This is a genomic window from Streptomyces sp. NPDC014995 (genome assembly GCF_043080745.1).
Classification (GTDB): Bacteria; Actinomycetota; Actinomycetes; order Streptomycetales; family Streptomycetaceae; genus Streptomyces.
Genome location: NZ_JBIBVX010000003.1, coordinates 1 through 230686 on the forward strand (window position 1 = coordinate 1; position 230686 = coordinate 230686).

Genomic DNA, 230686 nt, shown 5'->3' on the forward strand with positions numbered 1-230686 from the left:
GTTGATAGGCCGGATCTGGAAGCACGGTAACGTGTGGAGGTGACCGGTACTAATAGGCCGAGGGCTTGTCCTCAGTTGCTCGCGTCCACTGTGTTAGTTCTGAGGCAACGACCGTTGCCGGCTTGAGTGAAAACAAGTGAAAAGTGTGCTTGTTCGCTCGAAACCATTAGGGTTTCGGTGGTTATAGCGTGAGGGAAACGCCCGGTTACATTTCGAACCCGGAAGCTAAGCCTTACAGCGCCGATGGTACTGCAGGGGGGACCCTGTGGGAGAGTAGGACGCCGCCGAACAATCTTTGGAAGGACCCCTGGTCCCAGCGTTCAGCTGGGACCAGGGGTCCTTTTGTTTTTCCGGAGCGCGCCGGGTACTCGGCTGCGCGAGAATGACTTGCGGTACCGAAGACAGGAGTCACCATGTCCACCAACTCTCCCGACGATCGACCGGAGCGCGACCAGCGGCGACGGGACAGTGGGGACCGCGGCGACCGCGGCGACCGTGGTGGGTACCGCGGTGACCGTGGCGACCGTGCCGACCGGGGCGACCGGGGCGACCGGGGTGGCTTCCGGCGCGACAACGACCGTGGTGGCTACGGCCGTCGTGACGACAACCGCGGTGGTCACGGCGATCGCGACCGGGGTAGCCATGGCCGGCGGGACGACCGCCGTGACAACCGCCCCGACAACCGTCCCGATGATCGAAATCGCGGAGACCGTGGTGACCGCGGTGGTTTCCGCCGCGACGACCGGCGTGACGACCGTCGTGGTGACAACCGCGGTGGTGGCTACGGTCGACGCGACGACCGGCGTGAGGGTGACCGGGGCTCGCGTCCGGCGTTCCAGCGGGACGACCGTGACCGCGGCTTCCGGCGGGACGACCGCGGTGAGCGCGGCGACCGGCCCGCCTTCCGCCGGGACGACGACCGTGGCGGCCACGGCCGTCGCGACGACAACCGCGGTGGTGGCTACGGTCGGCGTGACGACCGCCGTGACGACCGTGGTGATCGCGGTGAGCGCGGTGGGTTCCGACGGGACGACCGGCGCGACGACAACCGCGGCGGCTACGGCGACCGTGACCGGGGTGGTTACGGCAGGCGTGACGACCGTCGTGAGGGTGATCGCGGTGCGCGTCCGACGTTCCAGCGGGACGACCGTGACCGCGGTTTCCGGCGGGACGACCGCGGTGAGCGTGGCGGGTTCCGACGGGACGACCGCCGTGACGAGCGGCGTGATGACCGCCGGGACGACCGGAGGGGTGACGACCGTGGTGACCGCGGTGGTTTCCGCCGCGACGACCGGCGTGACGACCGCCGTGATGACCGCCGTGACGACAGGCGGAGTGAGGACCGCGGGGACCGCGGTGGTTTCCGGCGCGATGACCAGCGCGGTGGCGAGCGCGGTGGCTTCCGGGGGCGGGACGACCGCGGTGGTCGTGGGCCCCGGCGTGACGACCGTGGCGGTCGGCCCGGTGGTTTCCGTGGCCGTGACGACCGTGGCGGTCGCGACGACCGGCGTGGTGGCGGGCGGTTCCGCGACGAGCGGGAGCGTGACCGGGACCGCGAGCCGATCAAGCGGCTGCCGATCCCGGAGGACGTCACCGGCGAGGAGATCGACAAGGACGTACGGCAGGAGCTGCAGAGCCTGCCCAAGACGCTTGCCGAGGACGTCGCCAAGAACCTGGTGATGGTCGCGCGGCTCATCGACGAGGACCCCGAGGGGGCCTACGGGTACTCCAGGGTCGCCCTGCGGCTGGCGTCGAGGGTCGCCGCCGTGCGGGAGGCGGCCGGGTTCGCGGCGTACGCCAACCAGAAGTACAGCGAGGCGCTCGCCGAGTTCCGCGCTGCCCGGCGGATGACCGGGAGCGTGGATCTGTGGCCCGTCATGGCCGACTGCGAGCGTGGGCTCGGGCGGCCGGAGAAGGCGCTGGACATGGCCGGGGCGCCCGAGGTGCACAAGCTCGACAAGGCCGGCCAGGTCGAGATGCGGCTCGTCGCGGCCGGTGCCCGGCGTGACATGGAGCAGCTGGACGCGGCCATCGTGACGCTGCAGAGCCCGGAACTGGCCTCCAACTCCGTGCAGCCGTGGACCGCGCGGCTGCGGTACGCGTACGCCGACGCGCTGCTGGCCGCGGGGCGGGAGAGCGAAGCGCGGGAGTGGTTCGCGAAGGCCGTCGAGGCCGACCGGGACGGCAGCACGGACGCCTCGGACCGGCTGGCGGAGCTGGACGGTGTGGAGTTCGTCGACGCGCTGGACGAGGACGCCGCCGAGAGCGGGCCGGCCGAGGACAAGGACGACGGCCAGGACTGACGGGCGGGGCCGACCGTCGGGACTGACGTACGTCGGTGAAGGGGCGGGATTTCCGGTACGGCCGGGATCCCGCCCCTTTTCTGTTTCTCGGACCCGACTCAGAGGTCCAGGGTGCGCAGGACCAGGCCCGAGGCCGGTTTCGGGCCGAAGGAGGTCGACTTGCGGGGCATCGTGACGCCCTGGCGGGCGAGGTCGCGGACGACCTCCTCGCGGACCGGGTGCAGCAGGACCGCCGTACCGCCGTCGCGTTGGGCCTTCTCGACCGTGGCGGAGGTGTCGTGGATGTAGGCGATGCGGGTCGGGTCGTCCTCCGGGATGTGCCACACGTGGTCCAGGAGCGTGGCGTGCAGCACCGTCGCGTCCAGGGTGCGCCAGGCCTGCGGGCGGTCGGTGGGGACGGTGCGGGCGAGGAGGGCCGGGTCGGGGCGGTCCAGGAGGTGGAAGGCGCCGTCGCCGGCCAGGAGGAAGGCGTTGCCCGCGCAGGCGGCGTCGGCCAGGGCGTCGAGCGCCTCCGGCAGCGGTACCTCCAGGCGGCGGACGCGGAACAGGCCCTCGACGGCGGCCAGCGCGTCCGCCACCGGCAGGCCGTGCAGGAGGCGGTGGATGGCGCGGACGGTCAGGGGATAGCGGGCCGTGTCGACGAGGAGGACCAGGCCGTGGTCCCAGGGGCTGGGGGAGGGGTGCTCCGAGCGTAGGCGCCGGTACGTCGCCCAGCGGTGGTGGCCGTCGGCGATCAGGGCCTGGTGGTGGGAGAGGTCGGCCTGGACGCGCGCCGTCTCGGTGGGGTCGGTGATCGACCAGAGACGGTGGCTGAAACCGTCCCCCGTGGTCGTGGAGAGGAGCGGGGGCTGCTCGGCGGCGCGTTCCACGACCTCGGCCGCCGTGCCGTTGCCCCGGTAGGTGAGGAGGAGCGGTTCGAGGTTGGCGTACGTGGCGCGCATCAGGGCGGCCCGGTCGGCGACGACGTGCGGCATGACGTCCTCGTGGGGGAGGACGATGCCGGCCGAGGGCTCGGAGACGCGCAGGGTGCCGATGATGCCGCGCTGGAGGATGCCGTCGGGGTGGCGCTGCTCGTAGACGTACAGGGCGGGTTCGGGGTCGGCTGTCAGGACGCCCTCGGCAAGCCAGTGGCGGAGGGTGGCGGCGGCCTGTTCGTTGCGGGCGCCGGGCGTGGTGGCCTGGGGGAGGATCAGGCGGACGATGTTGTACGGGTCCGCGTCCTGGAGCTGGTGCAGGCCGTCGGGGCGGACCACGACGTCGTACGGAGGGGAGGTCACGGCCGCGAGGCTGCCGACCCGGTCGGGGTCGTAGCGCAGGCCTCGGAACGGGGTGAGTTCCAGGCCCCGGGGCGCCGTTGCTTCCGAGTGACCTGCTGTGTTCATCCCGGCATCGTACGTGTGTCAGTGGCATGCGGGATGATCGGGGGAAAGCGAGCGAACGAGGAGCGATGTGGAATGAGCCGGAGCGTCAGGACGAGGCCCGAGGGCAGTGGGCAGGCCCTGAGCGAGGCGTACGACACGGCGCTGCTCGACCTGGACGGGGTGGTGTACGCGGGCGGGAGCGCGATCGCGCACGCCGTCGAGTCGCTGGCCACCGCACGCGCGGGCGGGATGCATCTCGCGTACGTCACCAACAACGCGCTGCGCACCCCGGACACGGTGGCCGCGCATCTCACGGAGCTGGGGATACCGACGGGGGCCGAGGACGTCATCACCTCGGCGCAGGCGGTGGCCCGGTTGATCAGTGAGCAGGTGCCGGCGGGGGCGCGGGTGCTGGTGATCGGCGGGGAGGGGCTCCGGGTCGCGCTGCGCGAGCGCGGGCTCGAGCCCGTCGAGTCGGCGGACGACGATCCGGCGGCCGTCGTGCAGGGGTACGGCGGGCCCGAGCTGCCCTGGGGGCGGTTCGCGGAGGCGTCGTACGCGGTCGCGCGCGGGGTGCCGTGGTTCGCGTCCAACACCGACCTGACCATTCCCAGCGGGCGGGGGATCGCTCCGGGCAACGGGGCCGCGGTGGAGGTCGTGCGGATCGCGACCGGGGCCGAGCCGCAGGTCGCGGGCAAGCCGCTGCCCCCCATGCACCGGGAGACGATCCTGCGCACGGGTGCCGAGCGGCCGTTGGTGGTGGGGGACCGGCTGGACACCGACATCGAGGGGGCGTTCAACGGGGAGGTCGACTCGCTGCTGGTCCTCACCGGCGTGACGGACGGTGCCCAGCTCCTCGCCGCGCCGCCGCAGCACCGGCCGACGTACGTCGACCGCGATCTGCGGGGTCTGCTCACCGGGCAGCCGGCGGTCACGGCGGAGGGGGACGGCTTCCGGTGCGGGGGCTGGACGGTGACGGCGGGTGCCGAGCGTCTGGAGCTGGAGGGGGAGGGTGACGCCCTGGACGGGCTGCGTGCGTTGTGCGCGGCCGCGTGGACGGCGGCGGGTGAGGGTTCGTGCGGGCTGGACGGGGAGAAGGCGTTGGCGCGGCTGGGGTTGTGAGGCGGGAGGCGGCCGCCCCGCAGCCCGGGGTGCCGAGCGTGAACCTGGGACCCGGCAAAGGCCGTGACCACAGACGTGACCACGGAGCGGGGCATCTTGGGAGGGTAGGCTAACCTAACTGCGTGTTGGTCGACAGTGTTCCCGAACAGCGCGCGGAGACCGCCCCCGCGCCCCCAACCCGCCGGGCGATACGTTCCCTTGGGCTGCTCGTCTCCGTCGTGGTCCTGCTGCTGGTGGCGGTGGCGAGTATCGCCATCGGCGCCAAGGAGCTGTCCCTCGAGCAGGTATGGCACGGCCTGTTCGAGGACACGGGGACCTACGGCGATGTCGTCGTGGGGGAGCGGCTGTCGCGGACCGTGCTCGGGCTGCTCGTCGGTGCCGCGCTGGGGCTGTCCGGAGCCGTGCTCCAGGCCCTCACGCGCAACCCGCTGGCCGACCCCGGTCTGCTCGGCATCAACGCCGGGGCCTCGGCCGCGGTCGTCACCGCCATCACCTTCCTGGGCGTCACCAGCCTGACCGGATATGTGTGGTTCGCCTTCTTCGGTGCGGCGGCGGTCGGTGCGATGGTCTGGTTCCTCGGCGGCAGCCGGGGCGCCACACCGGTGCGGCTCGCGCTGGCCGGCACCGCGATCAGCGCCGCGCTCTACGGGTACGTCCAGGCCGTGATGATCGTGGACGACGCGGCGCTCGCCAGGATGCGCTTCTGGACGGTGGGTTCGCTGACCTCCGCGACCAACGACGTGATCTGGGAGGTGCTGCCCTTCCTCGCGGCGGGCACGCTGCTCTCGTTCGCCCTCGCCCGGCCGCTGAACGCCATGGCCATGGGGGACGACACCGCCAAGGCCCTCGGTGCGAACCTCAACCGCACACGGGCGCTGTCCATGCTCGCCGCCACCGTGCTGTGCGGTGCCGCGACCGCCGCCTGCGGGCCGATCGTGTTCGTGGGACTGATGGTCCCGCACGTCGTCCGCTCCTTCACCGGCCCCGACCTGCGCTGGATCATGCCGTACGCGGCGATCCTGTCCCCGGTCCTGCTGCTCGGCTCCGACGTGCTCGGCCGGATCGTCGCCCGGCCCTCGGAGGTCCAGGTCGGGATCATCACCGCGATCATCGGCGGCCCGGTCTTCATCTTTCTCGTACGACGGCGGAGGACGGCCCAGCTGTGAAGACCGCATCCCACACCGCACCGGAGAAGACGGCGGAGAACCGGCCGGCCGCGCCGTCGGGCACCCGTCTTTCCCGTACTCCTCGCGCCCTGCGCACGCCCGGCGGGCTCTCCCTCCGGCTGGACGTGCGTGCCCTGGTCGTCGTCGTACTGCTGGTGGTCGCCGCGCTCACCGCGAGCGTGGTGCTGATCGGCACCGGGGACTTCCCGATCCCGGCCGGCGACGTGCTGAAGACGCTGGCGGGCAACGGCACCGAGGGCCAGGAGTTCATCGTCAACGAGCTGCGGATGCCGCGCGTCCTCGTGGGGCTGCTCGTGGGTGCCGCGCTGGGGCTCGGGGGCGCCGTGTTCCAGGCGGTCTCCCGCAACCCGCTGGGCAGCCCGGACGTCCTCGGGCTCGGGCAGGGGGCGACGGCCGGCGCGCTCGTGGTGATCGTGCTGATGTCCGGCTCCGCCAACCAGGTCGCCGTCGGGGCGCTCGTGGGCGGGCTGGTGACCGGCGCCGCCATCTACCTGCTCGCCTGGAAGCGGGGAGTGCACGGCTATCGGCTGGTGCTGGTCGGCATCGGCGTCTCGGCCGTCGCGACGGCGGTCAACGGCTATCTGATCACCAAGGCCGACCTCGTCGACGCGGCCCGCGCGGTCGTGTGGATGACCGGCTCGCTCGACGGCCGTGACTGGAAGCAGGTCTGGCCGCTGCTCGTCCTGTGCGGTGTGCTCGTCCCGCTCGTCCTCGCCAACGCGCGCGGGCTGCGGATGATGGAGATGGGCGACGACGTCTCCAACGCCCTGGGGGTGCGGGTGGAACGCGTACGGCTGCTGCTGATGGTCGCCGCCGTCCTGCTCACCTCGGCCGCCACCGCCGCCGCGGGCCCCGTCGCCTTCGTGGCGCTCACCGCGCCGCAGCTCGCCCGGCGCCTGACCCGCTCGCCCGGGCCGAACCTCGTGCCCGCCCTGTGCATGGGGGCTGCCCTCCTGGTCACCGCGGACTGGGCCGCGCAGCGGCTCTTCGGCGACGGACAGCTGCCGGTGGGTGTGGTCACCGGTGTGCTCGGCGGCGTCTATCTGCTGTGGCTGCTGGTCACCGAGCGCAGGGCGGGCCGGATATGAAGCCGGGCCGCGAGCCGGGCCGGACGGCGCGGCCGGACATGAGCGACACCACCCGTGCCGGACACGGGACGAACGACCAAAGGAGCACCGTGAACCGCCTGTCCGCCGAGAACGTCACCCTCGCCTACGACCAGCGGGTCATCGCCGAACAGCTGTCGGTGGAGATCCCCGACAACTCCTTCACCGTGATCGTCGGCCCGAACGCCTGCGGCAAGTCGACGCTGCTGCGGGCGCTGTCGCGGATGCTGAAGCCGAGCGAGGGCCGGGTGCTGCTCGACGGGCAGGTCATCCAGTCGATGCCCGCGAAGAAGGTCGCGCGGACGCTCGGCCTGCTCCCGCAGTCGTCCATCGCGCCCGACGGGATCACCGTCGCCGACCTGGTGGGCCGCGGCCGCTATCCGCACCAGGGCATCCTGCGCCAGTGGTCGACGGAGGACGAGCGGGTCGTACGGGAGTCGATGGCGCAGACCGGCGTCGCCGAACTCGCCGACCGGTACGTCGATGAGCTGTCCGGTGGTCAGCGCCAGCGCGTGTGGATCGCGATGGCGCTCGCCCAGCAGACCCCGCTGCTGCTGCTCGACGAGCCGACCACCTACCTCGACATCCAGCACCAGATCGACGTCCTCGACCTCTGCGCCGAACTGCACGAGGAGCAGGGCCGCACCCTGGTCGCCGTCCTGCACGACCTCAACCATGCGGCCCGGTACGCCACCCACCTCATCGCGCTCAAGGGCGGCGAGGTCATCGCGCAGGGCGCGCCGAACGACGTCGTCACGGCCGGGCTGGTCGAGGAGGTCTTCGGGCTGCGCTGCCAGGTCATCGACGACCCCGAGACGGGCACGCCGTTGGTGGTGCCGGCGGCGCGGAAGGCGCGGGTGGCGGACCGGGCCGAGGACAGGAAGGTCGCGGTCACAGAAGTTTCCTGAGCCGGAACAGGTCGCGCAGGCCCGCTTCCAGCTTCACCCGGCCCGAAGCCCACGCCTGCGCGAAGTTCAGGCCGCCGTCGACGAGGGCGACCAGGTCGTCCCCGGACAGGGTGAGGCGGATCTGCGCCTTCTGCGGCGGCGGTCCCTGGAGGGTGTCGTCGACCTCGATACGGCCGCCGGTGAGGCGGCCGACGAAGGTGACGTCCAGGTCGGTGACGCGGCAGCTCACCGAGCGGTCCATGGCCGCGGCCTCGCGGACGTCGCCCCCGGCACCCTGCATGTTCTCCGAGAGCTTCTCCAGTGCGGCGCGGCACTCCTCGATCGTGGCCATCGCGCTCGACGGTACCCCAGCGGTTCGCGGTAGCGTCGGGGCATGAGCGACACAGTGCCGGAGAGCGAGGGCCCGCCGGAGGCCGAGGCCGAGGTCGGATTCGAGGACGACCCCGCCGCCCCCGCCCCGCTGGGCGTCGCCCGTACCCCCACCGGCAACGCCGAGGTGGACGTCCATCTGGAGCGGCTGGCCGACGCCGACGACCTCGCCACGGACGGCCACATCGAGGTGTACGAGGATGTACACAGGGGGCTGCGCGACGCGCTCACCGCGCTCGACGCCCGCCCGGGACCTCCGGCGCCCCCACGGCCGTACGAGAGCAGGAGCTGAACCGAACGTGGCAGGAGTCGCACGTCGTCGTCTGGACGCGGAGCTGGTGCGCCGCAAGCTCGCGCGGTCGCGTGAGCACGCCAGCCAGCTGATCGCCGCGGGGCGGGTCACCGTCGGCAGGACCGTCGCGACCAAGCCCGCCACGCAGGTGGAGACCGCGGCGGCCATCGTCGTCGTGGCCGACGACAGCGATCCCGAGTACGTGTCGCGGGGCGGGCACAAGCTGGCCGGCGCCCTCGCGGTCTTCGCTCCGCAGGGGCTCGTCGTCGAGGGGCGGCGGGCGCTGGACGCCGGCGCGTCCACCGGCGGTTTCACCGACGTGCTGCTGCGGGCGGGGGCCGCGCACGTCGTCGCCGTGGACGTCGGGTACGGACAACTCGCCTGGTCTCTGCAGAGCGATGAACGCGTCACGGTCAAGGACCGTACGAACGTACGCGAGTTGACGCTCGAAGCGATCGATGGGGAGCCAGTGGATCTTGTCGTGGGGGACTTGTCCTTCATCCCGCTCGGGCTGGTGCTGCCGGCCCTGGCGCGGTGCACCAAGCCGGACGCCGACCTGGTGATGATGGTGAAGCCGCAGTTCGAGGTGGGTAAGGAACGGCTGGGCAGCGGGGGCGTCGTCCGCAGCCCGCAGCTGCGGGCCGAGGCGGTGCGGGGCGTGGCGGAGAAGGCGTGGGACCTGGGACTCGGGGTGAAGGGTGTCACCGCCAGTCCGTTGCCCGGGCCGTCGGGCAACGTCGAGTACTTTCTGTGGCTCCGGGCCGGGGCGCCGGCTCCGGACCCGGCCGATGTTGAGCGTGCAGTGGCGGAGGGGCCGCGTTGACACAGAACCGAGCTCGTACTGTTTTCCTGCTGGCGCACACGGGGCGGCCCGCCGCCATCCGCAGCGCGGAGCTGGTCGTGAAGGGGCTGCTGCGCGAGGGCATCGGGGTGCGCGTGCTGGAGTACGAGGCGCGCGACCTGCCCCTGCCGGACGAGGTGGAACTGGTCGCCGAGGCCACGCCGCAGTGCCTGGAGGGCTGCGAACTGCTCATCGTCCTCGGCGGCGACGGCACGCTGCTGCGCGGCGCCGAGTTCGCGCGGGCGTCCGGGGTGCCGATGCTCGGCGTCAACCTCGGCAGCGTGGGGTTCCTCGCGGAGGCCGAGCGGGACGACCTCGACAAGGTCGTCGACCGGGTGGTGACGAAGGCGTACGAGGTCGAGGAGCGGATGACCGTCGACGTCGTCGTGCACCGCAACGGGGACATCGTGCACACGGACTGGGCGCTGAACGAGGCGGCGGTGCAGAAGGCCGGCGCCGAGAAGCTGCTGGAAGTCGTGCTGGAGATCGACGGGCGGCCGGTCACGGGGTTCGGGTGCGACGGGATCGTCCTGTCGACCCCGACCGGGTCCACGGCGTACGCCTTCTCCGCCGGTGGGCCGGTGGTGTGGCCCGAGGTCGAGGCGCTGTTGATGGTGCCGATCAGCGCGCACGCGTTGTTCGCGAAGCCGTTGGTGACCTCGCCCGACTCGGTGCTTGCCGTCGAGGTGCTGCCGCACATTCCGCCCGGTGTGCTGTGGTGCGACGGGCGGCGGACCGTGGAGCTGCCCGCGGGGGCGCGGGTCGAGGTGCGGCGGGGGGCGGTGCCGGTGCGGCTCGCCCGGCTGCATCACGCGTCGTTCACGGACCGGCTGGTGGCGAAGTTCGCGTTGCCCGTCTCCGGGTGGCGGGGGGCTCGGCACTGACGGGGCGGCGTAGGGGTGGGGGGTACGTCCACTCGCCCGGGTGACAGGGCGCCTCGCACTTCCCCTCCCCGACCTCGTAAGGTCTTGTCCGTGTTGGAGGAGATGCGGATACGGTCGCTCGGAGTCATCGACGACGCGGTCATCGAGCTGTCGCCCGGCTTCACCGCCGTCACGGGTGAGACGGGCGCGGGCAAGACCATGGTGGTCACCAGCCTCGGGCTGCTGCTGGGCGGACGCGCCGATCCCGCGCTCGTGCGGATCGGCGCCGGCAAGGCGGTCGTGGAGGGCCGGATCACCGTGCCCGCGGACGCCTCGGTGGTCGTACGGGCGGAGGAGGCCGGGGCGGAGCTCGACGACGGGGCGCTGCTGATCAGCCGTACCGTTTCGGCCGAGGGGCGGTCGCGGGCGCACGTCGGCGGGCGGAGTGTGCCGGTGGGCGTGCTGGCCGATCTGGCCGACGAACTCGTCGCCGTGCACGGGCAGACCGACCAGCAGGGGCTGCTGAAGCTGTCCCGGCAGCGGCAGGCGCTCGACCGGTACGCGGGCGACGCGGTCGCCGTGCCGCTCGCCAAGTACACGGAGGCCTACCGGCGGCTGCGGGCCGTGTCCGTGGAGCTGGACGAGATCACCACGCGCGCGCGTGAGCGGGCCCAGGAGGCCGACATGCTGCGCTACGGGCTCGACGAGATCGCGGCCGTGGAGCCGCGGGCCGGCGAGGACGTGGAGCTGGCGGAGGAGGCGGAGCGGCTCGGGCACGCGGAGGCCCTGTCCTCGGCCGCCACGGCCGCGCACGCCGCCCTCGCGGGCAATCCGGAGGACCCCGAGGGCATCGACGCCGCCACGCTCGTCGCGGGCGCCCAGCGGGCCCTGGAGGCCGTGCGGTCGCACGATCCGGCGCTGGCCGCGCTCACCGACCGGATCGGGGAGATCGGAATCCTGCTGGGCGACGTCGCGGGGGAGCTGGCGGGGTACGCCGACGACCTGGACGCCGATCCGCTGCGGCTGGCGGCCGTGGAGGAGCGGCGGGCCGCGCTCACCGCGCTGACCCGCAAGTACGGGGAGGACGTGGCCGCCGTCCTGGCCTGGGCCGAGCGGGGCGCCGCGCGGCTCACCGAGCTGGACGGCGACGACGAGCGGATCGACGAACTGACCGCCGAGCGGGACGCGCTGCGGACCGAACTGGGCGGACTGGCGCAGGCCCTGACCGACGCGCGGACCGGAGCCGCCGAGCGGTTCGCCGCCGCGGTGACCGCCGAGCTGGCCTCGCTGGCCATGCCGCACGCGCGCGTGTCGTTCGAGATCCGGCAGACGGAGGACCCGGAGGGCGTGGAGGTCGGCGGGCGCACGGTCGCCTACGGCCCGTCCGGCGTCGACGAGGTCGAGCTGCTGCTCGCCCCGCACCCGGGGGCGCCGCCGCGGCCCATCGCCAAGGGCGCGTCCGGTGGTGAGCTTTCGCGCGTGATGCTCGCCGTCGAGGTCGTGTTCGCGGGGACGGATCCCGTGCCGACGTACCTCTTCGACGAGGTCGACGCGGGCGTGGGCGGCAAGGCCGCAGTCGAGATCGGGCGGCGGCTGGCGCGGCTCGCGAAGACCGCGCAGGTCGTCGTGGTCACGCACCTTCCGCAGGTCGCCGCCTTCGCCGACCGGCAGTTGCTGGTCGAGAAGACGAACGACGGGTCGGTGACCCGCTCCGGCGTGAAGGTCCTCGAAGGCGAGGAGCGCATCCGGGAACTGTCGCGGATGCTCGCCGGGCAGGAGGACTCGGAGACCGCCCGGGCACACGCGGAGGAACTGCTGGCGACGGCGCGGGCGGACGCCTAGCGCGAGGGACGGCGAGGGGTGGCTGACCTGCGGAGTCCTGCTCGGTGCGGCGGTGTTCCGCGTGTGCTGCCCCCTCAGTGCCTGGGCGGGGAACGCCTGCTCGCCCGGGCGCCTTCCGGGCTTCCCGGGGCTGTCCCGTGATCGTACGGAGAGCCAGGGGGCGCCGCGTGCGCCGTCGGGGCCGGTGTCACGCGCGTGGGGCTCGCCGTGCTGCGCGGGGCGGCGCCGGGTGGGCGCGAGCGCTGGGAGCGGACGAACTTCGCCGGGCGGACCGTCGCGTTGTACCCCGGGCCCGCCGCGGTGGCCGGGGCCGTGCTCGGGGCGGCTCGGGTGCGGCCGGCCGTCGGTGGTGCCGTGCTCGTCGCCGGGATCTGCGGGGCGTACGACGATGTCGTCGGGGCCGGGGATCCGCGGCGGGGGTTCCGGGCGCATCTGGGGGCGCTGCGCGGGGGCGAGGTCACCGGCGGAGCGGTCAAGTTGGCGGGGATCTCCGCGGCCGGGCTGGTGGCGGGGGCGCTGCTGAAGGAGCGGCCGCTCGACAAGGTGCTCGCCGGTGTGGTGATCGCGGGCGCCGCGCACTTCGTCAACCTCGTGGACGTACGGCCCGGGAGGGCGGCCGGTGTCGTGCTCGCGCTGGGGGCGCCGGGGCTGCTGCGGGCGGGGGCGGCCGGGGAGTTGTCCGCCGTGGCGACGGGGGTCGCCGGGGCCGTCCTGCCGGACGATCTCGGTCAGCGCGGGATGCTCGGGGACACCGGGGCGCACGCGCTGGGCGCGCTGCTCGGCGCGGCGGTCGTGGTGGGCAACCGGCGGGCGGGGCTGGTCGCGCATGCCGCCGCCGTGGTCGCCGCGACGGTGTGCGGGGAGAGGGTGAGCGCGGTCGCGCGGTCGCTGACCGTCCCGTCGGCCTGACCGCAATCGAACGGAACCCTGCCCTCCTTCACTCGTGTGGGTGACCTGCGGGGCCGTGTTGCCGGACCCCCGGGGGCTCGACGGCACGGAACACCCGTACGTGCTGGCATCCTTGGCGTAGTACGTGGAGGAGCGCGAGCGGTCCACCCCTCCGCCCGGCCCTCTTCTGTACGTTTCTTCGTGACCGTCCGACGCCGAACCAGGAGCCCCGGCCACGTGAGCAGCCACTCACCGCACGGCCAGTCGTCGCTGCGCACCGTGCAGGTGCTGGGCGGTGGCAACGCCGGCAGCAGCGCGCATGTGCGCTCCCTGGCCGCGGGGCTCGTCGCACGGGGGGTGCGGGTGACGGTGTGCGCCCCCGTCGAGGCCGACGACACCTACGACTTCACGGGCGCCGGAGCCGAACACGTACCCGTCCCGCGCAGCAGCGACCCCGCGTCCGTGGCGGCGCTGCGGGCGGCCTGCACGGACGCCGACCTCGTCCACGCGCACGGGCTGCACGCCTCCTTCCGGGCCGTGCTCGCGCTCAGCGGGCGGCACACTCCCCTCGTCGTCACCTGGCACAACCGGGCGTACGCCGAGGGCGCCCGGGCCCATCTGCTGCGCCTGCTGGAGCGGCGGGTCGCCAAGGCGGCCGCCGTCGTGCTCGGCACCACGTCCGACCTCGTGGACCGGGCGCGCCGGACGGGGGCGCGCGACGCCCGGCTCGCCGCCGTGGCGCTGCCCGGCACCCGGCCGGCCGAGGAGGACCCCGAACGACCCCGTCCCAAGGTGCGGGCCGAACTCGGTGCGATCGGCCGCCCGTTGCTGATGACCGTCGGCTCCCTGGAGCGCCACCGCGGCTACGACGTCCTGCTGGACGCCGCGCGCGCGTGGCGCCGGCTCGATCCCCTGCCGCTGGTCGTGGTGGTGGGGGAGGGGCCGTCGCGGGCGGAGTTGCAGCGTCGTATCGAGGACGAGGAACTGCCCGTCCGGCTCATCGGGCGGCGGGACGATCTGAGCGAACTGCTGGCCGCCGCCGATTTCGCCCTGCTGACCGGCGGTGAGGAGTCGCGGTCCGTCCTGGCGCAGGAGGCCCTCCACGCGCGCGTGCCGCTCGTCGCCGCGCTGGCCGGCGGGGTGCGCGAACTCGTCGGCGACGCGGCCGAATTCGTCCCGCACGGCGACGCGGACGCCCTCTCCGACGCCGTGATCCGGCTGCTCGGCGACCCGGGACGGTGCGAGCGGCTCCGGGACGCGGGCACCCGGCAGGCGGCCACCTGGCCGAGCGAGGACGAGACCGTCGCCCAGGTCCTCAGCGTCTACGACGAACTGACGCAGCCCCGGCCGATGATCTGAGCCGCCTCGACGCCTCGACGGACCTCGACCCGCGTCGGGGTGGGGGCGTCGAGCGGGACCGGGAACGCCTCGTCCATCTCCTCGCGGCGCAGTGCGTTCATGCGCGGGGTGCCCACGTGGTACCGCCGGATCAGCCCGCCCCGCGCAGCACTTGACGTGGTGTGCGGCGGTCGACCTGCTGACCGTCAGCTCGAGTCCGCCGCAGGCGATGTCCCGCCCGGCGCCGTCCCACTCCGTGACGACGCTGCGGCGTACCGGGTCGACGAGGGCCTCCAGCACCTCGCGACCGGCACGGCCAACGCCAACAACAAGGGCCACTTCACCGGCGACCACTCTGGAGGCCGAGCTGCGACACCTCGGGGTGTGGCGGCGTGCGTTCCACGGACCTCAGGTCCGCCGTCATGCCCCGCAGGCCGCCGTCACCTTCGACTCCTTTCCCGGGGAGACCGCCGAGGCGGCATCGCGCCGGCTCCGGGGCACCGCGGCGCACGGCCGTCGGCTGCACCGGCGGCGGCCGCCCCACGGCTTCGGCCCCGGGGCCGGCGCCGGGCGGCTTACGGCACCAGGCGTCGCGCCCGCAGCGCCAGGCTCAGGGCCAGCACCGTCTGCGGGTCGTCGAGGTCGGTGCCCAGCAACTCGCCGATGCGGGCGAGGCGGTTGTACAGCGTCTGGCGGTTGAGGTGGAGCTCGCGGGCCGTCTCCGCCTTGCGGCCGGCGTGGGCCAGGTAGGTCTCCAGCGTGGGCAGCAGGGGCGGCTTGGAGCGGTGGTCGTGGTCACGGACCGGGCCGATCGCGCGGTCCACGAAGGCCGCCAGGTCGGGGTGGTCGCGCAGGCGCCACAGCAGCAGGTCGATGTCGAGGCGGCGGGCGTCGTACCAGGGCCGGTCCGACAGGCCCTGGGCGGCGGTCGCCGTCTCCGCCGCGTGCCTGAGGCCCGCCGAGGCCGCCGCCCAGCCGCCGGCGACCCCGACGACCACGACCGGCGGCGGGGCTCCCGGCCGCTGCATACCGGCCCGCTCCGCGCCGGCCCGCAGTGCCGCCGCGACCCGGTCCGCCACCGCCGACCGCTCCGACTCCGAGCGCAGGGCGAGCAGCAACGGCACACGGCCCTCCACCGGCCGTACGCCCAGCAGCACCGGCACCCCCACCGACGCCAGCTCCTCCCCCACCGCGCGCGCGAGCACCGCCCAGCCCCCGCCCGGGGAGAGCGCGTCGCCCAGCCGCATCACGACGGGCAGCAGCGGGCCGTCGCCGGGCCTGAAGCCCAGGACGCGCGCCTGCGCGGGAGCGTCCGCCGCCGCGATACGCCCCTCGGCGAGGTCGGTCAGGAAGTCGCCCCGCCCGCGTGCCGCCAGCTCCTCCTCCTGCCGTGCCTGCATCAGCACCACCGCCAGGATCCCGGCCGCCCGCTCGGCGGCGATCCGGTGCACCGGAGCGAGCGGGCCGCGCACCGGCAGCAGCACGAGCCGGGCGCGCACCGAACCCGAGCCCGGCCCGCCCCCGGGCACGTCCACCAGGACCGAACCGGCGGGCGGCGGCGCGTCCTTGTGCGGGCCGCGCAGCCCCTCCCACACCTGGAGCGGATCCGCCCCCTCGGGCCCGGCCCCGGCCGCGTACAGCAGCCGGCCGTCGGTCGTCTCCAGGAACACGGGGTTGCCGCAGAAGTCCGCCAGGATGCCCAGGACCTGCGGGATCCCGCCCCCGCCGAGCAGGGCCTCCGTGCAGCGGCGGTGCACCTCCTCCGCCCGCTGGAGCAGGGCGTAGTGCCCGTTGACGATCTCGGTGTGGACCTCCTCGGTGACCGTCACGAACGGCACCTCGCGGTGCAGTTGCACCAGGGGCAGGCCGGTCGCCCGTGCCGTCTCCACCAGGGCCGCGGGCAGGCGCGTGAAGCGCGGGCCCAGCTCGATCACCAGGGCCGCGATGCCCCGCTCGGCCAGGGTGCGGACGAACGCCCGCTGTTCGGCCGGACGCGTGCCGAGGCCGTAGCCCGTGGTCAGCAGCAGCTCGCCGCCCTTGAGCAGGGAGGCGATGTGCGGGACCTCGCCCGCGTGCACCCAGCGCACCGTGCGGCCCAGCCGTTCCGCGCCCGCGAGGATCTCGGGCAGACCGCTGCGCAGGCCGGGCAGTTCCAGCGCGCGCTGGACGGTGATGCCGGCGCCCTGGCTGTCGAATCGGTGGTCCGTGCGGCTGTCCATGCAGCGGACGCTACCTGCGCGGACCTTCCGGCAACATCTCCGCGCCGGCACGCAGACGATCACCGCGTCGGGTCGGGCCGTGTCTTCCGGATCGGCCCGGCCCGGGGCTGCGGACCCGGGATGATCCGAAAGACACGGACTACAGCGGGCACGCTCGGGTAGCGGCGGGCCATGGAGATGAGTGTGGTCGCCGTGGCACGTGAGGACGACAGCCCGGTCGACGAGCCGCTGCGGGTCGCGGCGCTCGCCGACCGGCTCGGCTACCGGGAGGTGTGGGCGGGGGAGGGACCCACGTGGGACTCCTTCGTGCTGGCCGCGGGGCTCGCGCGGGTCACCGAGCGGGTGGCGCTGACGGCCGGTCCCGTGCCGGTGTCCGTGCGCGACCCGGTGACGATCGCCCGGGGCGCCGCGTCCGTCGCGTCCGTCACCGGGCGCCCGGTCGGCGTCGCCCTGGGCACTTCCAGCAAGCGGGTGGTCGAGGGCGTGCACGGACGCTCCCGGGCCCGGCCCGCCACCGTCCTGACGGAGACCGCCGAGGCCCTGCGGGGCCTGCTGCACGGCTCGCCGGGGGAGCCGATCGTGCCCGGCAGCACCTTCCGGCGCCGCCTCCCGCCGCCCGGCGGCCCGCTCACCGTCGCCGCGTTCGGCGACCGTGCGATCGCCGCGGCCGCCGCGCACGCCGACCGCATGCTGCTCGACCTGGTCTCCCCGGAGCAGGTGCGCGAACTGCGCGCCAAGCTGCTCGCGGCGGCCGAGGCAGTGGGCCGTACGCCGCCCACGCTCGCCGCCTGGTTGCCGGCCGCCGTCGACCCCGACCCCGAGTCGCTCGCCCACATACTCGGCAGCATCGCGGGATACCTGACCGTGCCGGGGTACGCCGACGTGTTCCGCGAGGCCGGTTTCGGCGAGGCGGTCGAGCTGGCCGCGTCCGGCGCCGACCGCGCCACCCTGGTCCGCGCCCTGCCCGCCGAGGCCGCGGCCACGGTCGGCCTGGTCGGCGACGTCGGCACCGTACGTGCCCGGATCGACGCCTACACCGAGGCGGGCCTCGACGAGATCGCCCTCGTCCCGGCGACGGCGGGTGATCCGGCAGGGGAGCGGACGCTGACGGCGCTCAGGCCGGCTTGACGGCGTGTGGGGGCGGTGTTTCGGAGGCTGGTCCGACGGCGTGCGGGCGGGCGTGGTTCTGAGGCTGGTCCGGCGGCGTACGGCTCGCGGGCCGGCGGTGGTTCTCAGGCCGGTCCGACGGCATGCGGGGGTGGTGCTCAGGCCGGTCCGACGGCATGCGGGGGTGGTGCTCAGGCCGGTCCAATGACATGCGGGGGTGGTGCTCAGGCCGGTCCAATGGCATGCGGCGGTGGTTCTCAGGCCGGTCCGACAGTTCGCGGGCGGCGGCGGATCCGATTCTCAGGCCGGCTTGATGTTGTGGTTGAAGCGGAAGACGTTGTCGGGGTCGTAGCGCCGCTTCAGCTCGGCGAGCCGTTGGGCGTTCTCGGCGCCGACGCCGGCCACGACCCGCTCGGCGCCCTCGTCGCCGATGAAGTTGAGGTACACGTCCCCGGTACTCCACGGGCGGGCGTCGGCGCGGACGTCCCGGACCCACCGCACACACGGCTCGTCGTCGGCCGGGTCCTCCCAGATCCCGAAGGGGTGCACCACCCACGGGGCGTCCCGGAACGGCACCGGGTACGCGTGCGGCCCGGCGGCGATCGCGCCGCCCTGCGGGAACAGGACGTGCTGGGTGCCGGTCGGCACCGGCATGGACCGAGCGCGGGCGCAGAAGACGTCCACGAAGTCGTCGGGCGCGCCCGTCAGGTACTCCGCCGACCAGTAGTTCCGCATCCCGGGCGGATCGTCGATCATGCACTGCACGTCCGCGTAGGGCATCGCCCCGACGACCTCCGCCTCGTGCGGCAGCGCCAGCAGCGGTTCGGCCAGCTTGCGCAGGTCCCCCTCGGCACCGGCGTACGTCAGCAGCACGGCGCACAGCAGCGTGCCGACCAGGTGCGGAGGGACGAAATCCTCGGGCGGGCCGGTGAGGTGGATGACGGCGCCGCCCGCCTCGTCCGGGCCGACGGTGATCACGTCGCGGTAGGTGCGGGTGGCCTCGGGACCGAACTCCGGGAGGTACAGCAGCAGGGCGATGGAGAACTCGGGCAGCTCGTGCAGCGTCAGGGTGAGCGCCGTGGCGACGCCGAAGTTGCCGCCGCCCCCGTGCAGGGCCCAGAACAGGTCGGGGTTCTCGTCGGCGTTCGCGTGGACCCGTTCGCCGTCCGCGGTGACCAGCTCCACGCCGAGCAGGTTGTCGACCGCCAGCCCGCAGCAGCGGTCCAGCCAGCCGGTGCCGCCGCCGAGGACGAAGCCGCCGACGCCGGTGGTGGAGGCCCGGCCGCCGGTCGTGGCGAGGGCGTAGGGCTGGGTGGCGCGGTCCAGGTCGCCCATCGTGGCGCCGCCCGCGATCCGTACCGCCTCGGCCGCGGGATCGACGGTGACCGCGCGCATGTGCCGCAGGTCGATCACCAGACCGTTGTCGTTGACCGCCATGCCCGCGACGCTGTGGCCGCCGCCGCGCACCGCGATTTTGAGATCCAGGTCGCGGGCGAACCGCACGGCCCGCACGACGTCGTCCTCGTCCACGCACTGCGCGATCACCGCCGGACGACGGTCGATCATCGCGTTGAACACCGCCCGGGCCTCGTCGTAGCCCGGATCCCCCGGGGCGAACACGTCGCCGACCAGATCCTCGCGCAGCGCGGCGAGGGCCGCGCCCGCCTTCGACGGGGAAGCCATGAGGCGCCCCCTTCCGTGCAGGGGCTGATGGCTCCAGCCTAGGCCGGGTCTTTCGGATCAGCCCGAGTCGGGCTGATCCGAAAGACCCGGCCGTGCGTTCCGCGTCGGTCCTGTCAGCCGCCGTAGGCGCCGGAGGCCGTCAGGCGCAGGGCCGTGTCGATCAGCGGCACGTGGCTGAAGGCCTGCGGGAAGTTGCCGACCTGGCGTTGCAGGCGCGGGTCCCACTCCTCGGCGAGGAGACCGAGGTCGTTGCGCAGGGACAGCAGCTTCTCGAAGAGCTTGCGGGCCTCGTCCACGCGGCCGATCATCGCGAGGTCGTCCGCCATCCAGAACGAGCAGGCCAGGAAGGCGCCCTCGTCACCGGGGAGGCCGTCGACGCCCTCGTGGTCGCCCTGTGTCGGGTAGCGCAGGATGAAGCCGTCCGGCGTGGACAGCTCGCGCTGGATCGCCTCGATCGTGCCGATCACGCGCTTGTCGTCGGGCGGCAGGAAGCCCATCTGCGGGATGAGCAGCAACGACGCGTCCAGCTCCCGGGAGCCGTAGGACTGCGTGAAGGTGTTGCGCTCCTTGTCGTAACCCTTCTCACACACGTCCCGGTGGATGTCGTCGCGCAACTCGCGCCACTTCTCCAGCGGGCCGTCCGCGTCGCCGGACTCGATGAGCTTGATCGTGCGGTCGACGGCGACCCAGGCCATGACCTTGGAGTGCACGAAGTGGCGGCGCGGGCCGCGCACCTCCCAGATGCCCTCGTCCGGCTCGTCCCAGTGGTCCTCCAGGTAGCGGATCAGCTTCAGCTGGAGCAGGGAGGCGTAGTCGTTGCGGGCCAGGCCGGTCATGTGACCCAGGTGCAGGGCCTCGGTGACCTCGCCGTACACGTCCAGCTGGAGCTGGTGCGCGGCGCCGTTGCCCACCCGGACCGGGGCGGAGTTCTCGTAGCCGGGCAGCCAGTCCAGCTCCGCCTCGCCGAGCTCGCGCTCGCCGGCGATGCCGTACATGATCTGCAGGTTCTCCGGGTCGCCCGCGACCGCGCGCAGCAGCCACTCGCGCCAGGCGCGGGCCTCCTCGCGGTAGCCGGTGCGCAGCAGCGAGGACAGGGTGATCGCCGCGTCGCGCAGCCAGGTGTAGCGGTAGTCCCAGTTGCGGACGCCGCCGATGTCCTCGGGGAGCGAGGTGGTGGGGGCGGCGACGATTCCGCCGGTGGGGGCGTACGTCAGCGCCTTCAGCGTGATCAGCGAGCGGATCACTGCCTCACGGTAGGGGCCGTGGTACGTACAGTGCTCGACCCACTCCCGCCAGAACTCCTCCGTCGCCTCCAGCGACTGCTCCGGCTCCGGCAGCGGCGGCGGCTCCTTGTGCGAGGGCTGCCAGGAGATCGTGAAGGCGATCCGGTCGCCCGGGGCGACCGTGAAGTCGGCGTACGTCGTCAGTGACTTGCCGTAGGTCTCGCAGTCCGTGTCGAACCACACCGAGTCCGGGCCCGCGACGGCGACCGTGCGCCCTTCGTGCTTGTGCACCCACGGCACGACCCGGCCGTAGGAGAACCGCATTCGCAGGGCCGAGCGCATGGGGACGCGGCCGGAGACGCCCTCGACGATGCGGATCAGCTGCGGGGCGCCGTCACGCGGGGGCATGAAGTCGGTCACCCGGACCGTGCCGCGCGGGGTGTCCCACTCGGACTCCAGGATCAGCGAGTCGCCCCGGTAGGAGCGCCGCGCCGCGGTGGGCGGCCGCTGGTCGGAGGCGTAGGCGGGCCCGAGCCGCCAGAAGCCGTGTTCCTCGTTGCCCAGCAGACCGGCGAAGATCGCGTGCGAGTCGAAGCGGGGCAGGCAGAGCCAGTCCACCGTGCCGTCACGGCAGACCAGCGCCGCTGTCTGCATGTCTCCGATGAGTGCGTAGTCTTCGATGCGCCCGGCCACGTGCAACTCCAGTCGAACGGCCACGTCACCCCACAAGGGGGCTGTCGCTTGGTGCGGTCAGGGGGGTTGTTGTAATGCGTCGTTGAGCTTTGAAGCAAAGCAGTCGCTCAGCCGTGTTGGCAAAACGCCAATTCTTGCTCAACGAACTGACGAGCTCTCGTTGTTCCGGTGGATACGGGCGGGGGTGTTGCCGTGTTGGCCGGCCGGGCTCGGCAGCGAGTGTCCGAGCAGGATACGACGCACGTAGATGATCTGCGTGCCGCTCCGGGCAACGCGGGTGGGCCGGACGGGTGAGCACCGGGTGAGAAGCGGGTGCGGTGGTACGGACCCGTGTCAGCGCGTGCACGGAGCGTGGCCGGAAGCCATCTCCCTGAGGCGCTGATACCCTGGTAGCCCGTGGACCGGTGGGCTCGAAACCCCCGAACCGCAGCGACGCCTCCCCCGGAAACCGCCGGCCCAAACCGCTGGTGAGAGCCTCCGGGAGCCGTACCGCACCCCCAGACCGCGACCACGGGAGCCCCCTCTTGGCCATGCCGCCCGCTGCTTTCCGAAACAGCACAGCCACGACGACCAAGCACATCTTCGTCACCGGGGGTGTCGCCTCCTCTCTCGGCAAGGGTCTGACCGCCTCCAGCCTCGGCATGCTGCTCAAGGCGCGGGGCCTGCGCGTCGTGATGCAGAAGCTCGACCCGTACCTCAACGTCGACCCTGGCACGATGAACCCCTTCCAGCACGGTGAGGTGTTCGTCACCAACGACGGCGCCGAGACCGACCTGGACATCGGCCACTACGAGCGCTTCCTCGACCGCAACCTGGACGGCTCCGCCAACGTCACCACCGGTCAGGTCTACTCGACCGTGATCGCCAAGGAGCGCCGCGGCGAGTACCTGGGCGACACCGTGCAGGTCATCCCGCACATCACCAACGAGATCAAGCACCGCATCCGCCGCATGGCGACGGACGAGGTCGACGTCGTGATCACCGAGGTCGGTGGCACGGTCGGCGACATCGAGTCGCTGCCGTTCCTCGAGACGGTCCGACAGGTCCGCCACGAGGTCGGCCGGGACAACGTCTTTGTGGTCCATATCTCTCTTCTTCCCTACATCGGACCTTCGGGCGAGCTCAAGACCAAGCCCACCCAGCACAGCGTGGCCGCCCTGCGCAACATCGGCATCCAGCCGGACGCGATCGTGCTGCGCTGCGACCGCGAGGTCCCCACCGCCATCAAGCGGAAGATCTCGCTGATGTGCGACGTCGACGAGGCGGCGGTCGTGGCCTGCCCCGACGCCCGCTCGATCTACGACATCCCGAAGACCGTGCACGGCGAGGGCCTGGACGCCTACGTCGTCCGCAAGCTGGACCTGCCGTTCCGCGACGTGGACTGGACGACCTGGGACGACCTGCTCGACCGCGTCCACAACCCCGACCACGAGATCACCCTCGCCCTGGTCGGCAAGTACATCGACCTGCCCGACGCCTACCTGTCGGTCACCGAGGCCCTGCGGGCGGGCGGCTTCGCCCACCGGGCCTGCGTGAAGATCAAGTGGGTCACCTCCGACGACTGCAAGACCCCGGCCGGCGCCCAGGCCCAGCTCGCCGACGTCGACGGCATCTGCATCCCCGGCGGCTTCGGCGACCGCGGGGTGCTCGGCAAGGTCGGCGCCATCCGCTACGCCCGTGAGAACAGGATCCCGCTGCTCGGTCTCTGCCTGGGCCTGCAGTGCATCGTGATCGAGGCGGCCCGCAACCTCGCCGACATCTCCGACGCCAACTCCACCGAGTTCGACCCGGCCACCGCCCACCCGGTCATCTCCACCATGGCCGAGCAGCTCGACATCGTCGCCGGCGAGGGCGACATGGGCGGCACCATGCGCCTGGGCATGTACCCGGCCAAGCTGGCCGAGGGCTCCATCGTGCGCGAGGTGTACGACGGCAAGGAGTACGTCGAGGAGCGGCACCGTCACCGCTACGAGGTGAACAACGCCTACCGCGCGGAGCTGGAGAAGAAGGCGGGGATCCTGTTCTCCGGCACCTCGCCGGACGGCAAGCTCGTGGAGTACGTCGAGTACCCGCGTGACGTCCACCCCTACCTGGTCGCCACGCAGGCCCACCCCGAGCTGCGCTCGCGGCCGACGCGTCCGCACCCGCTCTTCGCCGGCCTCGTGAAGGCCTCGGTCGAGCGGAAGAATTCGAAGTAACACACCAGTTGTACGGTGGCCGGGGTGCATACCTTCAAAGGTGGGCACCCCGGTTTTGTTTTCGGCCGGTCTCCGGTGCGTGCGGCCGGTCGCTCTCGTACGTGTGGAAGGACAGGCATGACGATCAAGGACACCCCCGAGGCGTGGGAGATCCGGGCGACGGAGACCCCCTTCGTGGGCAACAAGACCTCCGTCCGCACCGACGAGGTGGTCATGCCCGGCGGCTCGGTGGTCCGCCGCGACTACCAGGTCCACCCGGGCTCGGTGGCCGTCCTCGCCCTCGACGCGGAGGACCGCGTCCTGCTCATCAAGCAGTACCGCCACCCCGTGCGGCAGAAGCTGTGGGAGATCCCGGCCGGCCTGCTCGACGTGCCCGGTGAGAACCCGCTGCACGCCGCCCAGCGCGAGCTGTACGAGGAGGCGCACGTCAAGGCGGAGGACTGGCGGGTCCTCACCGACGTGTACACGACCCCCGGCGGTTGCGACGAGGCCGTGCGGATCTTCCTCGCCCGTGACCTGTCCGAGGCCGACGGGGAGCGCTTCGAGGTGGAGGACGAGGAGGCCGACATGGAGCACGCGCGCGTGCCGGTCGCCGAACTCGTCCGGAGCGTGCTCGCGGGCGACGTGCACAACAACTGCCTCGTCGTGGGCGTCCTCTCCCTGGTCGCCGCACGCGGCGGGGACGGGCTCGACGCACTGCGGCCGGCGGAGGCCCCGTGGCCGGCCCGCCCGTTCGAGGCGTGAACGTGATCGCGGGGGCGGCCGTGGCCCGAGCGACCGATGTGTCCCACCACCGTCTGGTGTGACGATCGGCTGATCCGATCGGGCGACGCCACCGTCGTGCTCCTCCCGGAACGTCGCAGAGCGTGAACTAGGCTCGGGAATCGCCCGATCCGGAGTCCCGGCGGGCTTGCGCGTGCGGTGGGACGGGAGTGTGGCCCGTGACGGATCAGGCAGTGGACACAGGCGGCGTGCAGCTGTCCGGACACGCTGCGACGGAGGGCCATTTCCTGGGTCGCGCCCGGGAGTTGAAGGAGCTGCGCGCCGACATCGAGCGCGCGGGGCTGGACACGCTGTCCGGGAAGAAGGCGCCCCGCGCGCGCGTGCTGCTCATCGCCGGCCGGCCCGGTTCCGGGCGTACGGCGCTCGCCGAGGAGTTCGTCCGGCGGATCGCCGACCGTTACCACGACGGCGTGCTGCGCGCCCGCCTCGGCGAGCCGGACGGCACCCCGGTGCCCGTCGAGCGCGCCGCCCGCGAGCTGCTCGGCGCCCTCGGTCTGCCCATTCCGCCGGGCGCCTCCGAGGACGATCTGTCGGCCACCCTGCGCGAGGCCCTCGCCGAGCGACGCGCGCTCCTCCTGCTCGACGACGCGGCGGGCGCCGAGCAGGTCGACGCCCTGCTCCCGGACACCCCGGAATGCCTGGTCGTCGCCGTCTCCGCGGGCCCGCTCACCGGCATCTCGGACGTGCGCCCCTGCACGCTGGGCGGCCTGGACACCAAGTCCGCCCTCGACCTGCTCAGCCGCCACACCGGCTCGGTGCGCATCACCGTCGACCCGCGTTCCGCCGAGGGGCTCGTCGAGGCGTGCCAGGGCCATCCCGCCGCGTTGATCCTCGCGGGCGGCTGGCTGGCCACCCGCCCCAAGGCGGCCGTCGCCGACCTCGCCAAGCAGCTCCACGCGGAGGGCGACGAGGGAACGCCGCTCAGCCGCGTCTTCCGGCTGACGCACGCCTCCCTGCCCGCGGCCGCCGCCCGGATACTGCGACTGCTCTTTCTCGCCCCGGCCGGCCTCGTGGACCCGCACACCGCCTCCGCGCTCGCCGGCTGCTCGATCGGCGCCGCACACACCACCCTGGACGACTTCGTCGCCCTCGGCCTGCTGCGGGCCGTGGACTCCCCGCTGCCCCAGTACGAGGTCCCCGGCTGCCTGTACCCCCTGCTGCGCGCCGCCGCCGAGACCCACGAGCGGCCGGGCGAGCTCCAGCTCGCCCGGGCCCGCATGCTGGAGCGGACGGTACGGCTGCTGCAGTCCTGCCGGGCGATCACCGAGACGGACAACCCGCAGGCCCGCGAGAAGCTCCAGGGCATGCCCCGGGCCCTGCGCTTCCCCACCCCGCGCGCGGCCGCCGACTGGCTGCGCGTCCGCCGGCCCGCCCTGCTCGCCTCGGCCCGCCTCGCGGTCGCCGACGGGGAGCTGGACACCCTGGCCAGGCGGCTGATGTCCCAGCTGGTCAGGGCGATGGTCGCGCACTTCGGCACCCAGGGGGCCGCGCCCGACCTGTACGGCGTCCACCAGCTCGTCCTGGACGTCGCCGAGCGGCGGAACCTGCCCCGCGAGAAGGCCGCCGCCCTGCTGAACCTGGCCGACGTGGACGCCCGGACCGGTCGGACGGCGGAGGCGCTGGTGCGGTACCGGGCCGCGCTGGACGCCGGACGCCAGGCGAACGACCCGTATGCGACCGGCCGCGCGATGGAATCCGTAGGCGGGGCGCACCTGGAGCTGGGGGACTACGAGCGGGCCGCCGACTGGTTCGGCCGGGCCCTGGCCCAGCGGCTTGCCCGCGACGAGCGCGCGGATGCCGCCCGGCTGTACGGCCGTATCGCCACCGCGCACACCTACGCGGGCCGCTACGGCGAGGCGCAGCGGGGCTGGCGGGCCGCGGCGGCCGGGCACCGCAAGAACGGCGATGTCGCCGCGTACGCGCGGGCGTTGAGCGAGCTGGCGCGCGTCCAGGAGTACGCGGGCCGGCCCGCGGAGTCGCTGCGCACCTGCCGGGAGGCGGTGGAGTGGGCGCGACGCGCGCAGGACACGCGGCTCCAGGCCGCCTTGCAGCTGCGGCTGGCCGACACCCTGGAGCACCTCGGCGACCCGGCGGCCGCCCGCCTGCACCGGAGCGCGGCCGAGCGCATCCTGGTGGAAGAGCTCCCGGACCGTGATCCAGAGCCAGAACAGCCGGAACATGACGCTAACGCCTGCGAAATCCGTAGTACATCCACTGAAGGTTGATGCATTGAAAGGCTAGACAGCGGGAACGCCTTCATTAGACTGGCTCTGCCGCACGTTCTCCTGCGGTGTATCCCGGTGTGCCCGTTGCCTCCGGGTATCTCTTGCTATGCCCCACACCCTCTGAGCCAAGGACCGTGATCGACGTGAAGGTCGGCATCCCCCGCGAGGTCAAGAACAACGAGTTCCGGGTGGCCATCACCCCCGCCGGCGTGCACGAGCTGGTGCGCCACGGCCACCAGGTCGTCATCGAGCGCAACGCCGGTGCCGGGTCGTCGATCATGGACGACGAGTACGTGGCCGCCGGCGCGCAGATCCTGGAGACCGCCGACGAGGTGTGGGCCACCGCCGACCTGCTGCTGAAGGTCAAGGAGCCCATCGCCGAGGAGTACCACCGTCTCCGCAAGGACCAGACGCTCTTCACCTACCTGCACCTGGCCGCTTCGAAGGAGTGCACGGACGCCCTCCTGGAGTCCGGCACCACGGCGATCGCCTACGAGACCGTCGAGCTGGCGAGCCGCGCGCTGCCGCTGCTCGCCCCGATGTCCGAGGTCGCGGGCCGGCTCGCCCCGCAGGTCGGCGCCTACCACCTGATGCGCGCCAACGGCGGCCGCGGTGTGCTGCCCGGCGGTGTCCCGGGCGTGCTGGCCGGCCGGGCCGTCGTCATCGGCGGCGGCGTCTCCGGCTGGAACGCCGCCCAGATCGCCATCGGCATGGGCTTCCACGTGACCCTGCTCGACCGCGACATCAACAAGCTCAAGGAGGCCGACAGGATCTTCGGTACGAAGATCCAGACGGTCGTCTCCAACGCCTTCGAGCTGGAGAAGGCCTGCCTCGAGGCCGACCTCGTCATCGGTGCCGTCCTCATCCCGGGCGCCAAGGCTCCGAAGCTGGTCACCAACGAGCTGGTGTCCCGGATGAAGCCGGGAAGTGTTCTTGTCGACATCGCGATCGACCAGGGCGGCTGCTTCGAGGACTCCCGCCCGACCACCCACGCCGAGCCGACCTTCAAGGTCCACGAGTCGGTCTTCTACTGCGTCGCCAACATGCCCGGCGCGGTCCCGAACACCTCCACCTACGCGCTCACCAACGCGACGCTGCCCTACATCGTCGAACTGGCCGACAAGGGCTGGGCGGAGGCGCTGCGCCGCGACCCCGCGCTGGCCAAGGGTCTCAACACCCATGACGGCAAGGTCGTTTACCGGGAGGTCGCCGAGGCGCACGGCCTGGAGCACGTGGAGCTCGACTCGCTGCTCGGCTGAGCCCCTCGAAGCGCCCCCGACCTGGTGAGTCGCCAAGCCGCCTTCGGGTAAAAGGCGATTCGTCAACACAGGTCGTCAACCGCGCACACCCGGCCGGACCTTGCCCGACAAGGTCCGGCCGGATGTGTGTATGGTCACTTTGCGACTCTCGGTCAACTCGCCTCGAACGTAACCCTTCGACCGATTCGCACACCGGTGAAACCTGCCGTGCGACGGCCGTACGCCCTTGACAGCCGGATGTTTCATTGCCGACACATCGGGCCGGGTCCGGCGGATTGTGTTGCTGCGGATGCCCGACACGCCATAGAGTCGCCAACCGTCGGCATGGTGCCACGCTGACCTTGTCTAGAAGTTTCCTGGTCACCAAGGAGGTAAGACGACTTGTGAATGAGTCGACATTTTCTCCCGGGGGTGGTCAACCAGGAATGCCTACGCGGGGCCCGGGCCCCACGGGGCTCGAGGCTGTCGGCTCCGTCGCTGTCCGAACCTTCGCAGCCCATCAGAGCCAGAGAAGCCCCCACATGGCTCAGCCAGCACACCAGAGCATGGATGGCCATCACGTGAACGCCATGGCCGGCGACGGAAGTGGCGCGCCCCACAACCATTTCGCCGACTACGACGAACTGCCCGACGGGCACTTCTACGACCCCGACGCCGAGTACGAGCCCGACCCGGAGTACGCGGCCACGCTCGCGCCCGACGCTGCCCGCCAGCGCCGGGAGCGCATCGGCCCGACCGGTCGCCCGCTGCCGTACTTCCCGATCCCGGGGCCGCTGACGCAGCACGGCCCCGCGACGATCATCGCGATGTGCAACCAGAAGGGCGGCGTCGGCAAGACCACGTCGACCATCAACCTGGGTGCCGCGCTCGCGGAGTACGGACGCCGGGTACTGCTCGTGGACTTCGACCCGCAGGGCGCGCTGTCGGTCGGTCTCGGCGTCAATCCGATGGAGCTCGACCTCACCGTCTACAACCTGCTCATGGAGCGGGGCATGTCGGCGGACGACGTGCTCCTGAAGACGGCGGTCCCCAACATGGACCTGCTGCCCAGCAACATCGACCTGTCCGCCGCCGAGGTCCAGCTGGTGAGCGAGGTCGCGCGCGAGTCGACCCTCCAGCGGGCGCTCAAGCCGCTGATGGACGACTACGACTACATCGTCATCGACTGCCAGCCCTCACTGGGTCTGCTCACGGTCAACGCGCTGACGGCCGCGCACAAGGTGATCGTCCCGCTGGAGTGCGAGTTCTTCGCCCTGCGCGGTGTGGCGCTGCTGACCGAGACCATCGAGAAGGTCCAGGAGCGGCTCAACCCGGAGCTGGAGCTCGACGGGATCCTCGCGACCATGTACGACTCGCGCACCGTGCACAGCCGTGAGGTGCTCGCGCGCGTCGTCGAGGCGTTCGACGACCACGTCTACCACACGGTCATCGGGCGCACGGTCCGCTTCCCGGAGACCACGGTCGCCGGTGAGCCGATCACCACGTACGCCTCCAACTCCGTCGGAGCCGCCGCCTACCGCCAGCTCGCCAGGGAGGTGCTCGCCCGGTGTCACGCCGAGTGAGTCTGCCGGGGGCCGACGAACTCTTCCGAACCACAGGGGGAACGGCGCTGCAGCCGTCCGCACCCCGGCGCCAGGCCAACGGCGAGGCGCGGGTCCCCGCGCCCGCCGGGGAGAGCGACGGAGTGGCGGCCGCCGCCGCCGACGACGCGCCCCAGGCCGTGCCCGCGCAGGGCGGTGACGGCGAGGGCGCCGAGCACGTGGCGGCCGACGCCGAGCAGGCCGAGGCCGGGGAGTCCCGCATCCGGGCCGCCGCCGCGGAGCGCGCCGCACGGCGCCAGGGCGCGCAGGAAGGTTCTGCCGTGCCCGCTGCCGCCGCCCAGCCGCGCAAGCGCGGGCGGGCGTCGGCGCGCCGGCCCAGCGGCCGGGAGCGGCACGACGAGAAGATCACGGTGTACGTGTCCGCCGAGGAGCTGATGGACCTCGAGCACGCGCGTCTGGTGCTCCGCGGCGAGCACGGGCTCGCCGTCGACCGGGGCCGTATCGTCCGCGAGGCGGTCGCCGTCGTCCTCGCCGACCTGGAGACCCGCGGGGACGCCAGCATCCTCGTTCGACGGCTGCGCGGGCGGTAGCGGTAGCCTGCGGGGGCCATGACCTCGAACGACGTTCCCGCCCCCGGCTCCGGCGCGCCCGCCGGTCGTCGGCGTGCGCTGGGACGGGGGCCGGGGGCCGCGTCCGTCGAACCCGCCGTCTCCCCTCCCGTGGAGCCGCCGGTTCCCGACGCACGTCCGGAGCCAGAGCCCGAGCCCGAGGTCGTCGTACCGGAGCCCGAGCCCGAGCCCGTCGTACCCGAGCCCGAGTCCGTCGTAGCCGCGCCGGAACGTGAGCCCGTCGCGCCGGAGCCGGAGCCCGGACCGGACGTCCCCGGGGCGCCTCCGTCCGGTGAGCACCCGGCGCCCTCCGACGGTGTCTTCAAGGTCCGGCTCGCCAACTTCGAGGGCCCCTTCGACCTGCTCCTCCAATTGATCTCCAAGCACAAGCTGGACGTCACCGAGGTCGCGCTGTCGAAGGTGACCGACGAGTTCATGGCGCACATCCGGGCCATGGGACCGGACTGGGACCTGGACCAGACGACCGAGTTCCTGGTCGTGGCCGCGACCCTGCTCGATCTGAAGGCGGCCCGGCTGCTGCCCGCCGCGGAGGTCGAGGACGAGGCGGACCTGGCGCTGCTGGAGGCCCGGGACCTGCTCTTCGCGCGGCTGTTGCAGTACCGCGCGTACAAACAGGTCGCCGACATCTTCCAGGGCAAGCTGGACGAGGAGGCCCGCCGCTACCCCCGTACCGTCGGCCTCGAACCGCACCACGCCGAACTGCTGCCCGAGGTGGTCATCAGCATCGGCGCGGAAGGGTTCGCCAGGCTCGCGGTCAAGGCGATGCTGCCGAAGCCCAAGCCGCAGGTGTACATCGACCACATCCACGCACCGCTGGTCAGCGTGCGCGAGCAGGCCGGCATCGTCGTCGCGCGGCTGCGCGAGCTCGGGGAGGCCAGCTTCCGCACGCTCGTCGAGGACACCGACGACACCCTCACCGTCGTCGCCCGTTTCCTGGCGCTGCTGGAGCTGTACCGGGAGAAGGCCGTCGCCCTCGACCAGGAGACCGCGCTCGGCGAGCTGCTCGTGCGCTGGACGGGCGGGGACGGGGACGAGACGCCGAGGGTGACCGACGAGTTCGACCGGCCGCCCGAGGAGCCCAAGGAGGAGAGGAAGCCGTGAGCGAGGAGAGCACCGAGGTCCCGGCCGGGCCGCGCACCGTCGCCGACCTCGACCTCAAGCCCGCCCTGGAGGCCGTCCTGATGGTGGTGGACGAGCCCGCGACCGAGGAACACCTCGCGAAGATCGTGGACCGGCCGCGCCGGCGGGTCGCGGACGCCCTGCGGGAGCTGGCCGACGAGTACACCGTGCAGGGGCGCGGCTTCGAGCTGCGGTTCGTGGCGGGCGGCTGGCGGTTCTACACCCGGGCCGAGTACGCCGCGGCCGTCGAGCGCTTCGTCCTGGACGGGCAGCAGGCCCGGCTCACCCAGGCGGCGCTGGAGACCCTCGCGGTCGTCGCCTACCGCCAGCCGGTCAGCCGCAGCCGGGTCTCCGCGGTGCGCGGAGTGAACTGCGACGGCGTCATGCGCACCCTGCTCCAGCGCGGTCTGGTCGAGGAGGCGGGCACGGAACCCGAAACAGGTGCGATCCTGTACAGGACGACGAACTACTTCCTGGAGCGGATGGGCCTGCGCGGTCTGGACGAGCTCCCGGAGCTCGCGCCCTTCCTCCCGGAGGCGGAGGCGATCGAGGCCGAGACCCAGGAAGGCGTACCGTCGTTCGATCCGGACGCCCCGGACACGGAGGCCCCGGCCACGGACGACGGTCCCAGGACGAACACGCCTATTAGGACAACGACGGAACTTTGATGCGAAGCAGCGGTAGCGGTAGCGGTAGCGGCAAGAGCGGCGGGCGCGGTAACTACCGCGGTGCCGGCAACAACAGGGACCAGAAGCAGGGCCAGGGTCAGGGCCGTCCCCGCAAGCCCCGCCCCGAGGAGCGCCGCTACGACGTGGGCCCCGGCGCCTCCCCGGACGGCCCGAAGGCGGGGCGCGGCGGCGCGGCCCGCGGTGGCCCCAAGGGCGGCCCGAAGAAGCCCCAGCAGGGCGGGCGTACGGCCCCCGCGCGCTCGCGCGAGTACGAGACGCGGACCGAGGAGCGCAACCGCGAGCGGTACGCCGGCAAGAAGGACATCAAGCTCCCCAAGACCTTCCCGGGCGCCGAGCAGGAGGGCGAGCGGCTGCAGAAGGTTCTCGCGCGCGCGGGCTACGGCTCCCGGCGCGCCTGCGAGGAGCTGATCGAGCAGGCCCGGGTCGAGGTCAACGGTGAGATCGTCCTGGAGCAGGGCAAGCGGGTCGACCCGGAGAAGGACGAGGTCAAGGTCGACGGCCTGACGGTCGCGACGCAGTCGTACCAGTTCTTCTCACTGAACAAGCCCGCCGGTGTCGTGTCGACGATGGAGGACCCCGAGGGGCGGCAGTGCCTCGGTGACTACGTCACCAACCGCGAGGCCCGCCTCTTCCACGTCGGGCGGCTCGACACCGAGACCGAGGGCGTCATCCTGCTCACCAACCACGGCGAGCTGGCGCACCGCCTGACCCACCCCAAGTACGGCGTGAAGAAGGTCTACCTCGCGCACATCGTCGGCCCGATCCCGCGTGACCTGGGCAAGCGGCTGAAGGACGGCATCCAGCTGGAGGACGGGTACGCGCGCGCGGACCACTTCCGGGTCGTCGAACAGACCGGCAAGAACTACCTCGTCGAGGTGACCCTGCACGAGGGCCGCAAGCACATCGTGCGCCGCATGCTGGCCGAGGCGGGCTTCCCGGTCGACAAGCTGGTCCGGGTCGCCTTCGGTCCTATCACCCTGGGCGACCAGAAGTCGGGCTGGCTGCGCCGGCTGTCGAACACCGAGGTCGGCATGCTGATGAAGGAAGTCGACCTCTAAGGGTTGTGACCTCTCCGCACCCCCTTTTATAGTCTTGGTGACTATTAAAAGGGGGTGCGCGTCATGCGGGGCTACGACAAGTACGCCTACGAACCCTTCGCCGTCACCGTCGACCTCGCCGTCCTCACCCTCCGCGAGGGCACGCTGCACGTCCTGCTCGTCGAGCGCGGGCAGGAGCCGTACGCCGGCCGGTGGGCGCTGCCCGGCGGCTTCGTCCTGCCCGACGAGTCCGCGGAGACCGCCGCCCGGCGCGAACTCGCCGAGGAGACCGGCCTGGAGGACGTCTCCGGACTGCACCTGGAACAGCTGCGCACCTACAGCGAGCCCGGCCGCGATCCCCGGATGCGGGTCGTCTCCGTCGCCTTCGCCGCGCTGCTGCCCGACGCGCCCGAACCGCACGGCGGCGGCGACGCGGCCCAGGCGCGCTGGCTGCCGTACGACCACGCGGGGCCGCTCGCCTTCGACCACGACCGGATCCTGGCCGACGCCCACGAACGGGTCGGCGCCAAGCTCGAGTACACCTGCCTCGCCACGGCCTTCTGCCCGCCCGAGTTCACCCTCGGCGAGCTCCAGCAGGTCTACGAGACGGTGTGGGGCACGGGCCTCGACCGGCCCAACTTCCGCCGCAAGGTGCTCGCCACGCCGGGCTTCGTCGAGCCCGTCCCCGGCGCCGCGCGGCTGACCGGCGGCCGCGGCAAACCGGCTTCCCTCTACCGCGCGGGCACCGCCACCACCCTTCACCCACCGCTGCTGCGACCGCCCCGGGAAGGACGTTCCGCATGACCGCCACCACCACCGTCAGGAAACGAGCCGCCACCGGGGCCCTGGTGGGCCTCGCGCTGGGGGACGCGCTCGGGTTCCCGACCGAGTTCAACGACGTGCCGTCGATACTCGCCAAGTGCGGGCCCTGGCGGGAGATGTCGCTGCCGCGGCCCGCCTTCGTCTCCGACGACACCCAGATGACGCTGGCGGTGGGCCGCGCCCTGCGCACCGCCATGGACCGCGGGCTGCTCGTGCCGGCCAGGCTGGAGCGGCCGCTGCGCGAGGAGTTCGTGGACTGGTACCAGTCGCCCGAGAACAATCGCGCCCCCGGCCGGACCTGCCTGACCGCCTGCAACCTGCTGAAGGACGAGAGGCGCCTCTGGCAGGACGCCAGCCAGATCGGCTCCAAGGGATGCGGCGCCAACATGCGCGTCGCCCCCCTCGGCCTCGCACCCGGCCTCAGCGGCGAGCAGCGTGCCGGCGCCGCCCAGCTCCAGGCCGCCCTCACCCACGGCCACCCCACCGCCCTCGCCGCCTCCGACCTCACCGCCCACGCCGTACGGCTGCTCGCCCAGGGCGCCGAGCTGGCCGGCCTGGTCGGGCTGCTGCGCGCGTACGCCGTCGAGAACCGCAGCCGCTACCACGAGCGCTGGCTGGGCGACCTGTGGACCCGCAGCCAGGACCCGACCCCCGAGCACTTCATCGCGCGCGGCTGGGACGACTGCCTGGGCGTCCTGCGGCGCCTGGAGGACGCCCTGCGCGCCCCCTCGCCCGAGACCGACCCGTGCCTGGCCACCGGGGAGGGGTGGATCGCCGAGGAGGCCCTGGCGACCGGGCTGCTGTGTTTCCTGCTCTTCCCCGACGAGCCGGTCACCGCGCTGCGCCGGGCCGCCTGCTCGTCCGGCGACTCCGACTCCATCGCCTGCCTGGCGGGCGCCTTCGCGGGCGCCTACGCCGGATCCGAGGCGTGGCCGACGGAGTGGGCGGACCGGATCGAGTACAGCGGGGAGCTGGTGACGCTCGGGGCGCTCTGGGACTTCTGATCACGCCAGCCTGATGGAGTCGCCCTCCACCGTGATCCGCTCGGCGGGCAGCGGCGTGGTCGCCGGGCCGCCCGTCACCGAGCCGTCGGCGATACGGAAACTGCTCCGGTGGCAGGGGCAGTTGATGGTGCCGTCGGCGACGCTGCCGACCGTGCAGCCCTGGTGGGTGCAGACCGCGGAGAAGGCCTTGAAGTCGCCCTTCGTCGGCTGGGTGACGACGACCTTCTCGTCCTTGAAGATCTTGCCGCCGCCGACGGGGATGTCGGCCGTGCGCGCCAGTTCCCGGCCGGCGGGGGCAGCCGGGGACGCCGGCTCGGGCGAGGAGTCGCCGTTGCCGTCGGTCTCGCCGCAGCCGACGGCGAGCGCCGCCGCGCCCGTTGCGAGGAGAAGGGTCCGGCGTGAGGCGGGGTGGGTCATGTCGTCACTCCGAGGGTGCGGAAGAGCCAGGGGGCGGTGGTCGGCCGGACGATCGCGAACGCGGTGAGGACGAGCCCGCCGATGACCGGCAGCAGCCAGGAGGGAAGTCGCTCCGAACGGAGCAACAGCATCTTGGCACTGGAGACACCGAAGATGAAGCAACCCAGGAAAGACTGCCACAAAAGGCACGTCTCGTACGTCCGATGGCCGAGCGCGTACGGGCAGTGCACGGCGCCCGGGACCGACAGGACCGCGGAGGTGCGTGACCGCCCAGCCGACGCGCGGGCCCGCGGCGAGCCCCGTCGAGTCGTCGTCGCGCCGAGCGTCGGCGGGGACAGGCCGCCGGGCACCGGCTCGCCGCATCCGGCGCGAAGGGCCGCCCGGAGACATTCGCCCCGCGGGCGCCGTCTCAGCGGACGGGCGCCGCGCACCGGTGCGGCCCGGGCTGACTACGCTTGATGAGCGAAGAGCCGATACGTACGGGAGCAAGGAGCGGTGCCGTGGCGGTACGAGCGGTCCGGGGGGCCGTCCAGCTGGACAGGGACGAGGCCGGACACATGGACGAGCAGGTCGGGGCCCTGCTCACCGCCATCATGGAGCGGAACTCCCTCAGCGCCGACGACCTGATCAGCATCTGGTTCACGGCGACGCCCGACCTGCACAGCGACTTCCCGGCGGCCGCCGCCCGCAAGCTCGGCATCGTCGACGTCCCGCTGATCTGCGCCCAGGAACTCGACATCCGGGGCGCCATGCCGCGGGTCGTGCGCGTCCTCGCGCACATCGAGTCCGACCGGCCCCGCGCCGACATCAACCACGTCTACCTCGGCGCCGCCGCCGCCCTGCGCAAGGACATCGCCCAGTGAGGACCGCGCTCGTCATCGGTACCGGGCTCATCGGCACCTCCGCCGCGCTGGCCCTGGCCCAGCGGGGCGTCGTCGTCCACCTGGAGGACCGCGACCCCGAGCAGGCCCGTACGGCGGCCGCGCTCGGCGCCGGCACCGACGAGGCCCCCGACGGCCCGGTCGACGTCGCCATCGTCGCCGCCCCGCCGGCCCACGTGGCCGCCGTGCTCGCCGACGCCATGCGCCGGGGCGTGGCCCGCGGCTACCTCGACGTGGCCAGCGTCAAGGGCGGTCCGCGCCGTGAGCTGGAGGCGCTCGGCCTGGACCTCTCGGCGTACCTCGGCACGCACCCCATGTCGGGCCGTGAGAAGTCCGGCCCGCTGGCCGCGACCGGTGACCTCTTCGAGGGCCGCCCCTGGGTGCTGACACCGACCCGGGACACCGACACCGAGGTGCTGAACCTCGCCCTGGAGCTGGTCTCGCACTGCCGGGCGGTTCCCGTGGTGATGGACGCCGACGCCCACGACCGGGCGGTGGCGCTGGTCTCCCACATGCCCCACCTGGTCTCCAGCATGGTCGCCGCCCGCCTGGAGCACGCCGAGGAGGCCGCCGTACGGCTGTGCGGGCAGGGCGTCCGGGACGTGACCCGGATCGCCGCCTCCGACCCGCGGATGTGGATCGACATCCTCTCCGCGAACCCCGGACCGGTCGCCGACCTGCTCACCGATGTCGCCGCCGACCTGGAGGAGACCGTCCGGGCGCTGCGGGCCCTGCAGTCCTCCGACGAGAACAAGCGCCGCGAGGGCACCGACGGCATCGAGGACGTCCTGCGCCGCGGCAACGCCGGGCAGGTCCGGGTCCCCGGCAAGCACGGATCCGCTCCCCGGGTGTACGAGGTCGTGGCGGTGCTGATCGACGACCAGCCGGGGCAGCTGGCCCGGATCTTCGCCGACGCGGGGATGGCCGGCGTCAACATCGAGGACGTGCGGATCGAGCATGCGACGGGGCAGCAGGCGGGGCTCGTGCAGTTGATGGTCGAGCCGAAGAGCGCGGGGGTGCTGTCCTCGGCGTTGCGGGAGAGAGGGTGGGCGATCCGTCAGTAGGTTGCCCGGTGCCAGGTTGCCCGGTGCCGGCTCCGGTGTGGGCGTTGCCGGGGCCCGCCGCCCCCGGGCCCGCGCCGCCGCCCCCGGGCCCCCGCCGCCGGCCCCGACCCGGGCCTCGTCCTCGACGCGGCCGGACGAGTGACCCGCACCCAGTAACCTTGTGCGGGGCACAGTGTCGCCCCCAAGTCCACCACCTCGCACCAGGAAGGTGTCCCCCCGTGGAAAACGGCGCCGCCCAGCCCGTGATTGTCGCCATCGACGGCCCCTCCGGCACGGGCAAGTCGAGCACGTCCAAGGCCGTGGCCGCGCAGCTCGGTCTGAGCTACCTGGACACCGGGGCGCAGTACCGGGCGATCACGTGGTGGATGGTGAGCAACGGGATCGACATCGAGGACCCCACGGCGATCGCCGCCGTCGCGGGCAAGCCGGAGATCGTCTCCGGCACCGACCCGGCGAACCCGACGATCACGGTGGACGGCACCGACGTGGCCGGCCCGATCCGTACGCAGGAGGTCACCTCCAAGGTCAGCGCGGTCAGCGCGGTGCCGGAGGTGCGGGCCCGGATCACGGAGCTGCAGCGGTCGCTGGCGGCCTCCGCCGAGAAGGGGATCGTCGTCGAGGGGCGCGACATCGGGACGACCGTGCTGCCGGACGCCGACCTGAAGATCTTCCTCACCGCCTCCCCGGAGGCCCGCGCCGCCCGTCGCAGCGGCGAGCTGAAGGGCGCGGACGTCCACACCACCCGCGAGGCGCTGATCAAGCGGGACGCGGCCGACTCCTCCCGCAAGACCTCCCCCCTCGCCAAGGCGGACGACGCCGTCGAGGTGGACACCACCGAGCTGACGCTGGCCCAGGTCATCGAGTGCGTCGTCACCCTCGTCGAGGAGAAGCGGGCCGCGAAGTGACTCCTCCGTCCGTGCCCTCCGAGAAGGGCGCCGAAGTCGGCCGGCGCATCGGCGTCGGGCTGATGTACGGGCTGTGGAAGCCGCGGGTGCTGGGCGCCTGGAAGGTGCCGGCGAGCGGTCCCGTGATCTTCGCCGTCAACCACTCCCACAACATCGACGGGCCGATGGTCATGGGCGTGGCGCCCCGGCCGACGCACTTCCTGATCAAGAAGGAGGCGTTCATCGGCCCCCTCGACCCCTTCCTGACCGGCATCGGCCAGCTGAAGGTGGACCGCGACACCACCGACCGCACGGCGATCACCCGGGCGCTGGGCGTCCTGGAGAACGGCGGGGTCCTCGGGATCTTCCCCGAGGGCACCCGCGGCGAGGGCGACTTCGCCTCCCTGCGCGCCGGGCTCGCCTACTTCGCGGTGCGCAGCGGGGCGCCGATCGTCCCCGTCGCCGTCCTGGGAAGTTCCGAGCGGCGCGGACGGTTGATGAAGGGGCTGCCCCCGCTGCGCTCCCGCGTCGACGTCGTCTTCGGCGACCCGTTCGAGGCGGGCGACGGCAGCGGGCGGCGTACGCGCAAGGCGCTGGACGAGGCGACCGAGCGCATCCAGAAGCAACTGGCCGCACACCTGGAGCACGCCAGACGGCTCACCGGCCGGTCGGCGGACGCGGGATAGCGGGCGGAAAACGCCGGGCGGCCGACCGGGCGCCGGGCGACACTGAGTAGTGGATCAACCCGGGGAAGACGAAAGACCACGGGTGCTCCACCGACCACCACGAATGAACGACGAGGTACGGACTTCATGAACGACCACATCCAGCCCGACGGCTCGGACGGGTTCGAGCACGATCACGGGGCGCTCGGCGACGCCGAGTACGCGGAGTTCATGGAGCTCGCCGCGGAAGAGGGCTTCGACCTCGACGACGTGGAGGGCGCCATCGAGGCGGCCGGTCACGGCCCGCTGCCCGTGCTCGCCGTCGTCGGCCGGCCCAATGTCGGCAAGTCGACCCTGGTGAACCGGATCATCGGACGCCGTGAGGCCGTCGTCGAGGACAAGCCCGGCGTCACCCGCGACCGTGTCACCTACGAGGCCGAGTGGGCGGGCCGCCGCTTCAAGGTCGTCGACACCGGCGGCTGGGAGCAGGACGTCCTCGGCATCGACGCCTCCGTGGCCGCGCAGGCCGAGTACGCGATCGAGGCCGCCGACGCGGTCGTCTTCGTCGTCGACGCCAAGGTCGGCGCCACCGACACCGACGAGGCCGTCGTACGACTGCTGCGCAAGGCCGGCAAGCCCGTCGTGCTGGCCGCCAACAAGGTCGACGGCCCCAGCGGCGAGGCCGACGCGGCCTACCTGTGGAACCTGGGCCTGGGCGAGCCGCACCCGGTCTCCGCGCTGCACGGCCGGGGCACCGGCGACATGCTGGACAGCGTCCTGGAGGCGCTCCCGGAGGCGCCCGAGCAGACCTTCGCCACGGCGGTCGGCGGCCCGCGCCGCATCGCGCTCATCGGCCGCCCGAACGTCGGCAAGTCCTCGCTGCTGAACAAGGTGGCCGGCGAGGAGCGCGTCGTCGTCGACGAGCTGGCCGGCACCACCCGTGACCCCGTCGACGAGCTGATCGAACTGGGCGGCGTCACCTGGAAGTTCGTCGACACGGCGGGCATCCGCAAGCGCGTCCACCTCCAGCAGGGCGCCGACTACTACGCCTCGCTGCGCACCGCGGCCGCCGTCGAGAAGGCCGAGGTGGCCGTCGTCCTGATCGACGCCTCCGAGAGCATCTCGGTGCAGGACCAGCGCATCATCACCATGGCCGTCGATGCCGGCCGCGCGCTCGTCATCGCCTACAACAAGTGGGACACCCTCGACGAGGAGCGCCGCTACTACCTGGAGCGGGAGATCGAGACCGAGCTCGCCCAGGTGTCCTGGGCGCCCCGGGTGAACGTCTCGGCCCGCACCGGACGGCACATGGAGAAGCTGGTCCCCGCGATCGAGACGGCTCTGGCCGGCTGGGAGACCCGCGTCCCCACGGGCCGCCTGAACGCCTTCCTCGGCGAGCTGGTCTCGGCCCACCCGCACCCGATCCGGGGCGGCAAGCAGCCGCGCATCCTCTTCGGCACACAGGCGGGTACGAAGCCGCCGCGGTTCGTGCTGTTCGCCTCCGGCTTCATCGAGGCGGGCTACCGGCGCTTCATCGAGCGCCGGCTGCGCGAGGAGTTCGGCTTCGAGGGCACGCCGATCCACATCTCCGTGCGGGTGCGCGAGAAGCGCGGCAAGAAGAAGTGAGGCAACGGCTGGAGGGCGGCACCCGTGTCCGGGTGCCGCCCTCCAGCCGCGTCACGAACCGCCCCGCTCAGTAGCTTCTTCGCGCGGCCGGTGGCAGGGCCGCCGGGATGTGGTGCATCCCCGTGGGCTCGTGCTGCCGGGTCGTCTGCCCGACCGGCCCGACCCGCTGCCACTGCGACTGCTGCCCGAGCCCGCTGCGCGCACTCTGCGCGCCCGCGCTGTAGGCGCTGTAGTTGCTGCTGAACGAGCTGGTGAACGACCCCGTACTGTGCGGGATGTTCCCGAAGGCGGTGAACCCCAGCGCGTCCTCCCCGCTGCGGTCCCCGGGCAGCGTACGGAACGACTTGACGTACTCGGCGTAGAGCGCGTCGTAGATCGGCGTGGCCGATGGGCCGCCCTGGGGGTCCGGAGCCGGTCGCGCGGACGGGATCGACTGGTAGGCCTGGCGGCGGGGAACGTCGTAGGTGTGCACGTATGTCCAAACGACGCGTGACGTGAAGAGATGCGGTTGTGAAGCGCCGCGAAAGGGGCGCGGGGCCGGTGCCCAGGTGCGGCTGCGCCGCGCGGGCGCGCCAAGCGCCTGTGATCGGCTCGCCTTCCGCGCCCGCGACCCCCCGCTGTTCGGACGCCGGGGTTCCTCAGGTTCCCGCCAGCGGCAATGCCGCGCCGACGAGCTTGCCGTTGGCCGCCGCCTTGTCCAGCGCGTCCCGCAGCAGGTCCTCCCGCGGCTGACGCCCGATCGAGCCCGTCGGCGCCGCGAACATCAGGACCTGCTGGTGCTTGGTGGCGGCGTTCCGCCACCCCTCCGTCACCTGGAGCGGCTGGTGCGCCTGCCACCAGGCGACCGGCTGCCCCCCGTGCACCGAGGGCTGGAGCACCGCGTGCAGCTGCCCCATGGCCAGCAGCACCGACCAGCCGTGCTGCACCGGCGGCACCTCGGACAGCTCGGTCAGCGGCATGAAGCCCTGCTCGATGAGGAGCGGCAGGAAGTCGTCGCCGACGCCGGTCGTACCGGGGCGCACGATGGGCGCGGTCGGCTCGACGACCAGGGCCGGGTGCAACTCCCCGGCGATCAGCACGAGTCCGCTGGTGACGCCGAGCACGGCCTGCTCGGGCACGACCTTCGCGGGGTCCAGGTCGACGGTGTCGCCACTGATGGAGCGGACGGCGCCCTGGAGTTGCTCCTCGGTGACCTGGACGACCTGCGAGGGCAGGCAGGTGGCGTGGGCGAAGGCGAGGACGGCGGTCTCGTCGCCGATGAACAGGACGGTGCTGGTGCGCTCGTGCTCGGAGTCGCCCGGGGTACGGCAGGACGTGCAGTCGTAACTGCCCGGGGCGTTCTCTCCGGCGAGCAGCCGGTCGGCTTCTTCGTCGCCGATCTCGGCGCGTACCTCGTCGCTGACGTCGAGCATGCGCGGCACGGTGACTCCCTCGGAATGCGGTGCGTTGGCGGGCCGGGTGACTCCCCGGCTCATGAAGAAGACAACGGGCGATCTGTGGCAGGGGTCACGCTGCACGGCGAAGGGAATCGCAATGCCCGACGCGAACGGTCACGATGCGTGCGGAATCAGGCACTCATTGTCAAGTAACGGGAAGGTCACGGAAGTTGAGCGCGTGAAGTGGGTCACAGATTGCCCGGTTCGCTGGACGACAAATACGGAAATCGGCGCAGGAGGCGGGCGTTCACAGTCCGCCCCTACCTGCGGTAACCATCAACTGACCTGCGCCGAAGCCGAGTTGGTTGATGACGGCTCGTCGGCATCCGTACATTCCTGCGCCGTGTGCAACGAGCACCGCTCGGGTACGTCCGCCGGCCGCGCAGAGCCAGACACCGCGCAGCACGACCGCCGACGGACGGGGCGGAGCGCGACGACCGCGCCCCTGCGCGGACGGTCGCGCCCCGTCAGGGGGAGCCCGGGTCCGTAGAGAGGGATCTACATGTCCGAATGTGCCGACAACACCCGCGTCAACGCTCGCGCCGGCAAGGCGCGTACGACGGCGGTCCTCGCCGGGGCGGCGCTCCTCGCCCCCCTCGGACTGCTGGCCGCGACCGGCAACGCCGCTGCGGCGGACGGCGGAGTGTGGGACCGCATCGCCCAGTGCGAGAGCGGCGGCAACTGGCACATCAACACCGGCAACGGCTACTACGGCGGACTGCAGTTCTCCGCCTCGACCTGGCGCGCGTACGGCGGCACCGCCTACGCGCCCACCGCCGACCAGGCCACCAGGGCACAGCAGATCGCCGTCGCCACCGAGGTCCAGCGGGCCCAGGGGTGGGGTGCGTGGCCCACCTGCTCGGCGCGGGCCGGAGCGTCCGGCAGTGCACCGGACGCTCCCTCGGCCGGCTCGTCCTCCACCAAGTCCCGCTCGAGCGCGTCGGGTTCGTCCGCGAACGGCTCGTCGGAGCCGTCGGCGCGGTCGGCCGAGCGCTCGACGGGCCACAGCTCCCGCGGCAGCTCGCGCGGCGACTACACCGTCCGCGAGGGCGACACGCTCAGCACCATCGCCGCCCGGCACGGGACCAGCTGGCAGCGGCTCTACGCCGCCAACAAGGCCGCCATCGGCGGGAACCCCGACCTGATCACACCGGGCCTGCGCCTGAACTTCTGACCCGGCCGCGCGGCCCCGCCCGGTGCGTCCGCCGGGCCGGGCCGCCCGCCATGGCGGCCCCCGCACACGGTGCCGGCGCGTGCCGAGCCGACCGGGGAGGTCAGGACGGCTCGCGACCGGCTTGGTGCTTCACCGGCTCGGGCTGCGGGGTCTCGGCCGCGTACTCCGGATAGCGCAGGTCGAACGCCGGGGACTCCGAGCGGATCCGGGGCAGCGCGTGGAAGTTGTGCCGGGGCGGCGGGCAGGAGGTCGCCCACTCCAGGGAGCGGCCGAAGCCCCAGGGATCGTCGACCTCGACCTTCTCGCCGTACTTGGCGGTCTTCCAGACGTTGTAGAGGAACGGCAGCGTCGACAGGCCGAGCAGGAACGCGCCGATCGTGGAGACGGTGTTCAGGGCGGTGAAGCCGTCCGCGGCCAGATAGTCCGGGTAGCGGCGCGGCATGCCCTCCGCGCCCAGCCAGTGCTGCACCAGGAACGTGGTGTGGAAGCCGACGAACAGCGTCCAGAACTGGATCTTGCCGAGCCGTTCGTCGAGCAGCTTGCCGGTGAACTTCGGCCACCAGAAGAAGAACCCGGCGAAGATCGCGAAGACCACCGTGCCGAAGACGACGTAGTGGAAGTGGGCCACCACGAAGTACGAGTCGGTGACATGGAAGTCCATCGGCGGCGACGCCAGGATCACCCCGGTCAGGCCGCCGAACAGGAACGTCACCAGGAAGCCCATCGCCCACAGCATGGGCGTCTCGAAGGACACCGAGCCCTTCACCATGGTCCCGGTCCAGTTGAAGAACTTCACGCCCGTCGGCACCGCGATCAGGAACGACATGAAGGAGAAGAACGGCAGCAACACCGCGCCGGTCGCGAACATATGGTGCGCCCACACCACCACCGAGAGACCGGTGATCGCCATCGTCGCGCCGACCAGCATCAGATAGCCGAAGATCGGCTTGCGGCTGAAGACCGGGATGATCTCCGTGATGATCCCGAAGAACGGCAGCGCGATGATGTACACCTCGGGATGCCCGAAGAACCAGAACAGGTGCTGCCACAGCAGCGCCCCGCCGTTGGCCGCCTGGAACACCTGCGAGCCGAACCGCCGGTCCGCCTCCAGGACCAGCAGCGCCGCGGCGAGGACCGGGAACGCCATCAGGATCAGGATCGACGTGAACAGCGTGTTCCACGTGAAGATCGGCATCCGGAACATCGTCATGCCCGGCGCGCGCATCCCGATGATGGTGGTGACGAAGTTGACCGCACCGAGGATCGTGCCGAAGCCGGCCAGCGCCAGGCCCATGATCCACAGGTCGGCCCCGATGCCGGGGGAGCGTTCCAGGCTGTTCAGCGGCGCGTAGGCGAACCAGCCGAAGGCCGCCGGGCCGCTCGGCACCAGCAGCGAACCGAGCACGATCAGACCGCCGAAGAGGAACAGCCAGTACGACAGCATGTTCAGCCGCGGGAAGGCGACGTCGGGGGCGCCGATCTGGAGCGGCATCAGCTCGTTGGCGAAGCCCGCGAAGGTCGGGGTCGCGAAGAGCAGCAGCATGATCGTGCCGTGCAGCGTGAACAGCTGGTTGAACTGCTCGTTCGTCACGATCTGCAGTCCCGGCCGGGCGAGCTCCGCGCGCATGATCAGCGCCATGACCCCGCCGACCAGGAAGAACGCGAACGACGTGATCAGGTAGAGGTGCCCGATCTTCTTGTGGTCGGTGGTGGTCAGCCAGTCGACGACCACCCGGCCGCCCCGCCTGGTCCGAACGGCGCGTGCCGTCGCCGGTACGGTCTCCGTCCCCATCGCTCGCCCCTTCGCTCGTCGCGCCCCGGGTCCGCCGTCGCCCGCGCCGCACGGGTGCCCGCGAGCTGTCGCCATGATGCTCGCGCCGCCGCGCCCACCGACAGGGGGCGTGCGGAGGAGGTGTGGGGGAGCCGTGTATTTCCTATGAGCAGTCAGCCCCCGCGGAATCGCACGGAATGGGAGGGGAACGGGTTCCGGGGACGGTTCTCCGGGAACTTTCCGCCGGGTTATTCGAGGTGCCGGGGCGACACGCGGGAATTACGTTCGAAAGAGCGCGGAAGGCGTAGGAAACCGCTCGTACGTGTGATGGAGTTCGACCGAAACGCGTGTCGTGATCCTGTGACAGAAGTGTGACCGGAGTGATCTACATCTCCGGTCCGGGGTTCCCCGGACGGCCCCCTCGGCCTAGCGTGGCGGTATGGCACCGATTCCCACTCCGCCAGCGGAGCCCCAGGACAGTCCGGACGGGTACGTCGGCCTCGAGGCCGCGCGTGCCGAGCGGCTCGCCAGTGAACGGGGGTGGTCGACGGTGCGCTCCCTGGCGCCCGGGACGATCATCACCATGGAGTACCGCGTGGGGCGGCTGAACTTCGAGGTGCGTGACGGCCGCGTGGCCCGCGCCTGGAAGGGCTGAGAGCCGCCCACGGCGAAGGCCCCGGTCCCGGACCGTTCCTGGGCCGGGAACCGGGGCCTTCATTACGGGGCCGAGGCCGGGGCCGGGTGGTGCGTACCGAGGCCCGCGACCGGTCGGCCGCCGGTCAGGGGCGGGCCGTCGAGGTGGGCGTAGCCCGTGGCACCCGGTCGGGGTGCGGTGGGCGGCGGCCGCCGACGGGGGTGACCGGGGTGCGCTCCGGGCGGGCCGTGTGCGGGCCGGGGGCGAGGTAGACCGGCGCCCTCGGGGCATGGGGCCCGGCGGTCTCGTCCGGGACCGCGGCGCGGGGCTTGAGCGGCACGGCCACCGGGACCGGGGCGGGCGCGGGCGCCGTACCGATGAGGCCGGCGAGCCAGCGGTCGCGCAGGTCGAGGATCCAGACCTCCGCGCGGGCGATCAGCGGCTCGAACCAGGGCAGCGCCAGCAGGATCAGCAGGCCGGCGGCCCAGCCGAGGACCACGTCGCTGAGCCAGTGCGTACCGAGGTAGACGGTGGCCAGGCCGACGCCGAGCGAGGTGACCGCGGAGAGGGCCGACAGCCAGCGGCGGGCTCTCGGGGTGGAGGCCAGATATGCCAGGATTCCCCAGGTCACGACCGCGTTGGCGGTGTGGCCGCTGGGAAATATATCGCCGCCCAGACCCATCTCGTTCGATCCGATGGTGGTGGCGTAGTGCGGTCCGAGGCGGCCCATGCCGATCTTCGCGGCGCCGACGGTGACGTTCAGCAGCAGCAGCGAGACGCCGAGGGCGAGCAGCGGGCGCAGGGTGTGCTGCCGCCAGGATCTCCAGCCCAGCCAGGCGGCGACCATCACGGCGGTGGGACCGCGCTGGCCGAGGACCACGTAATAGTCGACGAACCAGTGGATTTCGGACCACTGCTGGTACGGCCGGAAGAACATGACCTGCCAGTCGAGGCGGACCAGCCACGAGGTGATCACCACGAGCCACACGATCGCCAGGTAGAAGGCCAGGGTCGAGGCGAACAGCGCGACCCGGTGCCGGCTCATCTTCGGCACATCGATGTGGGCCGGTCGTTCCGGCTCCCGGTCGAGCCTGGCGAACACCCGGTCCAGACGGGTGAGGTTTCCTTCGGTACGCACCCAATCGACGTTACAGCGAGTGAGCTCAGTTCCCGGCCGATTCCACGGCTTTGTGATGACGATGTGATGTGGGATTGCTCTCAGAACGGCGTTTATTCATCCCGATTCCGCAATCCGTCACCAGGGTTTCCCTTCAATTCCTTTGATCATTCTGGGGGACAGTTTTAGGCAACGTATGAAATGAGTTCGCCGAATGCTGGGGACTCATTCCCGGGTCGCTCACCGGTAGTACGCAGTCGATCATGGGGGACCGGAGCCGTTCAGCCACCAGGCGCCGTACACGGCCGACGCCACCGCGGCACCCGCCACCACCAGCGCGGATCGTGAGGTCCGCAGCCGCGCGAGGGCCAGGGCGAGGGGGAGCAGGAGCGGGAAGGCGGGCAGCAGCAGGCGCGGTTTCGAGCCGAAGTAGCTCGACGCGCACAGGGCGAGCGCGAGGACCACACCCCCGTACACCAGCAGCGGAAGCGGTTGGCGCTGCCGTACGCAGACGAGGTACAGCCGGATCAGCAGCGCGACGCCGACGATCAGTCCCACACCGGCGAGGGCCGACGGAATTGACGTGAACTTGTCCATGATGAAGCGGGCGAAGGCGAGGCCGCCGTCGAAGCCGTTGCGCCAGCCGGCCTGGACGTCGAGATAGCCGAGGGGGCCCTTGCCGGTGTGGTGGCCGACCCAGAGGACGTAGCCCGCGGCGCCGAGGGGCGCGAGAAGGAGGCCGACGGCGCGTTGTGTGACATGCGCGCCTCTGGTGGAGCGTTCATGCCGGGGAGGGGCGTCGAGCGATGACCGCGGGGCGCGTACGGTCGTCTGCGCGCCCCCTGTGGACTCCACGCGCCGGTCTCGCACGAGCGACACCACCCCCGCCACCCACACCGCCGCCACCACGGCGAGTCCCACCGGCCGGGTCAGACCGGACAGCGACGCCAGCACGCCCGCCATCACCCACCGGCCGGTGAGCACCGCGTACAGCGACCAGGCGGCCAGGGCGGTGAACAGAGACTCGCTGTACGCCATCGACTGCACGACGCCGACCGGCAGGACCGCCCACAGCAGAACGGCGCAGACCCCCGCCCGGCGCCCGTACACATGGTCGGCGACCGCGAAGATCCCCCAGGCCGCGGCGAGCGAGGCGAGCAGGGAGACCATGAAACCGGCGTCGGCGTACGACAGCGGGGTCACCGTGTGCAGCAGGCGCTCCAGCCACGGCAGCAGCGGGAAGAAGGCGAGATTGGAGTGCACGTCGCCGTTGGGCAGGCGCACCTCGTAGCCGTACCCCAGCTCGGCGACCCGCGTGTACCACAGGGCGTCCCAGCGCGCCGTCAGCAGCGTGTACGCGCTCTTGTCGCGCGCGGCGCTCCACAGGGCGAGGGCGAGCAGGCCCAGGGCGCGGACGGCCGCGTACCCCACGAGGGCCGGGGCAGCCCGGCGCAGCGCCGCGGCGCCGGGGGGTGCCGCGCGCGTTTCAAGATCGGTCACGGGCCCGATTATCGACCGGGCGCGCAGGAGGAGGGCGCGCCGGGCGTACGGGCCGGTGGGGAGAGTGGTGCACGCCACACGCGTTCGCCCTGGACGGTGAGAGGTCCGCCACGTGACCGAGCCACGAACTCGCGTACGCTGCGTGTCACTCGCCGTTCGTCTGCGCGGGCCGGGGACCACCGCTCCTCTCCGGCCGAGTCGCGGGGAGTCCCCACCCCGCGAGCCCGCCGAACCCGAGGAACACCTGGGAGGTACGTACATGTCCGGGACGACCACGGCTGCCGTCGGGCTGCGCCGTCGGGCGGCCGGGGCCGGTGCCAACCGCTGGGTCGTGCTGGTGGTGCTGTGCGTCAGCCTGCTCCTGGTCGCCGTCGACGCGACCGTGCTGCACGTCGCGGTGCCCGCCGTCACCGAGGACCTCCGGCCCGGCGCGATCGAACTGCTCTGGATCGTCGACACCTACCCGCTCGTCTGCGCCTCGCTGCTGATCCTCTTCGGCACGCTCGGTGACAGGGTGGGCCGCAGAAGGGTGCTGCTGCTCGGGTACGCGCTGTTCGGCGTCGCCTCCGCGATGGCGGCGTTCGCCGGGAGCGCCGAGGTGCTCATCGTCGCGCGGGCGCTGCTCGGCGTGGGCGGAGCCATGATCATGCCGGCGACGCTGTCGATCCTGCGGCAGGTCTTCCCCGACCGGCGGGAGCGGGCGCTCGCGATAGGCATCTGGAGCGCGGTGGCCGCGGTGGGCGCGGCGGCGGGGCCGTTGCTCGGCGGGTTCCTCCTCGAGCACTTCTGGTGGGGGGCGGTCTTCCTCGTCAACATTCCGCTGATGCTGGTCAGCCTGCCGGTGGGACGACTGCTGCTGCCGGAGTCGCGCGGTGCGGGGGACGGGCCGTGGGACGTCGTGGGCGCGCTGATGGCCGCGGCGGGCCTCTTCGGTGCCGTGCTGGGCGTGAAGCGGCTGGGCGGCGGGGAGGCGGACGCGTTCACCTTCGTGCCGCTGCTGGCGGGTGCCGCGCTGGTCGTGGTGTTCGTACGACGCCAGCGGCGGCGTACGCATCCCTTGGTGGACCTGCGGATGTTCTCCCGGCCGGCGTTCAGTACGTCGGTGGGCTGCATCGTGCTGGCGATGCTGGCGCTGGTGGGCCTCGAACTGATCGCGGCGCAGTACCTTCAGCTGGTGCTGGGGCTGTCTCCGTTGGAGACGGGGTTGCGGCTGTTGCCGCTGACGTTCGCGGCGATGGCGGCGGGGCTGGCCGGGGCACGGTTGCTGCGGCGGTTCGGGCCGCGGCGGATGGTGTGCGGGGGGTTCTGTCTCACGGCGGCCGCGGTGGTGACGCTGACCGCGATGGGCGGGTCGGACAACGCGGGGCTGCTGCTGTTCGGGTTCGTGCTGCTGGGCTTCGGGCTGGAGACGACGCTGTTCGCGGCGTACGAGTCGATGCTGAGCGAGGCTCCGCCGGAGCAGGCCGGTGGGGCGGCGGCGATCGGTGAGACGTCGTACCAGCTGGGGGCCGGGATCGGTATCGCCCTGCTGGGCAGCGTGATGAACGCGGCGTACGCGCCCGGGCTCTCGTCGGTGCCCGGGGTGCCGGCCGCGGCGTCGGCCGCGGCGGGGCATTCGCTGGGGGAGGCCTACGAGGTTGCCGGGCGGCTCGGGGGCGCGGCAGGGGTTGCCCTGCGCCGGACGGCTCGGGACTGTTTCGTGCACGGGCTGCACGTCACGCTGCTGGTGAGTGCGGGGTTGTTGTTGCTGGGGGCGGTGATGGCGTTGCGGTTGCCGCGGGTCATGCAGTGCGAGGCGCCTGCGGTGGAGCTGCCCGGGCCCAGGGAGGTCACAGAGGTCACGGAGTCCCGCGTCTCGGCTTGACGCCGGATGGGTCTCCCACCGGATGGGTCTCCCACCCCCGCACCACCCGACCGCGGCGGGGACTGGACGGGCGTGATCGGGCGTCGTAACGTCGGGCCCAGTGTCGTAACTAGCGCTGCTAGTTTCAGGTTTCGGAGGGTTTTCCGATGTCCTCGTCCTCGTCCCCGGGTTCCGCACCACCCGCGTTCGACCCCGCCGACCCCCTCGGTCTCGACGATCTGCTGACGGTCGAGGACCTCGCCGTGCGGGACACCGTGCGGCGGTGGGCCGGGGAGCGGGTGCTGCCGCACGTGGCCGGGTGGTACGAGGCGGGGGAGCTGCCGGGGATTCGGGAGCTGGCGCGGGAGCTCGGGGGGATCGGGGCGCTCGGAATGTCGCTGGAGGGGTACGGGTGCGCCGGGGCCAGTGCCGTGCAGTACGGGCTGGCGTGCCTGGAGCTCGAGGCCGCCGACTCCGGGATCCGGTCCCTGGTCTCCGTGCAGGGCTCCCTCGCCATGTACGCCGTTCACCGGTTCGGGAGTGAGGAGCAGAAGCGGGCCTGGCTGCCGCGGATGGCCGCCGGTGAGGTCATCGGGTGCTTCGGGCTGACCGAACCCGATCACGGCTCCGACCCCGCCGCCATGCGGACGTACGCCAAGCGGGACGGCTCCGACTGGGTCCTCAACGGGCGGAAGATGTGGATCACCAACGGATCCGTGGCCGGGGTCGCCGTGGTGTGGGCGCAGACCGACGGGGGGATCCGGGGGTTCGTCGTGCCCACCGACGTCTCCGGGTTCTCCGCGCCGGAGATCAGGCACAAGTGGTCCCTGCGGGCCAGCGTCACCAGCGAGCTGGTGCTCGACGACGTGCGGTTGCCCGCCGACGCCGTGCTGCCCGAGGTCGTCGGGCTCAAGGGCCCGCTCAGCTGTCTGTCCCACGCCCGGTACGGGATCGTGTGGGGGTCCATGGGCGCGGCCCGGACCTGCTTCGAGACCGCCGTCGAGTACGCGAGGACGCGCGAGCAGTTCGGGCGGCCGATCGGGGGGTTCCAGCTCACCCAGGCCAAGCTCGCCGACATGGCGGTCGAACTGCACAAGGGGATTCTGCTCGCCCATCACCTCGGGCGGCGCATGGACGCCGGCCGCCTGCGTCCCGAGCAGGTCAGCTTCGGCAAGCTCAACAACGTACGAGAGGCCATCGAGATCTGTCGTACGGCGCGGACGATCCTGGGGGCCAACGGGATCTCCCTGGAGTACCCCGTCATGCGGCACGCGACCAACCTCGAGTCGGTGCTGACCTACGAGGGCACCGTCGAGATGCATCAGCTCGTGCTGGGCAAGGCGCTCACCGGACTCGACGCCTTTCGCTGACCCCGGGGAACGGCCCCTGAGGGGGCAGGGCCGGTGAACGGCCCTGCCTCAGCTCTGGTTGAAGAATCCGTCCGTGCGGTGCGCGGCCGGGTCGCCGTTCACGATCTCCGTGTTGGCGGGGGTCAGCAGGAACACGCGGGTCGACACCCGCTCGATCGAACCGCGCAGGCCGAAGATCAGCCCGGCCGCGAAGTCGACGACGCGCTTGGCGTCGGCGGCCTCCATGGCCGTGAGGTTCATGATGACCGGGACGCCCTCGCGGAACAGCTCGCCGATCGCCCGGGCGTCCCGGAAGCTGTCCGGGGTCACCGTGCCGATCCGGCGGCCCTTCTCCTCGGCCGTGTCGGCGGCGACCTTCACCCGCGGGTCGGTGACCCAGGCGTCTCCGGAGTCGGTCCCCTCGGAATAGTCGTCGTCGTAGTAACGCTCGTCATCGTTGTCGTCGACGAGGCCAAGCCAGGCACTCGCCTTGCGTACCGATCCCATGGACGCCTCCTCTCACAGCGGTCATTCTTGCTATCCGCATTCCCCATGGTCGTCCATGATGCGGATGTCGCGCCAAGTGGATAGACGCCGCGCGGGGGGTTTGTGACGGTACTGGTGCACAGCCGATCCGTCGAGAGTCCGTATGCCCCAAGGGTCTTGTCGTACACGGCTGCTGACTGTGAGTGAAATATGACTCTTCGTGGCGTACGGGTGAGGGCCGGGGCGTACGGGTGAACAGGGTGAGCCGTTCCCGTACGACCATCCGTCGATACGATGCGGCGGCTCAACGTCGTACGGATCACGGGGGATCGTCGTGTTCGGAATCGTCAGGCCGTGCCGTCACCGGCTCGGTGAAGGGCTCAGGACCCAGTGGATGGCGCACCTGTGCGGGCTGTGCCTCGCGCTCCGGCGGGACCACGGACAGTTCGCGCGGATCGTGACCAACTACGACGGGTTGCTGATATCCGTGCTGACGGAGGCTCAGGCCGTCGAGCGCCGTGGCGGATGGCGGCGTACGGCCGGACCCTGCCCGTTGCGCGGGATGCGGAGCGCGTCCGTCGCGCAGGGTGAGGGGGCGCGGCTCGCGGCAGCCGTCTCGCTGGTGCTGGCCTCCGCCAAGGTGCGCGACCACGTCGCCGACGGGGACGGCTGGCTGGCCCGGCGGCCGGTGGCCCTGGCCGCGCGCCGGGTCGCCACGAGCTGGGGTGCGGCGGGGGCCCGTACCGGATCGGCCGTCGGGTTCGACACCGCCGTACTCGTCGACGCCGTGGACCGGCAGGTGGGCATCGAGGCGCTCGCCGGGCCGGGCACGCCGATCCTGACGGTCACCGAACCGACCGAGACCGCGACCGCCGCGGCCTTCGCGCACACCGCGGTCCTGGCCGGGCGGCCGGGCAACGCCGAGCCGCTCGCCGAGGCCGGGCGCCTCTTCGGACGGCTCGCCCACCTGCTGGACGCCGTGGAGGACCAGGAGAGTGACGCCGCGTCGGGCGCGTGGAACCCGCTCACCGCGACCGGGACGTCCCCGCGGGAGGCCCGGCGGCTCGCCGACGACGCCGTGCACGGCATCCGGCTCGCGCTGCGCGAGGCCGAGTTCGGCGACGCGAAGCTCGCCCATGTCCTGCTCGTGCACGAAGTACGCGCCTCCGTCGACCGTGCCTTCGGCACCACCTCGTGCGGGCACCCGGCGCAGCGGTCGGGCCCCCCGCCGGGCAACCCGTACGCGCCGTCCGGCCCCGGCGGCCCGCACCTGCCGCCCGAGCCGCCGCACCGCGACCGGCGCGGCCTCCTCGCGGGGTGCCTCGTCTGGGCGGGCCTCGCCTGTACGTGCCAGATGTGCTGCGGCGAGTACGACGACCCGTGGACGCGGGACCGCAAGGAGGGCCTGTGCCAGCGGTGTGACGACTGCTCGGACTGCTGCGAGTGCTGCAACTGCTGCGACTGCTGCGGTGACGGCTGCTGCTGCGACGGCTGCGGGTGTGACTGCTAGGAGCCTTCCGTACGTGGGTCCCGGCGCTTCTGCGGCGGCGAGCCCCGCAGGAGTGCGAGCTGTGCGCCGGCCGGGCCGCTCGCGCTCGCCGGCGCCCACTGGCCGGCGGACCGTCCGGCGGGACGACTTCCGGACATCCCCGGGGTCTGGGTGGCCGAAGGGGAGCGAGTGGTGCGCACCGCGACCGGCGCGGACGGGCTGACGGCCGGGGCGGGGCCGTTCAGCGGCGAGGTGCGGCTCGCCGCCGGCCCGGGGCCGGCCGCAGTGGCCGGGGCGTGCTCGGCGAGCGGCGGCTGGTCGTGCTGGTCGGGGAGGCGGCGTGGGGGAGCGCGGTTACGGCCCGGACGGCGAGGCGGGGCACCGGCGGGCGACGGCTCGCCGGGGGCGGTGCCGGCCGACGCCACCAGCGGGGACGGCAGTCACCGGTTCCGGTTCCCGCACCCGGCCGCACCCGACGCCGACGGGCGCGCGACCGTGGAGTTCCACCGCGCCCAACTGCCGTCGTGCGCCTTCGCCGACCACTTCGTCCGCCCCCCTCCCATCACCGGGAACATGCTCTCCGTCGCGGTCGGGGCAGGGGAGCGCGACCTGGCCCGGGATCCGCCGAGAGCCTTCGGTGCGGGGCTCAACCCCCTCGTTTACTTCAAAGATTGACGGCCGAAAGGCGCCCTTGCGCCGACCGGCCGTTCGGCCGAATACTCCCCCTCAGCGCTTGTCAGGGTCATGCAGGTTCGGAATCCGGACATCCCGTGGCCCTCGACTGCGCCTCACGGGCCCCGACCCCACGCGGGCCCCCGACTTCCCCTGGGAGGGAACGAAACGTGAGGATCGAGCGCACCACCCCCACCAGCGGCATTTCGAGACGGACCCGGCTGACCGCCGTCGCCACCGGACTCGTCGCCGCGGCCGCCATCGCCATCCCCCACGCGAGCGCGGCCGACGCCACCCCGTTCAGCGCCGCCGAACTCAAGAGCGCCAGCGGCTCGGTGCTCAAGGCCGACATCCCGGGCACCGCCTGGGCGGTCGACAGCAAGACCAACCGGGTCGTCGTGACCGTCGACAGCACGGTGTCCCAGGCCGAGGTGGCGAAGATCAAGGAGCAGGCCGGCGCCAACGCCGACGCTCTGACGATCAAGCGCACCGAGGGCAAGTTCCAGAAGTACATCCAGGGTGGCGACGCCATCTATGCGAGTAGCTGGCGCTGCTCCCTCGGCTTCAACGTCCGTGACAGCGCGGGCAACTACTACTTCCTGACGGCCGGTCACTGCACCGACGGCGCGGGCACCTGGTACTCGAACTCCGCCCGCACCACGGTCCTCGGTCCGACGACGGGCTCCAGCTTCCCGACGAACGACTACGGCATCGTCCGGTACACCAACACCTCGATCTCCAAGGCGGGCACCGCCGGCGGCGTGGACATCACCCGCGCGGCCAACCCGACCGTGGGCACCACGGTCTACCGTGACGGATCCACCACCGGCACCCACAGCGGACGGGTCACCGCGCTCAACGCGACCGTCAACTACGGTGGCGGCGACGTCGTCTACGGCATGATCCAGACCAATGTCTGCGCCGAGCCCGGCGACTCCGGCGGCTCGCTCTACGGCAGCAACGGCGTGGCCTACGGTCTGACCTCCGGCGGCAGCGGCAACTGCACCTCCGGCGGCACGACCTTCTTCCAGCCCGTGGTGGAGGCCCTGAACGCCTACGGCGTCAGCGTCTTCTGACCCGGACGGCGCGACCTGCGGCCAGAAGCAGGCGAGCCCCCGCACCCAACCGGTGTGCGGGGGCTTCCTCTTGTGCCCGGCCGGTGCGGCCCGGTCGGCGAGAAGGCGCCGCGGCAATCGCCCTCCGCGCCTGCCGCGAGGGCGAATTCGAGCCAGGCCGGACCTCACCACCCCGTGCACGGTTACTCACGCGTAGCGTTTGCAGCGCGAACTTTCCCGGCGCGAACGGGGTGGTGAAGGTGCGGAGGGTGTGTGGTGGTCACCGTGCGCGCGTCCGGAAGTCGACCTTGTGTGCTCCCTGTGCGGTTCGGAAGAGTGGGCGCCCGTCAACCCAGCCTTCCGGCCTCTGACGGTCCCCATAACCGTCCGGGCCGACCCCCCACAGGAGGACACGAGTTGAAGCACCGACGCATACCCGGGCGGCGGGCCGTGATGGCGGGAGCGGGAGTCACCGCTCTCGTCGCCGCGGGTGTCACCTTCCAGACTGCGAACGCCAGTGAGACCCCGCAGCGCCCCGAGCCCCGGCTCCTCACGGCCCTGGCGGCCGGAAAGCTCGCCTCGAACCTCGGCGCGGACCTGGGCGCCGACGCGGCGGGCACGTACTACGACGCGAAGACCAAGAGCCTTGTGGTGAACGTGCTCGACGAGGCCGCCGCGAAGACCGTCGAGGCGGCCGGCGCCAAGGCCAGACTCGTCGAGAACTCCCTCGCCGAGCTGAAGGGCGCCCGTACGACGCTCAAGAACGACGCGACCATCCCCGGCACCTCCTGGGTGACCGACCCGACCACCAACAAGGTCGTCGTCACCGCCGACCGCACGGTCTCCGACGCCGAGTGGGCCCAACTCACCAAGGTCGTCGAGGGGCTCGGCGGCACGGCGGAACTCCAGCGCACCAAGGGGGAGTTCAAGCCCTTCATCGCGGGCGGCGACGCCATCACCGGAGGCGGCGGGCGCTGCTCGCTCGGCTTCAACGTGGTCAAGGGCGGCGAGCCGTACTTCCTGACCGCCGGTCACTGCACCGAGTCCGTCTCGACCTGGTCGGACTCCTCCGGTACCGCGATCGGCACGAACGAGACCTCCAGCTTCCCCGGCGACGACTACGGCCTCGTCAAGTACACGGCCGACGTCGACCACCCGAGTGAGGTGAACCTCTACAACGGTTCCACGCAGGCGATCACGGGCGCCGCCGAGGCCACCGTCGGCATGCGGGTCACCCGCAGCGGCTCGACGACCCAGGTGCACTCCGGCACGGTCACCGGCCTGGACGCCACCGTGAACTACGGCAACGGGGACATCGTCAACGGCCTCGTCCAGACCGACGTCTGCGCCGAGCCCGGCGACAGCGGTGGCTCCCTCTTCTCGGGCGGTAACGCGATCGGCCTCACCTCCGGCGGCAGCGGTGACTGCACCTCGGGCGGGGAGACGTTCTTCCAGCCGGTGACGGAGGCGCTGTCGGCGACGGGCACGCAGATCGGCTGACCCGACGCCTCACCGCAGTCGCGAAAGTCCCGCCCCGCGCGCGAGGGGCGGGACTTTCGCGTTGTACGGGAGCACCGCGGGGAACGCCGTGCGGGGCGTCGGCGTAGGGGACGGGGCATCCGGCATCCCCTACGGGCCCCGAGGGGGCTTTCCCCCTGTGCGGCCGGGGGGCCGCTCCATGTCCCAGCGGAGCGGCCGACGGACATGATCCCTCCATGACTTCACGGCGAACAAGAATCCGGATTCCGGCTGGCGCGGCGGTCCTCGGCAGTGTGTCCGTCCTGCTGGCTCCGGTCCCGGCCGCGGCCGGTTCCCACAGCGAGCGGGCACAAGGCGGGTCCGTCGTCTCCGTCGAGCAAGCGGCCGACCTCACAGCGGAGGAAGTGGCCGGGGAACTCCGGGGAAAGATCGACTCGTCCCAGGTCCGCTACGGCGTGACCGCCTATCGGGTCACCTACCGCACCACTGACAGCGCGGGCGCCCCCACGATCGCGAGCCAGCTCGTCGTCCTGCCCAAGAACGGGGCGCGCCACCTGCCCACCGTCTCCTGGCTGCACGGCACCACCGTCTACCGCAAGGACGTCGCCTCGGAGAACCCGAAGTCGAACGACCGGCTCGTCGCCCTGCTGTTCGCCTCGACCGGGCGGGCCGTTTCGGCACCCGACTACGTGGGCCTCGGCTCGGGCGAAGGCTTCCACCCCTACGGTGACCCTCGGGCCACCGTCGCGGCCTCGGTGGACGGCCTGCGCGCGGCCCGGACCTTCGCCCACCGGAACGGCCGGGAGCTGAAGCGGAAGGTCCAGGTCAGCGGGTTCTCGCAGGGCGGCCCCGCGACCATGCTGGTAGGCCGGGCGCTTCAGCAGAAAGGCGCCGACCGCTACTTCGGGCTGGGGGCACTCGCCCCGGTCAGCGGCCCCTACAACCTCTCGGCCTTCGAGGCCGCCGCGGCCGACGACAAGATCGCCAGATCCGGCATCTACCTCGCCTACTTCGTCACCGCCTGGAACAAGATGTACGGCCTTTACACGTCACCCGGCGACGTCTTCCGCTCCCCCTACGACAGCAAGGTGGAGGGTCTCTTCGACGGCCATCACACCGCCGGGCAGATCGTCAGCGAACTCCCGGCCGCCTCCAAGGACCTGTTCACCGAGGACCTCCTGAACAAGATCCGCAAGCCCGACGGTGTCCTGAAGGACAAGCTGCGCCCGATGGACAACACGTGCGACTGGCGGCCGAACGTACCGGTGGAGATCTTCCACGGCCGGGGCGACAAGGACGTCGACTTCAGTCACGCGGCGTACTGTGCGGACCAGCTGACGAGGAACGGCGCCGCACGCCGGCTGACCGACGTCGGCGACCACGACCACAACGGATCGGTGTGGCAAGCCCTGCCCCGGATCGTCAGGTTCTTCGACGAGTCGGCGAAGACCGGCTGAAGCACGCCACCGGCTACGGCTGGTCGCGCGGGGGGATGCACCCGACCGTGCCGTTCGTAGCCTGTCGGACAGCCCTGGTGGCCCCAGGGACGACGAGCCCAGCCGTTCGCGACAACTCACCGGCAGGCACGCGCCGCATCGCCGCCCGCACTCCTGGGTATGGCCCGGCTCGCCGCCCAACCATCCAACAGGCCGACGACACCGCTTCCCCCTACCGGGTAAGGAACCACGCCATGACCACCCCGCACACCATCCCCCTGGAGCCCACCCCTGTCCATGTGTCCGACGAGGTCCTCGATGACCTGCGCGCCCGTCTCACATTGACCCGCCCGCCGCTGGACGAGGGGAACGAGGACTGGTCCTACGGCGTCCCGGACAGCTATCTGCGTGAGCTGGTCGCCTACTGGCGGGACGGCTACGACTGGCGCAAGGCCGAGGCCGCCATCAACACCTACGAGCACTACCAGGTGAGCGTCGCCGGTGTCCCGGTGCACTTCATGCGCAAGCCCGGCCGCGGCCCCCGCCCGATCCCGCTGATCCTCACCCACGGCTGGCCGTGGACGTTCTGGCACTGGTCGAAGGTGATCGACCCGCTCGCCGACCCGGCCGCGTTCGGCGGAGACCCCGCCGACGCGTTCGACGTCATCGTGCCGTCCCTGCCCGGCTTCGGTTTCCCCGGTCCGCTCACCGGCTTCCCGGACGTCAACTTCTGGAAGGTCTCCGACCTCTGGCACACCCTGATGACCGAGACCCTGGGCTACGAGAAATACGCGGCCGGGGGCTGCGACATCGGCGGGCTCGTCTCCAGCCAGCTCGGCCACAAGTACGCCGACGAGCTGTACGGCATCCACATCGGCTCCGGGCTGCCGCTCGACTTCTTCACCGGCCCCCGCGCCTGGGACTTCGCACGGAACCGGCCCCTCACCGACGACCAGCCCGCCGACGTCCGCGCCCGCATCATCGAGCTGGACCACCGCTGGGCGTCCCACCTCGCCGTGCACATGCTCGACGGCGCCACCCTGGCCCACGGGCTGAGCGACTCGCCCGCCGGACTGCTCGCCTGGCTGCTGGAGCGCTGGAACGCCTGGAGCGACAACGGCGGCGACCTCGAATCCGTCTTCTCCAAGGACGACCTGCTCACCCACGCCACGATCTACTGGGTGAACAACTCCATCGCCACGTCGACGCGTTACTACGCCAACGCCAACCGCTACCCCTGGGCCCCCGCCCACGACCGCACCCCGGTCGTGCAGGCCCCGGTCGGCCTCACCTTCGTCACGTACGAGAACCCGCCCGGCATCCACACCGCCGACGAGCGCGTCCGGGCCTTCACGACCGGCCCGCAGGCCGACTGGTTCCACCACGTCAACGTCAACGCCCACGACCACGGCGGCCACTTCATCCCCTGGGAGAACCCCGACGCCTGGGTGAGCGACCTGCGCCGCACCTTCCACGGCCGCAGGCCCTGAACGACCCTGCGGACTCGTCCGGCGACGGGCCGGGCGCACGTTGCCCAGCGAGGGGCGTACGCGTCGGCCGGACCGGCCCGCACCGCTCGCCCCGGGACCTCGTTCGCCCGCGTCGGTGAAGTCCTGGAAGCCCTTCGCTGTGTCTCCTGTGCCCGGCGCGAACGGCGCCGGCAGCGGCGACGCCGAAGGACGTCGCGGTCGATGCGCTCGGAGGCGGCCACCGAGGAGCCGCCGCCGGCGAACTGCGACGCGACCTCGGCGCGAGCCCGCACGGCCGTCGCCGACCTCCTGTCCTCCTGCCCGGAGACCCGGCCTGACCAAGATCACTGGCTTGGTGCCGTTTGTGAGATCCGTCAGTGCGGGTCGGCGCCGCGATCCGGATGAAGCGGGATGTGACACCCCTGTGGGACAGGTCCGGATTTGCCCGCACCGACGTTCCCCGAGGGTGGGTGGCCGGACGTTTGCGCAGGTGGGACGCGCCCGAACGGGGGTCGTACAGATGTTCGGGAATTGGTCTATGGTGGAGGTGAGAGAGTTGGGAACTGATGTTCGAGAGCCCTGGTGGGCCTGCTCGGGCTCGAGTGCGGGAGGTGCGTGTGCCGGGCTTCACGCATCTGCACACCGTCTCCGGGTTCTCCCTGCGCCACGGCGCCTCGCACCCGGAGCGGCTGGCCGAGCGCGCCTGCGAGCGGGGCATGGACGCCCTCGCCCTCACCGACCGCGACACCCTCGCCGGCACGGTCCGCTTCGCCAAGGCCTGCGCCAAGGCGGGCGTACGGCCGCTGTTCGGGGTGGACCTGGCGGTGACGGCCCCCGAGCCCGTACGGAAGGACGGAGCCGTACGACGGGAAAGGCGTCGCACCCCCGTGCGCGGCGGCGCCTTCGTCGACGAGTCGGCCCCCCGCGTCACCTTCCTCGCCCGCGACGGGGCCCGCGGCTGGGCCGACCTGTGCCGGATCGTCACGGCGGCCCACGCCGCCAAGGGCGACACGGGCGGCGGCACCGCCCAGGGCACCCCCCTGCTGCCCTGGGCCGACAACGCGGGAGACGGTCTGACCGTCCTGCTCGGCCCCGATTCCGACGTCGGCCGCGCCCTCGCCGCGGGGCGTCCGGACCGCGCGGCCAGGCTCCTGGCCCCCTGGCGGGAGGTCTACGGCGACGCCCTGCGCCTGGAAGCCGTCTGGCACGGCCGTACCGGCACCGGCCCCGGCTCGCTGCGCCTCGCCGCCCGCACCGTCGGCTTCGCCGCCGACCAGCGGATCCGCCCGGTGCTCAGCAATGCCGTCCGGTACGCCGACCCCGGTCAGGGCCCGGTCGCCGACGTCCTGGACGCCGCCCGCCGCCTGGTGCCGATCGACCCGACCGGGGAGCTGGACTCGGGTGAGGCCTGGCTGAAGGACGCGGAGGCCATGCTGCGGGCCGCCGAGCGGATCGTCGAGGCCGCCGGCTTCCGGCGCGACACCGCCCACCGTCTGCTGGAGCAGACCCGGGCGACGGCCGCCGAGTGCCTGGTCGATCCGGAGGAGGACCTCGGCATCGGCACCGTCCACTTCCCCGAGCCGCACCTCGTCGGCGCCGGCCGCCGTACCGCCCAGCGGGTGCTGGCCTCGCGGGCGGCGGCGGGGATGGTGCTGCACGGCTATGACCGGCGGCGCGACTACTGGGAGCGGATGCACCGCGAACTGGACATCATCGCCCACCACGGCTTCGCCTCCTACTTCCTGACCGTCGCCCAAGTCGTCGACGACGTACGGGAGATGGGCATCCGGGTCGCCGCACGCGGTTCCGGTGCCGGTTCCCTCGTCAACCACCTCCTCGGCATCGCGCACGCGGACCCGGTCGAGCACGGGCTGCTGATGGAGCGCTTCCTGTCGAAGGAGCGGGTCGTGCTGCCCGACATCGACATCGACGTGGAGTCCGCGCGCCGGCTGGAGGTCTACCGGGCGATCATCGGCCGGTTCGGCGCCGAGCGGGTCGCGACGGTCGCCATGCCGGAGACGTACCGGGTCCGCCATGCGATCCGGGACGTCGGCGCTGCCCTGTCCATGGACCCCGCGGACATCGACCGCGTCGCCAAGTCCTTCCCGCACATCCGGGCCCGCGACGCCCGCGCGGCCCTCGACGAACTGCCCGAACTCAAGGCGCTCGCGAAGGAGCGGGAGAGGTACGGGAAGCTCTGGGAGCTGGTCGAGGCCCTCGACGCCCTGCTGCGCGGCGTCGCCATGCACCCCTGCGGGGTCCTGCTCTCCGACGCCTCCCTCCTGACCCGTACGCCGGTGATGCCGACCAGCGGCGAGGGCTTCCCCATGTCCCAGTTCGACAAGGACGACGTCGAGGACCTCGGGCTGCTCAAGCTGGACGTGCTGGGCGTGCGGATGCAGTCGGCGATGGCGCACGCGGTCGCGGAGGTGAAGCGGACGTCGGGCGTCGAGGTCGACCTGGACGCCCTGCCACCGGGCGACCCGGCGACGTACCGGCTGATCCGGTCCACCGAGACGCTGGGCTGCTTCCAGATCGAGTCGCCGGGGCAGCGGGACCTGGTCGGGCGGCTCCAGCCGAGCACCTTCCACGACCTGGTCGTCGACATCTCGCTGTTCCGGCCCGGGCCGGTCGCCGCCGACATGGTGCGGCCGTTCATCGAGGCACGGCACGGGCGGGCGCCGGTCAGGTACCCGCATCCCGATCTGGAGGGGTCGCTGAAGGAGACGTACGGGGTCGTCGTCTTCCACGAGCAGGTCATCGACATCGTCGCCGTCATGACCGGCTGCGGGCGCGGCGAGGCGGACCGGGTGCGGCGCGGACTGTCCGACCCGGAGGAGCAGGGGCGGATCAAGGTGTGGTTCGCGCAGCACGCGGCGGCCCGGGGATATGACGCGGAAACGATTCAGCGGACCTGGGAGATCGTCGAGGCCTTCGGTTCCTACGGCTTCTGCAAGGCGCACGCGGTGGCCTTCGCCGTGCCGACGTACCAGTCGGCGTGGCTGAAGGCGCATCACCCGGCCGCCTTCTACGCCGGGCTGCTCACGCACGACCCCGGGATGTACCCGAAACGGCTGCTGCTGGCGGACGCGCGGCGGCGCGGGGTGCCCATCCTGCCGTTGGACGTGAACCGTTCGGGAGTCGCCCACCGTATCGAACTGGTGTCTGAATCCCCGGGGTTCTCGGGGTCCTCGGGGTCCTCCGGCGGGTGGGGACTTCGGCTGGCCCTCTGCGACGTGCACGGCATCAGCGAGGCCGAGGCCGAGCGGATCGCGGACGGGCAGCCGTACGCCTCGCTGGTCGACTTCTGGGAGCGGGCACGGCCGAGCCGGCCGCTCGCCCAACGCCTCGCGCAGGTCGGCGCGCTGGACGACTTCGGCGCCAACCGGCGTGACCTGCAACTGCACCTGACCGAGCTGCACCGGGGCTCGCGGGGCGCGGGCGGCGGCCAGCTCCCCCTGGCCGGCGGGCGGAAGACGGCCGCGGCCGGGCTGCCCGACCTCACCTCGGCGGAGAAGCTCAGCGCGGAGCTGGGCGTGCTGTCCATGGACGCCTCGCGCAACCTGATGGACGACTACCGGGCCTTCCTCGACGAGCTGGGCGTGGTGTCGGCGCGCCGGCTGCGCGAGGCCCGGCACGGCGAGACGGTGCTGGTCGCGGGCGCCAAGGCGGCCACCCAGACCCCGCCGATCCGCTCCGGCAAGCGGGTCGTCTTCACCACCCTGGACGACGGCACGGGCCTGGTCGACCTCGCCTTCTTCGACGACTCCCACGACACCTGCGCGCACACCGTCTTCCACTCCTGGCTGCTGCTGGTGCGCGGGGTGGTGCAGCGGCGCGGCCCGCGCAGTCTCAGCGTGGTGGGCGCCGCCGCGTGGAACCTCGCCGACCTGCTCGAGGTGCGGGGGGAGGAGGGGCTGGAGGGGGTCGCGGCCCGGCTGGCCGAACCGGCCGGCCCCGGCTCCGCGCCCGCCGACGACGACGGTCCGGCGCGCAGACGGCTCGCCGGGTCGGACGGGCTGCCCGCGCCGGCCGGCTCCGCGGCCCGGGACGAGGGGGAGCGGCGGCGCATCCGCATGCCCACGGGGTACGAGATGCATCCCTGGGCCGACCTGCGCCCCGCGGGCGAAGGGCCCGCGGTGGGAAGGAAGTTGTGGCACCAGAGTCCGGGGAGTGCGGGATGACCATCCTCTGCGTACGTTTCCAGCTGCCGCCGACGCAGGAGAGCGCCCTGCCGGGACTGCTCGGGCTCCTCGAGGAGTTCACCCCGGTCGTCGAGGCGCTGCCGCCGGACGGGGCGCTGGCCGATCTGCGGGGCGCCGAACGCTACTTCGGGCGCAGCGCCGTCGAACTGGCCTCCGTGATCCGGGTGCGGTCGCTCGCGCTGCACGGGGTCGACTGTTCCATCGGCGCCGGGCCGGGGCCGATGCTGGCCCGGATGGCGCTGCGGGAGGCCCGGCCCGGGGTGACGTGTGCCGTGCCCGAGGACGCGGTACGGGAGTTCCTCGCCGGCAAGCCCGTCGCCGCGCTGCCCGGCGTCGGCGCCGCGACCGCCCGCACCCTGTGCGAGTACGGCCTCGACACCCTCGGCCGGGTCGCCGCCGCGCCCCTGTCCACGCTCCAGCGCCTGGTCGGCGCGAAGGCGGGCCGCGAACTGCACGAGAAGGCGAACGGGATCGACCGCGGCCGGGTCGTCCCCAACGCCGTCTCCCGTTCCCTGGCCACGGAACGCCCCTTCGACCGCGACGAGCTGGACCCCGACCGCCACCGCCGGGCGCTCCTGTCGGCCGCCGGGGAACTGGGCGCCCGGCTGCGCGCCGTGGAGAAGGTCTGCCGCACCCTGACCCTCACCGTCCGCTACGCCGACCGCTCCGCGACGACCCGCAGTCGCACCCTCGAGGAGCCCACCGCGCACTCGGCGGACCTGACGAGGACGGCGTACGCCCTGTACGAGGCGCTGGGCCTCCAGCGCGCCCGCGTCCGCGCCGTCGCCCTGCGCGTCGAGGGCCTCACCCCCGCCGAGCGGGCCTCCCACCAGCTCACCTTCGACCCCGTCGACGAGAAGGCCCGCCGGCTCGAGGAGGTCGCCGACCGCGCGCGGGCGAGGTTCGGGCCGAGGGCGGTGATGCCCGGGGGGTTGGCGGCGTGAGCCCGCCCGGCGTGGACGTCAGTTGGCCCACGGAGGAGTGATCCGCGTGCCGTCCGCGAGGACCGCCTCCAGCCCGAGCGAGGTGGTGACCCACGAGATCGCCGTGTGGTCGGTCGGGTTCTCGATGCTCAGGGTCGCGCCCGGACCGACGATCACGGTGTCGCCCGCCGTGATCCGCTCGGTCCGGCCGTCGAGGGTGAGGAGCAGTTCGCCGATGAGCAGGTGGAGGATCTCCTCCCGGTTGACGGTGTGCGCGGGCGCCTTCGTCCCCGGCGGGATCTCGCCCCGCCAGGCGGCCAGCTCCTTGCTGCCGGTGAGGGGAGTGGCGTACGAGACGAAGCGGGCGCCGTGGATCTCGTGGGTGAGGGTGTCGGAGGGGCGGACGACGGGCATGGGCGACTCCTGATCGGATCGGATCGGATCCATCGGTTGGTCAAGCTGCTTGACCAAACCCTGGACCCTTATGGTCAAGCTGCTTGACCAATCCGTCAAGGGTGTTTCAATGCGGGTGTGCAGAACTCCGAAGCCCTCGCCCTGACCGCCGCCCTGCTCGCCGCCGCCGGCGACCTCACACGGCGCATCAACGACGGGGTGGAGGCCCGCGGTTTCGCGGGGCGGCCCGCCTACGGCTTCGCCTTCACGCGACTCGCCCCGGACGGCGCGACGGTCACCGAGCTGGCCACCCATCTCGGGGTGACCAAGCAGGCGGCGAGCCAGCTCGTCGACGAGCTCGTCCGCAAGGGGTACGTCGAGCGCCGGCCGCATCCCGGGGACGCGCGGGCCCGTCTGGTCGTGCTGACCGAACGCGGGTGGGAGTGCACCCGGGCCGCGGAGGAGGCCGCCGCCGAGGCCGTGCGGGCGTGGGCCGAGGTGCTGGGGGAGGGTGAAGTGCGCGCGCTGCGGGACGGTTTGGTTCGCATCGCCCCCTACGGCCCTCTGCGGCCCACCTGGTGACGAGGCGTCAGGAGCATCGCCTTCCCCGGCGGTCACCGGAAGTTTTTACCGACGCGTAACTTCACACTTCACCTACTCGCCCGTAACTTGACGAGTGAACAGCATCCTCGTGATCCGGATCACCAGGCGTAAGGCCGTCGAACCTCCCTTGAGCCGCAAGGAGATCACGCGATGCTGCCCTGGAAGCGCCTGCTCAGACCGTTGGCCGCCGTGCTGCTGGCCGCCGCCGCGACCTTCACGGTCCCCACCACCGCCGCCGCCTCCGCCTCTGCCTCCGCTCCCAGCAGCGGCTGGAACGACTACGACTGCAAGCCCTCCGCCGCCCACCCCCGCCCCGTCGTCCTGGTCCACGGCACCTTCGCCAACTCCGTCGACAACTGGCTCGCCCTCGCGCCGTACCTGAAGCACCGCGGCTACTGCGTCTTCTCCCTCGACTACGGCCGGCTGCCGGGTGTCCCCTTCTTCCACGCCCTGGGACCCATCGACAAGTCGGCGGAGCAGCTCTCCGCCTACGTCGACAAGGTGCTCGCCGCGACCGGCGCCGCCGAGGCCGACCTGGTCGGCCACTCACAGGGCGGCATGATGCCCCGCTACTACCTCAAGTTCCTCGGCGGGGCCGCCAAGGTGAACGCCCTCGTCGGCATCGCCCCCAACAACCACGGCACCACCCTCGCCGGGCTCACCCACCTGCTGCCGTACTTCCCCGGCGCCGAGGACCTGCTCACCGCGGCCACCCCCGCCCTCGCCCAGCAGATCGTCGGCTCCGACTTCATGACCAGGCTCAACGCCGGCGGCGACACCGTCCCCGGCGTCCGCTACACGGTCATCGCCACCAGGTACGACGAGGTGGTGACGCCGTACCAGTCGCAGTTCCTGACCGGAACCGGCGTCAGGAACGTCCTCATCCAGGACCTGTGCCCGCTCGACCTGTCCGAGCACGCCCTGCTCGGACTGACCGACCGCATCGCCTTCCACGAGGTGGTCAACGCGCTCGACCCGGCGCACGCCACCCCCACCACCTGCGCGTCGGCGATCGGCTGACCCGCAGGGCCGTACCCACCCGGGGCCCGACCGGCCTGAGCCGCCGGTCGGGCCCCGGAGTCCGTGCGGTCAGCGGCCGCGCCGGCCGCCGGCCACCGCGCGCCGGCGCACCGACGCGAACAGCACCGCCGCGCCCAGCGCCAGGGCGGCCGCACCGCCGACGGCGAGGTAGGGGGTGCGGCCGTCGCCACCGGTCTCGGCGAGGTCCCCGCCCGCACCCGCACCGGCGCCCGCGGCCTTCGGCTCGTCGGCCGCCGTGGCCGGCCGGGCGTCGACCGCGGCCGCGGGGACCGCCGGGGCCGCGGCCGACGGGTCGGTGGCCGGGTCGGTGGCCGGTGCGGTGGTCGGGTCCGTGGTCGTGGTGGCGTCGTCGTCGCCGTGACCGTGGTGCTCGATCGTCGACTTGTCGGCGCCGTCCTCGATCTGCTCCTCGGAGGGCGCGGAGGCGGCCGGGGCGGCCGGGGCGCTCCCGCCGAAGGTGACGTCCGAGCAGGAGTAGAACGCCTCCGGGCTGTCCGAGCGCTGCCACACCGCGTACAGCAGATGCCGGCCCGAACGCTCGGGCAGGGTGCCCGGGAACGTGTAGAAACCGCCCGACGCGACCGGGTCGGTGGCCGTCGCCACCGGGTGCGCCAGATCCAGGTCGGACCAGGCCAGCGGCTGCGTGGGGTCGTAACCGGCCTTGGTGACGTACACCGTGAAGGTGCCCTTGTGCGGGGCGGTCACGCGGTACCCGAAGGTGTACGAGCCGCCGCGCACGCTCGTCGCCGGCCAGTCGGCGCGGGCCAGGTCGAGGCCCCTGAACGCGGCGTTGTCCGCGCTGCACAGCCTCCCGTCCGGGATCAGCTCCTGGTGACGGCCGTTCGCGTCGCCGATGCGCACGCCGTTCCAGTCGTACAGCGCCTGCGTCCCGCCGGCCGCGACAGCCGCCTTGCAGGCGTCCGACCTCGGGCTCTCGGGGCCCTCCGCGTAGCACTGCGAGACCCGGCTGACCGGGTCGCCCAGCGAGCCGTGCGCGGCTGCGGGAGCGGCGGACAGCCCGGTCAGGGCCAGCGGGGTCAGACCCAGGGCGGCGACGGCGGCGGCCTTGCGGCGTGCGGGCATGGGGCTCTCCTCGGAACCGGTGCTGATGTGTGCCGGAACCAAGAAACCCTGAAACCGCCTGCCGAGGGCGTCCGGAGACGATCTTTAGGGTCGCCTTAAGGACGTGCTCAGGCTGCGATCAGGTAGGTAGCGTGCGCGCCATGACCAGCGAGGAGATCCGGCCCGCCACGGCGGCCGACGTACCGGCCGTGCGGTCGGTGACCGATGCCGCGTACCAGCCCTACATCGAGCGCGTCGGGGTCGTACCGCAGCCCATGGAGGCGGACCACGCGGCGGACGTGGCCGCGGGGAAGGTGTTCGTCACCGGCGATCCCGTCGTCGGCCTGGTGGTGGTCGAGGAGCGCGCGGACCACCTGTTCCTGGACAGCATCGCCGTCCGCCCCGACGCCCATGGCACGGGCGTGGGGCGGCGGCTGCTGCACTTCGTGGACGCACGCGCGCGTGCGCTCGGCCTGCCCGAGGTCAGGCTCTACACGAACGCGATGATGTGGGAGAACCAGAAGATCTATCCGAAGTACGGCTACGAGGTCGTGGAGCGGCGAATCGACGGTCCGTACGACCGTGTCCACTACCGCAAGCGGCTCCGCTGACCCGGGCCGCGGGCACTCTCACCCGTCGGGCCACCAGGTGCGCGCGATGTCCTTTCGCACCTCGGGGCGGCCGGCGGGACGCTCGTCCACCTCTTCGCGGAGCCGGCGGGAGTCCGTCTTCTTCAGGGGCTTCTGCACGGTCGTACGGCGCATGGCTGCCTCCTTCAGGGGCTACCGGGTTCCGCGGCGTCACGGAGGTAGACCCGTTCGGGGAGGGTTCCTCATCGACGCCTGTTCTGTCAGTGGCGGCTGTCACGATTCGACTGTCAGTGGCGGGTGTCACTCTTGGGTGTATGGCAAACCAGAGTGACGGGACGACTTCGGCGCGTGTCGACTGGGACGCGGCCGCCGCCGCCTTCGACGACGAACCGGACCACGGGCTACGGGACCCCGAGGTGCGCGACGCCTGGGCGGGACGGCTGCGCGACTGGCTGCCGGCGCGCGCGGGCGACCTGCTCGACCTCGGCTGCGGCACCGGCAGCCTGTCGCTCCTCGCCGCGGAGCAGGGACACCGCGTCACCGGCGTCGACCTCTCCCCGGCCATGATCGAACTGGCCCGCGCCAAACTCGCCGGGCGGGACGCGGTCTTCCTCCTCGGCGACGCGGCGGCGCCCCCGGTCGGGGAACAGCGCTTCGACACCGTCCTCGTACGGCACCTGCTGTGGGCCCTGCCCGACCCGGGCCGCGTCCTGCGGCACTGGCGCGACCTGCTGCGCCCGGGAGGGCGGCTCGTGCTGGTCGAGGGCGTGTGGGGCACGGTCAGCCCCGTCGGCATACCGGCGGACCGGCTCACCGCCCTGCTGTCCCCGCTCACCGGGCAGACGCGCGTGGAGCGGCTGTCGGACGACGCGCGGCTGTGGGGGAGGGAGGTGACGGACGAGCGCTACGCGGCGGTGGCGACGGTACCGTCCTAGCGGCCGGGCGCTCCTGGAACCGGGGCGCCTTCTGGCACGGGGCACCCCCCGGCACCCCACCACCTGGCACGGGGCACCCCCGGCACCCCACCACCCGCCACCCCCGGCCCCCTAAGCCAGCAGCTCCTCGAAGCCGCCTCCGCGTGCCTTCTCCTCGAGTTCGTCGAGGGCGGCGACGGCGGCGGCCGCCGCCTCGGGGTCCGTTCGCGGGAGGCCGCTCTCCTCGAACTCGTCCTCGTCGAGCCGTCGTACGTCCGTGCCGTCGGCGGAGCGCCACAGGTCCAGGTCGAGGTCCTCGACGACCAGCTCCGGGCCGGCGAGCCTGGCCGGGCGGGTGATGTCGCAGTACCAGCCCTTCAGACCGCCCGCCGCATCGCGGACCTCCTTCACGGAGTACCAGCGGTCGCGCCAGTAGTACTCGGTGAAGACGTCACCGGCCTCGAAGCGCACGAAGCCGAAGTCGCGTACGACGTCGCCGGCCCAGGCGGCACGGACGGTCAGGCGGGTGCCGTCGTCGGAGAGCAGCTCGGCCGGGTAGCGGATCTTCGTCCGGCCGCCCTTGACGAGGACGACGTCCACCCGGCCCCCGGTGTCAGCCGAGTTCGCGGACATACCGCACCTCCGTCGCGCGGATCTCGTACCCGAACCACTTGTTGATCGCGAGCATCGGGCCGTTGTCCGTGTCGTTCCCGGTCAGGGCCAGCCGGTATCCGGCGGCGCGGGCGCGGTGCAGGGAGGCGTTCTTGACGAGTTTGGCGAGGCCGCGGCCCCGGAAGGCGCGGACGGTGCCGGTCATGGCCGTGTGGTAGCGGGTGGCGCCGTCGGTGTGGGCCACGCTGAAGGCGACGGGACGGCCGTCGGCCACGGCCACCGAGGTCAGCTCCAGGTCGAGCAGGGGATAACGCCAGTTCTCCTCGATCCAGGCCTCGTAGTCCGTGAACTCCGTGTCGATGTCGCCCGGTTCGTCGGACACCGTCTCCGCGTCCAGCAGGAACAGCGGGCGGGGGTCGTCGGCGAAGTCGTCCGCGGTGCGCAGCTCGACCCCGGCAGGCGGGTCCTGGAGCGGGGGCAGGGCGGCGTTCGCCAGGTCGAGGGCGAGGAAGTGCGAGGAGCGGCTCGGCCGGTAGCCGCGCCGCTCGGCGTAGGCGCGGTTACGGGGCTCGTCCGGCACCCAGGAGAACAGCCGGGTCGCCCCGTGCGCCGCCAGGTGCTCCTCGGCGGCGCGCACCAGCAGCCTGCCCGCGCCCCGGCCGGTCCGCGCCGGGTGCACGTACACGTTGAGGAAGCCCTGGCCGGGCTCCGGGCTGTCGTGGGCGAGGCCGACCTGGGCCGTGCCGATGATCTCGCCGCCCTCCTCGGCGACCAGAGTGCGCAAGCGGGCGTCGGGGTGGGCGCGGGCCACGTCGTGGGCCACGGACTCCGGAGTGAAGATCATGTCGGGCAGGGCGAGGCCCCGGACCCGGACGAAGCCCTCCAGGTCGGCCGGTACGTCGGGGCGCAGGTCGCGCACGATGACGGTCATGTGAGCGCACGCTACGGGCGAGCGGTGGGCGCATGCCTCCCATTTTCCGGCGGGTGCGGGACAATCGGGCCGTGACCTTGAAGATCCACATCGCTGAGGGTGCCGCGCCGTACGAGCAGGTGCGGTCGCAGATCGCCGAGCAGGCCCGGTCGGGCGAACTGCCCGTGGGCTACCGGCTGCCGACCGTGCGGGGCCTCGCCGAGTCGCTCGGACTGGCGGCCAACACGGTCGCCAAGGCGTACCGGGCGCTGGAGACGGACGGGGTGATCGAGACGCGGGGCCGCCACGGCACGTACGTCGCGGCCGCGGGCTCGGCCGCGACACGCGAGGTGGCCGTCGCCGCGCAGGCCTACGGGGAGCGGGCGCGACGGCTCGGGCTCACCCAGGAGGAAGCGCTGGCCGCGGTACGGGACGCCCTGCGGGCGGCCTACGGGGAGTGAGGGAGTGGGCCCGCCCGGACGCCCGGGCGTCACCGGCGGGCCAGTGACGTGCGGTCGGGGACGCGGGTCGGGCTCAGGCCCGCCCTCTCCGCCGCCCTGCCGAACATCACCGCGTTCTCCACCGCCGCGCCGCCCGGGTCGTTGTTGAAGTACGAGTAGACGTCGGCGTCGGCCGGCCAGGTCGTCGCGATGCGGTCGAGCCAGGTCTCCAGGGAGCGGCGGCCGTAGTGCGGCCAGGGCCGGGCGCGGCCCTGGTGGAAGCGGACGTAGCCCCAGTCGGCGGTCCGCCACAGGGGCGTGACCGGGCGGGAGTGGACGTCGGCCCAGCACAGGGCCGCGCCCCGGCTCTCCAGGACCGTGCGGACGGCCGGTGTCCACCAGGAGTCGTGGCGGGGCTCGACGGCGACCTTGGTGCCGGACGGGAAGCGGGCCAGGCAGGTGTCCAGCAGGTCCGGATCGGCGCGCAGGGTCGGGGGGAGCTGGAGGAGCACCGGGCCGAGGCGGGCGCCGAGGCCGGCCGCGTGGCTCATCAGGCGGTGCACCGGCTCCTCGGGGTCCCGCAGCCGCTTGATGTGGGTCAGGTAGCGGCTCGCCTTGACCGCGACCACGAAGTCCGGCGGGACGCGCTCGCCCCAGGACGCGAAGGTCTCCCGGGACGGCAGCCGGTAGAAGGCGTTGTTGATCTCGACGGTGGCGAAGTGCGTCGCGTACTCCTCCAGCCACCGCCGCACGGGGACGTCGGCCGGGTACAGGACGCCCTTCCAGTCCTTGTACTGCCATCCCGACGTGCCGACGTACAGGGTCATACCTCCATCAAAACACCCTGAGTGGCCGGCTACAGATACAGCCCCGCGTCCGCCCCGGCCCGCGGCTCCGGAAGAGCCGTCGGGGAGGTGCCCCGCCGCAGCGCGTACAGCTCCGCCAGGGTCGCGCCCTCCCGGCCCACGCCCTCCTCGGTACCGAGCCAGTCCACCGCCTCCCGGCGGGTCAGCGGGCCGACCTCGATCCGGGCCAGGCAGCGACCCGGGCGGACGACCGCCGGATGCAGGCGTTCCAGGTCCTCGTTGGTCGTGACCCCCACCAGGACGTTGCGGCCCTGGCCCAGCAGACCGTCGGTCAGGTTCAGCAGCCGGGACAGCGCCTGGCCGGCCGTGTGCTTCGCCTCGCCGCGGATCAGCTCGTCGCAGTCCTCCAGGAGCAGCAGCCGCCAGCGGCCCTTGCCGGTGCCGTCCTCCTCGCCGATCGCGATGTCCATCAGGTAGCCGACGTCGGAGAACAGGCGCTCCGGATCCAGGACGCAGTCCACCTGGCACCAGTCCCGCCAGGAGCGGGCCAGGGTGCGCAGCGCCGACGTCTTGCCGGTGCCGGGCGGGCCGTGCAGGAGCAGCAGCCGGCCGGCGATGTTCTCCGGGGTCGTCCCCATCAGGCGGTCCATCGCCTCGGCGACCGGAGCCGTGTAGTTGGGGCGGATCTCGTCCCACGTGCCCGCGGAGATCTGCCGGGTGGTGCGGTGCGGGCCGCGCCTCGGGGAGACGTACCAGAAGCCCATGGCCACGTTCTCCGGCTGGGGTTCGGGCTCGTCCGCCGCGCCGTCCGTGGCCTCGTTGAGCACCTTCGCGGCCAGCTCGGCGCTGGTGGCGGTGACCGTGACGTCGGCGCCGCGGTTCCAGCGGGAGACCAGCAGCGTCCAGCCGTCGCCCTCGGCGAGCGTCGCACTGCGGTCGTCGTCCCGGGCGACGCGCAGCACGCGGGCCTCGGGCGGGATCAGGTTCGCGCCGGAGCGCACGCGGTCGATGTTCGCCGCGTGCGAGTACGGCTGCTCGCCCGTCGCGAAGCGGCCGAGGAACAGCGCGTCGACGACATCGGACGGGGAGTCGGAGTCGTCGACGGTGAGCCGCATCGGCAGAGCGTCGTGTGGGTGCACGGACATGCCGCCATGATCCGGCACACGGGGCCCGCGTGCACCCGGTTTCCGTGCTGCGCGCCGGTGTGTCGGATGTGTCGGGTACGCGTGCTGTGCCGCGCGTCGGCGCACGGAGGCGGCCGGGGACCCGCTCGCCCCGGCCGCGCCCGCGCTCTCAGACGAGGGCCTGGACGGCCCTGCGGTGGATCTGCCGGGTCCTGCGGACCACCGCGTACCCCTTGGTCAGGGCGCGGTCCCGGGCGAAGGTGCGGGCGACGGCCCGGCCGTCGAGGAGCCGTGCGAACTCCTCGGCGCCCGTGCCGCGCCGCACGGTCACCCGCCGCAGGGCATACGGCCCCTGGGCGCGGCGGGCGAGGGAGTTGCCGACGGCCAGCGCCTGGGCGAACCCGTTGTCCCGCACCGCTGTGCGCACCCGTCTGCTGGAGTAGCCGTACGGGTAGGCGAACGACACGGGCAGGGCGCCCAGTTCGTCGGCGACGAGGTCCCGGCAGCGGGTCAGCTCGGCGCGCAGGGTGGCGTCGTCGAGCTGGTCGAGCTGCGGGTGGGTGTGGCTGTGGCCGCCGATCTCGACGCCCGCGGCCGCCAGTGCGCGCACCTGTTCCCAGTCCAGCATGGTGTCCAGGCCGCCGCCGGTGTCGTACGCGCCCCGGAGCCAGCCGGTGGTCACGAACAGCGTGGCCGGGAAGCCGTGCCGGGCCAGGGTGGGGAGGGCGTGCCGGTGCACGCCCTCGTAGCCGTCGTCGAAGGTGATCAGGACGGGCCGGGCGGGCAGCGGCCGGCCCGAACGCCAACGGGCCGCCAGTCCGGCAGTGGTGAGCGGGGTGAGTCCCCGGTCCGCGACCACCGCCATCTGCTCGGCGAACGCCTCCGGCGTGACCGAGAGGGCCCGGGTGGCGTCGTTCGGCTCGGCCGCGACCGCGTGGTACATCAGGATCGGAACCCGAGCCTCCGTCATACGGCGCCACCCGCTTCCGGGACGTCCCGGCCGGTCCCGACGGCCCCTGCGCGGGCCGCCGGACCACCGAGGGACCCGGTGGACGCGGCCGCCCCGGAACCTCCGCTCGCCCCGCGCGCGGTGAGGGAGCCGGTCTCTCCGGTGGTTCCGGCGACCGCGAGGGATCCGACCGGGGCTGCCGGGGCCGCTTCCCCGACCTGGTCAGCCCCCGGGTCCGCGCCCCCGTCTGCCTCCGCCTTACCGTCCCCGCCGGTCTCCGGGTCCGTGGCGCTGTCGGCCTCGGCCTTCTCGTTCCCGTCGGTCTCCGTGCCCCCGCCGGCTTCCGGGTTCGTGGCGCTGTCGGCCTCCGCCCTCCCGTTCTCGTCGGTCTCCGGGTTCGTGCCGCTGTCGGCCTCCGCCCTCCCCTTCCCGTCGGTCTCCGGGTCCGTGCCGCCGTCGGTCCACTCGCCGATCCGTACCACCGAGAACGTCGTGCCGTCGCGTCGGGCCCGTACGCTTCCCACCACGTAACCGCCGGCGGCGGTCAGGACGCCGGCCACGATCGCGCCCGCGCGGCGGGCTCCGCCGGAGCGGCCGATGAACTGGTCGCGCAGGCCCCGGGCGACGCCGGCCGGCAGGACCCGGGTGGTGTACCGGCGTTCGGACTCCAGGCCCTTGCCGGTGCCGACGCTGCGGGCGACGAGCGCCTTGGACAGGCCCTCGGCGTAGGTGCGGGTGCGGAAGTACGCGAAGTGCTCGCGGGACTCGGGCACCTTGTGGTGGATCACCGCGCGGTCGTCGACGAGCAGGATCGCGTCGGGTCTCGCACGGCTGAGCCGAATGCACAGCTCCGTCTCCTCACCGCCCAGCGGCCGCTTGCCGCCGTCGCGTCCGATGCCGGTGGCGAAGCCGCCCGCGATCTCGAACGCCTCCCGCCGGAACGACGCGTTGCCGCCGAGGATGTTGCGCACCCGGACCCGGCCGGGCGGCAGGCCCCGGTAGGAGCAGCCCACCACCCAGTCGAACTCCTCGGGGAACCAGTCGGGCCGCCGGCCGGAGGCCCAGACCGGTACGGCCCGGCCGCCCACCGCCATCACCCGCGGGTCGCTGTAGGGGTCGGCGAAGCGTCGCAGCCAGTCCCGTTCGGCGACGGCGTCGTCGTCGAGGAAGGCGATGATCCCGCCCTGCGAGGCCGCGACGCCGGTGTTGCGGCCGGCCGACAGGCCGCGCGGGCCCGCGTTGGGCAGCACGCGTACCTCGTCGGCCTCCTGGTACTCCTTGGCCAGCCGGGCGAGGAGCGCCGGGTTGTGGTCGACGACCAGCAGGGTCTCCAGGGCCGGCCGGGTCTGCGCGCGCACCGAGGCGACGGCCGCGAGGATGTCCTCCCAACGCTCCTCGGTGTAGACGCAGATGACGACGGAGATGCCGCCGGAGTCACCGATGCCGGTGGCGGTGGCGGTGGCGGTGGCGGTACTCGTGCCGGTGCCGGTGCCGTTCGTGCTCAAGACACCTCTCCCCGGACCGTGTCGAGCATCGGCGAGCGGTGCCCGCGGCGGCGCAGCGCCCGCCGGTTGGACCGCTCCCCGAGGATCACCCGCAGCACGCGCAGCCCGTCGCGCACGGCACGCAGGTTGCTCACGCCGTGGATGCGCAGGTACTCGTGGCTGGGGATCTCCTGCACCCTCAGCCCGGCCTTGACGACCCGGATGTTCATCAGGGTCTCCACCTCGAAGCCGGTGCAGTCCAGTTCGATCTTGTCCAGGCAGTGCCGCCAGAAGGCGTTGTAGCCGTAGCACAGGTCGGTGTAGCGGGCGCCGAACTTGCGGTTGACGATGGCGCACAGCACCCGGTTGCCCAGCCAGCGGACGAAGGTCATGTCGTCGGTGCCGCCGCCGTTGGCGAAGCGGGAGCCCTTGGCGAAGTCCGCGCCGGAGACGAGGGCGGAGACGTACGACACGATCTCGTTGCCGTCGGCGGAGCCGTCCGCGTCGACCATCACGATGATGTCGCCGGTGCAGGCCTCGAAGCCGGTGATCAGGGCGTCGCCCTTGCCCCGGCCCCGCTGTCCGACGACCCTGACGCCGGGCCACAGTTCGCGGGCGACCTCGACGGTGTCGTCGGTGGAGTTGCCGTCGACCAGGACCACTTCGTGGATCCAGTCCGGCAGGGTCTTGAAGACGTACGGAAGGTTCTCGGCCTCGTTCATCGCGGGAATCACGACGCTCACCGGCGGCGCGATGGCCAGGTGAGAGGAGATGGGCCGGTACTTGCCGACGGTGGACGGGGCCTCGAAATCCTGGCCCGGTGTCGCCGGCTGCAGAACGGAACTCATGAGTCTGGTCCCTCTCGTCCGGTGGGCCGCCCGCCCCTGGGCGGCCCGGATCCACGTCCGGTTCGAAAGGGGGGTTGGTTCTCACCCACGGCCGTACGGCATGACGGAAGACCACTCCGCCGAACCCTCGGCACGGCATGGCGGAGCACTCCTCCGCGCACACCGGGTGAGCTGGCAAATCCGGCCGGCCCCGGAAAACGGCAGCCGACTGCGCGGCACGGCTCGGTCACACAGTGCGGCCACCGAGCACGGCACCCCCCTACCGCGCACCGCGCCGGACCCGTCGCGGTCCTTGAGCCCTCCCCTAGTGCCGCTTGATGACGGTCCGATGCGGGTGAGATGTCTGACGGTATTGACGAATACGCCCGTATGGCAAGACCTGGAAAGAGACCTCACCTTTTTGTTCGTTTGACCGTTACACAACGGGTCGTCCCGTCGTCAAGACGGACAAGCATGATCAGGGACCTGACAGAAATGTTCCCCGGAGGCGGCCAGGGCCTCCGGGGAACGGGGTCAACTCACCGCTGTGTCAGCGGTGTTGGTTCACGGAACGATCTTCAGCAGACGGTTCGGGGAGCCGCTGCCCGCGCTGGTGACCTTGCCGGTCGTCGCGCCGTTGACGAGGGCCGTGGCGACCTGGGCCGGGGTGGCCGAGGTGTGGCTCGCCAGGTAGACCGCCGCCGCGCCCGCGACGTGCGGGGTCGCCATCGACGTACCGGAGATGGTGTTGGTGGCGGTGTCGCTGGTGTACCAGCCGGCCGTGATGGAGGAGCCGGGGGCGAAGATGTCCAGAACCGACCCGTAGTTGGAGTAGCTGGCCTTGGCGTCGGTGCTGGTGGTGGCGCCGACGGTGATGGCCTCGGTGACGCGGGCCGGGGAGGACGAGGTGGCCACGGTGCTGCTGTTGCCCGCCGCGACGGCGTAGGTGACGCCGCTGGCTATGGAGCGGCGCACGGCCGCGTCCAGGGTGGTGGAGACGCCGCCGCCGAGGGACATGTTGGCGACCGAGGGGCCGGAGTGGTTCGCCGTCACCCAGTCGATGCCCGCGATCACGCCGGCCGTGGTGCCCGAGCCGCTGTTGTTCAGCACCCGGACCGCCACGATCTTCGCCTTCTTGGCGACGCCGTACGTCGTGCCCGCGATCGTGGTGGCGACGTGGGTGCCGTGGCCGTTGCCGTCCTGGGCGACGGTGTCGCCGTCGACGGCGTCGTAGCCGTTGACGGCGCGGCCGCTGATCTGGGAGTGCGTGATGCGGACGCCGGTGTCGATGACGTAGGCCGTGACCCCGCTGCCGCCGGAGTCCGGGTAGGTGTAGGTGCCGGACAGCGGGAGCGAGGTCTGGTCGATGCGGTCCAGGCCCCACGGGGCGCTCGACTGCGTGGTGTCGGTCAGCCGGACGGTCTGGTCCTGCTCGACGGTGGCGACCGCCGGGTCCGCGGCGAGTCTGCGGGCCTCGGCGGCGGAGAGGGTGGCGGTGTAGCCGTTCAGCGCGGCGCCGAACGTCTTCTTCACCGTGCCGCCGTACTCCTTGATGAGGCCCTTGCCCGTCGTCGAGGACGCCTTGAAGCCCGCGTCCTGCTTGAGGGTGACGATGTAGCTGTCCTTGACGGCGGTGGGGGAGCCGGCCGCGAGCACCCTGCCCTCGGCCGGGGCGGCCTGGGCGGGGAGTGCGGTGAGCCCGCCGACGAGGGCGGCGGCCGCGACGGTGGCGGCGGCGGTGATGCGGACCTTGTTGCTGCGAAGTTGTGCCATTACGAGGCAGTCCTCCTCTAGGCAGCGCGCGCCGGGGTGGGGCGCACGTCTGTGGGGGGTGTGCGCGTAGTCGCGCACACGGCGTCGAGCGTCGCGGCGTGCCGCTCTCTGCTGGGGCAAAGCCTCGGTCATCTACGGGGGTAGAACAAGGGAGTTGAAGCACTGTCAACAAATTTGACATGGCCACGTAACAAACGTGGCGTGATCAATCACGTTACGGCAGGAAAAGGCTTGGCATGGACACTTCCCGTCAACACGCGTAGTTGCTACGACGGTTGTGGCAGAGGTCCTGCTAAAGGGAGGTTCCATGAGACGTTCCCGAATTGCCGTCTTCGTCAGCTCTGTCCTCCTCGCCGCCGGTGCCACCCTCACCGGGGCCGCCTCGGCCCAGGCTGCCCAACTCGCCGCGAACGGCGGCTATGTGGCGCTCGGCGACTCCTACTCCTCCGGCGTCGGCGCCGGCAGCTACCTCAGCACCAGCGGCAACTGCAAGCGCAGCACCAAGGCCTACCCGTACCTGTGGAACGCCGCCCACGCCCCCTCGTCGTTCGCGTTCACCGCCTGCTCGGGCGCCCGAACGGGTGATGTGCTGACCGGTCAGCTCGGCCCGCTCAACTCCTCCACCGGGCTGGTCTCCGTCACCGTCGGCGGCAACGACGCGGGCTTCGCCGACGTCATGACCACCTGCGTGACCAGCTCCGACAGCACGTGCGTGTCCCGCATCAACACGGCCAGGGCGTACGTCGACTCGACACTCCCCGGCAGGCTCGACAGCGTCTACTCGGCGATCCGTACCAAGGCGCCCAACGCGCGCGTCGTCGTCATCGGCTACCCCCGCTTCTACAAGCTCGGCACGACCTGTCTGGGCATGTCCGAGACCAAGCGCAGCGCCCTCAACAACGCCGCCGACCACCTCAACACCGCCATCGCCAAGCGCGCCGCCGCCCACGGCTTCACCTTCGGCGACGTCCGCACCACGTTCACCGGCCACGAGATCTGTTCCGGCAGCTCCTGGCTGCACAGCGTCAACTGGCTCAACATCGGCGAGTCCTACCACCCGACCGCGTCCGGTCAGTCGGGTGGCTATCTGCCGGTGCTCAACAGCGCGGCCTGAGCCGTCACTCCGACGGTGACGCGGAGGGCGAGGCCCCGTCCGACGGGGCCTCCGTCTCGCACGTCACCGAGAACGGCACCGAGTTCGACGTCGTCCGCCGCGGCTCGCGCACCTCGACCCCGATCGCGTTCCGGTACGTCCCGCTCTCCGCGTACGTCGTCACGATCACCCGGTCCTGCCGCGACGTCCCGCCGCCCGCCGGGAAGTCGAGCGTCTTCCAGCCCGAGTCCGCGAACTCACCCTCCTCCGCCACCCACCGGTAGGACACCTGCGCGGGCAGCCGGCCCACCGTGATGGTCGCCGTGAACGCGGGCGCCGCCTCGCCCGGCGGCGGACAGGCGCCGGAGTAGTCCGTGTGCGTGCCGGTGACGGTGACCGCGACGGACTGCGCCGGAGCCTCACTCGTGGCGCTCTCGCTCACACTCGGGCTCGGGCTCGGCGAGGGCTGCTCGCTGCTCCCCGTCGCGCTCTCCTCGGGCGACGGCGACGGCGACGGACTCACGCCCAGCGACTGGCTGGTCGTGGCACCCCCGTCGGCACCGTTGTCCCCGTCACCCCGGTTCAGCAGCGCGTACGTCAGCCCGGCGACCGCCAGCGCCAGCGCCGCCACGCCCGCGATCAGCACACCGGCGGTACGCCGGTTGCCGTCCGGCTCGGTCCGGGTGGTCGCGGCGGGCCCGGTCCCCACGGGGCGCGCCGGCTGCCGCGGGGGAAGCGGTTCGGTCCCCGCCCCCGACGGCGGGCCCGCGACCGTCGGCGCGTACGGCGCCGCCCGGACGGTGCCGGCGCGCGGGGTGCCTCCCCCGGAGGGGGTACCCCCGGCGGCGACGGCCCGCAGGTCCTGCTCGGCGCGGTCGGCGGGCAGCCGCTCGGCCGGATCCTTGCGCAGCAGACCCTCGATGACCGGGGCGAGCGGACCCGCCCGGCGCGGCGGCGGCAACTCCTCGTCGACGATCGCGCGCAGGGTGCTCAGCGGAGTGTTCTGCCGGAAGGGGGAGTTGCCCTCGACCGCCGCGTACAGCAGCACGCCCAGCGACCACAGGTCCGACTCGGGCCCCGGTGTGCGCCCGAGCGCCCGCTCCGGTGCGAGGAACTCGGGGGAGCCGATGACCTCACCGGTCATGGTCAGCGCGGAGGTGCCCTCGACGGTGGCGATGCCGAAGTCGGTGAGCACGACCCGGCCGTCGTTCGACATCAGCACGTTGGCCGGTTTCACGTCCCGGTGCAGGACCCCCGCCTCGTGCGCCGCCCGCAGCGCGGCCAGCACCTCGGCGCCGATGTGCGCGACCCGGGCCGGCGCCGGCGGGCCCTCGGCGTCCAGCTGATCGGCGAGGGAGACGCCCCGCACCAGCTCCATGACGATCCAGGGCCGACCGTCCTGTGTGGCCACGTCGTACACCGTCACGACGTTCCGGTTCGCGACCCGGGCCGCGGCCCAGGCCTCGCGCTCCAGCCGGGCGTACAGCCGCTCGATGTCCGAGGTCGGCAGTCCGGCCGGGGCCCGCACCTCCTTGACGGCGACCTCGCGGTTCAGCACCTCGTCCCGGGCCCGCCACACGGTGCCCATGCCGCCCTCGCCGAGCGGGGACAGCAGGCGGTAGCGGCCCGCGATCAGACGTTCACTGCCCGGTCGTTCGGACACCGCGCCCCCTTCGCATCCGGGCGAATACCTCCACAAAAGTAGCTCAGGCGAGGACGGATGCGGCCCCCTTGAACACCAGTCCGGCACCGAGGGCCACGACGAGGAGCGCCGACCACAGCGGCACGTTCCGGCGGACCAGCGCCGCGACCGGGTGCGTGGTCCAGCGCGGGCCGCGGTCCAGGAACCGGGCCGCGCCCGACCCCAGCCTGACCACGGCGAACCCGGCGGCGGTGAGCGTCAGCGCGAGGCCGACGCCGTACGCGACGACCAGCAGCAGCCCGAACCAGGCGTGCCCGAGCGCGGCGGCGCCGACGAGCACGACGACGGCGGAGGGACTCGGGACGAGTCCCCCGGCGAAGCCGAGGAGGATCGTGCCGCGGAGGGTGGGGGCGGTGGAGTGGGTGTGGGTGGAGCCGCCGTGGGTGTGGGTGTGCGTGTGGGTGTGGCCGTGATGATGGTGATCGCCGTGGCCGTGGTCGGGGCCGTGGTCGGGGCCGTGCTTGTGACCGTGTTCGTCCTTGGGCCCGTCGTGCCCGCCGTGGCCGTGGTGGGTGTGGTTCTCGGGGCCGCCGACGAGGGCGAGTTCACGGGCGGGGGCGGTCGTGTGCTCGTGGGGACGGGTGTGCCCGTGTGCGTGCCCGTGCCCATGTCCATGTCCGTGCTGTCGGTTGTGCCAGGCCCGGCGGACCAGGGTCGCGCCCGCGCACAGGACGAGGGCGCCGCTGGCCAGGCCCAGCCAGGCGATCACCGAGGGGGCCGCGGCCGAACCGGCGGTGACCAGCAGGCCGAGGGCGACCACGCCCAGGGTGTGGGTGACCGTGACCGACGCGGCCAGGGGCAGCACGTCCCTCATCCGGGCCCTGCCGCCCCGGGCGGCCGCCGTCGCGGCCATGAGGGTCTTGCCGTGCCCGGGGGCGACCGCGTGCATCGCGCCCAGGCCCACCGCGATGACCAGGGCCAGGGCGGCGAAGCCGAGGGTGAGGTCCTGCCGGGCGACCAGGCTGTCCAGGGCCCGCGTCCAGCGGTCGACCCCGCGGGGCAGGACGGACGCGGCGGGCGCGTCACGCTCCCCCTCGACGAGGGCCGCGCCGCCGGGGCGCACCCGCAGGGACGCGGTCGCGGTGTCGGCGGGGGAGGACAGCAACTCCTGCGGATAGTCGGTGAGTTCGTCCGACAGTGACTCGGCCGGTACGTCGGAGGCGGTGAGCGTCATCCGGTCGCCCCGTGCGGTGATCTCCCGCCAGCCGGGCCCGGAGGAGGCGCCCGCGCCCCGGAAGCCGAGGGAGACCGTCGCGTCCTCGGGCAGCGGGGCCGTCAGCCCGCACTCCACGCGCAGGGTGTCCAGCCCGGCCTGACCGGGCCGTACGACCGCCTTGGCGGCGCCGGCCGTGAGGGCGACCGGGCGCCCGTCGACGGTCAGCGCGCTGTCCGTGGCGGCCGCGGCGCAGCGCTGCCGGGCCCACTCGGTGAGGCCGAGCCGTTCGATGTCCGGCTTCGCCTGGGTGGCCGGAATCTCGGCGAGGTCCTCGACGTGGTCGACGCGCACCTGTCCGGGGGCGACGACGAGGCCGTCGTAGCGGTTGACGGTGAAGTTGCCCAAGGGGTGCGCGCTCGCACTGGCGGAAGGGATCAGCGCGAGCGCGCACCCGGCCGTCAGGACGGCCGCGCAGGAGGCGAACACACGACGGGAGTTCACTTGGCCGCCTCCAGCGTCTTCAGCGCGGCACGGGCCTCGCGGGCGCCCACGGGCGAGAAGCCGGGATTCAGCTTCAGGGCCGCCGCGAGGTGGGTGCGGGCGTCCCGCGAGTGCCCCGTGGCGCGTTCGATCACGCCCCGGTGGTAGAGGAAGGTCGCGTTGCGGTAGCCGGTCGCCGTGGCCTGCCGGGCGTAGGGGAGGGCTTCCTCGTCCTCGCCGTTGACGTGCAGGGCCCAGGCGAGGGCGTCCGCGGTGTGCACGGTGTGGCGGCGGGCCCACTCGGCGCGGGCCGCGCGCAGGGCCGCCGCCCTGTCGCCGTGGTCGGCGGCGGCGAGCGCCGTGTCGAGGTCGGCGTTGACGCCGTTGGCGCGGGCGAGGGCGGTCCAGGCGTCGACGAGCGTGTACTGGTCCTCGGCCTTCGCCGCGTCGCCCGCGCCGCCCCGGGCCTCGTACAGCTCGCCGAGTTCGACCAGCGGGCCGGGCAGCGGGAAGCGGGCGACGACCTGCTCCAGCCCCTCGATCGCCTCGGTCCGTCGACCGCTCGCCGCCTGGGCGCGGGCGCGGCCCTCCAGCGCCGGGAGGTGGTTCTCGTCGGCGGCGAGGGCGCGGGCGTAGTGGGTGAGGGCGGTGGCGTGGTCGCCCTGGTTCCAGGCGAGCTGGCCGAGCTGGGTGGCGACGTAGGCGATGTCGCCGGGCGTGGTCGAGGCGGCGAGCGCCCGGTCCAGGACCCGGCGGGCGGTGGCGACGTCGCCGCGCAGTTCGTGGACGTAGGCGTACCGCGTGAACACCGGCACGCCGGGCCGCCGTCGGTCCGCGGTCCGCACGGCCTCGAGTGCCTCCTCGTACCGGCCGAGCTCGACGAGCGCGTCGATACGGGAGCACAGGGCGCGTTCGCTGTAGGGGTTCCGCTCCAGGGCCTGGTCGGCGTACTTCAGGGCGGCGGTGAAGTCGTGCCGGGCGGCGGCGAGGGCGGCACGGCCGGAGAGGGCCGCGTCGTTCTCGGGCCGCAGCTCCAGGGAGCGCTTCAGGGCCTTCTCGGCCTGCGGGTAGCGGGAGGGGTCGCCCTTGGTCCGGGCCTGTTCGACATAGGCGAGTCCGAGCGCGGCCCAGCTTGCGAAGTCCCTCGGCTGCGCGCGGAGACGAGCCTGGAGCGAGGCGATGCCGGCGTCGAGGTCGGCGCCTGCGAGCAGTCCCGGGGAGACCGCGGCGGCCGCGGCCACCGGAGTCGGTTCCCCGTCCCGCGCAGCCCCGAACGCGATCGCCCCGGCGGTGAGGGCGACGGCCACCATGGCCGCACAGGCCCCTGTATGGAGGGCATGCCGGCGACGACCCGCGGTGCTCAGGCGGCGAACGGCGGCGACCCGGACGTCGACCTCGTCGGCACGGGGGGCGGTGTCCTTCGCGCCCCCCTCGGCGTCCCCGGTTGCCGTGGCGCCCTCGGCGTCCCCGGTCTCCGCGGCGCTCTCGGCGTCCCGCACGGCCCGGACGCGCCCTGGGGCCTCGGTGGCCTGCGCGCCCCGAGCGTCCTCGGCGGCGGTCCGGGCCTGCTGCACGTCCCCGCTCTCCGTGTTCTCCGCGTCCATGGGGACCGTGTTCTCCGCGTCCATGGGGACCGTGTTCTCCGCGTCCGTGGAGGCCGGGTCCTCCACGTCCCTGGAGGCCGGCTGCTCGCGCTCCGGTTCGCCGTCGTTCGTACGCGGGGACATGCCCTCTCCTCGGTCGCCTGGGTGGATCGTCCTGCTGGTGGGGGTGGCGCGGCCCGCGCCGTGGGGGAAGGAGTACGCGGGCCGCGCCCGTCGGTGGGGTGGTTCGGGCCGGGGAGCGCAGGATTCTCCCCGGCCCGGTCCTTGGGCCGGTCCGCCCTGGAAGGCCGCGGGGCGGACCTGGGCCGTGTTCCGGATCATCCCGGGACCGCGGGGCTCACCGGCGTCAGCCGGGCGTCGCGGCCCCGAGTCGGGCTGATCCGAAGGAAACGGCCTAGTAGGCCCGGCTCCGCATCCGGCGCCACCACATCAGGCCGCCGCCGACGAGCAGGATTCCGGCCGCGCCGGCGCCCGCGGAGGCGGCGATCAGACCGGTGTCGCCCTCGGTCCAGGAGCCGGCCGGCTGGAGGGCGTCGCCGAGCTGGTTGCGGACGTCGTTGCCGCCGCCGGTGCCCTTGGCGAGCGGGCCGCGCGAGCCCTCGGTGGGCAGGGCGACGTACGGGAAGGCCTTCTCGAACTCCTTGTCGTTCTTGTCGACCGCGTCGCCCAGGTCGTTCTTGGCGCCGAGCAGTTCACCCTCGACGACCTGCAGCGCGGCGTCGATCACGTCGTCGGTGAGCCGGCGTCCGTTCGGGAAGCCCGCGGTGTCGCCGTCGAGCACGCCGAGCCGCTTGGGGCTGGCGGCCGGCTTGATCGAGGTGTTGAGGCGCAGCTGCTCCGACGGCGTCACGTTCGGGGGCTGGTTGAGGTCCTTGACGCCCTTCAGGAAGACGTCCACCAGGTCGTTGCGCGGCTCGTCCGGCGCCGGGATCTTGTAGATCGCCTCGATGAGCTTCGGCAGCTCGGGGTTGGTGACGTTCTTCAGGAACTGGGCGTCGTCCTTGGGCTTGGACGCGTTGAACGTGTCCTTGTCCTTGATCGGGTTGACGACCTCGTTCACCAGCGGGTTGCCGAGGCGCGAGACCTGCGCGTAGTAGCCCTCCGCGTTCTCGCGCTGGGTGGTCGACCAGATCCCCACGATCGGCTGGTGCTCCGACTCGACGATCAGGTCCGTCGGGACCTGGAGGGCGATCGAGTTGACGTTGTAGCCCTTGAGGGTGTCGTTGCCGACCTCGGAGAGGTTCCCGCCGTACAGCAGGTCGAAGACGCGCAGATCCAGGAAGAACGGGTCGTCGGCCTGGCCGGCGAAGGTCTTCGCTCCGTTGGAGAGCTTGTAGACCGCCTGGTCGCGCAGCTTGGCGTAGTCCGGCATCGACGCCTTGCCCACGTTCGACGGCGCGACCGGCACGTCGTCCGCGAGCTTCGTCTTGTGGGACTCCTTGCCGTGCTCCAGCTTGATCAGCTCGAGGTCGTACGTCTGCGTCACGTTCAGGTCGGCGTCGTCCAGGCTCTCGACGACCCCGGTGTTGTACAGGAACGTCTTCTTGTTCTTGACCTTCGTCTTGAACGTGTACCGGAAGAGCAGGTCGCCCTGCGCGTCACCGTTGTTGTCGATGTGCAGGTCGTACTGGGCGTCCTCGGCGAACGGGAAGAAGTTCGGGCCGCCCGCCGGCTCCTCGAACGGCGTCCAGTTGGCGATGATCGTCGTCGAGTCCGGGTGGTCGGGGCTCACGAACGCGTACACGTCGGTGTTGTCGTACTGCGGGGTGCCCGAGATGAGCGGGGCCTCCCGGTGGCTGGAGGCGGCGGCCTCCCCCGGTTCCAGCGTGGCGACGCCGGCGGCCGCGAGCCCCCCGGCGGCCAGCGCACCGCATATGAGGGTCGCGACGCCCCTGCGTCCGGATCCGCTCCTGGAGATAGCTGCTGTCATGCCGTCCGTCCTCTGTGCCAACTTGCCTGACGGACAGTGATACGGAGCGGGGGGGCCGGTTGGATTGGTCGAAACCCAAAAACTTTTTCTTTCCTGCTCACCCGCGTTTCCGGCCGCCGCATCCGTATAACTCCCTCCGGAGGTGTGTGCGTTGCGAATGCCTGGTACGACGGGACGGCCGGGATGCGGCCGCGGGAAGGGGGACCGGATGGAGGCGGACGAACTCCTGCTCCTCGTCGCGGGGGGCGACCAGCAGGCATTCGAGCAGCTCTACACACTGGTGGCCGGGCCGGTGTTCGGACTGGTCCGGCGGGTGGTGCGGGATCCGGCGCAGTCGGAGGAGGTGTCCCAGGAGGTGCTGCTCGAACTCTGGCGCTCCGCGGCCCGCTTCGACCCCCGGCGCGGCAGCGCCCTGTCGTGGATCCTCACCCTCGCCCACCGCCGCGCCGTCGACCGGGTGCGCAGCGCCCGCGCGGCCGGCGAGCGCGAGCGGCGCGAGGCCCAGCGCGCCCATCACCCCGCCTTCGACCAGGTGTCCGAGGAGGTCGAGGCCGGCCTGGAGCGCGAGTGGGTGCGCCGCTGTCTGGACCGACTGACGGTCCTGCAACGCCAGTCCGTCACCCTCGCCTACTACGACGGCTACACCTACCGTGAGGTGGCCGAGCGGCTCTCCCTGCCGCTGGGCACCGTCAAGACCCGGATGCGCGACGGACTCACCCGGCTGCGCGACTGTCTGGGAGGTGCCGCATGAGCGTGTTCGGACTGTTCCGCCGTGACGATCTGCACTCGCTGGCCGCGCCCTACGCGCTCGACGCCCTTGAGCCCGACGAACGGCGACGCTTCGAGAAGCATCTGAGGAGCTGCGACCGCTGCTCCGCCGAGGTGCGGGCGCTGTCCGAGGACGCCGTCCGGCTCGCCTGGTCGACGGCCGCCCCGCCGCCGGCCGCGATGCGCGACCGGGTCCTGGCGGCCGTACGGACGACTCCGCAGGAGCCCGCGGCCGGGCCGGTGCGGGAGCACGCGCCCCAACTGCCGCCCCATGTCTGGGGCATGCAGCCGCCGCCCGGGCGCACCCGTGCGCCCCGCGCGCGCCGCCCCCTGTTCGTGCCGTTCGCCACCGCGACGGCCGCCGCCGCGCTCGTCGTCGCCTCGCTCTTCGCCGTGCAGGCCGACCGCACCCGGGACCAACTCGACGCCGAGCGGGCGCAGGCACGTGAGATCGCCCACGTTCTCGCAGCTCCGGACGCCAGGGCGAGCACCGGCAAGGACGCGCGGGGCCGCAGTATCGGAGTGATCGCCTCCGCTTCGGAAGGGGAGGCGATCGTCACATTGAGCGGATACGGCGACCTGCCCACCGGACAGGTGCACCAGCTGTGGCTCATGCGCCCCGGCGCGCCACCACGCTCCCTGGGCCTCTTCGACGCCGAAACGCCCCTGGTCGCGACCGGTCTCGATCAGTCGTCGACATCACTCGCCGTAACCGTCGAACCCGACGGGGGATCACCGCAGCCCACTACCCAGCCGGTTGTCCAACTCACCTTGAAAACGGTTGGATTCGGAGAGTGATCACGGGGGAGTCGTCAACCCCCTTACGGGGAAGGTGAATCCTGTGACCGCGATACACGGGTGCTCCGCCGGGGAGATAGGGTTACCCTGCCCGGGCCGGGTGGACTCGTACGGGTGGGGAGTGACATGGAACAGATAACAGTGCGCAGCAGGGCGAGGGTCCCTGCCATCACCTGCGGGAGCAGCGCGACCAGTTCGCGTCTCGACCGCCATCTCTCGGTGCTGGGCGGTCCCGCCATACCGCAGCGGGAGACGGTCGAGGCGACCTCGCTGATGCGGGAACTGACCGCACGTGAGCCCGCGCACGACCGCAGCCCCAGGGGCGCCCGAGTGAGGCGGGTCTCGCTCTTCGCGCCGTTGCGCCGACTGCGCCGTTCGCTGTTCGGCGGCAACAAGCACTGAGGCCCCGCGCTCAGGCAGCCACACCGTCCCCACGCAGCGCTGCGATCTCGTCGTCCGTCATCCCCACGGCACGCAGCACCGCCCCGGTGTGCTCCCCGAGCGCGGGCACGGCCCCCATCCGCGCCTCCGCCCCGCCCGGCAGTGTGATCGGAGGAAGCAGCGCCCGCAGCGGCCCGGCCGGCGAGTCCACCTCGCGCCACCGTTCGCGGGCCGCCAACTGCGGGTGCTCCGCCAGCTCGCGCACATCCCTCAGGCGCGCGCACGCGATGCCCGCGCCCTCCAGCCGCGCCAGCGCCTCGTCCGTGTCCAGCGCCCCCAGCGCCCTCGCCACCAGCGCGTCCGTGCGCTCCCGGTGCGCGACCCGCGCCGCGTTCGTGGCGTACGCCGGATCCGCTCCCAGCTCCGGCCGGCCCAGCACCCGTTCGGCCAGCCGCCGCCACTCCCGGTCGTTCTGCACCGACAGCAGCACCCGCCCGCCGTCCGCCGTCGGATAGGCGTCGTAGGGCGCGATCACGGCGTGCGCGAGGCCGGTGCGCACCGGGGGAGTCCCCCCGTGCAGGGCGTGGTGCAGGGGATGCCCCATCCACTCCGCGAGCGCCTCCAGCATCGACACCTCCACCGGCCCGCCCCGCCCCGTCGCACCCCGCCGCACCAGCGCCGCCAGCACGCCCGAGAAGGCGTACATGGCCGCCGCGATGTCGGCCGCCGGAATCCCCGCCTTCACCGGCTGCTCCGGCGTCCCCGTCACCGAGACCAGCCCCGCCTCGCACTGCACGAGCATGTCGTACGCCCGCTTGTCCGCGTACGGCCCCGACGCCCCGTACCCCGAGATGTCGACGGCGACCAGGCGCGGGTGCGCCGCGCACAGGGTGGCCGCGTCCAGACCGAGCCGGGCCGCCGCCCCCTGGGCGAGGTTCTGCACGAAGACGTCCGCGCCGGCGATCAGCCGGCGTACGACGTCCAGGCCGCGCGGGTTCTTCAGGTCCAGCGCGACGGACTCCTTGCCGCGGTTGCACCACACGAAGTGCGAGGCGAGACCGCGGGCCGCGGTGTCGTAGCCGCGCGCGAAGTCGCCGCCGTCGATCCGCTCGACCTTGATCACCCGGGCGCCGAGGTCGGCGAGCTGCCGGGTGGCGAACGGGGCCGCGACGGCCTGCTCGACGGCGACGACGGTGATGCCCTCCAGGGGCAGGGGGAGCTGGTCCATGGGGTGGATCATGACCCCCGGCTCACCGGTTTGTCATGCACGGGGGTGCGCGTACCGGCGCACGGCGAGCGGTGCGAACACCGCGATCAGCACCGCGCACCAGGCCAGTGACCCGGCGACCGGATGGGCCACCGGCCAGGCCGCGCCGTCGGGGACGGGCGCGTTGCCGAACAGGTCCCGCAGGGCCGTGGTGAGCGCGCTGATCGGATTCCACTCGGCGAGGGTGCGCAGCCAGCCCGGCAGGTTGTCCGTGGGGATGTAGGCGTTGGACAGCAGCGGCAGCATGAAGGTCGCGCTGCCGAGCTGGCCGGCCGCCTCCTCGCTGCGGGAGAGCAGGCCCAGGAAGATCCCGGCCCAGGTGCAGGCGAACCGGAACAGCAGCAGCAGGCCCACCGCGCCGACGGCCGCGGCCACCGAGCCCTCCACCCGCCAGCCCACCGCGAGGCCCACCAGCAGGAACGGCACGGTGCCCGCCGCCGTGACGACGAGGTCGGCCACCGCCTGCCCCAGGGGTACCGCCGCCCGGCTCACCGGAAGGGTCCGCAGACGGTCCGTCACGCCCCGGTGGACGTCCTGCGCCGCCTGGAACATGCCGGTCATGATCCCGTTGGCGGCGGTCGCCACCAGCAGGCCCGGCACCAGGAAGGAGCGGTACTCGGCGCCCGGCATCGCCAGCGCGCTGCCGAAGACGTAGCCGAAGAAGAGCAGCATCGTGATCGGCATGGTCTGGGTGAGGACGGCGAGGGCCGGGTTGTTGCGGACCCGCAGGAGCTGCCGGCCCAGCATGGCCGTGCCGTCGTGGGCGAGGGCGGGGGCGCTCACGCGGCGACCTCCTCGTCGGCCGTCAGGCGCAGGAACACGTCGTCGAGGGTGGGCGGTCTGAGGCTCGCGTCGAGCAACGGCACGCCCGCCGCGTCGAGTTCGCGGACCAGGCGGGGCAGGGTGAGGGTGGTGTCGCGGGTGACCGCGCCGACGGCGCCCCGCGGGTGGTCGAAGGTCGGCTCGGTGCCCGTGAGCCGGTCCAGGACGGCCGCCGCCTCCGCCAGGGCGTCGGCGTCCGCGACGACCACCTCCGCGTAGGAGCCGATGAGCGCCTTGAGGTGCCGGGGCGAACCGGTGTGCGCGACACGTCCCCGGTTCACCAGCGCGATGTCGTCGGCGAGCTGGTCCGCCTCCTCCAGGTACTGGGTGGTCAGCAGGACCGTCGTGCCGTCCTGCCGCAGCTCGCGGACGGCGTCCCAGATGCCGGTGCGGGAGGCCGGGTCGAGGCCGGTCGTCGGCTCGTCCAGGAACAGGACGCGCGGGCGGCGGACCAGGCTCGCCGCGAGGTCGAGGCGGCGGCGCATCCCGCCCGACCAGGTCGACGCGGGCCGGTCGGCGGCCTCGGTCAGCCCGAAGCGGTCGAGGAGCTCGGCGGCGCGCTCCGCCGGTCCGCGCACCCGGTGCAGCCGGGCCAGCAGGCGCAGGTTCTGCCGGCCGGTGAGGTCGCCGTCGACCGACGTGGACTGCCCGGTGACGCCGATGGCGCGGCGCACGGCGGCCGCCTCCCGGACGAGGTCGTGCCCGGCGACGCGGGCCGAGCCGGCGTCCGGCCGCAGCAGCGTCGTCAGCAGGCGCACGGCCGTGGTCTTGCCCGCCCCGTTCGGCCCGAGGATCCCGCAGACCGTGCCCTGGGGGACGGCGAGGTCCAGGCCCCGCAGGGCGCGCACGGTGCCGAACCGCTTCTCCAGACCTTCACTAAGTACAGCGTACGTAGTTGTCATGGGCCGACCTTAGCGCACTACGTACGGTGTACGTAACTACGATGGTGATCGAGGTGATGACCGATGGCGGGCCGAGCGGCCGTACCCGAAGTGATCTGGGCCCGTCCCGAGCGGACGGGCCGCGGGCCCCGACCGGCCCACACCCGCGCCGACATCGCGGCGGTGGCCGTGCGGATCGCCGACGCGCGGGGGCTCGACGCGGTGTCCATGCGGCATGTCGCCGCCGAGCTGGGCTGCGGCACGATGTCGCTCTACAACTACGTCCCCCGCAAGGAGGACCTGTACGAGCTGATGGTGGACGCGGTCAGCGGCGAGCACGAGGTGTGGGAGCCGAGCGGGGACTGGCGGGCGGACATGCTGCGCGTCGGGCGGGACACGCGCGCGTTGATGTCCCGGCATCCGTGGCTGCCGCGCCTGATGTCACCGGTGTACGGGTTCAGCCCCAACGCGCTGCGGTATCTGGAGCACTGCCTCGCCTGCCTCGACCCGCTGGACATGACGTACGGCATGAAGATGCAGCTGGTCGGCATGGTCAACGGGGTCGTGACGACGTACGTCTCGAACGAGCTGGCCACCGCCGAGCGGTCGCGGTCGCTGCCGTGGTCGGAGGACGAGGAGCACGCGGTGCGGATCGCCTACCTGGGGAGCCAGGTGGCGAGCGGGGCGTATCCGCGGATGGCGGCGGCGTTCGCGGAGGATCCGGGGCCGATCGATCTGGAGGCCGTGTTCGAGCTGGCGTTGGAGAGGGTGCTGGACGCCTTCGTGCCCCGGCGGTGAGGGGGCGGCGGCCCGCGCCGTGCGGGCCGGGCTGTCACAGCAGAGCGAACTGCCCCTCCGGGCCCTCCTCCTGATGGTCCAGGACCGAGGCCGGGCGGCGGGCCGCGTCCGGCACCGGCAGGACGCCCGCCGCGCGCAGGTCCGACGCGGTGACCGGGTCCGTCACCTCGAACTCCTCCTGCCGCGGGCGCAGTTCCGCCAGCAGGGCCAGCACCGTGACCAGTTCCAGGAGTTCGGACGTCCACGTCTGCGGCCAGGTCGCCGGGCGGATCGCGGACAGGGTGCCCGGCTCGGGCGGCGTGGTCCGGGCCGCGAACCACTGCTCCAGGACCCGTACCCCTCCCGCCTCGAAGTCCCAGGCCTCCGGCGGGACCGGCGAGATACGGCCCTCGTCGAGGTGGAGGGTCTCCTCCTCGCGGTCGTAGTGGAGGGTGAGGGGGAGGGTGGGGAGCGGGGCGCGGACGTAGGGGCGGCGGCCGCCGGGGAGCTTGGGGCGGTCGCCGTTGCGGCGCAGGAGCCACAGGACGCGGTGGCCCAGCTCGACGCCCCGGGACCACAGGCCGGGGTCCCGGGTGAGCGGGACCGTGAGGTCGGGGCGGACGGCCGTCAGGGTCCAGGCCAGGAAGTCCAGCGGGTCGGGGGAGTGGCCCAGGTGGTCCAGCAGCCCCGGGGCCAGATTGGGCTCCGCGGCGCCCGGGCGGCGGTACAGCGGGCGGACGCGGCCCGCCCGCACCAGCGGGAACGCGGAGGTCGCCAGGGGGGACGGAGTGTCCGCTGTCTCCACCACGAAGACCTGGTGCTCGTCCGCCACCCGCCACAGTTCGGGACGGGCCGCGTCGATCAGGCGGTGGTCGGGGATCAGCCACTGCTCGTCGAAGGGCGCGGCCAGCACCCGGACCGGCTCCGGGCAGGGGCCCGACGCGCGCGCCAGCCGCTCCGTGCCGGTCGGACGGCCGGGCAGTTGGCCCACCGCCGTGTGCAGGGTGCGTGAGCGCGTCGGCTCGAACAGGGTCTCGCGGGCCGGCCCCTCCGCGGCGAGCAACGCGGCCCAGCGGTCCCTGAGCGAAGCCGGGTCGGGGGCCAGCGGCCACCCCCGGCCGAGTCGCGGCGGTGCGACGGACCACGGCATGAGGTCCGCGAGCGGCGGAGCGTCGTCGGGCGTCACGCTCGGCATCGTACGACGGCCCTCCGGCGAGCGGGTCAGGTGGCGTCCAGGGTCACCGTGAAGGAGAAGCGGTCGCCGCGGTAGTGGATGACGGCCACGTCCAGCGGGCGGCCGCCACCGTCGTACGTCACCCCCGTGTAGTGCAGGATCGGGCTCAGCAGCGGGACCCCGAGCAGCCGGGCCGTCTCCGGGTCCGCCAGGCGGGCCTCGACCGTGTCCGTGATGCGGCTGATGTCCGCGCCCACGACGTCCCGCAGCACCTTGGTCATCGGCCAGCGCACCAGGTCGTCCGGGTCGATCCGGGCGGCGATGTCCGGACGGACGTAGTTGCGGGCGTGGTTGGTCGGCTCGCCCGTCTCCTCGTCGCTGCGCAGCCGGTGGTACGTCGCCACCTCCGCCGCCTCCGGGAAGTACTCGGCGAGTTCCGCCGGGGTCGCCGTCGTCCCCTGGGCGAGCAGCTGCGTCGCCATGCCGGACTGCTGGGCCACGATCGCGTCGACCGAGCCCAGCAGGCGGACGGGGGCGCCCCGTCGGGCGGTCGGCTCGATGAACGTGCCGCGCCGGCGGTGCCGGGTGATCAGCCCCTCGTCCTCCAGCTCCTTCAGCGCCTGCCGCATGGTCAGCACGCTCACCCCGTAGTGCCCGGCCAGCTGCTCCTCGGTGGGCAGGCGCAGCGGGTCCCTGGGCGAGCGGCCGAGTATCGAGGCGCGCAGCGACTGCGACACCTGGTACCAGAGCGGCAGCTTGCGGTTGAGGACGATGGAGTCCGGGGCGAAGGAGGTCACGGGGCTATCCGTACCTGGCGGGGAACGGTCAGTGCAACGGGCGGAAGTGGCGTTCGAGGCCCGACCACACGTCGTCGTAGCGCTGTTGCAGATGGTCCGCGCGGGCCGCGTGCGGGGTGAGGGTGACCGGCCAGCGCGTCTCGAACATGAACGCCAGCCCGTCGTCGACCTTCTGCGGCCTCAGTTCCGCGGCGCTCGCCCTGTCGAACGTCTCCCGGTCCGGCCCGTGCGCCGACATCATGTTGTGCAGCGAGCCGCCGCCCGGCACGAAGCCCTCCGCCTTGGCGTCGTAGGCGCCCTCGATCAGGCCCATGTACTCGCTCATCACGTTCCGGTGGAAGTACGGCGGCCGGAAGGTGTCCTCGCCCACCAGCCAGCGCGGCGCGAAGACCACGAAGTCCACGCCCGCGAGGCCCGGGGTGTCGGACGGCGAGGTCAGCACCGTGAAGATCGACGGGTCCGGGTGGTCGTAGGAGATCGTCCCGATCACGTTGAAGCGGCGCAGGTCGTAGACGTACGGGACGTGGTTGCCGTGCCAGGCCACGACGTCCAGCGGGGAGTGGTCGTACCGGGCCGTCCAGAGGTTGCCGCAGAACTTGTTCACCACCTCCACCGGGCCCTCGACGTCCTCGAACGCGGCGACCGGGGCGCGGAAGTCGCGGGGGTTGGCGAGGCCGTTGGCGCCGATCGGGCCGAGGTCGGGGAGGCGGAAGGGGGCGCCGTAGTTCTCGCAGACGTAGCCGCGGGCGGAGGCGTCGAGGAGGTCGACGCGGAAGCGGACGCCGCGCGGGATCAGCGCCACATGGCCCGGCTCGGCGTGCAGCAGGCCGAACTCCGTCCGCAGGAGGAGGCCGCCGTGCTCCGGGACGATCAGCAGCTCGCCGTCGGCGTCGCCGAAGACGCGGTCCATGGAGGAGGTGGCGTGGTACAGGTGCACGGCCATGCCGGCGCGCTGGGTGGCGTCGCCGTTGCCGCCGAGGGTCCACAGGCCCGCCAGGAAGTCGGTCTCCGGCGCGGGCTCGGGCAGGGGGTTCCAGCGCAGTCGGTTGGGGTCGGGGACCGTCTCGGTGAAGGGGGCCGTGCGCAGCGCGCCGTTGTCCGTGCGGGTGAACGCCGGGTGCGCGGCCGACGGGCGGATCCGGTACAGCCACGAGCGGCGGTTGTGGGAGCGCGGCTCCGTGAACGCCGAACCGCTGAGCTGCTCCGCGTACAGGCCGAGGGGCGCGCGCTGCGGCGAGTTGCGGCCCTCGGGCAGGGCCCCCGGCACCGCCTGGGAGGCGTGCTCGTTGCCGAAGCCCGAGAGGTAGGTCAGCCCCTCGGCCGTCTTGCGTGCGTCCCCGCTGTTCATGCGTACTCCCTCGGCCACTGATTCCTATGCATCACCGTAGGATTGCGTTTTCCCGCGCGCAAGAGGGACGGGGATCTTCCCGGCGCCTCCCCGGGCGCCTGCCCCGGCTCCTCCTCACGGAGGACGATCGCGCGAGGCCGAGAACCAGACTTGAGGGGGATCCGTGTGTCGTACCGGTGTTCTACGCTCCCCGGCATGTCGTGGACGCGTGGCACCCTTCCCGCGCTCGCGGTCTGTGTCCTGCTGCTGACCGGATCCGCGGGCTGCGGCTCCGGTGCTGCCCGTGAGCCGGACCGGACGGGCCCGACGGGCGCGGTCTCGTCCGCGCCGGCGGGCAGGGTGCTGGAGGACACCGACGGCGACGGGCGGCACTACCGCGAGGTGGGCGAGGAGCACGCACCGGACGTGGGGGTCGAGGTGGAGCCCGAGGCCGACGGCGGCTGGGACGTCCGCCTCAAGGTGCGCAACTTCCGGTTCTCGCCGGCCGGGACGAAGGCGCGGGCGGTCGCCGGCCGCGGCACCGCCCGGCTCTTCGTGGACGACCGCGCCGTCGCCGATCTGCGCGGCCCTTCCTACGACCTCCCCGCCGGCTACCTCCCGCAGGGCACCCACCAGGTCACCGCGCGCCTGTACGCCGACGACGGCACGGTGTGGGCGGTCGACGGCAAGCCGGTCGAGAGCACCGCGGACATCACGGCATCGGGGCCGGAGGCGTCCCCGACGGATGCCGCGTCGCCGGACCCGGAGACGGGGGGCTCCTCGGGGGCTGAGCCGGACGCGGAGGTGTCCCCGGGCGCGGAGGCGTCCTCCGGCGCTCCGTCCGCACTGAGTGCACCGAGCATCTTTCTCCGTATCGAGGGGCGAGGTTCACCCGACCGCGGCGGAAAGGCATCATGAAGCCCGTGCCCCACGCGACATCGCTCCGTCGTGCGCCCGTGCAGCGGCGCAGTGCCGAACGGCTGACCCGGATCCTCGACGCCTGCGCCGACCTCCTGGACGAGGTGGGCTACGACGCCCTGAGCACCCGCGCCGTCGCCCAGCGCGCCGGCGTGCCCATCGGCTCCGTCTACCGCTTCTTCGGCAACAAGAAGCAGATGGCCGACGCGCTCGCCCAGCGCAACCTGGAGCGCTACGCGCAGCGCGTCACCGAGCGGCTGAAGGCCGCCGGCGGTGACGGCGCCTCCGGCGGGGGCGGGGCCGGGGGAAGGGGAGACTGGCGGGCCGCCATGGACGCCGTACTCGACGAGTACCTGGCCATGAAGCGCACCGCGCCCGGCTTCTCCCTCGTCGACTTCGGCAACCAGATCCCGGTCGGCGCCCGCGCCGAACCCAACCACCGCGTCGCCGACCGCCTCACCGACCTGCTCTCCGGCTACCTCGGCCGCGAGCCCGACGAGGATCTGCGGCGCACCTTCCTGATCGCCGTGGAGACCGCGGACACCCTCGTCCACCTGGCCTTCCGGATGGATCCGGCGGGGGACGAGAAGGTGATCGAGGAGACCCGGGAGCTGCTGCGGGCCTACCTCGCCCGCACTCTGGACTGAGGGTCCGGCCGTTCTCCGGGGCCGGGGGCCTCCCCAGCATGCATACCGGTCGGTATGCTCGGCGGCACAGAGAGCGCCAGCCGCCGCCACCCGGGAGGACCCGTGTCCCGCACCGCCCTGCGAATCTGCCCCTTGTGCGAGGCCACCTGCGGGCTGACCCTCACCCTCGACGGAGCCAGGGTCACCGGCGCCCGCGGCGACCGCGACGACGTGTTCAGCAAGGGGTTCATCTGCCCCAAGGGCGCCTCCTTCGGGGCCGTCGACGGCGACCCCGACCGGCTGCGCACGCCGCTCGTGCGCCGGGACGGGGAGCTGCGCGAGGCCACCTGGGAGGAGGCCTTCGACGCGGTCGCCGCCGGCATCCGGCCGGTCGTCGAACGGTACGGGCCGAACGCCGTCGGCGTCGTCCTCGGCAACCCCAACGTGCACACCGTGGCCGGCGCGCTCTATCCGCCGGTGCTCCTCGCCGGACTCGGCACCCGCAGCCTGTTCACCGCCTCCACGGTCGACCAGATGCCCAAGCACGTCTCCAGCGGGCTGCTCTTCGGCGACGCCAACGCCATTCCCGTGCCGGACCTCGACCACACCGACCACCTCCTCCTCATCGGCGCCAACCCGCTGGAGTCCAACGGGAGTCTGTGCACCGCACCCGACTTCCCCGGCAAGCTCAAGGCCCTCAAGGCGCGCGGCGGCACCCTCACGGTCATCGACCCCCGCCGCACCCGGACCGCGCGGCTCGCCGACCGGCACGTCGCGATCCGGCCGGGCACGGACGCCCTGCTGCTCGCGGCGATGGCCCACGTGCTGTTCGAGGAAGGGCTCGTGGATCTCGGCGAGTTGACCCCGCACGTCCAGGGTGTCGAGGAACTCCGGTCCGCCGTACGGGACTTCACGCCCGAAGCCGTCGCCGAGGCCTGTGACGTGGAAGCCCCGGTCACGCGGACCCTCGCCCGCGAACTCGCGGCCGCCCCGACCGCCGCCGTCTACGGCCGCATCGGCAGCTGCACCGTCCCCTACGGCACCCTCGCCAGCTGGCTCGTCGACGTCCTCAACATCCTCACCGGCAACCTGGACCGGCCCGGCGGCGCCCTCTTCCCGCAGGCCGCCACCGACAAGGCACCCCGGCCGGCCGGTCCCGGCCGTGGCTTCGCGCTCGGGCGCTGGCACTCCCGGGTGAGCCGACACCCGGAGGCCAAGGGCGAGTTGCCGCTGTCGGCACTCGCCGAGGAGATCGACACCGCGACGGAGGACGGGGAACCGGTCCGGGCCCTGATCGCCGTGGCCGCCAACCCCGTGCTCTCCGCCCCCGACGGCGACCGGCTCGACAAGGCGCTCGACTCCCTCGACTTCATGGTCAGCGTCGACCCGTACCTGAACGAGACCTCGCGCCACGCCCACGTCGTCCTGCCGCCGCCCCCGCCCTCCCAGAGCCCGCACCACGACTTCGCCTTCAACACCCTCGCCGTCCGCAACCAGGTCCGCTACACCCGGCCCGCCGTCCCGCTGGAGCCCGGCCGGATGGCCGAGAGCGAGATCCTCGCCCGGCTCACCCTGGCCGCCACGGGGATGCACGGCGCCGACCCGTCCGCCGTCGACGACCTGGTCATCGCCCAGACCCTCGGAAAGGCGGTCGGGGAACCGCACTCGGCCGTGCACGGCCGCGATCCGCAGGACCTCGCCACGCGGCTCACCGGCGAGAACGGCCCCGAGCGCCGGCTGGACATGATGCTGCGCCTCGGCCCCTACGGCGACGGCTTCGGCGCACGGCCCGGCGGACTGAGCCTCGCCGTACTGCTGGAGCACCCGCACGGCATCGACCTCGGACCGCTGCGCCCGCGCCTGCCGCAGCCGCTGAAGACGCCCAGCGGGCGGATCGAGCTGCTGCCGCGGCCGATCGTCGACGATCTCCCCCGGCTGCGGACGGCGCTGACGGAGCGGCCGGCCGGGCTCGTCCTCGTCGGGCGCCGGCACCTGCGGTCCAACAACAGCTGGATGCACAACGTGCCGGCCCTGACCGGCGGCACCAACCGCTGCACCCTGCACATCCACCCCGAGGACGCCGAACGGCTGGGCGTCCGGGACGGTTCCGCGGTGCGCGTGAAGGGCGCCGGGGGAGAGGTGACCGCCCCGGCCGAGGTCACCGACGGCGTGCGCAGGGGCGTCGTCAGCCTGCCGCACGGCTGGGGACACGACCGGCCCGGCACCCGGCTGAGCCACGCCTCCGCCGACCCCGGCGTCAACGTCAACCAGCTCCTCGACGGCAGTCTGCTCGACCCGCTGTCGGGCAACGCGGTCCTCAACGGTGTGCCCGTCGAAGTGGCCCCGGTGGCCGAAAAGCTCAAGCCTCTGACCTCAGCAAAGCTGTGACCAGGACTTTTGCGCTTATTGCTCGCACGTCAACGTCTTGTTAACACCGTTTGAACGGTCCTAACGTCAACGCACCGCCGACCCCCAGGTGGGATGTTCAAGGGCGAACGTTAGGTATCCACACATGCTGACCATCCTCGGCTTCGCCATGATCGCGACCTTCCTGGTCCTGATCATGCTGAAGAAGATGTCGCCGATCGCGGCGCTCGTACTGATCCCAGCGCTCTTCTGCGTCTTCGTCGGAAAGGGCGCCAAGCTCGGCGACTACGTCATCGAGGGGGTGGGCAACCTCGCGCCCACCGCCGCGATGCTGATGTTCGCCATCGTCTACTTCGGCCTCATGATCGACGTCGGCCTCTTCGACCCGATCGTGCGGGGCATCCTGAAGTTCTGCAAGGCCGACCCGCTGCGCATCGTCGTCGGTACGGCCGTCCTCGCGGCGATCGTCTCGCTCGACGGCGACGGCTCGACCACCTTCATGATCACGGTCTCGGCGATGTACCCGCTGTACAAGCGCCTGAAGATGAGCCTGGTCGTGATGACCGGTGTGGCGGCCACCGCCAACGGCGTCATGAACACCCTGCCCTGGGGCGGTCCGACGGCCCGCGCCGCCACCGCGCTCAAGCTCGACGCCGGCGACATCTTCGTCCCGATGATCCCGGCGCTCCTCGTCGGCCTGCTCTTCGTCTTCGTCCTCGCCTACTTCCTCGGTCTGCGCGAGCGCAAGCGGCTCGGAGTGCTGAGCCTGGAGGAGGTCCTGGAGCAGGAGAAGATCGTCAAGGACGAGCAGGAGCAGGAGACCGAGACGGTGCTCGTGGGCGCCGGTGCCTCCGGCGGCTCCGGCAAGGTGCGCCTCACGAAGGCCACCGGCGGAGCGGGCTCCGGCACCGACGCGGCCGACGACGGCGACGACGGCGACGACGTCCGCCTCCAGGGCCTCGACCCCGACCGTCCGACCCTGCGCCCCAAGCTGTACTGGTTCAACGCGCTCCTCACCGTGACCCTGCTCACCGCGATGATCATGGAGTGGCTGCCGATCCCGGTCCTGTTCATCCTCGGTGCCGCGCTCGCGCTGACCGTGAACTTCCCGCACATGCCCGACCAGAAGGCCCGGCTCGCCGCCCACGCCGACAACGTCCTCAACGTCTCCGGCATGGTCTTCGCCGCCGCCGTCTTCACCGGCGTCCTCCAGGGCACCGGCATGGTCGACGCCATGGCCAAGTGGATCGTCGACGGCATCCCCGAGGGCATGGGCCCGCACATGGCGCTCGTCACCGGCTTCCTGAGCCTGCCGCTGACGTACTTCATGTCCAACGACGGCTTCTACTTCGGTGTCCTGCCGGTCCTCGCCGAGGCCGGTGCCGCGCACGGCGTGTCGCCGCTGGAGATCGCCCGCGCCTCGCTCGTCGGCCAGCCGCTGCACATGTCCAGCCCGCTGGTCCCGGCCGTGTACGTGCTCGTCGGCATGGCGAGGGTCGAATTCGGCGACCACACCAGGTTCGTGGTGAAGTGGGCCGCGATCACCTCGCTGGTGATCCTCGGTTCCGGGATCCTGTTCGGAATCATCTGACGTCCTGACATCCGACCCTCCTGGGAGGACTCGACATGGGGCCCGGTGGGAACCGCGGCTGGCTGCTCCGCCTCGTCATCGCCTTCGGCTTCGCGCAGGGGGCGGTGTCGATGGCCCGGCCCGCCGTCTCCTACCGGGCCCTCGCGCTGGGCGCCGACGAGCGGGCGATCGGCGTCATCGCGGGCGTCTACGCGCTGCTGCCGCTGTTCGCCGCCGTCCCGCTGGGCCGCCGTACCGACCACGGCCGCTGCGCACCCCTGCTGCCCGTCGGCGTGGTCCTCATATCCGGCGGCTGCGCGCTGAGCGGCGTGGCGGGCTCGCTCTGGGCGATGGCCGTGTGGAGCGGGGTCATGGGCCTCGGCCACCTCTGCTTCGTCATCGGCTCCCAGTCGCTGGTGGCCCGCCAGTCCGCCCCGCACGAACAGGACCGCAACTTCGGCCACTTCACCATCGGCGCCTCCCTCGGCCAGCTGGTCGGCCCGATCGCGGCGGGTGCCCTCATCGGCGGCCGGGACATGGCGGGCACCAGCGCCCTCGCCCTGATCGTCGCGGGTGCGGTCGCGGCGGTCGCCTTCACCTCGCTGTGGCGCATCGAACACCGCCCTACGACGCCCAAGTCCCGTACCGGGCAAGGCGGCCGCGTGCCCGTGGTCCGCATCCTGCGCGCCCGGGGCGTGCCGGCCGGCATCCTGGTCAGCCTCTCCGTGCTGTCCGCGACCGACATCCTCACCGCCTACCTGCCGGTGGTCGGCGAACACCGGGGCATCGCACCCTCCGTCGTCGGTGTCCTGCTCAGTCTGCGGGCCGCGGCCACCATCGCCTGCCGTCTGGTGCTCACGCCCCTGCTGCGGCTGCTCGGGCGGACGGCCCTGCTCACCGTGACCTGTCTGCTGGCGGCCCTGCTGTGTGCGGGGATCGCGCTGCCGGTGCCGGTGTGGGGGCTCGCCGCGATACTCGTCGTCCTCGGCTTCTGTCTCGGGGTCGGGCAGCCGCTGTCCATGACGACGGTCGTGCAGGCCGCTCCCGACGGCGCCCGCTCCACGGCGCTCGCGCTGCGTCTCACCGGCAACCGGCTCGGCCAGGTCGCCGCACCGGCCGCGGCCGGACTGGTCGCCGGGGTCGCTGGCGTCGCCGCGCCCTTCGTGATGCTCGGAGCGCTGTTGCTGCTGTCGTCGGGGGTCGCGCTGCGCTCGCGGGAACGTGTCGTGCGCGCGGGACCGGAGACGGGGGAGGAGGACGGTCGGACGACGTCCTCGGTGAGCCGGAAGAGCGACACCTGAGGCGCGGCACGCGGTGCTTCCCTGACCGGTGGACGGGGGGATGAGCTCCGCAGCCCCCACTCCGCAGCCCCCCGGCTCCGCAACCCCCGGGCGCACACCCCACCCCCGCCGCCACAGCCACCGCGCCCCCCCGCCCCGTCAGCAAGCCTGCCGCCTCTCCGCCCGTCACCACCCCTGAACCAGGCCGTCCGACCTCCCCGCTCCAGACCCGCAGGGGTGGATCCGGCCGTGTCTCTTCCCCGGCCGCGCACAGTCCGTTAGCTTCCGTGACCCATCCGTCTCGTGCGACTCGCGGGGGGCGGGCCGACCGCGGAGCACCAGCGCCCTAGTGAGCCCCGGGGACACCTCTCATGACACGCGCCATCTCTCTGCACGACGTGAGCAAGGTCTATGACAAAGGCGTCCGCGTGGTGGACCGGCTGTCGATGGACATCGCGCCCGGTGAGTTCCTCGTGCTGCTCGGGCCCTCGGGCTGCGGCAAGTCCACCGTGCTCCGGATGATCGCCGGCCTGGAGCAGATCACCGCGGGGGAGCTGCGGCTCGACGGTGTGTACGCCAACGACCTGCCGCCGTCCGGGCGGGACATCGCGATGGTCTTCCAGAACTTCGCCCTGTACCCGACGATGACCGGCCGCGACAACATCGGCTTCCCGCTGCGCATCGAGGCGCCCGGCACCGACCCGCGTCCGCGGGTGGACACCACCGCCCGGATGCTCGGCATCGAGGACCTCCTCGACCGTTTCCCCGGCCAGCTCTCCGGCGGGGAGCGCCAGCGCGTCGCGATGGGCCGGGCCATCGCCCGCCACCCCTCCGCCTTCCTGATGGACGAGCCGCTGTCCAACCTGGACGCCAAGCTCCGCAACCGCCTGCGCGCCGAGATAGCCGCCCTGACCCGGGAGCTGGGCGTCACCACCGTGTACGTCACCCACGACCAGGCCGAGGCCATGTCGCTCGGCGACCGGGTCGCCGTCGTGCGCAGCGGCGTCCTCCAGCAGCTCGACAGCCCGCGCTCGGTCTACGCGCTGCCCCGCAACGTCTTCGTCGCCGCCTTCGTCGGCACCCCGCGCATCAACCTCCTGCGCGGCCTGGTCCGCGCCCCGCTCGACGGGGCGATGACGATCAGCCTCGGCAAGCAGGCCCTGCGCCTGCCCGAACCCCTGTCACTCGACCACAAGTTGCTGCGCGTGCAGCAGGGCCGGGAGGTGATCGTCGGCCTGCGCTCCGAGGCCGTCCGCGTCGGCCGGTCCGCCGACGCGCGTCCCGGCGAGACGCACATCACGGGGTTGGTGGAGCACGTGGAGTTCCAGGGCCACGAGGTGCTCGTCCACTTCAACACCGGCTCGCGCCCCGCCGTCGTACCGGAGCTGGAGGCGCCGCGCCCGCTGCCCCGGCCGCCCCGGCGCCGCCGGGAGAGCGGGGTCCTCGACCGGCTGTGGGGGAGGGTGGGGAAGCCGGGCGGTCTGCGGGCCGGACCGGTCGTGGTGCTGGACGAGCCGCCCGAGCCGGGCCCCGCCGTCGCGTCGCCCGAGGGGCGGCTGCCCGGCGACCTCGTCGTGCGCACCACCCCCGACTTCGACCTGCGGTACGGCATGCAGGTGCCCCTCCTCGTCGACCTCGCCCACCTGTTCGTCTTCGACCGGCACGGCGAACGGATCTGCCCGGCTCCGTCCCGCCTGCCGGACCTCGACGAGTGACACCACCGGGCGTTCCGGACCCCGGGAAGTGACACCCCGGTCCGCCGATGTCACCGTGAGGCGTCGCACGCAGGGCACCCCTGGTGCCCAAAAACTATCGACGCTAGTTTAGTGCGCGGACGACGAGGACCGCCCGGAGGGAACACGATGAAGGCACACGACGGCATCTACCTCGACGGCGCCTGGCGCCCCGCCGCGGGCCAGGACGTGATCGAGGTCGTCAACCCGGCGGACGAGCAGGTCATCGGCCGCGTCCCGGCCGGCGGCGCCGAGGACGTGGACGCCGCCGTGCGGGCCGCCCGCGCCGCCCTCCCGGCCTGGGCCGCGACCCCGCCGGGCGAGCGGGCCGCGCGGCTCACCGCCCTCCATGACGTGCTGGTGGCGCGCAAGGACGAGATCGCCGAGACCGTCACCGCCGAACTCGGCTCCCCGCCGCCCTTCTCCCAGGCGGTCCACGCGGCCGTCCCGATCGCGGTGGCCGGCTCCTACGCCGAACTGGCCGCCGCCCACTCCTTCGAGGAGAAGGTCGGCAACTCGACCGTGTTCCACGAGCCGATCGGCGTGGTCGGCGCCATCACCCCCTGGAACTACCCGCTGCACCAGATCGTCGCCAAGGTCGCCCCGGCCCTGGCCGCGGGCTGCACGGTGGTCCTGAAGCCCGCCGAGGACACCCCGCTGACCGCCCAGCTCTTCGCCGAGGCCGTCCACGAGGCGGGCGTCCCGGCCGGCGTCTTCAACCTCGTCACCGGTCTCGGCCCGGTCGCCGGCCAGGCCCTCGCCGAACACCCCGGCGTCGACCTGGTCTCGTTCACCGGTTCCACGGCCGTGGGGAAGCGGATCGCCGCGACGGCCGGCGCCGCGGTCAAGAAGGTGGCCCTGGAACTCGGCGGCAAGTCCGCCAACGTCATCCTCCCGAGCGCCGACCTCGCCCGGGCGGTCAACGTCGGCGTCGCCAACGTGATGTCGAACTCCGGCCAGACGTGCAGCGCGTGGACCCGGATGCTGGTCCACCGCGACCGGTACGAGGAGGCCGTCGAGCTGGCCGCGGCCGCCGCCGCGAAGTACGGCGACCGCATCGGACCCGTCGTCAGCGCCAGGCAGCAGGCACGGGTGCGCGGTTACATCGAGAAGGGCGTGGCCGAGGGCGCGCGGCTGGTCGCGGGCGGCCCCGAAGCCCCGCGCGAGCAGGGCTGGTTCGTCAGCCCGACGGTCTTCGCCGACGTGACCCCGCAGATGACGATCGCCCAGGAGGAGATCTTCGGCCCGGTCCTGTCGATCCTGCGCTACGAGGACGAGGAGGACGCCCTGCGCATCGCCAACGGCACGATTTACGGCCTGGCCGGAGCCGTCTGGGCCGGCGACGAGGCGGAGGCGGTGGCCTTCGCCCGCCGGATGGACACCGGGCAGGTCGACATCAACGGCGGCCGTTTCAACCCGCTCGCCCCCTTCGGCGGTTACAAGCAGTCGGGCGTCGGCCGTGAACTCGGCGCGCACGGCCTCGCCGAGTACCTCCAGACCAAGTCCCTGCAGTTCTGAGGAGCCTCCCGTGGTCCGTGCCGCCGTCCTGCCCGCCGTGGGCGCCCCTCTGGAAATCACCGAGATCCGCCTGCCCGACCCCGGCCCCGGACAGGTCCGGGTCCGGCTCGCCGCCGCCGGGGTCTGCCACTCCGACCTGTCCCTGTCCAACGGCACCATGCGTGTCCCGGTCCCCGCCGTCCTCGGTCACGAGGGCGCCGGCACGGTCGTGTCCGTCGGCGAGGGCGTCACCCACCTCGCGCCCGGCGACGGCGTCGTCCTGAACTGGGCGCCCTCCTGCGGCCGTTGCCATGCCTGCACGCTGGGCGAGGTGTGGCTGTGCGCCGACGCGCTCAGCGGGTCCGCCGACGTGTACGCCCGCACCGTCGACGGCACCGACCTCCACCCCGGTCTGAACGTCGCCGCGTTCGCCGAGGAGACCGTCGTCCCCGTCTCCTGCGTGCTGCCCCTGCCGGAGGGCATCCCCGTCACCGACGCGGCCCTGCTCGGCTGCGCCGTCCTCACCGGTTACGGCGCCGTCCACCACTCCGCCCGGGTCCGGCGCGGCGAGACGGTGGCCGTGTTCGGCGTCGGCGGAGTCGGCCTGGCGACCCTCCAGGCGGCCCGCATCGCGGGCGCGTCCACGATCGTCGCCGTCGACGTCTCCCCGGAGAAGGAGGACCTGGCCCGCGCGGCGGGCGCCACCGACTACCTCGTCGCCTCGGAGAACACCGCCCGGGAGATCCGCGCCCTCACCGGCAGGCAGGGCGTGGACGTGGCCGTCGAGTGCGTGGGCCGCGCGGTCACCATCCGCACGGCCTGGGAGTCGACCCGCCGCGGCGGCCGTACCACGGTCGTCGGCATCGGCGGCAAGGACCAGCAGGTCACCTTCAACGCCCTGGAGCTCTTCCACTGGGGCCGCACCCTCTCCGGCTGCGTCTACGGCAACTGCGACCCGGCCCGCGACCTCCCGGTCCTGGCCGACCACGTCCGGGCCGGCCGCCTGGACCTGGGTTCCCTCGTGACGGAGCGCATCGCCCTGGAGGGCATCCCGGCCGCCTTCGAGAACATGCTGGCGGGGAAGGGGGGACGAGCGCTGGTGGTCTTCTGACCCCGGCTCTCCCGCCGCACGCAAAACGCCGCCGCACGGGAAAACGCCGCCGCACGGAACGTGCCGCCGCACGGGAAATCGGCCTCTCCCCGCCTCCGGGAAAAACACCTTTCCCACAACCATCACGCACGACCGTTGACCCCATACCGTCCGGTCAGTATGTTCCCGGCAACGTCCCCAACGCACCCACCGGAGTGTGCACGTATGGACACGGCCTCTTCCGCTCACCCCGTCCCCACCACCGCGCCGGCGACTCCCCACCGCCGTCGCGTGGCCACCGCCGCCGCCCTCGCCTCGGCCGTGGAGTGGTACGACTACTTCGTCTTCGGCATCGCCGCCGCCCTCGTCCTCGGCGACCTGTACTTCCCGGCCGGCAGTTCCACCGCCGGGGTGCTCGCCGCCTTCGCCACCTTCGCCGTCGGCTTCCTCGCCCGCCCGCTCGGCGGCATCGTCGCCGGCCACCTCGGCGACCGGCGGGGCCGCAAGCCGATGCTGGTGCTGGCGCTCACCCTGATGGGCGTGGCCACGACCGGCATCGGCCTGCTGCCCACGTACGACACCATCGGCGTCGCCGCCCCCGTCCTGCTCGTCCTCCTGCGCGTCGCCCAGGGCGTCGCGGTCGGCGCCCAGTGGGGCGGGGCGATGCTGCTGGCCACCGAGTACGCCCCCGAGGGCAAGCGCGGTCTCTACGGCAGCTTCGTCCAACTCGGCGTCCCCATCGGCGTGGTGACCGCCAACACCGTCTTCCTGCTGGCCGGCGCCTTCACCACCGACGGCGCCTTCACGGCCTGGGGCTGGCGCGTGCCGTTCCTCATCGGCCTGTTCGTCCTCGTCCTCGCCTGGTACATCCACACCCGCGTCGAGGAGACCCCCGAATTCCGGGACGCGGAGCGGGCGCTGGCCGAGAAGGAGAAGGCGGAGCAGGGCTCGCCGCTGCGCACGATCCTCCGCGACCACCTCGGCACGGTGCTCCTGGCGGGCGGCTCCTTCGCCGTGAACACCGCGACCTTCTACATCATCATCACCGGCGTCCTCGACTACACGACGCGTGAACTCGACATGGAGCGCGGCGCGGTCCTCACCGTCTCCCTCTGCGTCAGCCTCACCCAGCTCGTGCTGATCCCGGCCGCCGCCGCCCTCTCCGACCGGGTCGGCCGCATCCGGATCTACGCGCTCGGCGCGGTCGGCATCGCCCTGTGGGCCGTCCCGCTGTTCCTGCTGATCGACACCGGCTCGCTGCTGTGGCTGGCGGTCGGCACCTTCGTCGCGAGCTGCTTCCTCAGCATCATGTACGGCCCCCAGGCGGCCCTGTTCGCCGAGCTGTTCACGCCCGAGATGCGCTACACGGGCGCCTCCCTCGGCTACCAGATCGCCGCGGTGTGCGGCGGCGGCCTCGCGCCGTTCGTGATGGTGCTGCTGCTGGAGGCGACCGGCACGTCGATGTCGGTGTCCGCCTACATCATCGGCCTGTCGGTGATCGCGCTCGTCTCCATCAAGGTGCTGGCGAACCGGGCGCGCTCGCGCTGACGCCCCTCAGGGCGTCGACTCCCGGTCGTGCCCGGGTCGCGGCCCCACCGCCACGACCCGGGCCGCCCGCGTCCGCGAGCGGGACACCGCCACGCCCGCCAGGCACAGCGCCCCGCCCGCCAGGGTGAACAGCCCCGGCACCTCGCCCAGCGCCGGCCACGACATCAGCACGACCAGCGAGGGCACCGCGTACGTCGTCGCCCCCATCCGGCCGGCGGTCGTCCGGGCGAGGGCGTAGGCCCAGGTCGTGAAGGCGAGCGCGGTCGGGAACACCCCCAGGTAGACCATGTTGAGGGTGGCCGCCGCCGGCGCGCCGGCCGCCTCGTGCGCCAGCTGCCCGGCGAACGGCAGGCACACCACCGCCCCGACCAGACACCCGAACGTCGTCACCTGCAACGCGCTCGCCCGGGCCAGGGCCGGCTTCTGCGCCACCACCCCGCCCGCGTAGGCGACCGCCGCCAGCAGGCACAGCGCCACCCCGAGCACCGAGGAACCGCCCTCGCCCGACATCGACAGCCCCACCGCCACGGCGCCCGCGAACGACACGGCCATCCCCGCCGGCAGCCGCGGCGGCATCGCCTCCCCGAGCAGCCGCGCGCCGAGCAGGGCGATGAGGAGGGGCCCGACGTTCACCACCAGGGCCGCCGTACCCGCGTCGACCTCCTGCTCGCCCCAGTTCAGGACCACCATGTAGAGGCCGAACCACAACAGCCCCGAGACCGCGATCCCGGGCCAGGCCGGCCGCGGCGGCCATCCCTCCCGCCGTACGAGGCAGATCACCCCCAGTGTCAGGGCCCCGGCCAGCAGCCGACCGAGGGCCAGCGCGCCCGGGGAGTACACGGAACCGGCGCTGCGGATGGAGACGAAGGCGGAGGCCCACAGCACGACGCTGACCGTGGCCGCGCCGGCAGCGAGCAGTTCCGTACGACGGGGGGAGTTCATCATGCTCCTGAGGATCGGAAGGAAACGGGACGAGAGCTCGCGCGTTTCGGACGGGGAGGCCGGCGGGGCGCTCTACCGCAGCACCGCCGCGTCGATCCCCAGCAGCCCGGCCAGCGCGCGCTCGCCGAGCACCGTCACCCGCACCGCCCGCTCGGAGCCGATGCGCACGCACCAGCCCGCGTCGAGGGCGTGCCAACACAGGGCCGCGCCCGCGACACCGGCGAGATGGGGACGGCGCTCGGTCCAGTCGAGGCAGGCGCGGGCCAGCGGACGGCGGCTCCCGCGGTCGAGGCCGATGCCGGCGTCCGCGAACCACCGCACCCCCGCGTCCGTCAGCGCGAACCCGGTGTCCTGGACCAGCAGCCCGCGCGCGGTCAACGCGTCGGTGACCGTGATGCCGAGCCGCCCGGCGAGATGGTCGTAGCAGGTGCGCCCCCGGGCCATCGCCGACCCGGCGCTCGACGCCCGCAGGTTCCGCGGCCGTCGGACGTCCCCCGGCGCGACCTGGGCGGCCAGGTCCTCCACCAGCTGCGCGACCCCGGCGTCGGCGAGCCGTACGTACCGGTGCCGTCCCTGCCGTTCCTCGGCGAGCACCCCGCCGGCGACGAGCTTGCCGAGGTGCTCGCTCAGCGTCGACGCGGCGACGCCCGCGTGCCGGGCCAGCTCGCCGGCCGTCCACGCCCGCCCGTCGAGCAACGCGAGCAGACAGGCGGCGCGTGTCTCGTCGGCGATCAGTGCGGCGAGACGCGCCAGCAGGGGTGCCCGGGGGTCCTTGGCGGTCATGCCTCCCAGCATGGGACAAGGACGGTTCGGCGCGCGCCGAACCGTCCTACACGGTCCGCCTCACCTGCTCGTACTGCTGAGCCAGCCCGTCCAGCAGCGCCGCGAGCCCCGTCTCGAAGGCGCGCTCGTCGACCTTCTCCTGCTGTTCGGCGAGCAGGTGCGCCTGGCCGAGGTGCGGGTAGTCGGCGGGGTCGTACGCGCTCGCGTCGCCCACGAAACCGCCGGCGAACGACCCGAGGGCGGAGCCCATGATGAAGTAGCGCATCAGCGCGCCGATCGAGGTGGCCTGCGCGGGCGGCCAGCCGGCGTCGACCATCGCCCCGTACACCGCGTCCGCGAGCCGCAGCGCGGCCGGGCGGCGGCCGGGGCCGCGCGCCAGGACCGGGACGATGTTCGGGTGGTCGCGCAGGGCGGTCCGGTAGGAGACGGCCCAGTCGTGCAGCGCGGTCCGCCAGTTCCGGCCGTCCTCGAACATCGACAGGTCGACCTGGGCGCTCACCGAGTCGGCGACGGCCTCCAGGATCTCGTCCTTGGTCCGGAAGTGGTTGTACAGCGAGGGCCCGCTCACCCCCAGCTCGGCGGCGAGCCGCCGCGTCGACACCGCCGCGAGACCTTCCGCGTCCACGAGCGCGCGGGCCGTCGCGACGATGCGGTCGGTGCTCAGGAGGGGCTTGCGCGGTCGGGCCATGGCGCACATAGTAGGGCTGCGCGCGAGAAACTAGCAGTGCTAATTTAAAGGTGCGGCTCTCCCGGTCCGTCTGCTCGTTCGTTCTCTCTGCTCCCCGCGTTCACCGGGTTCTCCGCGCTCCCTTCGTCGTCTCGTCGTCTTCGTTCTCTGTGGGGTGACCGTCATGCATCTGGGGCTCGACGAGGAGCAGGAGGCCGTGCGCCGGCTCGCCCGGAACTTCGTGGACCGCGAGATCGCCCCGCACGCCGTCGCCTGGGACCGTGCCGAGGAGGTCGACCGGGGCATCGTCGAGAAGCTCGGCGAGACCGGCTTTTTGGGGCTGACGATCGACGAGGAGTACGGCGGCTCCGGCGGCGACCACCTCGCGTACTGCCTGGTCACGGAGGAGCTGGGGCGGGGCGACTCGTCCGTGCGCGGCATCGTCTCCGTCTCCCTCGGCCTGGTCGCCAAGACCATCGCGGCCTGGGGTGACGAGGAGCAGAAGCGGCGCTGGCTGCCGGGGCTGACCTCCGGCGCGTACGTCGGCTGCTTCGGCCTCACCGAGCCCGGCACCGGCTCCGACGCGGGGAACCTCTCCACCCGCGCGGTCCGCGACGGCGCCGACTACGTCCTGAACGGCACCAAGATGTTCATCACGAACGGCACCTGGGCCGACGTCGTCCTGCTGTTCGCCCGCTCCACCGACGCCCCCGGCCACAAGGGCGTCTCCGCCTTCCTGGTGCCGGCCGACACCCCCGGGCTGACCCGGCGCACCCTCCACGGCAAGCTCGGTCTGCGCGGCCAGGCCACCGCCGAACTGGTCCTGGAGGACGTGCGCGTGCCCGCGTCGGCGCTGCTCGGCGAGGAGGGCAAGGGCTTCTCCGTCGCCATGTCGGCCCTGGCCAAGGGCCGTATGTCGGTCGCGGCGGGCTGCGTCGGCATAGCGCAGGCCGCGCTGGACGCGGCCGTGCGGTACGCGGGCGAGCGCGAGCAGTTCGGGAAGACCATCGCCCACCACCAGCTCGTCCAGGAGCTGATCAGCGACATCGCGGTCGACGTGGACGCGGCCCGGCTGCTGACCTGGCGGGTCGCGGACCTGATCGACCGCGGGCTGCCGTTCGCCGTCGAGTCCTCCAAGGCCAAGCTCTTCGCCTCGGAAGCGGCCGTCCGCGCCGCGAACAACGCCCTTCAGGTCTTCGGCGGCTACGGCTACATCGACGAGTACCCGGCGGGCAAACTCCTGCGCGACGCCCGCGTGATGACCCTCTACGAGGGCACGAGTCAGATCCAGAAGCTGGTGATCGGGCGGGCGCTGACGGGGGTCTCGGCGTTCTGAGTAGCCGTCTGAGTATGTGGGCGGATGTGGCGCGGGCCACGTCCGCCGAAACTTGTCGCCATGAGTGACACACCGGTCAAGCAGCAGAGTACGGCCGCTTTCTACGGCCAGGCCGTCGCCTCCTTCGCCATCGCCATGGCGGCCACGTCCGTCGGCATCTACCAGCTGAACACCGACGCCTGGGTGCGCGCCTTCCTCGCGATCGCGGTCCTGTACCTGGTGACCTCGGCGTTCACCCTGGCCAAGGTCATCCGCGACCGCCAGGAGGCCGGGCACATCGTGAGCCGCGTGGACCAGGCGCGCCTGGAGAAGCTCCTCGCCGAGCACGATCCCTTCGAGAAGCTCTGAGCGGACTCGCCGAGCCGGGCGGGCCGCACAGGCAGTACGGGCCGCACAGGCAGTACGGGCCGCACGGGCAGGACGGGCCGCACGGGCTGAGCGGGCACTCTAAGCGATCGCTCACCTTCGGCGGTATGGTGTAGCTCCTGTACCGAGAGGGGCGAACGAGCGATGAGTACGGCGGAGGAGACGGCCGGCGGCGAGATCGAGCCGTGGGAAGAGGTCACCCCTGACGCGGCCCGGCGACTGCTCGTCGCCGCCGTGGAGGCCTTCGCCGAGCGCGGCTATCACGCGACGACGACCCGCGACATCGCCGGCCGCGCGGGCATGAGCCCGGCCGCCCTCTACATCCACTACAAGACCAAGGAAGAGCTGCTCCACCGCATCAGCCGCATCGGCCACGACCGCGCGCTGGACATCCTGCGCACGGCGGCCCGCGGCGAGGGCAGCGCGGCGGAGCGGCTCGCGGACGCGGTGAGCTCCTTCGTCCGCTGGCACGCCGGGCGACGCACCACCGCGCGGGTCGTGCAGTACGAACTGGAGGCGCTGGGCCCGGACGCCCGCGCCGAGATCCTCGGGCTGCGCCGGCAGGTCGACGCGGAGGTGCGCGGGATCATCGAGGAGGGCGTCGCGAGCGGCGAGTTCCAGGTGCTGGACGTGCACGGGACGACCCTGGCCGTGCTGTCCCTCTGCATCGACGTGGCCCGCTGGTTCAACGTCCACGGTCCCCGCACGCCCGAGCAGGTCGGCGCCCTGTACGCCGACCTCGTGCTGCGGATGGTGGGCGCGGCGAAGTAGCCGTACCGCGCCCGCGGGCTCAGAGGTAGTAGCGGGACACGGACTCCGCGACGCACGCCGGCTTGTCCCCGCCCTCGCGTTCCACGGTGAAGGCGACGGTGACCTGGATGCCGCCGGGGACGTCGTCGACGCCGGTGATCGTGGCGGTGGCGCGCAGGCGTGAGCCGACCGGGACGGGCGAGGGGAAACGCACCTTGTTCGACCCGTAGTTGACGCCCATCTTCACGCCCTCGACGGCGATCAGCTGCGGCCCGAACAGCGGAAGCAGCGACAGGGTCAGGTATCCGTGCGCGATCGTCGTGCCGAACGGCCCCCCGGCGGCCTTCTCCGGATCGACGTGGATCCACTGGTGGTCACCGGTGGCCTCCGCGAAGAGATCGATCCGCTTCTGGTCGATCTCCAGCCAGTCCGTGTACCCCAACTGCTCGCCCACCGCGGCCCTCAGGTCGTCGGCGGACGTGAAGATCCTCGGCTCTGCCATGTCTGCGGCCTCTCTCCCGGTCACGAACCTCTAAGCGACTGCTTAGCATGCTAGGGAGCGGGAGCCCTGTCAACGGACCGGGGCGACCGACCAGGGGTGGGTAGGCTTCGAGGGGTGCCCCAGATCCCAGAGAAGATCCACGAACTCACGGTCGGCCAGCTCGCCGCCCGCAGCGGCGCCGCCGTCTCCGCCCTCCACTTCTACGAGTCCAAGGGCCTGATCAGCAGCCGCCGCACCGCGGGCAACCAGCGTCGCTACTCCCGCGACACACTCCGGCGCGTCGCCTTCGTCCGCGCCGCCCAGCGGGTCGGCATCCCCCTCGCCACGATCCGCGAGGTCCTCGCCGAACTCCCCGAGGAACGCACCCCCACCCGCGAGGACTGGGCCCGCCTCTCCGAGACCTGGCGAGCCGAACTCGACGAGCGCATCAAGCAACTCAACCGCCTCCGCGACCACCTCACCGACTGCATCGGCTGCGGCTGCCTCTCCCTCGACACCTGCGTCCTGTCCAACCCGGACGACGCCTTCGGCGAACGCCAGTCGGGCTCACGCCTGTTGGTGGAACACCACGGACAGAAGCCGAAGAGCAGGCCCCGCCGCGACACACCCCCCGCGCACCGCGGCTCCTGAGCCCACCCCGTCCAACCGCGGTCCGCGTGCCACGCCGCTCTCGCAGCCCTGGCGGACGGGACCGCTGGGCGAGGGAAAGGGCTGGAGCGATCCGATCAGCGGCTGGTAGTGTCGCGACCTTCGGCCGGCGGCGACGCCGCCGCGCGCGGAGTCCCGACGGGACCGACTCCCATGCCCAGCCCCGCTCTCGCCGCCGCCCTCGCGGACATCGACACCGTCTTCAACGGCTTCGCCAGCCCGCGGGAGACCCCCTGTCCGCTCTGCCATCTCCCCGAGGAGGCGGAGTACCTGCGCACCCCGTACACCCGGGTCCCCGTCGACGTGGTGAACAGGTACCTCTTCGAGGTCGCCGGCCACTTCGACGACCACGCCGCCTCGATGCGCCGCCTGCTGCCGCAGGGCGCCCGCGCGTTGGTGGAGGGCAGGCTGGACGGGGTCGGGTGGGGCCGGCACGGGCTGTCGGTCGCCGACTGGCGGACCTGGCCCGCCGAGCAGGCCGCCGCCATCGAGGCGTTCGTGCTCGCCTGGTGGGAGGAGGTCCTCACGGTGCCGGAGCCGCCGTATCCCGTGCGGTACGTCTTCGAGACGTGCGCCATGATCCTTTGCGGCGTCACCCCGCTGCTCGAGCGGTGGCGGCCGGGAGCGGTGGCCGACGCGCATCTGCTGGCCTGTGCGGACTGGTGGGTGGACGATCTGCTCAACGACCGGTCGCCGTTGACCTGGTTCGTCCACGGCAGCGAGACCGCGCTGCCCGAACTGCGCGCCTGGCTGTCGCGCCACGCCCCCGCCCGCCTGCGCGCCCTCGGCGAGACCGACCTCGCGATCCGCGCCGAACTCGTCGCCCTCTCCTACGAGGACTGCTGGGCGCACCCGTACTGGGACAACGCCTCCGCCACCAACTGAGCGTTGGACCGGGCCCGTCGCCCGTCCGGCAGGAACAGGGTGTCCTCCAGGCCGATCCGGGTCGCCAGCCCGAGCCGCCCCGCCAGCCGCAGCACGGGCCACGCGCCCCCGTCCTCACCGTGCAGCAGCACGGGCCGGCCGTGCGCGGAACCGAGGTCGGCGAGCAACGCCCGCGCCGACGCCTCCGCCGTGTCCACGCCCGTGTCCGTCACCTCCGCCAGCACCCGCAGCACCTTCGGCGCGTACGGCGAGGCGGTGAAGCGGGCGGCCGCGTCCGTCCCCGACCAGATGCCCGCCTCCACACCCACCCCGAGGTCGAGCAGGGCGGCGGCGAGCTCCTCCGCGCCCGGCTCGTGCCAGTTGACCGAGGCGTGGTCGGGCAGGACGGTCCACGCACGCACCCGCGCCACGCGGGCCGCCGGATCGGGCTCGGCCCATGCACCGGTGGTCACCCCGACCGGTACCGCCACCCGCGCCCGTATCGCCTCCAGCGTCGCCGCGACCACCCGCGGCGACAACGTGTCCTGTCCGCAGGGGGTTCGGGGATGGACATGGAGGTCCGTGGCCCCCGCCGCGACAGCCTCCGCCGCCGCCCGGGCCAACGCGTCCGGCGACAGCGGCACCACCGCACCGTCGGTGGCCCTCCGCGTCCCGTTCAGACAGGCCTGCACCATGTTCCGATGGTGACACCCGCCACTGACAACGACCCCGCCCCGGACGCGCACGGTGCAACGGCACCGCACCCGCGCGGCGACACAGGGGGTGCGGCATCCCCGGCGCACCCCCGTCGTCCTCTCAGGCCGACACCAACAGCCGTCCGCGCCTGGCGTACGCCAGCGCCTCGGGCGTGAGCACGGGCCGCGGCACGAGTATTCCGCAGTCCGCGCAGACCGGACCCGCCGACGGCTCGTGGTCCAGGTCGTCCTTCCAGACGAGGCGTTCCCCGGCGCACACCGGGCAGCCGGACCCCGGCTCACGCTCCAGCGCGGCGATCAGCCGGCGCAGTACCTCGGCCAGCGGCTCACGGGGGTGGACCCGCGGGTCGTCGCACCACGCCACGCCGAAACCGCCCCAGGTCATCCGGTGCCAGTCGTCCACACTGCCCGGCCTGCGCAGCCCGTCGTGCTTCTCCTTCCTGCGGCGCTCGGCGAACTCGACCTCGTAGGCCAGCCACACCGCACGCGCCTCCTCCAGCTCGTCCAACGCGGCCACGAGCAGCGCCGGATCGGGGGAGCGGTCCTCGGGGCCGAACCCGGCCCGCGAGCAGAGATGGTCCCAGGTCGCCCTGTGCCCGTACGGGGCGAACCGCTCAAGGCACTTGCGCAGTGAGTACCGCCGCAGTGCCAGATCGCACCGCGGGTCGCGCACCTGTCTCGCCAGACTCCGGAAACCGGCCATCGCCTTGCACCTCCGTCACATCTGCACCTGTACTTCGGTCACTTCGGCGTCGTCGAACGGACGTCGCCGAATAGACGTATCGACACGCGATTCGGCTCCCTTCGGCTCCATCCGATTTCCGATGCCGTCCATAAGCCGGATGAGGCGACTCGTAAAAGTGACGCATGTTCATCTTCAATCCCGGGGATACCGGCGGTAACCTTCCGGCCACCCCCGTCGCTAGGAGCTGCCGATGCCACGGCGAATCCCACGCACCGCTCTCGACAGACTGAGAACTCCCGGCAGATTCCCCGGGTTCCTGAAGACCGCCTCCGTATGCACCCTGATTGCGGGTCTTTTGACGCCGTTCTCCCAAGCGGCGACGGCAGCCGAGGTCACAGCGGCGAACGACTACTGCGGCAACCAGTGTTCCGACATCCTGCCGCCCGGCCAGAACGGCAACGCCACCCTCGCCCAGATCCTGCTCAACCAGGCCTTCGGCACCCAGCCCGCGCACGCCGAGGACCAGCTCGGCCCCTACGCCAACCTCGCCAAGGGTCATTCCACCCTCACCAACTCCACGATCAACACGTTCTTCAACGACGCGTCGTTCGGGGTTCCCGCGGACCAAGTCGCCTCCACCGTCAAGCCCGCCGGCCGCGGCGACGTCACGATCGTCCGCGACAAGAAGACGGGCGTCCCGCACATCACCGGTACCACCAGGTACGGCACCGAGTTCGGCGCCGGCTATGCCGCGGCCGAGGACCGGCTGTGGCTCATGGACGTGTTCCGGCACGTCGGCCGGGGCCAGCTCACCTCCTTCGCGGGCGGCGCGGCGTCCAACCAGGGCCTGGAACAGCAGTTCTGGCGCAACGCCCCGTACACCGAGGCCGACCTCCAGGCCCAGATCGACAACGCCGTCGCCACCAACGGCGCCCGCGGCCAACAGGCCCTGGCCGACGCCAACGCCTACCTCGACGGCATCAACGCCTACATCGACGCCTCCGACAGTGGCCGCTACTTCCCCGGTGAATACGTCCTGACCGGCCACAAGGACTCAATCACCAACGCGGGGACCATAGAACGCTTCAAGATCACCGACCTGGTGGCGCTGGGCTCGGTGATCGGCGCCCTCTTCGGCTCCGGCGGGGGCGGCGAGGTCGACAACGCCATCTCCCTGCTGGCCGCGCAGGAGAAGTACGGCGTCGAGGAGGGCACCAGGGTCTGGGAGTCCTTCCGCGAGCGCAACGACCCCGAGGCCGTCATGACCCTCCACGACGGCAAGAGCTTCCCCTACGCCGTCCGGCCCGAGAACCCGCAGGGCCTCGCGCTGCCCGACCCGGGCTCGGTGGTCGCGGAACCACTGGTTCACGACCGCACCGGCAGCGCGGCCACGTCCACCGCGACGGCCGCCTCCGCCACGGCCGCCACCACCGCCGTCAGCTCCGCCAGGCGCGGCATGTCCAACGCCCTCGTCGTCAGCGGCGACCACACCGCCAGCGGTCACCCGATCGCCGTCTTCGGCCCGCAGACCGGCTACTTCGCCCCGCAGCTCCTCCTGCTCCAGGAACTCCAGGGGCCGGGCATCAGCGCCCGCGGCGCCTCCTTCGCGGGCCTGAGCATGTACGTCGAACTCGGCCGCGGCCAGGACTACGCGTGGAGCGCCACCACCTCCGGCCAGGACATCATCGACACCTACGCCGTCGAACTGTGCCAGGACGACTACCACTACCTCTACCGCGGCACCTGCACGGCGATGGAGAAGGTCGAGCGGACGAACGCCTGGAAGCCGACCACCGCCGACGGCACCGCGGCCGGCTCGTACACGATGCGGGTCTGGCGCACCGAGTACGGTCCCGTCGAGTACCGCGCGACGGTCGGCGGCAAGAAGGTCGCCTACACCACCCTGCGCTCGTCCTTCCTGCACGAGGCCGACTCCATCATCGGCTTCCAGATGCTGAACGACCCCGGCTACGTGACAGGCCCGGAGAGCTTCCAGAGCGCGGTGCAGCACATCAACTACACCTTCAACTGGTTCTACGCCGACTCCGAGCACACCGCGTACTACAACAGCGGCGACAACCCGGTTCGGGCGACCGGCGTCGACGCCGACTTCCCGGTGTGGGCGCAGCCGGCGTACGAGTGGCGGAACTGGGAACCGGCCACGAACACGGCCGCGTACACGCCGGCCTCGGCGCACCCCAACTCCATCGACCAGGACTACTACATCTCCTGGAACAACAAGCAGGCCAAGGACTACACGACCGCGCCCTGGGGCGACGGCTCCGTGCACCGCGGCAACCTCCTGGAGACCCGGGTCAAGAAGCTGGTCCAGGCCGGCGGCGTCACCCGTGCCTCGCTGGTGAAGGCGATGGCGGACGCGGCCCTCGCCGACCTGCGCGCCGAGGACGTCCTGCCCGACCTGCTGAAGGTGATCAACAGCTCACCGGTCACCGACACCACCGCCGCCTCCGCGGTGAGCAGGCTCCAGGCCTGGCTGACCGCGGGCGGCAAGCGCACGGAGACCACGGCCGGTTCGAAGACGTACGCCGACGCCGACGCGATCCGCATCCTGGACGCCTGGTGGCCGCTGCTGGTGAAGGCCCAGTTCGAACCAGGCCTCGGCACCGGGCTGTACACCGCCTTCACCGCCAACCTGCCCGTCGACGAGACCCCGTCGGCCGCCCACGGCCCGACCGGCGCGCACGCCGGAAGCGCCTTCCAGTACGGCTGGTGGAGCTATGTCGACAAGGACATCCGGGCGGTCCTGGGTGAGTCGGTGCGGGGACCGCTGGCACGCAAGTACTGCGGTGGCGGCAGCCTCAGCGCCTGCCGGGACGTCCTGATCACCACGCTGAAGACGGCGGCCGGCAGGACCGCGGCCCAGGTCTACCCCGGGGACGACCTGTGCGCGGCGGGAAACCAGTGGTGCGCCGACTCGATCGTCCAGCGCACCCTCGGCGGCATCAAGCACGGCAACATCAGCTGGCAGAACCGGCCCACCTACCAGCAGGTCGTGGAGTTCACCTCGCACCGGTGAGCCCGCGCCGCGGCGGTCCGTGTCCTCAGCGGACGCGGCCCGCCGCGAGCACCACCCGCGCCAGTTCGGGGTGCACGATGTCGCTGTGCGCCCCGGCCGGCGCCCCGCCCCGCCGGACCACGGCCGCCGCGTCGACGTTCACGCACCCCGACGTGGGCAGCGGGCGGGCCAGCGCCTCGGCGAGCGTGCACGCGCGCGTGCCGGGCACCGCCCGCACACCGTCGTAGCCCAGCGCCCCCCACTTCGCGCCCAGCACCTTCCCGACGCCGAACGCCTCGGTCAGGCCCCGGGCGTCGCCCGCCATCCGGGAGGCCAGCGGGTACATCGTGCCCAGCGCCGAGTCGTGCCGGGAGTGACAGCACACCAGCGGCCCGTCGATACGGTTCTGCCGGCCGCGCAGCACGCCTCCCGCGCCCGGGTCGTGCGGCAGCCGTTCGGCGAACGCGTAGTGCGAGAAGGCCGCTTGGAGCAGCGTCACGGACTTCACCGTGCGCACCCCCTCGGGCATCCCGCGCAGCGCGAACGACACCAGCCGCCCGCCGAAGCTGTGCCCCACCAGATGCACCCGCGCCCGCGGCACCGCGTCCGCCAGCCGGCCGACCAGCGGCCCGAGGCCCCGCTCACCGACCGTGCCCGCCCGCCGCTTCATCGCGTAGTACGTCGCCTGCCGCAGCAGCTCGTGCGCGCCGTCCCAGGGGTTCGGCAGCCCGAACCCGGCCACCTCCCGCGGGGACTCGACGCGGGCCAGTGCCCGCGCGAACTCCTCGCAGACCTCCGCGGCGGGCCCGGAGAACATCCGCGGCTCGTCCTGCGGCACGCCCTCCGCCACCGTGTCCGCCGCGAACAGCGCCTGCGGCCCCGGCGGCACCACGTCCACCAGCAGCCGCACCAGCCGCCGGAACTCCTCCAGTTCGGCCTCCTCCTGCGGTCGCCGCTCCAGCATCCGCGCGATCTGCTCGACCACCGTGGCCCGGCCCGGGAACGTCTCCAGCAGCGCGAGCCGGGTGTCCTTGTCGAGCGCCGGACGCCGGGTCGACCCGGCCGCGACGGACCGCGGAAGATCCGGGATCGGCTCGTCCGAGAACCGCATCGACGGCCACATCACCCCCACGTACCCGACCTTCGCCGCCGGGACCAGGCCGGGGACCGGCGCGAAGAAGCGGCTGTAGAGCCTGGTCGCGCCCGAGCGGTCGTTGTTCCAGCCGTGCGCGAAGACGATCAGGTCCCGCACCCCGCGCCGGGCCACCCCGGCGAGCAGCCGGTCCCGCTGTCCGGCGTCGACGTCACCGTCCGGCGTCGAAGGTCAGCTCCCAGTAGGGAGTCACACTCATCGCCGGATCCGCCATGACAGGCCCCCTGTCCGCAGTCGTGCGCCAAGTGGGCGCATCGTCCTGCCAACGCCGGGAGTTGACCAGACGTCACGGCTCATCCGTACAGCAGGTACTCCCGCCGCACCCGCCGGAACGCGGCCAGCTCCTCCTGCCAGCCCGCCACCACCTCGTCCACGCCCGCGCCGGCGTCGATCGCCGTGCGCACCCGGGCGGAGCCCGTGAGCTTGTCGATCCAGTGGTCGGAGCGCCAGGCGAAGCCGCTCCACACCCGCTTGGCGGTCACCAGGAGGGCGACACCGGTGCGGACGGGGTCGTAGGCGTCCCGGTCGTGCACATGGATCTGCACCCCGCCGACGGTCCTGCCGCGGAACTTGGAGAAGGCCGGCGTGAAGTACGCCTCCCTGAAGTGCGCGCCCGGCAGCCCGAGGCCGTTCACGGCGGCCGCCCACCGCCCGTCGATCCCCTCCGCGCCGAGGAGTTCGAACGGCCGGGTGGTGCCCCGCCCCTCCGACAGGTTCGTGCCCTCGAAGAGACAGGTCCCCGCGTACACCAGGGCGGTGTCGGGCGTCGGCATGTTGGGGCTCGCCGGCACCCACGGCAGCCCCGACGCGTCGTACCACTCCGACCGCCGCCACCCGGTCATGGGTACGGTGTCCAGCTCCACCGGCGCGGTCAGGAACTCCCCGTTGAACAGCCGGGCCAGCTCCGCGGCCGTCATCCCGTGCGCCTGCGCGATCGGCTGCCGCCCGACGAAGCTCGCGAACTCCCGGTGCAGCACCGGCCCGAGGGCCGTCCGCCCGGTCACCGGATTCGGCCGGTCCAGCACCACGAACCGCTTGCCGGCCAGCCGCGCCGCCTCCATGCAGTCGTACAGCGTCCAGATGTACGTGTAGAAGCGGGCGCCCACGTCCTGGATGTCGAAGACGACCGTGTCGACGCCGGCCGCGGTGAAGACGTCCGCGAGCGGCTGCCCGCTCTTGAGGTACGTGTCGTGGACGGGCAGCCCGGTCGCCGGGTCGTCGTACCGGCCCTCGGAACCGCCCGCCTGCGCGGTGCCCCGGAAGCCGTGCTCGGGGCCGAAGACGGCCACCAGGTTCACCCGGTCGTCGGCGTGCATCACGTCGACGATGTGGCGTACGTCCCGGGTCACGCCGGTGGGGTTGGTGACGACGCCGACGCGTTCTCCGTCGAGCGGGGCGTATCCGCCGGCGGCGAGCCGCTCGAAACCGGTGCGCAGGTGGCCGCGGCCCTCGGCGGCGGCGGTGGGGGTGAGGGTGGGGAGGTGCGCGACGGCCGCGGCCGCGAGCAGGGCTCGTCTGGACAGGCGCATGAGGGGAAGTGTGCCGCGGTGACCCTTCCCTGCAACATACCGACCGGTTAGTCTGACGCGGGCGGGGGAGCCGGAGCCGTGTCGAAGGGGACCGAAGGTGGGAGCCGTGCAGGGTGCCAAAGTGATCGTCACCGGAGCGGGAGGCGGCATTGGCGCCGCCCTCGCCCGCCGCTTCGCCGCCGAGGGAGCGCGGGTCGTCGTCAACGACCTGGACGCCGACCGGGCGAAGTCCGTCGCCGGGGAGATCGGCGGGATCGCGGTCCCGGGTGACGCCTCAGGGATCGTCGACGAGGCCCGCGACGCCCTCGGCGGCACCGCCGACGTCTACTGCGCCAACGCGGGCGTCGCCTTCGGGGGCGGCGACGCCGCCGAGCCGCTCGACGAGAAGGCCTGGACGCTGTCCTGGGACGTCAACGTGATGGCCCACGTCCGCGCGGCCCACGCCCTGCTCCCGGACTGGCTGGAGCGCGGCAGCGGCCGGTTCGTCTCCACCGTCTCCGCCGCCGGACTGCTGACGATGATCGGCGCCGCCCCCTACAGCGTCACCAAGCACGGCGCGTACGCCTTCGCCGAGTGGCTGTCGCTGACCTACCGCCACCGCGGGATCAAGGTCCACGCGATCTGCCCCCAGGGCGTGCGCACCGACATGCTCGACGCCACCGGCACCGCCGGTGACCTCGTGCTCAAGCCGACCGCGATCGAGCCGCGGGCCGTGGCGGACGCCCTGTTCCAGGGCATCGCCGAGGACCGCTTCCTGATCCTGCCGCACCCCGAGGTGGCCGGGTACTACCAGGCGCGCGCCGCCGACCCCGACCGCTGGCTGACGAACATGAACCACCTCCAGCAGAAGTGGGAGGCCGCCGAGTGACCGCCTCCCGCTACGCCGCCCAGCCCTGGCTGGCCCTCCTCGACGAGGCCCAGCGCGCCCCGGTCGACCCCGCCGACTCCCTGGTGCACGCCCTGCGCCGGGCCGTCGCCGAAGCCCCCGAGCGCACCTTCCTCGCCTACTTCGACGGACGACTCACCTACCGCGACGTGGACGAGCTGAGCGACTCCGTCGCCGGCCACCTGGCCGCCCGCGGCCTGGAGCCCGGCGACCGGGTCGCCGTCCTGCTGCAGAACTCCCCGCACTTCGTCCTCGCCGTCCTCGGCGCCTGGAAGGCGGGAGCGACCGTCGTCCCGGTCAACCCGATGTACAAGGCGGGGGAGGTGGCCCACGTCCTGCGGGACGGCGAGGTCGCCGCGCTCGTCTGCGCCGACCGGGCCTGGGAGTCGTACCTGCGCGACACGGCCGCCGACTCACCCGTGCGGATCGTGCTCACGGGCTGCGAACTGGACTTCCAGACCCGCAACGACGCGCGCGTGCTCACCTTCGAACGGCTCCCGCAGGCGCCGGACGCCGACGACCTCACCGCCGTCGCCCGCGCCGGCCACCAGGCGCCGGGGGACCGTGCCCCGGCCGCGTCCGGCATCGCGCTGATCAGTTACACGTCGGGCACCAGCGGCACCCCCAAGGGCGCCACCAACACGCACGCCAACATCATGGTCAACGCCGAACGGCAGAGCACCGGCCTGCACCTGCCCGAGGCGCCCGTCTACTACGCGCTCGCGCCCCTGTTCCACATCACCGGCATGGTCTGCCAGCTCGGCGCCTGTCTGAACAGCGCGGGCACGCTCGTCCTGACGTACCGGTTCGAGCCGGGCGTCGTCCTGGACGCCTTCGCCGAGCACCGCCCGCACTACACCGTCGGCCCGTCGACGGCCTTCATGGCGCTGGCCGCCCACCCGTCCGCCACCCGGGAGCACTTCTCCTCCTTCGTGACCATCTCCTCCGGCGGAGCCCCGCTGCCGCCGGCCCTGGTGGAGAAGTTCCGGGCCGGCTTCGGGCCGTACCTCCGCAACGGCTACGGCCTCACCGAGTGCACCGCGCCGTGCGCCTCCGTCCCGCCCCACCGGGAGGCGCCGGTCGACCCGGTCAGCGGGACGCTCGCGGTCGGCGTGCCCGGACCCGACACGGTCGTGCGGATCGTCGACGACCGGGGCGCTGAGGTGCCCTTCGGCGAGCAGGGCGAGATCGTCGTCCGGGGGCCGCAGGTCGTGCCCGGCTACTGGCGGCGCCCCGACGCCACCGCCGAGACCTTCCCCGACGGCGAGCTGCGCACCGGCGACATCGGCTTCATGGACGAACAGGGCTGGCTGTACGTCGTCGACCGCAAGAAGGACATGATCAACGCGTCGGGCTTCAAGGTGTGGCCGCGTGAGGTCGAGGACGTGCTGTACACGCACCCGGCGGTGCGCGAGGCGGCCGTCGTCGGGGTGCCCGACGGCTACCGCGGGGAGACGGTCAAGGCGTACATCAGCCTGCGCCCGGGCGCCGGCGCGGACCCGGATGAACTCGCGGTGTACTGCAAGGAGAGACTGGCCGCCTACAAATACCCGCGGCAGGTGGAGATCCTGCCCGACTTGCCCAAGACGGCGAGTGGGAAGATCCTCCGGCGGGAACTGCGTTCCCACGCGCAGGACAGCCAGTAAGGCCTACGGAAAGGCAGGTGGCGGCAGTGCCCAGGACGACGGACGGCGACGGGACCCCCGTGCCGCAGCGGCTGCTGGCCGCCGCCACCCGGCTCTTCGCCGAGCAGGGCTACGACCGCACCTCGGTGCAGGAGATCGTCGAGGCGGCCGGCGTCACCAAGGGGGCGCTGTACCACTACTTCGGCTCCAAGGACGACCTGCTGCACGAGGTGTACGCGCGCGTGCTCCGCGTCCAGCAGGAGAGACTCGACGCCTTCGCGGGCGCCGACGAGCCGATCGAGAAGCGCCTCAGGGACGCGGCGGCCGACGTCGTCGTCACGACGATCGAGAACCTCGACGACGCGATGATCTTCTTCCGCTCGATGCACCACCTGAGCCCCGAGAAGAACAAGCAGGTCCGCGCCGAGCGCCGCCGCTACCACGAGCGCTTCCGCGCCCTCGTCGAGGAGGGCCAGGAGGCGGGCGTCTTCTCCACGGCGACCCCGGCCGACCTGGTCGTGGACTACCACTTCGGCTCGGTCCACCACCTGTCGACCTGGTACCGCCCCGACGGGCCGATGAGCCCCCAGGAGGTCGCCGACCATCTCGCGGACCTCCTGCTGAGGGCCCTGCGCCCCTGAGCCGGTCCCCGACCGAGGCGCGACCTCTGCGACGGTCCCCGACCGAGGCGTGACCTCTGCGACGGTCCCCGACCGAGGCGCGACACTCTGCGAGGGTCCCGGGGCGGTCCCTGAGGCATCGGTTTGAGACATCGGTATGGACATCGGTAAGGGGCGTCCGCCATTGGGCGGGCGCCCCTTACCCGTCTCCTCACCGGTACTTCTTCAGCTCCCGCCGCGCCAGCGACCGCTGGTGCACCTCGTCCGGGCCGTCGGCGATCATCAGCGTCCGGGCCCCGGCGTACAGCTCGGCCAGCGGGAAGTCCTGGCTGACGCCGCCCGCGCCGTGCAGCTGGATCGCCCGGTCGATGATGCCGACGACCGCGCGGGGTGTGGCGATCTTGATGGCCTGGATCTCCGTGTGGGCGCCCCGGTTGCCGACCGTGTCCATCATCCAGGCCGTCTTCAGCACCAGCAGCCGCAGCTGCTCGACCGTCACGCGCGCGTCCGCGATCCAGTTGTGGACCACGCCCTGCTGTGCCAGCGCCTTGCCGAAGGCGTCGCGGGAGACCGCCCTGCGGCACATCAGCTCGATGGCCCGCTCCGCCATGCCGATCAGCCGCATGCAGTGGTGGATGCGGCCGGGACCCAGCCGGGCCTGGGCGATGGCGAAGCCGCCGCCCTCCTCGCCGATCAGGTTCGTCACCGGCACGCGCGCGTGGTCGAAGACGACCTCGGCGTGGCCGCCGTGGTAGTGGTCCTCGTAGCCGAAGACGCGCATCGCCCGTTCGACGGTCACGCCCGGAGTGTCGCGCGGGACGAGGACCATGGACTGCTGGCGGCGGATGTCGGCGCCGTCCGGGTCCGTCTTGCCCATCACGATGAAGATCGCGCAGTCCGGGTTCATCGCCCCGGAGATGTACCACTTGCGTCCGGTGACGACGTATTCGTCGCCGTCCCGCTCGATGCGCGTGGTGATGTTGGTGGCGTCGGAGGAGGCCACCTCCGGCTCGGTCATCGCGAACGCGGAGCGGATCTCCCCGGCCAGCAGCGGCTCCAGCCACTGCTTGCGCTGCCGTTCGTCGCCGAACTGCGCGAGCACCTCCATGTTGCCGGTGTCGGGCGCCGCGCAGTTCAGCGCGGTGGGCGCCAGCTGCGGGCTGCGGCCGGTGATCTCGGCCAGCGGCGCGTACTGGAGGTTGGTCAGCCCGGCGCCGTACTCGGAGTCGGGCAGGAACAGGTTCCACAGCCCCTGCCGGCGGGCCTCGGCCTTCAGCTCCTCCACCACCGCCGGGGTGTCCCAGGGCGAGGCGAGCCGGGCGCGCTGCTCCTCGGCGACCGCCTCGGCCGGGTACACGTACTCGTCCATGAAGGCGAGCAGCTTGGCGCGCAGCTCCTCGGTGCGCGCGTCGAACGCGAAGTCCATGGCCGTCAGCCTTCCTGAAGAGTGGTCAGTCCGTGCTCGATGAAGACGGGAACCAGGTCGCCGATGCGGTCGAAGCCGCGGCCGACGGTCTGTCCCAGGGTGTAGCGGTAGTGGATGCCCTCGAGGATCACCGCGAGCTTGAACCACGCGAACGCCGTGTACCAGGAGACGGCCGAGACGTCGCGGCCCGAACGCGCGGCGTACCGCTCGATCAGTTCGGCCGGATCCGGGTGCCCCGGGGCCTCGGCGGTCGTGGACACGGGGGAGTCGGGCATCCCGAGCGGCATGCTGTACATCACCAGCAGGCCCAGGTCGGTGAGCGGGTCGCCGAGCGTCGACATCTCCCAGTCGAGAATCGCCCTGATCCTGTCGTCCTCGCCGATCAGGACGTTGTCGAGCCGGTAGTCGCCGTGCACGACGGCCGGGGCGGGGGAGGAGGGCAGCCGGCGTCCGAGCGCCGCGTGCAGCTCGTCGACGCCGGCCAGTTCACGGTTGCGGGAGGCGTCCAGCTGCTTGCCCCAGCGTCGCAGCTGGCGGTCCAGGAAGCCCTCGGGGCGGCCGAAGTCGCCGAGGCCCACCTCGTCCGGGTCCACCGCGTGCAGCTCCACGAGCGTGTCCACCAGGGACAGCACGGCGCCCCGGGTGCGCTCCGGGCCGAGCGGGGCCAGCTGGTCGGCCGTCCGGTAGGGCGTGCCCTCCACGAAATCCATCACGTAGAAGGGCGCCCCGAGCACGTCCTCGTCCTCGCACAGCAGCACCGGGCGCGGCACCGGCACACTGGTCGGGTGCAGGGCGCTGATCACCCGGTGCTCGCGCCGCATGTCGTGCGCGGTGGCCAGGACATGACCGAGCGGCGGCCGCCGGACGACCCACTTCGACGTGCCGTCCGCGACCTCGTACGTCAGGTTCGACCGTCCACCCTCGATCAGCCGGCCGGTGAGCGGGCCGTGGACCAGACCGGGGCGCTCGCGGTCGAGCAGGGTGCGCAGCCGGTCGAGGTCGAGTCCGGGCGGGTGGTCGGGGCTCATGCGTCGCTCCTACGGACAGGTGAACGGGACCTGCTACATGATGCCGACCGGTCGGTATGTCGTCCAGTGGCGGCGCCCAACGTGATCGGGGCCACCCTAGGCCGACGGCTCCCCGGGCAGAACCCGGGGAGCCGTCGGCGGACGTCTTTTCGGACGGTCCGGCCGACCCGCTCTGCGGAGGCGGAGCGGGCGAACCGGACGGACCGGGCGGATCAGTGGTCGTCCCAGTGCCCCTCGTGCTCGGCGTGCCGGTGGCCGTCGTGCAGGTAGTCGACATGGTCGCCGTGCCGCACGCGCGCGTGCCCGCAGTCCTCGCCGTGCCGGTGTTCGTGGCCCTCGTGGGTCACATGCCCGCCGGCCTCGCACTCGTCCCAGTGGCCGCCGTGCTCGCGGTGCAGATGCCCGTCGTGGGCGTAGTCGATGTGGTCGCCGTGCGGGACCTCGGTGTGCCCGCACTCCTTGCCGTGGATGTGGGAGTGGGCGGTGTGCTCCCGGTGAAGGGTGGTCATGACGCTCACCTTCGGGGGTACGGGGACGACGGCGGACAGGCCGCCACGCGAACGGCACCCGTCCGGGCATCCCGGCTTGCGTGGCATTCGAGTACCCCGGAGGGTCGGTGGCATGAAGGGCATCAGCTACAGCCGGTACGGCGGCCCGGAGGTCCTCGCGTACGGAGAGGTGCGCGACCCCAAGGTCGGCCCTGACTCGGTGCTGGTCAAGGTACGGGCGGCGGCCGTCAACCCCGTCGACTGGAAGTGCCGCGAGGGCCGTCTCGACGCGAGCCTCGAAACCGTCTTCCCCGTGGTCCCCGGCTGGGACGTCTCGGGCGTCGTGGTCCGGCCCGGTCCCGCCGTCACGGAGTTCTCGGCCGGCGACGAGGTCATCGGCTACGTCCGCGAGGACTTCCTCTCCCGCGGCACCTTCGCCGAGTACGTCGCCGCCCCGGTGCGCACCCTGGCCCGCAAGCCGCGCAACCTCACCTGGGAAGAGGCCGCCGGCCTGCCGCTGGTGGGCCTCACCGCCTACCAGGTGCTGGTCAAGGCCCTCCAGGTGCAGCGCGACGAGACCGTCCTCGTCCACGCCGCCGCGGGCGGCGTCGGCTCGATCGCCGTGCAGATCGCCCGCCATCTGGGCGCCCGGGTGATCGGTACGGCGAGCGAGACCAACCACGACTTCGTCCGCTCCCTCGGCGGTGAGCCCGTGACCTATGGCGACGGCCTCGCCGAACGGGTGCGCGGTCTCGCCCCCGAGGGCGTCGACGCGGCCTTCGACACGATCGGCGGCGACACCCTCAGGACCTCCGCCAACCTGCTGGCCCCCGAGGGCCGCCTGGTCTCGATCGCCGACCCGGACGCCGTCGACTACGGCGGCCGCTACTGCTTCGTCCGTCCCGACAGCGAGGACCTCACCCGCCTGGTCGAACTGGCCGAACAGGGTGTGGTGTCCGTCCACGTCTCGGAGACGTACCCCCTGCAGAGCGCGGCGGAGGCGTACCGGTCGAACGAGGAGGGACGGACGCGGGGCAAGATCGTGGTGACGGTGGAGTGGGAGGAGGAGGGGGAGGCCGGAGCGGAGACACGGGCGACGGGCTGGTAGGAGGCCGACGAGCCGCTACACCACCAGCGCCGCCGCGCACACCGCCAGCGCCACCGCGCACAGCACCGCCGCCGTGGCGTGACGTGCGGGGAGGGCCGCGGGCGCGGCCGTCGAGGCGAGGACGCGGATGCGGCGGTGGGCCAGCAGCAGGAAGGCCAGCCAGAGGCCGCAGCACAGCGCGCACACGACGATCCCGGCGGCCGACGCCCCGCCGTGCAGGGCGGTCTTCACGGCGAGTACGGCCGCGGCGGTGCTCGACAGCGCCGTACGCTGCCAGGCGAGCCGGGTCCGCTCGGGCTGGAGCCCGGGATCGCGCTCGTCGCGCCCGCCGTTCACCCGTCCCACCCGAACAGCACCACGAGGACCATCGCGACGGCCACCACCGCGACGACGAGGCTCAGCAGCGCGGGGAACCGGGACGTCGGCAGATCCTCGCCCCGCCGCATCGCCCGCTCGCACCGCACCCAGTGGTTCACCGCGCGCAGCGAACACAGCACGCCCGCCGCCAGCAGCGCGAGCGCGAGCCCGACCCGCCAGCCCCAGCGCAGGTCCGGCAGGAACTGGTCCACCGCGAACCCGCCGCCGATCAGCGCGAGCGCGGTCCGCAGCCACGCCAGGAACGTGCGCTCGTTGGCCAGCGAGAACCGGTAGTCGGGCGTCCGCCCCTCCTGCCGAACCCCCTCGGGCGCGAACCACGACCGGACGTTCCGTACGAACTCGCTCACGCGCGTCCCTCCGCCCGGTACGCCCGGAGCCGCTCGTACGCCGCCAGTCCGTCCGGCACCCACTCCCACTCCGGCAGGCGCCGCTCGACCTCCTCCTCGGGCAGGAAGTCGTGCCAGGCGACCTCCTCCACCTGCGGATTCACGGGCAGCTCGCAGTGCACCTCGTACACGGCCGACCACCAGCTCCGGCCGGCGCCGTCGTCGTACAGGAACTTGAAGAGGAACTCCGGGCGGGGCAGCCCACTCACGCCGAGTTCCTCCTCGGCCTCCCGCAGGGCCGCGTCGTCGTAGGCCTCACCCGCGCCGACCACGCCGCCCACGAACATGTCGTGGAGGGAGGGGAAGACCAGCTTGGTCGGCGTACGGCGGTGGACGAAGACCCGGCCGTCCGCGTCCCGCGCCTGGACGAACACGCAGCGGTGACGCAGCCCGGCGGCGTAGGCCTCGCCCCGGGGGGACCGTCCGATGACCCGGTCGTTCTCGTCGACGATGTCGAGGATCTCGTCAGCAGCGCTCATGGACCCATCCAAGCAGGGGCCGGACGACGCGGGTGAGAGCGCCCGCCACCCGCCGCGAGCGGCTCTCGCGGCGGCCGCCCCTCACTGCGGCTGGAGGACCCGTACCCGCTCGCGCGCCGGGGTGCCCTGGGGCATCGCCGGATGCAGTCCGAGCAGCACGATGCCCGCGACCACCGCCGCGAGGCCCGCCGCCTCCCCGGCCAGGGCGCCGGCGTCGGTGCGCAGCCGGTCGCCGAGGAAGCCGACACCGCAGATGATCCCGGCGAGCGGCTGGGCCGCGGTCAGCGCGGGCAGCGACAGGCGCAGCGACGCCGTCTCGAACGCGCTCTGCACGAGCACGAGCCCGGTCACCCCGATGACCAGCACGGCGTACGGCTGCCAGCCGGTCAGCAGCTCGACGAGGCCGCCCTCGGCGAAGCGGTCCCCGCTGACCCGGGTCAGCGCGTCCTGGACGCCGTAGAGGAGTCCGGCCGCGAGGGAGAGCAGCACCGGGCCCGAGGACAGCCGTGAGCGCTTGGCGTACGTCGTCAGCAGCAGGGCCAGTCCGACCATCCCGCCGATGATCAGCCAGTGCCGCAGCGGATCGCCGAGCGCGGTGCCGCCGCGCGGCTCGCCCGCCACGAGGAACGCGGTCACCCCGCCCGCGAGCAGCAACAGGCCCGCCCAGCCCTGACGGCCGAGGGGCTGTTTGGTCTGGCGGCGGGAGAGGGCGAGCGCGAAGAGGAGGTTCGTCGCCAGCAGCGGTTCCACGAGGGAGATCTCGCCGTGGCCCAGCGCGATCGCGCCCAGCGCCATGCCGGCCACCATCAGCCCGATGCCGCCCAGCCAGCGCGGCACCCGCGCGAGGTCGAACAGCAGCCGGAGCGAGAGGAAGTCACCGAGAGGCGCCTTCTGGGCCGCGCTCTGCTGGAGGACGAATCCGAACCCCAGGCAGCAGGCGGCGCTCACGGCGAGAACCAGAACCAGAACCGACACGCTGCGTACCTCGATCATCGGGTCGGGCCACGGAAGGGGGGCGGAGTGGCCGACGGTGGTGTCCCCACGCCCTCGGAGCCCGGGGAGTGCCCGGAACAAGGCCTCCGGGAAAGGACCCGGAACCGGGCGGCTGACGCGGTCGCGGCACCCGACGGAAACCGGCGCGGAGGCCGGGGACGCGGGGCGACCTACGGCCATGCTCCGCGACCCGGCCGTGCCGCGCCATGGCGTACGCCACACCGGAGGCCCGCGCACCCGGCCGACCAGCGGCGAAACGCGGCCAAGTCCGCCGGGACGGAGGGCAGTTGACACCTGTCATGTGACCCCGGCCCTTGACGGTGGACGCCGGCTGGATATTTGCTGTGGGTGATCGGCCGATCGCGGGCCGATGCCAGGCCCGTCATCGAGGAGGATGAGGAAGTCCCGCGGTGCCCCCATCCCCGCTCCGCCTCGACCGAGACGGCGACCGAGCCCGAGACCGCGCCCCAGCCCCGGATCGCGAGCGCGCGGCCCGCCCGCCCGAGACGGACCCCGGCGCCGCTCTCGACGACGCCGCACTCGCCGCCGCCCGCACCGCCCTGGCACAGGGCCGCTGGCAGGCCGCCCGCTCCCTGCTCGCCCGCACCGGCGACGACTGGGACCGTCGCGGCCACCGGGCCGCCGTCCTCGCCCTCGAACCGTACGCCGCCGCCTGGGCCCACGAGTGGCTGCTCGCCGAACCCGGCTCCGCCGACGCCGCCGTCCTGCTCGCCCTGGCCCGGGTCCGGCGCGCCCTGCGCGGCAGGGAGGCCCCGTCCCGCGCCCGCGCGGCCTGCCGGGACGCCGCCGCGTCGGCACCCGCCGACCCCACGCCCTGGCTCGGCCTGCTGATGCTGGAGCGCGAGGGCTCCGCCGACGCCGTCCGGATCTTCGAGGAGATCCGGGCCCGCCACCGCGACCACCACCACGCCCACCACCTGATGGTCGCCCTGCTCGCCGAGCGCCGCGCCGGCGCCGGCCCGGATCCGCTGCACGAGGTCTACGACTTCGCCGCCTGGGCCGCCGAACAGGCCCCCGCCGACTCCCCGCTCGCCATCCTCCCGATCGTCGCGCACGCCGAGCGCTACCGGGCCCTGGCCGCCCGCGGCTTCGCCCCCGCCGACCCGGCCACCGCCGCGCACTGGCGCGACCACCGGGCCCGGGACGTGATGAAGGCCGCCTTCGACTGGTGGCTGGAGTGGGAGCACGACGGCCACCCCCGCCGCCTGATCGACCTGAACTACCTGGCGCACGCCAAGGTCTGCGAGGGCCGGCCCGCCGAGGCGGCCCCCCTCTTCCACCGCATCGGCGACCACGCCACCCCGGCACCCTGGTCGTACCCGGACCGCGACCCCCGCGCCGCCTTCCGCGCGGCCCGGGACGGCGCCCTCGGCGGCGGGTGACCGCCAAGCCCCTCCCTGAGAACCGCGTGAGAAGTGATGACGGAAATCTGACGGCCACCCCGGTTCCCTGGCCCCGCCGGGCCCCGAGTGCTCGAATGGACACGTGAATCCCGAACCGTCCGAGGAACGCGGCGCCCCCGTCGGCCGCCGCGTCTTCCTCGGCACCCTCGGCCTGGGCGCCCTCGGCGTCGTCGCCGCGCCCACGCTCCAGCGCGGCCTGGAGGACTTCCTCGGCGGTGCCGCCGACAAGGACCCCACCGGCCTCACCGGCCTGCTCCCCAACGGCGGCGGCTTCCGCTACTACTCCGTGGCGTCCTCCGTTCCCCGCAAGAACGCCGAGACCTACCGCCTCACCGTCGACGGCCTCGTCGACCGCCCCGCCGCCTACACCCTGGCCGACCTCGAGGCGCTGCCCCAGACCCGCCTGGTCAGGGACGTGCAGTGCGTCACCGGCTGGCGGGTGCCCGAGACCCCCTTCGAAGGCGTACGGCTGTCCACGCTGCTCGACGCGGCCGGAGTGCGCGCACAGGCCGGCGCGGTCCGCTTCACCTGCTTCGACGGCACCTACACCGAGAGCCTCACCCTCGCCCAGGCCCGCCGCGCCGACGTCCTGGTCGCGCTGCGCATGCAGGACGAGGACCTGGGCCACGACCACGGCGGCCCCGTCCGCCTCTACGTCGCCCCCATGTACTTCTACAAGTCCGCCAAGTGGCTCTCCGGCATCACCGTCACCGAGAAGGTCCGCCCCGGCTACTGGGAGGAGCGCGGCTACGACGTCGACGCCTGGGTCGGCCGTTCGAACGGACGGGACGATGAGCCTACGAGCTGAGGCCGCGCCGGCCGCCACGAGCATCCGCCGTTTCAGCCGGGCCGAACGGTGGGTGCACCGCACGACGGCCCTGCTGACGGGCGTGTGCGTGGTGACGGCGGCCTTCCTGTACGTCCCCGAGCTCGCGCAGCTCGTCGGCCGCCGTGAGCTGGTGGTCCGCGTCCACGAGTGGGCCGGGCTCGCCCTGCCCGTGCCCGTCCTCGCGGGCCTCGCCTCCCGCGCCTTCCGCGCCGACCTCGGCCACCTGAACCGCTTCGGCCCGCACGACCGCCGCTGGCTGCGCGCCGCCCTGCGCCGCGACCGGCGACGGGAATCACGGCCGGCCGGCAAGTTCAACGCGGGGCAGAAGATCTACGCGGCCTGGATCGCCGGGGCCACGCTGGTGATGCTCGGCACGGGGCTGCTGATGTGGTTCACCCACCTCACCCCGATCGCATGGCGTACCAGCGCGACCTTCGTCCACGACTGGCTGGCCCTGACCATCGGCGTGGTCCTCGCCGGCCACATCGGCATGGCCCTGGGCGACCCGGAGGCCCGGCGGGGCATGCGGACGGGGTCGGTGAGCCGGGAGTGGGCGCAGCGGGAGCATCCGCTCTGGCGCGGGTGAGGTGCTCAGCGGACGGAGGAGGCGGGCTCGGGCGCCCGCGGGCCCACCGGCCTCAGGACTCACCGACCGGAACGCCGCGCAGGAGGGACGGGGTCCACGGCGGACCCGTCGGGCCGGCCGGGCCGGCAGGCACGGAGGCCACGGCCGCGTCCGTCTCCGAGGACCCCAGCGCACTCGCCCCGGGCGTGCGGCTTCCCGGTGCACGCCCTTCCCCCCGCCGAGCCGCCTCGGTCCCCGCGACACGCTCGTCGCCACCCCGCCGCGCGGCAGGTCACCCGCGCCGCCGTCCCCCTCGCACCCGGCCGCCGTCACGAGCGCCACGGCGCCCGCGGCGAGCAGGGCCGAGACGCGCGCGCCGAGCGACATCGCCCTGACGCCCCCCGCCGTCGGTCCCTCCTGACGAGGCCGTCCCGGTCGCCTCCCGGACCCCACCGGCACGCCCCACGACGACAGGTCCGTACCGGCTCAGGAGGCGCCGAAGCCCAGCAGCACCTCGCGGGAACGGCCCCGATCGGCCGCCGGCGCGAACGCCGCCTCCGCCTCCCGCACCGGGACCACCGCACCGACCAGCCCGTCGAAGGAGCCCTCGGCCGCGAGCGGCACCAGCGCGTCGTCGAACTCCTAGATGATCAGCGACAGGAGCAGGACCACACCGCCGGCGACGACCGAGATGATCGTCTCCATGACGGACCAGGTCTTGATGGTCTGGCCGACGCTCAGCCCGAAGTACTCCTTCACCAGCCAGAACCCGGCGTCGTTGACGTGGCTGAAGAAGAGTGAGCCGGCGCCGATGGCGAGGACCAGCAGGGCCGTGTGCGTGGTCGACATGTCGGCCGCGAGGGGAGCGACCAGGCCGGCCGCCGAGACCGTCGCCACCGTCGCCGAACCGGTGGCCAGCCGGATCGCCACCGCGATCAGCCAGGCCAGCAGCAGCGCGGGGATCGACCAGTCCTCGGAGATCTCCAGGACCATCTGCCCGACACCGGAGTCGATCAGCGTCTGCTTGAAGCCGCCGCCCGCGCCGACGATCAGCAGGATGCCGGCGATCGGGGCGAGGCCCTTCTCGACGAGCCGCGAGATCCGCTCCTTGGAGAACCCGGCGGGCCGGCCCAGGGTGAAGATGCCGACGAGCACGGCGGCGAGCAGGGCGATCAGCGGGGAGCCGGCGACGTCGAAGACGCGCTGCACGGTGTGCTCGGGGTCGTCCACGACGATGTCGACCAGCGCCTTGGCCAGCATCAGCACGACCGGCAGCAGGATGGTCGCCAGCGTGGCACCGAAGCCGGGACGCCGCTGAAGCTCCTCCGAGGGCCGCTGCGGGATCATCCGCTCCGGGGCGGGCACGTCCACCCAGCGGGCGGCGTACCGCGAGAACAGCGGACCGGCGACGACCACCGTCGGTATGGCGACCAGGACGCCCAGCGCCAGCGTGACGCCGAGGTTGGCCTGGACCGCGTCGATGGCGACGAGCGGACCCGGGTGCGGCGGAACCAGCCCGTGCATCACGGACAGACCGGCCAGCGCCGGGATGCCGATCCGCATGAGCGAGTAGTTGCCGCGCTTGGCGACCATCAGCACGACCGGGATCAGCAGCACGACGCCGACCTCGAAGAACAGCGGCAGGCCGATCACGGAGGCGATCAGCACCATCGCCCACGGCATCGAACGGCCGTTCGCCTTCGCGAGGATCGTGTCGACGATCTGGTCGGCGCCGCCGGAGTCGGCGAGCATCTTGCCGAGGATCGCGCCCAGCGCGATCAGCACGCCCACCCCGGCGACCGTGGAGCCGAGGCCGGTGGTGAAGCTGGTGATGGCCTTGTCGAGCGGCGCCCCGGCGAACGCGCCCAGCGCGAGCGAGCCGATGGTCAGCGCCAGGAAGGCGTGGAGTTTGAACTTGGTGATGAGCAGGACGATGACGGCGATGCCCGACAGCACGGCGATGCCCAGCTGGGCGTGGCCGGCCGAGGTGATCGGCTCGACGGTGTCCGCTGCCAGCATCTCGACGCTGAGTCTGGTCACGGGGGTCCCTTACAGGTACGGGGGATGAGGGAGGGAGGGGTTACGCGGTCGGCTCGGGGAGCGCCGTCAGGGCCGACACGGCCCGTCGGGTGATCTCCTCGGGGCCGCCCGCCACGTCCACGACGACTCCGGCCTCGTCCGCCTGGAGCGGCTCGAGCGTGGCGAACTGGGAGTCGAGCAGCGCGGTCGGCATGAAGTGCCCCTGCCGGTGCGACATCCGGTCCTCGATCAGCGCGCGGTCGCCCGCCAGGTGCACGAACACCAGGTCCGGCGCGGCTGCCCGCAGCCGGTCGCGGTACGACCGCTTCAGCGCCGAGCAGCTGACCACCCCGCCGAGCCCGGCCCGCCCGTGCGCCCAGCTGCCGATGGCATCCAGCCAGGGCCACCGGTCCTCGTCGGTGAGCGGGGTGCCGGCCGACATCTTGGTGATGTTGGCCGGCGGGTGGAAGTCGTCGCCCTCGGCGTAGGGAATGCCGAGCCGGGCCGCGAGCAGGGGACCGATGGTGGTCTTCCCGGTGCCCGCGACGCCCATGACCACGACGACATGGGGGGTCCTCATCGCTGCCTCACTGTCTGCTGTCCTCCTCGACACGTGATGTCGACGGCCACTGAAACCCATTAGGTAGGACCAATTCAAGAGTCAGTGACAAATAAGTCTGACTTTTTGGTCGGGTGACGTACCCCGTACGCTGAGTGCATGACCACTCCGGGCCGGGGTCTGCACGGCCATGTACTGGACACCCTCGGCCCCGCGATCACCGCGGGCGAATACCCGCCGGGCAGTGTCCTGCGGACCGACGAACTGGCGCAGCGCTTCGACGTCTCCCGCTCGGTGATGCGCGAGGCGGTCCGCGTCCTGGAGTCCATGCACCTGGTCGAGTCCCGCCGCCGGGTGGGCGTGACGGTGCGCCCGAAGGCCGAGTGGAACGTCTACGACCCGCAGGTCATCCGCTGGCGTCTGGCCGGCGCCGACCGCCCCCACCAGCTGCGTTCACTCACCGTCCTGCGCTCGGCGATCGAGCCCGTCGCGGCTGGCCTGGCGGCGAAGCACGCCACGGCGGAGCAGTGCGCCGAGCTGACCGAGTGCGCGCTCGGCATGGTGGCCAACTCGCGCGGCCACAAGCTGGAGGGGTACCTCGTCCACGACGTCGCCTTCCACCGCGTGATCCTCACGGCCTCCGGCAACGAGATGTTCGCCCGCCTCGGCGACGTCGTCGCGGAGGTCCTCGCCGGCCGTACCCACCACGAGGTCATGTTCGAGGACCCCGACCCGGCCGCCGTCACCCTGCACGTCCAGGTCGCGGAGGCGGTCCGCGAGGGCGACGCGGACCGTGCGGAGAAGCTGACCCGGGAGATCACGGTCGGCGCGCTCCAGGAACTGGACATCCTGGCGCCGTAGCGCGACACGGCCGCGGCGTCCACGGAACGGCCCGCTACTCCGGGAACTCCCCGTCGACGTACACCCAGGCCCCGTCGACCCGCTCGAACCGGCTCCGCTCGCGCAGCGCGCCGCCCCGGTAGGACGCCCGGAACTCGACGACCCCGGTGGTGTGGAACGCGGAGCCGTCGGCCGTGCCGAGGATCTCCAGCCCGGTCCACCGCGTCCCCGGATCCAGGTCGAGCCGCCCGGGCCGGGTCCGCGGATGCCAGGTCCGCAGCAGGTACGCCGCGTCCCCCTTCACGAAGGCGCTGTAGCGCGACCGCATCAGCGCCTCGGCGGTCGGCGCGGCGGCGGTGCCGGCGTGGTAGCGGCCGCAGCACTCGGCATACGGCTTCGGCAGCCCGCACGGGCAGGAAACGGTGGTCATGCCCGCCATTCTGCTGGACGGCCACCCGTGCCCCGGCCGCCGGGAGCGACGGCAGCGCCGTCCCGCACCGGCCACGCGTCGAACAGGTCGTCCAGCGGCCCGGCCGCGCACCGCACCGCACCGCACCGCACCGTGATCTCCGAGGCGGGGGACACGCTCAGCACAACGAGCGAGGGCCGCGACCTCTGGTCGCGACCCTCGCTCTTCTCTGTGTCCGAGGGGGGACTTGAACCCCCACGCCCGATAAAGGGCACTAGCACCTCAAGCTAGCGCGTCTGCCATTCCGCCACCCGGACAAGGTGTCTGTCGTGCGGGGTTTCCCTCGCGGCGACGACGTAAACATTACCAGGCTTTCGGGAGTGCCCGATCACGGGTGGCCGGCCGGCCACCGCATCCGGCGTGAACGGCGTGTGACGGGCCGGGACCACTCTTGGGTGAGGGCGGCGGGCGGGGGGAGGATGAGGGTGACCACCAGCAGTGACAGTGGGAGGAAGCAGCGTGAGCGCGACGGACGACACGGCCAGGGACGTCACCGGCGAGGACGAGGTCGTGGACCTCTGCCGCGAGCTGATCCGGTTCGACACCAGCAACTACGGCGACCACTCGGGCCCGGGTGAGCGCAAGGCGGCCGAGTACGTCGCCGAGAAGCTCGCCGAGGTGGGGCTGGAGCCCCGGATCTTCGAGTCGCACCCGGGCCGTGCCTCCACCGTGGCCCGCATCGAGGGCGAGGACCCGTCCCGGCCCGCGCTCCTCATCCACGGCCACCTCGACGTCGTACCGGCCAACGCGGCCGACTGGACCCACGGCCCCTTCTCGGGCGAGGTCACCGACGGGTGCGTGTGGGGGCGGGGCGCCGTCGACATGAAGGACATGGACGCGATGACCCTGGCGGTCGTCCGCGACCGGCTGCGCACCGGGCGCAGGCCTCCGCGCGACATCGTGCTCGCGTTCCTCGCCGACGAGGAGGCGGGCGGCACCTACGGCGCCCGGTACCTCGTCGACCACCACCCGGAGCTGTTCGAGGGCGTCACCGAGGCGATCAGCGAGGTGGGCGGCTTCTCGTTCACGGTGAACGAGCAGCGCCGGCTCTACCTGATCCAGACGGCCGAGAAGGGCATGCACTGGATGAAGCTGACCGTCGCCGGCACCGCCGGGCACGGCTCGATGATCCACCGCGACAACGCCATCACCGAACTGTCGGAGGCCGTCGCACGCCTGGGCCGGCACACGTTCCCGGTGCGGGTCACCAAGACCACCCGGGCCTTCCTCGACGAGCTCGGCGACGCGCTCGGCACCGAGCTGGACCCGGAGGACATGGAGTCGACCCTCGCCCGGCTCGGCGGTATCGCCAAGCTGATCGGCGCGACCCTGAGCAACACGGCCAACCCGACCCAGCTGGGTGCGGGTTACAAGGTCAACGTCATCCCGGGCGAGGCCACCGCGCACGTCGACGGCCGCTTCCTGCCGGGGCACGAGGAGGAGTTCCTCACCGACCTCGACCGGATCCTCGGACCGAAGGTGCGCCGCGAGGACGTCCACTCCGACAAGGCCCTGGAGACCTCCTTCGACGGGGCGCTGGTGGAGGCCATGCAGTCGGCGCTGCTCGCCGAGGACCCGACCGCCAAGGCCATCCCCTACATGCTCTCCGGCGGAACCGACGCCAAGTCCTTCGACGACCTCGGCATCCGCGGCTTCGGCTTCGCCCCGCTGAAGCTGCCGCCGGAGCTGGACTTCGCCGGGATGTTCCACGGCGTCGACGAGCGGGTGCCGGTGGACGGCCTCCAGTTCGGGGTCCGGGTGCTCGACCGTTTCATCGACGCGTCCTGATCGTCTCTTCCGTGCCGGAAGTGTCCGAATTCGCCCACTGAAACGACACTGCACTATTCGCCAGCGTGTGCGGGTGTGACTGGGGAAGAGTGAATGCGGCGATAGGTTCGTAGCCTCATTACTTCCTCCTCGTTACAGCTAATGTGATCCGCTGCTTTGGATCGCATTTGCCAACAAGGAGGAATAATGATCAAGAAGATCGTCGCCGCCGCCGCTGCCACCGGTGGGCTCGTCCTCGCGGGTGCGGGCCTGGCCGTCGCCGACTCGGGTGCGCAGGGTGCCGCCGTGCACTCCCCGGGTGTGGCTTCCGGCAACGTGGTCCAGGCGCCCGTTCACGTTCCCGTGAACGCCTGCGGCAACACGATCTCGGTGATCGGGCTGCTGAACCCCACCTTCGGCAACGTCTGCATCAACAAGTGACCTCGGCCCGCTGAAGGGTCGTCCACGCGGTCGGTCCCGGAGCGCGCGCCATGCGCTCCCGGACCGACCGGCCTTTTCGTGCGGAAATCCGAAGGAAAAGCCGAACCGTTCGAAGGGCTCGCGACAGTGGAATGAAGCGAGCAATTCGGGAAGAAATCGAAAGCAGGGATTCAGTAATGCGACAGGTTACCCGTAAAAGCCTTTTCACCGTGGCGGCGGCGACGGGGGTGATCGCCGCCGCCAGCGGCTACGCACACGCCGGCTCCGCGGCGAACGGGTCCGCCTCCAACTCGCCCGGCGTCCTGTCCGGCAACACGGTCCAGGCCCCGGTGCACGTGCCGGTGAACGTGTGCGGCAACACCGTGAACGTCGTCGGCGTCCTCAACCCGGCGTCGGGTAACACCTGTACCAACGAGAGTGCCGGCGGGAGCCGCGGCGACGGGGGCTACGGGGACAGCCAGGGCGGCTCCGGAGCGCACAGCGGCTCCGGCGGCGCGCAGGCGGGCGGGTACACCGCCGACTCACCCGGTGTCGCCTCCGGCAACCACGTCCAGGCGCCGGTGCACGTGCCGGTGAACGTGTGCGGCAACAGCGTCGACGTCATCGGCGTCCTCAACCCGGCCGTGGGCAACGACTGCACCAACCAGAGCGCCGGCACGGGCGACGAAGACGGCTACGGGGGCGGCTCCGGAGCGGACAACGGTTCCGGTGGAGCGCAGGCGGGCGGGCACACCGCCGACTCGCCCGGCGTCGGCTCGGGCAACCACGTCGAGGCCCCGGTGCACGTGCCGGTGAACGTGTGCGGCAACAGCGTCGACGTCGGCGGCTTCCTCAACCCGACGACGGGCAACGACTGCGCCAACGGCAGTGGCTCCGACCAGGGCACGCCTCCCGGCGGCGAGACGCCCGGCAACCCCGGCAACCCCGGCAACCCCGGCAACCAGGGCCCCGGCACCCCGGGCGACCAGGGTCCGGGCACCCCGGCCGACTCCGGCACGTCCAGCCCGTCGGGACCCGAGGGCGCGCCGTCCGGCCCGGACCGCGTGATCCCGGCCGGCCACTCGTCCGTCGACCAGCCCGCCCACTCCGCGCAGCTGGCGCACACCGGCAGCGAGCTGCCGCTGGGTCTCGCCCTGCCGGTCGGCGCGGGCGCGCTGCTCGCGGGCACGGTGCTCTACCGCAAGGCGCGGGCCTCGGCGTAACCGCCCCCGCCCGCACACCCGCCGCCGGACACAAACGGAGCGGGCCCCGCCACCGAGGGGCCCGCTCCGTTTCCGTCGTGCTCAGCTCACCATGTGGCACGCACCTGGCGGATGATCCGCCGGCGCAACCGCACCCTGCGGCTGCCGTCGCGCAGCAGGCTCAGACGGTGCAACTCCCAGTGTCCGTACTCGGCATGGTCGGTCAGCAGACGTGTCGCCTCCTTGCGGGAGACCCCGCGCGGTACGTACACGTCGACAAATTCGTATTCCGGCATCGCATCTATTGTGCGGGCTGGGGCCCGGTACGGATAGCGTCTGCACTATGTCTGATGCTGCGCAGCCCACCGCTGCCGAGGTACGCGCCGCCGCCGAGGCGGTCAAGACCGCGCTCGACCGCCACCTGGCCGCGGTCGAACGCAGGACGGGGGAGGACGACCCGGCCGTCTACGAGGCGTTCAACGAGCTGGCCGCGGCCGCGGAGGCGTACGACGAACTGCTCTACGACCGCTACGACGAGGTCACCCCCTTCGAGATCCCCGCAGCGGACGACTCGCTGCCGCCGTACGCGGGCCCCGAGGAACCGAACGCGCTGAGCGTGCTGATCCGCCGTGACTACGCCGTGGCGGAGCCGCAGCGGCTGCTCGCGCAGGCACAGCGGGTCGAGTCGGCGGAGTACGACGGCGCCGCCGGCGCGGACACCCGGGCCTCCGGCACGATCCACGGGGCGCTGGGCCTGCTGTTCGGCGAGTTCGAACCGGACGAGATCGCCTCCCGGCACAAGGAGTTCGGCCTGGAGGAGGGCGACTCCACGCTGTGGGTGCTGGCCGCCGACGAACCGGCGGAGCCGGGCGAGTGGCTGGAGGCGCCCTTCGAGCAGCTCGACCCGCAGCGGGTGGTCTGCCGCTTCGACGTGAGCGCGGTGTTCGACGACGACCTCGACGACCTAGACGATCGCGGGGACATCGCGGAGATCGCGGGGATCGAGGGGATCGAGGGGATCCCGGACGTGGAGGACGTGGAGGAGGACGTGGAGGACGACGTCGAGGACGATCTCGACGCCGACCTGGAGGACGACGAGGACGAGGACGAGGACCTGGAGCCGCTGGACGCGGACCGCGTGGACCGCGTGGACCGGTAGCCGGGCCCGGACCGGGGACGGCGGCGGTGGCGAAGGGGGTTCCTTCGCCACCGCCGCCGTCCGCGTCCTCCCGGCCGTCAGCCCGCCGCCGGCACCTGCGTGCGCAGCAGGACGGGCAGCCGGGTCGTCCGGGGCTTCGGCGACACCTCGGCGACCGCTCTGGGCAGGGCCTGCTCGACGCCGTGGACGACGGACAGGTGGCGCACCGCCCGGCCGAAGGCCGTGTACACCCAGGGGCGGGAGAGGGACTGCGCGGCATCGCCGGGCAGCACCACGACCGCGGCGGGCCACCGGCCGCCCACCGCCTGATGCGCCGTCAGCGCCCATCCGTGTCGCACGGACTGCTCCACGCGCTCTCGCGGTACGACCACGGGGGCGCCCGCGCAGGACAGGTGCAGCCCGTCGGCGTCGGCCTTCACCACCTGGCCCGGCACCGTACGGCCCGGGGCGGGGGAGTAGGCGATCCGGTCACCGGGGTCGAAGCCGCCGAAGCGGCCGGGGCCGGGGTTGAGGCGCTCCTTGAGCACGGCGTTCAGCGCGCGGGTGCCGGCCGCGCCACCGTGGCCGGGGGTGATCACCACCGTCTGCTCGGGGGTGATGCCGAAGGCCCGCGGCACCGAGTCCGCGACGAGCTGCACGGTCCGGTGCACGGCCTCGCCCGCGTCCCGCACCGGCACGATCACGAGCTCCTTGCCGGGCGCCTCCACCTGGTGCAGCTCGCCGATGCCGATCCCGGAGACCAACTCGCCGAGCGGGCCCGGATCGGGGGTGCGCGAGGCCACCTGCGGGCACACGCGCGCGGCGAGCAGGTCGGCGAAGACCCGGCCGGGCCCCGCCGACCACAGCAGCGCCGGGTCCCCGCTGAGCACCAGCCGGGCTCCGTCCGACAGCGACTCCACCACCATCGCGGCGGTCTCCACGTCCAGTTGCGGCGCGTCCAGCAGGATCAGCAGGTCGAGGGCGAGGGCGCCGTCGGCGTCCCGGCCGGGACCCTCGGCGCCGGAGAGCAGACCGGGAAGGGTGACGACGGCACCGTCCGCCTCGGCCGTCTCCCCGAGGAGGGCCGCGAGCCGGCGCCGTCCGTCCGGTGTGTGGCAGGCGGCGACCGCGCGCAGGCCGAGGGTGCGGGCGGCCGTGAGCAGGGCCGCCGGTTCGGCGCGGGCGGCCTCGCCGCCGGTGTGCAGCACCAGGCCGTGCCCGGCGACGGCGCGGATCAGCTCGGCGGCGCTGCCGGACGCCTCGGCCGCGACCGACTCCCACTGCGGGAAGGCCTCCTTGGGCAGGGAGTTGACCACGCGGGCCAGACCGTCGGCGAGGCTCTCCTCGGCGAGCGCGTACCGCTCCAGGCCGACCAGGACCCGGACCGGGTGTGCTGCCTCGTCGTCGTCCTCCTCGGACTCGCCGGCGCCGCTCGCCCGGGCCGGGGCGGCCGCCCCGGGCTCCTCCAGGGCGTCCTGGAAGACGAGGGCCTCGCCCTCCGCGAGCGCGCTTTGCACGGCCGCGTCGGCGTCCGGCACGCCCCGCTGGGCCAGCGCGGCCGTCAGGGTCGGCAGCTCCAGGGCGGTGTGCCCGGCCAGGGCCGCCTGCTCCAGCAGCCACACCGTCGTCGCGCGGCCCCGCCGCTCGTCGTCCGGGGCGCAGTCGGCGCCCAGCAGTGCCCGTGCGAAGCCGTCGGCCTGCTCGGGCCGTACGCCGGGGACCCGCAGCAACTGCCACGGGTCCTCGCTCAGCACGTCCCGCGCGCTCTCGCCGAGGACCGCGGCGACCTGCGGCGCCAGCACCTCGGGAGCGCCACCGCCGGTCAGCACGCGCCGTACGGCGTCGACGGTCTCCGGGGCGGGCGCCGCGGCCACGGCGGCGGCCTCGGCGGCGACCGGCTGCGGACGCCGTACGGGCTCCGGGGCCGGGCGGCGCGGGGCGCGCTCGGGCTCGGCGAACACGGTGGCCGGGGGTTTCTGGCCGCCCTCCACGGCCCGCACGGCCGCGAGCAGGTCGGCGGCCTTGCCGCTCAGCTTGGCGCCGCTGTCGATGGGCGTCCTCTTGTCGGCCTTGCGCCGCTCGATCCGCTCCCGCTCCAGCTTCTGCGCGGCGAGTTCGGCCGCGGCCTCGGAGAGCCGCGCCGCGGCTTCACTCTCCGTCTCGGTCGCCGACGTGCTGCCGCCGTCGTCCGCCTCGGTTCCCGGCGCGCTGCCGCCGTCGTCCGCCTCGGAGTCCGGCGCAGCGCCGTTGGCGCGGGCGCCGGTGTCCGGCGTGCCGTTGCCGGCCTGGGAGCCGGAGTCGCCGGCCTCGGCGTCCGCGTCGGTCTCGGGACCGTCGGTCCCGGAGTCGTCGGTCGGGGTGGCGGTCCGGGCGTCGCTCTCCCGTGCACCGCTCCTGGCCCGGGTGCCGGGCTCGCCGGCCTCGGGGCCGTCGGTCCCGGAGTCCGGCGTACCCCTGCCGGCCCCGGTCCCGGCCCCGGAGTCGTCGGCCCCGCTGTTCGCCGTGTTGTTCTCGGAGTCCTCGTCCTGGGCGGTCTCCGGGGCCTGTGGGGCCCGGGTGCCGGGGGGTGGTGAGGTGGCCTCCGGTGTCCCCGGTGCCGTGTGCTCCGTGGTCTCGGCGGGCTCCGGCTCCGTGCTCACAGCGTGCTCCAGTCGTGATCGGGATAGCGGTGCACGGGCGCCGACACGTCGTCGAGCGCCCGGCAGATCTCGTCAGGAAGACTAAGCGCCTCCACTGACAACGCGGCCGTGAGCTGCTGCGCGTTGCGTGCGCCGACGATCGGGGCGGCCACGCCCGGCCGGTCGCGGACCCAGGCGAGGGCGACCTGCAGCGGCGTCACCGCGAGCCCGTCCGCCGCGGTCGCCACGGCGTCCACGATGCGGCTGGCGGTGTCGTCGAGGTACGGCTCGACGAAGGGCGCGAAGTGGTCGGAGGCGCCGCGCGAGTCCGGGGGCAGGGCGTCGCCCCGGTACTTGCCGGTGAGGACACCGCGGCCCAGCGGCGAGGAGGGCAGCAGGCCGATGCCCAGGTCCAGCGCGGCCGGCAGCACCTCGCGCTCGACACCTCGCTGGAGCAGCGAGTACTCCATCTGCGTACTGGCCAGCCGGGTACGGGTGCCCGGCGCGGCGAGCTGCCAGGTGGCGGCCTTGGCGAGCTGCCAGCCGCAGAAGTTGGAGACGCCGGCGTAACGGGCACGGCCGCTGGCGACCGCGATGTCGAGGGCCTGGAGGGTCTCCTCCAGCGGGGTGTCCGGGTCGAAGGCGTGCACGTGCCACACGTCGACGTGGTCGGTGCCGAGCCGGGTGAGCGAGGCGTCGAGGGCGGCGAGGAGGTGCCCGCGCGAGCCGTCGAAACGGCGGTCCGGATCGGGCACGCTGCCCGCCTTCGTCGAGACGATCAGGTCCCGGCGCGGAACGAGGCCTTCCATCAGCCGGCCCAGCAGATACTCGGCCTCTCCGTCGCCGTACACGTCCGCCGTGTCGACGAGGGTCCCGCCCGCCTCCCAGAACGTCTTCAACAGGTCCGCGGCGTCGTGCTCGTCGGTGTCCCGGCCCCAGGTCAGGGTGCCGAGCCCGATGCGGGACACACGCAGGCCGGTGCGGCCGAGATGCCTCTGCTCCATGGACGCCGAGATTACTGGCCGGAACTGGGCCGTGGGTTTCCTGTGGACAACCGAATTCCGGGCCGCCGCGGCCCCGTTCCGCGCAGGCCGGGGCCGTCCCGCCGGCGCGACCCTCACCACACCGGCCTCCCCCGGTGACCGCCCCCGCGCTACTGTCTCCGGAACAGCGTCGTTACTGATCAGTAAGGGGAATCGGCCATGCAGCTCGGGATCAACCTCGGCTACTGGGGTGCCGGAATGGACGCGGACAACCTGGCCGTGGCTCAGGAGGCCGACCGGCTCGGGTACGCCGTGTGCTGGGCCGCCGAGGCCTACGGCTCGGACGCCGCCACCGTACTCTCCTGGGTCGCCGCCCAGACCGAGCGGATCGACGTCGGCTCCGCCATCTTCCAGATCCCCGCGCGCCAGCCCGCGATGACCGCGATGACCGCCGCCACCCTCGACTCCCTCTCCGGCGGCCGCTTCCGCCTCGGCCTCGGCGTCTCCGGACCGCAGGTCTCCGAGGGCTGGTACGGCGTCAAGTTCGACAAGCCGCTGTCCCGCACGCGCGAGTACGTCGAGATCGTCCGCAAGGCGATGACGCGGGAGCGGCTGTCGTACGCGGGCGAGCACTGGACGCTGCCGCTGCCGGACGGTCCCGGCAAGCCGATCAAGCTGACCGTGCACCCGCAGCGCGAGCACATCCCGCTGTACATCGCCGCCATCGGGCCGAAGAACCTGGAGCAGACCGGTGAGATCGCCGACGGTGCCCTGCTGATCTTCCCGTCCGCCGACCACCTCGAGGACACCGCGGTCAAGCACCTGCGGGCCGGGCGCGAGAAGGCCGGCAAGACCCTGGACGGCTTCGACGTCTGCCCCACGCTGCCGCTGGCCGTCGGCGCCGACAAGGACGTCGAGCGGCTCGCCGACACCTTCCGCCCGTACACCGCGCTGTACGTGGGCGGAATGGGCAGCCCCAAGCAGAACTTCTACAACCAGCTCGCCCGCCGTATGGGATACGAGGAGGCGGCGACCGAGATCCAGCAGAAGTACCTGTCCGGTGACAAGCAGGGCGCCGCGGCCGCCGTACCGCACGAGCTGATCGACCGGACCACGCTGCTGGGGTCGGTGGAGCGGATCGCCGACCGGATGAAGGCCTACGCGGCCGCCGGTGTCACCACCCTCAGCCTGGCCCCCGCGGGTTTCACCCTCGACGAGCGCCTGGCCTCGCTGCGGGCCGGTGCGCAGGCGCTGGATCTGGCCGGGCTGGCCTAACCGGCGAGGAGGGGGGAGGTTCAGCGGCCGTGGTGGGGGCTCGGGGGTCTTCCCCGCCACGGCCGTCACGCAGAACAACGCGTCGGCACGCGCGCGGTTACGCCCCCGGCGCGACTCGGTGGTCCTCCCTTCGGCGGAGTTGTCCGACAGAGCTGTTGCGGCACACCTCGCGCCGCATTTGACTCGTTCGGTGCGGAATCCTGCGGAACCTGCGCAACCCTGCGGAAGCCCCCGGGACGCAGAGAGGTGTCACACGATGCTGTCGGCGAAGAGCCTGTTCCAGGAGATCCTCGACCACGACGAGTCCTTCCGGCTGTTCTGCTCCATCGCCGCCGCCGGGGAGTCGCAGGGCGGCTGGGAGAACGCCCGGATCGCCGCGCTCGTCCCGCAGAGCGAGCGCGCACTCGCCCCCAAGATCGCCCGGCACGGCGCCGAGGAGGACAAGCACGGGCGGATCTTCAACGCCCTGCTGAAGAAGCGCGGCCTCGAGCCCGTCCCCGTCCCGCCCGGGACCGACTACACGATGCTCCTGGAACGGGGCGGCATCGGCCTCTCCCACAACAGGCTCACGTCCGACCGGCCGCTCGGCGTGCAGGACGTCGTCGTCTACCTCGCCCACAGCCGGGTCACCGAGCAGCGCGCCTCCGAGCAGATGGAACTGCTCCGCAAGCACTTCGCCGACCACCCCGAGATCGGCCGCGCCGTGCAGACGATCTCCCACGACGAGGACAACCACCTGGCCTACTGCCACGAGGAACTGCTGCGCCTCGCGCGCGCGGGACACGGCGGGGTCATCCAGCGGACGCTGCGCGAGAGCGCGCTCGCCGAGATCCGTGTCCACCGCGACGTCAGCCTCGCCGTCATGGCCCGCATGGGCCGCGTCCTCGGCTGGTCCCGGCGCAGGGCGGCCGTCCTCGCGGCCGGCATCCACGCCCGCTACGCGTGGGAGCGGTTCGCGGGCTGGCGGCGGATGGTGTCCCTGAAGATGCCCGAGCGGCGCGACGCCCTCGGCGGACCGGCCCCGGCGGCGCCCGGGTTCGCCTGAGCGACGGGCCACCGCGCGCGCGTGCGGCCCGCTACAGCCACCCCCGGTGCTTGAACAGCCGGTACAGCAGCACCTCCAGGGCGGCCATGATCGCGATCACCGCCGGATACGACCACACCCAGCGCAGCTCCGGCATGTGATCGAAGTTCATCCCGTAGATCCCCGCGATCATCGTGGGGACCGCGGCCATGGCCGCCCACGCGGAGATCTTCCTCATGTCGTCGTTCTGCCGGACGCTCATCTGCGCCAGATGGGCCGAAAGGATGTCCGACACCAGCCGGTCCAGGCCCTCCACGGACTCGTTCACGCGCGCGAGGTGGTCGCCGACGTCCCGGAAGAAGGGCCGCGCCTTGTCGTTGACGAAGGGCAGCACCGAGCCGAACGCGCCGGTGCCCGCGAGTCGTGACATCGGCGGCACCAGCGGGCCCGTGGACCGGCGGAACTCCAGGACCTGGCGCTTGAAGGTGTAGATCCGGGACGCGGTGTTCCGCGAGCCGCCGCCGTCCGGCGAGAACACCTCCGCCTCCAGCTCCTCCAGGTCGGTCTGCAACTCCGTCGCCACGTCCAGGTAGTGGTCGACGGTCGCGTCGGCGATCGCGTAGACGACGGAGGTGGGGCCCTTCGCGAGCATCTCCGGCTCGTGCTCCAGCCGCTGCCGTACGGCCGCCAGCGGTGAACCGTCGCCGTGCCGGACGGTCACCACGAAGGAGTCGCCGAGGAAGACCATGACCTCACCGGAGGAGACGGTGTCGCTCCTCGGCTCGTACACCACCGGCTTCAGCACCAGGAACAGCGAGTCGTCGTACACCTCCAGCTTGGGCCGCTGATGGGCCTTGAGGGCGTCCTCCACGGCCAGCGGGTGCAGCGCGAACTCCTGCGTGACGTGGTCGAACTCCTTCTCGGTGGGCTCGTGCAGCCCGATCCAGACGAAACCGCCCGCGGCGCGCGCCTCGTCGAGCGCGTCGGAGAAGTCCTGCGGGCCCTCCGTGCGGTGGCCGTCCCGGTAGATGGCGCAGTCGACGATCACTGAGTGTGTTCTCCCATCGGCCGTTCTCCAGTCCTTCCGGGGGTACGCCTACCCTGGGCGGCATGCCCACGCTGATCCTCGTCCGGCACGGACGTTCCACCGCCAACACCTCCGGAGTGCTCGCCGGCTGGACGCCCGGCGTCGCCCTCGACGAGCGCGGGGCCGAGCAGGCCGCCGCGCTGCCCGGGCGGCTCGAGGGGCTGCCGATCGCCGAGGTCGTCGCGAGCCCCCTGCAACGCTGCCAGGAGACGATCCGGCCCCTCCTGGCCGCCCGCCCCGGACTGCCCGTGCACACCGACGAGCGGATCGGGGAGTGCCACTACGGCGACTGGTCGGGGCGCAAGCTCGCCGAGCTGAAGGACGAGCCGCTGATGGAGGTCGTCCAGGCGCACCCCTCGGCGGCCGCCTTCCCCGGCGGGGAGTCCATGCGGGCCATGCAGACCCGCGCCGCCGAGGCGGTGCGCGAGTGGAACGCGCGCGTGGAGCGCGACCACGGCGCCGACGCCGTCTACCTCATGTGCTCGCACGGCGACATCATCAAGTCGCTCGTGGCGGACGCGCTCGGACTGCATCTCGACCTCTTCCAGCGGATCTCCGTCGAACCGTGTTCCATCACCGCGATCCGTTACACCCGCCTGCGGCCCTTTCTGGTGCGCCTCGGGGACACCGGTGACTTCGCCTCCCTCGTGCCGCGCGAGGAGCCGCCGACGGAGGAGGCCACGGTCGGGGGCGGTGCGGGCGCACCGTGATCGTCGGCCGCAGTAGGGTGAAGCGGTCCGCATACGCGCGTTCACGCATGGACGTTCACGTACCCACGATTCCCAGGGAGACAGGACGTGTCCCGTCAGGTGTTCCTCTACGACCCCCCGGACCGCTTCGTGGCCGGTACGGTCGGACTGCCCGGGCGCCGTACCTTCTTCCTCCAGGCCACCGCCGGCTCCCGAGTGACCAGTGTGGCACTGGAGAAGACCCAGGTCGCCGCGCTCGCCGAGCGCATGGACGAGCTGCTGGACGAGGTCGTACGACGTAGCGGCGGAAGCGCCGCCGTGCCCGCCGTGGCGCCCGCCGAGATCACCGACACCGACCCCCTCGAGACCCCGGTCGAGGAGGAGTTCCGGGTCGGCACCATGGCCCTCGCCTGGGACGGCGAGGAACAGCGCATGATCGTCGAGGCGCAGGCCCTCGTGGAGCTCGACGCCGACTCCGAGGAGGACCTCGCCGAGGCCGAGGAGCGGTTGCTCCAGGACGAGGAGAACGGGCCCCCGATGCTGCGGGTCCGGCTCACCGGCGCCCAGGCGAGAGCCTTCGCCAAGAGAGCCCTCGACGTCGTCAACGCCGGCCGGCCGCCGTGCCCGCTGTGCAGCCTGCCGCTCGACCCGGAAGGACACGTATGTCCGCGCCAGAACGGATACCGCCGCGGGGCGTGACGGTCACCGACCCGGCCTTCGCCGATCTGCTCGCCCACGGCGAGCTGACCGTGCGCGGACGCATCCGTGACGCTTCCAACGCCGCCCTGTACTGCACGGTCGCGCGCGAGGGCCGCGAGGCCACCTGCGTCTACAAGCCCGTGGCCGGGGAGAGACCCCTGTGGGACTTCCCCGACGGCACCCTCGCCCAGCGGGAGGTCGCCGCGTACGCGGTCTCCGAGGCGACCGGCTGGGGGCTGGTACCGCCCACCGTGCTGCGGGACGGGCCGTACGGCGAGGGCATGTGCCAGCTGTGGATCGAGGCGTCCCCCGAGGACGGGCTGCTCGCCCTCGTCGAGGGGGAGGAGCCGGGGCCGGGCTGGAAGGCGATCGGGTTCGCGGAGGTCGAGGAGGGGCGGACCGCGCTGCTCGTGCACGCCGACGACGAGCGGCTGCGGCGGCTCGCCGTCCTCGACGCGGTCATCAACAACGCCGACCGCAAGGGCGGCCACCTGCTGACCACCGGCGACGGCAGGCTGTACGGGATCGACCACGGCGTCACCTTCCACGTCGACGACAAGCTGCGCACGCTCCTGTGGGGCTGGGCGGGGGAGCCCCTCACCGGAGAGGCCGTGGAGGCGCTCCAGGGCCTGAAGGGCGCCCTGGAACCGGGCGGTGAGCTCGCGGCCACCCTGGCCGGACTCGTCACGCCCACCGAACTCGACGCCACCCGCGCGCGGGTCGACGCGCTGCTGGAGTCCGGCCGCCACCCGGAGCCCGGCGGCGAGTGGCCGGCGATCCCCTGGCCGCCGGTCTAGACGATCCCCCGGCCACCGATCGACACGTCGTCGGCGACCGGCCAGGACCTCCCCGGCAACCCGTCCCGGCAGACGCCCCGTTGACAGGTCCGGAGATCTCGGCTCGCCGGTCGATGCGATCCCTGGCGCTCGGTCGATGCGATCTCCGGTCCCCGGTCGAAGGGCCCCGGTCCCTGGTCGGAGAGACCCCTGCGCTCGGCCGATGGGTCCCCGGCCTGCGGCCGAAGCGTCCCTGGCCTGCGGCCGATGAGACCCCGGTCCCCGGCAGAAGAGTTCTCCACCCCCGGCCGAAGAGTCCTCGACCCTCGACCGATGGGTTCCCGACCCCCGGCCGATGGGTTCCCGACCTGCGGCCGATGGGTTCCCGACCCGCGGACGAAGCGTTCCCGACCCCCGGCCGAAGCGTTTCCGACCCCCGGCTGATGGGTTCCCGCCCCCCGGCTGATGGGTTCCCGCCCCCCGGCCGAAGCGTCCCCGGCCTGCGGCCGAAGAGCCCCCGACCCCCGGTCCACCGACCAGCAGCACACCGCCCCGAACCCTGCAAGAGGGCCTTCCCGGCCATCCGGTCCGCTCCGGTTCGTATGCGGAACTTCCGTCCGGTTAGGCTCATGACATGCATGCCTGGCCCGCTTCCGAGGTCCCCGCCCTGCCTGGTCAGGGCCGCGACCTGAGGATCCACGACACCGCGACCGGCGGCCTGGTCACCCTCGACCCCGGTCCCGTCGCCCGTATCTACGTCTGCGGCATCACGCCGTACGACGCGACCCACATCGGTCACGCGGCGACCTACAACGCGTTCGACCTCGTGCAGCGCGTGTGGCTCGACACCAAGCGGCAGGTTCACTACGTCCAGAACGTCACCGACGTCGACGATCCGCTCCTGGAGCGGGCCGAGCGGGACGGCGTCGACTGGGTCGCCCTCGCCGAGAAGGAGACGGCCCTCTTCCGGGAGGACATGACCGCGCTGCGGATGCTCCCGCCGCGCCACTACATAGGCGCCGTCGAGGCGATACCCGGCATCGTGCCGCTCGTGGAACGCCTGCGGGACGCGGGCGCCGCCTACGAGCTCGACGGCGACATCTACTTCTCCGTCGAGTCCGACCCCGACTTCGGCAAGGTCTCCCACCTCGACGCCGCCGCGATGCGGCTGCTGTCCGCCGAGCGCGGCGGCGACCCCGACCGGCCCGGCAAGAAGAACCCGCTCGACCCGATGCTGTGGATGGCGGCCCGCGAGGGCGAGCCCAGCTGGGACGGCGGCTCGCTCGGCCGCGGCCGCCCCGGCTGGCACATCGAGTGCGTCGCCATCGCCCTGGACCACCTCGGCATGGGCTTCGACGTGCAGGGCGGCGGTTCCGACCTCGCCTTCCCGCACCACGAGATGGGCGCCTCCCACGCCCAGGTCCTCACCGGCGAGTTCCCCATGGCCAAGGCGTACGTGCACGCCGGCATGGTCGCCCTCGACGGCGAGAAGATGTCCAAGTCCAAGGGCAACCTCGTCTTCGTCTCCCGGCTCCGGCGCGACGGCGTCGACCCCGCCGCGATCCGGCTCACCCTCCTCGCCCACCACTACCGGGCCGACTGGGAGTGGACCGACCAGGTGCTCAGGGACGCCGTGGACCGGCTCGGGCGCTGGCGTGCGGCCGTCTCACGGCCCGACGGCCCGCCCGCCGAGGCGCTCGTCGAGGAGATCCGCGAGGCCCTCGCCGACGACCTGGACGCCCCGGCCGCGCTGGCCGCCGTCGACCGCTGGGCCGCGTTGCAGCAGGAGCGGGGCGGCACGGACATCGCGGCACCCGGCGTGGCGTCGCGGGCGGTGGACGCGCTGCTGGGCGTGGCGCTGTAACCCGCAGCCCGTCAGCCCGAGCCACCGCAGCCGTACGACAGGGGCGCTTCCTCCGCGCGGGAGGGAGCGCCCCGTGCCGTAATCCCCGGCGCCAACTCGCGTCGTGTGATGGGGTGTGAGCGTTCGTCACCGTTCAGCCGGCCACCGCCGGCCCCCTTGCGGAAGGACGCACGAGTGATACCCGCAGACCGTTCCTCAACCCGTCGAAGACTGCTCACCGCGGCCGCCGCCCTCTCCGGGACGGCCCTGCTCGGCGGCACCGCCACCGCACACGCCGCCGGGACACGCGCGACGGCGTGGCCCACGGCGTTCCCGCTGCCGGACGGCTTCCAGCCGGAGGGCATCGCCATCGGCGCGCGCCCGTACGCCTACTTCGGCTCGCTCGCCAACGGGGACGTCCACCGCGCGAGCCTCGCCACCGGCCGCGGCTCCGTCGTGGTCCGGGGCCTCGGCGCCGGGCACCCCACCGTGGGCCTGAAGATCGACCCGCACGGCCGGCTCTTCCTCGCGGGCGGCGCCAGCGGCGAGATCCGCACCGCCGACGCCCGCACGGGCGAGACCGAGCAGGTGTACGCCACCGGCGGCGCGTTCGTGAACGACGTGATCCTCACCCCCGGCGCCGCCTGGTTCACCGACTCCTTCGAGGCGCAGCTCTACAAGGTCGTCCTCGGCCGGGACGGCGCCCCGCGCTCCGTGGAGACCGTGCCGCTCGGCGGCGACTGGGCCCAGGGCGACGACTTCACCGCCAACGGCATCGAGCGCACGCCCGACGGCAGCGCCCTGCTCGTGGTGAACGCCTTCGCGAACGGCGGCAGCCTCATGCGGGTCGACCCGCGTACCGGAGCCGCCCGCACGGTCGACCTCGGCACGGCGAGGCTCCCCAACGGCGACGGTCTGCTGCTGCTCGGCCGGACCCTCTACGTGGTCCAGCAGGCGCAGAACGCGGTCGACGTGTTCCGGCTGAACGCGGCCGGTACCCGGGGCACCGCCCTCGCCCGGATCACCGATCCGCGCTTCCGCATCCCGACGACGGCCGCGGCGTGGGGCGACCGTCTCTACCTGCCGAACGCGCGCTTCGACGTGGAGCCCACACCCGACACCGAGTACGACGTGGTGGCCGTGGACCGGGTCTGACAACGGGAGGGGCGGTGCGCCTCGGCGCACCGCCCCTCTCCGGCCCTGTCCGCTCCGCTCAGTCCTCCGACGAATCGTCGTCGTCGACGTTCTCCCCGCTCGGCTTCGGCGGCTTCGGCGGCCGCGTCCGCTCCCCGGGGGCGGGCGGACCACCGCCGTCCCGGCGCCTGAGGTACCGCTCGAACTCGCGCGCGATCGCCTCGCCCGAGGCCTCCGGCAGCTCCGCCGTGTCCCGGGCCTCCTCCAGCGTCTGCACGTACTCGGCGACCTCGGTGTCCTCCGCCGCCAGCTGGTCCACACCGACCTGCCACGCACGCGCGTCCTCGGGCAGTTCGCCCAGCGGAATGCGCACGTCGATCAGGTCTTCCAGACGGTTGAGGAGGGCCAGCGTCGCCTTCGGGTTCGGCGGCTGCGAGACGTAGTGCGGCACGGCCGCCCAGAGGCTGACCGCGGGCACACCCGCGTGCGTGCACGCCTCCTGCAGGACGCCGACGATGCCCGTGGGACCCTCGTACTTGGTCTCCTCCAGGTCCATCCGGCGGGCCAGGTCGGCGTCGGAGGTGGTCCCGCTGATCGGAACGGGACGCGTGTGCGGGGTGTCGCCGAGCAGGGCGCCCAGGATGACCACCAGCTCCACGCCCAGCTCGTGCGCGAAGCCGAGCAGCTCGTTGCAGAACGAGCGCCAGCGCATGGACGGTTCGATGCCGCGCACCAGCACCAGGTCGCGCGGCTTCTCGCCGCCGACCCGCACCACCGACAACCTTGTCGTCGGCCAGGTGATCTTGCGGACGCCGGCGTCCATGAACACCGTGGGGCGGTTCACCTGGAAGTCGTAGTAGTCCTCGGCGTCCAGCGCCGCGAACACCTCGCCCTTCCACTCCCTCTCCAGGTGCGCGACCGCGGTGGAGGCGGCGTCGCCGGCATCGTTCCAGCCCTCGAACGCGGCCACCATGACCGGGTCGATCAGCTCGGGAACCCCCTCGAGCTCGATCACCCAGCGCCTCCTTCCGACGTGCCCTCGCTTGACCACCCAACCTTACGGCGTCCCGCGGGGGCGCCCGCAGCCCCCTTGCACAGGGGAGTGAACGGATCACTGCCCCGTTCCCCACCCCGGAACACCCCCCGGACCAAGCCGCTCACAGGCTCGACCTGAGCCACTGCTCCACGCTCGCGATGTGCACGGTCGCCCACGACCGGGCCGCCTCGGCGTCCCGGTCGCGAAGCGCCGCGAGGATCGCGCGGTGCTCGCGCAGGGTGCCGGCGACCGCGTCCTCCTGGGTCAGTCCGCGCCAGATCCGGGCCCGGGTGGTGGGCCCCGACAGGCCGTCGAGGAGGGAGCACAGCACCGAGTTGCCGGCGCTCTGCACGATGCCGCGGTGGAACTCCAGATCGCAGGCGACCAGCTCCTCCACCGACGGTTGGGCACCCAGCTTGGCCAACTGCGCATCAAGGGCGTCAAGTTGCTGTTCGCTGATGCGCGGCGCGGCCATCGCCGTCGCGGCCGGCTCCAGGATGCGGCGCACGGCCAGGAACTCCAGGACCGTGTCGTCGCGGTGGAAGTCGACGACGAAGCTCAGCGCCTCCAGGAGCAGTTGGGGATCGAGGCTGGTCACATAGGTGCCGTCGCCCTGCCGTACGTCCAGGATGCGGATCAGCGACAGGGCGCGCACCGCCTCCCGCAGGGAGTTGCGGGACAGGCCCAGATCGGCGGCGAGCTCGCTCTCCTTGGGCAGCCGGTCCCCGGGGCGCAGCGCACCGCTGACGATCATGCCCTTGATCTTCTCGATCGCCTCGTCGGTGACTGCCATGACCGGCCTCCCTGGTGTTCTCAGCCCAGACATCGGATGTCTAGGCGTCATTATGGGGGCTCGTCTCCCCGACTTCGCCGACGGGGGAGGCCGGCATGCGCGAGGGGCGGCTCCATCGGCGTGGAGCCGCCCCTCGTGTGGTGCCGGCCCCGGTGCGGAGGGGGCCGTCCCTCGGTGCCGGCCCCGGTCAGGGAAGTGGGCCGGCGAAGGGTCTGTTTCCTGCTCGTGCCTACTTCTTGTCGAGCAGGTCCTGGATCCTGGCGCGGACGTCGTCCGTGGCCAGGCCGCGGATCGTCAGCGTCGTCCGGCGGCGCAGCACGTCGTCCGGGGTCTGCGCCCACTCGTTGTCGCGGGCGTAGACGACCTGGGCCCAGATCTCGGGGGCGTCGGGGTGGACGCGCTCGCCCAGCTCGGGGTTCTCGTTCGCCAGGCGGGCGATGTCGAAGGCCAGCGAACCGTAGTGCGTGGCCAGGTGCCTGGCGGTGTCGGCGGCCATGCGCGGGCCGGGCGCCGGGTGGTCGACCAGGAGCCGGTGGGCGACCGCGCGCGGGTTGGCGACACCCGGCAGCGGCAGCTTCTTCGGCAGGGAGGAGATCGGCTCGAAGTCGTCACCGAGCGGGTGTCCCGGCAGGGACTCCAGCTTCTGCATGACCGTACGGCCGATGTGGCGGAAGGTCGTCCACTTGCCACCCGCGACCGACAGCATCCCGCCCCTGCCCTCGGTGACGACGGTCTCGCGCTTGGCCTTCGCCGTGTCGCCGGGCCCGCCCGGCAGCACCCGCAGGCCCGCGAAGGCGTACGTGATGAGGTCGCGGTCGAGCTGCTGGTCCCGGATGGAGAACGCGGCCTCGTCCAGGATCTGGGCTATGTCGTTGTCGTTGACGGCGACGTCGCCCGGATCGCCCTCGTACTCCTCGTCCGTGGTGCCGAGCAGGAGCATGTCCTCCCAGGGCAGGGCGAAGGTGATGCGGTACTTGTCGATCGGGGTCGCCAGCGCCGCCTTCCAGGGCGAGGTGCGCTTCAGGACCAGGTGCGCGCCCTTCGAGAGGCGGATGGACGGGGCCGCGTTCGGGTCCTCCATCCGGCGCAGGTGGTCCACCCACGGGCCGGTGGCGTTCAGCACCAGACGGGCGTCGACGCCGAACTCGTCACCGGAGAGCCGGTCGCGCAGCTCGGCACCGGTGACCCGGCCCCTGGTGAAGCGCAGGCCGCTGACCTCGGCGTGGTTCATGACGACCGCGCCCGCCTCGACGGCCGCGCGGACCGTCATCAGCGCCATGCGGGCGTCGTTCATCTGGTCGTCGCCGTACACGGCGACGGCCTTGAGGTTCTCGGTGCGCAGCTCGGGCACGTCCTGCGCGGCCTTCGAGGGCGAGAGCAGGTGCCCCACGCCGTCGCCGAAGGCCGACAGGGCGGAGTAGGCGAAGACGCCCGCCCCGAGCTTCGCCGCGCCGTGCGGCCCGCCCTTGTACACGGGGAGGTAGAAGGTGAGCGGGTTCGCCAGGTGGGGGGCCACCTGGCGGGAGACCGCACGGCGCTCGAAGTGGTTCTCCGCGACCAGCTTCACCGCGCCGGTCTGCAGGTAGCGCAGACCGCCGTGGAGCAGCTTGGAGGAGGCGGAGGAGGTGGCACCGGCGAAGTCGCCGGCGTCGACCAGTGCCACCCTGAGGCCGGACTGCGCGGCGTGCCAGGCGGTGGAGATGCCCAGGATGCCGCCGCCGATCACGAGAAGGTCGTACGACGCCTTGGCGAGCTGCTCCCGGGTCTCGGCTCGGCTCGGGTTCGAGCCGGAGGCCGGGCGCGTGCCCAGGGCAGGCACGGACTGCAGGGTGGACTGACTGGTCATATCGGGTTCTTACTCCTCATCAGAGCGGGTGTCGGAGCCTTCCGCGGGCTCTTGCCGGCTCTCGTCAGTTCTCGTCCTCGAGCCAGCCCATGGTCCGCTCGACGGCCTTGAGCCAGCTCTTGTACTCACGGTCGCGGCTCTCCGCGTCCATGCGGGGGGTCCACTCGGCGGCCCGCCGCCAGTTGGCGCGCAGGTCGTCGGTGCTGTTCCAGAAGCCGACGGCGAGGCCGGCGGCGTAGGCGGCGCCGAGGCAGGTGGTCTCGGCGACCATCGGACGCACCACCGGCGCGTCCAGGAAGTCCGAGAGGGTCTGCATCAGCAGGTTGTTGGAGGTCATGCCGCCGTCGACCTTGAGAGCCGCGAGCTCGACGCCGGAGTCCTTCGTCATGGCGTCGGTGATCTCACGGGTCTGCCAGGCCGTGGCCTCCAGGACGGCGCGCGCGAGGTGCGCCTTGGTGACGTACCGGGTGAGGCCGGCGATCACACCGCGGGCGTCGGAGCGCCAGTACGGGGCGAACAGGCCGGAGAAGGCCGGCACGAAGTACGCGCCGCCGTTGTCCTCGACGGAGAGCGCGAGCGTCTCGATCTCGGCGGCGGTGGAGATCAGGCCCATCTGGTCGCGCATCCACTGCACCAGCGAACCGGTCACGGCGATCGAGCCCTCGAGGGCGTAGACCGGCTTGTCGTCGCCGATGCGGTAGCCGACGGTGGTGAGCAGGCCGGAGTACGAGTTGATGATCTTCTCACCGGTGTTCATCAGCATGAACGTGCCGGTGCCGTACGTCGACTTCGCCTCGCCCTCGGAGAAGCAGGTCTGGCCGAACAGGGCCGCCTGCTGGTCGCCGAGCGCGGAGGCGACCGGGATGCCGCCGAGCAGGTCGCCGAGCTTGCCGCCGGTGACCTCGCCGTAGACCTCGGCGGAGGAGCGGATCTCCGGGAGCATCGCCATCGGGACGCCGATGGACTCCGCGATCTTCTCGTCCCACTCCAGGGTGTGGAGGTTCATGAGGAGGGTGCGGGAGGCGTTGGTGACGTCGGTGTAGTGCTTGCCGCCGTCGACACCGCCGGTCAGGTTCCAGATGACCCAGGTGTCCATGGTGCCGAAGAGGATGTCGCCGGCCTCGGCGCGTTCGCGCAGGCCCTCGACGTTGTCCAGCAGCCAGCGGGCCTTCGGGCCGGCGAAGTAGGAGGCCAGCGGCAGACCGGTCTCGCGGCGGAAGCGGTCCTGACCGACGTTGCGGCCGAGGTCCTTGCAGAGGGCGTCGGTGCGGGTGTCCTGCCAGACGATGGCGTTGTGGACGGGCTCACCGGTGTTCTTGTCCCACAGCAGCGTGGTCTCGCGCTGGTTGGTGATGCCGATGGCCTTGATGTCGTCGCGGGTGATGCCGGCCTTCGCGATGGCGCCGGCGACGACCTCCTGGACGTTGGTCCAGATCTCGTTGGCGTCGTGCTCGACCCAGCCCGGCTTCGGGAAGATCTGCTCGTGCTCCTTCTGGTCGACGGAGACGATCCGGCCGTCCCGGTCGAAGACGATGCAGCGGCTGGAGGTGGTGCCCTGGTCGATGGCGGCGATGAAGGGGCCGGCGGTGTGGGCGTCGGTCACTGTGTGCTCCTGAAAGTTCCGTGGTCGAGGGGCGGTACGTACGGTACGTACGGCGCGTGCCTGCCGTGCGGCCGAAGCCGCGGATTCCTAGGCGAAGGCGACGTTGTAGATGCCCGCGGCGATCGCGCCGCCGATCAGCGGACCGACCACCGGCACCCAGGCGTAGCCCCAGTCGGAGCCGCCCTTGTTCGGCAGGGGCAGGAGGGCGTGCACGATACGCGGACCGAGGTCACGGGCCGGGTTGATCGCGTAGCCGGTGGGCCCGCCCAGGGACAGACCGATCGAGACCACCACGAGCGAGGTGACCAGCGCACCCAGGGTGCCGAGACCGTTGCCCGCGTCGTTCAGGCCCTGCGTGAGGACGGCGAGCACCAGCACCACGGTGCCGACGATCTCCGTGGCGAGGTTCTGCACCGCGTTGCGGATCTCCGGGCCGGTGGAGAAGATGCCGAGCACCGGGCCGGCGCCCTTCTCCTGGGCCTCCACGGCCTTGGCCGCCGTGGCCTGCGCGCCCGGACCGCCGACGATCTCGCGGTCGGTGAGGTGCGCGTGGAACTGGCCGTAGTAGGCGACCCACACCAGGGCCGCGCCGATCATGGCGCCGAGCACCTGTCCGGCCCAGTAGGTGGGAACGTTGCCCCAGTCGCCGTCCTTGATGGCGATCGCGAGCGTCACGGCCGGGTTCAGGTGGGCGCCGGAGAGCGGCGCCGAGGTGTAGACGGCCGTCAGAACGGCGAAACCCCACCCGAAGGTGATGGCGAGCCAGCCGGCGTTTCGGGCCTTGGAGGCCTTCAGCGTGACGGCGGCACAGACGCCTCCGCCGAGCAGGATGAGTATGGCGGTACCGATGGTCTCGCCGATGAAGATGTCGGAGCTGGACACCCGCGACTCCTTTGTCCTTCGTCCAGGGAAGCCGAACCCCCGTGTCCCTCAGGGGGTCTGGCGCCCTCAGGGGGTGAGAGCGATGCCGGCCCTTGGCGTTGCCACACTCTAGCGCGTATTGCCGGTAGGTGTTCGACAATGCCGACCGATGGACGGGAGTCTTGCTGCGGCGTTACGGGTGCGTCAAGAGTTCTGTTATCGAAAACCCGATCGTTACTGATCGATGCCGGCTATCGGTCCGCGAGCGGGCGCGCCGGCCGGTGCGCCACAGGGCGCCATGCCCCGCGCCGGCCGGTGCGCCACAGGGCCACATGCCCCGCACCGGCCGGTCGCCGCGGGCATGACGAGGGCCGGAACGTCGTACGACGTCCCGGCCCGGTCCTTCCCGCTTCTTGGAAGCCCTGCTTCTCCCGGAGCCGTCGGCCCCTCAGAACCGCCCGGCTCCCAGGTCCCGCGACACCGCGCGGGCACAGTCCCGCACCGCCGCGATCAGCTCGGGCCGCACCTCGCCCTCCGGGCACACCCGCTCCACCGCCCCGGTGATGCCCACCGCCCCCACCGGCATCCGCCGCCGGTCGTGGATGGGCGCGGCGATGGAGGCGACGCCCTCCCAGGTCTCCTCGACGTCCGCCGCGTACCCACGCGCGCGCGTGACGTCGAGGAGCCGCTCGAAGTCGTCCAGCTCGCACACCGTGCGGTCCGTGAAGGGCTTGCGGTCGGCCTCCAGCGCCTCGCTGTGCGCGACCGGGTCGTAGGCGGACAGCACCTTGCCCAGGGCCGTGGAGTGCAGCGGCTGCATGGCCCCGATCTCCAGGACCTGCCGGCTGTCGTCGGGGCGGAAGACGTGGTGCACGACCAGCACGCCCTGTTGGTGCAGCACGCCGAGGTGGACGCTCTCGCCGCTGGACCGGGCCAGGTCGTCCGTCCACACCAGGGCCCGCGCCCGCAGCTCGTGCACGTCGAGATAGGTGGTGCCCAGGCGCAGCAGTTCCGCGCCCAGCTGGTAGCGCCCGGAGGCGTCGTCCTGTTCGACGAAACCCTCCTGCTGGAGGGTGCGCAGGATGCCGTGGGCGGTGCCCTTGGCCAGGCCCAGGGCCGAGGCGATGTCCGAGAGGCCGAGCCGTCGCTCGCCACCCGCGAGCAGCCGCAGCATCGCGGCCGCCCGTTCGAGCGACTGGATGTTCCGTGCCATCGCCGTCCTGCCTCCGTCCCCTTGGGCCGTCCACGCGCAGCTAGCGCCACCGTCGTTCGGCAATGTCGAACACTACCGGTCCATGACGACCTCCCGCTAATGGTCGGTCAATAGTGTTCTGTCACTCGTCTCTCACCAGTGACGGGAACGCCATCCTCGTCCGTCCCGTGGACGCCCTGACCATAAGCCCCCGGTCCCGGCTACCCTGGCGGCGTGCGCTCTCCTCGGGAAGCCGTCCGGCACGCGTTCCGAGGTGAGGCAAAGCCGACAGCCGTCGCACCAAAGGGAGCCCCTTCATGGCCTCTGTGCCGCCGACCCCTTCCGCCGACAGCCGGACTCGTGTGTCCGCGCTCCGCGAGGCCCTCGCCACCCGTGTGGTGGTCGCCGACGGAGCCATGGGCACCATGCTCCAGGCCCAGGAGCCCACCCTCGAGGACTTCGAGAACCTCGAGGGCTGCAACGAGATCCTCAACCTCACCCGGCCCGACATCGTCCGCTCCGTCCACGAGGCGTACTTCGACGCCGGCGTGGACTGCGTCGAGACCAACACCTTCGGCGCCAACCACGCGGCCATGGCCGAGTACGACATCGCCGACCGCGTCTTCGAACTGTCCGAGGCCGGTGCCCGCATCGCCCGCGAGAGCGCGGACGCGTACACCGGCTGCGACGGACGTCAGCGCTGGGTGCTGGGCTCCATCGGCCCCGGCACCAAGCTGCCCACCCTCGGTCACGTCCCGTACGCCACGCTCCGCGAGGGCTTCCAGGCCAACGCCGAGGGGCTGCTCGCCGGCGGCGCCGACGCCCTGATCGTGGAGACCACCCAGGACCTGCTCCAGACGAAGGCCTCCGTCCTCGGCGCCCGCCGCGCCATGGAGGCGACCGGCACCGAGGTGCCCCTGCTGGTCTCCATGGCGTTCGAGACCACCGGCACCATGCTCCTCGGCTCCGAGATCGGCGCCGCGCTCACCGCGCTGGAGCCGCTCGGCATCGACATGATCGGCCTGAACTGTTCCACCGGTCCGGCCGAGATGAGCGAGCACCTGCGCTACCTCACGCGCCACTCCCGCATCCCGCTGCTGTGCATGCCGAACGCGGGCCTGCCCATCCTCACCAAGGACGGCGCCCACTTCCCCCTCGGCCCCGAGGGCCTGGCCGACGCGCAGGAGAACTTCGTCCGCGACTACGGCCTGTCCCTCATCGGCGGCTGCTGCGGCACCACCCCCGAGCACCTGCGCCAGGTCGTCGAGCGCGTCCGCGACCTCACCCCCGCCGAGCGCAGCCCGCGTCCCGAGCCGGGCGCCGCCTCCCTCTACCAGACGGTCCCCTTCCGCCAGGACACCTCGTACCTGGCCATCGGCGAGCGCACCAACGCCAACGGCTCCAAGAAGTTCCGCGAGGCCATGCTGGAGGGCCGCTGGGACGACTGCGTGGAGATGGCCCGCGAGCAGATCCGCGAGGGCGCGCACATGCTCGACCTCTGCGTGGACTACGTCGGCCGCGACGGCGTCGCCGACATGGAGGAACTGGCCGGGCGCCTCGCCACCGCCTCCACCCTGCCGATCGTGCTGGACTCCACCGAGGTGGAGGTCCTGCGGGCGGGTCTGGAGAAGCTGGGCGGCCGCGCGGTCATCAACTCCGTGAACTACGAGGACGGCGACGGCCCCGAGTCGCGGTTCGCGAAGGTCACCCGGCTGGCCCGGGAGCACGGCGCGGCCCTGATCGCGCTGACCATCGACGAGGAGGGCCAGGCCCGCACCGCAGAGAAGAAGGTCGAGATCGCCGAGCGGCTGATCGAGGACCTGACGGCGAACTGGGGCGTCCACGAGTCGGACATCCTCATCGACTGCCTGACCTTCACCATCTGTACCGGCCAGGAGGAGTCCCGCAAGGACGGCATCGCCACCATCGAGGCGATCCGCGAGCTCAAGCGCCGCCGTCCCGACGTCCAGACCACCCTGGGCCTGTCCAACATCTCCTTCGGACTCAACCCGGCCGCCCGCATCCTGCTGAACTCCGTCTTCCTCGACGAGTGCGTCAAGGCGGGCCTCGACTCGGCGATCGTCCACGCGTCGAAGATCCTGCCGATCGCCCGCTTCAGCGAGGAAGAGGTCGGCACGGCCCTCGACCTGATCTACGACCGCCGCGCCGAGGGCTACGACCCCCTCCAGAAGCTGATGCAGCTCTTCGAGGGCGCCACCGCCAAGTCCCTGAAGGCCGGCAAGGCCGAGGAACTCGCCGCCCTGCCGCTGGAGGAGCGCCTCAAGCGCCGCATCATCGACGGCGAGCGCAACGGCCTGGAGGCCGACCTCGACGAGGCCCTGCTGAGCCGCCCGGCGCTCGACATCGTCAACGAGACCCTCCTGGACGGCATGAAGGTCGTCGGCGAGCTGTTCGGCTCCGGCCAGATGCAGCTGCCGTTCGTCCTCCAGTCCGCCGAGGTCATGAAGGCCGCGGTCGCCCATCTCGAACCGCACATGGAGAAGTCCGACGCCGAGGGCAAGGGCACCATCGTCCTCGCCACCGTCCGCGGCGACGTCCACGACATCGGCAAGAACCTCGTCGACATCATCCTGTCCAACAACGGCTACAACGTCGTCAACCTCGGCATCAAGCAGCCGGTCTCCGCGATCCTGGAGGCGGCCGAGGAGCACCGCGCCGACGTCATCGGCATGTCCGGGCTCCTGGTCAAGTCCACGGTGATCATGAAGGAGAACCTGGAGGAGCTCAACCAGCGCGGCCTGGCGGCGAACTACCCGGTCATCCTCGGCGGCGCCGCCCTGACCCGCGCCTACGTCGAGCAGGACCTGCACGAGATCTACGAGGGCGAGGTCCGCTACGCCCGCGACGCCTTCGAGGGCCTGCGCCTGATGGACGCCCTCATCGGCGTCAAGCGGGGCGTGCCCGGGGCGAAGCTGCCGGAGCTGAGGCAGCGCCGGGTCCGGTCCGCCGCCGCCGAGGGCGAGGACGCCCTGGCGTCGGCGGCCGGCGCCGCGGGGCCGGAGGGCAACGTCCGCTCCGACGTCGCCACCGACAACCCCGTGCCCACCCCGCCGTTCTGGGACACCCGCGTCATCAAGGGCATCCAGCTCAAGGAGTACGCCTCCTGGCTGGACGAGGGCGCCCTGTTCAAGGGCCAGTGGGGCCTCAAGCAGGCCCGCACCGGCGACGGGCCGACGTACGAGGAACTGGTCGAGACCGAGGGCCGGCCGCGGCTGCGCGGCCTGCTGGACAGGCTCCAGACCGAGAACCTCCTCGAGGCCGCCGTGGTCTACGGCTACTTCCCGTGCGTGTCCAAGGACGACGACCTGATCCTGCTGGACGAACACGGCAACGAGCGGACCCGCTTCACCTTCCCGCGCCAGCGCCGCGGCCGCCGGCTGTGCCTCGCGGACTTCTTCCGCCCGCAGGAGTCGGGGGAGACCGATGTCGTCGGCCTCCAGGTGGTCACCGTCGGCTCCCGCATCGGCGAGGAGACCGCGAAGCTCTTCGAGGCCAACTCCTACCGCGACTACCTCGAACTGCACGGCCTGTCCGTGCAGTTGGCGGAGGCGCTCGCCGAGTACTGGCACGCGCGCGTGCGCGCCGAACTGGGCTTCGCGGGCGAGGACCCGGCCGGGATCGAGGACATGTTCGCCCTGAAGTACCGCGGCGCCCGCTTCTCCCTGGGCTACGGCGCCTGCCCCAACCTGGAGGACCGCGCCAAGATCGCCGAGCTGCTCCGGCCCGAGCGGATCGGCGTCCACCTGTCGGAGGAGTTCCAGCTCCACCCCGAGCAGTCCACGGACGCCATCGTGATCCACCACCCCGAGGCGAAGTACTTCAACGCACGGTGACATCTCACGCACGGTGACGCCGCGTGCACGGTGAAGCGCGTCCCGCGCCGCACACTGATCCGAGTCGTCGTACACTGGTCGGTCCACAGCAGGCCGGTTGCCTCTTTGCGAGAACAGGCAACCGGCCTGCTCGTCCCTCAAGGAGGTACGTGGATGACCAGCACGGTTCCCGCACCAGGAATCCGTACGGCGGAGGGCTCCGCCCTTCAGGCCGTGCTCCTCGACATGGACGGCACCCTGGTGGACACCGAGGGTTTCTGGTGGGACGTCGAGGTCGAGGTCTTCGCCGGCCTCGGCCACGCCCTGGACGACTCCTGGCGCCACGTCGTGGTCGGCGGGCCGATGGCCCGCAGTGCCGGGTTCCTGATCGAGGCGACCGGCGCCGACATCACCCTCGCCGAACTCACCGTCCTGCTCAACGAAGGGTTCGAGGACCGCATCGGACGCGCCCTGCCGCTGATGCCGGGAGCCGCCCGGCTGCTGGCCGAACTGGCCGAGCACGAGGTCCCCACGGCCCTCGTCTCCGCCTCGCACCGGCGCATCATCGACCGCGTCCTCGCCTCGCTGGGCCCCCAGCACTTCGCCCTGACCGTGGCCGGCGACGAGGTCGCGCGCACCAAGCCGCACCCCGACCCCTATCTGCTCGCCGCCGCCGGGCTCGGCGCGGATCCGACCAGATGCGCCGTCGTCGAGGACACCGCGACCGGGGTCGCCGCGGCCGAGGCGGCGGGCTGCCATGTCGTCGCCGTGCCCTCCGTGGCGCCGATCGCCCCGGCCGCCCGGCGCACCGTCGTGGCCTCGCTGGAAGAGGTCGACCTGACATTTCTGCGTGGTCTGATGCCGCTCCGATGATCACCGGGACGATCATTGGTGATCGTTCAACGACGGGATTCCGATAGACGTTCACCCAGCGTGCACCGCCGACAACTCGGGAATTCGGCGCGTGTGCGCGCGGTGAATTCGGGTGATCGCCGACGGCTCAATTCCGCTCCGCGCGCACCCCCTTGAGGGTGTGACGTTCCCCACCTGGCAGGGGGTCGACAGGCGCGCTTCCGTGTGCTTTGCACCTCTGTTCGGAGAGTGTGGACGTGCCCTTGTGTCCCGATTGATGAGACGCTGTACGAATCATTCCGCAGTCGGCCTCTCGGTGTGTCGGCACCCGGCTTCGCTGCGTGATGGGGTTTCAACTCCGGTGGCTGCGAGCCCTCGTGCAGGTGCGGACTAATCTCGTCGCGGAAACATCGCCCTTACCCCCGTGATCGGCCGCGACACCCCTGCATGCCGGGTACACGGACTTGACAGCTCTGGAGAAACTCGAGCATGAACCGCAAGACTTTGGTGCTGCCGGCCGTGGTCGGCCTGCTCGCGCCCGCCCTCGCCGCCTGCGGCGGGACCGACAGCGGGAGCGGCAGTGGCGACGCCATCGTCGTGGGCACCACCGACCGGTTCACCGCCACGAAGGACGCCCCGGCGCCGCTCGACCCGGCGTACTCCTACGACGTCGGCTCCTGGAACATCCTGCGCCAGACCGTGCAGACCCTGATGATCCAGCCCAAGGGCGAGGGCGACCCCGTCCCGGAGGCCGCCGAGAGCTGCGGCTTCACCGACAGCGGCAACGAGCGCTACGCCTGCAAGCTGCGCGACGGTCTGAAGTTCTCCAACGGCGACGCCATCACCGCCGAGGACGTGAAGTTCTCCATCGACCGCGCCCGCGCCATCAAGGCCGACTCCGGCGTGTTCGCCCTGCTGTCCACCATCGACACGGTCGAGACCCAGGGCGACGACGAGGTCATCTTCCACCTCAGGACCGCCGACGCCACCTTCCCGTTCAAGCTCTCGACCCCGGTCGCCGGCATCGTCAACCCCGACGACTACGCCAAGGACAAGCTGCGGGACGGCTTCGCGGTCGACGGCTCGGGCCCGTACACCCTCAAGGCCGAGACCGACGGCGACGAGATGACCAAGGCCGTCTTCACCAAGAACCCCACCTACAAGGGGACCTTGAACGTGAAGAACGACAAGGTCGAGATGGTCTCCTTCACGGACGCCGACGCGATGGGCACCGCCCTCGACAAGGGCGACATCGACCTCATGACCCGCACCATGTCGCCGGCGCAGATCCAGAAGCTCTCCGAGTCCTCCACCGACGACAGCGTCGACCTGGTCGAACTGGCCGGCCTGGAGATCCGCTACCTGGCCTTCAACACCACCGCCCCGGTCGTGAAGACCAAGGCCGTCCGCCAGGCCATGGCCCAGCTCATCGACCGCAGCGAACTCGTCTCCGAGGTCTACGGCACCCAGGCCGAACCGCTCTACTCGCTGGTCCCGGCCTCCGTCACCGGCCACTCCAACGCGTTCCTGAACACCTACGGCGCCCCCAGCGTCGCCAAGGCCAAGGCGCTGCTGGAGAAGGCCGACGTCAGCACCCCCGTGAAGCTGACGCTGAACTACACGACCGACCACTACGGCCCGGCCACCAAGAAGGAGTTCGAGCAGCTCCAGAAGCAGCTGAACGACAGTGGCCTGTTCGACGTCTCCCTCCGGGGCACTCCCTGGGACGCGTTCGTCCCCGCCGAACGCAAGGGTGAGTACGCGGTCTACGGCATGGGCTGGTTCCCCGACTTCCCCGACGCCGACAACTTCGTCGCGCCGTTCCTCGACAAGGACAACTTCCTCAAGTCCCCCTACGCCAACGGCGAGATCATCGACAAGCTGATCCCCGAGTCCCGCCGGGAGGCCGACCGCCTCTCCGCGGCCAAGAGCCTGACGAAGATTCAGGACATCGTCGCCGAGGACGTTCCGGTCCTGCCGCTGTGGCAGGGCAAGCAGTACGTCGCCTCCCGCGGCGACGTCACGGGCTCGGCCTACGTGCTCAACTCCTCCGCGTCCCTTCAGCTGTGGGAGCTCTCCCGCGGCGTGAGCGGCTGAGGATCCCCCCATGCCCGAGGCCTTCGACCAGGGCCCCCGGGTTACGAGAACGACGACAAGGCACACGCAAGTGAATATGCGCAACCAGTGGCCGGTCCTGCCGATCGTGGCGGGACTGGCCTCCGGCCTCTTGACCGGCTGCGGCACGGAGAGCGGGGACTCCGGGGGCGACGGCTCCTCCGTGGTCATGGGGATGTCCGACGACGTCCTGGCCACGGACCCCGCGTCCGGCTACGACCCCGGCTCCTGGCTGTTGTTCAACAACGTCTTCCAGTCGCTGCTGAGTTTCCCCAAGGGCGGCACCGAACCCGAGCCCGACGCGGCGCAGGAGTGCTCCTTCACCGACACCCGGACCAAGGTCTACGAGTGCACGCTGAAGGACGGTCTGAAGTTCAGCAACGGTGACGCGCTCACCTCAAAGGACGTCAAGTTCTCCTTCGACCGCATGCTGGAGATCAACGACGACGCCGGCCCCGCGATCATGTTCCCCATGCTCGACAAGGTCGAGACGCCGGACGACAAGACCGTCGTCTTCAAGCTGAAGGTCCCCGACGCCACCTTCCCCAGCAAGATCGCCTCGGGCGCCGGCTCCATCGTCGACCACCGCTCGTACGACGCCGACGGCCTGCGCGAGGACGGCGAGGCCGTCGGCTCCGGCCCCTACAAGCTGGACTCCTTCAGCGAGGACGAGGCCGTCTTCTCCGTCAACGAGAACTACAAGGGCACCGCCGAGGTACAGAACACCGGCGTCACCCTGAAGTTCTTCCACGGCGACCAGAGGGGCCTGGAGAAGGCCCTCCTCGACGACAAGGTCGACATCGCCTACCGAGGCCTCACCGCCGCCGGGATCTCCGCCATCGAGGCGAGCAACGACAGCTCCGGCGTCGAGGTCGTCGAGGGCAGCAGCGCCGAGGTCCAGCACCTCGTCTTCAACATGGACGACCCCGTCGCCGGAAAGCTCGGCGTCCGCCAGGCCATCGCCTACCTGATCGACCGCGAGGCCCTCATCAAGGACGTCTACCAGGGCACCGCCGACCCGCTGTACTCGATCATCCCGGCCGGCATCGCCGGCCACAACACGGCCTTCTTCGACCGCTACGGCGCCCGCCCCTCGCAGGCCAAGGCAGCCGCCGCGCTCCAGAAGGAGGGCATCAGCGGCAAGGTGAAGCTCACCCTCTGGTCGACCCCCTCCCGCTACGGCCCCGCCACCGACGACGAGTTGAAGGCCATAGCCGCCCAGCTCAACGCCAGCGGCCTGTTCGACGCCGACGTGAAGTCCGTCGCCTACGACCAGTACGAGAAGGACGTCGCCGAGGGCAAGTACGGCGTGTACGTCAAGGGCTGGGTGCCCGACTACCCGGACGCCGACAACTTCACCGCACCCTTCTTCGGCGAGGGCAACGTGCTGGACAACAACTACGCCAACAGCACGATCACCGGCACGCTCATCCCGCGCACCGCGGCCGAGAGCAACCGTTCCTCCACCGACGAGGACTACGCCCGGCTCCAGGACATCGTCGCCGAGCAGCTGCCCGTCCTCCCGGTCTGGCAGGCCAAGCAGTACGCCGTCGTCCACGACGACGTCTACGGCCTGGAGAACTGCCTCGACGCCTCCACGGTCTTCCGCTTCTGGGAGCTCAACAAGGGCTGAGGCACGGCCGGTCCCCACGCACGCGGAGGGCGCCCCTCGTCAGGAAGGGGCGCCCTCCGCGCCGTGTGGGACGGGGTCCGTACGCCGTGCTACTGCGCGCCGGGGCGCACCAGCCCGCTCTCGTACGCGTACACCGCGGCCTGCACCCGGTCGCGCAAACCCAGCTTGGTCAGCACATGCCCGACGTGCGTCTTGACGGTGGTCTCGCTGACGAACAGGTCGGCGGCGATCTCGGCGTTCGACAGCCCCCGCGCCACCAGCTTCAGCACCTCGACCTCGCGGTCGGTGAGCGTGTGCAGGGTGTCCGGCACCGGCTCGTCACCGGACGGCAGATGCGTGGCGTACTTGTCGAGCAGCCGACGGGTGATGCTCGGCGCGAGCATCGCCTCGCCGGCGGCCACCACCCGGATCGCCTGGACGAGTTCGGTGGCGGGCGCGTCCTTGAGCAGGAACCCGCTCGCCCCGGCCCGCAGTGCCTCCACCACGTACTCGTCGAGGTCGAAGGTGGTCAGCACCAGCACCTTCGCCGGACCGTCCCGGCCCGGCCCGGTGATCTGCCGGGTCGCCTCGACCCCGTCCATGCGGGGCATGCGGATGTCCATCAGAACCACGTCGGGCTGCAGGGCCCGCACCTGGTCGAGGGCCTGGAGGCCGTCGCCGGCCTCGCCGACCACCGCGAGGTCCTGCTCCGCCTCCAGGATCATCCGGAAGCCGGTACGCAGCAGCGGCTGGTCGTCGACCAGTAGGACGCGGATGGCCACGTAAGTCTCCTTCGCTAGTCCGGCCCCATTCTGCCCTGCGCGCCGGCACCGGACTCGGCCGCCCTCACCGGCAGTGGATAGGGCGGGGGAGTGCCGCCGAACTCCGGGCAGTGCGCCTGGTGGTCGCACCAGCCGCACAGCTTCGTCGGCCGTGGCCGCCAGTCACCCGTCTCCGTCGCCAGCCGGATCGCCTCCCACAACGCGAGCAGCTTGCGCTCCACACGCTCCAGGTCGGCGAGGACCGGGTCGTACGTCAGGACGTCTCCGCTGCCCAGGTACACCAGTTGCAGCCGCCGCGGGATCACCTTCTTCAGGCGCCAGACCACGAGGGCGTAGAACTTCATCTGGAACAGCGCGCCCTCGGCGTACTCCGGCCTCGGTGCCTTGCCCGTCTTGTAGTCGACGATCCGCACCTCGCCGGTGGGCGCCACGTCGACCCGGTCGATGATCCCGCGCAGGGTCAGCCCCGACTCCAGCTCGGCCTCGATGAACAGCTCCCGCTCGGCCGGTTCCAGCCGGGTCGGATCCTCCAGCGTGAACCACCGCTCGACCAGCCGCTCGGCCTCCGTCAGCCAGCCCGCCAGCCGCTCGCCCTCCGGATCGTCGGCGAACAGCTCCACGAGCTCCGGCCGTGACTCGCGCAGCCGGTCCCACTGACCGGGAATGAGCGCCTTGGCCCGGGGCGCCGTCCGCTCGACCGCCGGGGCGTCGAACAGCCGCTCAAGGACCGCGTGCACCAGCGTCCCCTTGGTGGCCGCCGCGCTCGGCTTCTCCGGCAGCCGGTCGATGACCCGGAACCGGTACAGCAGCGGGCACTGCATGAAGTCGCCCGCGCGCGAGGGCGAGAGCGAGGCGGGCGGTATGGCGACGAAGGTCTTTTCGCCCTCGCCGACCACCGCCTCCGGTACACCCACCTGCGGTGGGGCCTGGACGACACCGTCGTCGCCCGCCTCGGCGACGCCCTCGCTGCTGCTCTCCATGCCCACAGACCTTACGGCCCGCCACTGACAGTCACCCACTCGCGGCCCGGGCACCGGGGACGACCGGGAAAACACCGGGGGTGCCGGGGCGAAACGCGTCACGACGGACGCATACCATCGGTCCTGAGACCCTTCCCGCCCGGCACGAGCGGGAGTTGCAGCGAACGAGGGGACACCGTGGTGGAAAGCGGCGGGAGCGGGCGGCCGCGGCCGGACAGCGAAGAGTCGGCCGAGCGCTCCGTGACACCTGCGCCCCCGCCGCCGACGCCCGAGGAGCGTCCCGTGGAGCCGGTCGCGCCGGAGGAGCCTTCCGCGGCGGACGCGGACGCTCCCGCGCAGAGGGAACAGGACGCTCTCGCGAAGCAGGAAGCGCACGGTTCCGCGCAGCGGGAATCGCACGGTTCCGCGCAGGAAGGAGCCGCGGACGGGGCGGGACAGGCCTCCGACGCCTCCGGCACCACGCCGGCCGCCCCCGGCCCCGCCCCCGCCCCCACGCCCGCTTCCCCTCCCTCCAGATCAGCCGCCCCGGCCGACCTCCACCCCGATCACCCCCGAGCCCACACCCACGGCGACCCGGGCGACGCCCCCGCCCTCGGCGAAGCGCCCGCCCCCTCCAGGGGCCGCCCCCCGCGCCCCCCGGAGCCCCGCGGAGGCCTGCTGATGGGGCGTCCCTTCGGCGTGCCCGTCTACGTGGCCCCCAGCTGGTTCCTCGTCGCCGCGCTGATCACCTGGGTGTTCGGCGGCCAGCTCGACCGCGTGCTGCCCGAACTCGGCGCCGCCCGCTACCTCGTCTCCCTCTTCTTCGCGGTCGCCTTCTATGCGTCCGTCCTCGTCCACGAGCTCGCCCACACGGTCGCCGCCCTCCGCTTCAAGCTCCCGGTCCGCCGCATCCAGCTGCAGTTCTTCGGCGGCGTCTCGGAGATCGAGAAGGAGGCCGAGACGCCGGGCCGGGAGTTCTGGCTGGCCTTCGTCGGTCCGCTCCTCTCCCTGGCCCTGTCCGGTCTCTTCTACCTCGCCCTCCAGCCCGTCGAGCCCGGCACGGTCCCCGGCGTCCTGCTGGCCGGCCTGATGGTCTCCAACCTCATCGTGGCCGTCTTCAACCTCCTGCCCGGCCTCCCCCTCGACGGCGGCCGCATGCTCCGCGCCGTCGTCTGGAAGATCACCGGCAAGCCCATGAGCGGCACCGTCGCCGCCGCCTGGGTCGGCCGTGCCCTCGCCGTCTCCGTCCTCATCGGACTGCCCCTGCTGACCCAGTCCGGGGCGCTCGGGGAGTCCGCCGAGGACAGCGTCGGCATGGACACGGTCATGGACGCCCTGCTCGCCGCCATCCTCGCCGCGATCATCTGGACCGGCGCCGGCAACAGCCTGCGCATGGCCCGCCTGCGCGAACACCTCCCCGAGCTGCGCGCCCGCAACCTCACCCGCCGCGCGGTCCCCGTCGAGTCCGACACCCCGCTCTCCGAGGCCCTGCGCCGCGCCAACGATGCCGGCGCCCGCGCCCTGGTCGTCGTCGACGCCCACGGCGAACCCCTCTCCCTGGTCCGCGAGGCCGCCATCGTCGGCGTACCCGAACACCGCCGCCCCTGGGTCGCCGTCAGCGGCCTCGCCCAGGAGCTCACCGACGGCATGCGCGTCTCCGCCGAGCTGGCCGGCGAGGACCTCCTGGACGCCCTGCGCGCCACCCCCGCCACCGAGTACCTGGTGGTGGAGGAGACCGGCGAGATCTACGGCGTCCTGTCCGCGGCCGACGTGGAGCGCGCCTTCGTCAAGGCGATGGCCCGCCCCAGCTGAGCCCCGCTCTGCCGAAACGGTGGTCGGCGGCCCCCTAAAACGCCGGTAGGCTGGTCACATGTCCGAACCGACCGGTGCCGCCCGCAGGCGCGGGCCCTTCAAGGTCGGGGACCAGGTTCAGCTGACCGACCCCAAGGGCCGCCACTACACGTTCACGCTCGAGGCCGGGAAGAACTTCCACACCCACAAGGGTTCCTTCCCGCACGACGAACTGATCGGCGCTCCCGAGGGCAGCGTTGTCCGCACCACCGGGAACGTCGCCTACCTCGCGCTGCGCCCCCTGCTCCCCGACTACGTCCTGTCCATGCCCCGCGGGGCAGCCGTCGTCTACCCCAAGGACGCGGGGCAGATCCTCGCCTTCGCCGACATCTTCCCCGGCGCGCGCGTCGTGGAGGCCGGCGTCGGCTCCGGCTCGCTCAGCAGCTTCCTGCTGCGCGCCATCGGCGACCAGGGCATGCTGCACTCCTACGAGCGCCGCGAGGACTTCGCGGAGATCGCGCAGCAGAACGTGGAGCGCTACTTCGGCGGCCCGCACCCCGCCTGGCAGCTCACCGTCGGCGACCTCCAGGACAACCTGTCCGACACGGACGTCGACCGGGTCATCCTCGACATGCTCGCCCCCTGGGAGTGCCTCGAGGCCGTCTCCAAGGCCCTCGTCCCCGGCGGCATCCTCTGCTGCTACGTGGCGACCACCACCCAGCTCGCCCGGACCGTCGAGTCCATCCGCGAGATCGGCTGCTTCAACGAGCCGACCGCCTGGGAGACGATGATCCGCAACTGGCACATCGAGGGCCTGGCCGTCCGCCCGGACCACCGCATGATCGGCCACACCGGCTTCCTCCTCACCGCCCGTCGCCTCGCCGACGGCGTCGAGCCGCCCATGCGCCGCCGCCGCCCCGCCAAGGGCGCCTACGGCGAGGACTACGCGGGCCCCAACGCCGACGGAGGCACCGGCCGCTGAGACGGCCACGTGCCGCGGTCAACGAACCGGCGCCGTGGCCGAGTTCCCGTACTACTGGGGGAACTCGCCCACGGCGCCGCTGTGTTGAGCCCGGCTCCCGGCAACCCCCGGCCCCGCCGCACGGGATCCCCCGGCGCCGCCGTCCGACATCTCGCACCCCGCCGTTCCCCCGCACTGTGACGTGTGGCACGATGCTGGCCACCCCACCGGCACTGCCCTCACAGGAGACGCTCCTAGTGCATTCCGCCGTCCCGGAACTGGCGCACACCCACACCCGGCCGATCCACTGGGTCGCGACCGCCACGGCCGTGGCCGGCGTCGTCGCCCTCTCCTCGATCGTCCAGCCCGACCCGGCGACGGCGGTCCAGGCCACCGGCCCGGAGCACCGGTCCGCCCCCGTGACCGCCGCCGCCCCGGCCACCACCGGCGTCGACTTCCCGATCGAGTGCGGCCCGGTCAAGGCCCTCGTGGAGAAACAGGCTTCCGGAGACCTGGACGGCGACGGCAGGCCCGAGACGGTCGCCGTGGTCCACTGCGACGCCCCCATGGGCACCCCGCCCGACGGCGTCTACGTCCTCACCCGGGCCGCCGGTGCCGCCCACGCGCGCGTGGTGGCCACCCTCGTCGACCCGAAGGACCGCCTCACCGTCACCGGCCTCTCCGTCGACGACGGCGCCGTCCTCGCCGCCCTCCTCGGCTACTCCTCGGCCGACGTGCCCAGTTGCTGCCCCGATGTGAAGGACAGCGCCAAGTGGCAGTGGAAGGACGACGCGTTCGTCCGCTCGACGCCCGCCGGTGCCCACAGCGTGTGAGACCGGCCATCGGGCTGTGAGAAATCAGACAGTCGTAACAGGGCGTACGCGCGCGCTCACTGGACGTCCGGGCCGTAGACCTCGACGCTGTCCGAAACCCGGCGCACATGGATGCACTCGCCCGGGCACTCCCGGGCCGAGTCCACCACGTCCGTCAACAGCGGCAACGGAACAGGCGTCGTGGCCCCCTTGTCCTGGAGGAGCTCGTCGTCCGGGCTCTTGACGTACGCCAGGCCGTCGATGTCCAGCTCGAACACCTCGGGTGCGTACTGGGCGCAGATGCCGTCGCCGGTACAGAGATCCTGATCGATCCAGACCTCCAGCGCCTCGCCGCCGACACCGGCCTCCTGCTGCACGCTCATATCTCCTGCCGTTTACTGCCGAGCCGCACGGGAACGATGCAGGCTCTGACGGGTGTTGAACACTTCGACCCTACCTCCGGCCGCTTTCCAATCATGTTCGGTGGGTATTCCCCTGGCGTGAGGGAGAGCGCAAGGGTGAAGATCGGACACACCCCGACAGTCTTTGTGATCTAGGGGTTTCAATCGACACCCACCCAGGTAGGGTCTGGAAGCGTCCAGCTCCCCTTGGAGGAGGTGAGGACCGTGGCAGCCCACGACGACGACATGAACCGCGGCATCCGCCCGGGACGAGGGTCCGAGGACCCCGTCGGGCAGATTGCCTACCTTGAGCAGGAGATCGCCGTCCTGCGACGCAAGCTCGCCGACTCTCCGCGACACACGAGGATTCTCGAAGAGCGGATCGTCGAGCTGCAGACCAACCTGGCCGGCGTGTCCGCCCAGAACGAGCGACTCGCCAACACGCTCCGCGAGGCCCGCGACCAGATCGTGGCCCTCAAGGAGGAGGTCGACCGGCTCGCCCAGCCGCCGGCCGGCTTCGGTGTCTTCCTCGCGGCGAACGAGGACGGCACGGCCGACATCTTCACCGGGGGCCGCAAGCTCCGGGTGAACGTCAGCCCCAGCGTCGAGCTCGAGGAGCTCCGGCGCGGCCAGGAAGTGATGCTCAACGAGGCGCTCAACGTGGTCGAGGCCATGGAGTACGAGAGCGTCGGCGACATCGTCACCCTCAAGGAGATCCTCGAGGACGGCGAGCGCGCCCTGGTGGTGGGGCACACCGACGAGGAGCGGGTGGTACGGCTCGCCGAGCCGCTGCTGGACGTCACCATCCGCCCCGGCGACGCCCTGCTGCTCGAGCCCCGCTCCGGCTACGTCTACGAGGTCGTCCCGAAGAGCGAGGTCGAGGAGCTCGTTCTCGAAGAGGTCCCGGACATCGGCTACGAGCAGATCGGTGGCCTGGGCGGCCAGATCGAGGCCATCCGCGACGCGGTCGAGCTCCCGTACCTCTACCCGGACCTGTTCAAGGAGCACGAACTGCGGCCGCCCAAGGGTGTCCTGCTCTACGGGCCCCCCGGATGCGGCAAGACGCTGATCGCCAAGGCCGTCGCCAACTCGCTGGCCAAGAAGGTCGCCGAGGTCACCGGCCAGGCCGCGGGCAAGAGCTTCTTCCTCAACATCAAGGGCCCCGAGCTGCTGAACAAGTACGTGGGCGAGACCGAGCGGCAGATCCGCCTGGTCTTCCAGCGGGCGCGTGAGAAGGCCAGCGAGGGCACCCCCGTCATCGTCTTCTTCGACGAGATGGAGTCCCTCTTCCGCACCCGTGGCTCGGGTGTCAGCTCGGACGTGGAGAACACCATCGTCCCGCAGCTGCTCGCCGAGATCGACGGCGTGGAGGGCCTGCAGAACGTGGTCGTGATCGGCGCCTCCAACCGCGAGGACATGATCGACCCGGCCATCCTGCGGCCCGGCCGGCTGGACGTGAAGATCAAGATCGAGCGTCCGGACGCCGAGGCGGCCAAGGACATCTTCGGCAAGTACCTCACCGAGCGCCTCCCGCTCCACGCGGACGACCTCGGGGAGCACGGCGGCGACAAGACCACCACCGTCCAGAGCATGATCCAGACGGCAGTGGAACACATGTACGCCGAATCCGAGGAGAACCGCTTCCTGGAAGTCACCTACGCCAACGGCGACAAGGAAGTCCTCTACTTCAAGGACTTCAACTCCGGCGCCATGATCGAGAACATCGTGGGCCGCGCCAAGAAAATGGCGATCAAGGACTTCCTGGAGAAGAACCAGAAGGGCCTTCGCGTTTCCCACCTCCTCCAGGCCTGCGTGGACGAGTTCAAGGAGAACGAGGACCTGCCGAACACCACGAACCCGGACGACTGGGCCCGGATCTCCGGAAAGAAGGGCGAGCGGATCGTGTACATCCGCACCCTGATCACCGGAAAGCAGGGTTCCGACACCGGACGCTCCATCGACACGGTGGCCAACACCGGACAGTACCTGTAAAAACAGGGCGGCTGCGGGTGCCCTTTCCGGGTACCCGCAGCCGACTGCTTTTCGGGCCACGGCTGGAGCAGTCAATGACGCAAATGATCTCCCCACCAGCGCAGAGGCGTTCTAGGCTCTTCCGTATCGCCCGGCGCAGTGCGGGGACGGGCACCGCACACGCACCGGAGCGCCAGCGGTATCTGAGCGGCGCCCACGACCGAGGGTGCCGCCGGGCAAGGAGGGCCGCATGACCGTACGGCGAGTAATGGGCATCGAGACGGAGTACGGGATCTCCGTCCCCGGCCACCCGAACGCCAATGCCATGCTCACCTCGTCCCAGATCGTCAACGCCTACGCGGCGGCGATGCACCGGGCCCGCCGGGCCCGCTGGGATTTCGAGGAGGAGAACCCGCTGCGGGACGCGCGAGGCTTCGACCTGGCCCGCGAGGCCGCCGACGCCAGCCAGCTCACCGACGAGGACATCGGCCTCGCCAACGTGATCCTCACCAATGGCGCCCGCCTCTACGTCGACCACGCGCACCCCGAGTACAGCGCCCCGGAGGTCACCAACCCGCGCGACGCCGTCCTCTGGGACAAGGCCGGCGAGCGGATCATGGCCGAGGCCGCCGAGCGGGCCGCCGCGCTCCCCGGCGCCCAGCCCATCCACCTCTACAAGAACAACACCGACAACAAGGGCGCCTCCTACGGCACGCACGAGAACTACCTGATGAAGCGGGAGACCGCCTTCTCGGACATCGTGCGCCACCTCACGCCCTTCTTCGTCTCCCGCCAGGTCTTCGCCGGAGCGGGCCGCGTCGGCATCGGCCAGGACGGGCACGAGCACGGTTTCCAGCTCAGTCAGCGCGCGGACTACTTCGAGGTCGAGGTCGGTCTGGAGACCACCCTCAAGCGTCCGATCATCAACACGCGCGACGAGCCCCACGCCGACGCGGAGAAGTACCGCCGCCTCCATGTGATCATCGGCGACGCGAACCTCTCCGAGATCTCCACCTACCTCAAGCTGGGCACGACCGCCCTGGTCCTGTCCATGATCGAGGACGGCTTCATCGCCGTCGACCTGGCCGTCGACCAGCCCGTCCGCACCCTCCACCAGGTCTCCCACGACCCGACCCTCAAGCGCCTGGTCACCCTGCGCAGCGGCCGCACACTCACCGCGGTCCAGTTGCAGATGGAGTACTTCGAGCTGTCGCGCAAGTACGTGGAGGAGCGCTTCGGCGCCGACGCCGACGAACAGACCAAGGACGTCCTGGCGCGCTGGGAGGACACCCTCACGCGCCTGGAGAACGACCCGATGAGCCTCGCCGGCGAGCTGGACTGGGTCGCCAAGCGGGAGCTCATGGAGGGCTACCGGCGCCGTGACAGCCTCGACTGGGACGCCGCCCGCCTGCACCTCGTGGACCTCCAGTACGCCGACGTACGGCCCGAGAAGGGCCTCTACAACCGGCTGGCGGCCCGCGGCCGCATGAAGCGGCTCCTGGACGAGGCGGAGGTCGAGCGGGCGAAGTCGAAGCCCCCGGAGGACACCCGCGCGTACTTCCGCGGCCGCTGCCTGGAGCAGTACGCGGACGACGTCGCGGCCGCCTCCTGGGACTCGGTGATCTTCGACCTGCCCGGCAGGGACTCCCTGCAGCGCGTTCCAACCCTGGAACCGCTTCGCGGAACGCGAAATCACGTCAAGGAGCTCCTGGACCGCTGCCGCACGGCAGAAGACCTGGTCAGGGTCTTGTCGGGCGGCTGAACGGGCACTGGGCCCGACCCGGGCGGCCAGGGTGGAAACCCCTGCGGCAGGGAATCATCGAGGTGGCCCCCGTACGTTGTAGTAACTGCGGGGCCGATGTCGGACCCGGCTTGTAGGGTCTGATCATCACCGATCGGCAGGATGCCGACCTGTCGACCATGTCGGGCGAACTGAGCGGGGTGAGGGTAATGGCGACCAAGGACACCGGCGGCGGGCAGCAGAAGGCCACGCGCTCCACGGAGGAGGTCGAGGAGCAGGCGGCGGAGGCGCAGGCTTCGGAGGACCTCAAGGAGCGCCACGAGAAGCTGAGCGACGACGTCGACTCCGTCCTGGACGAGATCGATGACGTCCTGGAGGAGAACGCCGAGGACTTCGTCCGCTCCTTCGTGCAAAAGGGCGGGCAGTAGGCCGTCTTTGCCTTCGAACCGAAGGTTCGGGGGTGTGGGGGTGTGAGTGACCGGTGAGCCCGCGATCCGTCATGGGTTCACCGGTCCTCGTCCCTCCGGACCGGTGCCACGTGATCCTCGGGAAGGCTTCGGCCGGACATGTGGATCACCGCCGCGAGCCGGGTAAGGTCCCTGCCATACCGATGCTTCACCTATGAATTCGGCCTATCCGGAAGGAACCTCGTGGAAGCCAACTCCCGTGGCATCGGGCGTCTGCCAGCAGCCTTCCTGACGCCTGGATCCTCTTCGTTCATGGACTTCCTGTCGGACCACCAGCCGGAGTTGCTGCCCGGCAAGCGTCAACTGCCGCCCACCCAGGGCGTGATCGAGGCGCCGCACGGCACCACGATCGTGGCCGTGACCTTCCCCGGCGGCGTGGTGCTCGCCGGTGACCGGCGGGCCACGATGGGCAACGTCATCGCGCAGCGGGACATCGAGAAGGTCTTCCCGGCGGACGAGTACTCGGCCGTCGGCATCGCCGGCACCGCCGGTCTGGCCGTCGAGATGGTCAAGCTCTTCCAGCTGGAGCTGGAGCACTTCGAGAAGGTCGAGGGCGCGCAGCTCTCGCTCGAGGGCAAGGCGAACCGGCTGTCGACCATGATCCGATCCAACCTCGGCATGGCCATGCAGGGCCTGGCCGTGGTCCCCCTCTTCGCCGGGTACGACGTGGACCGGGGCAAGGGCCGGATCTTCTCCTACGACGTCACCGGCGGCCGCTCCGAGGAGCACCACTACGCGGCGACGGGCTCCGGCTCGATCTTCGCGCGCGGCGCCATGAAGAAGCTCTACCGTGAGGACCTGACCGAGGACCATGCCACCACCCTCGTGGTGCAGGCCCTCTACGACGCGGCAGACGACGACTCGGCGACCGGTGGTCCCGATGTCGCCCGCCGGATCTACCCCATCGTCACCGTGATCACCGAGGACGGCTTCCGCCGGCTCACCGAGGACGAGTCGTCCGAGATCGCCCGCTCGGTGCTGGCACGCCGCCTGGAGCAGCCGGACGGCCCCCGGGCCGCGCTGCTGTAGCCGGCCGCACCGCTGGGCAAGGTGATCGAGTGACTTCCACAGAAAGGGACGGATAACCGGTGTCGACGCCGTTCTATGTCTCACCCCAGCAGGCGATGGCCGACCGCGCGGAGTACGCGCGCAAGGGCATCGCCCGTGGCCGCAGCCTGGTCGTGCTGCAGTACGCCGACGGCATCGTCTTCGTCGGCGAGAACCCGTCCCGCGCGCTGCACAAGTTCAGCGAGATCTACGACCGGATCGGCTTCGCGGCCGCCGGCAAGTACAACGAGTACGAGAACCTGCGCATCGGCGGTGTGCGCTACGCCGACCTGCGCGGTTACACCTACGACCGGGACGACGTGACCGCCCGCGGTCTCGCCAACGTCTACGCCCAGACGCTCGGCACGATCTTCTCCTCGGCGGGGGAGAAGCCGTACGAGGTGGAGCTGGTCGTGGCCGAGGTCGGGGAGACGCCGGACGGTGACCAGATCTACCGGCTGCCGCACGACGGGTCGATCGTGGACGAGCACGGCTCGGTCGCGGTCGGTGGCAACGCCGAGCAGATCAGCAGTTACCTGGACCAGCGCCACCAGGACGGCATGACCCTCGCCGAGGCCCTCAAGCTGGCCGTCCAGGCGCTGTCCCGCGACACCAACGGCACGCAGCGGGAGATCCCCGCGGAGCGCCTGGAGGTCGCGGTGCTGGACCGTACGCGACCGCAGAAGCGGAAGTTCAAGCGGATCGTGGGCCGGCAGCTGTCCCGCCTGCTCGAGGGCGGCGGCGCGGACGTGTCGAAGGACGACGACGAGTCCTGAGCGACGGAAGGCCCCTGGGTGCCCCGGCCGGTTCTCCGGCCGGGGCATCACCCTTTGCCGCCCGTTGCGGTGAGGTCGCCGCTCGACGACGGCCCCGACGCCATCGAGGCCGTCGGCCGGCCACCCGCGCGGTGGCGCGCCGCCCAGCCCCAGGTGGTGGGCGATCGGATGCGGGCACGGCTGCGGGGGATCCCGCGCGCGTGGCGGTGGGCCATGCCTCCGCTCAGACGGCGCCAGGCGCCGCCGTGGAGGCCCTGACGACCAGCTCGACGGGAATGTCCCCGTCCTCGGGTGTACGGCCCTCCAGGACCGCCAGCAGGGCCCGCATGCCCCGTTCTCCGAACAGCTCGGCGTCCAGCCGGACGGTGGTCAGCTCGGGGTCGAGGGCGGTGGCCAGGGCGATGTCGTCCACGCCCGTCACGGAGACGTCCTCCGGGACGCGCAGGCCCAGCCGCCGTGCGGCCTTGTAGACGCCGGCCGCCAGCTTGTCGTCGTCGCAGACCACGGCGGTGGGGCGGGGCCCGGGCGCGTCCAGGGCGGCTTCCGCGGCGGCCAGCGCGCCCTCGATGGACATCGGGGTGCGCGCCGTCCTGACCGAGGTCCCCGGTACCGCGCCGACCCGAGCGGCCAGCTCACGCGCGCGCACCTCGAACGTCCAGGACGGCACGTCGGCCGCCAGGTGCAGGAAGTGCCGGTGGCCGAGGCCCAGCAGGTGGTCGGCGACCTGACGGGTGCCGTCGGCGATGTCCAGGTTGACCGTGGCCGCGCCGAGGCTGCCCTCCGGGTCGCTGTCGAGCATGACGAGGGGCAGCTGGTCGCCGTGGATGGCGGTGAGGGCGTCGGCGGCCATGGACGAGGCGATCACGCCGTCCAGGGCGGCCTGGGCGGAGGCGAAGGGGTCGCGGGCCGGGCCGACGCCCTCGGGAGAGGGGTAGAGCACCACGCCGAAGCCGTGGTCGGCGGCGACCCGGGCCGCGCCCGTGTAGACGCCGGCGAAGAACTCGGTGGTCAGGGCCGGGACGACGAGCAGGACCGTGCGGGTGCGGCCGAGGCGCAGGTTGCGGGCGGCGAGGTTGGGCCGATAGCCCAGCTCCCGTGCGGCCTGTCGTACGCGCTCGGCCGTGGCCTCGGCGACCCGGCCGCGCCACTTGTCGCCGAGCACCAGGGAGACCGCGGCCTGCGACACCCCCGCGGCCTGGGCGACGTCACGGCTGGTCGGGCGCGTGCTACCTCGTGCCACCGTGGGCCCGCTCCTTCGTCTGACGCGTGAACTCTGGACTCGTGAACAGCGCACATGGTACGTATGACAAGAGAAGTTATACGTAAAACCCGAGGGTGGCGCACCGCGCGCACCGCCTCGGTCGAGCCGACGGAGGCGGGACATTGGCCGCGGGATACCTGGAGATCCTCAGGGCGAGGCACGCGGCCCGGCTGCTGGCCGGCACCCTCGTGGGCCGGCTGCCCAACGCCACGGCCGCCATCGCGATCCTGCTGTTCGTGCGCGCCGAGGGCGGCAGCTACAGCCTCGCGGGCGCCCTCGCGGCCGTCTACGGCGTCGCCAACGCCGTCGGCCAGCCCCTGCTCGGCCGCCTGGTCGACCTGCGCGGCCAGCCCCGCGTCCAGCTGCCCGCCGCCCTCGCCTCGGCCCTCGCGATGGCGGTCTTCGCCTTCGCCGGCATCGGCCCGCTCCCGCTCGCGTACACCGCCGTGGCGGCCGCCGGACTCTTCACCCCGCCCCTGGAAGGCGGCCTGCGGGCGCTGTGGCCGTCGGTGCTGCGCCGCCAGGACCAGGTGCACACCGCCTACGCCATGGACGCGGTGGCGCAGGAGGTGATGTTCACCGTCGGCCCCCTGCTGGTCACCCTGTGCGTGTCGCTGTGGTCGGCGCAGGCCGCGCTCCTGGTCCTGAACGGCGTGGGGGTGCTCGGGGCGCTGACGGTGGTCGTCTCGCCGCCCTCACGCGCGTGGCGCTCCGCCCCGCGCGAGGCCCACTGGCTCGGTGCCCTGCGCTCGCCCGGGCTGCTGGTGCTGCTCGCCGCCTTCCTCTTCGTCGGCATCGCCCTCGGCTCCATCACCGTCGCCTCCGTGCCGTACGCGGACGACCACGGGGGCGACGTGGTCTACGGCTGGCTGATGGCCGCCCTGGGCCTGGGCGCGCTGATCGGCGGCGTGGTGTACGGGGCCCGGCAGTGGCCGGGTGCGCCCGAGCGGCGACTGCGGATCCTGGTGGCGTTCCTGGCGGTGTGTTACCTGCCGCTGATGCTGATGCCGGGCGCCGTCGCCATGGTGGCGCTCACCGTGCTCGCCGGCGTGTTCCTCGCGCCCGCCATCGCCTGCGCCTTCGTCATCGTCGACCGGCACGCGCCGCGGGGCACGGTCACCGAGGCGTTCTCCTGGCTGGTGACCACGTTCACCGTCGGTCACTCGCTCGGAACCGGCCTGGCGGGGCCGGTCGTCGAGGCGGGCGGAGCCCTGTGGGGCTTCGCCGTACCGAGCGCCGCGGGCGCCGTGTCCCTGCTGGTTTTGCTGGCCACGGGGCGGGTACTCGCAGCTCCCGCCGGGAGTGCGGTGGTTGCGGCTTCATCGGAAAATGATCCAAACCGTGCCGCCGAACCCCGTTTCAGTTCCAGGGATCGGGCGTAATGTTCAGTCATGGACCGCCGCATTTTCGGGCTGGAGAACGAGTACGGCGTCACGTGCACGTTCAGGGGACAGCGCCGCCTGTCGCCTGACGAGGTGGCGCGGTACCTCTTCCGCCGTGTCGTGTCATGGGGCCGAAGCAGCAATGTCTTTCTGCGGAACGGCGCCCGCCTCTATCTCGACGTGGGATCGCATCCGGAATACGCCACACCCGAATGCGACAACGTGACCGAACTGGTCACCCACGACAAGGCCGGCGAGCGCATTCTCGAAGGACTCCTGGTGGACGCGGAACGACGCCTGCACGAGGAGGGAATCGCGGGCGACGTCTACCTCTTCAAGAACAACACCGACTCGGCGGGCAACTCCTACGGTTGCCACGAGAACTACCTGGTGGCCCGGCACGGGGAGTTCTCCCGGCTCGCGGACATCCTCATCCCCTTCCTGGTGACCCGCCAGCTGCTGTGCGGCGCGGGCAAGGTGCTGCAGACGCCCCGCGGGGCCGTCTACTGCGTCAGCCAGCGGGCCGAGCACATCTGGGAGGGCGTCTCCTCGGCGACGACCCGCTCGCGGCCCATCATCAACACCCGCGACGAACCGCACGCCGACGCCGAGCGCTACCGCCGGCTGCACGTCATCGTGGGCGACTCGAACATGTCCGAGACGACCATGCTGCTCAAGGTCGGCGCCACCGACCTGGTGCTGCGCATGATCGAGGCGGGCACCGTGATGCGCGACCTCACCCTGGAGAACCCGATCCGGGCGATCCGCGAGGTCAGCCACGACATCACCGGCCGGCGCAAGGTGCGCCTGGCCAGCGGCCGCGAGGCCTCCGCCCTGGAGGTGCAGCGCGAGTACTACGAGAAGGCCGTGGACTTCTGCGAGCGCCGCGGCATCCGCACCGGCACCGTCGAGCAGGTCCTGGAGCTGTGGGGCCGCACGCTGGACGCGATCGAGTCCGAGGACCTCGACCGCATCGGCACCGAGATCGACTGGGTGATGAAGTACAAGCTCATCGAGCGGTACCGGGCCAAGCACAACATGACCATGTCGCACCCGCGCGTGGCGCAGATAGACCTCGCCTACCACGACATCCACCGTCGTCGTGGCCTGTACTACCTGCTGGAGAAAAAGGGCCAAGCCACCCGTATCTGCAACGATTTGAAGATCTTCGAGGGCAAGTCCGTTCCCCCGCAGACCACTCGCGCGCGCCTGCGCGGCGACTTCATCCGCCGGGCCCAGGAGCAGCGCCGGGACTTCACCGTCGACTGGGTCCACCTCAAGCTCAACGACCAGGCACAGCGCACCGTGTTGTGCAAGGACCCGTTCCGCTCCGTGGACGACCGGGTGGAGAAGCTGATCGCCGGAATGTGAGGAATGTGAGCCACGCCTTCCGGTGAATGCCGGAACGCAACACGGGCGCCGTACGTTTTCCGTACGGCGCCCTTCTCACGCCGTAGAGTTGCGCGCACGCCATCTACAAGATCAACGGATTACGAGGCCCCCACAGTGCGCCGACGCTCACTCATTTTCGCCGCCGTGCCCGCAGGACTGGTCACGCTCGCCGCGTGCGGCGACGACAAGTCCGACGACTCGTCGAGCGCGGCCGACGGCAGCGCGTCGCCCTCCGCCTCGGACCCCTCCGCCGCGCCCGCGCCCAAGATCGTCGACGGTCCGCTGCCCGCCATCACGGCGGGCGCCCGGTTGGGTGAGAAGCCCACGGTCGCCAAGGGCAGCGGCGACCCCTCCGACCAGCTCGCGGTGAAGACGGTGGTCGCGGGCGGCGGCCGGACCGTCGCGGAGAACGACTACGTCCAGGCCCACTACCTCGGCCAGGTCTGGGACACCGCGAAGGTCTTCGACAACTCCTACGACCGCAAGACGCCGCTGGTCATCCAGCTCGCCGCGGGCAGCATCATCGACGGCTGGCGCTATGCCCTGACCGGCCGGAAGGCCGGCAGCCGGGTGGAGTTCTCCGTGCCGCCCACCTGGGGTTACGGCAAGGAGGGCAACTCCCAGGCCGGCATCAAGGGCACCGACACGCTGGTGTTCGTGGTCGACATCGAGGGCACGTTCAACGCCGGCAGCTCGGCCGAGGGCAAGGACGTCCCGCAGGACGACGCCGCCGTGCCGAAGGTCGGCACCAACACCGACGGCAAGGCGCCCTCCATCGAGATCCCCCAGGCCGACCCGCCGAAGAAGCTGGTGGCGAACTACGTCATCGAGGGCGACGGCGAGACGGTCACGGCGGACAGCAGCGTCCTCGTGCAGTACAAGGGCGTCGTCTGGGACACCGGCAAGGAGTTCGACTCGACGTACGGCCGCAAGGCGCTGACGTCCTTCGGGCTCCAGCAGGTCGTCAAGGGCTGGTCGCAGGGGCTGACCGGCAAGAAGGTCGGCAGCCGGGTCGTCATCGTCATCCCGCCGGACCTGGGCTACGGCGACCAGCCGCCGGCCGGCAGCGGCATCGAGAAGGACTCCACGATGGTCTTCACCGTCGACATCCTCGCGAAGATGTGACGCCGCCGTGATGTAAGACTGTGACTGTTGCCTTTCCGCGAACAAGCAGGAGCGTTAGACGTGAGCATCGAGAAGCCCGAGATCGACTTCCCGGGCGGCGAGCCCCCGGCGGACCTCGAGATCAAGGACATCTGGGAGGGCGACGGCGAGGTGGCACAGGCGGGCCAGACCGTCACCGTGCACTACGTCGGTGTCGCCTTCAGCACCGGCGAGGAGTTCGACGCCAGCTGGAACCGCGGCACCCCGTTCCGCTTCCCGCTCGGCGGCGGCCGCGTCATCAAGGGCTGGGACCTCGGCGTGCAGGGCATGAAGGTCGGCGGCCGCCGCCAGCTGACCATCCCGGCCCACCTCGCCTACGGCAACCAGAGCCCCACCCCGGCGATCAAGCCCGGCGAGACGCTGATCTTCGTGGTGGACCTGCTCGGGGTCTGATCGTCGTGGCCGCGGTCCCGGTCGGTCGTCGTACGACGGGTCCTGGCTGATCGTCGCGCGACCGGTTCCGACCACCTGGGGCCCGTGCCTGTCCGGGCATGGGCCCTCGGCTTTTGCCGGGGCACCGCGGAGCGGTACGGTCAGGCGTCGGAAGCACCATGAGGAGGCGAAGGGCGTCGATGGCCATTGCCAAGGCCGAGCGGCTGATGAACCTGGCGCTGTGTCTGCTCGGGACGCGGCGGCCGCTCAGCAAGCGCGAGCTGCGCCAGTCCATCGAGGCCTACCTCGAAGCGGGCAGCGACGACTCCTTCAACCGGATGTTCGAGCGGGACAAGGACGACCTGCGTGAGCTGGGGCTCGTCATCGAGACCGTGGAGAGCCTCGACGGCGAGGTCGGCTACCTCGCCCGACGCGACAGCAACAGCCTGCCGCCCATCACCCTCGACGCCGAGGAGGCCGCCGCGCTGGGGCTGGCCGCCAAGGTCTGGCAGCAGGCCCGGCTCGCCGGCGCGGCCAGCGGCGCCCTGCAGAAGCTGCGCGCCGCCGGACTGCCGGAGGACGTCGACCCCTACGAGGCCCACGGCGCCCTGGAGCCGCGCATCCCGGTGCACGAGGCCGCCTTCGAGCCGCTGATGCTGGCCTGCCGCGACCGCCGCCCGGTCGTCTTCGACTACCGCAAGGCCACCGCCGCCCGCCCCGAGCCCCGGCACGTCGAGCCGTGGGCGCTGGAGTGCTGGCGCGGCCACTGGTACCTCGCCGGCTGGGACCGCGACCGGGGCGCCGAACGCGTCTTCCGGCTGTCCCGGATCACCGGCAAGGTGCGCTCGCGCGGCGGCCGCTTCACCGCTCCGGTCCCCGACGTCGTCACGGTCCGGGAGACCGTCGCCGGCTGGGCGGGGGAGACCGCCGACCGCAGCGCACTGATCCGGTTGCGCACGGGCGCCGGGTACCCCCTGCGGGCGAAGGCGACGGCGGTCCGGGAACTCGGCGACGGCTGGGACGAGTTGGAGATTCCGTACGGCCACGGACTGGACGCCTGGCTGGTGGAGTTCGGGCCGGACGTGGTGGTCCTCGAGCCCGCCGAGCTGCGGGCCGACGTGATGGACCGGCTGCGCGCCGTGGCCAAGGGCTGAGGGGGAGCGAGCAACACAGTGGCAGGCAAACCGGTCAGGCCGGCGAACGCGATCGACCAGACCCGGCGGATGCTCTCCCTGGTGACGTATCTCCGGGAGCGGCCCGGGGCGCGGATCGAGGACGTGGCGCGCGCCTTCGGGATCACCGAGGACGAACTGGTCTCCGACCTCGACGTGCTGCCCATGTGCGGCACCAGCTTCCGCGGCGGCGATCTGCTGGACATCGACACCGACGGCGAGCGCATCTGGTGGCACAACCCGGCCGCCCTCGGCGCCGAGGCCGCCGAGCCGCTGCGGCTGGCCGCCGACGAGGCGACCGCGCTGCTGGTGGCCGCACGGGCCGTGGCGACGCTGCCCGGCCTGCGCGAGAGCGACCGCCAGGCGCTGCTGCGCGCCACCGCCAAGGTGGAGACCGCCGCCGGCGAGGCAGCGGGCGCCAGCTCCCGCCTCTCGGTCACCTTCGAGTCCGAGGGCGGCGTCTTCGCCGACGTCGACCGGGCGATCTCCGAGCGGCGCCGCCTGTGGATCCGCTACTACTCGCCCGCCCGCGACGAGGTCACCGAGCGCGAGATCGACCCCATCCGCCTGGTCAGCGTGGGGCACACGTACGTGGAGGCCTGGTGCCGCCGCTCGGAGGCGCGCCGCACCTTCCGCCTCGACCGGGTCGCCGAGATCAGGATCCTGGACGAGCCGTCCGCGCCGCCGGAGGTCGAGCTGCGCGACCTGTCGGAAGGGCTGGTGCAGCCCGCGGCCGAGGACCCGGAGGTGGTGGTCGAGGTCGGTCCCGGCGGCCGCTGGGTCGCCGAGTACTACCCCCACGACAGCGCTGACGAACTGCCCGACGGCGGCCTGCGCATCACCCTGCGCACACCCGACCCGGCCTCGCTGCGCCGCCTGGCCCTGCGCCTCGGCCGTGACGGCCGGATCGTCTCGCCGCCGGAACTCGCCGACAGCGCCCGCCGGGCCGCCCGCGAGGCGCTGGCGGCCTATGACGGGGTCGAGGCGGAGGAGGCACAGCAGGGGGTCGCCGGGACGCCCCACGGGCAGTCCGGTGAACGGTTCGGCGGTCCCGCCCACGGGCAGGCCGGCGCGACGGCCCTCGGGCAGGCCCCCGGACCGTCCGAGCGGCCGGTCCACGGGCAGGCCGACGGGCAGGTCGCCGCGCAGGCCGTCCGGGAGGCCGGCGGGACGGTCGGCGGAGCGGGCCGTGGGCAGTGGGACGGACGGTTCGACGGGCGGGAGCAGGGGCTGTGAGCGAGTCGGCGGTGTCTGGTGGGCGGGCGGTCTCGGTGGCCTCCGCCTTCGCGGGGATGCGGAGTGTGGCTCCGGTGATGTTCAGGGCCGGCTGCCCGGACTGCCGAGGCCGGTTCGAACTCGCGGCGAGCGCGCTGCGGCTGGCCATCGGCGCCTCCAGCCGTACCACCTTCTACTCCTTCACCTGCCCCGACTGCGGGGCCGCCGTGCGCAAGCCGGCCGGTGAGCGGATCGTCGAGCTGCTCACCGGTGGCGGGGTCAGGACCCTGCGGCTGCACTCGACGCTCTAGAGGGGGCCCCGAGGGTCTAGGCTCGCGTCATGTTCTGGCCGATGTTCGCGGTAGCCGTGGGTTTTGTGGGTCTCGCCGTCCTCGCTGTGTTCGCCATCCGGGTCTTCCTGGAGGCGCAGCGCCTCGGACGACAGGTCGCGGACTCCACACGCCGCATCAACAGGGCGGCCGAGGACCTGGAGCGGGCCGCCATGAGCGCGGCCCGCGCCGCGGACAGCGTGTGAGTCCCGCTGTGGGGGGCCTGTGAGTCCTGCGCCGAATGCGTTTTGGGCCACTTCGGCCCTCCCGTCCGGGTGGTGCGGACAGGTACGCTGCTGGTCGCGGTCCGGAGAACGAGGCCCGAATCGCGGACCGGGAGTACGCACGGGGATTGCCTCACGTTTACCCCTGAGCGTTACGATCGCTGCCAACACGATCGTTCGGACACATGTCCGACCGGTCGGACAGCATCCCACCCAGCCGCCTCGGTGAGAAGGTAAAGACTTATGTTCGGAAGGCTCGGCGCTCCCGAGATCATTCTCATCCTCGTCGTCATCATCCTGCTGTTCGGCGCGAAGAAGCTTCCGGACATGGCCCGCTCGCTCGGCAAGTCCGCGCGCATCCTGAAGAGCGAGGCCAAGGCGATGAAGGACGAGGGCAGCAATTCGGCCACCCCGGCCGGCCCGCCGAACCCCGGCGAGCAGCCCCCCGCTCAGCGCACCATTCAGGCCGCCCCCGGTGACGTGACCAGCTCGCGCCCGGTCAACGAGCCCACGGACACGACCAAGCGCTGACGCAAGGCCGGTGACCCCCGCCGGCCTGCCGCACGAGATGGGAACGTGGGTTGCTCAAGCCTGCCCGCAACAAGGAGAAGGATCCCGAGGGGCGGATGCCCCTTGCGGAACACCTCCGTGAGCTTCGCAACCGGCTCGCGAAGGCACTGCTCGCCATCGTCCTCGTGACGGTCGTCGCCGCCTTCTTCTACAACGACATCATCAACTTCCTCACCAGGCCGATCCTCGACTCGGTGGGCTGCGACAAGACCTTCGCGCAGATCGCGGACGACCTGCAGTCGGGCGACGCGTCCAAGCAGTGCGCGCGGATCACGATCAACGGTCTCCTCGCCCCCTTCACGCTGGCCCTCCAGGTCTCCCTGATGGCCGGCATCGTGTTCGCCTCGCCGGTCTGGCTCTACCAGCTGTGGGCCTTCGTCGCCCCCGGCCTGCACAAGCACGAGAGGAAGTACGCCTACGCCTTCGTCGGCACGGGCGTCCCGCTCTTCCTGGGCGGCGGCTACTTCGCCTACCGCGTGCTGCCGACCACCGCGAAGGTGCTGATCGACTTCACGCCGGAAGGCGTCAACAACTTCCTGCCGCTGGACGACCTGTTGCAGCTCGTCACGCGCATGGTCGTGGTCTTCGGTCTCTCCTTCGAGCTGCCGCTGCTGCTCGTCATGCTCAACCTCACCGGGTCGATCACCGGCAAGCGCATGGCCGGCTGGTGGCGCGCGATGATCATCGGCATCACGGTGTTCGCCGCCGTCGCCACCCCCAGCACCGACCCCATCTCGATGCTGGCGCTCGCCGGACCGATCTGGATCCTGTACTTCGGCGCGGTCGCCTTCTCGCTGCTGAACGACCGCCGCAGGCGCCGCCGCGAAGCCCTGGGCCCCGCCGACGACGAGGCGTCCGAGCTGGACCTCACCCCCGAGGACATCGGCGAGGTCGAGACCGTGGCCGCGAGCCGAGCGCTGCCGGAGCAGGCGAGCACGGAGCGGGTCAACGGTTATGACGACGTGACCTGAAGATCGCGGCGAGGCTCGTAGGGTCACCTGCGTGACCAGCGAGATCACCCTCTTCGTCAACCCCACCGCGGGCCGCGGCCGGGGCGCCCACGCGGCGCTGCCGGCCGCTTCCGCGTTGCGGGCGGCCGGCTACTCGGTGCGGACGGTCCTCGGCCAGAACGCCGAGGACGCCCTCGCCCGCGCGCGGGCAGCCGTCGCCGACGGCACCGGCGCCCTGGTCGCCGTCGGCGGGGACGGACTGGTCCACCTCGCGCTCCAGGCGGTGGCCGGCACCCGCACCCCGCTCGGAGTGGTCGCCGTCGGCACCGGCAACGACTTCGCCCGCGCCCTCGGCCTGCCCGTGCGCGACCCGGCCGCCGCGGGCCGCCTGGTCGCCGACGCGCTCAAGGGCGAGCGGATCCGGGACGTCGACCTCGGAGAGGCGGGCGGCCGCTGGTTCGGCACCGTCCTCGCCTCCGGCTTCGACTCCCGCGTCAACGACCGGGGCAACCGGATGCGGCTGCCCGCCGGACGCGCCAAGTACGACCTGGCGATGCTCGCCGAACTCGCCGCCTTCCGCCCGTTCCCGTACCGGATCACCCTCGACGACGGCGCCGTCCGGGAGGTCGAGGCCACCCTCGTCGCCGTCGGCAACGGGTCGTCGTACGGCGGCGGCATGCGGATCTGCCCGGGGGCCGACCCCACCGACGGGCTGTTCGACGTCACGGTGGTCGGGGACTGCGGGCGGGCGACACTGCTGCGGGTGTTCCCCCGGGTCTACCGGGGGACGCACGTCGAGCATTCCAAGGTCACTGTGCACCGGGCGGCCACGGTCGAGCTCGCGGCGCCGGGCATCACCGGGTACGCGGACGGGGAGCCGCTGGGCCCGCTCCCGCTGACCGCGCGCTGTGTGCCCGGGGCGGTACGGATCGTCGGCCCCTGAAGCCCCTGAAGCCCCTGAACTGCGCGGATCCAGGTTTCACGGCAGTGGATCCGGATAATGATCGTCCTGTTGTCAGTGCGGCCCGGTACGCTCGAAAGCACGATGACAGAGGACCTCTCACCGGCCGAGCGGTACGCGGCTGCGCGCAGGCGCGCTGCCGAGCAGGCCACCGCGCTCGCCTCCTTCCGCGAGATGTACGACTTCGGCCTCGATCCCTTCCAGATCGAGGCCTGTCAGGCGCTCGAGGCGGGCAAGGGCGTCCTGGTGGCCGCGCCCACCGGCTCCGGCAAGACGATCGTGGGCGAGTTCGCCGTCCACCTCGCCCTCCAGCAGGGCAAGAAGTGCTTCTACACGACACCCATCAAGGCGCTGTCCAACCAGAAGTACTCCGACCTGTGCCGTCGCTACGGCAGCGGGAAGGTCGGCCTGCTCACCGGCGACAACAGCGTCAACCCCGACGCCCCGGTGGTCGTGATGACCACCGAGGTGCTGCGGAACATGCTGTACGCCGGCTCGCAGACCCTCCTCGGCCTCGGGTACGTGGTGATGGACGAGGTGCACTACCTCTCCGACCGCTTCCGCGGTGCCGTGTGGGAGGAAGTGATCATCCACCTGCCCGAGTCGGTGACCCTGGTCTCGCTCTCCGCGACCGTGTCCAACGCCGAGGAGTTCGGCGACTGGCTCGACACCGTCCGCGGCGACACCGAGGTGATCGTCTCCGAGCACCGGCCCGTGCCGCTGTTCCAGCACGTGCTCGCCGGGCGGCGGATGTACGACCTGTTCGAGGAGGGCGAGGGCCACCGCAGGGCCGTCAACCCCGACCTCGCGCGCCTGGCGCGCATGGAGGCGAGCCGGCCGTCGTTCCAGGACCGCCGGCGCGGGCGGATGCGCGAGGCCGACCGGGAGCGTGAGCGCCGGCAGCGCTCGCGGGTGTGGACCCCCGGGCGTCCCGAGGTGATCGAGCGGCTCGACGCCGAGGGCCTGCTGCCCGCCATCACGTTCATCTTCAGCCGCGCCGCCTGCGAGGCGGCCGTCCAGCAGTGCCTGTACGCCGGGCTCAGGCTCAACGACGAGGAGGCGCGGGAGCGGGTCCGTGCCCTCGTGGAGGAGCGCACGGCCTCCATCCCGCACGAGGACCTGCACGTCCTCGGCTACTACGAGTGGCTGGAGGGCCTGGAGCGGGGCATCGCCGCCCACCACGCCGGCATGCTGCCGACCTTCAAGGAGGTCGTCGAGGAACTCTTCGTACGCGGCCTGGTCAAGGCCGTCTTCGCCACGGAGACCCTCGCCCTCGGCATCAACATGCCCGCCCGCTCGGTGGTGCTGGAGAAGCTCGTCAAGTGGAACGGCGAGCAGCACGCCGACATCACCCCCGGCGAGTACACCCAGCTGACCGGGCGTGCGGGCCGACGGGGCATCGACGTCGAGGGGCATGCCGTCGTGCTGTGGCAGCGCGGCATGAACCCCGACCACCTGGCCGGCCTCGCCGGCACGCGCACGTACCCGCTGCGCTCCAGCTTCAGGCCGTCGTACAACATGGCGGTCAATCTCGTGGAGCAGTTCGGGCGGCACCGCTCGCGCGAACTGCTGGAGACCTCATTCGCGCAGTTCCAGGCCGACCGCTCGGTGGTCGGGATCTCCCGGCAGGTGCAGCGCAACGAGGAGGGTCTCGAAGGCTACAAGGCCTCCATGACCTGCCACCTCGGCGACTTCGAGGAGTACGCGCGGCTGCGCCGCGAACTCAAGGACCGCGAGACCGAGCTGGCCAAGCAGGGTGCCGCCCAGCGGCGGGCCGAGGCGGCCGTGGCGCTGGAGAAGCTGAAACCCGGGGACGTCATCCACGTCCCGACCGGCAAGTACGCCGGCCTGGCGCTGGTGCTCGACCCCGGCCTGCCCGCCGGACGGGCCAACGGCCACCGGGGCTTCGACCACCACGACGGGCCGCGCCCGCTCGTGCTGACCGCCGAGCGGCAGGTCAAGCGGCTGGCCTCGATCGACTTCCCGGTGCCGGTGGAGGCGCTGGAGCGGATGCGGATCCCGAAGACGTTCAACCCGCGCTCACCGCAGTCCCGCCGCGACCTCGCCTCCGCGCTGCGCAGCAAGGCCGGGCACATCCCGCCGGAGCGGGCCCGCAAGCAGCGGTCCCAGGCCGCCGACGACCGGGAGATCGCCCGCCTGCGCACCGAGATCCGCGCGCACCCCTGCCACGGCTGCTCCGAGCGCGAGGACCACGCCCGTTGGGCCGAGCGCTACTACCGGCTGCGGCGCGACACCTCGCAGCTGGAACGGCGCATCGAGGGCCGGACGAACACCATCGCCCGTACCTTCGACCGGATCGTGGCGCTGCTGACCGAGCTGGACTACCTCCGCGGTGACGAGGTCACCGAGCACGGCAAGCGGCTGGCCCGGCTGTACGGCGAACTGGACCTGCTGGCGAGCGAGTGCCTGCGGGCCGGGGTCTGGGAGGGACTGGCTCCGGCCGAACTCGCCGCCTGCGTCTCGGCGTTGGTGTACGAGGCCCGGGTCGGCGACGACGCGATGGCGCCGAAGCTGCCCTCCGGCAAGGCGAAGGCCGCGCTGGGGGAGATGGTGCGGATCTGGGGGCGGCTGGACGGTCTGGAGGAGGAGTTCCGGATCAGCCAGACAGAGGGGGTCGGGCAGCGAGAGCCCGATCTCGGCTTCGCCTGGGCCGCGTACATGTGGGCGTCCGGCAAGGGCCTCGACGAGGTGCTGCGCGAGGCGGAGATGCCGGCGGGGGACTTCGTGCGCTGGTGCAAGCAGGTCATCGACGTGCTGGGGCAGATCTCGGCGGCGGCGCCGGCCTCGGGCGACGGAGTGACGGTGGCGAAGGCTGCACGGAAGGCCGTCGATCAGCTGCTGCGAGGTGTGGTCGCCTACTCGTCCGTGGGGTGAGTTCCGCCTGGCGGGTGCGGGGGAGTTCGCGGCTGGTCGCGCGGTCCCCGCACCCCTGAGGCATCCCGTCCGTCAGCTCCACGTTGCCGAGGGTCGTCGGGCGGGGAGTGACGTCAGGAGGCGGCCTGTGCCTGCCGCCCGGAGGCGCCACAGCTCCGCCTCGATCTCTTGTCAGCAGGGCGCCCACCCACCCGTTGCCCGCGCCTGTTCCGCACGGGTCGTCTTGTCGACAAAGCGCCGACGGTGGCGTGGTACTCGGTCCTGAGGGCGCCCTCGTCGGTGCGCATCCCGCCGAAGGGCGCCTGCCGCCGGATGTCCGCCGCCACGACCGCCGCCGGCGCGCTCGCCGAGAAACGGGTTCGATCCGCGCGCCGATCTCCTCTCCGGGCTCCTCGAGGACGCCCTCCTCCACCGCCCCGATCCCGGGCGCGCCGTCCCCGAGTCCACCCGCGCCGCCGCCGACGCGGTGCTGCACGGCGCCGGCGCCTGACGGTGTCTCACCCCGCTTGGTTCACCCGTTCCGGTGAACCGTTTTCGCATGCCTGTGCGGCATTACGCAGTGTGCGCGAAGGAAATCGCAGCGTGTAAACGGGTGACGTTACTCGAGGTGCCTGCTCGGTTTCAGGCGGTTGCCGAATATGACACGGCGATGACCCGGTCGGACTAAGCTCGCCCGCGGCGCACCGAGTTGATGCGAAATCGTGCGTTTGTTCCCAAGTATTCCGAAGATACCGACACGTCCCTACAGAGGGTGCCCATATGGTGAGTGTTCAGTCCCCACCCGGTCGCCGAGAACTGGCCTATGCGCGCGTGCTGTTGCTGCCGGCGATACTGATGGCCGCGGCGACCGGCGCCGCCGTCGCCCTCGTGGCGCCGTCGGCCCGGCTCGCCGTCGGCGTCTGCGGAGCCCTCGCCACCCTTCTGGTGAGCGCGTCCGGGACCGAGTCGGTCCGCCGCGGCCGGCGACTGCGGAAGCTGCGCGCGGAGAAGGAGCAGCGCGTCGCCCACCTGGAACGGCGGATCTCCGACTACGAGGCGCAGAACCGCAGGGTCGCCCAGCACTACGTGCCCCAGGCGGTGGAATGGCTGCGCAGGGGCGGCTCCCCGAGGGAGGTGTTGCTCCACTACACCGAGGAGGACCCCGCCTTCGGCGAGCTCGACGACGGCCAGCGACTGGTGATCAAGAAGATCATGGACGTCGTCGACCACGAGCAAGCCCTGCGTGACTCCGCCCAGCGCTCCTTCGTCAGCGTCGCCCGCCGCGTCCAGGCCATCGTCCACCAACAGGCCCACGAACTCAGGGAGATGGAGGAGGACCACGGCCGCAACCCCGAGGTCTTCGACGACCTCCTGCGCATCGACCACGGCAACGCGCTGATCGGCCGCCTCGCCGACTCCATCGGCGTGCTCGGCGGCGGCCGCCCGGGCCGCAACTGGCCGGGGCCGGTACCGCTGTACAGCGTCCTGCGCGGCGCCATGTCCCGGATCCTGGAATACCGGCGCATCCAGCTGGACTCCATCGCCAAGGTCAACATCCGCGGCCTGTCCGTCGAACCGCTCATCCACGCCGCCGCGGAGCTCCTCGACAACGCCACCCGCTACTCGCCGCCGCAGAGCAAGGTGCACGTCAACGCCGTCGAGGTGCAGACCGGCATCGCGATCGAGATCGAGGACGCCGGCGTCAGCCTCAGCGAGGAGGCCCGCGCCAAGGCCGAACGCATGCTGGAACTGGCCAAGGCCGGCGTCGACATCCAGGACGTCGGCGGCACCCCGCGCCTCGGCCTCGCGGTCGTCGGCCGCCTGTGCACGTCGTTCAACATGCAGGTGTCGCTGCGCACCTCGGCGTACGGCGGAGTCCGCGCCGTGCTCGTCGTGCCGAGCGAGATGCTCACCAACGATCCCGCCCCCGGTTTCGCCCACGGCATCGGCGCCACCGCCGTACCCCAGATCGACCTGGGCGCCATCGAGGGCCCCAAGCGTCCGCCGAAGAAGCGCCGGCCCACCAACCCGCGCATTCCGGCCGGTATCTCACTCGAGGACGACGAGGTGCCGATCATCACCGAGTGGACCGACAAGGGACTGCCACAGCGCCGCAGCAAGGCGACGGTCCCGATCGCCCAGATCTACGCCGAGGCCTACGCGGCCAAGGAAGCGGCCGAGGCCGCCGAGCGCGAGGGCAGGCCGGACCCGTTCGCCCGGCCGAAGCCCGAGCCCGAGCAGAAGGGGGCCGAGCCCGGAGTGCACTTCGAGGCCTTCTGGGAGGGCCTCAAGAAGCAGAGCCCGCCCGGCGTGCACCCCACCGACTTCACCCGTAATCCCACCGCATACCTGCACCTGATCGAAGACAAGGCCGAGACCGAGGCCGACGACGAGGGGGACCTCAAGTGATCCAGCAGCGCGCCAACTTCGACTGGCTGCTCAAGGAGCTCTACGACGGAGTTCCCGGCATCGAGATGATCGTGGTGCTGTCGGCCGACGGACTGCGCATCGCCCGCTACGCCGGCGAACCCGACGCCGCGGACCGCGTCGCCGCCGCCTGCGCCGGCCTGCAGAGCCTGGCCAACGCCGTCGCCCAGGAGATCCACGCCAGCGACGGCGAGATGAAGATGGTCGTCATCGAACTGAACGGCGGCTACTTCTACATGATGTCCGCCGGCGCCAACGCCTACCTGGCGGTCCTCGCCGACGTGCGCTGCGAGGCCGGCCGGATGAGCGGCATGATGCGCGACCTCGTGGTGCGCATCGGCGCCCATCTGACCACCCCGCCCCGGCGCAACGGGCAGAGCGTATGACGCCTCCGCAACGCCAGCGGCGACACCCTCTGCCGGCACCGCCCGCGCAGACCACGGAAGAGGAAGAGCCCAAGAACGTCGAGCGGCTGTACGTCATCTCGGGCGCCGACGGCGAACGGGCGCCCCTCGACCTGGTCACGTTGATCGTGGGGCGCGCCGAACCGCCCTCCTCCGCGACCCCCGAGCAGACGGCGGTGCTGCGGATGTGCCAGGCCCCCCTGTCGGTGGCCGAGGTCTCGGCCTATCTGAGCCTGCCGTTCAGCGTGGTGACGGTACTGCTCACCGAGATGCTGGCGGCCGACCTCGTACAGGCGCGTGCCCCGATCGTCCGGCAACAGGTTGCCGACCGTTCCCTCCTCGAAGCGGTGATGCATGGACTTCAAAGGCTCTGACACGATCCCCGGCCCCCGGACCGAGGATCACCTGCCGCACTCCACCACGGCGGCAGCCAAGATCGTCATCGTGGGCGGCTTCGGCGTCGGCAAGACGACCATGGTCGGTTCGGTCAGCGAGATCAGACCGCTGACCACCGAGGAGACCATGACGCAGGCCGGCATCGGGGTCGACGACAACTACGGTTCCGAGTCCAAGACCGCCACCACCGTGGCGATGGACTTCGGCCGTATCCGGATCACGGACCAGATCGTGCTCTACCTGTTCGGCACGCCCGGCCAGGAGCGCTTCTGGTTCCTGTGGAACGGCCTGTTCGAGGGTGCGCTGGGCGCCGTCGTCCTGGTCGACACCCGCCGCCTCGAGGTCAGCTTCGAGGTCATGGGGCGGCTGGAGGAGCGCGGCGTGCCCTTCGTGGTCGCCGTCAACACCTTCCCCGACGGGCCCCGTTACCCCCTCGAGGACCTGCGCTCGGCCCTCGACCTGCCGTCCGAGGTCCCGATCGTCGAGTGTGACGTGCGCCGCCGGGCCTCCAGCCGGGACGTGCTGACGACGCTGATGCGCTTCCTGCACTCCCTGGCGCTGACCCGCAACCTCACCTGACCCCCGCCCACCCCTGACACCGATTCCCCACAGTTTCGGAGCGACCCCCTGTGACGCCTGAACACCCGACGACGACCGGTCCGCACGACCTTGCCCTCGATCCGCCCCCCGGCTGCCCCGCGCACGGCAGTGGCCCCGGCGGACTGCACCGGCTCTACGGCCCCGGCGCGGAGGACCTCGACGCCCTCTACGAGCAACTCCGTGAGGAGCACGGCCCGGTGGCGCCCGTGCTCCTCCACGACGACGTACCGATCTGGGTGGTCCTCGGCCACGCCGAGAACCTGCACATGGTGCGCTCGCCCTCCCAGTTCACCCGGGACAGCCGTGTCTGGACCCCGCTGCGGGAGGGCGCGGTCAAGCCCGACCACCCGCTGATGCCGCACATCGCCTGGCAGCCGATCTGCTCCCACGCCGAGGGCGACGAGCACAAGCGGCTGCGCGGCGCCGTCACCGCGGCCATGGCCACCATCGACGACCGCAGCCTGCGCCGGTACGTCTACCGATCCAGCCAGCACCTGGTCAACCGCTTCTGCGAGGAGGGCCGGGCCGAGTTGGTCGGCCAGTTCGCCGAGCACCTGCCGATGGCCGTGATGTGCCACGTCCTCGGCATGCCCGAGGAGTACGACGACCGGATGGTGCACGCCGCCCGCGACGCGCTCAAGGGCACCGAGACCGCGATCGCCAGCCACTCCTACGTCATGGAGGCCCTCAGCCGGCTCACCGCCCGCCGCCGCGCCGAGCCCGACGAGGACTTCGCCGGACACCTCGTCGCCCATCCGGCGGGACTGACCGACGACGAGGTCCGCGAACACCTGCGCCTCGTGCTCTTCGCCGCCTACGAGGCCACGGTCAACCTGCTGTCCAACGCGCTGCGCATGGTCCTCACCGACCCGCGTTTCGTCGCCCGGCTCAACGGCGGGCAGATGACGGTGCCGGAGGCGGTCGAGCAGTCCCTGTGGGACGAGCCGCCGTTCAGCGCGGTGCTCGGCTACTTCGCCAAGCAGGACACGGAGTTGGGCGGTCAGCGCATCCGCAAGGGCGACGGTCTCCTGTTCGCGCCCGCGCCGGGCAACGTGGACCCGCGGGTGCGCCCCGACCTGTCCGCCAACATGCAGGGCAACCGCTCGCACCTCGCCTTCGGCGGCGGCCCGCACGAGTGCCCCGGCCAGGACATCGGCCGCGCCATCGCCGACGTCGGCGTCGACGCGCTGCTGATGCGGCTGCCGGACATCCAGCTCGACTGCGACGAGGACGACCTGCGCTGGACGACGTCGATCGCCTCGCGGCACCTGGTGAAGCTGCCGGTCCGGTTCGAGCCGAGGGACCAGCAGGACATCATCGCCAAGCCGAGCCACGGCCTGGTGCCGCCGCGCCCGTCCCTGCCGATCACCCTGGAGTCCAGGCCGACGTCGACCATTCCGGCACGGACTGCTCCCGCAGCGTCCGTTCCCGCGTCGGCCGTTCCCGGGTCGCCCTCTCGTGCGTCGGCCGCTCCCGGATCCACCGCCGGCGCGCCGCTCGCCACCGAGCCCCGGCCGGCGGTCACGCCCCGCCCCGGGCCCGCCTCGGCTCCGGCTCCTGAACCGGCCCGCAGGCCGAACGCCCTGCGCCGCTTCCTGGCCTGGTGGCGCGGCTACTGACCGCCGTCCCAGTCGTCGTACGACGACCAGGCGCCCAGGGTCCGCCCGCTGCGCAGCCGGTGGGCCGCCCCCGTGACCGGATCGGTGAACTCCAGCTCCCGCGCGAGTAGTTGCAGGGGACGCCGGAAGTCGCCGGCCGGTCCGGGGGCGGCCACCTCGGGGTAGAGGGGGTCGCCGAGGATCGGGACGCCGAGCGCGGTCATGTGCACCCGCAGCTGATGGGTCTGCCCCGTCTGTGGCGTCAGCCGGTAACGGGCCCGCCCGTCCGCCCGGTGTTCGAGCAGTTCGACCCGGCTGACGGCGTTCGGCTCGCCCGGCACCTCGCGGGCGGTCAGCGTCCCGCGCTCCTTCACGATCCGGCTGCGCACGGTCACCGGCAGGGCGAGCGCCGGATCGTACGGGGCGACGGCCTCGTACACCTTGCGCACCCGCCGGTCGCGGAACAGGGTCTGGTAGGCGCCGCGCTCCTCGGGGCGCACGGTGAACAGCACCAGACCGGCGGTGAGGCGGTCGAGGCGGTGGGCGGCGCCGAGCGCGGGGAGGCCCAGCTCCCGCCGCAGCCGGGCCAGCGCGGTTTCGGTGACATGGCTGCCGCGCGGGGTGGTGGCGAGGAAGTGCGGCTTGTCGGCGACGACGATGTGATCGTCGCGGTACACGATCTCCAGGGGGAACGGCACCGGCTCCTCGGCCGGCAGCTCCCGGTGGAACCACACGAACATCCCGGGCACGTACGCCGTGTCCGGCGCCACCGCCCGTCCGTCGGCCCCGACGATCCGCCCCGCCGCGAACATCGCCTCGACGAGCCCGGCCCGTGCCGCGCCGAACCGCTCCGCCAGATGCTCCCGGACGGTCGCCCAGTGCCCGTCACCCGGCAGCCGCACCCGGACCGGATCGACCCCGTCACGCTGCGGCAGGGGTGAGGGCGGGGGAGGGGTACGGCGTCTCATCGGGGTCAAGCGTACGGCGACGCCGGGCACGGGTACGGTGGCGCCGGACGTGGGTTCGGTGACCCGGCCATGGGTGGGGTGGTGACCCGGTCGTGGGTGGGGTGACCCGGTCATGGACCTCGCCGGAAGGACGGCTCGGGCTGTCTCGGTGATCCCCGTCGTGGGTGCGGCGACGCCGGGCATGGGCACGGCGGCCCCCGGGGCGTGGGGTACCGCGCCGCTGGTGAGGGGTGCGGCGTCCCGGGCTGGTCACGGTTGCCCCGGTCACGGGCTCGGCCGGCGGGGTCGTGGGCACGGCTAGCCGGGGCGTGCGGCACGGCTACCCACGTCGTGAGGCACGGCGACCGTGGTCAAGGGCACGGTGACGCAAAATTCCGTGGGGCGCGGCTACCCGGGTCGTGGGACACGGCGACGGTGGTCAAGGGCACGGGCGCGAAATCCCGTTGGACGCTCCGGCCCCGGTTGGCAGGATGTGGATCATGCCCTTCCTCACCCGACCCGTCCTGCCCGCCGGAACCCTCGCCCAAGCTCCGCAGCCCGTGCTCCCCACCGGCGACGGCCTGGTTCTGCGCCCCTGGCGGGCCGACGACGCGCCCGCCGTCCACGCGGCCTTCCAGGATCCGCTGATACACCAGTGGTACATCCGGGCCGCCGACTCCGAGAAAGAGGTCAGCGGCTGGATCGAGGAGTGGCGGGCGGCCTGGGCCGGGGAGCGCGGCGCCCAGTGGGCCGTCGCCGACGCGGACACCGACGTGCTGCTGGGACGGGTGGCGCTGCGCGAGATCGTGCTCGGCGACGGTGTGGCCGAGGTCGCCTACTGGACGACGGCGGCGGCCCGCGGCCGGGGCGTGGCCGCCCGCGCCACGACCGCGCTCGCCCACTGGGCCCTCGACGAGATCGGGTTCCACCGCCTGGAGCTGATGCACGCCCTCGCCAACGAGGCGTCCTGCCGCGTCGCCACCAAGACCGGCTTCACCCTGGAGGGCACCAAGCGCAGCGCCCTGCTCCACAGGGACGGCTGGCACGACATGCATCTGCACGCGCGCGTACAGGGCGACTGAGAGCGGTCCGGAGCCGGCACCGTCGCCCGACCGGGGTGCGGTCCTGGTCCGGGGCGGCGGTCTGCCGGCGCTCGCCGCGACGGCCGTGTGGCTGTCGATGCCGGCGTTCCGGGCGTTCCGGCGGTCGGTGCAGGAGCCCTGTCGCGGCCCGCACTCGTGACGCGACAAGGCGGCCCGCGCCACGAGTGCGGGCCGCCTCCACGGGCGGCAGACGCATGGGCGGCAGACGGGCTCCGGCCGCCTCCACGGGCCACGGAGACGGAGTCGGTCGGCCTCCACGCTCCTGGCGGCGCGTCGGGCTGCCTCCATGAGCAGGCGGGACACGGCAGCCGGACACGACAGGCACACCGCGTCGGCGCGCCGCGGCCGCGCGGTCAGGCGGCGGGTGCCGCCCCCTCCTGCTCCGCCTCCACGCGCGCGTTCCACTCCCGCTTGGACGCCTGCCAGCCGTCCTCGTTGTGGCCGAGCCGCCAGTAGCCGGAGATCGACAGGTCCTCGCGCGGGATCTGCTGCTCGACGCGGAGCAGCCGTCGCAGGTCCTTCACGGCCGCGGCCTCGCCGTGCACGAACGCGTGCGGACGGCCCGCGGGGAACTCCAGCGCCCGGACGGCCTCGACGAGCCTCTCGCCGACGGGCCGGTCACCGCGGTGCAGCCAGACGACCTCCACATCGGAGTCGATCTTCTGCTCCTCCTCGGGGCCGGTCACCTCGATGAAGGCGTGGGCCACCGCACCGGCGGGCAGCGCCTCCAGCGCGGCCGCGATCGCGGGCAGGGCGCTCTCGTCACCGGCCAGCAGATGCCAGTCGGCGGAGGTGTCGGGCGCGTAGGCGCCGCCGGGCCCCATGAAGCGGACGGTCTCGCCCGGCTGGACGCGCGCCGCCCACGGCCCGGCCAGGCCCTCGTCGCCGTGGAGGACGAAGTCAAGGGTCAGCTCGCGGTGTTCGGCGTCCCAGTGGCGCACGGTGTACGTCCGGGTGACGGGCCACTGCTCGCGCGGGAACTCGGCACGGACGCGCTCCAGGTCGAAGGGCTCCGGGTAGCTCACGCCCTCGGGACCGAACAGCAGCTTCACGTAGTGGTCGGTGCAGCCGCCGACGGCGAAGTCGGCCAGCCCCTCGCCGCCGAGGACCACGCGCTGCATGTGCGGGGTGAGCCGTTCGGTGCGGACGACCTGCGCGGAATGGGGCTTCCGCGGCTTCCGTGCCGGACGTTCTGCCATGGCGGCCTCCCAAGTCCTTTGGTTAGGTTTACCTAAGTTAGCATTCCTTCCCCCGGTGGTGCCCCCCTGGTGCCGTTTACGGCGCGAGAGTGTGCAGCAGCCGCTGAAGCGAGCCGCCGAGCCCCCAGCGTTCGGCCAGCTCCTCCAGTGCCGCGGGCTCCCTCGGCGCGCGCGGAAGCGTCGTGTCCACCTCCGGCAGCGGCACGTCGTCGGCGACCCGGACCACCTTCGGTGCGACGGCGACGTACGGTCGCGCCTCGGTGAGCCGCTTGCGCTGCGTCGGGGTGAGCTTCGCCCTCGGGTCGTCGACCGCCGCCATGATCCCGGCCAGGTCGCCGAACTCGGCCAGCAGCTTGGCCGCCGTCTTCTCCCCGATGCCGGCCACGCCCGGCAGACCGTCGCTCGGGTCACCGCGCAGCAGCGCGAGATCCGCGTACCCGCGGCCGTCGACCCCATACTTCTCCCGCAGCCAGGCCTCGTCCGTGAGCTGGAGCGTGCCGACGCCCTTCAGCGGGTACAGCACCCGCACCCCGCGGGCGTCGTCCACCAGCTGGTACAGGTCGCGGTCGCCGGTGACGATGTCCACCGGGCCCTTCGCCCGCGCGGTGAACGTGCCGATCACGTCGTCCGCCTCATACTCCGCGACGCCCACGCGCGCGATGCCGAGCGCGTCCAGGACGGCCTCGATGACCGGCACCTGCGGGGAGAGGGTGTCCGGGACCTCCTCCTCGTCCGGGCCGGCCTCGTGCTCCTCGGCGACGCGGTGCGCCTTGTAGGTGGGGATCAGCTCGACCCGCCACCGCGGCCGCCAGTCGGCGTCCATGCACGCGACCAGCTCGTCCGGCCGGTGGTCCTTGACCAGGCGGTCGATGAAGTCGAGCAGCCCCCGGACGGCGTTCACCGGTGTGCCGTCCGGTGCCTTCACGGAGTCCGGGACGCCGAAGTAGGCGCGGAAGTAGAGCGAGGCGGTGTCGAGGAGCATCAGTCGTCCGGTCACGCAGGCATCATGCCGCACCGGCACCCCGCTGAGGTGCCGGTATTCACTCCCCTGGCATCTGTGAAGGCCCTGTGAACTGGCACACTCCCGCGTTTGCCCCGCTTCGGCCCGGGCAGGCGCCGCCTCGGAGCGGTGCCGGTTGCATATTCAACTGTTAGCGGCCCTCAGGGGCCTCGCGGCCTGTTCGTGGGGCGTCACGGCCCCCGGTACCTCTTCGTCCCTGCCCCCGAACAGAGAAGGTATGTGTGTCCTCCAGGCTTGAGGCCGAACACCTGTCCAAGGTGTTCGGCAGACGACCGGACGAGGCAGTCGAACGGCTCCGCGGCGGAGCCGACCGGGAGGAGCTGCGCACCGACGGCACCACCGCCGCCGTGATCGACGCCTCCTTCACCGTGGACCCGGGCCAGATCTTCGTCGTCATGGGCCTGTCCGGCTCCGGCAAGTCCACGCTGCTGCGCATGCTCAACGGACTGCTGGAACCCACGTCGGGACGCGTCCTCTTCGACGGCCAGGACCTGACCGCGCTCACCGACCGTGAGCTGCGCGAGGTCCGCGCGAAGAAGATCAGCATGGTCTTCCAGCACTTCGCGCTCTTCCCGCACCGCAGCGTCCTCGACAACGCCGCCTACGGCCTCTGCGTCCAGGGCGTCCCGCGCGCCGAGCGCGAGCGGCGCGCCGCCGAGGCGCTCCGGCTGTGCGGCCTGGCGGGCTGGGAGAAGTCCTGGCCGGACGAGCTGTCCGGCGGCATGCAGCAGCGCGTGGGCCTGGCCCGCGCCCTCGCCACCGACGCCGACCTGCTGCTGATGGACGAGTCCTTCAGCGCGCTGGACCCGCTGATCCGCCGCGACATGCAGGACCAGCTCCTCACGCTCCAGCAGACGCTGAAGAAGACGATCGTCTTCATCACCCACGACCTCAACGAGGCCATGCGCCTGGGCGACCGCATCGCCGTCATGCGCGACGGCCGCATCGTGCAGACCGGCACCGCCGAGGACATCCTGGTCCGGCCCGCGGGCGACTACGTGGCCTCCTTCATCCAGGACGTCGACCGCTCCCGCGTGCTGACCGCCTCCGCCGTCATGGACACCGGCGTCCGCGGCGACGAGGCCGACTGCGGCTGCGCGACCGCGACCCCCGACACGCCGTTCACCGAGCTGTGCGCGCTCAGCGCCCGCGTGCCGCACCCGGTCGCCGTGCTCGACGCCGACCGCACCCTCGTCGGCGTCGTCCCCCGCCGGCGCCTGGTCGGCTTCCTCGGCGACGAGCGGGCCGAGGAGGCCCGCTGCGACAGTCCGCGCACCGACGGGAAGGAGGTCGCCCGTGCCTAGGCTGCGCCTCGGTGACTGGGTCGACTCCGGTGTCGACTGGCTTGTCACCCACATGTCCTGGCTCTTCGACGCGATCAAGACGGTCGTCGAAGGCATGTACGACGGCATCGACGCCGTCCTCACCGCCCCCGAGCCCCTGCTGCTCGCGGGCATCCTCGCGGTGCTCGCCTGGTGGCTGCGCGGCCTGGCCGCGGGCGTCCTCGCCTTCGCCGGGTTCGCCCTCATCGACTCCCTCGACCTGTGGGAGGAGGCGATGTCCACCCTGTCCCTGGTGCTCGTCGCCACGGTGATCGCCCTGGTGCTCTCCGTCCCGCTGGGCATCTGGGCCGCCCGCTCCAAGACCGTCAGCGCGGCCGTACGACCCGTCCTGGACCTGCTCCAGACGATGCCGTCGATGGTCCTGCTGATCCCGGCGATCCTGTTCTTCGGGATGGGCGTGCCCGCCGGTGTCGTCGCGACCCTGATCTTCGCTCTGGCGCCCGGTGTGCGCATGACCGAACTCGGCATCCGCCAGGTCGACGCCGAACTGGTCGAAGCGGCCGAGGCCTTCGGTACGACACCCCGCGACACCCTCCTGCGGGTCCAGCTGCCGCTCGCCCTGCCGACGATCATGGCGGGCGTCAACCAGGTCATCATGCTCGGCCTGTCGATGGTCGTCATCGCCGGCATGGTCGGCACCGGCGGCCTCGGCGGCGCCGTCAACGAGGCCATCGGCCAGCTCGACATCGGCCTCGGCTTCGAGGCGGGCCTCGGCATCGTCGTCCTCGCCATCTACCTGGACCGCATGACCGGTGCCCTCGGCACCCGCATCTCCCCGCTCGGCCGCCGCGCCGCCGCCAAGGCCCGTACCACGGTGTGGACGTACCGTCCCCGCGCGGCCGTGGCCGTGGTCGGCGTGGTCGTCCTCGCCCTCGTCGCCGGCGGCATGGGCGTCTTCGGCGCGAACTCCGGCCCCGCCGAGGCTTCCGACACGGACGTCGGCAAGGGCAGGGAGATCACCATCGGCTACATCCCCTGGGACGAGGGCATCGCCTCCACCTACCTCTGGAAGGAGCTGCTGGAGGAACGCGGCTTCGAGGTGAAGACCACCCAGTACGCCGCCGGCCCCCTCTACACGGGCCTGGCCACCGGGCAGATCGACTTCCAGACCGACGCCTGGCTGCCCACCACCCACGCCGAGTACTGGCAGAAGTACGGCAAGCAGCTCGACGACCTCGGTGCGTGGTACGGCCCCACCTCCCTGGAGCTCACCGTCCCCTCGTACATGAAGGACGTGAACTCCCTCGCGGACCTGAAGAGCAAGTCCGCCGCGTTCGGCGGGAAGATCACCGGCATCGAGCCCAGCGCCGGGATGATGGGCCTGCTCAAGGACAAGGTCCTCGAGCAGTACGGCCTCGACGGCACCTACAAGGTCGTCGACGGCTCCACCCCGGCGATGCTCGCCGAGCTCGAGCGGGCGTACGCCAAGAAGGAGCCGATCGTCGTCACCCTCTGGTCGCCCCACTGGGCGTACAGCGAGTACGACCTGAAGAAGCTCAAGGACCCGAAGGACGCCTGGGGCGAGGGCGACGGCGTGCACACCCTCTCCCGCAAGGGCTTCGCCGCCGACCACCCCGAGGTCGGCAGGTGGCTCGAGGACTTCTCGATGACCGAGGGCCAGCTCACCGGCCTCGAGGCGCAGATCCAGAAGGCCGGCAAGGGCAAGGAGCAGGAGGCCGTCCGCACCTGGCTGAACGACAACCCCGGCCTGGTCGACAAGTGGGTGCCGGTGGCCGGCGCGGGGCAGCAGAGCAGGGCGGCCGGGTGACCTGACAGCCCCGCGACCGTCCGGCGAGGGGCGGGCACCGCCGTACGTCTCCGACACGTACGGCGCAGGCCCGCCCCTCGTGCTGTCGTCCCACGGCAAGGATCCGGCCAACCACGCACAGCGACGTCCACGCCCGGACTCGGCCGGCGGTCCACCGGCGACGCCGGCCGTGCGACCAGCCGGGATCGCGACCGGAGTCGAACGGGAACACGGCGGCCCGCCCGCGCATTGAACGGAAGAACACGAGCGCGCCGTCCCCGCGCGGTGATTCCCTGGGGATGATCGACTGGCGCGAACCGTGAGGTCCCGTGTGACGCCGCGTGTCCTCGATGTGACGGGCACATGAAACGGTTTGCCGAACATGCGTAGGGTGCAGAGAAGTCATCGGAGAACGTGTGCCCGCTGCGGGGCACTCGGGTAGTGCGGGCGACGAGCGAAGGAGGGAGCCGGAGCGATGGGCGACCACAAAGAACAGCCCCTCCGGGTGGGCGCGGCCGTCCGGCGGCGGCGCCGGTCCCTGGAGCTCACCCTCGCCGTCGTGGCCGAGCGCAGTGGCCTGTCGGTGCCGTTCCTGAGCCAGATCGAGAACGACCGGGCCCGGCCCAGCACCAGCTCCCTGGAGAAGGTGGCCGACGCCCTGCGCACCACCGCCGTCGAACTCCTCGCCGCGGCCGACCCGGCGTGCAGCGTCGACGTCGTGCGCGCCGAGCTCGTCGAAGCCGGTCCCGAGCCGCGCTCCCGCTCCCTGGTGCGCGGGCACCACCAGATGCACGCCTCGGAGTTCACCGGCGACCACGAGGCCGGCCGGGAGTTCCAGTACCGCAACGACCAGTTGATGTACGTCGCCGACGGCGGCGTGGAGATCGAGGCCGAGGGCCGCGCCTACCGCCTCGGCCGCGGCGACACGCTCTACCTGACCGGCGGGGTGCGCCACCGCTGGCGGGCGACGGTGCCGGACACCCGGGTGGTCGTCGTCGCGGTCGCCGAGCACATCGAGGCGGTCCGGAACCGGAAGCGGTAGTGCGGGTCGTCTCGCTGGTGCCGTCGCTCACGGAAGCGGTGGCCGTGTCCGTCCCCGGCGCCCTGGTCGGCGCCACCGACTGGTGCACCCACCCGGCGGACCTCGACGTCACCCGTGTGGGCGGCACCAAGAACCCGAAGGTCGACCGGATCGTCGCCCTCGCCCCCGATCTGGTGATCGCCAACGAGGAGGAGAACCGCGGACCCGATCTCGCGGCCCTGCGCGCGGCCGGCGTCGAGGTGCTGGTGACCGAGGTGCGGGACGTCCCGCAGGCCTTCCGGGAACTGGCGCGGGTGCTTCAGGCGTGCGGCGCGCGCACGCGTCCGCGCTGGCTCGACGAGGCGGAGGCGGCATGGGCGGCGCCGGCGCCCCTCGAGCCCCGGCGGACGGCGGTCGTACCGATCTGGCGCCGCCCGTGGATGGTGCTGGGCCGGGACACCTTCGCGGGGGACGTCCTGGCGCGACTGGGTGTCGACCACCTCCACGCGGCGCACGGGGACCGCTACCCGCGGATCCCGGTCGCCGAGCTGCGGGCGGCCGCCCCCGACCTGGTCGTCCTGCCCGACGAGCCCTACCGCTTCACCGCCGACGACGGGCCCGAGGCCTTCCCCGGTCTGCCCTGCGCGCTGGTCAGCGGACGGCACCTGACGTGGTACGGCCCGTCGCTCGCCGAGGCGCCGCGGGTGCTGGCCGGGGCGCTGCGAGCAGCGCGCCGCTGACCAGCCCGCGCAGGGTGTGCGCGGCGACGACCGCCCAGGCGGCGACGAGGACGACGTACAGCCCGGTCGCGAGCACCGCGTGGGCGACGAGTCCCGTGTGCCGGGCCAGGGCGGCGGCTCCGGTCACGCAGGTGCCGACCGGGAAGGTGAACGCCCACCAGGTCATCGCGAAGCCCATACCGTGCCGACGGGCCCGCACCACGTGCGCGGTGGCCAGGCACAGCCACAGCAGCGCGAACCCCATGACGGGCACGCCGTAGAGGACGGCGAGGACCGCGAAACCGCGGCTGTCCGGCCCGGGCACCACTCCCGGGGCGACCTCCGCGAACGTCCCGACCGCGGTGGTGGACTGCCCGAGCGGTCCCAGCACGAGGAAGAGGGTCGGCGTGAGCGCCAGGGGCAGCGGCCCGCCGGTGACCAGCCGGCCGAAGACGACCGGCAGCATCACGAGCGTCGCCAGCAGGCTCAGCCCGAACAGCGCGACACACGCGAGGAGCAGCGTCTCCCGCGGCTGCCCGGCCGGCAGATGCGGCACCAGCAGCGGCCCCCACGCCGCCGACACCATCGGCGCCACGAGCGGCAGCAGCCACACGGGCGTGGCCTGCCCCGGCTCCACGCGGTGGCGTACGGCCATGAGGTACGGCACGGTCACGGCGGCCGCGAGGGCGACGGCCGTACCGGCGGTGAACAGCACGGCGTCGAGGGCGACGGCCGCCCGGGTGCCGATCCAGTCCCGCCCCACGGTGAGCGCACCGCCCCCGACGGCCACCAGGGCCATGGCGAGGCAGCCGTAGAAGGGAACCGTCGCCGGGTCGAGGACGTGGGCGCGGGCCTGGTCGCGGTGGCGGCGCCAGTGCAGGGCGCGGGCGGTGACGAGGGTCAGCAGCAGCGCGAGGGAGAGGGCCCAGACGGCTGTGCAGGCCGGGCGCAGTCCCGGAAGGGGGAGCGCGCAGCCGGCCGTGGCCACGGCGGCCGTGCCCATGACGGTGGCGTACCAGTTCGGGCCGAGGTGGCGGACGGTGACCATGAACTCCACGGTCGCGCCGGTACGCCCCCGCGACCAGGGAGTATGTCTCTATGGGGGCATAAACTGGCCTTATGGTCAGGGGCGAGACAGAGACATTCGCGGGGGAGGGAGCGCGTCCGCCGGGTGCGGCGGGCTCCATCGCGCACCGGGTTCCGGACCTCGGCGCGCTGGAACTGCTGCTGGCGGTGGCGCGGCTCGGCAGCCTCGGCGGGGCGGCGCGCGAGATGGGGATCACCCAGCCGGCGGCCAGCAGCCGGATCCGCTCGATGGAACGCCAGCTGGGGGTGGCCCTCGTCGACCGGTCGCCGCGCGGTTCCCGGCTCACGGACGCCGGGGCGCTGGTCACGGACTGGGCGCGGCGGATCGTCGAGGCGGCGCAGGCCTTCGACGCGGGCGCGCAGGCGCTGCGGGACCGGCGGGACTCGCGTCTGCGGGTCGCGGCGAGCATGACCATCGCCGAGTACCTGCTGCCCGGCTGGCTGCTCGCGCTGCGCGCCCAGCGCCCGGACACGGCGGTCTCGCTGCTCGCGGGGAACTCGGCGGCGGTGGCGGAGCGGCTGCTGGCCGACGAGGCGGACCTGGGTTTCGTGGAGGGGCTGACGGTCCCGACGGGTCTGGACTCGGTGGTCATCGCCCACGACAACCTGATCGTGGTGACGGCACCGGCCCACCCCTGGTCCCGCCGCCGACGGCCCCTGGAGGCCTCGGAACTGGCGGCGACCCCGCTGATCCTCCGCGAGAAGGGCTCGGGCACCCGCCAGGTGCTCGACGTGGCCCTGGGCGGCCTGGCCCGCCCCCTGATCGAACTGTCCTCGACCACGGCGGTGAAGGCCGCCGCGGTGAGTGGGGCGGGGCCGGCGGTCCTCAGCGAGCTCGCCGTGCGCGAGGAACTGGCGATGCGCCGCCTGGTGAGCGTGCCGCTGGCGGAGGTGTCCCTGGCACGGGACCTGCGCGCGGTGTGGCCGACGGGCCACCGCCCGGTGGGCCCGGCGCGGGAGCTGCTGTCGCTGACGCGGGGGTAGCGGGGACCGCCGCCGTCCGGGGCGGCCGGGACCGCCGTCCGGGGTCGCCGGGTTCGCCGTCCGGGGTCGCCGGGTTCGCCGTCCGGGATCGGCGGGTTCGCCGTCCGGGGCCGCCGGGACCGCCGCCCGGGGCCGCGCCCCCGAGGTTCCTCGCCCCCGCCGCCCCTGCCCGTCCCATCCCGCGCCCTCCCGTCCCGCGGCGCTGCCCCGGACGCGCGCCGGGGGCTGCGGCCCCCCAGGCCTCGCGTCGGCCGCGAACGGGTTTCGTCCTCGAAGGCCGGCCGGGGGTTGAGGGGCGGAGTGTCTGCCGGGCCGCGGCCGGTCGTATCAGCCGCTGCATCGCGCGCCGGCCGGGGGTTGAGGGGGCGGAATGTCCGTCAGGCCGCGGCTGCTCGCACCAGCCCCCGCATCACTCGCCGGGGGTTGAGGGGCACAGCGTCCGTCAGGCCGCGGCGGCTCGCACCAGCCCCCGCATCACCCGCAGATCCCCGCCCATCTCGGGATGCCACTGCACGCCCAGCACCCACCCGGCGGAGGGCAGTTCCACCGCCTCCACCGTCCCGTCCGCCGCGTACGCCGACGGGACCAGGCCCGTGCCCAGGCGGTCCACGGCCTGGTGGTGATACGTGGGCACGGACGTCTCCTCCGGGACGGCATCGCCGTACAGGGTGCCGGGCACCGGCTTGACCGTGTGGTGGCCGAAGACCCCGACCACCTCGGCGTGACCGTCGAGGTGCTGGACGAGGGTGCCGCCGAGGGCGACGTTCAGCAGCTGCATGCCCCGGCAGATCCCCAGCAGCGGGACGCGGGCGGCCAGCGCGGCCTCGATGAGGGCCAGTTCCCACGCGTCCCGTTCCCGGGCCGGCGGCCCGGTGCGGGGGTGGGGTTCGGCGCCGTACCGTACGGGCTCCACGTCGGGGCCGCCCGCGATCACCAGTCCGTCCAGCCGGGCCACGGCTTCGGCCGCGTGCGCCGGGTCGTCCGGCGGGAGCATCGCGGCGAGGCCGCCCGCCGCCTGCACCAGCCGGGGATAGCCGACGGGCAGCAGCGCCGCCTCCAGCTCCCACACGCCCCAGCGTGCCCCGGACTCCAGATAGGTGCTGACCCCGATCAGCGGCCTGGCCACAACAACTCCCTCACAGTCGACGGTTCAGTCCCTTGCCAACTCTGCCTCGGCCGCGGCCAGCGCCGCGAACTCCTCCTCCGGTGCCTTCGCCACCAGGTGCTTGCGGCTGTACAGGCCGAAGTAGGCGATGGCCACCACGTACACCAGCAGCGCGATGAACGCCGCCGTCACGTCCACCAGGAACGTGGCCACCAGCGCCGCGCAGGCCAGCACCAGGGCGACCGAGGACGTCAGCACGCCACCCGGCGTGCGGTACGGCCGCGGCAGCTCCGGCTCGCGGCGGCGCAGCACGATGTGGGAGAGGGACATCAGGGCGTAGGAGATCGTGGCGCCGAAGACGGCGATGTTCAGCATGCGCGCGCCGTCGCCGGTCACCGCCGCCAGCAGGAAGCCGATCGTGCCCGGCACCAGCAGGCCCAGGTACGGGGCCTTGCGGCTGCTGGTCAGGGAGAGGAAGCGGGGGAGGTAGCCGGCGCGGGAGAGCGCGAACAGCTGGCGCGAGCCCGCGTAGATCAGGGAGAAGAAGGACGCCACCAGGCCGGCCAGGCCCGCGTAGTTCACGATCCGGCTCAGCGCCGTGGCCTCGCCGTCCGGCTGGAGCGCCTCCACCAGCGGGTTGCCCGCCTCCTGGATCGCCGCGGAACCGCGCGCCCCGGCCGCCGCGAAGAAGGTGACCACGGCCAGCACCACCAGGATGCCCATCGACCAGCGGATCGCCTTCGGCAGCGTACGGGCCGGCTCCCTGGTCTCCTCGGCGGCCAGCGGCACGCCCTCGACGCCGAGGAAGAACCACATGCCGAACGGGAACGCCGCCCAGATGCCGAGCAGGCCGAAGGGCAGCCAGGAGCTCGCGCCGGTGGCCGTCGCGTCCACCGGGATGTCGTCCAGCGCGCCGAAGCTGAAGTCGGGCAGTGCCGCCGCCGCGAACACGATGAGGGCGACCACCGCGATCCCGGTGACGACGAAGCTGAACCGCAGCGCCTCGCCCACGCCCCACAGGTGGATGCCGAGGAAGATCGCGAAGCAGACCAGGTACATCGGCCAGCCGGACTCCAGGCCGAACAGGCCCAGCGACTCGACGTAGTCCCCGATGAAGATGACGATGGCGGCCGGCGCCAGGACGTACTCGATGAGGATCGCCGTACCGGTCAGGAAGCCGCCCCACGGGCCGAGCGCCCGGCGTGCGAAGCCGTAGCCGCCGCCCGCGGTGGGCAGGATCGAGGACAGCTCGGCCAGGGCGAAGACCATGCAGGCGTACATCGCGCCCATCAGCACCATGGCGATCGCCAGTCCGCCGAAGCCGCCCTCGGCCAGGCCGAAGTTCCAGCCGGAGAAGTCGCCGGAGACGACGTAGGCGACGCCGAGACCGGTCAGCAGCACCCAGCCGGCGCTGCCGCGGCGCAGCGCCCTGCGCTCCAGATAGTCGTCCGCCTCTGCGGCGGCACCGGGCGTACTTGTGGATTCCAGGGACATGGGCACGACTCCCGACGGGGCGGCGGATACGGATCTGGTCCGGGCGCGGTGGGGCCGACCGAGCCCCGACTCAATGGAATGGAGCCATACCTTTGCGGTGCCGACCGCAGGAAAGCAATACCCGTGCGTTAAGCGGCCGTAAATCCCCACTCGCCCGAGGAGCGCGCGCACTCACCCGAGGAACCCGCGCAGCAGCGCCGCCGTCCCCCCGCAGTGCTCGCGCATGATCTCCCGCGCCTCCTCGGCGTCGCCCTCGATCACGGCCTCCACCAGGGCGGTGTGCTGGCGCTGGGAGTGCTCCAGATTGCGTACGAGCAGCGGGATGCAGTCCAGCAGGTCGTTCACCGTCGCCCGTACGGCCGCGTACTGGGCGGTGAGCGTGGGGGAGCCGGACAGCTCGGCGAGGGTGAGGTGCAGCAGCGTGTCCAGGCGGCGGTACTCGGTGAGCGGCGCGTCGTGCGTGCGGGCGAGCGCCGCGCGGAGCCGGTCCGCCTGCTCCTCGTCCAGGCCGTGCGCCGCGCACAGCCCGGCCGCGCCCACCTCCAGCACCTCGCGGAAGCGCAGCGCGTCCTCGACGTCCACGCCCTTCAGGCGGCGCCGCAGCTCCTCCTCGCCGGGGGTGTCGGTGCGCGGCAGCACGAACGTGCCGCCGTAGCGGCCGCGCCGCGCCTCGACCAGGCCCTGGTCCTGGAGGACCTTGAGCACCTCGCGCAGCGTCACCCTGCTGATCCCCAGCCGGTCGGCCAGCTCGCGCTCGGCCGGGAGGCGCTCGCCGCCCGGCACCAGGCCGAGCCGGACGACCTGGAGGATCTGCTCCAGGGCCTCCTCGAAGCCGTTGCCGGCCCGCACCGGCCGCAGGACCGAGGTCAGCCGGTCGTCGGCCTCGGGCGTCCCGTGCCCCGTGTCCGCCTGCGACATGTGGCGGAACCCCCTTCCCAATCAATGGTCCTGGGCAATACCTTATGGCTTCCGGCTGACCGAAGAAGCCGAAGGAGGCTCTCCCGTGGCAGACCGCACACCCCCGCTGAGCGTCGAGGAGCTGCACGCCCTCGTCGCCGGCGGTGAGATCGACACTGTCGTCCTGGCGTTCCCCGACATGCAAGGGCGGCTCCAGGGCAAGCGGTTCGCCGCCCGCTTCTTCCTCGACGAAGTCCTCCACCACGGCACCGAGGGCTGCAACTACCTCCTCGCCGTCGACACCGAGATGAACACCGTCGACGGCTACGCGATGTCCTCGTGGGAACGGGGCTACGGCGACTTCGCGATGCGCCCCGACCTCGCCACCCTGCGCCGCGTGCCCTGGCACCCCGGCACCGCCCTGCTCATCGCCGACCTCGCCTGGGAGGACGGCTCCCCGGTCGTCGCCGCGCCCCGCCAGATCCTCCGCCGCCAGCTGGACCGCCTCGCGGAACTCGGCCACACCGCCCAGGTCGGCACCGAGCTGGAGTTCATCGTCTTCCAGGACACCTACGAGCAGGCCTGGGACGCCAACTACCGGGGCCTCACGCCGGCCAACCAGTACAACATCGACTACTCCATCCTCGGCACCGGCCGCATCGAGCCCCTGCTGCGCCGCATCCGCAACGACATGGCGGGCGCCGGCCTGACCGTCGAGTCCGCCAAGGGCGAGTGCAACCCCGGCCAGCACGAGATCGCCTTCCGCTACGACGAGGCCCTGGTCACCTGCGACCAGCACGCGATCTACAAGACCGGCGCCAAGGAGATCGCCGCCCAGGAGGGCGTCTCCCTGACCTTCATGGCCAAGTACAACGAGCGCGAGGGCAACTCCTGCCACATCCACCTCTCCCTCGCGGACGCGGACGGCACCAACGTCATGGCCGCGGCGGACGACCCGCACGGCATGTCCGACACCATGCGTCACTTCCTCGCCGGACAGCTCGCGGCCCTGCGCGACTTCTCCCTCCTCTACGCCCCCCACATCAACTCCTACAAGCGGTTCCAGCCGGGCTCCTTCGCCCCGACCGCCGTCGCCTGGGGCCACGACAACCGCACCTGCGCCCTGCGCGTCGTGGGCCACGGCCGCTCCCTGCGCTTCGAGAACCGGCTGCCCGGCGGCGACGTCAACCCGCACCTCGCGGTCGCCGGACTGGTGGCCGCCGGCCTGTACGGCATCGAGCAGAAGCTTGAGCTGCCCGATCCGTGCCCGGGCAACGCCTACGCCGGCGACTACGCGCACGTCCCGACCACCCTGCGCGAGGCCGCCGAGCTGTGGGAGAACAGCCCGATCGCCCGGGCCGCCTTCGGCGACGAGGTCGTCGCCCACTACCGCAACATGGCACGCGTCGAGCTGGAGGCCTTCGACGCCGCGGTCACCGACTGGGAGCTGCGCCGCTCCTTCGAACGCATGTGAAGGGGCATCCCTTGTCCGACCCGCACGAGCTGACAGTCCTCAACCCGGCCACGGAGGAGGTCGTCGCCACCGTCCCCGCCGCCGACGCCGCCGACGTGGACCGCGCGGTCGCCCGCGCGAGCGCCGCCCAGGCGGCCTGGGCGGCCGTCGCCCCCGCCGACCGGGCCCGCCTGCTGCGCCGCTTCGCCGACGCCGTCGACAGCCAGGTCGAGGAACTCGCGCTCCTCGAGGTCCGCGAGGCCGGCCACCTCCTCGGCAACGCCCGCTGGGAGGCCGGCAACGCCCGCGACCTGCTGCTGTACGCGGCGGGCGGGGTCGAACGACTCCTCGGCAGGCAGATCCCCGTCCCCGGCGGCTGGAACGTCACCTTCCACGAACCCCTCGGCGTGGTCGGCGTGATCGCCCCGTGGAACTTCCCGATGCCCATCGCCGCCTGGGGCTCCTTCCCCGCCCTCGCCGCGGGCAACGCCGTCGTCCTCAAGCCCGCCGAGACCACCCCGCTCACCGCGCTGCGCCTGGCCGAACTGGCCCTGGAGGCGGGCCTGCCCGAGCACCTCTTCCAGGTCCTGCCCGGACACGGCCACATCGCCGGGCGCGCCCTGGTCGACCACCCGGGCGTCGCGAAGATCGTGTTCACCGGCTCCACCCGCACCGGCCGCGAGGTCATGGAGCGCTGCGCCCGGCAGGTCAAGCCCGTCACCCTCGAACTCGGCGGCAAGAGCCCGAACGTCGTCTTCGCCGACGCCGACCTGAAGGCCGCCGTCGACCCCTTCTCCTTCCTCGACAACTCCGGCCAGGACTGCTGCGCCCGTACCCGGATCCTCGTCCAGGAGTCGGTGTACGACGAGGTCGCCGACCTCCTCGCCCGCGAACTGTCCGCCGTCGTGGTCGGCGACCCGGCCGACCGGGCCACGCAGATGGGCCCGCTGATCTCCCGCCAACAGGTGGACCGCGTCAGGTCGTTCGTGCCGGACGACGCCCCCGCCCTGCGCGGCAGCGCCCCCGGCGGACCCGGCTTCTGGTTCCCGCCGACCGTGCTCACCGGGGAGCGGGCCGACTCCGCCGCGGCCCGCGAGGAGATCTTCGGACCCGTCGCCGTGCTGCTGCCCTTCACCGACGAGCAGGACGCGATCCGCCTCGCGAACGACACCCCGTACGGCCTCTCCGGCTCCGTCTGGACCCGGGACGTCGGCCGCGCCCTGCGCGTCTCGCAGGCCGTGCGCGCGGGCAACCTGTCCGTCAACTCCCACTCCAGCGTCCGCTACTGGACCCCGTTCGGCGGCTACAAGCAGTCCGGCGTCGGCCGTGAGCTGGGCCCGGACGCCCTGACCGCCTTCACCGAGACCAAGAACGTCTTCATCAGCACGGAGGGCCCCGCACAGTGACCTCATCGACCGAGCACACCATCTGCCGTCGGCTCGTCGGCCGTACCGCCGTCGTCACGGGGGCCGGCAGCGGCATCGGCCTCGCCACCGCGCGCCGTCTCGCCTCCGAAGGCGCCCACGTCGTCTGCGGCGACCTCGACGAGGCCCGCGGCAAGGCGGCCGCCGAGGAGATCGGCGGCACCTTCGTGAAGGTCGACGTCACCGACCCCGAGCAGGTCGAGGCCCTGTTCAGGACGGCGTACGACACCTACGGCAGCGTCGACATCGCCTTCAACAACGCGGGCATCTCCCCGCCCGACGACGACTCCATCCTGGAGACCGGCCTGGAGGCCTGGAAGCGCGTCCAGGAGGTCAACCTCACCTCCGTCTACCTGTGCTGCAAGGCGGCCATCCCCTACATGCGGCGCCAGGGCAGGGGCTCCATCATCAACACGGCGTCCTTCGTGGCTCGGATGGGCGCGGCCACCTCGCAGATCTCGTACACGGCGTCCAAGGGCGGCGTCCTCGCCATGTCCCGTGAACTGGGCGTGCAGTTCGCCCGGGAGGGCATCCGCGTCAACGCCCTGTGCCCGGGGCCGGTCAACACCCCGCTGCTCCAGGAGCTGTTCGCCAAGGACCCCGAGCGGGCCGCCCGCCGCCTCGTCCACATCCCGCTCGGCCGGTTCGCCGAGGCCGAGGAGATCGCCGCCGCCGTCGCCTTCCTCGCCAGCGACGACTCCTCCTTCGTGAACGCCACCGACTTCCTGGTGGACGGCGGGATCTCGGGCGCCTACGTCACGCCCCTGTAGGCCCCGCCCCGGGTGTGCCGTCCGGATCGGCCGGACTCGGGGCCAGAGCCCCGGGACGATCCGAACGACACGGCCTACAGTGCCGGGATGAGCATGACGACCCCGCCCGGCTGGTACCGCGACCCGTCGGACCCCCACCAGGAACGCTGGTGGGACGGCACGGCCTGGACGGAACACCGGCGCGCCCCACAGGCTCCGGCGCCGCAGGCGCCCGAGGGCTTCGGGCCGCCGGTGCTCCCCACCGGCGGGCGCTCCGGCCGGGCGGGGACCGTGGCCCTGGTCGTGGCCGGGGCCGTCCTCGTCGCGGCGATCGTGACGGGCGTCGTCGTCCTCGCCGGGAACGACGGGAACGGTACGGAACCGGCCGCGGCCCCGACCGCCGCCACCGCGCCGGCACCCGAACCGACCGCCTCCGAGCCCGCCGTCCCGGAGTCCTCCCCCGACGACCCGTCGGTCGTCGTCGACGAACTGAACGGCATCACGTTCCCCCTGCCCGACGGCTGGGTCACACCGGAGTACGTCGCCCAGCCCGACGTCGTCATGACGACCGACGGCACCTACGACTGCCCGGGCGACGGCGGCGTCTGCCGCCACGGCATGGTCATCTCCCGTACGGTCACCGACACCGCCGAGACCTCACCCAAGGCCCTGGCCGAGGCCGACATCGCCGACGCGGCCGACGACGCCTACGACCGCGACCTCGTCGGCCGGCGCCCCTTCGGCGGCATCGAGTCCCACGAGGTCGTGTCGTCCGGCCAGGTCGCGGTGGCGGGCCGCGCCGGGTACTACGTCCGCTGGCGCGTGACGACCGCCGAGGGACCCGGCGGCCACGTCCAGTCGCTGGTCTTCCCCTCCACCGTCGGCACGGAGGCCCCGGTCCTCGTCCGCTACGTCTTCCACGCCGGCGCGGACGGACCTCCCCTGTCCGACATGGACCGCATCACCAAGGGCATCCGCCCGATCGGCGACGCGGACACGGGCGGCGGGGTCGGCAGCGGCATCGGCCCGACGCGGTGAGCTACAGGAACGTGTGGCCCTCGCCCCGGTACGTCGGCACCGTCGCCGTCACCGCGTCCCCCTCGACCAGGTGCAGCACGTCGAACCGCTCGCACAGCTCACCGGCCTTCGCGTGCCGGAACCACACCTTGTCGCCGATCAGCAGGTCGTCGGCGGGCGAGCCGAGCAGCGGCGTCTGCACCTCGCCGGGACCCTCCTGGGGGTCGTAGCGCAGTCCCTCCGGCAGGTACGGCACCGGCAGCCGGTCGGGCCCCGCCGCACCGGAGGCCGGGTACCCGCCGCCGAGGACGGTCACGACCCCCACCCCCGGTCTGCGGACCACGGGCTGGGCGAAGAGTGCGGCCGGACGGCCCCTGAACGACGTGTAGTTGTCGAACAGCCGCGGCACGTAGAGCCCGGAGCCGGCGGCGACCTCGGTCACGGCGTCCTCCGCGACGGTGTACTGCACACTGCCGGTGCCGCCGCCGTTGACGTACTCCAGGTCCGGCGCCACCGCCCGCACCGCGCGCACCACGGCGGCACGCCGCTCGGCGAGTTCACGGCGCGCGGCGGCCTGCATCAACCGGACCGCACGCGAGCGCAGCGGGTGTCCGGCGACCGCGTCACCGACGCCGGCGATGTGCCCCTCGTACGCCATGATCCCCACCAGCCGGAACCCCGGCCGCCGGGCCACCGCCCGGGCGAGGTCGGCGACCTGGGACGGGGAGTGCAGCGGAGAGCGCCGCGCGCCGACCCGGACCCGCCCGCCGAGCAGCTTCAGGGAGGTGTCCAACTCCAGGCAGATCCGGACCACTTCGCGTCCGCCGGCGCGCGCGGCGTCGATCAGGCCGAGCTGGGCGACGTCGTCGACCATGACGGTGACGGCGGAGGCGAGCTTGGGGTCGCCGGCCAGTTCGGCGAAACCGGCCCGGTCCGCCGACGGGTAGGCGAGCAGGATGTCGTCGAACCCGGAGCGCGCCAGCCACAGGGATTCGGCCAGGGTGAAGGACATGACGCCCGCGAAACCGTCCTTCGCCAGGACCCGCTCCAGCAGGGCCCGGCAGCGGACGGACTTGCTGGCGACGCGGACCGGCTTGCCGCCCGCCCTCCGGACGAGGTCGTCCGCGTTGGCGTCGAAGGCGTCCAGGTCCACGAGGGCGAGAGGGGCGTCGAGATGGGCGGTGGCCCGGTCGTAACGGGCCCGGTCGGCGGCGCGCGCAGTCATGAACGCAGCCTGCCAGACCGGATTACCGCAGGGTAGGGGGACGTTCCGGGCAGATGCCCCCGGGGCGCGGGACTGGTTCCCGTTCGCTCGGCAACAAGCCGTAGAGTGACGCGCACGCACGGACCAACGGCTCCGGCCCGGCAACCGCGCCGGGATGCCGGTCCGCCCGTGCGGGTATGCGTGCCCAGAGCGGACCCGTGCGTCCGCACCGGGCCGCCCGGGCACGAGCAGCGAAGGGCCCGCGCAGGGAAACGACGGCCCGGGCACGAGGAAACGGGGGGTGCATGAGCACGGAAGCACGCCGCGCCCAGATCCCCCCACGCCCGACCACCCCCCCCGCCCCGAGCACCCCTCCGGTCCCGGACGCGCCGCCCCGGCCGACGGCGCCACCGCGCCCGGCCCGGCCGCCGAGGGCGGGGACACCGGAAGGCGAGATCCCGGGAGCCGCGGCCCCCGCGGAGCCGCCGAGGAACGGTGGCGCGGCGGAGCAACCGCCCGAGTCCCGGAACACCGCCGGTCCCGTGCCGGACCGGTCCCGCGCCGGCGACACCGCGGCCCGGACCGACCGAACCGCCCCCGCCTCGCCCCCGGGCCGGTCCCCGTCCCCCTCGGAGCAGGCACCCCCCACCCCCCGCTTCCCGAACCTGCGCACCCCGGACCCGATGACCCCGCCCCCACCGCCCGCGTCGGCCCGCTTCCCGGACACCCCACCGCCAACGCCGACCGGCCGAACCACCCCCGCCGCACGGCCCGGTCCCACGGGGCCGTCCCCGCACAGCGTCCACCCGTCGCCCATCGACGAGACGAGCGACCGGGCCCCGGAGAGCGCGCGTCCCGCCCGCCTGGACGGCGCCGGCCCGGCCGCTCCGGAGTCTGCCCGCTCGGCTCGCGCCGGTTCCGCCGGCCCGGAGTTCGCCCGTCCCGCCCGCCTGGACGGCGTCCGTCCGGCCGACACGGGCGTGGGCCGGTCGCAGGGTGGGAACACCGCGGGTCCCGCTCGCTCGGACGGCACCGACCGCGTTGGTTCGGGGCCTGCTCGTGCCGCCCGCCTGGACGGTGCCCGTCCGGCCGACACGGGCATGGGCCGGTCGCAGGGTGGGAACACCGCGGGTCCCGCTCGTTCGGACGGCACCGACCGCGTTGGTTCGGGGCCTGCTCGTGCCGCCCGCCTGGACGGCGCTCGTCCGGCCGATACCGGCGTGGGCCGTCCCGTCGGTCCGGACACTGCGCGGCCGGTTCGCTCGGACGACGCCGGTTCCACCGGTTCGAAGCCTGCTCGTCCCGCCCGTCTGGACAGTGGCCGCCCGCCCGGTTGGGAGTCTGCTCGGCCGGATCGTCTGGACAGTGGCCGACCGCCCGGTTCGGAGCCCGATCGTCCCACCCGCCCGGTCGGCCCTCGCCCCGCCGACGCCGGCGCGGGCCGTCCCGCCGGCGTGGACAACGCGCGCTCCGCCCGCCCGGAAGCCCCCCGCCCCGCCACCGGCGCAGCCGACGTTTCCCCGGGGCGGCCGAACGGCCCCCGCCCCGCCGCCGACGTTCCCCCGGCCCGCCCGAACGGCCCCCGCTCCAGCGGCCCCGACGCCCCGGACAACCCCCGGCCCCCCACCTCCGGCACCGCCTGGACCCCGCTGCCCCACGGCTGGGCCCCCGCTCCCACCGAGCCTCCCCGGGAGGCCCTGTCCTCCGCCGTGCCCGGACACCGTCCCGACGGGCCCTCCGACGGGGGCGCCCGGCCCGCGTGGACGCCCGCCCCCTCCGACGGCGACACCCCGTCCGCGTGGACCCCCGTCCGTGACGCACCCTCCGAGGACGACGCCCGGCCCGCGTGGACGCCCGCGGCGCCCGCGCGTCACCCCGGTCTCGACGCACCGCGCGCGTCCGCGACCGCGCGGGTTCCGCGGCCCGCCGAGTCCCCGGAGGCTCCGCCGCGCCCGCAGTCCGGCCCGGTCGTCCTCGACCCCGCCCTGTCCTGGAGCGCCCCGATGACGCCGGGCGGCGCCCCCGGCGCCACGCGGCCCGTCGTGACGTTCGGACAGCCCGAGGGGTACCGGGACGCGCCCCGGATCCGACGGGGCCGGACCGTCGCGGCCGCCGCCTGTGTCGTCCTCGGACTCGGCCTCATCGGCGGCTCCGTCACCGGCAGTTGGCTCGTCGGGGACTCCGCCGAGGCGGGGGAGCGGGGGGCCTACACCACCGCCGGCAGCCTGTGGCACAACGTCCCGGTGGACCAGCTGTTCCCACCGGCCGTGGACGGGCAGGGCGCGGGCCCCGGCGGCGCCGACCGCACCTGGACGCGGATCGCCGTCGCCCCGGACGGCGGCTGCGCCGACGCCTTCGACCCGCTGCTGCTCAAGGCCCTCACCCCGGTCGGCTGCACCCGCCTGCTGCGCGCCACCTACACCGACGCCACCCAGAGCTACGTCACCACCGTCGGCCTGCTGTTCACCAAGGCCGACGCGGCCGGGATGCGCGCGCTGGAGACCCAGTTCGAGAGGGAGGGCCTGGCCCGCCGCGCCGACCTGATGCCCCGTCCGTACGCCGCGAAGGACACCGTCGCCGCCGCCTTCGGCGACCCGCAGCGCGCCTCGTGGACGATCTCCGTCCTCACCGACGCGCCCGTCGTCGTCTACGCCGTCTCCGGCTGGGCCGACGGCCGCACCGTCGCCACCCCGCAGCCCGCCGCGGAGGCCACCGCGTCCGGCGCCACCACGGCGCCCGCCCAGGCCGGCCTGGGCAACGAGGCGAAGGGCCTCGCCGACCGCATCGAGCGCGCCCTGCGCAAGACCGCCGTCTCGCCCTCGGAGCAGCCCTCATGAGCAGCAGCCGTACGAGCCGCACGACGACGCGCCGGGCCGGCCTCCTGTGCTCTCTCCTCGCCGCCTCCCTCGCCCTCCTGCCCGCCGCCCCCGCGCACGCCGACGGCATACGCGCCAAGCAGTGGGCGCTGGAGGCCCTGCACACCGACGAGATCTGGCAGACCACCAAGGGCGAGGGCATGACCGTCGCCGTCCTCGACACCGGCGTCGAGGACGACCATCCGGACCTGGACGGCAACGTCCTGCCCGGCAAGGACCTGGTCGGCTTCGGCGCCAAGCCCGGCGACCGCGCCTGGGCCCGCCACGGCACCGCGATGGCCGGCATCATCGCCGGCCACGGACACGGCTACGGCAACGCCGACGGCGTCATGGGCATCGCCCCGGAGGCGAAGATCCTGCCCGTCCGCGTGATCCTGGAGGACGGCGACCCGGCCCGCACCAGGGCCCGCAACACCCGCGGCAACGCCCTCGCCGAAGGCATCCGCTGGGCCGCCGACCAGGGCGCCGACGTCATCAACCTCTCCCTCGGCGACGACTCCGCCTCCGCCCACCCCGAACCCGCCGAGGACGAGGCCGTCCAGTACGCCCTGAAGAAGGGCTCCGTGGTCGTCGCCTCGGCCGGCAACGGCGGCGAGAAGGGCGACCACATCTCCTACCCGGCCGCCTACCCGGGCGTCATCGCCGTGACCGCCGTCGACCGCTACGGCACCCGCGCCTCCTTCTCCACCCGCCGCTGGTACGCCACGGTCAGTGCCCCCGGCGTCGACGTCGTCATCGCCGACCCGGACCACAAGTACTACGAGGGCTGGGGCACGTCCGCCGCGGCCGCCTTCGTCTCCGGCGCCGTCGCCCTCGTCAAGGCCGCCCACCCGGGCCTGACCCCGGCGCAGATCAAGAACCTCCTGGAGGACACCGCCCGCAACGCCCCCACCGGCGGCCGCGACGACTCCCGAGGCTTCGGCTTCATCGACCCGGCCGCCGCCATCAAGGCCGCCGCCGGCCTCACCCCCGAGAACCTGCGCGCCGCGTCCTACGGCGAGAAGTACTTCGGCCCCGGCCCGGACACCGAGCGGGCCGACGACGACGCGTCGAGCTGGGCCGGCCTGCTCGCCGGCGGGACCGGGGGAGTGCTGCTGGTGGCCGCGGTCGTGCTGTGGCGGGGCCGCCGCGAGCGGTACGAGACGTTCTAGTCACCCCGGCGGCCGGTCACCCGGCGGCCGGTCACCCGGCGGCCGGGGCCGACGCGCCGCCGTCCGTCAACGCCGACACCGCCGCCTTCGCCGCCGCCTCGACCAGCGTGATGCCCGTCGCCCGCGTCGCGTTGCCGTCCGACAGCACGGCCACCAGAACGTCGTGGCCGCCGGCGGTCACCCGCCCGATGCTGTTGACGTCCCACAGCCCGGTCGCCGTACGCGGCAGCCAGCCGTTCTTCAGCGCCCACGACGAGCCGTCCGCGGCGGCCGAGACGCCCCACCGCTGCCCGGCGGCGATCCGCCCCATCAGGCCCCGCAGGTACGCCTGTGAGACCTCGTTCAGCCGGGAGTCGTCGCCGAAGACCTGCCGGAGCAGGGTGAGCTGGTCGGCGGCCGTGGTCCGGGTCAGCCCCCACAGCATGCCGTCGCCGCCCTCGGTGTCCGTGAGCCCGAACCGCTCGTTCGCCGCGTCGAGACCGTCGGCCTTCCCGATGCTCCGCCACAGGGCCGACGCCGAGTCGTTGTCGCTGCTCTCGATCATCGCGGTGGCGTACGTCTTCTCCCGCGCGGTGAGCGGGCGCCCTTCGTCCTGCGCCCGGAGGAGCAGCGCCGCCAGGATGTCCACCTTCACGATGCTCGCCGTGTCGAAGGCGGCCGTCCCGTACGTGGCGCTCTGCCCGGAGTCCACGTCCAGCACGGCCACGGACACCGCCGCCCCGTCCGGCACGGTCACCGACTCCATGGCCGCCGCCAGCAGCGCGTCCTGATCCACCTCGGGCTCCGCCACCGACTCCACCGACACCCCTCCGTACGACGCCGAAGTCGAGGGTGACGGCGTCGCCGACGACGATAGGGCGTCCCTGCCGGAGTGCGCCCGGGCCGTCACGTACGCGGTGCCGCCCGCGGTGACGCCCAGCACGGCCACGGCGGCGAGCGCCGAGCGGAGAAGCGGGCGGCGCCGGGACGGACGTGCTCTGCGAGACTCCATGCCCGCGATGCTCGGGGCGGCGACTGTGCGCGTCGTTAGACGGACGTTAGATGTGTGTCAGGGAAGTCTGAGAAACCCGTGAAGGACGTCACGGTCGCGTTTCCGGCCCCGCACAGGCCCAGCAGCATCCCCCCGATAGGGTCGGTGACCGTGGCGAACAAGAACATTCCCGACCCCGGCTTCTCCGACGACGACGGCTCCGCCGACCCCCGGCTGAGCGCCGCGCTCGCCGCCTGGGCCGAGGACCGCACCGCCGTGGGCCCGGTGCTGGAGGCCCTCGAGGGCGCCCGGCTCCTCGTCCCCGTCGTGGCCGTGCTCGGGGAGGTCGAGGAGGACGAGAACGGGCTGCGCCGCGAGAAGACCAGCGACATGGCAGTCCCGACCCTGAGAGCGGGCCACCGCACGGCCCTGCCCGCCTTCACCTCCACCGACTCCCTCGCCCGCTGGGACCCCGAGGCCCGCCCCGTCGCCGTACCCCTGCACCAGGCGCTCCAGGCGGCCGCACACGAGAAGGCGGACACGGTCGTACTGGACCTGGCCGGACCGGTGGCCTTCGAGATCACGGGACCGGCGCTGCTCGCCCTCGCCGAGGGGCGCACCACGACCGACCCGCTCACCGACCCGGCCGTGGTGCGGGCGGTACGGGCCGCCGTGGCCGCCGAGCCCGCCGTACTCCGGGCCCACCTCGGGCCCGGGCAGGCCGACGGCACCCTCGCCCTCGTCCTGGACCCGGCCGCCGTCCCGGCCGAGGCCGCGCAGGCCGTGGCGCGGCGGCTCGCCGCCGACGAAACGCTGAGGGCCCGCCTGGTGCGCGGCCTCGACCTGGCACTGCTGCCGGCCGGGACGACGCCTCCGGGCGAGCCCCTGTACGTACGCGGATGAAGGCCTAGCCGTAGACCGGGCCGGTGTACTTCTCGCCCGGACCCTGGCCCGGCTCGTCCGGGACGACCGACGCCTCGCGGAAGGCCAGCTGGAGCGACTTCAGGCCGTCGCGCAGCGGCGCCGCGTGGAAGGAGCTGATCTCGGTCGCGGACGCGTCCAGCAGCCCGGCCAGCGCGGTCACCAGCTTGCGGGCCTCGTCCAGGTCCTTGTACTTGTCGCCCTCCTCGGTCAGACCGAGCTTCACGGCGGCGGCGCTCATCAGGTTGACGGCGACCGTCACGATCACCTCGACCGCGGGCACCTCCGCGATGTCGCGGGTCATCTCGTCGAAGCCGGCGCCGCCGGGGGTCTCGGGGGTGTCCGAGGGGGAGGTCTCACTCATGCAGGACACGATAGGGCCCGTGGTGTGCCCTCTTGACAGCAGGAGGCAGGAGACACCGGATTAGCGCGAGCCCCCACGAGCTGGTAATCTCGTGTAACGACCGGTCGGACGCGCGTGCCCCCCAGCAAGCGGGCCCGGCCCACAAGTGGAGGCTCCGAACTCCCACCCGACCACCCTCCCGGGCGGCGGGTCACCCCGGTCAGGCGGCCACCATCGTTCCGTACGGACGATGGAGTCGCCCGGTAGTGCGCCCCGCGATCCTCGCGGCGGTGCTCCGGTAGTGCTTGGAGCCCCGCCTGTGATCGTTCGGGGCATTTTTTGTGCTTCGGCGTGGTTGTCGGACTAACGAACACAGACGTTACGCGGCTGTCCGCCAGACCGCCGCGTGGTGCTACCGAGGAGGATCCATCAGCGCCGAGCCCCGCATCAACGACCGGATTCGCGTTCCCGAGGTGCGACTTGTCGGTCCCAGTGGCGAGCAGGTCGGCATCGTGCCGCTCGCGAAGGCACTGGAGCTTGCCCAGGAGTACGACCTGGACCTGGTCGAGGTCGCGGCGAACGCCCGCCCGCCGGTCTGCAAGCTCATGGACTACGGGAAGTTCAAGTACGAGTCGGCCATGAAGGCCCGTGAGGCGCGCAAGAACCAGGCGCACACGGTCATCAAGGAGATGAAGCTCCGGCCGAAGATCGACCCGCACGACTACGACACCAAGAAGGGTCACGTCGTCCGGTTCCTCAAGCAGGGCGACAAGGTCAAGATCACGATCATGTTCCGCGGTCGTGAGCAGTCCCGGCCCGAGCTGGGCTACCGACTGCTGCAGCGTCTCGCGGAGGACGTCCAGGACCTCGGGTTCGTCGAGTCGAACCCGAAGCAGGACGGCCGAAACATGATCATGGTTCTCGGTCCGCACAAGAAGAAGACCGAGGCGATGGCCGAGGCTCGTCAGGCGCAGGAGGCCCGCAAGGCCGAAGCGAAGGCCAACCCGGGCCGCTCGCAGAACGCCGCGGACTCGGACGCCGTGAACGCCGAGGCGCCCGCCGAGGCTTCCGCCGAGGCGTGACCCCCCGGGACGTCAGTCCCAGGACGTAACCGATACAAGAGCGACGCTCCACCTGTGCCCGGTTTTCGCGACCGGGCACCGGAGCGCCACCTGACGAGGAGAGAACGGCGCTATGCCGAAGAACAAGTCGCACAGCGGTGCCAGCAAGCGCTTCAAGGTCACCGGCTCCGGCAAGGTGCTCCGTGAGCGCGCCGGCAAGCGCCACCTGCTCGAGCACAAGTCGTCCCGTCTGACGCGTCGCCTCACCGGCAACGCCGAGATGGCCCCGGGCGACGCCAAGAAGATCAAGAAGCTTCTCGGCAAGTGACGTCGGGCGCGCATCCCGCGCCTGATCTCCGACCGGGACCCAATCGTTTCCGGGCCGTGTGAGGACACCCACGGCCCCGCTACAAGGAGTTAACAAGTGGCACGCGTCAAGCGGGCAGTCAACGCCCACAAGAAGCGCCGGGCGATCCTCGAGCAGGCCTCCGGCTACCGCGGTCAGCGTTCGCGCCTGTACCGCAAGGCCAAGGAGCAGGTCACCCACTCGCTGGTCTACAACTACAACGACCGCAAGAAGCGCAAGGGCGACTTCCGTCAGCTGTGGATCCAGCGCATCAACGCCGCTGCCCGCGCCAACGGCATGACCTACAACCGCTTCATCCAGGGTCTGAAGGCCGCGAACGTCGAGGTCGACCGCAAGATCCTGGCCGAGCTCGCCGTGAACGACGCCACCGCGTTCGCCGCGCTCATCGAGGTCGCGCAGAAGGCTCTGCCGAGCGACGTCAACGCGCCGAAGGCCGCGTGACGCCGCGCCGGCTCTAGGCCGACGTGACGGAACGGACCCGCAGGTCTCGACCTGCGGGTCCGATTGCGTCCAGGTCGTCGGCACCGCTGCGGGCCGTCGTACCGCCGGAGCGGCACGGGTGGGCGCAGCGGCACCCCGCCGGCGCCGGTGAGCGCCCTCCTGCGCGGCACCGGCACGCCGCGCGTCGCATCCGACCGTTCGGCACCGCCGAAACGCCGTACGGGCCGAGCACCGTCGCGGCGGAGAGTTGTCTGAAGGTGAACCAGTAGATGCCCCCCGCCACCCCCGACCTCATCTCCCCCCGCTCCCCCCGCGTCTCCGCCGCCCGGCGGCTCGCGAAGCGGAACTTCCGGGGGAAGGAGCGGCTGTTCCTCGCGGAGGGGCCGCAGGCCGTGCGGGAGGCTGCCGCGTACGGGTCCACGCTCGTGGAGCTGTTCGTGACCGTCGAGGCCGCGGAGCGGTACGCCGACATCGTCGGGGAGGCCCGGGAGGCCGGCGCCCGCATCCACCTCGCCGCCGAGCAGGTGATCGAGGACATCTCCACCACCGTCACCCCGCAGGGACTCGTGGGTGTCTGCCGGTTCCTCGACACCTCCTTCGAGGAGATCCTCGCCGCCCGGCCCCGGCTCGTCGCCGTCCTCGCCCACGTCCGCGACCCGGGGAACGCCGGCACGGTCCTGCGGTGCGCCGATGCCGCCGGCGCCGAGGCGGTCGTCCTGACCGACGCCTCCGTGGACCTCTACAACCCCAAGGCCGTCCGCGCCTCCGTCGGCTCCCTCTTCCACCTGCCCGTCGCCGTCGGTGTCCCCGTCGAGCGGGCCGTGGCCGGGCTCAAGGACGCCGGTGTGCGGATCCTCGCCGCGGACGGGGCCGGCGCGCACGACCTCGACGAGGAGCTCGACAAGGGCGCCATGGGCGGGCCCACGGCATGGGTGTTCGGCAACGAGGCCTGGGGGCTGCCGGAGGAGACCCGCGCCCTCGCCGACGCCGTCGTGCGCGTGCCCATCCACGGAAAGGCCGAGAGCCTGAACCTCGCCACCGCCGCGGCCGTATGTCTCTACGCGTCCGCCCGTGCACAGCGCGCCTCCGGAGGGTGCCGCTCCGTCACCGAGAGCCAGTAGGGTGACGACTCGGGGGTCCTCGTCTGGGAGGTGGGGTACGGGGATGAGTGTCGGTACGAGCAGCGCACGGGGAGCCGGTACGTCGAGGCGCCCGCCCGCGGCCCGA

The 230686-nt window shown here is 72.4% G+C and carries 205 protein-coding genes, 1 tRNA gene, 2 rRNA genes and 5 pseudogenes (1 of these 213 cut by a window edge); 134 read left to right on the forward strand and 79 right to left on the reverse strand.

The genetic code is table 11. The features are described 5' to 3' along the window. From ACF1A1_RS07415 to ACF1A1_RS07430, 4 genes and pseudogenes are all read left to right on the forward strand, one after another. Positions 1–73 (forward strand): 23S ribosomal RNA (locus ACF1A1_RS07415); the annotation flags it as partial. Between the two features lie 100 nt (positions 74–173). After that, a 5S ribosomal RNA gene (rrf, locus tag ACF1A1_RS07420) occupies positions 174–290 on the forward strand. Between the two features lie 123 nt (positions 291–413). After that, positions 414–1538, forward strand: a pseudogene (locus ACF1A1_RS07425) (hypothetical protein); the annotation flags it as partial. 33 nt (positions 1539–1571) lie between these two features. Next, positions 1572–2303 (forward strand): hypothetical protein, encoded by a 732-nt coding sequence (locus tag ACF1A1_RS07430; protein ID WP_391647168.1) that lies wholly within the window; start codon positions 1572–1574, stop codon positions 2301–2303. Between the two features lie 98 nt (positions 2304–2401). On the opposite strand, the gene ACF1A1_RS07435 is transcribed toward ACF1A1_RS07430, so the two are convergent. Continuing rightward, positions 2402–3685 carry a DUF1015 domain-containing protein gene (locus tag ACF1A1_RS07435; protein WP_391646433.1) on the reverse strand — a complete coding sequence of 428 codons (1284 nt, stop codon included), beginning with the start codon at positions 3683–3685 and terminating at the stop codon, positions 2402–2404. Between the two features lie 72 nt (positions 3686–3757). On the opposite strand from ACF1A1_RS07435, the gene ACF1A1_RS07440 reads away from it, so the two are divergent. From ACF1A1_RS07440 to ACF1A1_RS07455, 4 genes are all read left to right on the forward strand, one after another. Continuing rightward, a complete protein-coding gene (locus ACF1A1_RS07440) occupies positions 3758–4786 on the forward strand; it encodes an HAD hydrolase-like protein (RefSeq protein WP_391646435.1) in 1029 nt (342 codons plus the stop codon). A gap of 122 nt (positions 4787–4908) precedes the next feature. Continuing rightward, on the forward strand, positions 4909–5952 hold the full coding sequence (locus tag ACF1A1_RS07445; RefSeq protein ID WP_391646437.1) for a FecCD family ABC transporter permease: 1044 nt from the start codon (positions 4909–4911) through the stop codon (positions 5950–5952). Between the two features lie 89 nt (positions 5953–6041). After that, positions 6042–7061: a FecCD family ABC transporter permease gene (locus ACF1A1_RS07450; protein ID WP_391647171.1), complete on the forward strand. Its 1020-nt coding sequence runs from the start codon at positions 6042–6044 to the stop codon at positions 7059–7061. Positions 7062–7099: 38 nt separating this feature from the next. Beyond that, on the forward strand, positions 7100–7987 hold the full coding sequence (locus tag ACF1A1_RS07455; RefSeq protein ID WP_391646439.1) for an ABC transporter ATP-binding protein: 888 nt from the start codon (positions 7100–7102) through the stop codon (positions 7985–7987). Here ACF1A1_RS07455 and ACF1A1_RS07460 read toward each other — a convergent pair. Beyond that, entirely contained in the window at positions 7971–8318 is a 348-nt protein-coding gene (locus ACF1A1_RS07460) for an SCP2 sterol-binding domain-containing protein (RefSeq protein ID WP_391646441.1), read from the reverse strand. The two genes, ACF1A1_RS07455 and ACF1A1_RS07460, sit on opposite strands and share 17 nt — an antisense overlap. Before the next feature lie 42 nt (positions 8319–8360). On the opposite strand from ACF1A1_RS07460, the gene ACF1A1_RS07465 reads away from it, so the two are divergent. From ACF1A1_RS07465 to ACF1A1_RS07490, 6 genes are all read left to right on the forward strand, one after another. Then, entirely contained in the window at positions 8361–8648 is a 288-nt protein-coding gene (locus ACF1A1_RS07465; protein ID WP_391646443.1) for a hypothetical protein, read from the forward strand. 7 nt (positions 8649–8655) lie between these two features. Next, positions 8656–9471, forward strand: coding sequence for a TlyA family RNA methyltransferase (locus ACF1A1_RS07470; protein ID WP_391646444.1), 816 nt, complete (start codon positions 8656–8658; stop codon positions 9469–9471). Further along, positions 9468–10373: an NAD kinase gene (locus ACF1A1_RS07475; RefSeq protein WP_391646446.1), complete on the forward strand. Its 906-nt coding sequence runs from the start codon at positions 9468–9470 to the stop codon at positions 10371–10373. Before ACF1A1_RS07470 ends, ACF1A1_RS07475 begins: the two co-directional genes overlap by 4 nt. A gap of 102 nt (positions 10374–10475) precedes the next feature. Next, positions 10476–12194: a DNA repair protein RecN gene (gene recN / locus ACF1A1_RS07480; RefSeq protein ID WP_391647173.1), complete on the forward strand. Its 1719-nt coding sequence runs from the start codon at positions 10476–10478 to the stop codon at positions 12192–12194. Positions 12195–12389: 195 nt separating this feature from the next. Continuing rightward, complete coding sequence (locus tag ACF1A1_RS07485) at positions 12390–13103, forward strand: hypothetical protein (RefSeq protein ID WP_391646448.1); 714 nt, start codon at positions 12390–12392, stop codon at positions 13101–13103. A gap of 216 nt (positions 13104–13319) precedes the next feature. Further along, positions 13320–14441 (forward strand): glycosyltransferase family 4 protein, encoded by a 1122-nt coding sequence (locus tag ACF1A1_RS07490; RefSeq protein ID WP_391646450.1) that lies wholly within the window; start codon positions 13320–13322, stop codon positions 14439–14441. On the opposite strand, the gene ACF1A1_RS07495 is transcribed toward ACF1A1_RS07490, so the two are convergent. Continuing rightward, entirely contained in the window at positions 14405–14542 is a 138-nt protein-coding gene (locus tag ACF1A1_RS07495) for a hypothetical protein (protein WP_391646452.1), read from the reverse strand. The two genes, ACF1A1_RS07490 and ACF1A1_RS07495, sit on opposite strands and share 37 nt — an antisense overlap. Positions 14543–14995: 453 nt before the next feature. Next, entirely contained in the window at positions 14996–16639 is a 1644-nt protein-coding gene (locus tag ACF1A1_RS07500; RefSeq protein WP_391646454.1) for a PucR family transcriptional regulator, read from the reverse strand. Positions 16640–16810: 171 nt separating this feature from the next. On the opposite strand from ACF1A1_RS07500, the gene ACF1A1_RS07505 reads away from it, so the two are divergent. Continuing rightward, positions 16811–17767: an LLM class F420-dependent oxidoreductase gene (locus tag ACF1A1_RS07505; RefSeq protein ID WP_391646456.1), complete on the forward strand. Its 957-nt coding sequence runs from the start codon at positions 16811–16813 to the stop codon at positions 17765–17767. A gap of 279 nt (positions 17768–18046) precedes the next feature. Here the strand turns inward: ACF1A1_RS07505 and ACF1A1_RS07510 are convergent, their stop codons facing one another. Both ACF1A1_RS07510 and ACF1A1_RS07515 read right to left on the reverse strand, forming a co-directional pair. Continuing rightward, positions 18047–19429: an FAD-binding oxidoreductase gene (locus ACF1A1_RS07510; RefSeq protein WP_391646458.1), complete on the reverse strand. Its 1383-nt coding sequence runs from the start codon at positions 19427–19429 to the stop codon at positions 18047–18049. Between the two features lie 113 nt (positions 19430–19542). After that, positions 19543–21345: a glycoside hydrolase family 15 protein gene (locus ACF1A1_RS07515; RefSeq protein WP_391647175.1), complete on the reverse strand. Its 1803-nt coding sequence runs from the start codon at positions 21343–21345 to the stop codon at positions 19543–19545. Positions 21346–21875: 530 nt separating this feature from the next. Between ACF1A1_RS07515 and ACF1A1_RS07520 the strand changes: the two genes are divergently transcribed. From ACF1A1_RS07520 to ACF1A1_RS07570, 11 genes are all read left to right on the forward strand, one after another. Beyond that, the gene (locus ACF1A1_RS07520; RefSeq protein WP_391646460.1) at positions 21876–23543 is read left to right on the forward strand and encodes a CTP synthase; all 1668 of its coding nucleotides are present in this window, start codon (positions 21876–21878) and stop codon (positions 23541–23543) included. Between the two features lie 117 nt (positions 23544–23660). After that, positions 23661–24287, forward strand: coding sequence for an NUDIX domain-containing protein (locus ACF1A1_RS07525; protein WP_391646462.1), 627 nt, complete (start codon positions 23661–23663; stop codon positions 24285–24287). Between the two features lie 197 nt (positions 24288–24484). Continuing rightward, positions 24485–26551 (forward strand): tetratricopeptide repeat protein, encoded by a 2067-nt coding sequence (locus ACF1A1_RS07530; RefSeq protein ID WP_391646464.1) that lies wholly within the window; start codon positions 24485–24487, stop codon positions 26549–26551. A gap of 134 nt (positions 26552–26685) precedes the next feature. Next, positions 26686–27810 (forward strand): alanine dehydrogenase, encoded by a 1125-nt coding sequence (gene ald / locus ACF1A1_RS07535; RefSeq protein ID WP_391646466.1) that lies wholly within the window; start codon positions 26686–26688, stop codon positions 27808–27810. Positions 27811–28235: 425 nt separating this feature from the next. Further along, positions 28236–29372 (forward strand): ParA family protein, encoded by a 1137-nt coding sequence (locus ACF1A1_RS07540; RefSeq protein ID WP_391646468.1) that lies wholly within the window; start codon positions 28236–28238, stop codon positions 29370–29372. Continuing rightward, positions 29357–29941, forward strand: coding sequence for a hypothetical protein (locus ACF1A1_RS07545; RefSeq protein WP_391646470.1), 585 nt, complete (start codon positions 29357–29359; stop codon positions 29939–29941). The genes ACF1A1_RS07540 and ACF1A1_RS07545 overlap by 16 nt, the downstream gene beginning before the upstream one ends. A gap of 18 nt (positions 29942–29959) precedes the next feature. Beyond that, positions 29960–31081 (forward strand): segregation and condensation protein A, encoded by a 1122-nt coding sequence (locus ACF1A1_RS07550; RefSeq protein WP_391646472.1) that lies wholly within the window; start codon positions 29960–29962, stop codon positions 31079–31081. Then, on the forward strand, positions 31078–31767 hold the full coding sequence (gene scpB, locus ACF1A1_RS07555) for an SMC-Scp complex subunit ScpB (RefSeq protein ID WP_391646474.1): 690 nt from the start codon (positions 31078–31080) through the stop codon (positions 31765–31767). The genes ACF1A1_RS07550 and scpB overlap by 4 nt, the downstream gene beginning before the upstream one ends. After that, entirely contained in the window at positions 31767–32846 is a 1080-nt protein-coding gene (locus tag ACF1A1_RS07560; RefSeq protein WP_391646476.1) for a pseudouridine synthase, read from the forward strand. Before scpB ends, ACF1A1_RS07560 begins: the two co-directional genes overlap by 1 nt. A 63-nt stretch (positions 32847–32909) precedes the next feature. Next, a complete protein-coding gene (locus ACF1A1_RS07565) occupies positions 32910–33629 on the forward strand; it encodes an NUDIX domain-containing protein (RefSeq protein ID WP_391646478.1) in 720 nt (239 codons plus the stop codon). Beyond that, the gene (locus ACF1A1_RS07570) at positions 33626–34651 is read left to right on the forward strand and encodes an ADP-ribosylglycohydrolase family protein (RefSeq protein ID WP_391646480.1); all 1026 of its coding nucleotides are present in this window, start codon (positions 33626–33628) and stop codon (positions 34649–34651) included. Before ACF1A1_RS07565 ends, ACF1A1_RS07570 begins: the two co-directional genes overlap by 4 nt. On the opposite strand, the gene ACF1A1_RS07575 is transcribed toward ACF1A1_RS07570, so the two are convergent. Continuing rightward, positions 34652–35068, reverse strand: a complete 417-nt coding sequence (locus ACF1A1_RS07575; protein ID WP_391646482.1) for a Rieske (2Fe-2S) protein — start codon at positions 35066–35068, stop codon at positions 34652–34654. Further along, a pseudogene (locus ACF1A1_RS07580) lies at positions 35065–35316 on the reverse strand (DUF6529 family protein); the annotation flags it as partial. The gene ACF1A1_RS07575 and the pseudogene ACF1A1_RS07580, both read right to left, overlap by 4 nt. Before the next feature lie 252 nt (positions 35317–35568). Here ACF1A1_RS07580 and aroH point away from each other — a divergent pair. The 5 genes from aroH to der all read left to right on the forward strand — a co-directional run bounded on the left by aroH (position 35569) and on the right by der (position 40188). Then, a complete protein-coding gene (gene aroH, locus ACF1A1_RS07585) occupies positions 35569–35931 on the forward strand; it encodes a chorismate mutase (protein WP_391646484.1) in 363 nt (120 codons plus the stop codon). After that, entirely contained in the window at positions 35928–37013 is a 1086-nt protein-coding gene (locus ACF1A1_RS07590; RefSeq protein ID WP_391646486.1) for a prephenate dehydrogenase, read from the forward strand. Before aroH ends, ACF1A1_RS07590 begins: the two co-directional genes overlap by 4 nt. Positions 37014–37231: 218 nt before the next feature. Next, complete coding sequence (gene cmk / locus ACF1A1_RS07595) at positions 37232–37918, forward strand: (d)CMP kinase (protein WP_391646488.1); 687 nt, start codon at positions 37232–37234, stop codon at positions 37916–37918. Then, positions 37876–38583, forward strand: coding sequence for a lysophospholipid acyltransferase family protein (locus ACF1A1_RS07600; RefSeq protein ID WP_391646490.1), 708 nt, complete (start codon positions 37876–37878; stop codon positions 38581–38583). The genes cmk and ACF1A1_RS07600 overlap by 43 nt, the downstream gene beginning before the upstream one ends. Positions 38584–38709: 126 nt before the next feature. Then, a complete protein-coding gene (der, locus tag ACF1A1_RS07605) occupies positions 38710–40188 on the forward strand; it encodes a ribosome biogenesis GTPase Der (protein ID WP_391646492.1) in 1479 nt (492 codons plus the stop codon). A gap of 67 nt (positions 40189–40255) precedes the next feature. Here der and ACF1A1_RS07610 read toward each other — a convergent pair whose 3' ends face one another. Together ACF1A1_RS07610 and ACF1A1_RS07615 are read right to left on the reverse strand one after the other, a co-directional pair. Continuing rightward, complete coding sequence (locus ACF1A1_RS07610) at positions 40256–40660, reverse strand: hypothetical protein (protein ID WP_391646494.1); 405 nt, start codon at positions 40658–40660, stop codon at positions 40256–40258. 166 nt (positions 40661–40826) lie between these two features. Further along, positions 40827–41609: a hypothetical protein gene (locus ACF1A1_RS07615; protein WP_391646496.1), complete on the reverse strand. Its 783-nt coding sequence runs from the start codon at positions 41607–41609 to the stop codon at positions 40827–40829. 517 nt (positions 41610–42126) lie between these two features. Here ACF1A1_RS07615 and ACF1A1_RS07620 point away from each other — a divergent pair. Then, the gene (locus ACF1A1_RS07620) at positions 42127–42798 is read left to right on the forward strand and encodes a transglycosylase family protein (RefSeq protein ID WP_391646498.1); all 672 of its coding nucleotides are present in this window, start codon (positions 42127–42129) and stop codon (positions 42796–42798) included. A gap of 100 nt (positions 42799–42898) precedes the next feature. Here the strand turns inward: ACF1A1_RS07620 and ctaD are convergent, their stop codons facing one another. Further along, positions 42899–44590 carry a cytochrome c oxidase subunit I gene (ctaD, locus tag ACF1A1_RS07625; protein WP_391646499.1) on the reverse strand — a complete coding sequence of 564 codons (1692 nt, stop codon included), beginning with the start codon at positions 44588–44590 and terminating at the stop codon, positions 42899–42901. A 418-nt stretch (positions 44591–45008) separates the two neighbouring features. Here ctaD and ACF1A1_RS07630 point away from each other — a divergent pair, with 418 nt between their 5' ends. After that, positions 45009–45224 carry an I78 family peptidase inhibitor gene (locus ACF1A1_RS07630; protein WP_391646501.1) on the forward strand — a complete coding sequence of 72 codons (216 nt, stop codon included), beginning with the start codon at positions 45009–45011 and terminating at the stop codon, positions 45222–45224. Positions 45225–45348: 124 nt separating this feature from the next. Here the strand turns inward: ACF1A1_RS07630 and ACF1A1_RS07635 are convergent, their stop codons facing one another. Beyond that, the gene (locus ACF1A1_RS07635; protein WP_391646503.1) at positions 45349–46341 is read right to left on the reverse strand and encodes a phosphatase PAP2 family protein; all 993 of its coding nucleotides are present in this window, start codon (positions 46339–46341) and stop codon (positions 45349–45351) included. Between the two features lie 240 nt (positions 46342–46581). Continuing rightward, positions 46582–47820, reverse strand: a complete 1239-nt coding sequence (locus ACF1A1_RS07640; protein ID WP_391646505.1) for a glycosyltransferase family 39 protein — start codon at positions 47818–47820, stop codon at positions 46582–46584. A 259-nt stretch (positions 47821–48079) separates the two neighbouring features. On the opposite strand from ACF1A1_RS07640, the gene ACF1A1_RS07645 reads away from it, so the two are divergent. Both ACF1A1_RS07645 and ACF1A1_RS07650 read left to right on the forward strand, forming a co-directional pair. Next, on the forward strand, positions 48080–49684 hold the full coding sequence (locus ACF1A1_RS07645) for an MFS transporter (protein WP_391646507.1): 1605 nt from the start codon (positions 48080–48082) through the stop codon (positions 49682–49684). 146 nt (positions 49685–49830) lie between these two features. Next, positions 49831–51033, forward strand: a complete 1203-nt coding sequence (locus ACF1A1_RS07650; protein WP_391646509.1) for an acyl-CoA dehydrogenase family protein — start codon at positions 49831–49833, stop codon at positions 51031–51033. Between the two features lie 48 nt (positions 51034–51081). On the opposite strand, the gene ACF1A1_RS07655 is transcribed toward ACF1A1_RS07650, so the two are convergent. After that, positions 51082–51519, reverse strand: a complete 438-nt coding sequence (locus ACF1A1_RS07655) for a cell division protein SepF (RefSeq protein WP_391646511.1) — start codon at positions 51517–51519, stop codon at positions 51082–51084. 313 nt (positions 51520–51832) lie between these two features. On the opposite strand from ACF1A1_RS07655, the gene ACF1A1_RS07660 reads away from it, so the two are divergent. The 8 genes from ACF1A1_RS07660 (at position 51833) to ACF1A1_RS07695 (ending at position 64247) form a co-directional block, all read left to right on the forward strand. After that, the gene (locus ACF1A1_RS07660) at positions 51833–53008 is read left to right on the forward strand and encodes a DUF5685 family protein (RefSeq protein ID WP_391646513.1); all 1176 of its coding nucleotides are present in this window, start codon (positions 51833–51835) and stop codon (positions 53006–53008) included. Between the two features lie 171 nt (positions 53009–53179). Next, complete coding sequence (locus ACF1A1_RS07665; protein WP_391646515.1) at positions 53180–53662, forward strand: DUF1684 domain-containing protein; 483 nt, start codon at positions 53180–53182, stop codon at positions 53660–53662. A 167-nt stretch (positions 53663–53829) separates the two neighbouring features. After that, positions 53830–54735, forward strand: coding sequence for a S1 family peptidase (locus ACF1A1_RS07670; RefSeq protein ID WP_391646517.1), 906 nt, complete (start codon positions 53830–53832; stop codon positions 54733–54735). Positions 54736–55131: 396 nt separating this feature from the next. After that, positions 55132–56214 (forward strand): S1 family peptidase, encoded by a 1083-nt coding sequence (locus ACF1A1_RS07675; RefSeq protein ID WP_391646519.1) that lies wholly within the window; start codon positions 55132–55134, stop codon positions 56212–56214. A 215-nt stretch (positions 56215–56429) separates the two neighbouring features. Beyond that, positions 56430–57650: a lipase family protein gene (locus ACF1A1_RS07680; RefSeq protein ID WP_391646521.1), complete on the forward strand. Its 1221-nt coding sequence runs from the start codon at positions 56430–56432 to the stop codon at positions 57648–57650. 233 nt (positions 57651–57883) lie between these two features. Next, a complete protein-coding gene (locus tag ACF1A1_RS07685) occupies positions 57884–59119 on the forward strand; it encodes an epoxide hydrolase family protein (RefSeq protein ID WP_391646523.1) in 1236 nt (411 codons plus the stop codon). A 596-nt stretch (positions 59120–59715) separates the two neighbouring features. Beyond that, the gene (locus tag ACF1A1_RS07690) at positions 59716–63282 is read left to right on the forward strand and encodes a DNA polymerase III subunit alpha (protein WP_391646525.1); all 3567 of its coding nucleotides are present in this window, start codon (positions 59716–59718) and stop codon (positions 63280–63282) included. Beyond that, positions 63279–64247 carry a hypothetical protein gene (locus ACF1A1_RS07695; protein WP_391646527.1) on the forward strand — a complete coding sequence of 323 codons (969 nt, stop codon included), beginning with the start codon at positions 63279–63281 and terminating at the stop codon, positions 64245–64247. Before ACF1A1_RS07690 ends, ACF1A1_RS07695 begins: the two co-directional genes overlap by 4 nt. An 18-nt stretch (positions 64248–64265) precedes the next feature. Here the strand turns inward: ACF1A1_RS07695 and ACF1A1_RS07700 are convergent, their stop codons facing one another. Then, positions 64266–64640 (reverse strand): cupin domain-containing protein, encoded by a 375-nt coding sequence (locus ACF1A1_RS07700; protein ID WP_391646529.1) that lies wholly within the window; start codon positions 64638–64640, stop codon positions 64266–64268. A 117-nt stretch (positions 64641–64757) separates the two neighbouring features. Here ACF1A1_RS07700 and ACF1A1_RS07705 point away from each other — a divergent pair, with 117 nt between their 5' ends. Together ACF1A1_RS07705 and ACF1A1_RS07710 are read left to right on the forward strand one after the other, a co-directional pair. Further along, complete coding sequence (locus ACF1A1_RS07705) at positions 64758–65201, forward strand: MarR family winged helix-turn-helix transcriptional regulator (RefSeq protein WP_391646531.1); 444 nt, start codon at positions 64758–64760, stop codon at positions 65199–65201. A 171-nt stretch (positions 65202–65372) separates the two neighbouring features. Further along, positions 65373–66242 (forward strand): esterase/lipase family protein, encoded by an 870-nt coding sequence (locus tag ACF1A1_RS07710; protein ID WP_391646533.1) that lies wholly within the window; start codon positions 65373–65375, stop codon positions 66240–66242. A gap of 69 nt (positions 66243–66311) precedes the next feature. Here the strand turns inward: ACF1A1_RS07710 and ACF1A1_RS07715 are convergent, their stop codons facing one another. Continuing rightward, entirely contained in the window at positions 66312–67346 is a 1035-nt protein-coding gene (locus ACF1A1_RS07715) for a lytic polysaccharide monooxygenase (RefSeq protein ID WP_391646535.1), read from the reverse strand. 140 nt (positions 67347–67486) lie between these two features. Here ACF1A1_RS07715 and ACF1A1_RS07720 point away from each other — a divergent pair, with 140 nt between their 5' ends. Further along, positions 67487–67936 carry a GNAT family N-acetyltransferase gene (locus tag ACF1A1_RS07720; protein WP_391646537.1) on the forward strand — a complete coding sequence of 150 codons (450 nt, stop codon included), beginning with the start codon at positions 67487–67489 and terminating at the stop codon, positions 67934–67936. Between the two features lie 18 nt (positions 67937–67954). On the opposite strand, the gene ACF1A1_RS07725 is transcribed toward ACF1A1_RS07720, so the two are convergent. After that, positions 67955–68089 (reverse strand): hypothetical protein, encoded by a 135-nt coding sequence (locus ACF1A1_RS07725; RefSeq protein ID WP_130444047.1) that lies wholly within the window; start codon positions 68087–68089, stop codon positions 67955–67957. Positions 68090–68229: 140 nt separating this feature from the next. Here ACF1A1_RS07725 and ACF1A1_RS07730 point away from each other — a divergent pair, with 140 nt between their 5' ends. Continuing rightward, positions 68230–68850 (forward strand): class I SAM-dependent methyltransferase, encoded by a 621-nt coding sequence (locus tag ACF1A1_RS07730; protein WP_391646539.1) that lies wholly within the window; start codon positions 68230–68232, stop codon positions 68848–68850. Positions 68851–68961: 111 nt separating this feature from the next. On the opposite strand, the gene ACF1A1_RS07735 is transcribed toward ACF1A1_RS07730, so the two are convergent. Together ACF1A1_RS07735 and ACF1A1_RS07740 are read right to left on the reverse strand one after the other, a co-directional pair. Beyond that, entirely contained in the window at positions 68962–69462 is a 501-nt protein-coding gene (locus ACF1A1_RS07735; protein WP_391646541.1) for a DUF402 domain-containing protein, read from the reverse strand. Next, positions 69443–70372, reverse strand: a complete 930-nt coding sequence (locus ACF1A1_RS07740) for a GNAT family N-acetyltransferase (RefSeq protein ID WP_391646543.1) — start codon at positions 70370–70372, stop codon at positions 69443–69445. Before ACF1A1_RS07740 ends, ACF1A1_RS07735 begins: the two co-directional genes overlap by 20 nt. A gap of 71 nt (positions 70373–70443) precedes the next feature. Between ACF1A1_RS07740 and ACF1A1_RS07745 the strand changes: the two genes are divergently transcribed. Further along, positions 70444–70812, forward strand: a complete 369-nt coding sequence (locus ACF1A1_RS07745) for a GntR family transcriptional regulator (protein WP_391646545.1) — start codon at positions 70444–70446, stop codon at positions 70810–70812. 29 nt (positions 70813–70841) lie between these two features. Here the strand turns inward: ACF1A1_RS07745 and ACF1A1_RS07750 are convergent, their stop codons facing one another. The 6 genes and pseudogenes from ACF1A1_RS07750 to ACF1A1_RS07775 all read right to left on the reverse strand — a co-directional run bounded on the left by ACF1A1_RS07750 (position 70842) and on the right by ACF1A1_RS07775 (position 77754). Further along, positions 70842–71618 carry a DUF72 domain-containing protein gene (locus tag ACF1A1_RS07750; protein ID WP_391646547.1) on the reverse strand — a complete coding sequence of 259 codons (777 nt, stop codon included), beginning with the start codon at positions 71616–71618 and terminating at the stop codon, positions 70842–70844. 29 nt (positions 71619–71647) lie between these two features. Then, a complete protein-coding gene (locus ACF1A1_RS07755; protein WP_391646549.1) occupies positions 71648–72742 on the reverse strand; it encodes a DUF5925 domain-containing protein in 1095 nt (364 codons plus the stop codon). A gap of 148 nt (positions 72743–72890) precedes the next feature. Then, positions 72891–73691 carry a polysaccharide deacetylase family protein gene (locus ACF1A1_RS07760; protein WP_391646551.1) on the reverse strand — a complete coding sequence of 267 codons (801 nt, stop codon included), beginning with the start codon at positions 73689–73691 and terminating at the stop codon, positions 72891–72893. A 431-nt stretch (positions 73692–74122) separates the two neighbouring features. Then, a pseudogene (locus ACF1A1_RS07765) lies at positions 74123–75112 on the reverse strand (glycosyltransferase family 2 protein); the annotation flags it as partial. A 59-nt stretch (positions 75113–75171) separates the two neighbouring features. Continuing rightward, a complete protein-coding gene (locus tag ACF1A1_RS07770) occupies positions 75172–76002 on the reverse strand; it encodes a glycosyltransferase family 2 protein (protein WP_391646553.1) in 831 nt (276 codons plus the stop codon). A gap of 543 nt (positions 76003–76545) precedes the next feature. Next, positions 76546–77754 (reverse strand): S8 family peptidase, encoded by a 1209-nt coding sequence (locus ACF1A1_RS07775; protein WP_391646555.1) that lies wholly within the window; start codon positions 77752–77754, stop codon positions 76546–76548. A gap of 307 nt (positions 77755–78061) precedes the next feature. On the opposite strand from ACF1A1_RS07775, the gene ACF1A1_RS07780 reads away from it, so the two are divergent. Further along, positions 78062–78868, forward strand: a complete 807-nt coding sequence (locus ACF1A1_RS07780) for an SGNH/GDSL hydrolase family protein (protein ID WP_391646557.1) — start codon at positions 78062–78064, stop codon at positions 78866–78868. A 4-nt stretch (positions 78869–78872) separates the two neighbouring features. Here the strand turns inward: ACF1A1_RS07780 and ACF1A1_RS07785 are convergent, their stop codons facing one another. The 4 genes from ACF1A1_RS07785 to ACF1A1_RS07800 all read right to left on the reverse strand — a co-directional run bounded on the left by ACF1A1_RS07785 (position 78873) and on the right by ACF1A1_RS07800 (position 85719). After that, positions 78873–80510, reverse strand: a complete 1638-nt coding sequence (locus tag ACF1A1_RS07785; RefSeq protein ID WP_391646559.1) for a serine/threonine-protein kinase — start codon at positions 80508–80510, stop codon at positions 78873–78875. A gap of 43 nt (positions 80511–80553) precedes the next feature. Beyond that, positions 80554–82206: a sulfite exporter TauE/SafE family protein gene (locus ACF1A1_RS07790; protein ID WP_391646561.1), complete on the reverse strand. Its 1653-nt coding sequence runs from the start codon at positions 82204–82206 to the stop codon at positions 80554–80556. Continuing rightward, entirely contained in the window at positions 82203–83912 is a 1710-nt protein-coding gene (locus ACF1A1_RS07795) for a tetratricopeptide repeat protein (protein ID WP_391646563.1), read from the reverse strand. Before ACF1A1_RS07795 ends, ACF1A1_RS07790 begins: the two co-directional genes overlap by 4 nt. A 271-nt stretch (positions 83913–84183) precedes the next feature. Then, positions 84184–85719 (reverse strand): DUF4331 domain-containing protein, encoded by a 1536-nt coding sequence (locus ACF1A1_RS07800; protein ID WP_391646565.1) that lies wholly within the window; start codon positions 85717–85719, stop codon positions 84184–84186. A 208-nt stretch (positions 85720–85927) separates the two neighbouring features. Here ACF1A1_RS07800 and ACF1A1_RS07805 point away from each other — a divergent pair, with 208 nt between their 5' ends. The 3 genes from ACF1A1_RS07805 (at position 85928) to ACF1A1_RS07815 (ending at position 87687) form a co-directional block, all read left to right on the forward strand. Then, a complete protein-coding gene (locus ACF1A1_RS07805) occupies positions 85928–86470 on the forward strand; it encodes a sigma-70 family RNA polymerase sigma factor (RefSeq protein WP_391646567.1) in 543 nt (180 codons plus the stop codon). Continuing rightward, positions 86467–87285, forward strand: coding sequence for an anti-sigma factor domain-containing protein (locus tag ACF1A1_RS07810; RefSeq protein WP_391646569.1), 819 nt, complete (start codon positions 86467–86469; stop codon positions 87283–87285). The genes ACF1A1_RS07805 and ACF1A1_RS07810 overlap by 4 nt, the downstream gene beginning before the upstream one ends. 126 nt (positions 87286–87411) lie before the next feature. Further along, complete coding sequence (locus ACF1A1_RS07815) at positions 87412–87687, forward strand: hypothetical protein (RefSeq protein WP_391646571.1); 276 nt, start codon at positions 87412–87414, stop codon at positions 87685–87687. 10 nt (positions 87688–87697) lie between these two features. On the opposite strand, the gene ACF1A1_RS07820 is transcribed toward ACF1A1_RS07815, so the two are convergent. Genes ACF1A1_RS07820 through ACF1A1_RS07830 form a run of 3 tightly spaced genes read right to left on the reverse strand, consistent with a single transcriptional unit; the run spans position 87698 to position 90657 of the window. Beyond that, positions 87698–88894: a CaiB/BaiF CoA transferase family protein gene (locus tag ACF1A1_RS07820; RefSeq protein WP_391646573.1), complete on the reverse strand. Its 1197-nt coding sequence runs from the start codon at positions 88892–88894 to the stop codon at positions 87698–87700. Between the two features lie 33 nt (positions 88895–88927). Further along, positions 88928–89680, reverse strand: coding sequence for an ABC transporter permease (locus ACF1A1_RS07825; protein ID WP_391647178.1), 753 nt, complete (start codon positions 89678–89680; stop codon positions 88928–88930). A 32-nt stretch (positions 89681–89712) separates the two neighbouring features. Continuing rightward, positions 89713–90657 (reverse strand): ATP-binding cassette domain-containing protein, encoded by a 945-nt coding sequence (locus tag ACF1A1_RS07830; protein WP_391646575.1) that lies wholly within the window; start codon positions 90655–90657, stop codon positions 89713–89715. A 63-nt stretch (positions 90658–90720) separates the two neighbouring features. On the opposite strand from ACF1A1_RS07830, the gene ACF1A1_RS07835 reads away from it, so the two are divergent. Next, entirely contained in the window at positions 90721–91434 is a 714-nt protein-coding gene (locus tag ACF1A1_RS07835) for a TetR/AcrR family transcriptional regulator (protein WP_391646577.1), read from the forward strand. A 34-nt stretch (positions 91435–91468) separates the two neighbouring features. On the opposite strand, the gene ACF1A1_RS07840 is transcribed toward ACF1A1_RS07835, so the two are convergent. From ACF1A1_RS07840 to hmgA, 3 genes are read right to left on the reverse strand one after another with little or no spacing between them, the layout of a single operon-like run. Then, the gene (locus ACF1A1_RS07840) at positions 91469–92608 is read right to left on the reverse strand and encodes a type ISP restriction/modification enzyme (protein ID WP_391646579.1); all 1140 of its coding nucleotides are present in this window, start codon (positions 92606–92608) and stop codon (positions 91469–91471) included. A 26-nt stretch (positions 92609–92634) separates the two neighbouring features. After that, positions 92635–93384, reverse strand: coding sequence for a GntR family transcriptional regulator (locus ACF1A1_RS07845; protein WP_391646580.1), 750 nt, complete (start codon positions 93382–93384; stop codon positions 92635–92637). Positions 93385–93412: 28 nt separating this feature from the next. Further along, a complete protein-coding gene (hmgA, locus tag ACF1A1_RS07850; protein WP_391646582.1) occupies positions 93413–94732 on the reverse strand; it encodes a homogentisate 1,2-dioxygenase in 1320 nt (439 codons plus the stop codon). Between the two features lie 195 nt (positions 94733–94927). On the opposite strand from hmgA, the gene ACF1A1_RS07855 reads away from it, so the two are divergent. The 9 genes from ACF1A1_RS07855 to ACF1A1_RS07895 all read left to right on the forward strand — a co-directional run bounded on the left by ACF1A1_RS07855 (position 94928) and on the right by ACF1A1_RS07895 (position 107340). Continuing rightward, positions 94928–95629, forward strand: a complete 702-nt coding sequence (locus tag ACF1A1_RS07855; protein WP_391646584.1) for a hypothetical protein — start codon at positions 94928–94930, stop codon at positions 95627–95629. Further along, positions 95626–96276, forward strand: a complete 651-nt coding sequence (locus ACF1A1_RS07860; protein ID WP_391646585.1) for a TetR family transcriptional regulator — start codon at positions 95626–95628, stop codon at positions 96274–96276. The genes ACF1A1_RS07855 and ACF1A1_RS07860 overlap by 4 nt, the downstream gene beginning before the upstream one ends. A gap of 102 nt (positions 96277–96378) precedes the next feature. Further along, on the forward strand, positions 96379–98643 hold the full coding sequence (locus ACF1A1_RS07865) for a molybdopterin oxidoreductase family protein (protein ID WP_391646587.1): 2265 nt from the start codon (positions 96379–96381) through the stop codon (positions 98641–98643). 124 nt (positions 98644–98767) lie between these two features. Then, positions 98768–100213: a CitMHS family transporter gene (locus ACF1A1_RS07870; RefSeq protein WP_391646589.1), complete on the forward strand. Its 1446-nt coding sequence runs from the start codon at positions 98768–98770 to the stop codon at positions 100211–100213. A 35-nt stretch (positions 100214–100248) separates the two neighbouring features. Beyond that, complete coding sequence (locus ACF1A1_RS07875) at positions 100249–101493, forward strand: MFS transporter (RefSeq protein WP_391646591.1); 1245 nt, start codon at positions 100249–100251, stop codon at positions 101491–101493. A gap of 350 nt (positions 101494–101843) precedes the next feature. Then, positions 101844–103187, forward strand: coding sequence for an ABC transporter ATP-binding protein (locus tag ACF1A1_RS07880; RefSeq protein WP_391646593.1), 1344 nt, complete (start codon positions 101844–101846; stop codon positions 103185–103187). A gap of 147 nt (positions 103188–103334) precedes the next feature. Next, entirely contained in the window at positions 103335–104723 is a 1389-nt protein-coding gene (locus ACF1A1_RS07885; RefSeq protein ID WP_391646595.1) for an aldehyde dehydrogenase family protein, read from the forward strand. 10 nt (positions 104724–104733) lie between these two features. Next, positions 104734–105813 carry a Zn-dependent alcohol dehydrogenase gene (locus ACF1A1_RS07890; RefSeq protein ID WP_391646597.1) on the forward strand — a complete coding sequence of 360 codons (1080 nt, stop codon included), beginning with the start codon at positions 104734–104736 and terminating at the stop codon, positions 105811–105813. Positions 105814–106017: 204 nt separating this feature from the next. Continuing rightward, on the forward strand, positions 106018–107340 hold the full coding sequence (locus tag ACF1A1_RS07895; protein ID WP_391646599.1) for an MFS transporter: 1323 nt from the start codon (positions 106018–106020) through the stop codon (positions 107338–107340). 6 nt (positions 107341–107346) lie between these two features. Here ACF1A1_RS07895 and ACF1A1_RS07900 read toward each other — a convergent pair whose 3' ends face one another. The 3 genes from ACF1A1_RS07900 to ACF1A1_RS07910 all read right to left on the reverse strand — a co-directional run bounded on the left by ACF1A1_RS07900 (position 107347) and on the right by ACF1A1_RS07910 (position 109753). After that, a complete protein-coding gene (locus ACF1A1_RS07900; RefSeq protein ID WP_391647180.1) occupies positions 107347–108282 on the reverse strand; it encodes a DMT family transporter in 936 nt (311 codons plus the stop codon). A gap of 72 nt (positions 108283–108354) precedes the next feature. Next, entirely contained in the window at positions 108355–109065 is a 711-nt protein-coding gene (locus ACF1A1_RS07905) for an ArsR/SmtB family transcription factor (RefSeq protein ID WP_391646601.1), read from the reverse strand. Between the two features lie 46 nt (positions 109066–109111). Then, on the reverse strand, positions 109112–109753 hold the full coding sequence (locus ACF1A1_RS07910) for a TetR/AcrR family transcriptional regulator (protein ID WP_391646603.1): 642 nt from the start codon (positions 109751–109753) through the stop codon (positions 109112–109114). A 163-nt stretch (positions 109754–109916) separates the two neighbouring features. Between ACF1A1_RS07910 and ACF1A1_RS07915 the strand changes: the two genes are divergently transcribed. From ACF1A1_RS07915 to ACF1A1_RS07925, 3 genes are all read left to right on the forward strand, one after another. Continuing rightward, positions 109917–111068 (forward strand): acyl-CoA dehydrogenase family protein, encoded by a 1152-nt coding sequence (locus ACF1A1_RS07915; RefSeq protein ID WP_391646605.1) that lies wholly within the window; start codon positions 109917–109919, stop codon positions 111066–111068. 60 nt (positions 111069–111128) lie between these two features. Continuing rightward, entirely contained in the window at positions 111129–111416 is a 288-nt protein-coding gene (locus tag ACF1A1_RS07920) for a YiaA/YiaB family inner membrane protein (protein ID WP_391646607.1), read from the forward strand. Between the two features lie 162 nt (positions 111417–111578). Next, the gene (locus ACF1A1_RS07925; RefSeq protein WP_391646609.1) at positions 111579–112205 is read left to right on the forward strand and encodes a TetR/AcrR family transcriptional regulator; all 627 of its coding nucleotides are present in this window, start codon (positions 111579–111581) and stop codon (positions 112203–112205) included. A gap of 19 nt (positions 112206–112224) precedes the next feature. On the opposite strand, the gene ACF1A1_RS07930 is transcribed toward ACF1A1_RS07925, so the two are convergent. After that, on the reverse strand, positions 112225–112686 hold the full coding sequence (locus ACF1A1_RS07930) for a MaoC family dehydratase (protein WP_391646611.1): 462 nt from the start codon (positions 112684–112686) through the stop codon (positions 112225–112227). A 114-nt stretch (positions 112687–112800) separates the two neighbouring features. Here ACF1A1_RS07930 and soxR point away from each other — a divergent pair, with 114 nt between their 5' ends. Both soxR and ACF1A1_RS07940 read left to right on the forward strand, forming a co-directional pair. Beyond that, positions 112801–113316, forward strand: a complete 516-nt coding sequence (gene soxR, locus ACF1A1_RS07935; protein ID WP_391646613.1) for a redox-sensitive transcriptional activator SoxR — start codon at positions 112801–112803, stop codon at positions 113314–113316. A gap of 171 nt (positions 113317–113487) precedes the next feature. Continuing rightward, positions 113488–114219 carry a hypothetical protein gene (locus tag ACF1A1_RS07940; protein ID WP_391646615.1) on the forward strand — a complete coding sequence of 244 codons (732 nt, stop codon included), beginning with the start codon at positions 113488–113490 and terminating at the stop codon, positions 114217–114219. On the opposite strand, the gene ACF1A1_RS07945 is transcribed toward ACF1A1_RS07940, so the two are convergent. Further along, a complete protein-coding gene (locus ACF1A1_RS07945; RefSeq protein ID WP_391646617.1) occupies positions 114165–114893 on the reverse strand; it encodes a 3-keto-5-aminohexanoate cleavage protein in 729 nt (242 codons plus the stop codon). The two genes, ACF1A1_RS07940 and ACF1A1_RS07945, sit on opposite strands and share 55 nt — an antisense overlap. Before the next feature lie 121 nt (positions 114894–115014). Further along, complete coding sequence (locus tag ACF1A1_RS07950; RefSeq protein WP_391646619.1) at positions 115015–115617, reverse strand: hypothetical protein; 603 nt, start codon at positions 115615–115617, stop codon at positions 115015–115017. A gap of 232 nt (positions 115618–115849) precedes the next feature. On the opposite strand from ACF1A1_RS07950, the gene ACF1A1_RS07955 reads away from it, so the two are divergent. Further along, a complete protein-coding gene (locus ACF1A1_RS07955; RefSeq protein ID WP_391646621.1) occupies positions 115850–118636 on the forward strand; it encodes a penicillin acylase family protein in 2787 nt (928 codons plus the stop codon). A gap of 25 nt (positions 118637–118661) precedes the next feature. Here the strand turns inward: ACF1A1_RS07955 and ACF1A1_RS07960 are convergent. Both ACF1A1_RS07960 and ACF1A1_RS07965 read right to left on the reverse strand, forming a co-directional pair. Further along, positions 118662–119982, reverse strand: a pseudogene (locus ACF1A1_RS07960) (alpha/beta fold hydrolase). Between the two features lie 79 nt (positions 119983–120061). Further along, the gene (locus ACF1A1_RS07965) at positions 120062–121297 is read right to left on the reverse strand and encodes an exo-beta-N-acetylmuramidase NamZ domain-containing protein (RefSeq protein WP_391646623.1); all 1236 of its coding nucleotides are present in this window, start codon (positions 121295–121297) and stop codon (positions 120062–120064) included. 97 nt (positions 121298–121394) lie between these two features. On the opposite strand from ACF1A1_RS07965, the gene ACF1A1_RS07970 reads away from it, so the two are divergent. The 3 genes from ACF1A1_RS07970 to ACF1A1_RS07980 are packed head-to-tail and all read left to right on the forward strand — an operon-like array spanning position 121395 to position 124449. Further along, positions 121395–122165 (forward strand): SDR family oxidoreductase, encoded by a 771-nt coding sequence (locus tag ACF1A1_RS07970; RefSeq protein ID WP_391646625.1) that lies wholly within the window; start codon positions 121395–121397, stop codon positions 122163–122165. Further along, on the forward strand, positions 122162–123829 hold the full coding sequence (locus ACF1A1_RS07975) for a class I adenylate-forming enzyme family protein (protein ID WP_391646627.1): 1668 nt from the start codon (positions 122162–122164) through the stop codon (positions 123827–123829). Before ACF1A1_RS07970 ends, ACF1A1_RS07975 begins: the two co-directional genes overlap by 4 nt. Before the next feature lie 26 nt (positions 123830–123855). Then, positions 123856–124449, forward strand: coding sequence for a TetR/AcrR family transcriptional regulator (locus tag ACF1A1_RS07980; RefSeq protein ID WP_391646629.1), 594 nt, complete (start codon positions 123856–123858; stop codon positions 124447–124449). Positions 124450–124639: 190 nt separating this feature from the next. On the opposite strand, the gene ACF1A1_RS07985 is transcribed toward ACF1A1_RS07980, so the two are convergent. The 3 genes from ACF1A1_RS07985 to ACF1A1_RS07995 all read right to left on the reverse strand — a co-directional run bounded on the left by ACF1A1_RS07985 (position 124640) and on the right by ACF1A1_RS07995 (position 127391). After that, the gene (locus ACF1A1_RS07985; protein ID WP_391646631.1) at positions 124640–125854 is read right to left on the reverse strand and encodes an acyl-CoA dehydrogenase family protein; all 1215 of its coding nucleotides are present in this window, start codon (positions 125852–125854) and stop codon (positions 124640–124642) included. Positions 125855–125859: 5 nt separating this feature from the next. Further along, the gene (locus tag ACF1A1_RS07990; protein ID WP_391646633.1) at positions 125860–126882 is read right to left on the reverse strand and encodes a phosphotransferase family protein; all 1023 of its coding nucleotides are present in this window, start codon (positions 126880–126882) and stop codon (positions 125860–125862) included. Between the two features lie 212 nt (positions 126883–127094). Then, a complete protein-coding gene (locus tag ACF1A1_RS07995) occupies positions 127095–127391 on the reverse strand; it encodes a hypothetical protein (protein WP_391646635.1) in 297 nt (98 codons plus the stop codon). A gap of 112 nt (positions 127392–127503) precedes the next feature. Between ACF1A1_RS07995 and ACF1A1_RS08000 the strand changes: the two genes are divergently transcribed. Continuing rightward, positions 127504–128478 carry an NADP-dependent oxidoreductase gene (locus ACF1A1_RS08000; protein WP_391646637.1) on the forward strand — a complete coding sequence of 325 codons (975 nt, stop codon included), beginning with the start codon at positions 127504–127506 and terminating at the stop codon, positions 128476–128478. A gap of 15 nt (positions 128479–128493) precedes the next feature. On the opposite strand, the gene ACF1A1_RS08005 is transcribed toward ACF1A1_RS08000, so the two are convergent. The 4 genes from ACF1A1_RS08005 to ACF1A1_RS08020 form a co-directional block, all read right to left on the reverse strand. Next, positions 128494–128823 carry a DUF202 domain-containing protein gene (locus ACF1A1_RS08005; protein ID WP_391646638.1) on the reverse strand — a complete coding sequence of 110 codons (330 nt, stop codon included), beginning with the start codon at positions 128821–128823 and terminating at the stop codon, positions 128494–128496. Then, a complete protein-coding gene (locus tag ACF1A1_RS08010; protein ID WP_391646640.1) occupies positions 128811–129203 on the reverse strand; it encodes a YidH family protein in 393 nt (130 codons plus the stop codon). The genes ACF1A1_RS08005 and ACF1A1_RS08010 overlap by 13 nt, the downstream gene beginning before the upstream one ends. After that, the gene (locus ACF1A1_RS08015; RefSeq protein ID WP_391646642.1) at positions 129200–129721 is read right to left on the reverse strand and encodes an NUDIX hydrolase; all 522 of its coding nucleotides are present in this window, start codon (positions 129719–129721) and stop codon (positions 129200–129202) included. Before ACF1A1_RS08015 ends, ACF1A1_RS08010 begins: the two co-directional genes overlap by 4 nt. A gap of 81 nt (positions 129722–129802) precedes the next feature. Further along, the gene (locus ACF1A1_RS08020) at positions 129803–130714 is read right to left on the reverse strand and encodes a DMT family transporter (protein ID WP_391646644.1); all 912 of its coding nucleotides are present in this window, start codon (positions 130712–130714) and stop codon (positions 129803–129805) included. A gap of 410 nt (positions 130715–131124) precedes the next feature. Between ACF1A1_RS08020 and ACF1A1_RS08025 the strand changes: the two genes are divergently transcribed. The 3 genes from ACF1A1_RS08025 (at position 131125) to ACF1A1_RS08035 (ending at position 133553) form a co-directional block, all read left to right on the forward strand. Beyond that, positions 131125–132117 (forward strand): hypothetical protein, encoded by a 993-nt coding sequence (locus tag ACF1A1_RS08025; protein ID WP_391646646.1) that lies wholly within the window; start codon positions 131125–131127, stop codon positions 132115–132117. A 103-nt stretch (positions 132118–132220) separates the two neighbouring features. Then, positions 132221–132946 (forward strand): molybdopterin-dependent oxidoreductase, encoded by a 726-nt coding sequence (locus ACF1A1_RS08030; RefSeq protein WP_391646648.1) that lies wholly within the window; start codon positions 132221–132223, stop codon positions 132944–132946. After that, positions 132930–133553 carry a cytochrome b/b6 domain-containing protein gene (locus ACF1A1_RS08035; RefSeq protein ID WP_391646650.1) on the forward strand — a complete coding sequence of 208 codons (624 nt, stop codon included), beginning with the start codon at positions 132930–132932 and terminating at the stop codon, positions 133551–133553. Before ACF1A1_RS08030 ends, ACF1A1_RS08035 begins: the two co-directional genes overlap by 17 nt. Before the next feature lie 465 nt (positions 133554–134018). Here ACF1A1_RS08035 and ACF1A1_RS08040 read toward each other — a convergent pair whose 3' ends face one another. From ACF1A1_RS08040 to ACF1A1_RS08050, 3 genes are read right to left on the reverse strand one after another with little or no spacing between them, the layout of a single operon-like run. Beyond that, positions 134019–134156, reverse strand: coding sequence for a hypothetical protein (locus ACF1A1_RS08040; RefSeq protein ID WP_391646652.1), 138 nt, complete (start codon positions 134154–134156; stop codon positions 134019–134021). A gap of 18 nt (positions 134157–134174) precedes the next feature. After that, positions 134175–135572, reverse strand: coding sequence for a GntP family permease (locus ACF1A1_RS08045; protein ID WP_391646654.1), 1398 nt, complete (start codon positions 135570–135572; stop codon positions 134175–134177). A 40-nt stretch (positions 135573–135612) separates the two neighbouring features. Beyond that, a complete protein-coding gene (locus ACF1A1_RS08050) occupies positions 135613–136131 on the reverse strand; it encodes a gluconokinase (protein ID WP_391646656.1) in 519 nt (172 codons plus the stop codon). Positions 136132–136269: 138 nt separating this feature from the next. Between ACF1A1_RS08050 and ACF1A1_RS08055 the strand changes: the two genes are divergently transcribed. Beyond that, entirely contained in the window at positions 136270–136971 is a 702-nt protein-coding gene (locus ACF1A1_RS08055; protein ID WP_391646658.1) for a FadR/GntR family transcriptional regulator, read from the forward strand. Positions 136972–137005: 34 nt separating this feature from the next. Here ACF1A1_RS08055 and ACF1A1_RS08060 read toward each other — a convergent pair whose 3' ends face one another. After that, entirely contained in the window at positions 137006–137380 is a 375-nt protein-coding gene (locus ACF1A1_RS08060) for a YchJ family protein (protein ID WP_391646660.1), read from the reverse strand. A 211-nt stretch (positions 137381–137591) separates the two neighbouring features. Then, positions 137592–137676: transfer RNA gene (locus ACF1A1_RS08065), tRNA-Leu, on the reverse strand. 202 nt (positions 137677–137878) lie between these two features. Between ACF1A1_RS08065 and ACF1A1_RS08070 the strand changes: the two genes are divergently transcribed. From ACF1A1_RS08070 to ACF1A1_RS08080, 3 genes are all read left to right on the forward strand, one after another. Further along, the gene (locus ACF1A1_RS08070) at positions 137879–139207 is read left to right on the forward strand and encodes a M20/M25/M40 family metallo-hydrolase (RefSeq protein ID WP_391646662.1); all 1329 of its coding nucleotides are present in this window, start codon (positions 137879–137881) and stop codon (positions 139205–139207) included. Between the two features lie 186 nt (positions 139208–139393). After that, positions 139394–139627: a chaplin ChpH gene (chpH, locus tag ACF1A1_RS08075; protein ID WP_391646664.1), complete on the forward strand. Its 234-nt coding sequence runs from the start codon at positions 139394–139396 to the stop codon at positions 139625–139627. A 176-nt stretch (positions 139628–139803) separates the two neighbouring features. Next, positions 139804–140829 (forward strand): chaplin, encoded by a 1026-nt coding sequence (locus ACF1A1_RS08080; protein WP_391646666.1) that lies wholly within the window; start codon positions 139804–139806, stop codon positions 140827–140829. Between the two features lie 86 nt (positions 140830–140915). On the opposite strand, the gene ACF1A1_RS08085 is transcribed toward ACF1A1_RS08080, so the two are convergent. Then, entirely contained in the window at positions 140916–141104 is a 189-nt protein-coding gene (locus ACF1A1_RS08085) for a DUF5703 family protein (RefSeq protein ID WP_141309218.1), read from the reverse strand. A gap of 47 nt (positions 141105–141151) precedes the next feature. Here ACF1A1_RS08085 and ACF1A1_RS08090 point away from each other — a divergent pair, with 47 nt between their 5' ends. Continuing rightward, positions 141152–141967, forward strand: coding sequence for a hypothetical protein (locus ACF1A1_RS08090; protein WP_391646668.1), 816 nt, complete (start codon positions 141152–141154; stop codon positions 141965–141967). 77 nt (positions 141968–142044) lie between these two features. On the opposite strand, the gene ACF1A1_RS08095 is transcribed toward ACF1A1_RS08090, so the two are convergent. Further along, positions 142045–144585 carry a helix-hairpin-helix domain-containing protein gene (locus ACF1A1_RS08095; RefSeq protein WP_391646670.1) on the reverse strand — a complete coding sequence of 847 codons (2541 nt, stop codon included), beginning with the start codon at positions 144583–144585 and terminating at the stop codon, positions 142045–142047. Beyond that, the gene (locus tag ACF1A1_RS08100; RefSeq protein WP_391646672.1) at positions 144582–145568 is read right to left on the reverse strand and encodes an aldo/keto reductase; all 987 of its coding nucleotides are present in this window, start codon (positions 145566–145568) and stop codon (positions 144582–144584) included. The genes ACF1A1_RS08095 and ACF1A1_RS08100 overlap by 4 nt, the downstream gene beginning before the upstream one ends. A 198-nt stretch (positions 145569–145766) precedes the next feature. On the opposite strand from ACF1A1_RS08100, the gene ACF1A1_RS08105 reads away from it, so the two are divergent. Further along, complete coding sequence (locus ACF1A1_RS08105; RefSeq protein WP_391646674.1) at positions 145767–146822, forward strand: LLM class F420-dependent oxidoreductase; 1056 nt, start codon at positions 145767–145769, stop codon at positions 146820–146822. 256 nt (positions 146823–147078) lie between these two features. Further along, the gene (locus ACF1A1_RS08110) at positions 147079–147867 is read left to right on the forward strand and encodes a ferritin-like domain-containing protein (RefSeq protein WP_391646676.1); all 789 of its coding nucleotides are present in this window, start codon (positions 147079–147081) and stop codon (positions 147865–147867) included. A gap of 31 nt (positions 147868–147898) precedes the next feature. On the opposite strand, the gene corA is transcribed toward ACF1A1_RS08110, so the two are convergent. Then, complete coding sequence (gene corA / locus ACF1A1_RS08115; protein WP_391646678.1) at positions 147899–148894, reverse strand: magnesium/cobalt transporter CorA; 996 nt, start codon at positions 148892–148894, stop codon at positions 147899–147901. Between the two features lie 62 nt (positions 148895–148956). On the opposite strand from corA, the gene ACF1A1_RS08120 reads away from it, so the two are divergent. The 5 genes from ACF1A1_RS08120 (at position 148957) to ACF1A1_RS08140 (ending at position 154095) form a co-directional block, all read left to right on the forward strand. Beyond that, entirely contained in the window at positions 148957–149643 is a 687-nt protein-coding gene (locus ACF1A1_RS08120) for a histidine phosphatase family protein (RefSeq protein WP_391646680.1), read from the forward strand. An 87-nt stretch (positions 149644–149730) separates the two neighbouring features. After that, positions 149731–150321, forward strand: a complete 591-nt coding sequence (locus ACF1A1_RS08125; RefSeq protein ID WP_391646682.1) for a DUF3090 domain-containing protein — start codon at positions 149731–149733, stop codon at positions 150319–150321. Beyond that, the gene (locus ACF1A1_RS08130) at positions 150285–151118 is read left to right on the forward strand and encodes an SCO1664 family protein (protein ID WP_391646684.1); all 834 of its coding nucleotides are present in this window, start codon (positions 150285–150287) and stop codon (positions 151116–151118) included. Before ACF1A1_RS08125 ends, ACF1A1_RS08130 begins: the two co-directional genes overlap by 37 nt. Positions 151119–151731: 613 nt before the next feature. Beyond that, positions 151732–152961 carry a cysteine--1-D-myo-inosityl 2-amino-2-deoxy-alpha-D-glucopyranoside ligase gene (gene mshC / locus ACF1A1_RS08135; protein ID WP_391646686.1) on the forward strand — a complete coding sequence of 410 codons (1230 nt, stop codon included), beginning with the start codon at positions 151732–151734 and terminating at the stop codon, positions 152959–152961. Positions 152962–153135: 174 nt separating this feature from the next. Then, positions 153136–154095, forward strand: a complete 960-nt coding sequence (locus ACF1A1_RS08140) for an SMP-30/gluconolactonase/LRE family protein (RefSeq protein WP_391646688.1) — start codon at positions 153136–153138, stop codon at positions 154093–154095. A gap of 58 nt (positions 154096–154153) precedes the next feature. On the opposite strand, the gene ACF1A1_RS08145 is transcribed toward ACF1A1_RS08140, so the two are convergent. The 6 genes from ACF1A1_RS08145 to ACF1A1_RS08170 form a co-directional block, all read right to left on the reverse strand. After that, positions 154154–155089: a PAC2 family protein gene (locus ACF1A1_RS08145; RefSeq protein ID WP_391646690.1), complete on the reverse strand. Its 936-nt coding sequence runs from the start codon at positions 155087–155089 to the stop codon at positions 154154–154156. 142 nt (positions 155090–155231) lie between these two features. Next, complete coding sequence (locus ACF1A1_RS08150; protein ID WP_391646692.1) at positions 155232–155903, reverse strand: FadR/GntR family transcriptional regulator; 672 nt, start codon at positions 155901–155903, stop codon at positions 155232–155234. Between the two features lie 229 nt (positions 155904–156132). Then, complete coding sequence (locus ACF1A1_RS08155; RefSeq protein WP_391646694.1) at positions 156133–157749, reverse strand: FAD-dependent oxidoreductase; 1617 nt, start codon at positions 157747–157749, stop codon at positions 156133–156135. A 64-nt stretch (positions 157750–157813) separates the two neighbouring features. Further along, entirely contained in the window at positions 157814–159352 is a 1539-nt protein-coding gene (glpK, locus tag ACF1A1_RS08160) for a glycerol kinase GlpK (RefSeq protein WP_391646696.1), read from the reverse strand. A gap of 87 nt (positions 159353–159439) precedes the next feature. Then, entirely contained in the window at positions 159440–160234 is a 795-nt protein-coding gene (locus ACF1A1_RS08165; RefSeq protein ID WP_391646698.1) for an MIP/aquaporin family protein, read from the reverse strand. A gap of 427 nt (positions 160235–160661) precedes the next feature. Then, a complete protein-coding gene (locus tag ACF1A1_RS08170; RefSeq protein WP_391646700.1) occupies positions 160662–161426 on the reverse strand; it encodes an IclR family transcriptional regulator in 765 nt (254 codons plus the stop codon). A 296-nt stretch (positions 161427–161722) separates the two neighbouring features. Here ACF1A1_RS08170 and metH point away from each other — a divergent pair, with 296 nt between their 5' ends. From metH to ACF1A1_RS08190, 4 genes are all read left to right on the forward strand, one after another. After that, complete coding sequence (gene metH / locus ACF1A1_RS08175) at positions 161723–165259, forward strand: methionine synthase (protein ID WP_391646702.1); 3537 nt, start codon at positions 161723–161725, stop codon at positions 165257–165259. A gap of 153 nt (positions 165260–165412) precedes the next feature. Next, a complete protein-coding gene (locus tag ACF1A1_RS08180) occupies positions 165413–166111 on the forward strand; it encodes an HAD family hydrolase (protein ID WP_391646704.1) in 699 nt (232 codons plus the stop codon). A gap of 468 nt (positions 166112–166579) precedes the next feature. Then, complete coding sequence (locus tag ACF1A1_RS08185; protein ID WP_391646706.1) at positions 166580–168187, forward strand: ABC transporter substrate-binding protein; 1608 nt, start codon at positions 166580–166582, stop codon at positions 168185–168187. Between the two features lie 70 nt (positions 168188–168257). Further along, positions 168258–169838 (forward strand): ABC transporter substrate-binding protein, encoded by a 1581-nt coding sequence (locus tag ACF1A1_RS08190; RefSeq protein ID WP_391646708.1) that lies wholly within the window; start codon positions 168258–168260, stop codon positions 169836–169838. 89 nt (positions 169839–169927) lie between these two features. Here ACF1A1_RS08190 and ACF1A1_RS08195 read toward each other — a convergent pair whose 3' ends face one another. Further along, positions 169928–170599, reverse strand: coding sequence for a response regulator transcription factor (locus ACF1A1_RS08195; protein WP_055622869.1), 672 nt, complete (start codon positions 170597–170599; stop codon positions 169928–169930). Positions 170600–170613: 14 nt separating this feature from the next. Continuing rightward, positions 170614–171579: a RecB family exonuclease gene (locus ACF1A1_RS08200; protein WP_391646710.1), complete on the reverse strand. Its 966-nt coding sequence runs from the start codon at positions 171577–171579 to the stop codon at positions 170614–170616. A 177-nt stretch (positions 171580–171756) separates the two neighbouring features. On the opposite strand from ACF1A1_RS08200, the gene ACF1A1_RS08205 reads away from it, so the two are divergent. The 3 genes from ACF1A1_RS08205 to ACF1A1_RS08215 all read left to right on the forward strand — a co-directional run bounded on the left by ACF1A1_RS08205 (position 171757) and on the right by ACF1A1_RS08215 (position 175143). Beyond that, entirely contained in the window at positions 171757–173370 is a 1614-nt protein-coding gene (locus ACF1A1_RS08205; protein ID WP_391646712.1) for a site-2 protease family protein, read from the forward strand. 58 nt (positions 173371–173428) lie between these two features. Continuing rightward, positions 173429–174331 carry a tRNA (adenine-N1)-methyltransferase gene (locus tag ACF1A1_RS08210; RefSeq protein WP_031162116.1) on the forward strand — a complete coding sequence of 301 codons (903 nt, stop codon included), beginning with the start codon at positions 173429–173431 and terminating at the stop codon, positions 174329–174331. A gap of 236 nt (positions 174332–174567) precedes the next feature. Then, a complete protein-coding gene (locus ACF1A1_RS08215) occupies positions 174568–175143 on the forward strand; it encodes a hypothetical protein (RefSeq protein WP_391646714.1) in 576 nt (191 codons plus the stop codon). 56 nt (positions 175144–175199) lie between these two features. Here ACF1A1_RS08215 and ACF1A1_RS08220 read toward each other — a convergent pair whose 3' ends face one another. After that, a complete protein-coding gene (locus ACF1A1_RS08220) occupies positions 175200–175505 on the reverse strand; it encodes a ferredoxin (protein ID WP_391646716.1) in 306 nt (101 codons plus the stop codon). 243 nt (positions 175506–175748) lie between these two features. Here ACF1A1_RS08220 and arc point away from each other — a divergent pair, with 243 nt between their 5' ends. From arc to prcA, 5 genes are all read left to right on the forward strand, one after another. Beyond that, positions 175749–177515: a proteasome ATPase gene (gene arc / locus ACF1A1_RS08225; protein WP_391646718.1), complete on the forward strand. Its 1767-nt coding sequence runs from the start codon at positions 175749–175751 to the stop codon at positions 177513–177515. Between the two features lie 229 nt (positions 177516–177744). Further along, positions 177745–179256 (forward strand): depupylase/deamidase Dop, encoded by a 1512-nt coding sequence (gene dop / locus ACF1A1_RS08230; RefSeq protein WP_391646720.1) that lies wholly within the window; start codon positions 177745–177747, stop codon positions 179254–179256. A gap of 188 nt (positions 179257–179444) precedes the next feature. Beyond that, the gene (locus ACF1A1_RS08235; protein ID WP_062154959.1) at positions 179445–179663 is read left to right on the forward strand and encodes a ubiquitin-like protein Pup; all 219 of its coding nucleotides are present in this window, start codon (positions 179445–179447) and stop codon (positions 179661–179663) included. Positions 179664–179885: 222 nt separating this feature from the next. After that, the gene (gene prcB, locus ACF1A1_RS08240; RefSeq protein ID WP_391646722.1) at positions 179886–180731 is read left to right on the forward strand and encodes a proteasome subunit beta; all 846 of its coding nucleotides are present in this window, start codon (positions 179886–179888) and stop codon (positions 180729–180731) included. A 59-nt stretch (positions 180732–180790) separates the two neighbouring features. Beyond that, complete coding sequence (gene prcA, locus ACF1A1_RS08245) at positions 180791–181525, forward strand: proteasome subunit alpha (RefSeq protein WP_391646724.1); 735 nt, start codon at positions 180791–180793, stop codon at positions 181523–181525. A gap of 223 nt (positions 181526–181748) precedes the next feature. On the opposite strand, the gene ACF1A1_RS08250 is transcribed toward prcA, so the two are convergent. Continuing rightward, entirely contained in the window at positions 181749–182765 is a 1017-nt protein-coding gene (locus tag ACF1A1_RS08250; protein WP_391646726.1) for a LacI family DNA-binding transcriptional regulator, read from the reverse strand. Positions 182766–182908: 143 nt separating this feature from the next. Between ACF1A1_RS08250 and ACF1A1_RS08255 the strand changes: the two genes are divergently transcribed. The 17 genes and pseudogenes from ACF1A1_RS08255 (at position 182909) to ACF1A1_RS08335 (ending at position 200837) form a co-directional block, all read left to right on the forward strand. After that, positions 182909–184168, forward strand: a complete 1260-nt coding sequence (locus ACF1A1_RS08255) for an MFS transporter (protein WP_391646728.1) — start codon at positions 182909–182911, stop codon at positions 184166–184168. Positions 184169–184177: 9 nt separating this feature from the next. Then, positions 184178–185539, forward strand: coding sequence for a Pup--protein ligase (gene pafA, locus ACF1A1_RS08260; RefSeq protein WP_037859616.1), 1362 nt, complete (start codon positions 184178–184180; stop codon positions 185537–185539). A gap of 135 nt (positions 185540–185674) precedes the next feature. Beyond that, positions 185675–186685 (forward strand): FKBP-type peptidyl-prolyl cis-trans isomerase, encoded by a 1011-nt coding sequence (locus ACF1A1_RS08265; protein WP_391646730.1) that lies wholly within the window; start codon positions 185675–185677, stop codon positions 186683–186685. Positions 186686–186745: 60 nt separating this feature from the next. Then, positions 186746–187117: an FKBP-type peptidyl-prolyl cis-trans isomerase gene (locus ACF1A1_RS08270; RefSeq protein ID WP_391646732.1), complete on the forward strand. Its 372-nt coding sequence runs from the start codon at positions 186746–186748 to the stop codon at positions 187115–187117. Between the two features lie 179 nt (positions 187118–187296). Further along, a complete protein-coding gene (locus ACF1A1_RS08275; RefSeq protein ID WP_391646734.1) occupies positions 187297–188250 on the forward strand; it encodes a helix-turn-helix transcriptional regulator in 954 nt (317 codons plus the stop codon). Positions 188251–188268: 18 nt separating this feature from the next. Further along, positions 188269–189276 (forward strand): annotated as a pseudogene (locus ACF1A1_RS08280) (helix-turn-helix transcriptional regulator); the annotation flags it as partial. A gap of 224 nt (positions 189277–189500) precedes the next feature. Beyond that, a complete protein-coding gene (locus ACF1A1_RS08285) occupies positions 189501–189794 on the forward strand; it encodes a hypothetical protein (RefSeq protein ID WP_391646736.1) in 294 nt (97 codons plus the stop codon). Positions 189795–189823: 29 nt separating this feature from the next. Further along, on the forward strand, positions 189824–190018 hold the full coding sequence (locus tag ACF1A1_RS08290; RefSeq protein WP_391646738.1) for a hypothetical protein: 195 nt from the start codon (positions 189824–189826) through the stop codon (positions 190016–190018). Positions 190019–190279: 261 nt separating this feature from the next. Continuing rightward, positions 190280–190567, forward strand: coding sequence for a Sec-independent protein translocase subunit TatA (tatA, locus tag ACF1A1_RS08295; RefSeq protein WP_391646740.1), 288 nt, complete (start codon positions 190280–190282; stop codon positions 190565–190567). A gap of 50 nt (positions 190568–190617) precedes the next feature. Continuing rightward, the gene (gene tatC / locus ACF1A1_RS08300; protein WP_391646742.1) at positions 190618–191577 is read left to right on the forward strand and encodes a twin-arginine translocase subunit TatC; all 960 of its coding nucleotides are present in this window, start codon (positions 190618–190620) and stop codon (positions 191575–191577) included. A gap of 31 nt (positions 191578–191608) precedes the next feature. Continuing rightward, positions 191609–192499 carry a diacylglycerol kinase gene (locus tag ACF1A1_RS08305; protein WP_391646744.1) on the forward strand — a complete coding sequence of 297 codons (891 nt, stop codon included), beginning with the start codon at positions 191609–191611 and terminating at the stop codon, positions 192497–192499. Positions 192500–192556: 57 nt separating this feature from the next. After that, positions 192557–195412, forward strand: a complete 2856-nt coding sequence (locus ACF1A1_RS08310) for a DEAD/DEAH box helicase (protein ID WP_391646746.1) — start codon at positions 192557–192559, stop codon at positions 195410–195412. Positions 195413–196171: 759 nt separating this feature from the next. Further along, the gene (locus ACF1A1_RS08315; RefSeq protein ID WP_391646748.1) at positions 196172–197800 is read left to right on the forward strand and encodes a sensor histidine kinase; all 1629 of its coding nucleotides are present in this window, start codon (positions 196172–196174) and stop codon (positions 197798–197800) included. Next, entirely contained in the window at positions 197797–198204 is a 408-nt protein-coding gene (locus ACF1A1_RS08320) for a roadblock/LC7 domain-containing protein (RefSeq protein ID WP_391646750.1), read from the forward strand. Before ACF1A1_RS08315 ends, ACF1A1_RS08320 begins: the two co-directional genes overlap by 4 nt. Continuing rightward, positions 198201–198596 (forward strand): DUF742 domain-containing protein, encoded by a 396-nt coding sequence (locus tag ACF1A1_RS08325; RefSeq protein WP_391646752.1) that lies wholly within the window; start codon positions 198201–198203, stop codon positions 198594–198596. The genes ACF1A1_RS08320 and ACF1A1_RS08325 overlap by 4 nt, the downstream gene beginning before the upstream one ends. Continuing rightward, positions 198577–199197, forward strand: coding sequence for an ATP/GTP-binding protein (locus ACF1A1_RS08330; RefSeq protein WP_391646753.1), 621 nt, complete (start codon positions 198577–198579; stop codon positions 199195–199197). Before ACF1A1_RS08325 ends, ACF1A1_RS08330 begins: the two co-directional genes overlap by 20 nt. 50 nt (positions 199198–199247) lie before the next feature. Continuing rightward, positions 199248–200837 carry a cytochrome P450 gene (locus ACF1A1_RS08335; RefSeq protein ID WP_391646755.1) on the forward strand — a complete coding sequence of 530 codons (1590 nt, stop codon included), beginning with the start codon at positions 199248–199250 and terminating at the stop codon, positions 200835–200837. Here the strand turns inward: ACF1A1_RS08335 and ACF1A1_RS08340 are convergent. Beyond that, the gene (locus ACF1A1_RS08340; protein WP_391646757.1) at positions 200831–201784 is read right to left on the reverse strand and encodes an RluA family pseudouridine synthase; all 954 of its coding nucleotides are present in this window, start codon (positions 201782–201784) and stop codon (positions 200831–200833) included. The genes ACF1A1_RS08335 and ACF1A1_RS08340 overlap by 7 nt on opposite strands. Positions 201785–202263: 479 nt before the next feature. Between ACF1A1_RS08340 and ACF1A1_RS08345 the strand changes: the two genes are divergently transcribed. Then, positions 202264–202845, forward strand: a complete 582-nt coding sequence (locus ACF1A1_RS08345) for a GNAT family N-acetyltransferase (protein ID WP_391646759.1) — start codon at positions 202264–202266, stop codon at positions 202843–202845. A 374-nt stretch (positions 202846–203219) separates the two neighbouring features. Here the strand turns inward: ACF1A1_RS08345 and ACF1A1_RS08350 are convergent, their stop codons facing one another. Both ACF1A1_RS08350 and ACF1A1_RS08355 read right to left on the reverse strand, forming a co-directional pair. Next, positions 203220–204065, reverse strand: coding sequence for a siderophore-interacting protein (locus tag ACF1A1_RS08350; RefSeq protein WP_391646761.1), 846 nt, complete (start codon positions 204063–204065; stop codon positions 203220–203222). 76 nt (positions 204066–204141) lie between these two features. Next, positions 204142–205047 carry a 5'-3' exonuclease H3TH domain-containing protein gene (locus ACF1A1_RS08355; RefSeq protein ID WP_391647182.1) on the reverse strand — a complete coding sequence of 302 codons (906 nt, stop codon included), beginning with the start codon at positions 205045–205047 and terminating at the stop codon, positions 204142–204144. A 260-nt stretch (positions 205048–205307) separates the two neighbouring features. Here ACF1A1_RS08355 and ACF1A1_RS08360 point away from each other — a divergent pair, with 260 nt between their 5' ends. The 4 genes from ACF1A1_RS08360 to ACF1A1_RS08375 all read left to right on the forward strand — a co-directional run bounded on the left by ACF1A1_RS08360 (position 205308) and on the right by ACF1A1_RS08375 (position 209937). Continuing rightward, positions 205308–206390 carry a glycine betaine/L-proline ABC transporter ATP-binding protein gene (locus ACF1A1_RS08360; protein ID WP_391646763.1) on the forward strand — a complete coding sequence of 361 codons (1083 nt, stop codon included), beginning with the start codon at positions 205308–205310 and terminating at the stop codon, positions 206388–206390. Beyond that, the gene (locus tag ACF1A1_RS08365; RefSeq protein WP_391646765.1) at positions 206383–208197 is read left to right on the forward strand and encodes an ABC transporter permease/substrate binding protein; all 1815 of its coding nucleotides are present in this window, start codon (positions 206383–206385) and stop codon (positions 208195–208197) included. The genes ACF1A1_RS08360 and ACF1A1_RS08365 overlap by 8 nt, the downstream gene beginning before the upstream one ends. Before the next feature lie 454 nt (positions 208198–208651). Next, positions 208652–209218 carry a helix-turn-helix domain-containing protein gene (locus tag ACF1A1_RS08370; protein ID WP_391646767.1) on the forward strand — a complete coding sequence of 189 codons (567 nt, stop codon included), beginning with the start codon at positions 208652–208654 and terminating at the stop codon, positions 209216–209218. Next, positions 209218–209937 (forward strand): helical backbone metal receptor, encoded by a 720-nt coding sequence (locus ACF1A1_RS08375; RefSeq protein ID WP_391646770.1) that lies wholly within the window; start codon positions 209218–209220, stop codon positions 209935–209937. The genes ACF1A1_RS08370 and ACF1A1_RS08375 overlap by 1 nt, the downstream gene beginning before the upstream one ends. Here ACF1A1_RS08375 and ACF1A1_RS08380 read toward each other — a convergent pair. Further along, positions 209849–210964, reverse strand: a complete 1116-nt coding sequence (locus ACF1A1_RS08380; protein WP_391647184.1) for a TDT family transporter — start codon at positions 210962–210964, stop codon at positions 209849–209851. The genes ACF1A1_RS08375 and ACF1A1_RS08380 overlap by 89 nt on opposite strands. Positions 210965–211035: 71 nt before the next feature. Here ACF1A1_RS08380 and ACF1A1_RS08385 point away from each other — a divergent pair, with 71 nt between their 5' ends. Next, positions 211036–211986: a LysR family transcriptional regulator gene (locus ACF1A1_RS08385; protein WP_391646773.1), complete on the forward strand. Its 951-nt coding sequence runs from the start codon at positions 211036–211038 to the stop codon at positions 211984–211986. Positions 211987–212428: 442 nt separating this feature from the next. Here the strand turns inward: ACF1A1_RS08385 and ACF1A1_RS08390 are convergent, their stop codons facing one another. The 3 genes from ACF1A1_RS08390 to ACF1A1_RS08400 all read right to left on the reverse strand — a co-directional run bounded on the left by ACF1A1_RS08390 (position 212429) and on the right by ACF1A1_RS08400 (position 215503). Next, the gene (locus ACF1A1_RS08390; RefSeq protein ID WP_391647186.1) at positions 212429–213100 is read right to left on the reverse strand and encodes a gamma-glutamyl-gamma-aminobutyrate hydrolase family protein; all 672 of its coding nucleotides are present in this window, start codon (positions 213098–213100) and stop codon (positions 212429–212431) included. 36 nt (positions 213101–213136) lie between these two features. Next, on the reverse strand, positions 213137–214585 hold the full coding sequence (eat, locus tag ACF1A1_RS08395; RefSeq protein WP_391646775.1) for an ethanolamine permease: 1449 nt from the start codon (positions 214583–214585) through the stop codon (positions 213137–213139). Positions 214586–214756: 171 nt separating this feature from the next. Next, positions 214757–215503, reverse strand: a complete 747-nt coding sequence (locus ACF1A1_RS08400; RefSeq protein ID WP_391646777.1) for a FadR/GntR family transcriptional regulator — start codon at positions 215501–215503, stop codon at positions 214757–214759. Positions 215504–215588: 85 nt separating this feature from the next. Between ACF1A1_RS08400 and ACF1A1_RS08405 the strand changes: the two genes are divergently transcribed. From ACF1A1_RS08405 to ACF1A1_RS08420, 4 genes are all read left to right on the forward strand, one after another. Continuing rightward, positions 215589–216956 carry a glutamine synthetase family protein gene (locus tag ACF1A1_RS08405; RefSeq protein WP_391646779.1) on the forward strand — a complete coding sequence of 456 codons (1368 nt, stop codon included), beginning with the start codon at positions 215589–215591 and terminating at the stop codon, positions 216954–216956. 11 nt (positions 216957–216967) lie between these two features. Further along, a complete protein-coding gene (locus ACF1A1_RS08410; protein WP_391646781.1) occupies positions 216968–218341 on the forward strand; it encodes an aldehyde dehydrogenase family protein in 1374 nt (457 codons plus the stop codon). Beyond that, positions 218338–219129, forward strand: a complete 792-nt coding sequence (locus ACF1A1_RS08415; RefSeq protein WP_391646783.1) for a 3-oxoacyl-ACP reductase — start codon at positions 218338–218340, stop codon at positions 219127–219129. The genes ACF1A1_RS08410 and ACF1A1_RS08415 overlap by 4 nt, the downstream gene beginning before the upstream one ends. A 93-nt stretch (positions 219130–219222) precedes the next feature. Continuing rightward, the gene (locus ACF1A1_RS08420; RefSeq protein WP_391647188.1) at positions 219223–220146 is read left to right on the forward strand and encodes a DUF2510 domain-containing protein; all 924 of its coding nucleotides are present in this window, start codon (positions 219223–219225) and stop codon (positions 220144–220146) included. Between the two features lies 1 nt (position 220147). On the opposite strand, the gene ACF1A1_RS08425 is transcribed toward ACF1A1_RS08420, so the two are convergent. Further along, the gene (locus ACF1A1_RS08425) at positions 220148–221350 is read right to left on the reverse strand and encodes an amino acid deaminase/aldolase (protein WP_391646784.1); all 1203 of its coding nucleotides are present in this window, start codon (positions 221348–221350) and stop codon (positions 220148–220150) included. A gap of 1433 nt (positions 221351–222783) precedes the next feature. Here ACF1A1_RS08425 and ACF1A1_RS08430 point away from each other — a divergent pair. Further along, positions 222784–224166 (forward strand): hypothetical protein, encoded by a 1383-nt coding sequence (locus tag ACF1A1_RS08430; protein ID WP_391646786.1) that lies wholly within the window; start codon positions 222784–222786, stop codon positions 224164–224166. Beyond that, on the forward strand, positions 224163–225356 hold the full coding sequence (gene mycP / locus ACF1A1_RS08435; protein ID WP_391646788.1) for a type VII secretion-associated serine protease mycosin: 1194 nt from the start codon (positions 224163–224165) through the stop codon (positions 225354–225356). The genes ACF1A1_RS08430 and mycP overlap by 4 nt, the downstream gene beginning before the upstream one ends. Before the next feature lie 31 nt (positions 225357–225387). Here mycP and ACF1A1_RS08440 read toward each other — a convergent pair whose 3' ends face one another. Next, positions 225388–226347 (reverse strand): serine hydrolase, encoded by a 960-nt coding sequence (locus ACF1A1_RS08440; protein WP_391646790.1) that lies wholly within the window; start codon positions 226345–226347, stop codon positions 225388–225390. A 150-nt stretch (positions 226348–226497) separates the two neighbouring features. On the opposite strand from ACF1A1_RS08440, the gene ACF1A1_RS08445 reads away from it, so the two are divergent. Next, positions 226498–227229 (forward strand): SseB family protein, encoded by a 732-nt coding sequence (locus tag ACF1A1_RS08445; RefSeq protein WP_391646792.1) that lies wholly within the window; start codon positions 226498–226500, stop codon positions 227227–227229. A 4-nt stretch (positions 227230–227233) separates the two neighbouring features. On the opposite strand, the gene ACF1A1_RS08450 is transcribed toward ACF1A1_RS08445, so the two are convergent. Next, positions 227234–227611 carry a DUF1844 domain-containing protein gene (locus ACF1A1_RS08450; protein ID WP_391646794.1) on the reverse strand — a complete coding sequence of 126 codons (378 nt, stop codon included), beginning with the start codon at positions 227609–227611 and terminating at the stop codon, positions 227234–227236. Between the two features lie 407 nt (positions 227612–228018). Here ACF1A1_RS08450 and infC point away from each other — a divergent pair, with 407 nt between their 5' ends. The 5 genes from infC to ACF1A1_RS08475 all read left to right on the forward strand — a co-directional run. After that, entirely contained in the window at positions 228019–228672 is a 654-nt protein-coding gene (infC, locus tag ACF1A1_RS08455; RefSeq protein ID WP_391647190.1) for a translation initiation factor IF-3, read from the forward strand. A gap of 112 nt (positions 228673–228784) precedes the next feature. Continuing rightward, positions 228785–228979 (forward strand): 50S ribosomal protein L35, encoded by a 195-nt coding sequence (gene rpmI / locus ACF1A1_RS08460; protein ID WP_007829094.1) that lies wholly within the window; start codon positions 228785–228787, stop codon positions 228977–228979. A 96-nt stretch (positions 228980–229075) separates the two neighbouring features. After that, positions 229076–229459, forward strand: coding sequence for a 50S ribosomal protein L20 (rplT, locus tag ACF1A1_RS08465; protein ID WP_108956113.1), 384 nt, complete (start codon positions 229076–229078; stop codon positions 229457–229459). A gap of 269 nt (positions 229460–229728) precedes the next feature. Further along, complete coding sequence (locus ACF1A1_RS08470; protein ID WP_391646796.1) at positions 229729–230580, forward strand: TrmH family RNA methyltransferase; 852 nt, start codon at positions 229729–229731, stop codon at positions 230578–230580. Between the two features lie 43 nt (positions 230581–230623). Beyond that, positions 230624–230686, forward strand: partial view of an ATP-binding protein gene (locus ACF1A1_RS08475; protein ID WP_391646798.1) — the 5' end (the start) only. The gene runs 1077 nt beyond the window's last position; only the first 63 of its 1140 coding nucleotides appear in the window; its start codon is at positions 230624–230626; the stop codon falls past the right edge of the window.

Coding starts and splice junctions, on each gene's coding strand:
- ACF1A1_RS07500 (WP_391646454.1), bottom strand. CDS start 16,639: ATGGACAGCCGCACGGACCACCGATTCGACAGCCAGGGCGCCGGCATC.
- ACF1A1_RS07925 (WP_391646609.1), top strand. CDS start 111,579: ATGAGTACGGCGGAGGAGACGGCCGGCGGCGAGATCGAGCCGTGGGAA.
- ACF1A1_RS07440 (WP_391646435.1), top strand. CDS start 3,758: ATGAGCCGGAGCGTCAGGACGAGGCCCGAGGGCAGTGGGCAGGCCCTG.
- ACF1A1_RS07915 (WP_391646605.1), top strand. CDS start 109,917: ATGCATCTGGGGCTCGACGAGGAGCAGGAGGCCGTGCGCCGGCTCGCC.
- dop (WP_391646720.1), top strand. CDS start 177,745: ATGACCGTACGGCGAGTAATGGGCATCGAGACGGAGTACGGGATCTCC.
- ACF1A1_RS07900 (WP_391647180.1), bottom strand. CDS start 108,282: ATGAACTCCCCCCGTCGTACGGAACTGCTCGCTGCCGGCGCGGCCACG.
- ACF1A1_RS07710 (WP_391646533.1), top strand. CDS start 65,373: ATGCTGCCCTGGAAGCGCCTGCTCAGACCGTTGGCCGCCGTGCTGCTG.
- ACF1A1_RS07840 (WP_391646579.1), bottom strand. CDS start 92,608: ATGCCGAGCGTGACGCCCGACGACGCTCCGCCGCTCGCGGACCTCATG.
- ACF1A1_RS08370 (WP_391646767.1), top strand. CDS start 208,652: ATGGGCGACCACAAAGAACAGCCCCTCCGGGTGGGCGCGGCCGTCCGG.
- ACF1A1_RS08100 (WP_391646672.1), bottom strand. CDS start 145,568: ATGGAGCAGAGGCATCTCGGCCGCACCGGCCTGCGTGTGTCCCGCATC.
- ACF1A1_RS07575 (WP_391646482.1), bottom strand. CDS start 35,068: ATGACCCACCCCGCCTCACGCCGGACCCTTCTCCTCGCAACGGGCGCG.
- tatA (WP_391646740.1), top strand. CDS start 190,280: ATGTTCGGAAGGCTCGGCGCTCCCGAGATCATTCTCATCCTCGTCGTC.
- ACF1A1_RS07715 (WP_391646535.1), bottom strand. CDS start 67,346: ATGCCCGCACGCCGCAAGGCCGCCGCCGTCGCCGCCCTGGGTCTGACC.
- ACF1A1_RS08120 (WP_391646680.1), top strand. CDS start 148,957: ATGCCCACGCTGATCCTCGTCCGGCACGGACGTTCCACCGCCAACACC.
- ACF1A1_RS07885 (WP_391646595.1), top strand. CDS start 103,335: ATGAAGGCACACGACGGCATCTACCTCGACGGCGCCTGGCGCCCCGCC.
- ACF1A1_RS07770 (WP_391646553.1), bottom strand. CDS start 76,002: ATGAGTTCCGTTCTGCAGCCGGCGACACCGGGCCAGGATTTCGAGGCC.
- ACF1A1_RS07685 (WP_391646523.1), top strand. CDS start 57,884: ATGACCACCCCGCACACCATCCCCCTGGAGCCCACCCCTGTCCATGTG.
- ACF1A1_RS08020 (WP_391646644.1), bottom strand. CDS start 130,714: ATGATCGAGGTACGCAGCGTGTCGGTTCTGGTTCTGGTTCTCGCCGTG.
- ACF1A1_RS07830 (WP_391646575.1), bottom strand. CDS start 90,657: ATGACAACTACGTACGCTGTACTTAGTGAAGGTCTGGAGAAGCGGTTC.
- ACF1A1_RS07455 (WP_391646439.1), top strand. CDS start 7,100: ATGAGCGACACCACCCGTGCCGGACACGGGACGAACGACCAAAGGAGC.
- ACF1A1_RS07760 (WP_391646551.1), bottom strand. CDS start 73,691: ATGACGGAGGCTCGGGTTCCGATCCTGATGTACCACGCGGTCGCGGCC.
- ACF1A1_RS07465 (WP_391646443.1), top strand. CDS start 8,361: ATGAGCGACACAGTGCCGGAGAGCGAGGGCCCGCCGGAGGCCGAGGCC.
- ACF1A1_RS08440 (WP_391646790.1), bottom strand. CDS start 226,347: ATGGAGTCTCGCAGAGCACGTCCGTCCCGGCGCCGCCCGCTTCTCCGC.
- ACF1A1_RS07505 (WP_391646456.1), top strand. CDS start 16,811: ATGGAGATGAGTGTGGTCGCCGTGGCACGTGAGGACGACAGCCCGGTC.
- ACF1A1_RS07810 (WP_391646569.1), top strand. CDS start 86,467: ATGAGCGTGTTCGGACTGTTCCGCCGTGACGATCTGCACTCGCTGGCC.
- ACF1A1_RS08290 (WP_391646738.1), top strand. CDS start 189,824: ATGTTCTGGCCGATGTTCGCGGTAGCCGTGGGTTTTGTGGGTCTCGCC.
- ACF1A1_RS07495 (WP_391646452.1), bottom strand. CDS start 14,542: ATGAACGCACTGCGCCGCGAGGAGATGGACGAGGCGTTCCCGGTCCCG.
- rpmI (WP_007829094.1), top strand. CDS start 228,785: ATGCCGAAGAACAAGTCGCACAGCGGTGCCAGCAAGCGCTTCAAGGTC.
- ACF1A1_RS07990 (WP_391646633.1), bottom strand. CDS start 126,882: ATGAGCCCCGACCACCCGCCCGGACTCGACCTCGACCGGCTGCGCACC.
- ACF1A1_RS07945 (WP_391646617.1), bottom strand. CDS start 114,893: ATGGTGCAGGCCTGTCTGAACGGGACGCGGAGGGCCACCGACGGTGCG.
- ACF1A1_RS08450 (WP_391646794.1), bottom strand. CDS start 227,611: ATGAGTGAGACCTCCCCCTCGGACACCCCCGAGACCCCCGGCGGCGCC.
- hmgA (WP_391646582.1), bottom strand. CDS start 94,732: ATGAACAGCGGGGACGCACGCAAGACGGCCGAGGGGCTGACCTACCTC.
- ACF1A1_RS08210 (WP_031162116.1), top strand. CDS start 173,429: ATGTCCGAACCGACCGGTGCCGCCCGCAGGCGCGGGCCCTTCAAGGTC.
- ACF1A1_RS08055 (WP_391646658.1), top strand. CDS start 136,270: ATGACCACTCCGGGCCGGGGTCTGCACGGCCATGTACTGGACACCCTC.
- ACF1A1_RS08220 (WP_391646716.1), bottom strand. CDS start 175,505: ATGAGCGTGCAGCAGGAGGCCGGTGTCGGCGGCGAGGCGCTGGAGGTC.
- ACF1A1_RS07910 (WP_391646603.1), bottom strand. CDS start 109,753: ATGGCCCGACCGCGCAAGCCCCTCCTGAGCACCGACCGCATCGTCGCG.
- ACF1A1_RS07570 (WP_391646480.1), top strand. CDS start 33,626: ATGACCGCCACCACCACCGTCAGGAAACGAGCCGCCACCGGGGCCCTG.
- ACF1A1_RS08330 (WP_391646753.1), top strand. CDS start 198,577: ATGGACTTCAAAGGCTCTGACACGATCCCCGGCCCCCGGACCGAGGAT.
- ACF1A1_RS07800 (WP_391646565.1), bottom strand. CDS start 85,719: ATGACAGCAGCTATCTCCAGGAGCGGATCCGGACGCAGGGGCGTCGCG.
- ACF1A1_RS08060 (WP_391646660.1), bottom strand. CDS start 137,380: ATGACCACCGTTTCCTGCCCGTGCGGGCTGCCGAAGCCGTATGCCGAG.
- pafA (WP_037859616.1), top strand. CDS start 184,178: ATGGACCGCCGCATTTTCGGGCTGGAGAACGAGTACGGCGTCACGTGC.
- ACF1A1_RS07460 (WP_391646441.1), bottom strand. CDS start 8,318: ATGGCCACGATCGAGGAGTGCCGCGCCGCACTGGAGAAGCTCTCGGAG.
- ACF1A1_RS07560 (WP_391646476.1), top strand. CDS start 31,767: ATGCGAAGCAGCGGTAGCGGTAGCGGTAGCGGCAAGAGCGGCGGGCGC.
- ACF1A1_RS07985 (WP_391646631.1), bottom strand. CDS start 125,854: ATGGACTTCGCGTTCGACGCGCGCACCGAGGAGCTGCGCGCCAAGCTG.
- ACF1A1_RS08150 (WP_391646692.1), bottom strand. CDS start 155,903: ATGGCAGTCACCGACGAGGCGATCGAGAAGATCAAGGGCATGATCGTC.
- ACF1A1_RS08050 (WP_391646656.1), bottom strand. CDS start 136,131: ATGAGGACCCCCCATGTCGTCGTGGTCATGGGCGTCGCGGGCACCGGG.
- ACF1A1_RS07565 (WP_391646478.1), top strand. CDS start 32,910: ATGCGGGGCTACGACAAGTACGCCTACGAACCCTTCGCCGTCACCGTC.
- ACF1A1_RS08310 (WP_391646746.1), top strand. CDS start 192,557: ATGATCGTCCTGTTGTCAGTGCGGCCCGGTACGCTCGAAAGCACGATG.
- ACF1A1_RS08170 (WP_391646700.1), bottom strand. CDS start 161,426: ATGGCACGGAACATCCAGTCGCTCGAACGGGCGGCCGCGATGCTGCGG.
- ACF1A1_RS07855 (WP_391646584.1), top strand. CDS start 94,928: ATGTCGTGGACGCGTGGCACCCTTCCCGCGCTCGCGGTCTGTGTCCTG.
- ACF1A1_RS07750 (WP_391646547.1), bottom strand. CDS start 71,618: ATGACCCTGTACGTCGGCACGTCGGGATGGCAGTACAAGGACTGGAAG.
- ACF1A1_RS08385 (WP_391646773.1), top strand. CDS start 211,036: ATGGTCAGGGGCGAGACAGAGACATTCGCGGGGGAGGGAGCGCGTCCG.
- ACF1A1_RS08235 (WP_062154959.1), top strand. CDS start 179,445: ATGGCGACCAAGGACACCGGCGGCGGGCAGCAGAAGGCCACGCGCTCC.
- recN (WP_391647173.1), top strand. CDS start 10,476: ATGCGGATACGGTCGCTCGGAGTCATCGACGACGCGGTCATCGAGCTG.
- ACF1A1_RS07795 (WP_391646563.1), bottom strand. CDS start 83,912: ATGTCCCCGCGTACGAACGACGGCGAACCGGAGCGCGAGCAGCCGGCC.
- ACF1A1_RS07730 (WP_391646539.1), top strand. CDS start 68,230: ATGGCAAACCAGAGTGACGGGACGACTTCGGCGCGTGTCGACTGGGAC.
- ACF1A1_RS08155 (WP_391646694.1), bottom strand. CDS start 157,749: ATGACCAGTCAGTCCACCCTGCAGTCCGTGCCTGCCCTGGGCACGCGC.
- ACF1A1_RS07510 (WP_391646458.1), bottom strand. CDS start 19,429: ATGGCTTCCCCGTCGAAGGCGGGCGCGGCCCTCGCCGCGCTGCGCGAG.
- ACF1A1_RS07920 (WP_391646607.1), top strand. CDS start 111,129: ATGAGTGACACACCGGTCAAGCAGCAGAGTACGGCCGCTTTCTACGGC.
- ACF1A1_RS07540 (WP_391646468.1), top strand. CDS start 28,236: ATGCCTACGCGGGGCCCGGGCCCCACGGGGCTCGAGGCTGTCGGCTCC.
- ACF1A1_RS08325 (WP_391646752.1), top strand. CDS start 198,201: ATGACGCCTCCGCAACGCCAGCGGCGACACCCTCTGCCGGCACCGCCC.
- chpH (WP_391646664.1), top strand. CDS start 139,394: ATGATCAAGAAGATCGTCGCCGCCGCCGCTGCCACCGGTGGGCTCGTC.
- ACF1A1_RS08130 (WP_391646684.1), top strand. CDS start 150,285: ATGTCCGCGCCAGAACGGATACCGCCGCGGGGCGTGACGGTCACCGAC.
- ACF1A1_RS07775 (WP_391646555.1), bottom strand. CDS start 77,754: ATGGCACAACTTCGCAGCAACAAGGTCCGCATCACCGCCGCCGCCACC.
- ACF1A1_RS07820 (WP_391646573.1), bottom strand. CDS start 88,894: ATGGACCAGCTCCCCCTGCCCCTGGAGGGCATCACCGTCGTCGCCGTC.
- ACF1A1_RS07695 (WP_391646527.1), top strand. CDS start 63,279: ATGACCATCCTCTGCGTACGTTTCCAGCTGCCGCCGACGCAGGAGAGC.
- ACF1A1_RS07755 (WP_391646549.1), bottom strand. CDS start 72,742: ATGTCCGTGCACCCACACGACGCTCTGCCGATGCGGCTCACCGTCGAC.
- ACF1A1_RS07860 (WP_391646585.1), top strand. CDS start 95,626: ATGAAGCCCGTGCCCCACGCGACATCGCTCCGTCGTGCGCCCGTGCAG.
- ACF1A1_RS08350 (WP_391646761.1), bottom strand. CDS start 204,065: ATGGCAGAACGTCCGGCACGGAAGCCGCGGAAGCCCCATTCCGCGCAG.
- ACF1A1_RS08470 (WP_391646796.1), top strand. CDS start 229,729: ATGCCCCCCGCCACCCCCGACCTCATCTCCCCCCGCTCCCCCCGCGTC.
- ACF1A1_RS07520 (WP_391646460.1), top strand. CDS start 21,876: ATGCCGCCCGCTGCTTTCCGAAACAGCACAGCCACGACGACCAAGCAC.
- ACF1A1_RS08200 (WP_391646710.1), bottom strand. CDS start 171,579: ATGGAGAGCAGCAGCGAGGGCGTCGCCGAGGCGGGCGACGACGGTGTC.
- ctaD (WP_391646499.1), bottom strand. CDS start 44,590: ATGGGGACGGAGACCGTACCGGCGACGGCACGCGCCGTTCGGACCAGG.
- ACF1A1_RS07525 (WP_391646462.1), top strand. CDS start 23,661: ATGACGATCAAGGACACCCCCGAGGCGTGGGAGATCCGGGCGACGGAG.
- ACF1A1_RS07965 (WP_391646623.1), bottom strand. CDS start 121,297: ATGCGCCTGTCCAGACGAGCCCTGCTCGCGGCCGCGGCCGTCGCGCAC.
- ACF1A1_RS07955 (WP_391646621.1), top strand. CDS start 115,850: ATGCCACGGCGAATCCCACGCACCGCTCTCGACAGACTGAGAACTCCC.
- ACF1A1_RS08105 (WP_391646674.1), top strand. CDS start 145,767: ATGCAGCTCGGGATCAACCTCGGCTACTGGGGTGCCGGAATGGACGCG.
- ACF1A1_RS07995 (WP_391646635.1), bottom strand. CDS start 127,391: ATGACCACCCTTCACCGGGAGCACACCGCCCACTCCCACATCCACGGC.
- ACF1A1_RS07550 (WP_391646472.1), top strand. CDS start 29,960: ATGACCTCGAACGACGTTCCCGCCCCCGGCTCCGGCGCGCCCGCCGGT.
- ACF1A1_RS08425 (WP_391646784.1), bottom strand. CDS start 221,350: ATGACTGCGCGCGCCGCCGACCGGGCCCGTTACGACCGGGCCACCGCC.
- ACF1A1_RS07735 (WP_391646541.1), bottom strand. CDS start 69,462: ATGTCCGCGAACTCGGCTGACACCGGGGGCCGGGTGGACGTCGTCCTC.
- ACF1A1_RS07650 (WP_391646509.1), top strand. CDS start 49,831: ATGTCCTCGTCCTCGTCCCCGGGTTCCGCACCACCCGCGTTCGACCCC.
- ACF1A1_RS08355 (WP_391647182.1), bottom strand. CDS start 205,047: ATGCTCCTCGACACCGCCTCGCTCTACTTCCGCGCCTACTTCGGCGTC.
- ACF1A1_RS07720 (WP_391646537.1), top strand. CDS start 67,487: ATGACCAGCGAGGAGATCCGGCCCGCCACGGCGGCCGACGTACCGGCC.
- ACF1A1_RS07725 (WP_130444047.1), bottom strand. CDS start 68,089: ATGCGCCGTACGACCGTGCAGAAGCCCCTGAAGAAGACGGACTCCCGC.
- ACF1A1_RS08000 (WP_391646637.1), top strand. CDS start 127,504: ATGAAGGGCATCAGCTACAGCCGGTACGGCGGCCCGGAGGTCCTCGCG.
- ACF1A1_RS07680 (WP_391646521.1), top strand. CDS start 56,430: ATGACTTCACGGCGAACAAGAATCCGGATTCCGGCTGGCGCGGCGGTC.
- ACF1A1_RS07435 (WP_391646433.1), bottom strand. CDS start 3,685: ATGAACACAGCAGGTCACTCGGAAGCAACGGCGCCCCGGGGCCTGGAA.
- ACF1A1_RS08180 (WP_391646704.1), top strand. CDS start 165,413: ATGACCAGCACGGTTCCCGCACCAGGAATCCGTACGGCGGAGGGCTCC.
- ACF1A1_RS07895 (WP_391646599.1), top strand. CDS start 106,018: ATGGACACGGCCTCTTCCGCTCACCCCGTCCCCACCACCGCGCCGGCG.
- ACF1A1_RS08345 (WP_391646759.1), top strand. CDS start 202,264: ATGCCCTTCCTCACCCGACCCGTCCTGCCCGCCGGAACCCTCGCCCAA.
- metH (WP_391646702.1), top strand. CDS start 161,723: ATGGCCTCTGTGCCGCCGACCCCTTCCGCCGACAGCCGGACTCGTGTG.
- ACF1A1_RS07940 (WP_391646615.1), top strand. CDS start 113,488: ATGCCCAGCCCCGCTCTCGCCGCCGCCCTCGCGGACATCGACACCGTC.
- ACF1A1_RS08420 (WP_391647188.1), top strand. CDS start 219,223: ATGACGACCCCGCCCGGCTGGTACCGCGACCCGTCGGACCCCCACCAG.
- mshC (WP_391646686.1), top strand. CDS start 151,732: ATGCATGCCTGGCCCGCTTCCGAGGTCCCCGCCCTGCCTGGTCAGGGC.
- ACF1A1_RS08275 (WP_391646734.1), top strand. CDS start 187,297: ATGGCCATTGCCAAGGCCGAGCGGCTGATGAACCTGGCGCTGTGTCTG.
- ACF1A1_RS07880 (WP_391646593.1), top strand. CDS start 101,844: ATGACACGCGCCATCTCTCTGCACGACGTGAGCAAGGTCTATGACAAA.
- ACF1A1_RS07930 (WP_391646611.1), bottom strand. CDS start 112,686: ATGGCAGAGCCGAGGATCTTCACGTCCGCCGACGACCTGAGGGCCGCG.
- ACF1A1_RS08110 (WP_391646676.1), top strand. CDS start 147,079: ATGCTGTCGGCGAAGAGCCTGTTCCAGGAGATCCTCGACCACGACGAG.
- ACF1A1_RS07700 (WP_391646529.1), bottom strand. CDS start 64,640: ATGCCCGTCGTCCGCCCCTCCGACACCCTCACCCACGAGATCCACGGC.
- ACF1A1_RS08015 (WP_391646642.1), bottom strand. CDS start 129,721: ATGAGCGCTGCTGACGAGATCCTCGACATCGTCGACGAGAACGACCGG.
- mycP (WP_391646788.1), top strand. CDS start 224,163: ATGAGCAGCAGCCGTACGAGCCGCACGACGACGCGCCGGGCCGGCCTC.
- ACF1A1_RS08315 (WP_391646748.1), top strand. CDS start 196,172: ATGGTGAGTGTTCAGTCCCCACCCGGTCGCCGAGAACTGGCCTATGCG.
- der (WP_391646492.1), top strand. CDS start 38,710: ATGAACGACCACATCCAGCCCGACGGCTCGGACGGGTTCGAGCACGAT.
- ACF1A1_RS07655 (WP_391646511.1), bottom strand. CDS start 51,519: ATGGGATCGGTACGCAAGGCGAGTGCCTGGCTTGGCCTCGTCGACGAC.
- ACF1A1_RS08080 (WP_391646666.1), top strand. CDS start 139,804: ATGCGACAGGTTACCCGTAAAAGCCTTTTCACCGTGGCGGCGGCGACG.
- ACF1A1_RS07875 (WP_391646591.1), top strand. CDS start 100,249: ATGGGGCCCGGTGGGAACCGCGGCTGGCTGCTCCGCCTCGTCATCGCC.
- ACF1A1_RS08085 (WP_141309218.1), bottom strand. CDS start 141,104: ATGCCGGAATACGAATTTGTCGACGTGTACGTACCGCGCGGGGTCTCC.
- ACF1A1_RS08380 (WP_391647184.1), bottom strand. CDS start 210,964: ATGGTCACCGTCCGCCACCTCGGCCCGAACTGGTACGCCACCGTCATG.
- ACF1A1_RS07620 (WP_391646498.1), top strand. CDS start 42,127: ATGTCCGAATGTGCCGACAACACCCGCGTCAACGCTCGCGCCGGCAAG.
- ACF1A1_RS07870 (WP_391646589.1), top strand. CDS start 98,768: ATGCTGACCATCCTCGGCTTCGCCATGATCGCGACCTTCCTGGTCCTG.
- ACF1A1_RS07645 (WP_391646507.1), top strand. CDS start 48,080: ATGTCCGGGACGACCACGGCTGCCGTCGGGCTGCGCCGTCGGGCGGCC.
- ACF1A1_RS08400 (WP_391646777.1), bottom strand. CDS start 215,503: ATGTCGCAGGCGGACACGGGGCACGGGACGCCCGAGGCCGACGACCGG.
- ACF1A1_RS07805 (WP_391646567.1), top strand. CDS start 85,928: ATGGAGGCGGACGAACTCCTGCTCCTCGTCGCGGGGGGCGACCAGCAG.
- ACF1A1_RS07815 (WP_391646571.1), top strand. CDS start 87,412: ATGGAACAGATAACAGTGCGCAGCAGGGCGAGGGTCCCTGCCATCACC.
- ACF1A1_RS07950 (WP_391646619.1), bottom strand. CDS start 115,617: ATGGCCGGTTTCCGGAGTCTGGCGAGACAGGTGCGCGACCCGCGGTGC.
- ACF1A1_RS08340 (WP_391646757.1), bottom strand. CDS start 201,784: ATGAGACGCCGTACCCCTCCCCCGCCCTCACCCCTGCCGCAGCGTGAC.
- ACF1A1_RS07630 (WP_391646501.1), top strand. CDS start 45,009: ATGGCACCGATTCCCACTCCGCCAGCGGAGCCCCAGGACAGTCCGGAC.
- ACF1A1_RS07825 (WP_391647178.1), bottom strand. CDS start 89,680: ATGCTGGGCCGGCAGCTCCTGCGGGTCCGCAACAACCCGGCCCTCGCC.
- ACF1A1_RS08090 (WP_391646668.1), top strand. CDS start 141,152: ATGTCTGATGCTGCGCAGCCCACCGCTGCCGAGGTACGCGCCGCCGCC.
- eat (WP_391646775.1), bottom strand. CDS start 214,585: ATGTCCCTGGAATCCACAAGTACGCCCGGTGCCGCCGCAGAGGCGGAC.
- ACF1A1_RS08185 (WP_391646706.1), top strand. CDS start 166,580: ATGAACCGCAAGACTTTGGTGCTGCCGGCCGTGGTCGGCCTGCTCGCG.
- ACF1A1_RS07740 (WP_391646543.1), bottom strand. CDS start 70,372: ATGACCGTCATCGTGCGCGACCTGCGCCCCGACGTACCGGCCGACCTG.
- ACF1A1_RS07905 (WP_391646601.1), bottom strand. CDS start 109,065: ATGACCGCCAAGGACCCCCGGGCACCCCTGCTGGCGCGTCTCGCCGCA.
- ACF1A1_RS07780 (WP_391646557.1), top strand. CDS start 78,062: ATGAGACGTTCCCGAATTGCCGTCTTCGTCAGCTCTGTCCTCCTCGCC.
- ACF1A1_RS07835 (WP_391646577.1), top strand. CDS start 90,721: ATGGCGGGCCGAGCGGCCGTACCCGAAGTGATCTGGGCCCGTCCCGAG.
- ACF1A1_RS08035 (WP_391646650.1), top strand. CDS start 132,930: ATGAGCCTACGAGCTGAGGCCGCGCCGGCCGCCACGAGCATCCGCCGT.